The organism is Escherichia sp. MOD1-EC4550 (assembly GCF_963876935.1).
Lineage (GTDB): Bacteria > Pseudomonadota > Gammaproteobacteria > Enterobacterales > Enterobacteriaceae > Escherichia > Escherichia coli_F.
In genome coordinates this window covers 1-228054 of record NZ_CAWNSE010000009.1, presented here as the reverse complement: position 1 = coordinate 228054, position 228054 = coordinate 1, and the positions used below count along the sequence as shown (strand labels likewise).

General features: G+C 50.0%; 237 protein-coding genes, 2 tRNA genes, 1 other RNA gene, 3 pseudogenes and 1 other annotated feature (1 of these 244 only partly in view). Of the genes and pseudogenes, 130 read left to right on the top strand and 113 right to left on the bottom strand.

All coding sequences use genetic code 11. The features are described 5' to 3' along the window. Positions 1 to 732, bottom strand: partial view of an NADP-specific glutamate dehydrogenase gene (gene gdhA / locus AACU19_RS06350; RefSeq protein WP_000373043.1) — the 5' portion only. Its footprint begins 612 nt before the window's first position; the window shows 732 of its 1344 coding nt (coding positions 1-732); it begins with the start codon at positions 730 to 732; the stop codon falls past the left edge of the window. Between the two features lie 235 nt (positions 733 to 967). On the opposite strand from gdhA, the gene AACU19_RS06345 reads away from it, so the two are divergent. Next, positions 968 to 1240, top strand: coding sequence for a YnjH family protein (locus AACU19_RS06345; RefSeq protein ID WP_039020744.1), 273 nt, complete (start codon positions 968 to 970; stop codon positions 1238 to 1240). Here AACU19_RS06345 and nudG read toward each other — a convergent pair. Beyond that, the gene (gene nudG, locus AACU19_RS06340; RefSeq protein WP_039020745.1) at positions 1206 to 1613 is read right to left on the bottom strand and encodes a CTP pyrophosphohydrolase; all 408 of its coding nucleotides are present in this window, start codon (positions 1611 to 1613) and stop codon (positions 1206 to 1208) included. The two genes, AACU19_RS06345 and nudG, sit on opposite strands and share 35 nt — an antisense overlap. Positions 1614 to 1699: 86 nt before the next feature. Between nudG and AACU19_RS06335 the strand changes: the two genes are divergently transcribed. Beyond that, positions 1700 to 2320 (top strand): CDP-alcohol phosphatidyltransferase family protein, encoded by a 621-nt coding sequence (locus AACU19_RS06335; RefSeq protein ID WP_001353164.1) that lies wholly within the window; start codon positions 1700 to 1702, stop codon positions 2318 to 2320. An 8-nt stretch (positions 2321 to 2328) separates the two neighbouring features. Here the strand turns inward: AACU19_RS06335 and ynjE are convergent, their stop codons facing one another. The 9 genes from ynjE to xthA all read right to left on the bottom strand — a co-directional run bounded on the left by ynjE (position 2329) and on the right by xthA (position 10675). Continuing rightward, entirely contained in the window at positions 2329 to 3636 is a 1308-nt protein-coding gene (gene ynjE, locus AACU19_RS06330) for a thiosulfate sulfurtransferase YnjE (protein ID WP_039020746.1), read from the bottom strand. A 66-nt stretch (positions 3637 to 3702) separates the two neighbouring features. Next, complete coding sequence (locus AACU19_RS06325; protein ID WP_039020747.1) at positions 3703 to 4356, bottom strand: ATP-binding cassette domain-containing protein; 654 nt, start codon at positions 4354 to 4356, stop codon at positions 3703 to 3705. Continuing rightward, on the bottom strand, positions 4356 to 5891 hold the full coding sequence (locus AACU19_RS06320) for an ABC transporter permease subunit (RefSeq protein WP_032184377.1): 1536 nt from the start codon (positions 5889 to 5891) through the stop codon (positions 4356 to 4358). The genes AACU19_RS06325 and AACU19_RS06320 overlap by 1 nt, the downstream gene beginning before the upstream one ends. Then, the gene (locus AACU19_RS06315; RefSeq protein WP_039020749.1) at positions 5864 to 7030 is read right to left on the bottom strand and encodes an ABC transporter substrate-binding protein; all 1167 of its coding nucleotides are present in this window, start codon (positions 7028 to 7030) and stop codon (positions 5864 to 5866) included. The genes AACU19_RS06320 and AACU19_RS06315 overlap by 28 nt, the downstream gene beginning before the upstream one ends. A 9-nt stretch (positions 7031 to 7039) precedes the next feature. Beyond that, on the bottom strand, positions 7040 to 7588 hold the full coding sequence (locus tag AACU19_RS06310; RefSeq protein ID WP_000524080.1) for a carboxymuconolactone decarboxylase family protein: 549 nt from the start codon (positions 7586 to 7588) through the stop codon (positions 7040 to 7042). Further along, entirely contained in the window at positions 7588 to 8295 is a 708-nt protein-coding gene (locus AACU19_RS06305) for a TVP38/TMEM64 family protein (protein ID WP_000977148.1), read from the bottom strand. Before AACU19_RS06305 ends, AACU19_RS06310 begins: the two co-directional genes overlap by 1 nt. Before the next feature lie 14 nt (positions 8296 to 8309). Further along, a complete protein-coding gene (gene ydjY, locus AACU19_RS06300) occupies positions 8310 to 8987 on the bottom strand; it encodes a lipoprotein YdjY (RefSeq protein WP_105267332.1) in 678 nt (225 codons plus the stop codon). Positions 8988 to 8991: 4 nt separating this feature from the next. Next, on the bottom strand, positions 8992 to 9702 hold the full coding sequence (locus tag AACU19_RS06295) for a TVP38/TMEM64 family protein (RefSeq protein WP_001353166.1): 711 nt from the start codon (positions 9700 to 9702) through the stop codon (positions 8992 to 8994). Positions 9703 to 9868: 166 nt separating this feature from the next. Then, the gene (gene xthA, locus AACU19_RS06290; RefSeq protein WP_000673911.1) at positions 9869 to 10675 is read right to left on the bottom strand and encodes an exodeoxyribonuclease III; all 807 of its coding nucleotides are present in this window, start codon (positions 10673 to 10675) and stop codon (positions 9869 to 9871) included. A gap of 445 nt (positions 10676 to 11120) precedes the next feature. Between xthA and astC the strand changes: the two genes are divergently transcribed. The 7 genes from astC to ves all read left to right on the top strand — a co-directional run bounded on the left by astC (position 11121) and on the right by ves (position 18740). After that, complete coding sequence (astC, locus tag AACU19_RS06285; RefSeq protein WP_000081972.1) at positions 11121 to 12341, top strand: succinylornithine/acetylornithine transaminase; 1221 nt, start codon at positions 11121 to 11123, stop codon at positions 12339 to 12341. Then, positions 12338 to 13372: an arginine N-succinyltransferase gene (astA, locus tag AACU19_RS06280; RefSeq protein ID WP_000989430.1), complete on the top strand. Its 1035-nt coding sequence runs from the start codon at positions 12338 to 12340 to the stop codon at positions 13370 to 13372. Before astC ends, astA begins: the two co-directional genes overlap by 4 nt. Continuing rightward, positions 13369 to 14847 carry a succinylglutamate-semialdehyde dehydrogenase gene (astD, locus tag AACU19_RS06275; protein WP_105278823.1) on the top strand — a complete coding sequence of 493 codons (1479 nt, stop codon included), beginning with the start codon at positions 13369 to 13371 and terminating at the stop codon, positions 14845 to 14847. Before astA ends, astD begins: the two co-directional genes overlap by 4 nt. Beyond that, complete coding sequence (gene astB, locus AACU19_RS06270) at positions 14844 to 16187, top strand: N-succinylarginine dihydrolase (RefSeq protein WP_105278822.1); 1344 nt, start codon at positions 14844 to 14846, stop codon at positions 16185 to 16187. Before astD ends, astB begins: the two co-directional genes overlap by 4 nt. Then, positions 16180 to 17148, top strand: a complete 969-nt coding sequence (astE, locus tag AACU19_RS06265) for a succinylglutamate desuccinylase (RefSeq protein ID WP_105278821.1) — start codon at positions 16180 to 16182, stop codon at positions 17146 to 17148. Before astB ends, astE begins: the two co-directional genes overlap by 8 nt. Before the next feature lie 329 nt (positions 17149 to 17477). Then, positions 17478 to 17963: an ATP-independent periplasmic protein-refolding chaperone Spy gene (gene spy / locus AACU19_RS06260; protein WP_105278820.1), complete on the top strand. Its 486-nt coding sequence runs from the start codon at positions 17478 to 17480 to the stop codon at positions 17961 to 17963. Positions 17964 to 18164: 201 nt separating this feature from the next. Then, complete coding sequence (gene ves / locus AACU19_RS06255) at positions 18165 to 18740, top strand: environmental stress-induced protein Ves (protein ID WP_105278819.1); 576 nt, start codon at positions 18165 to 18167, stop codon at positions 18738 to 18740. On the opposite strand, the gene cho is transcribed toward ves, so the two are convergent. Next, positions 18700 to 19587, bottom strand: a complete 888-nt coding sequence (gene cho, locus AACU19_RS06250; protein WP_105278818.1) for an excinuclease Cho — start codon at positions 19585 to 19587, stop codon at positions 18700 to 18702. The genes ves and cho overlap by 41 nt on opposite strands. Positions 19588 to 19816: 229 nt before the next feature. After that, on the bottom strand, positions 19817 to 20644 hold the full coding sequence (gene nadE / locus AACU19_RS06245; RefSeq protein ID WP_000175037.1) for an ammonia-dependent NAD(+) synthetase: 828 nt from the start codon (positions 20642 to 20644) through the stop codon (positions 19817 to 19819). A 201-nt stretch (positions 20645 to 20845) separates the two neighbouring features. Here nadE and osmE point away from each other — a divergent pair, with 201 nt between their 5' ends. The 7 genes from osmE to chbG all read left to right on the top strand — a co-directional run bounded on the left by osmE (position 20846) and on the right by chbG (position 26723). Continuing rightward, positions 20846 to 21184, top strand: coding sequence for an osmotically-inducible lipoprotein OsmE (osmE, locus tag AACU19_RS06240; protein WP_001039044.1), 339 nt, complete (start codon positions 20846 to 20848; stop codon positions 21182 to 21184). A 298-nt stretch (positions 21185 to 21482) separates the two neighbouring features. Then, positions 21483 to 21803, top strand: coding sequence for a PTS N,N'-diacetylchitobiose transporter subunit IIB (chbB, locus tag AACU19_RS06235; protein WP_000412169.1), 321 nt, complete (start codon positions 21483 to 21485; stop codon positions 21801 to 21803). Positions 21804 to 21887: 84 nt separating this feature from the next. Beyond that, positions 21888 to 23246 carry a PTS N,N'-diacetylchitobiose transporter subunit IIC gene (gene chbC, locus AACU19_RS06230; RefSeq protein WP_000073041.1) on the top strand — a complete coding sequence of 453 codons (1359 nt, stop codon included), beginning with the start codon at positions 21888 to 21890 and terminating at the stop codon, positions 23244 to 23246. Positions 23247 to 23296: 50 nt separating this feature from the next. Further along, positions 23297 to 23647: a PTS N,N'-diacetylchitobiose transporter subunit IIA gene (chbA, locus tag AACU19_RS06225; protein WP_000968919.1), complete on the top strand. Its 351-nt coding sequence runs from the start codon at positions 23297 to 23299 to the stop codon at positions 23645 to 23647. A gap of 7 nt (positions 23648 to 23654) precedes the next feature. After that, positions 23655 to 24497: a transcriptional regulator ChbR gene (gene chbR, locus AACU19_RS06220; protein ID WP_000983653.1), complete on the top strand. Its 843-nt coding sequence runs from the start codon at positions 23655 to 23657 to the stop codon at positions 24495 to 24497. Between the two features lie 102 nt (positions 24498 to 24599). Then, entirely contained in the window at positions 24600 to 25952 is a 1353-nt protein-coding gene (gene celF / locus AACU19_RS06215) for a 6-phospho-beta-glucosidase (protein WP_000078750.1), read from the top strand. A gap of 12 nt (positions 25953 to 25964) precedes the next feature. Then, positions 25965 to 26723, top strand: a complete 759-nt coding sequence (gene chbG / locus AACU19_RS06210) for a chitin disaccharide deacetylase (RefSeq protein ID WP_032184358.1) — start codon at positions 25965 to 25967, stop codon at positions 26721 to 26723. A gap of 46 nt (positions 26724 to 26769) precedes the next feature. On the opposite strand, the gene katE is transcribed toward chbG, so the two are convergent. Continuing rightward, positions 26770 to 29031 carry a catalase HPII gene (katE, locus tag AACU19_RS06205; RefSeq protein WP_000077873.1) on the bottom strand — a complete coding sequence of 754 codons (2262 nt, stop codon included), beginning with the start codon at positions 29029 to 29031 and terminating at the stop codon, positions 26770 to 26772. A gap of 182 nt (positions 29032 to 29213) precedes the next feature. Here katE and cedA point away from each other — a divergent pair, with 182 nt between their 5' ends. Then, positions 29214 to 29477, top strand: coding sequence for a cell division activator CedA (gene cedA / locus AACU19_RS06200; RefSeq protein WP_001241561.1), 264 nt, complete (start codon positions 29214 to 29216; stop codon positions 29475 to 29477). 287 nt (positions 29478 to 29764) lie between these two features. After that, positions 29765 to 30568: a hypothetical protein gene (locus AACU19_RS06195; protein ID WP_001354710.1), complete on the top strand. Its 804-nt coding sequence runs from the start codon at positions 29765 to 29767 to the stop codon at positions 30566 to 30568. A gap of 3 nt (positions 30569 to 30571) precedes the next feature. Here AACU19_RS06195 and tcyP read toward each other — a convergent pair whose 3' ends face one another. From tcyP to hxpB, 3 genes are all read right to left on the bottom strand, one after another. Next, entirely contained in the window at positions 30572 to 31963 is a 1392-nt protein-coding gene (gene tcyP / locus AACU19_RS06190; protein ID WP_001010714.1) for a cystine/sulfocysteine:cation symporter, read from the bottom strand. Positions 31964 to 32095: 132 nt separating this feature from the next. Next, positions 32096 to 32686 (bottom strand): metal-dependent hydrolase, encoded by a 591-nt coding sequence (locus AACU19_RS06185; protein ID WP_001295408.1) that lies wholly within the window; start codon positions 32684 to 32686, stop codon positions 32096 to 32098. Between the two features lie 162 nt (positions 32687 to 32848). Continuing rightward, positions 32849 to 33517, bottom strand: coding sequence for a hexitol phosphatase HxpB (gene hxpB, locus AACU19_RS06180; RefSeq protein WP_000106834.1), 669 nt, complete (start codon positions 33515 to 33517; stop codon positions 32849 to 32851). A gap of 146 nt (positions 33518 to 33663) precedes the next feature. Here hxpB and AACU19_RS06175 point away from each other — a divergent pair, with 146 nt between their 5' ends. Next, positions 33664 to 34200: a YniB family protein gene (locus AACU19_RS06175; RefSeq protein WP_105278816.1), complete on the top strand. Its 537-nt coding sequence runs from the start codon at positions 33664 to 33666 to the stop codon at positions 34198 to 34200. A gap of 40 nt (positions 34201 to 34240) precedes the next feature. On the opposite strand, the gene AACU19_RS06170 is transcribed toward AACU19_RS06175, so the two are convergent. From AACU19_RS06170 to pfkB, 3 genes are all read right to left on the bottom strand, one after another. Continuing rightward, positions 34241 to 35101, bottom strand: a complete 861-nt coding sequence (locus tag AACU19_RS06170; RefSeq protein WP_000267670.1) for a fructosamine kinase family protein — start codon at positions 35099 to 35101, stop codon at positions 34241 to 34243. 105 nt (positions 35102 to 35206) lie between these two features. Next, the gene (ghoS, locus tag AACU19_RS06165) at positions 35207 to 35497 is read right to left on the bottom strand and encodes a type V toxin-antitoxin system endoribonuclease antitoxin GhoS (protein WP_000146149.1); all 291 of its coding nucleotides are present in this window, start codon (positions 35495 to 35497) and stop codon (positions 35207 to 35209) included. A gap of 100 nt (positions 35498 to 35597) precedes the next feature. After that, entirely contained in the window at positions 35598 to 36527 is a 930-nt protein-coding gene (gene pfkB / locus AACU19_RS06160) for a 6-phosphofructokinase II (RefSeq protein WP_000251742.1), read from the bottom strand. A 286-nt stretch (positions 36528 to 36813) separates the two neighbouring features. Between pfkB and AACU19_RS06155 the strand changes: the two genes are divergently transcribed. Continuing rightward, positions 36814 to 37572, top strand: coding sequence for a DUF481 domain-containing protein (locus AACU19_RS06155; protein ID WP_000771396.1), 759 nt, complete (start codon positions 36814 to 36816; stop codon positions 37570 to 37572). A gap of 52 nt (positions 37573 to 37624) precedes the next feature. On the opposite strand, the gene yniD is transcribed toward AACU19_RS06155, so the two are convergent. After that, positions 37625 to 37732, bottom strand: coding sequence for a small membrane protein YniD (gene yniD, locus AACU19_RS06150; RefSeq protein ID WP_001142445.1), 108 nt, complete (start codon positions 37730 to 37732; stop codon positions 37625 to 37627). 162 nt (positions 37733 to 37894) lie between these two features. Next, entirely contained in the window at positions 37895 to 39793 is a 1899-nt protein-coding gene (espL1, locus tag AACU19_RS06145) for a type III secretion system effector EspL1 (protein ID WP_105278815.1), read from the bottom strand. A gap of 520 nt (positions 39794 to 40313) precedes the next feature. Here espL1 and thrS point away from each other — a divergent pair. From thrS to selO, 14 genes are all read left to right on the top strand, one after another. Further along, positions 40314 to 42242 carry a threonine--tRNA ligase gene (gene thrS / locus AACU19_RS06140; protein ID WP_001144202.1) on the top strand — a complete coding sequence of 643 codons (1929 nt, stop codon included), beginning with the start codon at positions 40314 to 40316 and terminating at the stop codon, positions 42240 to 42242. A 3-nt stretch (positions 42243 to 42245) separates the two neighbouring features. Then, positions 42246 to 42788, top strand: a complete 543-nt coding sequence (infC, locus tag AACU19_RS06135) for a translation initiation factor IF-3 (protein WP_001700733.1) — start codon at positions 42246 to 42248, stop codon at positions 42786 to 42788. A 96-nt stretch (positions 42789 to 42884) separates the two neighbouring features. Next, positions 42885 to 43082: a 50S ribosomal protein L35 gene (gene rpmI / locus AACU19_RS06130; RefSeq protein WP_001124225.1), complete on the top strand. Its 198-nt coding sequence runs from the start codon at positions 42885 to 42887 to the stop codon at positions 43080 to 43082. 53 nt (positions 43083 to 43135) lie between these two features. Next, positions 43136 to 43492, top strand: a complete 357-nt coding sequence (gene rplT, locus AACU19_RS06125) for a 50S ribosomal protein L20 (RefSeq protein ID WP_000124850.1) — start codon at positions 43136 to 43138, stop codon at positions 43490 to 43492. 116 nt (positions 43493 to 43608) lie between these two features. Next, positions 43609 to 43733, top strand: a sequence feature (Phe leader region). Continuing rightward, entirely contained in the window at positions 43615 to 43659 is a 45-nt protein-coding gene (gene pheM / locus AACU19_RS06120; protein WP_001386830.1) for a pheST operon leader peptide PheM, read from the top strand. It overlaps the preceding feature by 45 nt. Before the next feature lie 209 nt (positions 43734 to 43942). Then, positions 43943 to 44926 carry a phenylalanine--tRNA ligase subunit alpha gene (pheS, locus tag AACU19_RS06115; protein WP_000018588.1) on the top strand — a complete coding sequence of 328 codons (984 nt, stop codon included), beginning with the start codon at positions 43943 to 43945 and terminating at the stop codon, positions 44924 to 44926. A gap of 14 nt (positions 44927 to 44940) precedes the next feature. Further along, complete coding sequence (gene pheT / locus AACU19_RS06110) at positions 44941 to 47328, top strand: phenylalanine--tRNA ligase subunit beta (protein WP_105278814.1); 2388 nt, start codon at positions 44941 to 44943, stop codon at positions 47326 to 47328. Between the two features lie 4 nt (positions 47329 to 47332). Next, entirely contained in the window at positions 47333 to 47632 is a 300-nt protein-coding gene (ihfA, locus tag AACU19_RS06105) for an integration host factor subunit alpha (protein ID WP_001229265.1), read from the top strand. Between the two features lie 100 nt (positions 47633 to 47732). After that, positions 47733 to 48713: a vitamin B12 ABC transporter permease BtuC gene (gene btuC / locus AACU19_RS06100; RefSeq protein ID WP_105278813.1), complete on the top strand. Its 981-nt coding sequence runs from the start codon at positions 47733 to 47735 to the stop codon at positions 48711 to 48713. A 60-nt stretch (positions 48714 to 48773) separates the two neighbouring features. Beyond that, positions 48774 to 49325 (top strand): bifunctional thioredoxin/glutathione peroxidase, encoded by a 552-nt coding sequence (btuE, locus tag AACU19_RS06095; protein WP_001154187.1) that lies wholly within the window; start codon positions 48774 to 48776, stop codon positions 49323 to 49325. Continuing rightward, entirely contained in the window at positions 49325 to 50074 is a 750-nt protein-coding gene (gene btuD / locus AACU19_RS06090; RefSeq protein WP_105278812.1) for a vitamin B12 ABC transporter ATP-binding protein BtuD, read from the top strand. Before btuE ends, btuD begins: the two co-directional genes overlap by 1 nt. A 77-nt stretch (positions 50075 to 50151) precedes the next feature. After that, positions 50152 to 50616, top strand: coding sequence for a C40 family peptidase (locus tag AACU19_RS06085; protein ID WP_001209785.1), 465 nt, complete (start codon positions 50152 to 50154; stop codon positions 50614 to 50616). 246 nt (positions 50617 to 50862) lie between these two features. Beyond that, positions 50863 to 51576 (top strand): anti-FlhDC factor, encoded by a 714-nt coding sequence (gene ydiV, locus AACU19_RS06080; RefSeq protein ID WP_105278811.1) that lies wholly within the window; start codon positions 50863 to 50865, stop codon positions 51574 to 51576. Positions 51577 to 51638: 62 nt separating this feature from the next. Then, on the top strand, positions 51639 to 53075 hold the full coding sequence (gene selO / locus AACU19_RS06075) for a protein adenylyltransferase SelO (protein WP_105278810.1): 1437 nt from the start codon (positions 51639 to 51641) through the stop codon (positions 53073 to 53075). Between the two features lie 3 nt (positions 53076 to 53078). Here the strand turns inward: selO and hemP are convergent, their stop codons facing one another. The 3 genes from hemP to ppsR form a co-directional block, all read right to left on the bottom strand. Further along, positions 53079 to 53270, bottom strand: a complete 192-nt coding sequence (hemP, locus tag AACU19_RS06070; protein ID WP_001270810.1) for a hemin uptake protein HemP — start codon at positions 53268 to 53270, stop codon at positions 53079 to 53081. 131 nt (positions 53271 to 53401) lie between these two features. Beyond that, positions 53402 to 54448 (bottom strand): 3-deoxy-7-phosphoheptulonate synthase AroH, encoded by a 1047-nt coding sequence (aroH, locus tag AACU19_RS06065; RefSeq protein WP_001082226.1) that lies wholly within the window; start codon positions 54446 to 54448, stop codon positions 53402 to 53404. A 156-nt stretch (positions 54449 to 54604) separates the two neighbouring features. Beyond that, positions 54605 to 55438, bottom strand: coding sequence for a posphoenolpyruvate synthetase regulatory kinase/phosphorylase PpsR (gene ppsR / locus AACU19_RS06060; protein WP_000368046.1), 834 nt, complete (start codon positions 55436 to 55438; stop codon positions 54605 to 54607). A 332-nt stretch (positions 55439 to 55770) separates the two neighbouring features. On the opposite strand from ppsR, the gene ppsA reads away from it, so the two are divergent. After that, positions 55771 to 58149, top strand: coding sequence for a phosphoenolpyruvate synthase (ppsA, locus tag AACU19_RS06055; protein WP_000069375.1), 2379 nt, complete (start codon positions 55771 to 55773; stop codon positions 58147 to 58149). Positions 58150 to 58204: 55 nt separating this feature from the next. Here ppsA and fadK read toward each other — a convergent pair whose 3' ends face one another. From fadK to AACU19_RS06030, 5 genes are read right to left on the bottom strand one after another with little or no spacing between them, the layout of a single operon-like run. After that, on the bottom strand, positions 58205 to 59851 hold the full coding sequence (gene fadK, locus AACU19_RS06050; protein WP_105278837.1) for a medium-chain fatty-acid--CoA ligase: 1647 nt from the start codon (positions 59849 to 59851) through the stop codon (positions 58205 to 58207). A gap of 56 nt (positions 59852 to 59907) precedes the next feature. Then, positions 59908 to 60201 (bottom strand): ferredoxin family protein, encoded by a 294-nt coding sequence (locus tag AACU19_RS06045; protein ID WP_000081071.1) that lies wholly within the window; start codon positions 60199 to 60201, stop codon positions 59908 to 59910. Beyond that, complete coding sequence (locus AACU19_RS06040) at positions 60198 to 61487, bottom strand: FAD-dependent oxidoreductase (RefSeq protein WP_105278809.1); 1290 nt, start codon at positions 61485 to 61487, stop codon at positions 60198 to 60200. Before AACU19_RS06040 ends, AACU19_RS06045 begins: the two co-directional genes overlap by 4 nt. 54 nt (positions 61488 to 61541) lie before the next feature. Next, on the bottom strand, positions 61542 to 62480 hold the full coding sequence (locus AACU19_RS06035; RefSeq protein ID WP_000080696.1) for an electron transfer flavoprotein subunit alpha: 939 nt from the start codon (positions 62478 to 62480) through the stop codon (positions 61542 to 61544). A 19-nt stretch (positions 62481 to 62499) separates the two neighbouring features. Continuing rightward, on the bottom strand, positions 62500 to 63264 hold the full coding sequence (locus AACU19_RS06030; RefSeq protein WP_105278808.1) for an electron transfer flavoprotein: 765 nt from the start codon (positions 63262 to 63264) through the stop codon (positions 62500 to 62502). A gap of 315 nt (positions 63265 to 63579) precedes the next feature. Between AACU19_RS06030 and AACU19_RS06025 the strand changes: the two genes are divergently transcribed. Further along, positions 63580 to 64491 carry an AraC family transcriptional regulator gene (locus AACU19_RS06025; protein WP_096984419.1) on the top strand — a complete coding sequence of 304 codons (912 nt, stop codon included), beginning with the start codon at positions 63580 to 63582 and terminating at the stop codon, positions 64489 to 64491. A 42-nt stretch (positions 64492 to 64533) separates the two neighbouring features. On the opposite strand, the gene AACU19_RS06020 is transcribed toward AACU19_RS06025, so the two are convergent. From AACU19_RS06020 to ydiK, 9 genes are all read right to left on the bottom strand, one after another. After that, on the bottom strand, positions 64534 to 65685 hold the full coding sequence (locus AACU19_RS06020) for an acyl-CoA dehydrogenase (protein WP_105278807.1): 1152 nt from the start codon (positions 65683 to 65685) through the stop codon (positions 64534 to 64536). A gap of 13 nt (positions 65686 to 65698) precedes the next feature. Beyond that, the gene (locus AACU19_RS06015; RefSeq protein ID WP_032184342.1) at positions 65699 to 67294 is read right to left on the bottom strand and encodes an acyl CoA:acetate/3-ketoacid CoA transferase; all 1596 of its coding nucleotides are present in this window, start codon (positions 67292 to 67294) and stop codon (positions 65699 to 65701) included. Positions 67295 to 67438: 144 nt separating this feature from the next. Further along, the gene (gene aroD / locus AACU19_RS06010) at positions 67439 to 68197 is read right to left on the bottom strand and encodes a type I 3-dehydroquinate dehydratase (protein WP_000860201.1); all 759 of its coding nucleotides are present in this window, start codon (positions 68195 to 68197) and stop codon (positions 67439 to 67441) included. Positions 68198 to 68227: 30 nt separating this feature from the next. Further along, a complete protein-coding gene (gene ydiB, locus AACU19_RS06005) occupies positions 68228 to 69094 on the bottom strand; it encodes a quinate/shikimate dehydrogenase (RefSeq protein WP_000383469.1) in 867 nt (288 codons plus the stop codon). Positions 69095 to 69105: 11 nt separating this feature from the next. Further along, entirely contained in the window at positions 69106 to 70371 is a 1266-nt protein-coding gene (locus tag AACU19_RS06000; protein ID WP_001354705.1) for an MFS transporter, read from the bottom strand. Positions 70372 to 70597: 226 nt separating this feature from the next. Continuing rightward, positions 70598 to 71812 carry an MFS transporter gene (locus AACU19_RS05995; protein WP_105278806.1) on the bottom strand — a complete coding sequence of 405 codons (1215 nt, stop codon included), beginning with the start codon at positions 71810 to 71812 and terminating at the stop codon, positions 70598 to 70600. 98 nt (positions 71813 to 71910) lie between these two features. Continuing rightward, complete coding sequence (locus AACU19_RS05990) at positions 71911 to 72267, bottom strand: YdiL family protein (protein ID WP_105278805.1); 357 nt, start codon at positions 72265 to 72267, stop codon at positions 71911 to 71913. A 136-nt stretch (positions 72268 to 72403) separates the two neighbouring features. Continuing rightward, an RNA gene (gene rprA / locus AACU19_RS05985) (antisense sRNA RprA) lies at positions 72404 to 72511 on the bottom strand. Between the two features lie 185 nt (positions 72512 to 72696). Continuing rightward, positions 72697 to 73809: an AI-2E family transporter YdiK gene (ydiK, locus tag AACU19_RS05980; RefSeq protein ID WP_000248636.1), complete on the bottom strand. Its 1113-nt coding sequence runs from the start codon at positions 73807 to 73809 to the stop codon at positions 72697 to 72699. 388 nt (positions 73810 to 74197) lie between these two features. Between ydiK and ydiJ the strand changes: the two genes are divergently transcribed. The 10 genes from ydiJ to ldtE all read left to right on the top strand — a co-directional run bounded on the left by ydiJ (position 74198) and on the right by ldtE (position 85163). Further along, entirely contained in the window at positions 74198 to 77254 is a 3057-nt protein-coding gene (gene ydiJ, locus AACU19_RS05975) for a D-2-hydroxyglutarate dehydrogenase YdiJ (RefSeq protein WP_105278804.1), read from the top strand. Next, positions 77251 to 77661 carry a 1,4-dihydroxy-2-naphthoyl-CoA hydrolase gene (gene menI, locus AACU19_RS05970; protein WP_000637986.1) on the top strand — a complete coding sequence of 137 codons (411 nt, stop codon included), beginning with the start codon at positions 77251 to 77253 and terminating at the stop codon, positions 77659 to 77661. The genes ydiJ and menI overlap by 4 nt, the downstream gene beginning before the upstream one ends. 99 nt (positions 77662 to 77760) lie before the next feature. Then, positions 77761 to 77949, top strand: coding sequence for a YdiH family protein (locus tag AACU19_RS05965; protein WP_001296104.1), 189 nt, complete (start codon positions 77761 to 77763; stop codon positions 77947 to 77949). A 548-nt stretch (positions 77950 to 78497) separates the two neighbouring features. Then, positions 78498 to 78866: a Fe-S cluster assembly scaffold SufA gene (sufA, locus tag AACU19_RS05960; protein WP_000367171.1), complete on the top strand. Its 369-nt coding sequence runs from the start codon at positions 78498 to 78500 to the stop codon at positions 78864 to 78866. An 8-nt stretch (positions 78867 to 78874) separates the two neighbouring features. Further along, a complete protein-coding gene (sufB, locus tag AACU19_RS05955; RefSeq protein ID WP_001308677.1) occupies positions 78875 to 80362 on the top strand; it encodes a Fe-S cluster assembly protein SufB in 1488 nt (495 codons plus the stop codon). 9 nt (positions 80363 to 80371) lie between these two features. Next, positions 80372 to 81118 carry a Fe-S cluster assembly ATPase SufC gene (gene sufC / locus AACU19_RS05950; RefSeq protein WP_105278803.1) on the top strand — a complete coding sequence of 249 codons (747 nt, stop codon included), beginning with the start codon at positions 80372 to 80374 and terminating at the stop codon, positions 81116 to 81118. Next, positions 81093 to 82364, top strand: coding sequence for a Fe-S cluster assembly protein SufD (gene sufD / locus AACU19_RS05945; RefSeq protein WP_105278802.1), 1272 nt, complete (start codon positions 81093 to 81095; stop codon positions 82362 to 82364). The genes sufC and sufD overlap by 26 nt, the downstream gene beginning before the upstream one ends. Next, entirely contained in the window at positions 82361 to 83581 is a 1221-nt protein-coding gene (gene sufS / locus AACU19_RS05940) for a cysteine desulfurase SufS (RefSeq protein ID WP_000144591.1), read from the top strand. The genes sufD and sufS overlap by 4 nt, the downstream gene beginning before the upstream one ends. Before the next feature lie 12 nt (positions 83582 to 83593). Continuing rightward, entirely contained in the window at positions 83594 to 84010 is a 417-nt protein-coding gene (sufE, locus tag AACU19_RS05935; RefSeq protein ID WP_000279727.1) for a cysteine desulfuration protein SufE, read from the top strand. 148 nt (positions 84011 to 84158) lie between these two features. Then, a complete protein-coding gene (ldtE, locus tag AACU19_RS05930) occupies positions 84159 to 85163 on the top strand; it encodes a L,D-transpeptidase LdtE (protein WP_105278801.1) in 1005 nt (334 codons plus the stop codon). Between the two features lie 63 nt (positions 85164 to 85226). On the opposite strand, the gene lpp is transcribed toward ldtE, so the two are convergent. The 3 genes from lpp to ynhH all read right to left on the bottom strand — a co-directional run bounded on the left by lpp (position 85227) and on the right by ynhH (position 87388). Next, positions 85227 to 85463, bottom strand: a complete 237-nt coding sequence (gene lpp / locus AACU19_RS05925) for a murein lipoprotein Lpp (protein ID WP_000648420.1) — start codon at positions 85461 to 85463, stop codon at positions 85227 to 85229. Between the two features lie 310 nt (positions 85464 to 85773). Further along, positions 85774 to 87186, bottom strand: a complete 1413-nt coding sequence (gene pykF, locus AACU19_RS05920; RefSeq protein ID WP_000751442.1) for a pyruvate kinase PykF — start codon at positions 87184 to 87186, stop codon at positions 85774 to 85776. Between the two features lie 7 nt (positions 87187 to 87193). Then, positions 87194 to 87388, bottom strand: a complete 195-nt coding sequence (ynhH, locus tag AACU19_RS05915) for a protein YnhH (RefSeq protein WP_240806354.1) — start codon at positions 87386 to 87388, stop codon at positions 87194 to 87196. Between the two features lie 354 nt (positions 87389 to 87742). Between ynhH and fumD the strand changes: the two genes are divergently transcribed. The 7 genes from fumD to ydhT all read left to right on the top strand — a co-directional run bounded on the left by fumD (position 87743) and on the right by ydhT (position 94149). After that, positions 87743 to 87952, top strand: a complete 210-nt coding sequence (gene fumD / locus AACU19_RS05910; protein ID WP_000528342.1) for a fumarate hydratase FumD — start codon at positions 87743 to 87745, stop codon at positions 87950 to 87952. A gap of 454 nt (positions 87953 to 88406) precedes the next feature. Then, positions 88407 to 89033, top strand: coding sequence for a ferredoxin-like protein (locus AACU19_RS05905; protein WP_001070240.1), 627 nt, complete (start codon positions 88407 to 88409; stop codon positions 89031 to 89033). 20 nt (positions 89034 to 89053) lie between these two features. Further along, positions 89054 to 91156, top strand: coding sequence for an aldehyde ferredoxin oxidoreductase (locus AACU19_RS05900; RefSeq protein WP_001273493.1), 2103 nt, complete (start codon positions 89054 to 89056; stop codon positions 91154 to 91156). A 12-nt stretch (positions 91157 to 91168) separates the two neighbouring features. Then, complete coding sequence (locus AACU19_RS05895) at positions 91169 to 91819, top strand: YdhW family putative oxidoreductase system protein (protein ID WP_024212173.1); 651 nt, start codon at positions 91169 to 91171, stop codon at positions 91817 to 91819. Positions 91820 to 91882: 63 nt separating this feature from the next. After that, the gene (locus tag AACU19_RS05890) at positions 91883 to 92551 is read left to right on the top strand and encodes a 4Fe-4S dicluster domain-containing protein (RefSeq protein ID WP_050486602.1); all 669 of its coding nucleotides are present in this window, start codon (positions 91883 to 91885) and stop codon (positions 92549 to 92551) included. Continuing rightward, positions 92548 to 93333 (top strand): thiosulfate reductase cytochrome B subunit, encoded by a 786-nt coding sequence (gene phsC / locus AACU19_RS05885; protein WP_001069973.1) that lies wholly within the window; start codon positions 92548 to 92550, stop codon positions 93331 to 93333. The genes AACU19_RS05890 and phsC overlap by 4 nt, the downstream gene beginning before the upstream one ends. Before the next feature lie 3 nt (positions 93334 to 93336). Then, the gene (gene ydhT / locus AACU19_RS05880) at positions 93337 to 94149 is read left to right on the top strand and encodes a protein YdhT (RefSeq protein ID WP_100733782.1); all 813 of its coding nucleotides are present in this window, start codon (positions 93337 to 93339) and stop codon (positions 94147 to 94149) included. Positions 94150 to 94154: 5 nt separating this feature from the next. On the opposite strand, the gene AACU19_RS05875 is transcribed toward ydhT, so the two are convergent. The 4 genes from AACU19_RS05875 to AACU19_RS05860 form a co-directional block, all read right to left on the bottom strand. Continuing rightward, the gene (locus AACU19_RS05875) at positions 94155 to 95765 is read right to left on the bottom strand and encodes an FAD-NAD(P)-binding protein (RefSeq protein WP_000716889.1); all 1611 of its coding nucleotides are present in this window, start codon (positions 95763 to 95765) and stop codon (positions 94155 to 94157) included. 125 nt (positions 95766 to 95890) lie between these two features. Continuing rightward, positions 95891 to 96196, bottom strand: a complete 306-nt coding sequence (locus AACU19_RS05870) for a monooxygenase (protein ID WP_000212657.1) — start codon at positions 96194 to 96196, stop codon at positions 95891 to 95893. A gap of 107 nt (positions 96197 to 96303) precedes the next feature. Continuing rightward, positions 96304 to 96380, bottom strand: a tRNA-Val gene (locus tag AACU19_RS05865). Between the two features lie 4 nt (positions 96381 to 96384). Beyond that, positions 96385 to 96461 (bottom strand) — tRNA-Val (locus tag AACU19_RS05860). 308 nt (positions 96462 to 96769) lie between these two features. On the opposite strand from AACU19_RS05860, the gene AACU19_RS05855 reads away from it, so the two are divergent. Then, entirely contained in the window at positions 96770 to 98026 is a 1257-nt protein-coding gene (locus AACU19_RS05855; RefSeq protein ID WP_000534246.1) for an AIDA repeat-containing protein, read from the top strand. Between the two features lie 40 nt (positions 98027 to 98066). Here AACU19_RS05855 and mdtK read toward each other — a convergent pair whose 3' ends face one another. Beyond that, positions 98067 to 99440, bottom strand: a complete 1374-nt coding sequence (mdtK, locus tag AACU19_RS05850; RefSeq protein ID WP_105278800.1) for a multidrug efflux MATE transporter MdtK — start codon at positions 99438 to 99440, stop codon at positions 98067 to 98069. Positions 99441 to 99654: 214 nt separating this feature from the next. On the opposite strand from mdtK, the gene AACU19_RS05845 reads away from it, so the two are divergent. Beyond that, entirely contained in the window at positions 99655 to 100296 is a 642-nt protein-coding gene (locus AACU19_RS05845) for a riboflavin synthase (RefSeq protein ID WP_000493965.1), read from the top strand. 39 nt (positions 100297 to 100335) lie between these two features. On the opposite strand, the gene cfa is transcribed toward AACU19_RS05845, so the two are convergent. Both cfa and punC read right to left on the bottom strand, forming a co-directional pair. Then, on the bottom strand, positions 100336 to 101484 hold the full coding sequence (gene cfa / locus AACU19_RS05840; protein ID WP_000098896.1) for a cyclopropane fatty acyl phospholipid synthase: 1149 nt from the start codon (positions 101482 to 101484) through the stop codon (positions 100336 to 100338). A gap of 290 nt (positions 101485 to 101774) precedes the next feature. Beyond that, positions 101775 to 102986: a purine nucleoside transporter PunC gene (punC, locus tag AACU19_RS05835; protein WP_105278799.1), complete on the bottom strand. Its 1212-nt coding sequence runs from the start codon at positions 102984 to 102986 to the stop codon at positions 101775 to 101777. 112 nt (positions 102987 to 103098) lie between these two features. Between punC and punR the strand changes: the two genes are divergently transcribed. Continuing rightward, entirely contained in the window at positions 103099 to 104031 is a 933-nt protein-coding gene (punR, locus tag AACU19_RS05830) for a DNA-binding transcriptional activator PunR (RefSeq protein ID WP_000269493.1), read from the top strand. Here punR and purR read toward each other — a convergent pair. Next, positions 104028 to 105053 carry an HTH-type transcriptional repressor PurR gene (purR, locus tag AACU19_RS05825; RefSeq protein WP_000190982.1) on the bottom strand — a complete coding sequence of 342 codons (1026 nt, stop codon included), beginning with the start codon at positions 105051 to 105053 and terminating at the stop codon, positions 104028 to 104030. The two genes, punR and purR, sit on opposite strands and share 4 nt — an antisense overlap. 298 nt (positions 105054 to 105351) lie before the next feature. Here purR and cydH point away from each other — a divergent pair, with 298 nt between their 5' ends. Together cydH and AACU19_RS05815 are read left to right on the top strand one after the other, a co-directional pair. Then, a complete protein-coding gene (gene cydH / locus AACU19_RS05820) occupies positions 105352 to 105441 on the top strand; it encodes a cytochrome bd-I accessory subunit CydH (protein ID WP_000102278.1) in 90 nt (29 codons plus the stop codon). A 165-nt stretch (positions 105442 to 105606) separates the two neighbouring features. Further along, positions 105607 to 106776, top strand: coding sequence for an MFS transporter (locus tag AACU19_RS05815; protein ID WP_000701039.1), 1170 nt, complete (start codon positions 105607 to 105609; stop codon positions 106774 to 106776). Between the two features lie 145 nt (positions 106777 to 106921). Here the strand turns inward: AACU19_RS05815 and sodB are convergent, their stop codons facing one another. Both sodB and mepH read right to left on the bottom strand, forming a co-directional pair. Further along, positions 106922 to 107503, bottom strand: a complete 582-nt coding sequence (gene sodB / locus AACU19_RS05810) for a superoxide dismutase [Fe] (RefSeq protein WP_000007283.1) — start codon at positions 107501 to 107503, stop codon at positions 106922 to 106924. Positions 107504 to 107630: 127 nt separating this feature from the next. Beyond that, a complete protein-coding gene (mepH, locus tag AACU19_RS05805) occupies positions 107631 to 108458 on the bottom strand; it encodes a peptidoglycan DD-endopeptidase MepH (RefSeq protein ID WP_000101187.1) in 828 nt (275 codons plus the stop codon). Positions 108459 to 108792: 334 nt separating this feature from the next. Here mepH and grxD point away from each other — a divergent pair, with 334 nt between their 5' ends. After that, positions 108793 to 109140, top strand: coding sequence for a monothiol glutaredoxin 4 (gene grxD / locus AACU19_RS05800; RefSeq protein ID WP_000108172.1), 348 nt, complete (start codon positions 108793 to 108795; stop codon positions 109138 to 109140). A gap of 50 nt (positions 109141 to 109190) precedes the next feature. Here the strand turns inward: grxD and AACU19_RS05795 are convergent, their stop codons facing one another. The 5 genes from AACU19_RS05795 to nemR all read right to left on the bottom strand — a co-directional run bounded on the left by AACU19_RS05795 (position 109191) and on the right by nemR (position 116871). Further along, positions 109191 to 113807 carry an ATP-dependent helicase gene (locus AACU19_RS05795; RefSeq protein WP_105278798.1) on the bottom strand — a complete coding sequence of 1539 codons (4617 nt, stop codon included), beginning with the start codon at positions 113805 to 113807 and terminating at the stop codon, positions 109191 to 109193. Positions 113808 to 113899: 92 nt separating this feature from the next. Then, positions 113900 to 114547, bottom strand: a complete 648-nt coding sequence (gene rnt, locus AACU19_RS05790) for a ribonuclease T (protein ID WP_001282281.1) — start codon at positions 114545 to 114547, stop codon at positions 113900 to 113902. 102 nt (positions 114548 to 114649) lie between these two features. Beyond that, the gene (gene gloA, locus AACU19_RS05785) at positions 114650 to 115057 is read right to left on the bottom strand and encodes a lactoylglutathione lyase (protein ID WP_001237796.1); all 408 of its coding nucleotides are present in this window, start codon (positions 115055 to 115057) and stop codon (positions 114650 to 114652) included. An 80-nt stretch (positions 115058 to 115137) separates the two neighbouring features. Next, positions 115138 to 116235, bottom strand: coding sequence for an N-ethylmaleimide reductase (gene nemA, locus AACU19_RS05780; RefSeq protein WP_000093576.1), 1098 nt, complete (start codon positions 116233 to 116235; stop codon positions 115138 to 115140). A gap of 36 nt (positions 116236 to 116271) precedes the next feature. Then, positions 116272 to 116871, bottom strand: coding sequence for a DNA-binding transcriptional regulator NemR (nemR, locus tag AACU19_RS05775; RefSeq protein ID WP_001032937.1), 600 nt, complete (start codon positions 116869 to 116871; stop codon positions 116272 to 116274). 102 nt (positions 116872 to 116973) lie between these two features. On the opposite strand from nemR, the gene AACU19_RS05770 reads away from it, so the two are divergent. The 3 genes from AACU19_RS05770 to sodC all read left to right on the top strand — a co-directional run bounded on the left by AACU19_RS05770 (position 116974) and on the right by sodC (position 118760). Further along, entirely contained in the window at positions 116974 to 117213 is a 240-nt protein-coding gene (locus AACU19_RS05770) for a DUF1289 domain-containing protein (RefSeq protein ID WP_000840481.1), read from the top strand. A 48-nt stretch (positions 117214 to 117261) separates the two neighbouring features. Then, complete coding sequence (locus AACU19_RS05765; protein WP_000250667.1) at positions 117262 to 118158, top strand: aldo/keto reductase; 897 nt, start codon at positions 117262 to 117264, stop codon at positions 118156 to 118158. A gap of 80 nt (positions 118159 to 118238) precedes the next feature. Next, positions 118239 to 118760 (top strand): superoxide dismutase [Cu-Zn] SodC, encoded by a 522-nt coding sequence (gene sodC / locus AACU19_RS05760; protein WP_001353183.1) that lies wholly within the window; start codon positions 118239 to 118241, stop codon positions 118758 to 118760. Here the strand turns inward: sodC and AACU19_RS05755 are convergent, their stop codons facing one another. From AACU19_RS05755 to AACU19_RS05745, 3 genes are read right to left on the bottom strand one after another with little or no spacing between them, the layout of a single operon-like run. Beyond that, a complete protein-coding gene (locus AACU19_RS05755) occupies positions 118761 to 120773 on the bottom strand; it encodes an FUSC family protein (RefSeq protein WP_105278797.1) in 2013 nt (670 codons plus the stop codon). Beyond that, positions 120773 to 121630 carry an efflux RND transporter periplasmic adaptor subunit gene (locus AACU19_RS05750; protein WP_024212231.1) on the bottom strand — a complete coding sequence of 286 codons (858 nt, stop codon included), beginning with the start codon at positions 121628 to 121630 and terminating at the stop codon, positions 120773 to 120775. Before AACU19_RS05750 ends, AACU19_RS05755 begins: the two co-directional genes overlap by 1 nt. A gap of 2 nt (positions 121631 to 121632) precedes the next feature. Then, entirely contained in the window at positions 121633 to 121869 is a 237-nt protein-coding gene (locus AACU19_RS05745) for a DUF1656 domain-containing protein (RefSeq protein ID WP_000670999.1), read from the bottom strand. 200 nt (positions 121870 to 122069) lie between these two features. On the opposite strand from AACU19_RS05745, the gene slyA reads away from it, so the two are divergent. Continuing rightward, positions 122070 to 122504: a transcriptional regulator SlyA gene (slyA, locus tag AACU19_RS05740; RefSeq protein WP_000445640.1), complete on the top strand. Its 435-nt coding sequence runs from the start codon at positions 122070 to 122072 to the stop codon at positions 122502 to 122504. 46 nt (positions 122505 to 122550) lie between these two features. Here the strand turns inward: slyA and slyB are convergent, their stop codons facing one another. After that, positions 122551 to 123018, bottom strand: coding sequence for an outer membrane lipoprotein SlyB (gene slyB, locus AACU19_RS05735; RefSeq protein WP_000597196.1), 468 nt, complete (start codon positions 123016 to 123018; stop codon positions 122551 to 122553). A gap of 273 nt (positions 123019 to 123291) precedes the next feature. Between slyB and anmK the strand changes: the two genes are divergently transcribed. The 5 genes from anmK (at position 123292) to pdxY (ending at position 127868) form a co-directional block, all read left to right on the top strand. Beyond that, positions 123292 to 124401, top strand: a complete 1110-nt coding sequence (gene anmK / locus AACU19_RS05730; RefSeq protein ID WP_105276982.1) for an anhydro-N-acetylmuramic acid kinase — start codon at positions 123292 to 123294, stop codon at positions 124399 to 124401. Between the two features lie 97 nt (positions 124402 to 124498). Beyond that, positions 124499 to 124828 carry a C-type lysozyme inhibitor gene (mliC, locus tag AACU19_RS05725; protein WP_000061974.1) on the top strand — a complete coding sequence of 110 codons (330 nt, stop codon included), beginning with the start codon at positions 124499 to 124501 and terminating at the stop codon, positions 124826 to 124828. Between the two features lie 58 nt (positions 124829 to 124886). Then, positions 124887 to 125543, top strand: a complete 657-nt coding sequence (gene pdxH / locus AACU19_RS05720; RefSeq protein ID WP_001282319.1) for a pyridoxamine 5'-phosphate oxidase — start codon at positions 124887 to 124889, stop codon at positions 125541 to 125543. A gap of 128 nt (positions 125544 to 125671) precedes the next feature. Further along, complete coding sequence (gene tyrS / locus AACU19_RS05715) at positions 125672 to 126946, top strand: tyrosine--tRNA ligase (protein ID WP_001295400.1); 1275 nt, start codon at positions 125672 to 125674, stop codon at positions 126944 to 126946. Positions 126947 to 127007: 61 nt separating this feature from the next. After that, on the top strand, positions 127008 to 127868 hold the full coding sequence (pdxY, locus tag AACU19_RS05710; RefSeq protein WP_001302086.1) for a pyridoxal kinase PdxY: 861 nt from the start codon (positions 127008 to 127010) through the stop codon (positions 127866 to 127868). A 43-nt stretch (positions 127869 to 127911) separates the two neighbouring features. Here the strand turns inward: pdxY and gstA are convergent, their stop codons facing one another. From gstA to blr, 12 genes are all read right to left on the bottom strand, one after another. Further along, positions 127912 to 128517, bottom strand: coding sequence for a glutathione transferase GstA (gene gstA, locus AACU19_RS05705; RefSeq protein ID WP_000765742.1), 606 nt, complete (start codon positions 128515 to 128517; stop codon positions 127912 to 127914). A 105-nt stretch (positions 128518 to 128622) separates the two neighbouring features. Further along, positions 128623 to 130125 (bottom strand): dipeptide/tripeptide permease DtpA, encoded by a 1503-nt coding sequence (gene dtpA, locus AACU19_RS05700; protein ID WP_000100942.1) that lies wholly within the window; start codon positions 130123 to 130125, stop codon positions 128623 to 128625. Between the two features lie 610 nt (positions 130126 to 130735). Continuing rightward, positions 130736 to 131371 (bottom strand): endonuclease III, encoded by a 636-nt coding sequence (nth, locus tag AACU19_RS05695; protein WP_103253684.1) that lies wholly within the window; start codon positions 131369 to 131371, stop codon positions 130736 to 130738. Next, the gene (gene rsxE, locus AACU19_RS05690; RefSeq protein ID WP_032303119.1) at positions 131371 to 132066 is read right to left on the bottom strand and encodes an electron transport complex subunit RsxE; all 696 of its coding nucleotides are present in this window, start codon (positions 132064 to 132066) and stop codon (positions 131371 to 131373) included. Before rsxE ends, nth begins: the two co-directional genes overlap by 1 nt. Before the next feature lie 3 nt (positions 132067 to 132069). Further along, entirely contained in the window at positions 132070 to 132690 is a 621-nt protein-coding gene (rsxG, locus tag AACU19_RS05685; protein WP_000920799.1) for an electron transport complex subunit RsxG, read from the bottom strand. A 3-nt stretch (positions 132691 to 132693) separates the two neighbouring features. Next, on the bottom strand, positions 132694 to 133752 hold the full coding sequence (rsxD, locus tag AACU19_RS05680) for an electron transport complex subunit RsxD (RefSeq protein WP_105278796.1): 1059 nt from the start codon (positions 133750 to 133752) through the stop codon (positions 132694 to 132696). Continuing rightward, positions 133753 to 135975 carry an electron transport complex subunit RsxC gene (gene rsxC / locus AACU19_RS05675; RefSeq protein WP_105278795.1) on the bottom strand — a complete coding sequence of 741 codons (2223 nt, stop codon included), beginning with the start codon at positions 135973 to 135975 and terminating at the stop codon, positions 133753 to 133755. After that, positions 135968 to 136546, bottom strand: a complete 579-nt coding sequence (gene rsxB, locus AACU19_RS05670) for an electron transport complex subunit RsxB (RefSeq protein ID WP_000991806.1) — start codon at positions 136544 to 136546, stop codon at positions 135968 to 135970. Before rsxB ends, rsxC begins: the two co-directional genes overlap by 8 nt. Next, a complete protein-coding gene (gene rsxA / locus AACU19_RS05665) occupies positions 136546 to 137127 on the bottom strand; it encodes an electron transport complex subunit RsxA (protein ID WP_000133193.1) in 582 nt (193 codons plus the stop codon). The genes rsxB and rsxA overlap by 1 nt, the downstream gene beginning before the upstream one ends. Before the next feature lie 76 nt (positions 137128 to 137203). Then, positions 137204 to 137644 (bottom strand): DUF2569 domain-containing protein, encoded by a 441-nt coding sequence (locus tag AACU19_RS05660; protein WP_001306099.1) that lies wholly within the window; start codon positions 137642 to 137644, stop codon positions 137204 to 137206. 85 nt (positions 137645 to 137729) lie between these two features. Further along, positions 137730 to 137945, bottom strand: a complete 216-nt coding sequence (ydgT, locus tag AACU19_RS05655; RefSeq protein WP_000217950.1) for a transcription modulator YdgT — start codon at positions 137943 to 137945, stop codon at positions 137730 to 137732. A 272-nt stretch (positions 137946 to 138217) separates the two neighbouring features. Then, positions 138218 to 138343 carry a division septum protein Blr gene (gene blr / locus AACU19_RS05650; protein WP_024166213.1) on the bottom strand — a complete coding sequence of 42 codons (126 nt, stop codon included), beginning with the start codon at positions 138341 to 138343 and terminating at the stop codon, positions 138218 to 138220. A gap of 242 nt (positions 138344 to 138585) precedes the next feature. Here blr and AACU19_RS05645 point away from each other — a divergent pair, with 242 nt between their 5' ends. Further along, positions 138586 to 139626 carry an oxidoreductase gene (locus tag AACU19_RS05645; protein ID WP_001282537.1) on the top strand — a complete coding sequence of 347 codons (1041 nt, stop codon included), beginning with the start codon at positions 138586 to 138588 and terminating at the stop codon, positions 139624 to 139626. Between the two features lie 35 nt (positions 139627 to 139661). On the opposite strand, the gene add is transcribed toward AACU19_RS05645, so the two are convergent. The 3 genes from add to malX form a co-directional block, all read right to left on the bottom strand. Further along, complete coding sequence (gene add, locus AACU19_RS05640; protein WP_088541862.1) at positions 139662 to 140663, bottom strand: adenosine deaminase; 1002 nt, start codon at positions 140661 to 140663, stop codon at positions 139662 to 139664. 103 nt (positions 140664 to 140766) lie between these two features. Continuing rightward, positions 140767 to 141939, bottom strand: a complete 1173-nt coding sequence (malY, locus tag AACU19_RS05635) for a bifunctional maltose regulon transcriptional repressor/cystathionine beta-lyase MalY (protein ID WP_105278794.1) — start codon at positions 141937 to 141939, stop codon at positions 140767 to 140769. Between the two features lie 9 nt (positions 141940 to 141948). Next, on the bottom strand, positions 141949 to 143541 hold the full coding sequence (gene malX, locus AACU19_RS05630) for a PTS maltose transporter subunit IICB (protein WP_000125609.1): 1593 nt from the start codon (positions 143539 to 143541) through the stop codon (positions 141949 to 141951). Positions 143542 to 143715: 174 nt separating this feature from the next. On the opposite strand from malX, the gene malI reads away from it, so the two are divergent. The 6 genes from malI to uidC all read left to right on the top strand — a co-directional run bounded on the left by malI (position 143716) and on the right by uidC (position 151308). Further along, positions 143716 to 144744, top strand: a complete 1029-nt coding sequence (gene malI, locus AACU19_RS05625; protein ID WP_000179513.1) for a mal regulon transcriptional regulator MalI — start codon at positions 143716 to 143718, stop codon at positions 144742 to 144744. A gap of 111 nt (positions 144745 to 144855) precedes the next feature. After that, the gene (hdhA, locus tag AACU19_RS05620; protein WP_000483371.1) at positions 144856 to 145623 is read left to right on the top strand and encodes a 7-alpha-hydroxysteroid dehydrogenase; all 768 of its coding nucleotides are present in this window, start codon (positions 144856 to 144858) and stop codon (positions 145621 to 145623) included. Between the two features lie 220 nt (positions 145624 to 145843). Then, the gene (uidR, locus tag AACU19_RS05615; RefSeq protein ID WP_000969092.1) at positions 145844 to 146434 is read left to right on the top strand and encodes a DNA-binding transcriptional regulator UidR; all 591 of its coding nucleotides are present in this window, start codon (positions 145844 to 145846) and stop codon (positions 146432 to 146434) included. 388 nt (positions 146435 to 146822) lie between these two features. Further along, complete coding sequence (gene uidA, locus AACU19_RS05610) at positions 146823 to 148634, top strand: beta-glucuronidase (protein WP_000945913.1); 1812 nt, start codon at positions 146823 to 146825, stop codon at positions 148632 to 148634. Next, positions 148631 to 150004, top strand: coding sequence for a glucuronide transporter (gene uidB, locus AACU19_RS05605; RefSeq protein WP_105278793.1), 1374 nt, complete (start codon positions 148631 to 148633; stop codon positions 150002 to 150004). Before uidA ends, uidB begins: the two co-directional genes overlap by 4 nt. A gap of 38 nt (positions 150005 to 150042) precedes the next feature. Next, positions 150043 to 151308: a glucuronide uptake porin UidC gene (gene uidC / locus AACU19_RS05600; protein ID WP_105278792.1), complete on the top strand. Its 1266-nt coding sequence runs from the start codon at positions 150043 to 150045 to the stop codon at positions 151306 to 151308. Positions 151309 to 151352: 44 nt separating this feature from the next. Here the strand turns inward: uidC and AACU19_RS05595 are convergent, their stop codons facing one another. After that, entirely contained in the window at positions 151353 to 152861 is a 1509-nt protein-coding gene (locus tag AACU19_RS05595) for a YdgA family protein (RefSeq protein WP_105278791.1), read from the bottom strand. A 100-nt stretch (positions 152862 to 152961) separates the two neighbouring features. Then, positions 152962 to 154137 (bottom strand): mannose-6-phosphate isomerase, encoded by a 1176-nt coding sequence (gene manA / locus AACU19_RS05590; RefSeq protein WP_001170638.1) that lies wholly within the window; start codon positions 154135 to 154137, stop codon positions 152962 to 152964. A 198-nt stretch (positions 154138 to 154335) separates the two neighbouring features. Here manA and fumB point away from each other — a divergent pair, with 198 nt between their 5' ends. After that, the gene (gene fumB, locus AACU19_RS05585) at positions 154336 to 155982 is read left to right on the top strand and encodes a class I fumarate hydratase (protein ID WP_105278790.1); all 1647 of its coding nucleotides are present in this window, start codon (positions 154336 to 154338) and stop codon (positions 155980 to 155982) included. 142 nt (positions 155983 to 156124) lie between these two features. Continuing rightward, complete coding sequence (fumC, locus tag AACU19_RS05580) at positions 156125 to 157528, top strand: class II fumarate hydratase (RefSeq protein ID WP_105278789.1); 1404 nt, start codon at positions 156125 to 156127, stop codon at positions 157526 to 157528. On the opposite strand, the gene tus is transcribed toward fumC, so the two are convergent. The 3 genes from tus to rstA all read right to left on the bottom strand — a co-directional run bounded on the left by tus (position 157525) and on the right by rstA (position 160555). Then, on the bottom strand, positions 157525 to 158454 hold the full coding sequence (gene tus / locus AACU19_RS05575; RefSeq protein WP_105278788.1) for a DNA replication terminus site-binding protein: 930 nt from the start codon (positions 158452 to 158454) through the stop codon (positions 157525 to 157527). The genes fumC and tus overlap by 4 nt on opposite strands. Positions 158455 to 158530: 76 nt before the next feature. Further along, positions 158531 to 159832, bottom strand: coding sequence for a two-component system sensor histidine kinase RstB (rstB, locus tag AACU19_RS05570; protein ID WP_105278787.1), 1302 nt, complete (start codon positions 159830 to 159832; stop codon positions 158531 to 158533). A gap of 3 nt (positions 159833 to 159835) precedes the next feature. After that, positions 159836 to 160555 (bottom strand): two-component system response regulator RstA, encoded by a 720-nt coding sequence (rstA, locus tag AACU19_RS05565; RefSeq protein ID WP_105278786.1) that lies wholly within the window; start codon positions 160553 to 160555, stop codon positions 159836 to 159838. 128 nt (positions 160556 to 160683) lie between these two features. Between rstA and AACU19_RS05560 the strand changes: the two genes are divergently transcribed. After that, positions 160684 to 161019: a GlpM family protein gene (locus tag AACU19_RS05560; protein ID WP_000524861.1), complete on the top strand. Its 336-nt coding sequence runs from the start codon at positions 160684 to 160686 to the stop codon at positions 161017 to 161019. Here the strand turns inward: AACU19_RS05560 and folM are convergent. From folM to ydgH, 3 genes are all read right to left on the bottom strand, one after another. Continuing rightward, on the bottom strand, positions 161016 to 161738 hold the full coding sequence (gene folM, locus AACU19_RS05555; RefSeq protein ID WP_105278785.1) for a dihydromonapterin reductase: 723 nt from the start codon (positions 161736 to 161738) through the stop codon (positions 161016 to 161018). The two genes, AACU19_RS05560 and folM, sit on opposite strands and share 4 nt — an antisense overlap. Before the next feature lie 36 nt (positions 161739 to 161774). Further along, positions 161775 to 163157 carry an amino acid permease gene (locus AACU19_RS05550; protein ID WP_000412394.1) on the bottom strand — a complete coding sequence of 461 codons (1383 nt, stop codon included), beginning with the start codon at positions 163155 to 163157 and terminating at the stop codon, positions 161775 to 161777. A gap of 185 nt (positions 163158 to 163342) precedes the next feature. Continuing rightward, positions 163343 to 164287, bottom strand: coding sequence for a DUF1471 family protein YdgH (gene ydgH, locus AACU19_RS05545; protein ID WP_000769317.1), 945 nt, complete (start codon positions 164285 to 164287; stop codon positions 163343 to 163345). Between the two features lie 523 nt (positions 164288 to 164810). On the opposite strand from ydgH, the gene pntA reads away from it, so the two are divergent. Next, positions 164811 to 166343 (top strand): Re/Si-specific NAD(P)(+) transhydrogenase subunit alpha, encoded by a 1533-nt coding sequence (pntA, locus tag AACU19_RS05540; protein ID WP_001219378.1) that lies wholly within the window; start codon positions 164811 to 164813, stop codon positions 166341 to 166343. Between the two features lie 10 nt (positions 166344 to 166353). Then, a complete protein-coding gene (gene pntB, locus AACU19_RS05535; RefSeq protein ID WP_105278784.1) occupies positions 166354 to 167742 on the top strand; it encodes a Re/Si-specific NAD(P)(+) transhydrogenase subunit beta in 1389 nt (462 codons plus the stop codon). Positions 167743 to 167766: 24 nt separating this feature from the next. On the opposite strand, the gene tqsA is transcribed toward pntB, so the two are convergent. Beyond that, positions 167767 to 168801, bottom strand: a complete 1035-nt coding sequence (tqsA, locus tag AACU19_RS05530; protein WP_001118241.1) for an AI-2 transporter TqsA — start codon at positions 168799 to 168801, stop codon at positions 167767 to 167769. 134 nt (positions 168802 to 168935) lie between these two features. Between tqsA and AACU19_RS23710 the strand changes: the two genes are divergently transcribed. From AACU19_RS23710 to mdtI, 3 genes are all read left to right on the top strand, one after another. Further along, positions 168936 to 169106 (top strand): protein YdgV, encoded by a 171-nt coding sequence (locus tag AACU19_RS23710; RefSeq protein WP_085948401.1) that lies wholly within the window; start codon positions 168936 to 168938, stop codon positions 169104 to 169106. Between the two features lie 106 nt (positions 169107 to 169212). Then, on the top strand, positions 169213 to 169578 hold the full coding sequence (mdtJ, locus tag AACU19_RS05525) for a multidrug/spermidine efflux SMR transporter subunit MdtJ (protein WP_105278783.1): 366 nt from the start codon (positions 169213 to 169215) through the stop codon (positions 169576 to 169578). Continuing rightward, complete coding sequence (gene mdtI / locus AACU19_RS05520; RefSeq protein ID WP_000046674.1) at positions 169565 to 169894, top strand: multidrug/spermidine efflux SMR transporter subunit MdtI; 330 nt, start codon at positions 169565 to 169567, stop codon at positions 169892 to 169894. The genes mdtJ and mdtI overlap by 14 nt, the downstream gene beginning before the upstream one ends. 38 nt (positions 169895 to 169932) lie before the next feature. Here the strand turns inward: mdtI and AACU19_RS05515 are convergent, their stop codons facing one another. The 3 genes from AACU19_RS05515 to asr all read right to left on the bottom strand — a co-directional run bounded on the left by AACU19_RS05515 (position 169933) and on the right by asr (position 171338). Continuing rightward, positions 169933 to 170754: a trypsin-like serine peptidase gene (locus tag AACU19_RS05515; RefSeq protein ID WP_001260847.1), complete on the bottom strand. Its 822-nt coding sequence runs from the start codon at positions 170752 to 170754 to the stop codon at positions 169933 to 169935. Positions 170755 to 170853: 99 nt separating this feature from the next. Then, on the bottom strand, positions 170854 to 170937 hold the full coding sequence (locus tag AACU19_RS05510; RefSeq protein ID WP_000233092.1) for a hypothetical protein: 84 nt from the start codon (positions 170935 to 170937) through the stop codon (positions 170854 to 170856). Between the two features lie 92 nt (positions 170938 to 171029). Continuing rightward, entirely contained in the window at positions 171030 to 171338 is a 309-nt protein-coding gene (gene asr, locus AACU19_RS05505) for an acid resistance repetitive basic protein Asr (RefSeq protein WP_001362115.1), read from the bottom strand. A gap of 255 nt (positions 171339 to 171593) precedes the next feature. Between asr and AACU19_RS23705 the strand changes: the two genes are divergently transcribed. Next, positions 171594 to 171713 carry a KPN_01571 family protein gene (locus AACU19_RS23705; RefSeq protein WP_001299090.1) on the top strand — a complete coding sequence of 40 codons (120 nt, stop codon included), beginning with the start codon at positions 171594 to 171596 and terminating at the stop codon, positions 171711 to 171713. Between the two features lie 47 nt (positions 171714 to 171760). Here the strand turns inward: AACU19_RS23705 and AACU19_RS05500 are convergent, their stop codons facing one another. Continuing rightward, positions 171761 to 173014, bottom strand: coding sequence for an MFS transporter (locus AACU19_RS05500; RefSeq protein WP_105278782.1), 1254 nt, complete (start codon positions 173012 to 173014; stop codon positions 171761 to 171763). Positions 173015 to 173120: 106 nt separating this feature from the next. Between AACU19_RS05500 and AACU19_RS05495 the strand changes: the two genes are divergently transcribed. The 3 genes from AACU19_RS05495 (at position 173121) to bioD (ending at position 176189) form a co-directional block, all read left to right on the top strand. Continuing rightward, entirely contained in the window at positions 173121 to 174014 is an 894-nt protein-coding gene (locus AACU19_RS05495) for a LysR family transcriptional regulator (protein ID WP_001019560.1), read from the top strand. A gap of 134 nt (positions 174015 to 174148) precedes the next feature. Beyond that, on the top strand, positions 174149 to 175369 hold the full coding sequence (gene mlc / locus AACU19_RS05490) for a sugar metabolism global transcriptional regulator Mlc (RefSeq protein ID WP_000225276.1): 1221 nt from the start codon (positions 174149 to 174151) through the stop codon (positions 175367 to 175369). 124 nt (positions 175370 to 175493) lie between these two features. Further along, positions 175494 to 176189 (top strand): dethiobiotin synthase, encoded by a 696-nt coding sequence (gene bioD, locus AACU19_RS05485; protein WP_105278781.1) that lies wholly within the window; start codon positions 175494 to 175496, stop codon positions 176187 to 176189. Here the strand turns inward: bioD and clcB are convergent. From clcB to AACU19_RS05450, 7 genes are all read right to left on the bottom strand, one after another. Beyond that, on the bottom strand, positions 176142 to 177434 hold the full coding sequence (gene clcB / locus AACU19_RS05480) for a voltage-gated ClC-type chloride channel ClcB (RefSeq protein WP_105278836.1): 1293 nt from the start codon (positions 177432 to 177434) through the stop codon (positions 176142 to 176144). The genes bioD and clcB overlap by 48 nt on opposite strands. A 157-nt stretch (positions 177435 to 177591) precedes the next feature. Then, positions 177592 to 178206, bottom strand: coding sequence for a Tat proofreading chaperone DmsD (gene dmsD / locus AACU19_RS05475; protein ID WP_000148700.1), 615 nt, complete (start codon positions 178204 to 178206; stop codon positions 177592 to 177594). A 42-nt stretch (positions 178207 to 178248) separates the two neighbouring features. After that, positions 178249 to 179103, bottom strand: coding sequence for a selenate reductase membrane anchor subunit YnfH (ynfH, locus tag AACU19_RS05470; RefSeq protein ID WP_105278780.1), 855 nt, complete (start codon positions 179101 to 179103; stop codon positions 178249 to 178251). 1 nt (position 179104) lies between these two features. Next, the gene (gene ynfG, locus AACU19_RS05465; RefSeq protein ID WP_032184287.1) at positions 179105 to 179722 is read right to left on the bottom strand and encodes a DMSO reductase like molybdoenzyme iron-sulfur subunit YnfG; all 618 of its coding nucleotides are present in this window, start codon (positions 179720 to 179722) and stop codon (positions 179105 to 179107) included. A 10-nt stretch (positions 179723 to 179732) separates the two neighbouring features. Beyond that, complete coding sequence (ynfF, locus tag AACU19_RS05460) at positions 179733 to 182156, bottom strand: selenate/tellurate reductase subunit YnfF (protein WP_105278835.1); 2424 nt, start codon at positions 182154 to 182156, stop codon at positions 179733 to 179735. 60 nt (positions 182157 to 182216) lie between these two features. Then, on the bottom strand, positions 182217 to 184643 hold the full coding sequence (gene ynfE / locus AACU19_RS05455; protein ID WP_105278779.1) for a selenate/tellurate reductase subunit YnfE: 2427 nt from the start codon (positions 184641 to 184643) through the stop codon (positions 182217 to 182219). Between the two features lie 198 nt (positions 184644 to 184841). Next, positions 184842 to 185147, bottom strand: a complete 306-nt coding sequence (locus tag AACU19_RS05450) for a DUF1161 domain-containing protein (protein ID WP_105278778.1) — start codon at positions 185145 to 185147, stop codon at positions 184842 to 184844. Between the two features lie 107 nt (positions 185148 to 185254). Between AACU19_RS05450 and AACU19_RS05445 the strand changes: the two genes are divergently transcribed. After that, a complete protein-coding gene (locus AACU19_RS05445; protein WP_077760064.1) occupies positions 185255 to 185965 on the top strand; it encodes a YnfC family lipoprotein in 711 nt (236 codons plus the stop codon). 2 nt (positions 185966 to 185967) lie between these two features. Here AACU19_RS05445 and speG read toward each other — a convergent pair whose 3' ends face one another. Then, positions 185968 to 186528 (bottom strand): spermidine N1-acetyltransferase, encoded by a 561-nt coding sequence (speG, locus tag AACU19_RS05440; RefSeq protein ID WP_001138584.1) that lies wholly within the window; start codon positions 186526 to 186528, stop codon positions 185968 to 185970. A gap of 34 nt (positions 186529 to 186562) precedes the next feature. Continuing rightward, complete coding sequence (locus AACU19_RS05435) at positions 186563 to 186904, bottom strand: DUF1283 family protein (RefSeq protein WP_032303097.1); 342 nt, start codon at positions 186902 to 186904, stop codon at positions 186563 to 186565. Between the two features lie 134 nt (positions 186905 to 187038). Between AACU19_RS05435 and AACU19_RS05430 the strand changes: the two genes are divergently transcribed. The 3 genes from AACU19_RS05430 to AACU19_RS05420 all read left to right on the top strand — a co-directional run bounded on the left by AACU19_RS05430 (position 187039) and on the right by AACU19_RS05420 (position 189816). Then, positions 187039 to 187365: a YnfA family protein gene (locus AACU19_RS05430; RefSeq protein ID WP_001314753.1), complete on the top strand. Its 327-nt coding sequence runs from the start codon at positions 187039 to 187041 to the stop codon at positions 187363 to 187365. Between the two features lie 205 nt (positions 187366 to 187570). Beyond that, entirely contained in the window at positions 187571 to 188785 is a 1215-nt protein-coding gene (rspA, locus tag AACU19_RS05425) for a starvation-sensing protein RspA (RefSeq protein WP_001354684.1), read from the top strand. A gap of 11 nt (positions 188786 to 188796) precedes the next feature. Next, on the top strand, positions 188797 to 189816 hold the full coding sequence (locus AACU19_RS05420) for a Zn-dependent oxidoreductase (RefSeq protein ID WP_105278777.1): 1020 nt from the start codon (positions 188797 to 188799) through the stop codon (positions 189814 to 189816). Positions 189817 to 190003: 187 nt separating this feature from the next. On the opposite strand, the gene AACU19_RS05415 is transcribed toward AACU19_RS05420, so the two are convergent. The 5 genes and pseudogenes from AACU19_RS05415 to AACU19_RS23700 all read right to left on the bottom strand — a co-directional run. Next, positions 190004 to 191284 (bottom strand): site-specific integrase, encoded by a 1281-nt coding sequence (locus tag AACU19_RS05415; RefSeq protein ID WP_000876994.1) that lies wholly within the window; start codon positions 191282 to 191284, stop codon positions 190004 to 190006. 34 nt (positions 191285 to 191318) lie between these two features. Beyond that, positions 191319 to 191570, bottom strand: coding sequence for an excisionase family protein (locus AACU19_RS05410; RefSeq protein ID WP_000005552.1), 252 nt, complete (start codon positions 191568 to 191570; stop codon positions 191319 to 191321). Positions 191571 to 191642: 72 nt separating this feature from the next. Further along, positions 191643 to 194117: an exonuclease gene (locus tag AACU19_RS05405; protein WP_105278776.1), complete on the bottom strand. Its 2475-nt coding sequence runs from the start codon at positions 194115 to 194117 to the stop codon at positions 191643 to 191645. A gap of 123 nt (positions 194118 to 194240) precedes the next feature. Beyond that, positions 194241 to 194462, bottom strand: a complete 222-nt coding sequence (gene kil / locus AACU19_RS05400) for a cell division protein FtsZ (RefSeq protein WP_000560212.1) — start codon at positions 194460 to 194462, stop codon at positions 194241 to 194243. A 26-nt stretch (positions 194463 to 194488) separates the two neighbouring features. Beyond that, positions 194489 to 194572 (bottom strand): annotated as a pseudogene (locus tag AACU19_RS23700) (cell division inhibition protein DicB); the annotation flags it as partial. A 434-nt stretch (positions 194573 to 195006) separates the two neighbouring features. Here AACU19_RS23700 and AACU19_RS05395 point away from each other — a divergent pair. Further along, the gene (locus AACU19_RS05395) at positions 195007 to 195540 is read left to right on the top strand and encodes a super-infection exclusion protein B (protein ID WP_105278775.1); all 534 of its coding nucleotides are present in this window, start codon (positions 195007 to 195009) and stop codon (positions 195538 to 195540) included. A 92-nt stretch (positions 195541 to 195632) separates the two neighbouring features. On the opposite strand, the gene ydfB is transcribed toward AACU19_RS05395, so the two are convergent. The 3 genes from ydfB to AACU19_RS05380 form a co-directional block, all read right to left on the bottom strand. Continuing rightward, positions 195633 to 195761, bottom strand: coding sequence for a protein YdfB (ydfB, locus tag AACU19_RS05390; RefSeq protein WP_000344890.1), 129 nt, complete (start codon positions 195759 to 195761; stop codon positions 195633 to 195635). A gap of 1 nt (position 195762) precedes the next feature. Next, on the bottom strand, positions 195763 to 195918 hold the full coding sequence (locus AACU19_RS05385; protein WP_000379592.1) for a DUF1391 family protein: 156 nt from the start codon (positions 195916 to 195918) through the stop codon (positions 195763 to 195765). Between the two features lie 274 nt (positions 195919 to 196192). Further along, a complete protein-coding gene (locus AACU19_RS05380; RefSeq protein ID WP_000444616.1) occupies positions 196193 to 196837 on the bottom strand; it encodes a LexA family protein in 645 nt (214 codons plus the stop codon). 98 nt (positions 196838 to 196935) lie between these two features. Here AACU19_RS05380 and AACU19_RS05375 point away from each other — a divergent pair, with 98 nt between their 5' ends. The 5 genes from AACU19_RS05375 to AACU19_RS05355 are packed head-to-tail and all read left to right on the top strand — an operon-like array spanning position 196936 to position 199847. Beyond that, positions 196936 to 197163 carry a Cro/CI family transcriptional regulator gene (locus AACU19_RS05375; RefSeq protein ID WP_001261751.1) on the top strand — a complete coding sequence of 76 codons (228 nt, stop codon included), beginning with the start codon at positions 196936 to 196938 and terminating at the stop codon, positions 197161 to 197163. After that, on the top strand, positions 197160 to 197585 hold the full coding sequence (locus tag AACU19_RS05370) for a toxin YdaT family protein (RefSeq protein ID WP_001406730.1): 426 nt from the start codon (positions 197160 to 197162) through the stop codon (positions 197583 to 197585). Before AACU19_RS05375 ends, AACU19_RS05370 begins: the two co-directional genes overlap by 4 nt. A 23-nt stretch (positions 197586 to 197608) precedes the next feature. Further along, positions 197609 to 198571, top strand: a complete 963-nt coding sequence (locus AACU19_RS05365; protein ID WP_105278774.1) for a helix-turn-helix domain-containing protein — start codon at positions 197609 to 197611, stop codon at positions 198569 to 198571. Positions 198572 to 198616: 45 nt separating this feature from the next. Beyond that, positions 198617 to 199411 carry a DUF1627 domain-containing protein gene (locus tag AACU19_RS05360; RefSeq protein ID WP_105278773.1) on the top strand — a complete coding sequence of 265 codons (795 nt, stop codon included), beginning with the start codon at positions 198617 to 198619 and terminating at the stop codon, positions 199409 to 199411. A 16-nt stretch (positions 199412 to 199427) separates the two neighbouring features. Beyond that, positions 199428 to 199847 carry a DUF977 family protein gene (locus AACU19_RS05355; RefSeq protein WP_105278772.1) on the top strand — a complete coding sequence of 140 codons (420 nt, stop codon included), beginning with the start codon at positions 199428 to 199430 and terminating at the stop codon, positions 199845 to 199847. Positions 199848 to 200075: 228 nt separating this feature from the next. On the opposite strand, the gene AACU19_RS05350 is transcribed toward AACU19_RS05355, so the two are convergent. Both AACU19_RS05350 and AACU19_RS05345 read right to left on the bottom strand, forming a co-directional pair. Continuing rightward, on the bottom strand, positions 200076 to 200354 hold the full coding sequence (locus AACU19_RS05350) for a hypothetical protein (protein ID WP_001406732.1): 279 nt from the start codon (positions 200352 to 200354) through the stop codon (positions 200076 to 200078). A 52-nt stretch (positions 200355 to 200406) separates the two neighbouring features. Then, positions 200407 to 200586: a DUF3606 domain-containing protein gene (locus AACU19_RS05345; protein ID WP_001406733.1), complete on the bottom strand. Its 180-nt coding sequence runs from the start codon at positions 200584 to 200586 to the stop codon at positions 200407 to 200409. Positions 200587 to 201077: 491 nt separating this feature from the next. Here AACU19_RS05345 and AACU19_RS05340 point away from each other — a divergent pair, with 491 nt between their 5' ends. Beyond that, positions 201078 to 201770 (top strand): hypothetical protein, encoded by a 693-nt coding sequence (locus AACU19_RS05340; protein WP_001406734.1) that lies wholly within the window; start codon positions 201078 to 201080, stop codon positions 201768 to 201770. A 323-nt stretch (positions 201771 to 202093) separates the two neighbouring features. Here AACU19_RS05340 and AACU19_RS05335 read toward each other — a convergent pair whose 3' ends face one another. Together AACU19_RS05335 and AACU19_RS05330 are read right to left on the bottom strand one after the other, a co-directional pair. Continuing rightward, a complete protein-coding gene (locus AACU19_RS05335) occupies positions 202094 to 202885 on the bottom strand; it encodes a hypothetical protein (protein WP_105278771.1) in 792 nt (263 codons plus the stop codon). Continuing rightward, positions 202885 to 203103 carry a hypothetical protein gene (locus tag AACU19_RS05330; RefSeq protein WP_001406736.1) on the bottom strand — a complete coding sequence of 73 codons (219 nt, stop codon included), beginning with the start codon at positions 203101 to 203103 and terminating at the stop codon, positions 202885 to 202887. The genes AACU19_RS05335 and AACU19_RS05330 overlap by 1 nt, the downstream gene beginning before the upstream one ends. A 290-nt stretch (positions 203104 to 203393) precedes the next feature. On the opposite strand from AACU19_RS05330, the gene hokD reads away from it, so the two are divergent. The 11 genes from hokD to AACU19_RS05275 all read left to right on the top strand — a co-directional run bounded on the left by hokD (position 203394) and on the right by AACU19_RS05275 (position 210486). Then, the gene (gene hokD, locus AACU19_RS05325) at positions 203394 to 203549 is read left to right on the top strand and encodes a type I toxin-antitoxin system toxin HokD (protein WP_105278770.1); all 156 of its coding nucleotides are present in this window, start codon (positions 203394 to 203396) and stop codon (positions 203547 to 203549) included. A gap of 459 nt (positions 203550 to 204008) precedes the next feature. After that, positions 204009 to 204287: a hypothetical protein gene (locus AACU19_RS05320; RefSeq protein WP_001360700.1), complete on the top strand. Its 279-nt coding sequence runs from the start codon at positions 204009 to 204011 to the stop codon at positions 204285 to 204287. A 1-nt stretch (position 204288) separates the two neighbouring features. Beyond that, positions 204289 to 205338, top strand: a complete 1050-nt coding sequence (locus AACU19_RS05315) for a DUF968 domain-containing protein (RefSeq protein ID WP_069914484.1) — start codon at positions 204289 to 204291, stop codon at positions 205336 to 205338. Between the two features lie 12 nt (positions 205339 to 205350). Further along, entirely contained in the window at positions 205351 to 205710 is a 360-nt protein-coding gene (locus AACU19_RS05310; RefSeq protein ID WP_069914483.1) for a RusA family crossover junction endodeoxyribonuclease, read from the top strand. Continuing rightward, the gene (locus AACU19_RS05305; protein ID WP_105278769.1) at positions 205707 to 206372 is read left to right on the top strand and encodes a bacteriophage antitermination protein Q; all 666 of its coding nucleotides are present in this window, start codon (positions 205707 to 205709) and stop codon (positions 206370 to 206372) included. The genes AACU19_RS05310 and AACU19_RS05305 overlap by 4 nt, the downstream gene beginning before the upstream one ends. A gap of 254 nt (positions 206373 to 206626) precedes the next feature. Further along, positions 206627 to 207340, top strand: coding sequence for a hypothetical protein (locus AACU19_RS05300; RefSeq protein ID WP_105278768.1), 714 nt, complete (start codon positions 206627 to 206629; stop codon positions 207338 to 207340). A 173-nt stretch (positions 207341 to 207513) separates the two neighbouring features. Next, a complete protein-coding gene (locus AACU19_RS05295; RefSeq protein ID WP_000917767.1) occupies positions 207514 to 207711 on the top strand; it encodes a hypothetical protein in 198 nt (65 codons plus the stop codon). Between the two features lie 150 nt (positions 207712 to 207861). Continuing rightward, the gene (locus AACU19_RS05290) at positions 207862 to 208947 is read left to right on the top strand and encodes a DNA-methyltransferase (protein ID WP_047671474.1); all 1086 of its coding nucleotides are present in this window, start codon (positions 207862 to 207864) and stop codon (positions 208945 to 208947) included. Between the two features lie 519 nt (positions 208948 to 209466). Then, positions 209467 to 209745 carry a hypothetical protein gene (locus AACU19_RS05285; protein ID WP_047671475.1) on the top strand — a complete coding sequence of 93 codons (279 nt, stop codon included), beginning with the start codon at positions 209467 to 209469 and terminating at the stop codon, positions 209743 to 209745. Positions 209746 to 209926: 181 nt separating this feature from the next. Continuing rightward, positions 209927 to 210352: a tellurite resistance TerB family protein gene (locus AACU19_RS05280; RefSeq protein ID WP_000900603.1), complete on the top strand. Its 426-nt coding sequence runs from the start codon at positions 209927 to 209929 to the stop codon at positions 210350 to 210352. Further along, the gene (locus AACU19_RS05275) at positions 210349 to 210486 is read left to right on the top strand and encodes a DUF3927 family protein (protein ID WP_000833497.1); all 138 of its coding nucleotides are present in this window, start codon (positions 210349 to 210351) and stop codon (positions 210484 to 210486) included. Before AACU19_RS05280 ends, AACU19_RS05275 begins: the two co-directional genes overlap by 4 nt. A 231-nt stretch (positions 210487 to 210717) precedes the next feature. Here the strand turns inward: AACU19_RS05275 and AACU19_RS05270 are convergent, their stop codons facing one another. After that, a complete protein-coding gene (locus AACU19_RS05270) occupies positions 210718 to 210987 on the bottom strand; it encodes a DUF1883 domain-containing protein (protein WP_001315537.1) in 270 nt (89 codons plus the stop codon). Positions 210988 to 211186: 199 nt separating this feature from the next. Here AACU19_RS05270 and AACU19_RS05265 point away from each other — a divergent pair, with 199 nt between their 5' ends. The 4 genes and pseudogenes from AACU19_RS05265 to AACU19_RS05250 all read left to right on the top strand — a co-directional run bounded on the left by AACU19_RS05265 (position 211187) and on the right by AACU19_RS05250 (position 212742). After that, on the top strand, positions 211187 to 211579 hold the full coding sequence (locus tag AACU19_RS05265) for a putative holin (protein ID WP_001294588.1): 393 nt from the start codon (positions 211187 to 211189) through the stop codon (positions 211577 to 211579). Further along, entirely contained in the window at positions 211569 to 211847 is a 279-nt protein-coding gene (locus tag AACU19_RS05260; RefSeq protein WP_000183782.1) for a phage holin family protein, read from the top strand. Before AACU19_RS05265 ends, AACU19_RS05260 begins: the two co-directional genes overlap by 11 nt. 1 nt (position 211848) lies before the next feature. Beyond that, the gene (locus AACU19_RS05255; protein WP_000842164.1) at positions 211849 to 212394 is read left to right on the top strand and encodes a glycoside hydrolase family 108 protein; all 546 of its coding nucleotides are present in this window, start codon (positions 211849 to 211851) and stop codon (positions 212392 to 212394) included. A gap of 65 nt (positions 212395 to 212459) precedes the next feature. Then, positions 212460 to 212742: pseudogene (locus tag AACU19_RS05250) on the top strand (hypothetical protein). Between the two features lie 82 nt (positions 212743 to 212824). Here AACU19_RS05250 and AACU19_RS05245 read toward each other — a convergent pair. Together AACU19_RS05245 and AACU19_RS05240 are read right to left on the bottom strand one after the other, a co-directional pair. Then, a complete protein-coding gene (locus AACU19_RS05245) occupies positions 212825 to 213118 on the bottom strand; it encodes a Bor family protein (protein ID WP_000753188.1) in 294 nt (97 codons plus the stop codon). Between the two features lie 224 nt (positions 213119 to 213342). After that, the gene (locus tag AACU19_RS05240) at positions 213343 to 213753 is read right to left on the bottom strand and encodes a DUF1398 family protein (protein ID WP_000079499.1); all 411 of its coding nucleotides are present in this window, start codon (positions 213751 to 213753) and stop codon (positions 213343 to 213345) included. 748 nt (positions 213754 to 214501) lie between these two features. Here AACU19_RS05240 and AACU19_RS05235 point away from each other — a divergent pair. From AACU19_RS05235 to AACU19_RS05155, 17 genes and pseudogenes are all read left to right on the top strand, one after another. Continuing rightward, positions 214502 to 215050, top strand: a complete 549-nt coding sequence (locus AACU19_RS05235; RefSeq protein ID WP_000867568.1) for a terminase small subunit — start codon at positions 214502 to 214504, stop codon at positions 215048 to 215050. Further along, positions 215022 to 216950, top strand: a complete 1929-nt coding sequence (locus AACU19_RS05230; RefSeq protein ID WP_001349605.1) for a phage terminase large subunit family protein — start codon at positions 215022 to 215024, stop codon at positions 216948 to 216950. Before AACU19_RS05235 ends, AACU19_RS05230 begins: the two co-directional genes overlap by 29 nt. Next, entirely contained in the window at positions 216934 to 217140 is a 207-nt protein-coding gene (locus AACU19_RS05225) for a phage head-tail joining protein (protein WP_000259002.1), read from the top strand. The genes AACU19_RS05230 and AACU19_RS05225 overlap by 17 nt, the downstream gene beginning before the upstream one ends. After that, positions 217137 to 218729 carry a phage portal protein gene (locus AACU19_RS05220; RefSeq protein ID WP_000831760.1) on the top strand — a complete coding sequence of 531 codons (1593 nt, stop codon included), beginning with the start codon at positions 217137 to 217139 and terminating at the stop codon, positions 218727 to 218729. The genes AACU19_RS05225 and AACU19_RS05220 overlap by 4 nt, the downstream gene beginning before the upstream one ends. Further along, a complete protein-coding gene (locus AACU19_RS05215; RefSeq protein WP_001253910.1) occupies positions 218719 to 220224 on the top strand; it encodes a S49 family peptidase in 1506 nt (501 codons plus the stop codon). The genes AACU19_RS05220 and AACU19_RS05215 overlap by 11 nt, the downstream gene beginning before the upstream one ends. A gap of 36 nt (positions 220225 to 220260) precedes the next feature. Further along, the gene (locus tag AACU19_RS05210) at positions 220261 to 220608 is read left to right on the top strand and encodes a head decoration protein (protein WP_024237999.1); all 348 of its coding nucleotides are present in this window, start codon (positions 220261 to 220263) and stop codon (positions 220606 to 220608) included. A 57-nt stretch (positions 220609 to 220665) separates the two neighbouring features. Then, positions 220666 to 221694 (top strand): major capsid protein, encoded by a 1029-nt coding sequence (locus AACU19_RS05205; RefSeq protein ID WP_000522651.1) that lies wholly within the window; start codon positions 220666 to 220668, stop codon positions 221692 to 221694. 51 nt (positions 221695 to 221745) lie between these two features. After that, on the top strand, positions 221746 to 222120 hold the full coding sequence (gene gpFI / locus AACU19_RS05200) for a DNA-packaging protein FI (RefSeq protein WP_000201530.1): 375 nt from the start codon (positions 221746 to 221748) through the stop codon (positions 222118 to 222120). Continuing rightward, entirely contained in the window at positions 222113 to 222466 is a 354-nt protein-coding gene (locus tag AACU19_RS05195; protein WP_001204540.1) for a head-tail joining protein, read from the top strand. Before gpFI ends, AACU19_RS05195 begins: the two co-directional genes overlap by 8 nt. 11 nt (positions 222467 to 222477) lie before the next feature. Then, positions 222478 to 223056, top strand: a complete 579-nt coding sequence (locus tag AACU19_RS05190; protein ID WP_069914480.1) for a phage tail protein — start codon at positions 222478 to 222480, stop codon at positions 223054 to 223056. Next, complete coding sequence (locus AACU19_RS05185) at positions 223053 to 223448, top strand: phage minor tail U family protein (protein ID WP_000683113.1); 396 nt, start codon at positions 223053 to 223055, stop codon at positions 223446 to 223448. The genes AACU19_RS05190 and AACU19_RS05185 overlap by 4 nt, the downstream gene beginning before the upstream one ends. A gap of 7 nt (positions 223449 to 223455) precedes the next feature. Next, on the top strand, positions 223456 to 224196 hold the full coding sequence (locus AACU19_RS05180; RefSeq protein ID WP_001345558.1) for a phage tail protein: 741 nt from the start codon (positions 223456 to 223458) through the stop codon (positions 224194 to 224196). 15 nt (positions 224197 to 224211) lie between these two features. After that, entirely contained in the window at positions 224212 to 224634 is a 423-nt protein-coding gene (gene gpG / locus AACU19_RS05175; RefSeq protein ID WP_000479153.1) for a phage tail assembly chaperone G, read from the top strand. Further along, positions 224616 to 225050, top strand: a complete 435-nt coding sequence (locus AACU19_RS05170; RefSeq protein ID WP_000459458.1) for a phage tail assembly protein T — start codon at positions 224616 to 224618, stop codon at positions 225048 to 225050. Before gpG ends, AACU19_RS05170 begins: the two co-directional genes overlap by 19 nt. Continuing rightward, positions 225043 to 227604 (top strand): phage tail tape measure protein, encoded by a 2562-nt coding sequence (locus AACU19_RS05165; protein ID WP_032218144.1) that lies wholly within the window; start codon positions 225043 to 225045, stop codon positions 227602 to 227604. Before AACU19_RS05170 ends, AACU19_RS05165 begins: the two co-directional genes overlap by 8 nt. After that, positions 227601 to 227930 (top strand): phage tail protein, encoded by a 330-nt coding sequence (locus tag AACU19_RS05160; RefSeq protein WP_000847396.1) that lies wholly within the window; start codon positions 227601 to 227603, stop codon positions 227928 to 227930. Before AACU19_RS05165 ends, AACU19_RS05160 begins: the two co-directional genes overlap by 4 nt. Further along, a pseudogene (locus AACU19_RS05155) lies at positions 227930 to 228054 on the top strand (phage minor tail protein L); the annotation flags it as partial. The gene AACU19_RS05160 and the pseudogene AACU19_RS05155, both read left to right, overlap by 1 nt.

Sequence of the window (228054 nt, the reverse complement as noted above, 5' to 3'; positions counted from 1 at the left end):
GGCGACGTTGCCGGAGCCAGAAACGGAAACGCGCATCCCTTCAAAACCCATACCGTGGCGTTTTAGCATTGCTTCTGTGAAATAAACCAGACCGTAGCCGGTTGCTTCCGGGCGAATAAGACTGCCGCCAAAAGAAAGCCCCTTACCGGTGAAGACGCAGGCGGTATTGTTGGAGAGCTTTTTCATCATCCCCGCCATAAAGCCGACTTCACGACCACCAACGCCGATATCGCCCGCCGGAACGTCGGTATCTGCGCCCAGGTGGCGATACAGTTCAGTCATTAGCGCCTGGCAGAACCGCATCACTTCGCCTTCGCTTTTCCCTTTCGGGTCGAAATCGCTGCCGCCTTTACCACCGCCCATCGGCAGAGTTGTCAGGGCATTTTTGAAGGTTTGTTCAAAGCCGAGGAATTTGAGAATGGAGAGGTTTACCGACGGATGGAAGCGCATACCACCTTTGTACGGGCCGATGGCGGAGCTGAACTGCACGCGCCATGCACGGTTGACCTGCACCTGGTTGCGATCGTCAACCCATACCACGCGAAACTGGATCACGCGCTCCGGCTCAACCAAGCGCTCCAGTAATGACATTTGGCGATATTTTGGATTTTGTTCAAGAAAAGGCCAGAGTGTGGTCATTACTTCACGAACGGCTTGCGCGAACTCGGTTTGATTCGGGTCGCGCTTTTGGACATGGTTGAGGAATGACTCCAGAGAATATGTCTGATCCATAGATATAAAACCCTTATATATTAATACGATTATGCTTATGTTGTTTATGTCATGTGTTTTTGCAGTTTTCGACTATACCATCAAGAATGTGACGGTAAGCAAGAAAAAAATGACTCACGAAAGCAAATTAATAACGGGAGAAATCTCATAACCAAAAGCGATAACTCAGACGCTAAAGTTTTGCCGCCAGGCTACCGTTATCAGTAGCAGAGACAAAAACGTTAAGGAGTTCCCTGTGAGTCGAGCATTGTTCGCCCTAGCATTGGCATTTCCATTAATTGCACTGGCTAACCCGCATTATCGTCCGGACGTGGAGGTGAACGTACCGCCAGAAGTGTTCAGTTCAGGCGGGCAGTCAGCGCAGCCCTGTACTCAGTGCTGCGTTTATCAGGATAAAAATTATTCTGAAGGGGCGGTAATTAAAGCCGAAGGAATACTGCTGCAATGCCAGCGGGATGACAAAACTCTTAGCACTAATCCGCTGGTCTGGCGGCGCGTAAAGCCATAAACGCCTTTAATAGTGGAATGTCAGCAGGGGCCAGCGGATATTGCAGAGCCTCTTCAGGTGAGCACCAGACCAGCGCCTGATGTTCATGTGCCTGTAACGTCCCGTGGAAGTGGGGTACGTACCAGGCATGAAGATGGATAATCCGCCCCGACACTTCTCGCTGATGGCTGGCAACATACTCACCCACAGTTGCTTCGATGCCCAATTCTTCGCGTAACTCACGCACTAGCGCCTGCCGCTGGCTTTCATCCGGCTCGACTTTACCACCGGCAAACTCCCATAATCCCGCCTGATCGCTATGGGCGGGGCGTTGAGCGAGTAAAATTTTGCCATCACGTTCGATGATGGCGGCAACAACTTCAATCATATTCATAAATTACACACGGGCAGATAAGCGAAAAATGCCATAATATCCGCACTGTTGCTCAATCAGAAAGGCTTTATATTTAAGGAGTGCCTGTGTTAGACCGCCATCTTCATCCCCGAATTAAACCTTTGTTGCATCAGTGTGTGAAGGTGCTGGATAAACCCGGCATTACGCCAGATGGTTTAACATTAGTGGGATTTGCCATCGGCGTGCTGGCACTGCCGTTTCTGGCGCTGGGCTGGTATCTGGCGGCGCTAATCGTCATTTTGTTGAACAGGCTGCTTGATGGTCTGGACGGCGCGTTGGCGCGGCGAAGAGGACTTACCGACGCGGGTGGCTTTCTCGATATTTCTCTCGATTTTCTTTTTTACGCACTGGTGCCTTTTGGTTTTATCCTCGCCGCACCGGAGCAAAACGCGCTGGCAGGCGGCTGGCTGCTGTTTGCGTTTATTGGCACGGGAAGCAGTTTTCTCGCATTTGCTGCGCTGGCGGCGAAACATCAGATTGATAATCCCGGTTATGCGCATAAATCGTTTTATTATCTGGGCGGGTTAACCGAAGGCAGCGAGACGATTTTGCTGTTTGTTCTGAGTTGCCTCTTGCCAGCTTATTTTCCGTGGTTTGCGTGGGTATTTGGTGCGTTGTGCTGGATGACGACCTTTACGCGGGTGTGGAGTGGGTATCTGACGCTGAAGTCGCTCCAGCGCCAGTAATTGCAATGTTATTTGCTGCTGTCCGGGCCGCGCTCACCGGTTGCTACGGGATTTTTCGGATCGCTGCTCCATTCGTACCAGCCGCCGTCGTAAACGGAGACGTTATTCCAGCCCATTGCTCGTGCGTACATAAAGGTTTCGGACGCGCGCCAGCCGGTGCCGCAGTAGAATGAAACTTGCTGATCTGGTTTGATATTCCATGCTTTCCACATAGCGGCAATATCATCGGCGCTACGCATGGTGCCATCCGGGTTATGGAAATCCTCCATATGCGTCGAGTCGCTACCAGCGTGTCCCCAACGGGCTCCGGCTATTTCACCTTTTGGCTTAATATAGCTGTAACCACTGGTCGTACCGATAAATTCTGGCCACGAACGAATGCTGACCAGCGATGCATCCTGGCGATGCAGCAGCCCACGGGCCTGTTCCATATCAAGCATCAACTGCGGTTGCGCCGGGATCTTCACGCCGAAATCCGGTTCAGCTTTCACTTTCGGTGGCGTTCCGCGCTCAACAGGCAGTCCCGCGTCGGACCAGGTTTGCCAGCCGCCGTCCAGCAGGCGCACATCTTTCACCCCTGCATAGAGCATAATCTGTGCTACACGCGCTGCTGCGTATACATCGCGACCATATAGAATCACCGTGGTGTCATGACGAATGCCATGCTTTGCCAGCATCGCTTTCAGTTGCTCATCAGAGACTTTATTCCACAGCGGTTCGCTTTCCACTTCATTGGTATCGATGTAATCCGCGCCGGGAATATGGCTGATAAGGTAAAGCTTAGGAGCGCCCCAGGCCGCTTCAATGACTTTCCAGTCACCGGCAGGTTTCGCTGTAACGTCTTTTCCTTGTTGCAGGTCATGCAGCCATTGTGGATAAACCAGCTGCTCAAAGTGCGGAAGTTTTTGCAGACGGGAAGGTTCGCTTAGCGCGTCACTCAAAATGGAGATATGCGTAAAGCCTGCTTTTTGCAGACGCGTTTTGACGGCGTTGACATCTTTGTCATTACCGTACAGCGCCACCGGAGCATCGGTTTTCAGGTTATGTAGCTTGATCCACGCGTTGAGCTGTTCGGTGCTCATTTTGTCGAGCCAGCTAGCAGAAAGGTTTAAGGCGGCAGGTTCATGACCGGAAGGGCCATTTAAGGTTTGTGGCCAGCCGTTATAAAACGCGCTGGGGCGAGTATCTATCGCTTTGCCATTTTGTTGTTGAAGCTGGTCAAGAGCAAGAGGCTTCGCCAGTTCAGCGGCCCACGAAGAAGCGCAAGCCAGCCCTAAAGCCATTGCCAGCGCGGTCATTTGAGAAACACGTTTCATCGAAAATCCCGACATTGTAGTTTTGAGTGCGCCATTCTGAACTGACGCATTGGGAAAAACTTTGCGTTATCGCAGTTTGTTGTAATTTTCTGACCACTGCGCCATATCCAGAACAGAACTATCAGCAGGAACATCCTGGAGATCGTGCGTTACCTGAACGACGGGGATCGCCAGTTCGCGAACTTCTCTGAACACCCACTGGCGAAAATTATCGCGCAGAGCCACATCAAGACGGCTGAACGGCTCATCCAGTAGCAACGCTTTTGGCTGGGCGAGAAGGGCGCGTAGCAGAGCAACGCGCGCTCGCTGACCGCCAGACAAAGTGGCAGGATCCTGATGGAAAGCTCCGTCAAGGCCTGAACGCTCAAGTGCATCATTCACGGCATTACGTCGGGCATTCCCCTTAAGTGTCTCCGGTAGCGCCAGCAGTAAATTTTGCCCGACGCTGAACTGGTCAAATAACAGTGCATCCTGGAAAAGAATGCCAATCTGACGCTGTGCGGTGGGTAGCATGTCAATCCGTTGCTCATTGAGCCATAGCTCACCTGCACAAGAAAACTGTCCGGCCAGCGCACCAATCATCCATGAAAACAGTGTAGATTTTCCACAGCCAGACGGCCCCATTAACGTGACAATGTCACCTTTATCCACCGTAAAGTTAACGTTTGTCAGCAAGCGGCTTTCTGGTAAACGTAGCGAAACATTTTTCACGCAGAGCATTAGCGGAGTCCTTGTCTGACATAACCTACCCATTTTGCGACTAACGCGGTCAGGGCAAAAATAATAAGCGGCAACAGTAGTTGCCATAAAGCCTGGGCGGCGAGAATGCCGTTGCTGCCGCCGCTGCTTAATGCCACCGCTTCAGTGGTGAGCGTCGGAAAACGCCCCGCGCCCAGCCACAGAGTCGGCATATACTGCGCAATACTGACTGAAAATCCTACCGCGAAGGCAATCAGCGCAGGGCGCAACATGAGTGGGCATTTCACGTAAAAGAAGATTTTGGCCCGCGACCAGCCCAGTGTTTGCGCAATCAAAATTAACCGTGAATCAATGCGCTGCCAGGCGGGTTGCAGGATAAACAGCATCCACGGCATTACCCACAGCAGATGCCCCCAGACCACCGCTGTCCAGCTCCCATCTATGTTCAGCCATAGCGCCAGCATGTACTGGCCCGCCACCAGCGGCAGAGCGGGTAATAAAATGGGCAACCAGAGCCACAACTGGCGACGCTTTGCCCCCCATTCCAGCCACAGCAGTAACAGGACCAAAGCGATAAACGTCGCCACCAGCCCCATTGTCAGGCTGTTGATGAGCGCTTCACTATTGATCGTCGACTGATCCGCGAGGATCGCCAGCAGAACCACACACAGCACACCGGTTAAGGGTAAAAAACTCGCCAGTGTATTGCCGGGTAATAAAGGCGTGGCGGGCTTACGAACGCCATCTACGCGGGGAATGGTGCACTGCCAGGCGCGCCAAAGTAAATAGCCCAGCAAAACGTAGACGGCGAGTAACAGCATCAGCAGCAGGCTGGCGAGTGCGCCTTTCATCTGTTGATCGGCGTCGCCTTGGGTTAACCACTGCCAGCTAATTACCGCCAGCGTCGGTGGATTACCCGGCCCGAGAATAATTGCCACATCCACGACCGACAACGACCATGCCACAATAGCCAGCATCGCCATTGCCAGTGCAGGCGCGACGGAGGGCAACAACAACCAGTTCAGACATTGCCAGCGGCTGTAGCCCAGCGAATCCAGTACAATAACCTGCTGCAACAGCCGTTTCTCGCTCAATACTGCCGCTAAGATCCACAGCAGAAATGCGCTTTCTTTCACCGCCAGGGTAAGACCCAGCCCAATACCCAATTTATCCATCGGCGGAGTGAGAAAAGGAAAAACCTGATAAACCAGGCCACCTTCAGCAAACAGCAGCAGAGCACTCGCGGCAAAAGCCACGTGTGGGATGGCGAGCAGCCACGGCAGACGGGCGCACATACGCGGCCATTTCGGCCCCGGCCACAGCGCGACTATCACCAGCAGGGCAATAAACAAAGCGCCGACCGCCGCGATGGTTGTCGATACCAGCGTCGCCAGTAAGGCCTGAGGTAACTGCGGATCGGCAAATAACGCCTGCCAGTGTGCCAACGACAAAGCAGGCGATATCAGCGTGAACGCCGCCGGGATCAGCGGTGCATAAATCACCACCACCATCGCCCACAGCAACAAGATTAATGCGTACCGTAACGGCGTAGCCATTCTTGTTCCAGCGCATTTACCCAGCCAGCATGCGGTTCCGCCAGTACCGGCGGCAGATCCTGCGGCATTCTTGATTGCAATGTTTCACGCTGCCCGTCAGGCAGTTTTTGTGGATCGAGAACCGATGGATCGCCCCAGACAGCAGGATCTGCCTTACGCAGCTGTGCATCAGGTGAGAGCAGGAAATTGGCAACCACCTTCGCCGCAGCACTGGCATTCGCGTTGACCGGAACGGTGACAAAATGCACGTTGCCAATCATCCCCTCGTTAAAACCAAAACTGTAACTGCTTGCCGGCAAATCGCCACTGGCGATTTTTTGCTGGGCATGTGCAGGATTAAAGGTCAGCGACAGGCGCAATGTGCCAGTTTTCAGCAGAGCATCCATCCGCGCGGGCGAAGGTGGGAAATCCTTTCCTTCGCGCCATAGATACGGATGCAGCGCATCAAGATATTGCCACAAGGGCGCAGTGATACGGGCGAAAGTCGCATCGTTCGGCGCTTCTTTTAATGCTGCGGGATCTGGCGTCAGCATAATCAGTAACTGTTCAAGAAATGCGGTGCCAGTAAAGTCTGGCGGGCGCGGATAGGTAACCGTGCCAGGATTGGCTTTAGCGAATTCCAGTAAGGCTTGCGGTGTTTGTGGTGGCAGTGGCGTAACATCGCGGCGGGCGATAAACGTCAGTTGTGCGCCGCCCCAGGGCGATTCAGCCCCTTCTGTAGGCACTGAAAAATCTTCCCGCACCGGCAGCTGTGTGTCGACATAGCGCCAGTTTGGCAGAGTCTCAGCCCAGCCGGTTTGCAGTAAATTGGCCTCTTTTAAGGTGCGGAAGTTTTCGCCGTTCACCCAGAGCAGATCCACCGAACCGCCTGTCTCGCGCCCGGCTGCGGCTTCGGTCTGAATGCGCTTCACCGCGTCTGCGGCATCCGCCAGGCGGACAATCTTCAGGTTTATATCATAATGGGTTTTCATCTCGCCGCTAACCCAGTCGAGATAGCGGTTAATTGCGGTATCGCCGCCCCAGGCGTTAAACCAGACGGTTTGCCCTTTGGCCTCATTTTTAACTTCCTGCCAGTCACTGGCATGTGTTGCCAGAGAAAACAGCGATAACAATCCCAGCAACCACCCACAATGGCGCATCATCTCTCCTTAAGAACGTTTTTCAGGAATACGGCACAGCCCCTGAGCGGGAATGTCCATGGCAGAATTAAAACGGGCTGACAGGTTTTGCAGGCCGATCAATGCCGTCAGTTCGGTGAGCGCCTGGGCGTCAAAATGCGCAGCCAGTCGGGTACGCAGGGCATCATCGACCGTTGGCGGCGTTACGCTGGCGGCTTCGGCGTACTCCAGCGCCAGCCGTTCTTCATCGCTAAAGAGCGGGCTTTGCCGCCAGTCAGCCACTGCCAGCAGTTTATCGGTGCTGCCAGTGCGCTCGGCGACTTTCATACTGGTGATATCCACGCAAAACTCACACAGGCACATTTGCGCAATGCGCGCGCTGACAAGCGATCGCACTACCGGATCGAGCGGTGAGCGTTTACGCTCCAGCCAACCGACAAACATCGACACCAGATAAAAGATAAACGGGATCCGCCCCCACCAGCGAATGGGGCTTAGCACCTCGCCGTAATGGCGACGATGCAGCCACGCCTGCGGACGTAAAATGAAAGGAATTTTGCTAAGCGGCGGTAAACCCATCAGGCATTCCTCTTCTGGCGTTCAAGCCATATTTTTTTCGCCATAAAAATCACCACGGTCAGGGCAAACAGAATAAACAGTCCGGTGACAAACCAGAAGGTACCGCCCGTTAACATACTGCCCGCCCAGGAATAAACAATAGTCGCCGGTAACTGACCAAGCCCGGTGGCGATAAAAAACGAGCGAAAACGTATTGACGTCAAACCGGCAGCATAGCTGATTGGATCGAAAGGGACAAAAGGCAATAACCGGCATACCAGGATAGTGTGTTTGCCGTAGCGAGTGAAAAAGCCGTCCATACTGTCAAGCACGGTTTTACCGGTTAATTTTTCCACCACTTCGCGGCCCATCACTCTGGCAATAAAAAAGCATAGCGCCGCGCCCGCCATCGAACTGGTCCACGACAGCAAGCCACCCCAGAACGCACCGAACAGCGAGGCATTGGCAAAGGTGATCAAAAATGCAGGCAGCGGTGCAGCAATGGCCTGTAAAATCATCAACATGAACGAGACAACTGCTGCCAGTGCGCCGTAAGACTGAATAAAGCGTTCTATACCCTGTTGGTCCACGGCGGCAAACGCCGCAACGCTGCGATTGATAAACTGATGGACGCCGGGAAGCAGTGCCCATGCCAGCAGCATAGCGAACAACAGGATGATGAGGGTTATACGGTAGTACCAGATTTTACGCGATTGCATCTTCATCATCCTTTATCGTGGCTTTATTCGGTGATTTTAAAGGTAACCGTAGCCAGCGTGTTATCTGCCGGGAGAACCGAGGCATTGCCTTTGAATTGCACTTCACCACGTTTTTCCACCGCACCATAAGTGTATGTTGCATTGCTGACGATGCCGACCGGGCAGCTATCCAGACATACCAGGCAGCCCGTTTTCTTCTCTTCTGCGGCGGCTAAATTACCGCCAAAGCGCATGTCCAGTTTTTTACCGTTATTGTCGACAATCACCTCATCGAATGAATACGCTTTTGCTGCCCCTTGCCAGTTGACCGAAATATCCAGTTTGCTGCCCGCTACATGAGTCGTTTCTTTATTCTCCATGGTCATGTTTTCGCCCGGGATACCACCGGCTTGTTTCAGTGCTTCATAAAATGCTTTCGGGGTCGCATAACCCATAAACAGCGATTTATGTCCGTTGGAGCCATCTTTAAACACTATGCCGTGTCGAGTGTCGTCTGTCAGGAAACGGCCATTAATTTGTACCAGCATGGTGACCGTATGGTTATTGTTATCGACACGCAGTGGTTGGCTGTCTGAAAGCCCGTCGTATTCCACTTTTGCTGCCGCATTCTCTTTTTGATCGCAGCCACTAAGCCCGGCAACGGCCAGTAAACACAGTGCAGCCAGTCCTTTTTTCCATGACGCTGAATAATGTTGCAACATCGTTCTATCCTTCATTTTTTGGGTGAGTAAGTGGGCTGCGGCGCGAAGCAGACAGATCCACGTGTTTGTGTCGGGCGTAGAGTTTGGCAAGCTGGACGAGAATAAACAGTGCCAGGCCCGCCAGACAGAGTTGTAAAATAAAGCGCAGCGTAATGCCTTCACTGGCGAGATCGCTGGCCATCACGGTATAAATAACGATACCGGGCAGGGTAGTGAGTGCCGAAATAAAGGTATAAGGCCAGAAGGCGATAGTGGTTAATCCGTAGGCGTAATTTTGAATATTGTAAGGAAACAGCGGGATTAAGCGGGTAAGAATTAAAAAATCGATACCGTTATGTGCAATGCCTTTTTCAATGGCCTGGAAGGTATGGCTGTGACCAACGTATTTCAGCAATAAATCGCGCCCCAAAAAGCGTGCCAACAGGAATGAACTCGAGGAGGCCAGCGTGGCGGCAATTAATGAGAGTAGTGTCCCTAAGATCGGGCCAAAAACTATGCCTCCAGCGATCACCAGTATGCTTCCTGGTAACAGAAAGAGGGTGGCAATGATGAATAACACAATATAAAGGCAATAACCGAACAATCCGCTCTGGCGAATGAGAGTTTGTAAGTGGGGTAAATCGGTGAGCAGATCGAATAAACCGCAAGCGTGGATAGCGTAAATGACCAGCGCAAAAATAAAACAGGCAAAAAGAAATTTACGCTCAGCGTTCATTGTGGAGTTTCCTATATCAAACTTGATAATAGAGAAGTGGTCAGACAACTAAAAACGCTGTGACGGTATAACAAAGGACGACAAGCAACAAATCATTACTGACAGTTTGTTGATTTTTCTCAAGGTTAATTCTCCTGACTCCGTTTGAGCCAGGAGAGCAGCTAAATTAGCGGCGGAAGGTCGCCCACACAGGCGCGTGATCGGACGGTTTTTCCATGCTGCGGATTTCATAGTCGATGCCGGTTTCTACGCAACAGTCTGCCAGCGGTTGGCTGGCGAGCAGCAGGTCGATACGCAGACCACGGTTATCGTCAAAACCTTTTGAGCGGTAATCAAACCATGAGAAACGATCTGCTGTTTCCGGATTCGCATGGCGGAAGGTATCCACCAGCCCCCAACTTATCAGCCTGTCCATCCATTCACGTTCTTCAGGCAGGAAAGAACATTTACCAGTACGCAGCCAGCGTTTGCGGTTCTCTTCGCCAATGCCGATATCCAGGTCGGTGGGGCTGATATTCATATCGCCCATAATCAGCACCGGATTTTCGCGCTTAAGTTCGGTTTCGAGATAGTTTTGCAGGTTCTGATAAAACTGCGCTTTCGCCGGGAATTTAATCGGATGGTCGCGACTTTCGCCCTGTGGGAAGTAACCGTTGATCACGGTGACATTACCCAGCGGCGAGGGGATTTCCGCCATAATAATTCGCCGTTGTGCCTCTTCGCCGTCGTCAGGGAAGCCGCGACGCACAGCAATCGGCGTCTCTTTGGTCAACAATGCCACGCCGTAATGGCCTTTCTGCCCGTGATAAAACACGTTGTAGCCGAGCTTTGCCACCTCTTCGAGCGGAAACATATCGTCATGAACTTTTGTCTCCTGCAGGCCAATCACATCTGGTTGGTGCTTTTCGACGATGGCTTCAAGCTGGTGAGGTCTGGCGCGCAGGCCGTTGATATTAAAAGAGACAAATTTCATAGTCGCTGCCATTTATTCAGATAAAGAGTGCGTGGATGGTAGCAGAATTTCGCTTTGCTTACCGCCTGTTGTTAAGTGATTTGATCGATGGTTGTTAATGATGTCAACGATGGCGCAAAAAATGCCCGCTTTTGGTGCGCGCTGCGTCAGAATGGCGCAGTAATTTCCAGTAAATTTCGTCAATGATCACAATTCCAGAATTATATTTTACTTCTGCATAACATTGCGTTTTTTATTCTTTTTATTCACCTACATCGCAAACGTATTCACTTTATATGCACTTTAAATGCATATGGTTTGGTTATAACTCCTTGATTATCAGTTAATCGCCCCCTTTTATGCACTTTTATCACTGGCTGGCACGAACCCTGCAATCTACATTTACAGCGCAAACATTACTTATTATTAACATATAAATAACGAATCATTTACTGTAGAGGTCGCTATGTCTCAGCCAATTACGCGTGAAAACTTTGATGAATGGATGATACCTGTTTACGCTCCGGCACCATTTATTCCGGTACGTGGCGAAGGTTCGCGCTTGTGGGATCAGCAGGGGAAAGAGTATATCGACTTCGCGGGTGGCATTGCGGTGAACGCACTGGGCCATGCGCACCCGGAACTGCGCGAGGCGCTGAACGAACAGGCGAGTAAGTTCTGGCATACCGGTAATGGTTACACCAACGAGCCGGTACTGCGACTGGCGAAAAAATTGATCGACGCCACTTTTGCCGATCGCGTGTTCTTCTGTAACTCTGGTGCGGAAGCCAATGAAGCGGCGCTCAAACTGGCACGTAAATTCGCTCACGACCGCTTCGGCAGCCATAAGAGCGGCATCGTGGCGTTTAAAAATGCGTTCCACGGGCGCACGCTGTTTACCGTCAGCGCGGGCGGGCAGCCAGCCTATTCACAGGATTTTGCGCCACTGCCGCCGGATATTCGTCATGCTGCATATAACGATATTAACTCTGCCAGTGCGCTGATTGACGACTCCACCTGTGCGGTGATTGTCGAACCCATCCAGGGAGAAGGTGGTGTGGTGCCTGCCAGCAACGCATTTTTACAGGAGCTTCGCGAACTGTGTGACCGCCACAACGCATTGCTGATTTTTGATGAAGTACAAACGGGCGTCGGGCGTACCGGGGAACTGTATGCCTATATGCACTACGGCGTGACGCCCGATCTGTTAACTACCGCAAAAGCACTGGGCGGCGGTTTCCCCGTTGGCGCTCTGTTGGCAACCGAAGAATGCGCCAGCGTGATGACCGTGGGCACTCATGGCACCACTTATGGCGGTAATCCGCTGGCCTCGGCGGTGGCAGGCAAAGTGCTGGATCTCATCAACACGCCAGAGATGCTTATTGGCGTTAAACAGCGTCACGACTGGTTTGTTGAGCGTCTTAATACCATTAATCACCGCTATGGTTTGTTCAGTGAAGTTCGCGGCTTAGGTCTTTTAATTGGCTGTGTACTGAATGCTGATTACGCCGGGCAAGCGAAACAAATTTCTCAGGAAGCGGCGAAAGCAGGCGTGATGGTACTGATTGCGGGTGGCAACGTGGTGCGTTTTGCACCAGCGCTCAATGTCAGCGAAGAAGAGGTGACGACCGGACTGGATCGCTTTGCAGCTGCTTGCGAACACTTTGTTAGCCGAGGTTCATCATGATGGTCATCCGTCCCGTTGAGCGCTCAGATGTCTCGGCGCTGATGCAGCTTGCCAGCAAAACGGGCGGCGGCCTGACGTCGCTTCCCGCCAATGAAGCCACGCTTTCGGCGCGTATCGAAAGGGCAATCAAAACCTGGCAAGGCGAACTGCCCAAAAGTGAGCAGGGCTATGTGTTTGTACTGGAGGATAGTGAGACAGGCACTGTGGCGGGAATTTGCGCTATAGAGGTAGCGGTTGGTCTGAATGATCCCTGGTATAACTATCGCGTCGGCACGCTGGTTCACGCCTCAAAAGAGCTAAATGTCTATAACGCGTTACCGACGCTGTTTCTCAGTAACGATCACACCGGCAGCAGCGAGTTGTGCACGCTATTTCTCGATCCGGAGTGGCGCAAAGAGGGCAACGGCTATTTGCTGTCGAAATCGCGCTTTATGTTTATGGCGGCTTTTCGCGACAAGTTTAATGACAAAGTGGTCGCCGAAATGCGCGGGGTGATAGACGAACACGGCTATTCACCGTTCTGGCAAAGCCTCGGTAAACGCTTCTTTTCGATGGATTTTAGCCGCGCCGATTTTCTCTGCGGCACCGGGCAAAAGGCGTTTATTGCAGAACTGATGCCGAAACATCCGATCTATACCCACTTTTTATCCCAGGAAGCGCAGGACGTCATCGGTCAGGTACATCCGCAGACCGCGCCTGCCCGCGCGGTGCTGGAGAAAGAAGGTTTTCGCTACCGTAACTATATCGACATTTTTGACGGCGGACCGACGCTTGAGTGTGACATCGACCGCGTGCGCGCCATTCGCAAAAGTCGGCTGGTGGAAGTGGCAGAAGGTCAGCCTGCGCAGGGCGAATTCCCGGCCTGCCTGGTCGCCAATGAAAATTATCACCATTTCCGCGTGGTGCTGGTGCGTACCGATCCAGCGACCGAGCGTTTGATTTTAACCGCCGCACAACTGGATGCCCTCAAATGCCACGCAGGGGATCGCGTTCGTCTGGTGCGCCTGTGCGCAGAGGAGAAAACAGCATGACTTTATGGATCAACGGTGACTGGGTGACCGGCCAGGGTGCATTGCGTGTGAAGCGTAATCCGGTATCGGGCGAGGTGTTATGGCAAGGCAATGATGCCGATGCCGCTCAGGTCGAGCAGGCTTGTCGGGCTGCCCGAGCGGCGTTTCCGCGCTGGGCGCGACTCTCCTTTGGCGATCGTCAGGTAAGAGTTGAACGCTTTGCCGGATTGCTGGAAAGCAATAAAGCCGAATTAACCGCGATTATTGCCAGAGAAACCGGTAAGCCGCGCTGGGAAGCGGCAACCGAAGTGACGGCGATGATCAATAAAATCGCGATATCAATTAAGGCGTATCACGTTCGTACCGGCGAGCAGCGTAGCGAAATGCCGGACGGCGCGGCGAGCTTGCGTCATCGTCCACACGGTGTGCTGGCGGTGTTTGGACCGTACAATTTCCCCGGACATCTGCCTAACGGGCACATCGTTCCGGCGTTACTGGCTGGCAACACGGTAATCTTTAAACCCAGCGAACTGACCCCCTGGAGCGGTGAGGCAGTCATGCGTTTATGGCAGCAGGCTGGCTTGCCGTCTGGCGTGCTGAACCTGGTGCAGGGCGGGCGCGAAACCGGTCAGGCGCTGAGTGCGCTGGAGGATCTCGACGGCTTGCTGTTTACCGGCAGCGCCAATACCGGTTACCAGCTACATCGCCAGCTCTCTGGTCAGCCGGAGAAAATTCTCGCCCTTGAGATGGGTGGTAATAACCCGCTAATAATCGATGACGTGGCGGATATCGACGCGGCTGTCCATCTGACCATTCAGTCGGCATTTGTCACAGCCGGGCAACGCTGCACCTGCGCCCGCCGTTTATTGCTGAAAAGCGGGGCGCAGGGCGATGCGTTTCTTGCTCGTCTGGTTGCCGTCAGCCAGCGATTAACGCCGGGCAACTGGGATGACGAACCGCAGCCGTTTATTGGCGGGCTGATATCAGAGCAGGCCGCACAGCAGGTGGTTACTGCCTGGCAGGAGCTGGAAGCGATGGGTGGACGAACCCTACTTGCGCCACGTTTACTGCGCGCAGGAACATCGTTGCTTACGCCGGGGATCGTTGAAATGACGGGCGTTGCTGGCGTGCCGGATGAAGAAGTGTTCGGGCCACTATTGCGCGTCTGGCGTTATGACAATTTCGATGAAGCGATTCGAATGGCGAATAACACTCGCTTCGGACTCTCTTGCGGTCTGGTTTCCCCCGAGCGGGAAAAATTCGATCAACTGTTGCTGGAGGCGCGGGCGGGGATTGTTAACTGGAACAAACCGCTTACCGGCGCTGCCAGTACCGCGCCATTCGGCGGTATTGGCGCTTCCGGTAACCATCGCCCCAGCGCCTGGTATGCCGCAGATTACTGCGCCTGGCCGATGGCGAGCCTGGAGTCGGACTCGTTAACATTGCCCGCCACGCTTAACCCTGGGCTGGATTTTTCCGATGAGGTGGTGCGATGAACGCCTGGGAAGTCAATTTCGACGGGCTGGTAGGGCTGACGCATCATTACGCGGGCCTGTCGTTTGGTAATGAAGCTTCTACCAGTCACCGTTTTCAGGTGTCTAACCCACGACTGGCGGCGAAACAGGGCTTACTGAAAATGAAAGCCCTTGCCGATTTGGGATTTCCCCAGGCGGTGATCCCACCGCACGAGCGCCCGTTTATTCCGGTTTTACGTCAGTTGGGATTCAGTGGTAGCGATGAGCAGGTACTGGAAAAGGTTGCACGCCAGGCACCGCATTGGCTTTCCAGCGTCAGTTCTGCTTCGCCAATGTGGGTAGCCAATGCAGCCACGGTAGCGCCATCTGCCGATACGCTGGATGGCAAAGTGCATCTCACCGTTGCCAACCTGAACAATAAATTTCACCGCTCGCTGGAAGCGCCTGTGACCGAATCGCTGTTAAAAGCGATTTTCAACGAGGAGAAAAAATTCGCTATCCATTCGGCGTTGCCGCAGGTGGCCTTGCTCGGTGACGAGGGGGCGGCAAACCACAATCGTCTCGGCGGCCATTATGGTGAGCCGGGTATGCAACTTTTTGTCTACGGGCGAGAAGAGGGCAATGTTTCCCGACCTTCCCGCTATCCGGCGCGGCAGACCCGCGAAGCCAGCGAAGCGGTGGCAAGGCTGAATCAGGTGAATCCCCAACAGGTGTTTTTCGCCCAGCAAAACCCGGACGTTATCGACCAGGGCGTTTTTCATAATGACGTGATTGCCGTGAGCAACCGTCAGGTGCTGTTTTGCCATCAGCAGGCGTTCGCTCGCCAGGCGCAATTACTGGCAAATCTGCGTGCGCGGGTAAACGGTTTTATGGCGATAGAAGTTCCGGCGGCACAGGTTTCCGTGTCGGATGCGGTGTCTACGTATCTGTTTAACAGCCAGTTACTGAGTCGCGATGATGGTTCCATGATGTTGGTGCTGCCTCAGGAGTGTCAGGAACACGCAGGAGTATGGCGTTATCTCAATGAACTCCTTGCCGCTGACAACCCGATTAGCGAACTAAAAGTTTTTGATTTACGTGAAAGTATGGCAAACGGCGGCGGCCCGGCGTGCCTGCGGTTGCGCGTGGTGTTGACAGAAGAAGAACGCCGGGCGGTGAATCCGGCGGTGATGATGAACGATACGCTGTTTAATGCGCTCAATGACTGGGTGGAGCGTTACTACCGCGATCGTCTTACTGCTGCGGATCTTGCCGATCCACAATTGCTGCGCGAAGGGCGGGAAGCACTGGATGTATTGAGCCAATTACTGAATCTCGGTTCGGTTTATCCGTTTCAGCGCGAGGGAGGGGGCAATGGATAATTTTCTTGCTCTGACCTTAACGGGTAAAAAACCGGTTATCACCGAGCGAGAAATCAACGGCGTTCGCTGGCGCTGGCTGGGCGATGGCGTGCTGGAACTGACGCCATTAACGCCACCGCAAGGTGCGCTGGTGATTTCAGCGGGAATACACGGTAATGAGACGGCACCTGTGGAGATGCTGGACGCGTTGCTTGGCGCAATATCTCACGGCGAGATCCCGTTACGTTGGCGGCTGCTGGTGATCCTCGGGAATCCTCCTGCGCTGAAGCAAGGGAAACGTTATTGCCATAGCGATATGAACCGAATGTTTGGCGGACGTTGGCAGCTATTTGCTGAAAGCGGGGAAACCTGTCGCGCGCGCGAACTGGAACAGTGCCTGGAAGATTTTTATGATCAGGGCAAAGAATCTGTGCGCTGGCACCTTGATCTACATACCGCAATTCGTGGCTCCTTGCATCCGCAGTTCGGTGTATTACCGCAACGCGACATTCCCTGGGACGAGAAATTTCTGACGTGGCTGGGGGCGGCGGGGCTGGAGGCACTGGTGTTCCATCAGGCGCCTGGTGGTACGTTTACCCATTTCAGCGCCAGACATTTTGGCGCGCTGGCCTGTACGCTGGAACTCGGCAAAGCGTTGCCCTTCGGACAAAACGATCTTCGCCAGTTTGCAGTCACTGCCAGCGCAATTGCTGCGCTGCTATCTGGTGAGAGTGTCGGTATCGTGAGAACGCCGCCACTACGTTATCGGGTGGTTTCGCAAATTACTCGCCACTCGCCGTCCTTCGAAATGCATATGGCAAGTGACACGCTGAATTTTATGCCGTTTAAGAAAGGAACGTTGCTGGCGCAGGACGGTGAGGAACGTTTTACCGTAACCCATGATGTAGAGTATGTGTTATTCCCTAATCCGTTGGTAGCGTTGGGATTACGCGCGGGATTAATGCTCGAAAAAATAAGCTAATACTTACCCGCAGAAATCATTCTGCGGGTATTAAGTTACTTTCTTATAAATTAATACAGATTAATCCTGGTTATTTGCTTTATTTATCACCAGTCATCCGGTATAGTTCTTCATAATCTCTGCAAAATCATCATGTTGTAATATTCTCTCATCACTCTCCATCAAATTTTCTTTTTTTCTCCATAATTGGCGCAAAAGTGTTTTTTACACTTTCATTGTTTTACCGTTGCTCTGATTAATTGACGCTAAAATCAGTAAAGTTAATCTCGTCAACACGGCACGCTACTTAAGAAAGCCGTAATAAATAACTGAAAGGAAGGATATAGAATATGCGTAAATTAACTGCACTGTTTGTTGCCTCTACCCTGGCTCTTGGCGCGGCTAACCTGGCCCATGCCGCAGACACCACTACCGCAGCACCGGCTGACGCGAAGCCAATGATGCACCACAAAGGCAAGTTCGGTCCGCATCAGGACATGATGTTCAAAGACCTGAACCTGACCGACGCGCAGAAACAGCAGATTCGCGAAATCATGAAAGGCCAGCGTGACCAGATGAAACGTCCGCCGCTGGAAGAACGTCGCGCAATGCATGACATCATTGCCAGCGATACCTTCGATAAAGCAAAAGCTGAAGCGCAGATCGCAAAAATGGAAGAACAGCGCAAAGCCAATATGTTGGCGCACATGGAAACCCAGAACAAGATTTACAACATCCTGACGCCGGAACAGAAAAAGCAATTTAATGCTAATTTTGAGAAGCGTCTGACAGAACGTCCAGTGGCAAAAGGTAAAATGCCTGCAACTGCTGAATAATCTTTCAGCCAAAAACTTAAGACCGCCGGTCTTGTCCACTACCTTGCAGTAATGCGGTGGACAGGGTCGGCGGTTTTCTTTTTTGTTCTCAAACAGATGCAAAAAAAAACTGATCGCCACTAACGTAAATCACCCGAGTTGCCGATAACCATCCACGGTTACCTGAACGATAACAATGAAAAGAACGGGCCGGGAGCGAGTATGGAATACTTTGATATACGTAAAATGTCGGTGAATCTGTGGCGAAACGCTGCCGGTGAAACCCGCGAAATCTGTACTTTTCCACCGGCAAAACGTGATTTTTACTGGCGAGCCAGCATTGCATCCATCGCGGCGAATGGGGAGTTTTCTTTGTTTCCAGGTATGGAAAGGATAGTGACGTTGCTGGAAGGCGGCGAGATGTTCCTTGAAAGTGCAGACCGCTTTAAACATACCTTAAAACCGTTACAGCCTTTTGCCTTTGCGGCGGACCAGGTGGTTAAAGCGAAACTGACGGCAGGGCAGATGTCGATGGATTTCAACATCATGACACGTCTGGATATCTGTAAGGCGAAAGTCAGAATTGCCGAACGTACGTTTACTACCTTTGGCTCACGCGGCGGGGTAGTGTTTGTCATTAACGGGGCGTGGCAACTGGGTGACAAACTGCTCACTACTGACCAGGGAGCGTGCTGGTATGATGGCAAACACACCCTGCGGCTTTTACAACCGCAAGGTAAACTGTTATTCAGTGAAATCAACTGGCTTTCGGGTCATTCACCGGATCAAGTTCGGTAATTTCATAGTTACCAGAAAGCAAAGGTTTACAGAGAATTTTATAACCGTCGTGATCAAACCCGGCGGGTGTCCGAATTAACGTTGTCGCTTCTTCCAGCGAATTAACCGCCCCCAGCCACAGCCAGTTTTGAACAATATGATATTGAGTCATTTCCGGGTGCTGTTCTTTCAGTGCCACCGCACCTTGCCAAGGCCAACACACCACCCGCAAACGCGCCAGAGCCTGGCGCAAGCGTAGCGCATGTTCCTCAGGGCTCTCTTTACCGCAACACGCTCCAGCGCAACGTTTTAATGCAGAACGAAAACATGCACGACCGCGGCTTAACGGTTCCAGTCCCAACAGGCCATAACAAAGTTTTTGTTCATCAGCGATGGTCTGCAATGCTTGTAAAGCTGCGCGCCTATTGGCAAACAGGCCAAACAGGTTGGGGGCTCGTGAAAAATCCACCTCTTTGGCATACACCACATCAACACGCTTTTCATTCAGCTGCAGGGCGCAGAGCTGGCGATTGCGGCGCAAGCGTTTATTAAATAGCGGCTGCTGCTCTTTGATTAATCGCGCTTCAAGGAGTAGAGCGCCGATTTCACCGGCGGTACATATCCAGCTGATGCGTCGGGATTGCCGCAGCATGGCGGCTTCATCCGGGGTACGTAAATGAGAAAGGACGCGGCTGCGGATGTTAATGCTTTTGCCGATATAGAGCGGCATGGTGTCACTTTCGCCATGAAACAGATACACCCCTGGTCGGGTGGGTAAGTCATTAAGGAATGAACGTAAATGTTCGGGATATTCATAAATTGCCGCAGCTTCAAATTCGAGCCGCGGAGAAGTTAAACGCCGTACCACTGTTGACTCCGAGTGCTGGTTATCTATCCAGTGTAACAGGCGGGGAGCGATTAAAAAAGAGGCGGGTCGATGACAAAGGTTACACCATGAGACGTGCTACGCCTGTCAGGCCTATTCGACTCCTGCAATGTATTGAATTTGAATAGTTTTGTAGGTCGAATAAGGCGTTCACGCCGCATCCGGCGTGAACAAAGTACTCTTTTTCGCACAAACCAATATGTGCAAATTATTACTTTTTCCAGAAATCATCGAAAACGGTAATTGGCGGACGGCGTTTATGTTCGGTTTTCAGATACCAGTTCTCTATTGTTCTGGCGACCTGTTCAGGTACGTTTTTCCCTTCCAGATAGTCGTCGATATTGTCATAGGTCACGCCGAGTGCCACTTCATCTGGCAGAGAAGGGCGATCATCTTCCAGATCGGCCGTTGGGGCTTTCTTATAAAGATGTTCCGGACAACCTAATGCCGCCAGTAACTGTTTACCCTGACGTTTGTTGAGGCGATACAGCGGATTAATGTCCGTACCGCCGTCACCATATTTAGTGAAGAATCCGGTAATGGCTTCTGCTGCATGATCGGTGCCCACCACGACACCGCTGGTCATACCCGCAATGCTATATTGTGCTTTCATCCGCTCACGCGCTTTTTCATTGCCACGGACAAAATCACTTAATTCAATACCCGCTTCGCGCAGCGCCTGTTCGCTGGCCAATACCGCGCCCTTGATATTAACGGTTAATACGCGATCCGGTTGAATAAAGGCAATGGCATCCTGACAATCTTGTTCGTCGGCCTGAACACCATAGGGCAGGCGTACGGCAATAAATTGCAGCGATTCGTTGCCGGTTTCCTGGCGCAGCTCATTAATCGCCATCTGGCACAGCTTACCGGCAAGCGTGGAGTCCTGACCGCCGCTGATCCCGAGCACCAGTGATTTAATGAACGGATAAGTTTGCAGGTAGCTTTTCAGAAAATCGACACTACGACGAATTTCCTCTTCAGCATTAATCTGCGGTTTTGCGCCCAGCGCCTTTATTATTTGTTGTTGCAATGTCATTGAACCCCTCCAGACAGAAAAGACAAAACTTCCTTAAAGCTAACCCGTTGCTACTGAAACGACAAGCGACAGCGGGCTGAATGGTGGTTAAAACGTCATACAGGAATCCTCTGAAAGCGGAGCCGTTTCGTTCACGGGCTTGAAAAAGCGCCCAATGTATTCCAGGCTTATCTAACACGCTGATAAACAAGAGGACGGAATATGAACAAGAATATGGCAGGAATTCTGAGTGCAGCGGCGGTATTAACCATGCTGGCGGGTTGTACGGCTTATGATCGTACCAAAGACCAGTTTGTACAGCCTGTGGTGAAAGACGTCAAAAAAGGCATGAGCCGGGCGCAGGTTGCACAAATTGCGGGTAAACCTTCGTCTGAAGTGAGCATGATTCATGCTCGTGGTACTTGCCAGACCTACATCCTGGGTCAACGTGATGGTAAAGCAGAAACCTACTTTGTCGCGTTAGATGATACCGGACATGTCATCAACTCCGGTTATCAGACCTGTGCTGAATACGACACTGATCCACAGGCTGCGAAGTAATCACTTCGTCTGAAAGCTTGAGTAACAACGGAAACCGGCCATTGCGCCGGTTTTTTTTGGCCTGTGTTCTTAATTATCTTCGCGAATTATTTGCCCGAAATGTGAAGAGGGTCATAACCACAGGTCAAGGAGAGACAATTTATAAGGTCAAAGAAATACTATTGCTCAGGTCTATACCGTATACTCCTTTCAGCCACAAAAAAAGTCATGTTGGTTTCGCAAGTTATCCAGAGCATGGAAGCAGGTTAAGGCTTGCGGAGTGTCTGGCTGACAGATAATCGTCGATGAGGGCAGTTTTATGGAAAAGAAACACATTTATCTGTTTTGTTCTGCGGGCATGTCTACCTCTTTACTGGTATCAAAAATGCGCGCACAGGCAGAAAAATATGAAGTTCCGGTCATTATTGAAGCATTTCCGGAAACACTGGCTGGTGAAAAAGGTCAGAATGCCGATGTCGTGTTATTAGGGCCGCAGATTGCTTATATGTTGCCCGAAATCCAGCGTTTGTTACCCAACAAACCGGTTGAAGTAATTGACTCGCTTCTTTATGGCAAAGTCGATGGTTTAGGCGTGCTTAAGGCTGCGGTTGCAGCGATTAAAAAAGCCGCAGCAAATTAATTTATTTTAAATTTTCCCGTCAAAGAGTTATTTCATAAATCAATACCGCAATATTTAAATTGCGGTTTTTAAGGGTATTTTTCTATGAGTAATGTTATTGCATCGCTTGAAAAGGTACTCCTCCCTTTTGCAGTTAAAATAGGAAAGCAACCACACGTTAATGCAATCAAAAATGGTTTTATTCGCTTAATGCCGTTAACCCTTGCGGGAGCCATGTTTGTATTAATTAACAACGTTTTTCTAAGCTTTGGGGAGGGGTCGTTTTTTTATTCCTTAGGTATTCGCCTGGATGCCTCAACCATTGAAACACTTAATGGTCTGAAAGGTATCGGCGGCAACGTATATAACGGAACATTAGGGATAATGTCTTTAATGGCACCGTTCTTTATTGGCATGGCGCTGGCAGAAGAGCGTAAAGTCGATGCGCTGGCGGCTGGGTTGTTATCCGTTGCAGCATTTATGACCGTCACCCCATATAGTGTCGGTGAGGCCTATGCGGTTGGCGCAAACTGGTTAGGTGGGGCGAATATCATCTCCGGGATTATTATTGGCCTGGTGGTGGCAGAAATGTTTACCTTTATTGTCCGCCGCAATTGGGTCATTAAATTGCCCGACAGCGTACCTGCTTCAGTATCGCGTTCCTTCTCGGCATTAATTCCCGGCTTTATTATTCTTTCCGTGATGGGGATTATTGCCTGGGCGTTGAATACCTGGGGCACCAACTTCCATCAGATCATTATGGATACCATCTCAACCCCACTGGCATCGTTGGGTAGCGTGGTGGGCTGGGCCTATGTGATCTTTGTTCCACTGCTCTGGTTCTTCGGTATTCATGGTGCGCTGGCGCTGACCGCACTGGACAACGGCATTATGACGCCTTGGGCGCTGGAAAATATCGCGACCTATCAGCAATATGGTTCCGTCGAAGCGGCGCTGGCAGCCGGTAAGACCTTCCATATCTGGGCCAAGCCGATGCTGGACTCCTTTATTTTCCTCGGTGGCAGTGGTGCGACTTTGGGTCTGATCCTGGCTATCTTTATCGCTTCTCGCCGTGCTGATTATCGTCAGGTGGCAAAACTGGCGCTGCCGTCCGGCATCTTCCAGATTAACGAACCGATTCTGTTTGGTTTGCCAATTATCATGAACCCGGTGATGTTTATCCCGTTTGTACTGGTACAACCGATTCTGGCGGCAATCACTCTGGCAGCGTACTACATGGGCATTATTCCTCCGGTGACCAATATTGCACCGTGGACCATGCCAACCGGTTTGGGAGCCTTCTTTAACACCAACGGTAGCGTCGCTGCATTGCTGGTCGCACTCTTCAACCTTGGTATCGCAACGTTAATTTATCTGCCCTTTGTTGTGGTGGCTAACAAAGCACAAAACGCGATTGATAAAGAAGAGAGCGAAGAAGATATTGCTAATGCCCTGAAATTTTAATCGATACCGGTACGGGTAACGCTGTACCGGGAATAAATGAGGAACGATATATGATGGATCTTGACAATATTCCTGATACGCAAACAGAAGCTGAAGAGCTGGAAGAAGTGGTGATGGGACTTATCATCAACTCCGGACAAGCGCGCAGCCTGGCGTATGCCGCACTGAAACAGGCGAAGCAGGGCGATTTTGCCGCAGCAAAAGCCATGATGGATCAGTCACGGATGGCATTGAATGAAGCGCATCTGGTACAGACGAAACTGATTGAAGGCGATGCGGGCGAAGGTAAGATGAAAGTGAGTCTGGTGCTGGTCCACGCTCAGGATCATTTAATGACGTCCATGCTTGCGCGGGAACTGATTACTGAATTAATTGAGCTTCATGAAAAACTGAAGGCATAAGGAGTCGATGATGCAGCCAGTGATTAACGCGCCGGAAATTGCCACTGCCCGAGAACAGCAGTTGTTTAATGGCAAAAACTTCCATGTGTTTATCTACAACAAAACTGAGAGTATCAGCGGACTGCATCAGCACGACTATTATGAATTTACTCTGGTATTAACCGGGCGTTATTTCCAGGAGATTAACGGTAAGCGCGTGTTACTGGAACGGGGCGATTTTGTTTTTATTCCGTTAGGTTCGCACCATCAAAGTTTTTATGAGTTTGGTGCCACGCGCATATTGAACGTTGGGATCAGTAAACGCTTTTTTGAGCAGCATTACCTGCCGTTGTTGCCTTATTGCTTTGTCGCTTCGCAGGTATACCGGACCAATAACGCTTTTCTCACCTATGTGGAAACCGTGATTTCTTCATTGAATTTCCGCGAAACAGGGCTGGAAGAGTTTGTTGAGATGGTTACTTTTTATGTCATTAACCGTTTGCGTCATTACCGCGAAGAACAGGTGATTGATGATGTACCGCAGTGGCTGAAAAGTACGGTAGAAAAGATGCATGATAAAGAGCAGTTTAGTGAATCGGCGCTGGAGAATATGGTGACGTTGTCAGCCAAATCACAGGAATATTTGACGCGAGCGACTCAACGATATTATGGCAAAACACCAATGCAGATTATTAATGAGATCCGTATTAATTTTGCCAAAAAACAACTGGAAATGACCAACTATTCTGTGACGGATATTGCGTTTGAGGCCGGTTATAGTAGCCCGAGCTTGTTTATTAAAACGTTTAAGAAATTAACGTCCTTTACGCCTAAGAGCTATCGTAAGAAATTGACTGAATTTAATCAGTAAGTCGTTATACCTGACAATTAACATATCTGTCCTGTTGCTGGATTATTTATGTCCGGGGGCAGATATGCCAGATATCAGTATTCTGTACTGAAGGGAGAAATTATGAGCCAGAAATTAAAAGTCGTCACTATTGGTGGCGGGAGCAGCTATACCCCGGAGTTACTGGAAGGATTTATTAAGCGTTATCACGAATTACCTGTCAGCGAATTATGGCTGGTGGATGTTGAAGGTGGTAAAGCTAAACTGGATATTATTTTTGATCTCTGCCAACGGATGATTGATAACGCTGGCGTCCCGATGAAGCTTTATAAAACGCTGGATCGCCGCGAAGCATTGAAAGATGCTGATTTCGTTACTACCCAACTGCGCGTAGGCCAATTACCGGCGCGCGAACTGGATGAACGTATTCCATTAAGTCATGGTTATCTTGGTCAGGAAACTAACGGTGCGGGCGGTTTGTTTAAAGGTCTGCGTACCATTCCGGTGATTTTTGACATCGTAAAAGATGTCGAAGAACTTTGTCCGAATGCATGGGTGATTAACTTCACTAACCCGGCGGGAATGGTCACTGAAGCCGTTTATCGTCATACCGGATTTAAACGCTTTATCGGCGTGTGTAATATTCCGATCGGCATGAAGATGTTTATTCGCGATGTTCTGATGCTGAAAGACAGCGATGATTTATCTATCGATTTGTTCGGCCTCAACCATATGGTGTTCATTAAGGATGTGCTGGTAAATGGCAAATCACGCTTTGCCGAATTGCTTGATGGTGTGGCATCCGGGCAGTTAAAAGCATCTGGCGTTAAAAATATTTTCGATCTGCCATTTAGCGAAGGCTTAATTCGTTCTCTGAATCTGTTGCCGTGTTCTTATTTGCTTTATTACTTCAAGCAAAAAGAGATGCTGGCTATTGAAATGGGCGAATACTACAAAGGCGGCGCACGTGCGCAGGTAGTACAGAAAGTCGAGAAACAACTTTTTGAGCTATATAAAAACCCGGAGTTGAATGTTAAGCCGAAAGAGCTGGAACAGCGCGGTGGGGCTTATTACTCTGATGCAGCGTGCGAAGTGATCAACGCTATCTACAACGACAAGCAAGCAGAACATTACGTTAATATCCCGCATCATGGGCATATTGATAATATTCCGGCAGACTGGGCGGTAGAAATGACCTGTACGCTGGGGCGCGATGGCGCGACGCCACATCCGCGCATTACGCATTTCGATGATAAAGTGATGGGGCTGATTCACACCATCAAAGGTTTCGAGATTGCTGCCAGCAACGCCGCACTTAGCGGGGAATTTAACGATGTGTTACTGGCGCTAAACCTTAGTCCGTTGGTGCATTCCGATCGCGATGCTGAGCTGCTGGCACGCGAGATGATTCTGGCGCACGAGAAATGGCTGCCAAATTTTGCCGACTGCATCGCAGAGCTTAAAAAAGCACATTAACCGAGGCTGATTATGGAACGCTTACTGATTGTTAATGCCGATGATTTTGGCTTAAGCAAAGGTCAGAACTACGGCATTATCGAGGCCTGTCGCAATGGGATTGTCACGTCGACGACGGCGCTGGTGAATGGGCAGGCTATTGACCATGCAGTGCAGTTGAGTCGTGATGAACCGAGTCTGGCCATAGGGATGCACTTTGTCCTTACTATGGGCAAGGCACTGACAGCTATGCCGGGGTTAACCCGCGATGGTGTGCTGGGAAAATGGATCTGGCAGTTGGCAGAAGAAGATGCTTTACCGCTGGAAGAAATTACTCAGGAGCTTGCCAGTCAGTATTTGCGTTTCATTGAGCTATTTGGACGCAAACCTACGCATCTTGATAGCCATCATCATGTGCATATGTTCCCGCAGATTTTCCCGATTGTTGCCAGGTTTGCGGCTGAAGAGGGGATAGCGTTGCGCATCGACCGTCAGCCGCTATCTAACGTTGGTGATTTACCGGCTAATCTGCGCAGTTCGCAGGGATTCAGTAGCGCGTTTTATGGTGAAGAGATTAGCGAGACACTGTTCCTGCAAGTGCTTGATGACTCCAGTCATCGCGGCGAGCGCTCTCTGGAAGTGATGTGCCACCCGGCGTTTATCGATAATACGATTCGCCAGAGTGCTTATTGCTTCCCTCGGTTAACGGAACTGGATGTGCTGACTTCAGCGTCGTTGAAATATGCGATTGCTGAGCGTGGTTATCGGTTGGGTAGTTATCTTGATGTGTAAGTAAGGTGGTAAGGTCACTCCCCAGGGGGCGTGACCTTATCCATATTTACGCCGGGATTTTGTCAATCTTAGGAATGCGTGACCACACGCGGTGTGCTGCCATCAGCGTTAACAGTTCATCCATAAAACTACCATCGGCGCTGTCAGCTTCCACAATCCCTTCTTCACCCTGGTCAGCGACCTTGATTGTTGCTTTAAACTTGCGCGCGTCTCCCGCCAGCGCAATCGGTTTAAGGTGTTTGTAGGCTTCCATCAGGTAGTAGTTGGCATCGCCGTTGTCAGCGATATCCGCGATATTGCCGCAAGGGACAATAACTGCATCGACCGTCAGCGAAGGCGCTCCGGCAAAGGTAGCGGCTATAGGCAGCACCGTACCGTCATCCGCAGTCACTTCACCCATTCGGGAGTAGAGCAGTTTGGCATGAACGCCTTTGGCCTTCAGCGCCTTGAGAATGGCCAGAAGGTCTGCCGATCTCACTTCATCATTAAGTAAAATCGCTACCACGCGACCTTTCACATCACCGTCAGGAATGGCGTACAAACTTAAGGATGGATCCTTTTTCAGACCGTTGACGTCCGGAGGCGGGGTGATATTCAGCTGGTCGTCCGTCAGCTCGATACCGAGATTTTTCGCCACCGCCTGGGCCAGAGTGAGATCAATATGCGCCAGCTGGTCAACAACGCGCTCACGAATATACGGACGAACGACTTTGCTTAACTCAAAACTGAAACCATCGACAATATGGCGCTGCTCGAATGGCGTCTGACTTAGCCAGAACAGGCGCGGATGGGAATAATATTCGCCAAACGATGGACTGCGCTCGCGAACTTTATTTCCTTCCACGCGTTCCTGGTATGATTCAAAACCGCCACGTTTCGGCCCCGGCGGTGTTTCGCGCGGCCAGTTATCGTTGATCGAGTTCGGTTCGTAATTCGCTGGGTTAGTGTCGATCCCCATACGATGCATGCCGTCACGCTGGAAATTATGGTAAGGGCAGGTCGGGCGGTTAATCGGAATCTCATGGAAATTTGGTCCGCCAAGACGACTGATTTGTGTATCGGTATAAGAGAACAAACGCCCCTGCAACAGCGGATCGTTGGTGAAATCCAGACCGGGGACAATATGCCCAGGATGGAAAGCCGCCTGTTCGTTTTCGGCAAAGAAGTTATCCGGGTTGCGATTGAGCACCATTTTGCCAACACGCTGAACGGGTACCAGTTCTTCCGGGATAAGTTTAGTTGGATCAAGAAGGTCGAAGTCGAACTTAAATTCATCTTCCTCAGGAATCAACTGGAAGCCCAGTTCGTATTCCGGAAAATCGCCTGCTTCAATCGCTTCCCACAACTCGCGGCGGTGGAAGTCCGGGTCACGTCCGGTTAGTTTTTGTGCTTCATCCCAAACGAGTGAGGCTTTGCCTGCCAGTGGTTTCCAGTGGAAACGTACGAACGTTGCCTTCCCTTCGGCATTAATCAGGCGGAAGGTGTGAATACCGAAGCCTTCCATGGTGCGGTAACTGCGCGGGATCCCGCGATCCGACATCGCCCACATCACGTTGTGCAGAGTTTCAGGTTGCAGAGAAACATAATCCCAGAAAGTATCGTGGGCGCTTTGCCCTTGTGGGATTGCCCAGTGCGGTTCTGGTTTTACCGCATGAACAAAATCAGGGAATTTATGCGCATCCTGAATAAAGAAGATCGGTGTGTTGTTACCAACAAGGTCAAAAATACCCTCTTCAGTGTAGAACTTGGTCGCGAAGCCACGGATATCTCGCACCGTATCCGCCGAGCCAGCACCACCCTGAACGGTGGAGAATCGGACAAAGACCGGGGTAATTTTGTTGGGGTCTGACAGAAAATCCGCTTTGGTGATATCGCTTAAGCTTTTATATGGCTGGAAATAACCGTGAGCGGCTGAGCCGCGCGCATGAACAATTCGTTCCGGGATGCGCTCATGGTCAAAGTGAGTGATTTTCTCGCGCAGAATAAAATCTTCCAGCAGTGTTGGGCCACGGCTACCGGCGCGTAGGGAGTTTTGATCATCGGCGATGCGTACACCCTGGTTGGTGGTAAGTGCATAATTTTCACTGCCTTTACGCACGTCCTCCAGGGAGTTCAGCTTTTCATTACGTGTATCAGGGGCTTTCAGACTCCCTGGCGCGGTTGGCTGCGCTCCCGGTGGCGTCGGTTCAGCCGCTGGACGATGGGAACCGTCCTCAGGTGCCAGTGAGTCCATCCCCGGTTTCGCTTCGCTGGAATCGTGTAGTGGTGACTGGTGCTGATGTGGGTTCTTTTCGTTATGTTGCGACATTGAACTCGTCTCCTTAATGTATTACTGAAAGGGCCGCTGTTTTGGTCAAAAAACTCTCTAACTATAGACCACCAGCCAGATCCCGCTTCGGAGACTATTCTGGAAACGGTGTTATGAAATACACGCAAAGCGGGACGTACAGGGGCTAAATCGGCTAAACTACAGTTTTTCTGATTTTTAATATGCGTTTAGTGAAGCCAGTAATGAAGAAACCGCTCCGTCAGCAAAACCGCCAGATTATTAGCTATGTCCCACGCACGGAACCCGCGCCGCCAGAACATGCGATAAAGATGGATTCGTTTCGTGATGTCTGGATGCTGCGTGGCAAATATGTTGCGTTTGTACTGATGGGAGAGTCATTTCTGCGCTCACCGGCGTTTACTGTGCCTGAATCCGCCCAGCGTTGGGCAAATCAGATCCGCCAGGAAGGGGAAGTGACTGAGTAAGGATTACGTACCTCCCGGTTTTGCCGGGAGTTACATGGACTGAAATTCTGTATTTCGATGCTACATTCATTCAAATCACCTGTAACAAAAAGCTGCCTTTGACGATCTATTGCTATAAATAAGTGATCTTTTTTCTTTAATTGTTTATTTATTTTATAATAGTTAAGTTTAGCTAATCAGAATGAGCTATTTTTGATAGTTCATCCTGTGGCGTTGCCATTAAACTTATATTGTAAATTGCTTAGATTCAAATGAGATAATAATTTTGTTGAAATACGAGGTGGGAGATGTTTTCTACAAACTTAATACAGAGTGATTATGGTAATTTAAATATTAAAAACCTTGCCTTCAACTCTTTTAAAGAAAGGCTGCAGTCTACCATGACAGCACTCACTTTCTTTATATCAACGGGTCAATGTGCCTGCGATGAAATAGCAGAATCAAACTTCAATTATATGATTACCTATATGTCTAACATTAACTATGATGCCTCAAAGCCAGGAGCGCCAGCACTTAGTTTTGATACATATCTGCAGGACAATGTTAAATATAGAGTGATAATTAATAATCTTTATGGTAGTGAAATTAGGATAAGAGGTATTAATGAGAATTTTGTTGGGATGGATTTTACCTGTGAATTCCGACCAGAAAAAATGACCAATTTGATCAATATAAAAAACAGGTTGGTTATTCAGTATTTAAGAACGATATACTATGAACAAAATTATATACATCCTGTTGGGAGCATTTTTGCTGCGATTCAAAAAAATGAGAGTCTCCTAAAGTTTCCTTCGGTAATATCAATGCTTAATGTCAATCTTCTTTTTAATCCACTGAATCTTCCGGGAATGGGAAGTGGTGTGCTTGAAGAGATTATGAGTATTTCAGATAGTTCACTTAGAAAACGTCTTGGGTATGAGGTTTTAAGCTTCTCGCTACAAGCACATTCATTGAGTCAGGAATGTATTGATAAGTTAGCCATTTTTTTCGCTGACGATCTGTTTAAATATGAGTCAGTATGCATCGCCGCGATGGAACATTTAAAAAGTAAGGCAACGGCCCCTATACAAAACGGACCGTTGCCAGCATAAGAATTAACGGTGTGCCAGTTCGGCGTCGTCTTCGCTATCCAGAATGGCTTTATCGGTTTGCTTCAGCCACTGGCTGGTCAGCGTGCCAGCGGTCATCGAGCCACTAACGTTTAGCGCCGTACGGCCCATGTCGATAAGCGGTTCAACGGAGATTAACAATGCCACCAGCGTTACAGGCAGGCCCATCGCAGGCAGCACAATCAGTGCGGCGAAAGTTGCGCCACCACCGACACCGGCAACGCCTGCGGAACTAACGGTAACAATACCGACCAGCGTCGCAATCCACATCGGGTCCAGCGGGTTAATGCCAACCGTAGGCGCAACCATCACCGCCAGCATTGCCGGATACAAACCGGCACAGCCGTTCTGACCAATGGTCGCACCGAAAGAGGCGGCGAAACTGGCGATGGATTCAGGAACACCGAGTCGACGCGTTTGTGCTTCCACATTAAGCGGGATAGACGCAGCACTGGAACGGCTGGTAAAGGCAAACGTCAGTACTGGCCATACCTTACGGAAGTACTTCAGCGGGCTCACGCCATTAATGCCCAGCAGAAGGCCATGCACTGCAAACATAATCAGAAGACCGAGGTAGGACGCGACAACGAAACTACCCAGTTTGATGATGTCTTGCAGGTTAGAACCTGCAACAACTTTGGTCATCAGCGCCAGAACGCCGTAAGGGGTCAGCTGCATGACCAGGCGAACCAGTTTCATCACCCAGCTTTGCAGGGTATCGATAGCGGTTAAGACGCGTTCACCTTTCGGCGCATCATCCTTCAGCAGTTTCAGCGCAGCTACACCGAGGAATGCGGCAAAAATTACCACGCTGATAATTGACGTCGGATTGGCTCCGGTCAGATCGGCAAACGGGTTTTTCGGGATAAAGGACAAGACCAGCTGCGGAACGCTCAGGTCAGAGACTTTACCAACATAGTTACTTTCGATGGCGTTCAAACGTGCAGTTTCTGCACCACCCTGAACCAGACCTTCAGCCGTCAAACCAAACAGGTTGGTGACCAGCACACCGACCAGCGCCGCAATCAGCGTGGTAAACAAAAGCGTTCCGATGGTCAGAAAACTGATTTTGCCTAACTGTGATGCGTTATGCAGACGGGCAACCGCGCTCAGAATAGAGGCGAAGACTAACGGCATAACGATCATTTGCAGCAGTTGAACATAGCCGTTACCAACGATGTTAAACCACTGTACAGAATCTTTAAGTACCTGGCTGTCAGAACCATAAATGGTATGCAGGGCGAGGCCAAAAACCACACCCATCACCAGACCCACCAGCACTTTTTTCGCCAGACTCCACTGTTTATGGCGGGTCTGAGCCAGCGCAAACAGCAGTACAACGAACACCACGATGTTCGCAATTAATGGAAAGTTCATCCCCGTTCTCCTGATCTTATTATTTCTATCACTGCGTAGCAGTCATAGTGTTGGCGCAAGATTAACAGAACTGTGAGCTGGCTCTTATATTCAAATGGAATTGCTTATTCCAGAAAGGCGATTTTTGCCTTTTTAGTATTCAACCTGATGCTTAATAAGCCGATGAAACTGGATCTGCAAGGTATTGATCATTTGCGATGACCAACGAACAGCGCTGTTTTCGGGTAATGAATGGGGCATCCATACCGACCAGACAAATAATGCCATGCAGATAAAACGTTCCAGTTGGTTGCCCTTTTGGGGAACCAGGATAGGCAAGCGGAAACGCCAGCGGCATGGCCAGAGCAGGGGAACACCGGCGGGTGTCAGCATATCGGCAAGTATGTGGCTCAAATAACCCAGTACCATTCCCTGCAACGCATCAGCAGGAATAAACCAGCTTTCAGGAACCTTAAGGTAAAAGGTTGCCAGCAGCGCAAATACCGCCAGCAGACTGTGGGTAAAACCACGATGCCCAAAAGCGCGGGCGATCGGTTTTGATATCCACTTTAATCGCTGCCCAAGAAACGACTTTGGGTGATCGATGTCCGGTAACAAACACGTCAGGATTGCGGAAGGGACAATATGCCACCAGTCACCCTGTGCCAGCACGGGCGTCAGCTCGGCATTTTTGGCAAATACCGCACAAGCAATAGAAAAGAGAAGGTGACCTTCCGCCGTCATGATAAAACTCACTAAACTGTCGATACGTACAGTATAGGATTTTTATACAGTGCACGGAAGTAGTGACGGTGTAACTCTTTCTCTTAAATTGACGATTAATCCGCCAGTTGAATGCAAATTCAGATAAAGAACCAGGGGCAGCGTGATAACTGCCCTTGGTTATTAACCGAGAAGGTCTTTTGCGGTGAGTTCTGTCAGCGATGAGAGTTTGACGTTTGCTAATACAAAACGTGGATCATTTTGCGCTTCTGGCGCAGGAACGACGATGGAACGCATGCGGGCTGCTTTAGAGGCGATCATGCCATTTACCGAATCTTCCAGCGCTACGCAGGTCAGTGGGTCAACGCCCAGTTTTGCTGCGCAGTCGAGATATACTTGCGGATGCGGCTTGCTGTAAGGCAATTTTTCAGCCGAGGCGAGGGCATCGAAACTGTCGCGTAAGTCAAACATGGTCAACACTTTTTCCAGCATATGTAGTGGTGACGCGGAGGCCAGTCCCACCAATAAACCTTGTTCTTTGCATAACGCAACGGCTTCACGCACGCCTGGCAATAATGGGCGTGTCTCTTCAACCAGTGAAATGGCACGAGCAATAACCCGTTCTACTACTTCCTGACGGCTTGGACCATTCCAGGGTTGCCGGGCGTACCAAAGATCGACCACCATATCGATGCGTAAACCTAAGGTGTCCGGCAGCTCGTTACGACGGGAGATATCCACCCCCAGGCTTGCCATCACATCCAGTTCGGCCCGATCCCATAAAGGTTCTGAGTCGATAAGTAATCCATCCATATCAAAAATTGCAGCAAGAATCTGACGCGGGGTTGACATTACAACCTCTCCTTTAGAGCATTATGTGTAAGGTATTAAGCCGTGCTTATGATTAAGCGCCTATCATATCGCCTTTAAAGAATGGGCGAAAACAGATATCTACAGGTAAACTAAGTGAAACGACGCGTCTTAATCAAGGAGAACTCATGACGTATCAACAAGCTGGACGCATTGCTGTTTTGAAAAGGATTTTAGGTTGGGTGATTTTTATACCTGCATTGATCTCTACATTGATTTCTTTGCTGAAATTTATGAATACCCGGCAGGAAAACCAGGAAGGCATTAATGCGGTCATGCTCGACTTTACTCATGTCATGATCGATATGATGCAGGCGAATACGCCTTTTTTGAATCTGTTCTGGTTTAACTCCCCGACGCCCAATTTTAATGGTGGCGTGAACGTTATGTTCTGGGTGGTATTCATCCTGATTTTTGTCGGACTGGCGTTGCAGGACTCCGGTGCCCGGATGAGTCGCCAGGCGCGTTTCTTGCGGGAAGGTGTTGAAGATCAACTCATTCTGGAAAAAGCCAAAGGGGAAGAGGGGCTAACACGCGAACAGATTGAGTCACGTATTGTTGTCCCGCACCATACTATTTTCCTGCAGTTTTTCTCGCTGTATATCCTGCCGGTTATTTGTATTGCTGCAGGTTATGTGTTCTTTTCTCTGCTGGGGTTTATTTAATCAAAAGGCCGCACGGAGCGGCCATTATCCTCACCCCATATTATGCTGCTAATAATCTATCCAGTGACTGCTGAGCAATAACCAAATGCTGACCGCCAAATAACCTTGCACGATTTAACAGCGTGTAGAGTTGGTAAACCGGTTGACGTTCAAGGAAATCGGCAGGTAGCGGGGATACTGACTGATAGCCGTCATAGATTTGTGGCGGCTGTTCAGTATGCAGCGGTAACATCGCCAGGTCGCACTCTCGGTCACCCCAGTAGCAGGCCGGGTCGAAAATGTACGGGCCATCCGGACCCAGCGCACAGTTGCCGGACCATAAATCGCCGTGCAACAGAGAAGGCTGCGGTTGATGCGAGGCCAGACGCTGCTGAATATGCTCGACGATGGCATCGATATTGCCGAAAGCGATCCCTTTTTCTGCCGCCAGTTCCAGCTGCCAGCCAATCCGTTGTTCAGCAAAAAAAGTTGACCAGCGACGTTGCCAGGTGTTGGGCTGGGGAGTTGTGGAGAGCGCGTTATCGAAATCGAGGCCAAATTGCGGTTGGTCGCTCCATTGATGTAAACGCGCAATTTGCTGACCAAGAATAAATGCGCTATGCGCATCCAGCGGGCGAGGTGGGAGATAATCCATCACCAGAAAACTGTAGTCACGGTCAGCGCCAACTGCCCAAACCTTAGGCACGGTGACGGTTTTACTACGCGACAGTAACTCCAGTTGGTCGGCTTCGGCGGTAAAACCGGGAAGCAGTTCCCTTTCATCACATTTGACGAAAAAGTCACGTCCTGCATAGCGCAAATGCCATGCGGCATGGACTTCTCCGCCAGGCAGTTCATTACGCAGTTCGATTTCGCCTTCACCTAACTGCTCGCTCAAAAGACGACTGATTGCCTGCCACATGATGTCTCTCCCATGTTGTCTGCCAGATCATAAGGTTAGCGCAAGAATGCGGTGTAAAAACACGAGCTAACGCACACCACAGACTGATTATTGCCCAAAAACCATTTATTTTCTGTTGCTATTCCATTCCTCCCAGGTCGTGATGGTGATTTCAGGATCTTTGCCGGTTGCACTTTGGGTAAGCCCCGAAACCAGTTCTCTAATTTCTTCTTCACTTTGGGTACTGATAAGTCCAAAAGTGTTAGTCCCCAGCTCATGGATATTTCCATCATCATCCGTCATGGTGAGCAAAAAACCGTCGCGAGTCAGGTAATTATTCAACTCGTTAATTTCAGTCAATGTATCCTCGTGCAACATGACGGTTATGACATAACGGACAAGATCGCCACTGGCCATAGTTCACCCCTTTGTTATCACATGACTTTTGAGCATAGTCGGAGAAACGCGTTGCCGACAGGTTGGTGGTGATTCCCCCAATGCAGGGGGAATGTTTCAGTTAGCGGGAAAGGTAAGCGTAAATTTTTTGTGTATCGTCATGGGAGCACAGGCGTGTTCCCTGATTGAGTGTGGCTGCACTCCCCGCAGCTACGCCAAAACGGACCATCTCTTCAAGAGAGGCATTTTCTGCCAGTTTCAGTGTCATCGCGCCGACCATGCTGTCACCAGCGCCAACGGTGCTCTGGCTTTTCACCGGTGGTGGCACAACCTGAATGCAGTTTTCACTATCAACGCCCAGCGCCCCTTGTGGACCCAGGGAAACGACAACTCGTTTGGCCTTGCCGCTATTAACGATTTCCTGCGCGGCTTTGCGGACATCGTCTGGCTGGGTGAGTTCGCGATTCACCAGCGCACTGAGTTCTTTTTGGTTAGGCTTAACCAACTCGATGTTACCAATCGCCAGTGCTGCACTTAACGCTTCGCCAGAACTGTCGACGATACAGCGGATCCCTTGGTTTTGCGCAGCGGAAATCAGTTGGGTTAATTTTTCTAGCTTCACACCTGGCGGCAGGCTTCCGCTTATGACCAGGATAGCACCGGATTCAATTTCCAGAACTTGCTCTTCAAGCTGGCGAAACTCATCTTCACTTAATGCCGCGCCTGGCATGACAAAACGATACTGCTCACCGCTTGCTTCCACATGTACGTGTAAATTCTGCCGGGTCCAGTCTTTGGCTTCTACAGTAGCGACGGGGACATTTTCATCTGCCAACAGTGAAACCAGATGTTCGCCGGTCGCACCACCCGCCGGGAAGATCGCTGTGGCACTGCCTCCAAGATGGGCAATGGCGCGGGCGACGTTGATGCCGCCGCCTCCGGGTTCGAATACCGGTGCGGTACAGCGCAGCTTTCCTTCGGGATAAATTTGCGGGGTAATTGTTGCGCTATCGAGAGAGGGCGCAAGTGTCAACGTATAGATACGTACCATCATTTCCTCCTATAGGCTGATTTCAGTCTGGCACCGAATCAGCGGAAAGTGAAGAAATTAACAATATGATTTATTAGAGCTTTATTTAAAATTTTGCAGATAAATATATATAAATAAAAATCTGTTTTCGCCACATGCTTATTCAAAAAATGAAATAAGAATACATTGCTAAGTTATTCGCGCCTTTTTATAATTCGTTACCTTTCCAGGGACGCTAATCTTTGATCCTTAAGAAAGTTTCCGGGACCGCGAAGGTCTCTTTTTTTGTTGTACGGACTCTTGATAAATGAAGCTTTTGAAGACAGTTCCTGCCATCGTTATGTTGGCGGGGGGCATGTTTGCGTCACTGAATGCAGCTGCCGATGATTCCGTTTTTACTGTCATGGACGATCCTGCCAGCGCTAAAAAACCTTTCGAAGGTAATCTGAACGCAGGATATCTTGCACAATCAGGCAATACGAAAAGCTCCTCACTTACGGCTGACACCACCATGACCTGGTATGGACAAACCACTGCCTGGTCGCTGTGGGGGAACGCCAGTAATACTTCTTCTAATGATGAGCGTTCTTCAGAAAAATATGCGGCGGGCGGGCGTAGCCGTTTTAATTTAACTGATTATGACTATTTATTTGGGCAGGCAAGCTGGCTGACAGACCGTTATAACGGCTATCGAGAGCGCGATGTGTTGACCGCGGGTTATGGTCGCCAGTTTTTGAATGGCCCGGTACACAGTTTCCGCTTTGAATTCGGTCCAGGTGTGCGTTACGACAAATATACCGACAATGCCAGTGAAACCCAGCCGCTGGGTTATGCCTCCGGGGCTTATGCATGGCAGTTGACTGACAACGCTAAATTTACGCAGGGTGTTTCCGTCTTTGGCGCGGAAGACACAACGCTGAACTCTGAAAGCGCATTAAATGTTGCTATTAATGAACATTTTGGACTGAAGGTGGCTTACAACGTCACATGGAACTCTGAACCTCCAGAGTCTGCACCGGAACATACCGATCGTCGGACAACCTTATCGCTGGGCTACAGCATGTAACATTATCTGCCGGACCGTAGTATGCGGTCTGGCTGTTTTCGTTTGTCACTGCTCAGCCCCAAATCATTGCTGCCCAACGTAGCAACAACATAGCGCCACAGATTGCCAGTAGCACCACCACCATCTTCCAGTGTTTTTTATCAAAGCGTTTAGTCGGCATACCAGTGTCCTGCATATCTCTTGTGCGTGATAACGGAGTGTAACAAAAGGGACAGGCAACAAGGGATTTTTTGCAATTGCAGCCGTCGGGTGGCGTTGTGCACCCGGTCACTGTTATTGAGTTTAATGTATATGTATCAACATATACATCGTAAATATTTAGTTATAAATACGCCTGTAGTTCATCTGGACTAAAGCTCAGGCTTTGGCTGATTACATTTATAGCTGCATAATATGTTTCTACCGTTTTATAATGATTATGATGAATGGCTATATGAACAGCTGATATGTTGTCATAATTTTTAGCGGCCAACAGTGTGAATAACTGATGTTGACTAAAAGAATATTTTTTTGCAAAAGTACACAGCGTCGATATATAAGATAGCACGACGTCTTCATTACCCTTGCTCATGGCGATGTATAAAGCAGGGGTTCCATGTGCTGTTGCGCCTTTTAATAAATCCATGATGTTAATTTTGCTGAGGTTATATTTAACAGCGATTCCATAAACTTTAGAGAGGAACCGTGTGACACACAAAGGGTGATTGTTTTCCATTGCAGCAAATAACCCTGGTTCACCATCACGTGTTTTCATTGCTAAAATATCCATCACCATTTTTTTGTTTAAAAGCTCTTGTGCTATTGGAGTGGTTAATGCATTCAGAAAGATATCGATTATTTCATCGAATCCATACAACATGGAGATATAGAGTCCAGGTGTTTCGTTAGCACTTTTAGTTTGCAGTAATTTAACCAGGTTATCTTCATGAATGATATGATTGTATACCAGTGACTGAATTTCTTGCATAAATATTTTTACGTTGTCAGCATGTCCGTTCATCATAGCCAGAAATAAAGCAGGTGTACCAACGCTATTCTGCGCAGTTATTATTTCAATGATTTCTTTTTCAGGGAGTATGCGCAACTGTTTGAATAATGTAATAAGCTGTTGAGTCTGGCCTGTGGCCATTATTAACAACATTGCCGATGGATGTATAGGGGCAAATGGCATTCGTGTCGCAACACCCGCGAAAATTGCCCCTGGAACTCCCTCAGGTAATAGAGGCAGAATAGCAATTGCACAGTTGCGAACATACATATCAGCCCAGGTCTGAGCATCGGGACCTGAACTGATGAACTTATCAAGCGAGACAAAGCCTCGTGCTGTCCTGTGGGTGCCTCTGACGGCAACATTGGTGTCGTTCGGATCGTAAACGGACACAACATAATTTAACTGTCCATCCGCTGCCAGCTTTATTCGTAGCCTTACTGATAAAGTATGATTGTCTATATATAAAATCGCGGACATATGACTGACATTGTTTGCCATCATTCGACAGAAGAAAATATCTAAAGCGAAGCCAAAATCCTTACTCGCGATAACGCGACTCCCTGCAGGAGGATGGCGAAGTAATGCTCTGAACTCCGCGTCCCGGACTATAGGGACATGCTGTTGTATGGATTCAACGGAGGAGTAATGTTTAATCAGGTTGACTTTGCCTTTTCCATTTCCCAATGAATCAAGGGCGTATTGTAATGACAGATGGCGACAAAAAATAGCGTCAGAAGGAGATTGCAAAAAAAATGCACTACCATTGAGATTTACTGTTGGTTGTATAGTTTTTTCTCTATGGATGTTTTTTGACAGCTTCATGCAATGGTTACGTTTTTCGGCAGTTGACTGTTCCTGTTCAATATAATCCAGTATGCTTCGCAAATGGTTAGCTTTAATGGGCGTGGTTTCCAGAAGTAAGGAAATGATTTCTTTTTTATAGTGTAATGTAATGAGTATATTTTCTGCATGGATGGGGGAAGTGGCAAAGCTAATGATAAAAAGGGCAGTGGAATAACAATTTTGTGATATTTTTCGACAGCTTGCGGTAAATTCCTGAGTAACACAGTATGACAGCATCGAACTTAAATCAGAGCTATCAAGTAGGGTGATGAGCTGGCGCGCAAATTGATTAATAGGCTCTGCTGAAGGCGTTGGAATGTCGCTATCGATGTGCACTCTATGAGGAGACTTATAATGAGTTCTGATAATGATATCGTTTTCACTCATAATCTATTCGCCTTATATATGTCTGGAGGTTTTGAGTATGATGATTAATTATTATCGCCAGAACGAAATGTGCACGAAAAATTGCTATAAGAATTGTGTCACTTTTATCATTGCGATATGACCAGTTCGTCATTAATCTCATGATCGTTTAAATACCACCGCCAAATAGCGCAACGAACTTTGCTGGATTCAGTTTATCTGCATAAATCCGCTCGCAGTAAACCTTTCAGACGCTGCGTGATGTTATCAGTGGTTCTTTAAGCGTTTTGCTGGTGTACTCACTACAAACGAATTGCGAATCGAATCAATGTGAAACGGAAAGGTACAATCTCCCTTTTTTTAGTGTTAACATCGTTCAACCGGGTGGAAGGTGAGAGGTTAATGTCTTTCATTTGTGTACCTGATTGCGAACCAATTTAGCATTTGTTGGCTAGATGGTTTCGCAATGAACTGTTAATAAACAAATTTTTCTTTGTATGTGATCTTTCGTGTGGGTCACCACTGCAAATAAGGATATAAAATGCCTGTTATAACTCTTCCTGATGGCAGCCAACGCCATTACGACCACGCTGTAAGCCCCATGGATGTTGCGCTGGACATTGGTCCAGGTCTGGCGAAAGCCTGTATCGCAGGGCGCGTTAATGGTGAACTGGTTGATGCTTGCGATCTGATTGAAAACGACGCACAACTGTCGATCATTACCGCCAAAGACGAAGAAGGTCTGGAGATCATTCGTCACTCCTGTGCGCACCTGTTAGGGCACGCGATTAAACAACTTTGGCCGCATACCAAAATGGCAATCGGCCCGGTTATTGACAACGGTTTTTATTACGACGTTGATCTTGACCGCACGTTAACCCAGGAAGATGTCGAAGCACTCGAGAAGCGGATGCATGAGCTTGCTGAGAAAAACTACGACGTCATTAAAAAGAAAGTCAGCTGGCACGAAGCGCGTGAAACTTTCGCCAACCGTGGGGAGAGCTACAAAGTCTCCATTCTTGACGAAAACATCGCCCATGATGACAAGCCAGGTCTGTACTTCCATGAAGAATATGTCGACATGTGCCGCGGTCCGCACGTACCGAACATGCGTTTCTGCCATCATTTCAAACTGATGAAAACGGCAGGGGCTTACTGGCGTGGCGACAGCAACAACAAAATGTTGCAACGTATTTACGGTACGGCGTGGGCAGACAAAAAAGCGCTAAACGCTTACCTGCAGCGCCTGGAAGAAGCCGCGAAACGCGACCACCGTAAAATCGGTAAACAGCTCGACCTGTACCATATGCAGGAAGAAGCGCCGGGTATGGTCTTCTGGCACAACGACGGTTGGACCATCTTCCGTGAACTGGAAGTGTTTGTTCGTTCTAAACTGAAAGAGTACCAGTATCAGGAAGTTAAAGGTCCGTTCATGATGGACCGTGTTCTGTGGGAAAAAACCGGTCACTGGGACAACTACAAAGATGCAATGTTCACCACGTCTTCTGAGAACCGTGAATACTGCATTAAGCCGATGAACTGCCCGGGTCACGTACAAATTTTCAACCAGGGGCTGAAGTCTTATCGCGATCTGCCGCTGCGTATGGCCGAGTTTGGTAGCTGCCACCGTAACGAGCCGTCAGGTTCGCTGCATGGCCTGATGCGTGTACGTGGTTTTACCCAGGATGACGCGCATATCTTCTGTACTGAAGAACAAATTCGCGATGAAGTTAACGGATGTATCCGTTTAGTCTATGATATGTACAGCACTTTTGGCTTCGAGAAGATCGTCGTCAAACTCTCCACTCGTCCTGAAAAACGTATTGGCAGCGACGAAATGTGGGATCGTGCTGAGGCGGACCTGGCAGTTGCGCTGGAAGAAAACAACATCCCGTTTGAATATCAACTGGGTGAAGGCGCTTTCTACGGTCCGAAAATTGAATTTACCCTGTATGACTGCCTCGATCGTGCATGGCAGTGCGGTACAGTACAGCTGGACTTCTCCTTGCCGTCTCGTCTGAGCGCCTCCTATGTGGGTGAAGACAACGAGCGTAAGGTACCGGTAATGATTCACCGCGCAATTCTGGGGTCGATGGAACGTTTCATCGGTATCCTGACCGAAGAATTCGCTGGTTTCTTCCCGACCTGGCTTGCGCCGGTTCAGGTTGTTATCATGAATATTACCGATTCACAGTCTGAATACGTTAACGAATTGACGCAAAAACTATCAAATGCGGGCATTCGTGTTAAAGCAGACTTGAGAAATGAGAAGATTGGCTTTAAAATCCGCGAGCACACTTTGCGTCGCGTCCCATATATGCTGGTCTGTGGTGATAAAGAGGTGGAATCAGGCAAAGTTGCCGTTCGCACCCGCCGTGGTAAAGACCTGGGAAGCATGGACGTAAATGAAGTGATCGAGAAGCTGCAACAAGAGATTCGCAGCCGCAGTCTTAAACAATTGGAGGAATAAGGTATTAAAGGCGGAAAACGAGTTCAAACGGCGCGCCCTAACCGTATCAATGGCGAAATTCGCGCCCAGGAAGTTCGCTTAACAGGTCTGGAAGGCGAGCAGCTTGGTATTGTGAGTCTGAGAGAAGCTCTGGAGAAAGCAGAAGAAGCCGGAGTAGACTTAGTCGAGATCAGCCCTAACGCCGAGCCGCCGGTTTGTCGTATAATGGATTACGGCAAATTCCTCTATGAAAAGAGCAAGTCTTCTAAGGAACAGAAGAAAAAGCAAAAAGTTATCCAGGTTAAGGAAATTAAATTCCGTCCTGGTACAGATGAAGGCGACTATCAGGTAAAACTCCGCAGCCTGATTCGCTTTCTCGAAGAGGGTGATAAAGCCAAAATCACGCTGCGTTTCCGCGGTCGTGAGATGGCGCACCAGCAAATCGGTATGGAAGTGCTTAATCGCGTGAAAGACGATTTGCAAGAACTGGCAGTGGTCGAATCCTTCCCAACGAAGATCGAAGGCCGCCAGATGATCATGGTGCTCGCTCCTAAGAAGAAACAGTAAGGCCTTCAAGTAGCACTGTCTGTGGAGCCTTTGGGCTTCACAGGCATTGTTCGCCTTTGTTTCGTTTATTAACAATGCGAAGTGGAAGTTATTAAAATGCCAAAAATTAAGACCGTACGCGGTGCTGCTAAGCGCTTCAAAAAAACCGGTAAAGGTGGTTTTAAGCACAAGCACGCTAACCTGCGTCACATTCTGACCAAAAAAGCGACCAAACGTAAACGTCACCTGCGTCCGAAAGCCATGGTTTCCAAAGGCGATCTGGGCCTGGTAATCGCGTGCCTGCCGTACGCATAAGCCGTTAACGTTTTTTAACTTTTTAATTAGAATATAGATACAGGAGAGCACATATGGCTCGCGTAAAACGTGGTGTTATTGCACGCGCACGTCACAAGAAAATTTTGAAACAAGCTAAAGGCTACTACGGTGCGCGTTCTCGCGTATACCGCGTTGCCTTCCAGGCTGTTATCAAAGCTGGTCAGTATGCTTACCGTGACCGTCGTCAACGTAAGCGTCAGTTCCGTCAACTGTGGATTGCGCGTATCAACGCAGCAGCACGTCAGAACGGTATTTCTTACAGCAAATTCATCAATGGCCTGAAAAAAGCCTCTGTTGAAATCGACCGTAAGATCCTGGCTGATATCGCAGTATTCGACAAAGTAGCGTTCACCGCTCTGGTTGAAAAAGCGAAAGCAGCTCTGGCATAAGCCAGTTGAAAGAGGGAGCTAGTCTCCCTCTTTTCGTTTCAACGCCATCAAAACATTGACTTTTATCGCCGTAGCCTTTTCAATAAAGGTCTTTTGAAAAGTACCAAAAGGTAACGCAAGCAATGAATGCTGCTATTTTCCGCTTCTTTTTTTACTTTAGCACCTGACTCCAGGAGGCTAGCGCGTGAGAAGAGAAACGGAAAACAGCGCCTGAAAGCCTCCCAGTGGAGGCTTTTTTTGTATGCGCGTTTTGAAAAATAAAAAGCCAGTCTCATCAGGCGTAATTGTCGCAGCCAGTCTGGGCACGGCCAGCGCGGAGAAACCGGAGCGTACTTAAGTACGTGAGGATTTCGAGCACTGCCCGGGACCAAAATGGCAAGTAAAATAGCCTGATGGGATAGGCTCTAAGTCCAACGAACCAGTGTCACCACTGACACAATGAGGAAAACCATGTCACATCTCGCAGAACTGGTTGCCAGTGCGAAGGCGGCCATTAGCCAGGCGTCAGATGTTGCCGCGTTAGACAATGTGCGCGTCGAATATTTGGGTAAAAAAGGGCACTTAACCCTTCAGATGACGACCCTGCGTGAGCTGCCGCCAGAAGAACGCCCGGCAGCCGGTGCGGTTATCAACGAAGCGAAAGAGCAGGTTCAGCAGGCGCTGAATGCACGTAAAGCGGAACTGGAAAGCGCAGCGCTGAATGCGCGTCTGGCTGCGGAAACGATTGATGTCTCCCTGCCGGGTCGTCGTATTGAAAACGGCGGTCTGCATCCGGTGACCCGTACCATCGACCGTATCGAAAGTTTCTTCGGTGAGCTTGGCTTTACCGTGGCAACCGGGCCGGAAATCGAAGACGATTATCATAACTTCGATGCTCTGAACATTCCTGGTCACCACCCGGCGCGCGCTGACCACGACACTTTCTGGTTTGACGCTACCCGCCTGCTGCGTACCCAGACCTCTGGCGTACAGATCCGCACCATGAAAGCTCAGCAGCCACCGATTCGTATCATCGCGCCTGGCCGCGTTTATCGTAACGACTACGACCAGACTCACACGCCGATGTTCCATCAGATGGAAGGTCTGATTGTTGATACCAACATCAGCTTTACCAACCTGAAAGGCACGCTGCACGACTTCCTGCGTAACTTCTTTGAGGAAGATTTGCAGATCCGCTTCCGTCCTTCCTACTTCCCGTTTACCGAACCTTCTGCAGAAGTGGACGTCATGGGGAAAAACGGTAAATGGCTGGAAGTACTGGGCTGCGGGATGGTGCATCCGAACGTGCTGCGTAATGTTGGCATCGATCCGGAAGTTTACTCTGGTTTCGCCTTCGGGATGGGGATGGAGCGTCTGACTATGTTGCGTTACGGCGTCACCGACCTGCGTTCATTCTTCGAAAACGATCTGCGTTTCCTCAAACAGTTTAAATAAGGCAGGAATAGATTATGAAATTCAGTGAACTGTGGTTACGCGAATGGGTGAACCCGGCGATTGATAGTGATGCGTTGGCAAATCAAATCACCATGGCTGGCCTGGAAGTTGACGGTGTAGAACCGGTTGCCGGTAGCTTCCACGGCGTGGTTGTGGGTGAAGTGGTTGAGTGTGCGCAGCATCCGAACGCTGACAAACTGCGAGTGACAAAAGTGAATATCGGCGGCGATCGCCTGCTGGACATTGTCTGCGGTGCGCCAAACTGCCGTCAGGGCCTGCGTGTGGCGGTAGCGACCATTGGTGCTGTTCTGCCGGGTGATTTCAAAATTAAAGCGGCAAAACTGCGCGGCGAACCGTCTGAAGGGATGCTGTGCTCCTTTTCTGAGCTGGGAATTTCTGACGATCACAGCGGCATTATCGAACTGCCAGCGGATGCGCCGATTGGCACCGACATCCGCGAATACCTGAAACTCGATGACAACACCATCGAAATCAGCGTGACACCAAACCGTGCCGATTGCTTAGGCATTATCGGCGTGGCGCGTGATGTTGCCGTGCTGAACCAGCTGCCGCTGGTTGAACCGGAAATCGTTCCGGTTGGTGCGACCATCGACGACACGCTGCCGATTGCAGTAGAAGCGCCGGAAGCCTGCCCGCGTTATCTTGGCCGTGTGGTAAAAGGCATTAACGTTAAAGCGCCAACTCCGCTGTGGATGAAAGAAAAACTGCGTCGTTGCGGGATCCGTTCTATCGATGCAGTTGTTGACGTCACCAACTATGTGCTGCTCGAACTGGGCCAGCCGATGCACGCTTTCGATAAAGATCGCATTGAAGGCGGCATTGTGGTGCGGATGGCGAAAGAGGGCGAAACGCTGGTACTGCTCGACGGTACCGAAGCGAAGCTGAACGCTGACACCCTGGTCATCGCCGACCACAACAAGGCGCTGGCGATGGGCGGCATCTTTGGTGGCGAACACTCTGGCGTGAATGACGAAACGCAAAACGTCCTGTTGGAATGCGCTTTCTTCAGCCCGCTGTCTATCACCGGTCGTGCTCGTCGTCATGGTCTGCATACTGATGCGTCTCACCGTTATGAGCGTGGCGTTGATCCGGCACTGCAGTACAAAGCGATGGAACGTGCGACCCGTCTGCTGATCGACATCTGCGGTGGTGAGGCTGGTCCGGTAATTGATATCACCAACGAAGCAACGCTGCCGAAGCGTGCAACCATCACTTTGCGTCGCAGCAAACTGGATCGCCTGATTGGTCATCATATTGCCGATGAGCAGGTTACTGACATTCTGCGTCGTCTCGGCTGCGAAGTGACCGAAGGCAAAGACGAGTGGCAGGCAGTTGCGCCGAGCTGGCGTTTCGACATGGAGATTGAAGAAGATCTGGTCGAAGAAGTCGCGCGTGTTTACGGCTACAACAACATCCCTGATGAGCCGGTGCAGGCAAACCTGATTATGGGTACTCACCGCGAAGCCGATCTGTCGCTCAAGCGCGTGAAAACGCTGCTCAACGACAAAGGCTATCAGGAAGTGATCACCTACAGCTTCGTTGATCCGAAAGTGCAGCAGATGATCCATCCAGGCGTTGAAGCCTTACTGCTGCCAAGCCCTATTTCCGTTGAAATGTCAGCAATGCGTCTTTCCCTGTGGACCGGCCTGCTGGCAACCGTGGTGTACAACCAGAACCGTCAGCAGAACCGTGTGCGCATTTTCGAAAGTGGTCTGCGTTTCGTGCCAGATACTCAGGCACCGTTGGGCATTCGTCAGGATCTGATGTTAGCCGGTGTGATTTGCGGTAACCGTTACGAAGAGCACTGGAACCTGGCAAAAGAGACCGTTGATTTCTATGATTTGAAAGGCGATCTTGAATCCGTTCTCGACCTGACCGGTAAACTTAATGAGGTTGAGTTCCGTGCAGAAGCGAATCCGGCACTGCATCCGGGGCAATCCGCAGCGATTTATCTGAAAGGTGAACGTATTGGTTTTGTTGGGGTTGTTCATCCTGAACTGGAACGTAAACTGGATCTTAACGGTCGCACTCTGGTGTTCGAACTGGAGTGGAACAAGCTCGCAGACCGCGTGGTGCCTCAGGCGCGCGAGATTTCTCGCTTCCCGGCGAACCGTCGTGACATCGCGGTGGTGGTCGCAGAAAACGTTCCCGCAGCGGATATTTTATCCGAATGTAAGAAAGTTGGCGTAAATCAGGTAGTTGGCGTAAACTTATTTGACGTGTACCGCGGTAAGGGTGTTGCGGAGGGGTATAAGAGCCTCGCCATAAGCCTGATCCTGCAAGATACCAGCCGTACACTCGAAGAAGAGGAGATTGCCGCTACCGTCGCCAAATGTGTAGAGGCATTAAAAGAGCGATTCCAGGCATCATTGAGGGATTGAACCTATGGCGCTTACAAAAGCTGAAATGTCAGAATATCTGTTTGATAAGCTTGGGCTTAGCAAGCGGGATGCCAAAGAACTGGTTGAACTGTTTTTCGAAGAGATCCGTCGAGCTCTGGAAAACGGCGAACAGGTGAAACTCTCTGGTTTTGGTAACTTCGATCTGCGTGATAAGAATCAACGCCCGGGACGTAACCCGAAAACGGGCGAGGATATTCCCATTACAGCACGGCGCGTGGTGACCTTCAGACCCGGGCAGAAGTTAAAAAGCCGGGTCGAAAACGCTTCGCCCAAAGACGAGTAATCTGATCTAACTAAAAAGGCCGCTCTGCGGCCTTTTTTCTTTTCACTGTCGAAGAGTCACCGTAAAATCAACGCCATGACACTTCAGCAGAACGGATACCATGCTGACACTTGCCCGCCAACAACAGCGACAAAATATTCGCTGGTTATTATGCCTGTCAGTTTTGATGCTGCTGGCGCTTTTCTTAAGCCTTTGCGCCGGTGAACAATGGATTTCGCCAGGTGACTGGTTTACTCCTCGTGGCGAACTGTTCGTCTGGCAAATTCGCCTGCCACGTACGCTGGCTGTATTGCTGGTTGGTGCGGCGCTGGCTATATCCGGCGCTGTAATGCAGGCATTGTTTGAAAATCCTCTGGCAGAACCTGGACTACTTGGCGTCTCTAACGGCGCAGGCGTAGGGCTTATCGCCGCGGTATTGCTTGGGCAAGGGCAACTCCCAAACTGGGCACTAGGGCTGTGTGCGATTGCTGGCGCGCTTATCATCACTTTAATACTCTTACGTTTTGCCCGTCGTCATCTTTCGACCAGTCGGTTATTGCTGGCCGGTGTTGCATTAGGGATTATCTGTAGCGCACTAATGACGTGGGCTATCTATTTTTCCACCTCTGTTGATTTACGTCAGCTGATGTACTGGATGATGGGCGGTTTTGGCGGCGTAGACTGGCGGCAAAGTTGGCTGATGCTGGCATTGATCCCCGTGTTGTTATGGATCTGTTGTCAGTCCAGACCGATGAATATGTTAGCACTTGGCGAGATCTCGGCGCGGCAACTGGGTTTACCCCTGTGGTTCTGGCGCAATGTGCTGGTGGCAGCGACCGGCTGGATGGTTGGCGTCAGTGTGGCGTTGGCGGGTGCTATCGGCTTTATTGGTCTGGTGATCCCACATATTCTCCGGTTATGTGGTTTGACCGATCATCGCGTATTACTTCCCGGCTGCGCGCTGGCAGGGGCGAGCGCATTGCTGCTGGCCGATGTTGTGGCGCGCCTGGCATTAGCTGCCGCAGAGCTGCCTATTGGCGTGGTCACCGCAACGTTGGGTGCGCCGGTGTTTATCTGGTTATTGTTAAAAGCAGGACGTTAGCCGCAAAAAGACGGTCTATGATTAAAAGCTAAGATTTTTACTGACCACCCAGGAGAAACGATGCAAGATTCCATTCTGACGACCGTAGTGAAAGATATCGACGGTGAAGTGACCACGCTGGAGAAGTACGCCGGTAATGTGCTGTTGATTGTCAATGTCGCCTCAAAGTGTGGCTTAACGCCGCAATATGAGCAGTTGGAGAATATTCAGAAAGCCTGGGCCGATCGTGGTTTTGTGGTGCTGGGATTCCCGTGCAACCAGTTTCTGGAGCAAGAACCGGGCAGCGATGAAGAGATTAAAACTTACTGCACCACTACATGGGGGGTGACGTTCCCGATGTTCAGTAAGATTGAAGTTAATGGCGAAGGACGCCATCCGCTGTATCAAAAATTGATTGCCGCAGCGCCGACGGCAGTCGCGCCGGAAGAGAGCGGATTCTATGCCCGTATGGTCAGCAAAGGTCGTGCACCTCTGTACCCTGATGATATTTTATGGAATTTTGAGAAATTTTTAGTTGGCAGGGACGGATTGGTCATCCAGCGTTTTTCCCCGGATATGACGCCGGAAGATCCCATTGTGATGGAAAGCATTAAACTGGCGTTGGCGAAATAATGTCTATTGTGATGCAGCTACAGGATGTTGCGGAATCAACCCGCCTTGGGCCGCTTTCTGGCGAGGTTCGGGCTGGGGAGATCCTGCATCTGGTGGGGCCGAATGGCGCGGGTAAGAGTACCTTACTGGCGCGAATGGCCGGAATGACCAGCGGTAAGGGAAGCATTCAGTTCGCGGGGCAACCACTGAAAGCATGGTCCGCAACAAAACTCGCGCTGCATCGCGCCTATCTTTCACAACAACAGACGCCACCGTTTGCAATGCCGGTCTGGCACTACCTGACACTGCATCAGCACGATAAAACGCGTACCGAACTACTGAATGATGTCGCAGGGGCGCTGGCTCTTGATGACAAACTCGGACGTAGCACCAATCAACTTTCCGGCGGCGAATGGCAACGCGTACGTCTTGCTGCGGTGGTGCTGCAAATCACACCCCAAGCCAATCCCGCAGGTCAATTGCTGCTTCTTGATGAGCCTATGAACAGTCTTGACGTTGCGCAACAAAGTGCGTTAGACAAAATTCTGAGCGCACTGTGTCAGCAAGGACTGGCGATTGTGATGAGCAGTCACGATCTCAACCACACCTTGCGTCATGCGCATCGGGCGTGGTTGCTAAAAGGTGGAAAAATGCTGGCCAGTGGACGCAGAGAAGAGGTGCTCACGCCGCCAAATCTGGCGCAGGCCTATGGGATGAATTTTCGCCGTCTGGATATCGAAGGTCACAGAATGCTGATTTCGACCATCTGATTTCATTAGTATCTTGAAAATCGGGTAATTACGACGCTAAATTAATGCAAGAATAAAAAACAGAGGAACCGTACGGAATGCGTTTCTGCCTTATTTTGATCACAGCACTGTTTCTGGCCGGGTGTAGCCACCATAAAGCACCGCCGCCAAATGCCAGACTTTCTGATTCGATTACCGTTATTGCCGGTTTGAACGACCAGCTACAGAGCTGGCATGGCACGCCGTATCGTTATGGTGGCATGACGCGGCGCGGTGTGGACTGTTCGGGGTTTGTGGTTGTGACGATGCGCGATCGTTTCGATTTGCAGCTGCCCCGTGAAACCAAACAACAAGCCTCTATCGGCACGCAAATTGATAAAGACGAGTTGCTGCCTGGTGACCTGGTCTTTTTCAAAACGGGCTCCGGACAAAATGGTTTGCATGTAGGTATTTACGATACCAACAACCAATTTATCCACGCCTCTACCAGCAAGGGTGTGATGCGTTCCTCACTCGATAATGTCTATTGGCAGAAAAATTTCTGGCAGGCGAGACGAATCTAGTATGTCGAAAAATGGACGGCGATGATACATCTCCGTCCATTTACTCCTGAATACAGTAGTATTTTACAGACAAAAATACCGTAGATGGATTATTCGTTTATAATCAGGATAATCTAATAAAAGGACCCCTGAAAAAGTGGTTAACATGGAACAAATGAAAGTTACTCCTTCTGTAATTGTTATGTCTTATGGCCTCATCCCTTTTAGCCGGATACTGAAAAACATCCTTCGAGAGGGACGGTTACCATGAAGATTTTTTTGGAGAATCTTTATCATTCTGATTGCTATTTCCTGCCGATAAGAGATAACCAGCAAGCCCTTGTCGGCGTTGAGTTAATTACCCATTTCTCCAGTGAAGATGGTACGGTTCGTATACCGACGAGTCGGGTTATAGCGCAACTTACCGAGGAGCAACATTGGCAATTATTTTCTGAGCAGTTGGAATTGCTAAAATCATGCCAACACTTTTTTATTCAACATAAACTCTTTGCCTGGCTTAATTTAACCCCACAAGTGGCTACTTTATTATTAGACAGGGATAATTACGCGGGCGAACTATTAAAATATCCGTTTATTGAACTGTTGATTAATGAGAATTACCCGCATCTCGATGAAGGAAAAGATAATCGCGATCTTTTGTCCTTATCGCAAATGTATCCCCTTGTGTTAGGTAATTTGGGCGCAGGCAATAGCACAATGAAAGCGGTTTTTGATGGTCTTTTCACCCGCGTCATGCTGGATAAAAGTTTTATTCAGCAACAAATCACGCATCGCTCCTTCGAACCGTTTATTCGTGCGATCCAGGCGCAAATTTCCCCATGTTGCAATTGCATCATCGCGGGGGGCATTGATACGCCAGAAATAATGGCACAGATTACCCCCTTTGATTTCCATGCTCTCCAGGGATGCCTGTGGCCTGCCGTTCCTGTAAATCAGATAACGACGTTGGTTCAGCGATAACCCTCCTGTTTGCTGGTGTTTAAGACGAGAGTAACCGTCTACACTATCAAACAGGAGGATCTATGACCCTGTCTTTTATTACCCGTTGGCGCGATGAATTGCCAGCAACCTATACAACACTTTCCCCTACGCCTTTAAATAATGCCCGGCTGATTTGGCATAATGCCGAACTGGCTAACACGCTGGGTATTCCATCGTCACTGTTTAAAAATGGCGCAGGTGTCTGGGGTGGCGAAACCCTACTGCCTGGTATGTCACCACTGGCGCAGGTTTACAGTGGTCATCAGTTCGGCGTCTGGGCGGGCCAACTGGGTGATGGGCGCGGCATTTTACTCGGCGAACAACGGCTTGCTGATGGCACTACAATGGACTGGCATCTGAAAGGTGCTGGCCTGACGCCTTATTCGCGAATGGGTGATGGACGGGCGGTTTTACGTTCGACGATACGAGAAAGTCTCGCCAGTGAGGCGATGCATTATCTGGGTATTCCGACGACCCGCGCGTTAAGTATCGTCACCAGCGATTCGCCAGTGTATCGGGAAACGGTGGAGCCAGGCGCGATGCTGATGCGTGTGGCACCAAGTCATCTTCGCTTTGGTCATTTCGAACATTTTTACTATCGCCGCGAGCCGGAAAAGGTTCGTCAGTTAGCTGAATTTGCTATTCGTCATTACTGGTCACATCTTGCAGATGATGAGGACAAATACCGTCTCTGGTTTACCGATGTTGTCGCACGTACCGCATCGTTAATTGCCCAATGGCAGACGGTCGGCTTTGCTCATGGGGTGATGAATACCGACAACATGTCGCTGCTGGGGCTGACGCTTGATTACGGGCCGTTTGGTTTTCTTGATGATTACGAACCCGGTTTTATTTGTAATCACTCGGATCACCAGGGGCGTTATAGCTTTGATAATCAACCTGCCGTCGCGTTGTGGAATTTACAGCGTCTGGCGCAGACATTGTCACCATTTGTTACCGTAGATGCCCTGAATGAGGCCCTGGACAGCTATCAGCAGGTTTTGTTGACGCATTATGGACAACGGATGCGGCAGAAACTGGGCTTCATGACGGAGCAAAAAGAGGATAACGCGCTACTGAATGAATTATTCAGTCTGATGGCGCGAGAGCGCAGCGATTATACCCGAACATTCCGCATGCTGAGTCTGACCGAGCAGTACAGCGCGGCGTCACCGCTACGTGATGAGTTTATCGATCGTGCGGCATTTGATGACTGGTTTGCCCGTTATCGGGTACGTTTGCAACAAGACGAGGTTACCGATAGTGAGCGTCAGCAGCTGATGCAAAGCGTTAACCCAGCTCTGGTGTTGCGCAACTGGTTGGCGCAACGGGCGATTGAAGCGGCAGAAAAGGGTGATATGACGGAATTGCACCGCCTGCATGAGGCGTTGCGAAATCCTTTCAGCGACAGAGATGATGACTACGTCAGTCGTCCACCTGACTGGGGTAAACGGCTGGAAGTCAGCTGCTCGAGTTAAAGGCTACTTGGTCAACAGCAGCTTGCCAGCCTGAGTTTTACGAAGCAGATATTCTTGCCCGTCATGATCGATAATCAGTTTGCCATCCGGACCTAACAGTGTCTGGCTGGTAATTCGCCGAATGGGCTGCGGGGAAGCGGTCTTGTGATTGGCATCCGTTTCAGGCGTGAGTTTTCTGCTATCCGTATAACGCATAAAAATTAATAATAATTGATATAACAATGATTCTTATTATCAATATTCTGGCGGGCCAGAGCAAGCAGTAATGTGTTGAGAAGACAACAAGTTGCGCAGAAATGCCCATTCCGTCAGGAATGGGCACGCATTCAGAAGCGGGTATCAACCGCAGAGGCGAGTTTTTCGACCAGGCGTTCGGTATCTTCCCAGCCCAGACACGGGTCGGTAATCGATTGACCGTAAGTGAGCGGCTGACCGCCGACGATTTTTTGCGTTCCTTCGCGCAGGAAACTTTCCGCCATAATTCCAGCAATCGCCGTAGAGCCATTGCGGATTTGCTGACAAATATCCTCACAAACTTCTAACTGGCGACGGTGCTGCTTCTGGCAGTTACCGTGGCTGAAATCCACCACCAGATGTTCAGGTAAATCAAACTCGTGCAGCGTATCGCAGGCTGCGGCGATATCATCGGCATGGTAATTCGGTTTTTTGCCGCCACGCATAATAATATGGCCATACGGGTTGCCACTGGTCTGATAGATGGTCATCTGACCATTTTTGTCTGGCGAGAGGAACATATGGCTGGCGCGGGCTGCGCGGATAGCATCCACGGCAATCCGCGTGTTGCCATCGGTACCATTTTTAAAACCTACCGGACAGGAGAGTGCCGAAGCCATTTCACGGTGGATCTGACTTTCGGTAGTACGTGCGCCAATCGCGCCCCAACTGATTAAATCAGCAATAAACTGACCGGTCACCATATCGAGGAACTCAGTCGCGGTAGGGACGCCCAGCTCATTTACCTGTAAAAGTAATTTGCGCGCCAGCTCCAGACCGTGATTTACCCGATAGCTGCCGTTTAAATCCGGATCGGAGATTAGCCCTTTCCAGCCGACAACAGTTCGTGGTTTTTCAAAATAGGTGCGCATTACGATTTCCAGCCGTGACTGGTACTGGTTGCGCAGCGACTGCAGACGGGTGGCGTACTCCATTGCAGCGGTGAGATCGTGGATCGAGCAGGGGCCAATAATGACCAACAGTCGCTTATCTTCACCATTCAGTATTTTTTCAATTCTGCGGCGGGAGTCGGTGACATGGGTGGCGACGCCAGGCGTTACGGGATACCGTAGCGCGAGTTCGGCGGGCGTTACCAGGCTCTCAATACGCGCAGTACGGAGTTCGTCAGTTCTGTTCATTACAAGTCTCAGAAATTTGTTGCTTCTACGGCAGGACTACCGGGAAGTGATGCGCATCACGATAAACCAATCGCAGCTGATTTCAAGTGCGAGGTGTGTCACACCTCGCCGGGTGGTTAGCATGATAACAAAAAAACAAGTTAATGCACTAGTTCTCTAGTACATTCGACGACTAAGGCCCATGATATCAAGGATCTTGGTGGCAATCTCTTCTACCGAATAATTGGTACTGTTAATCCATGGGATCTGATTTTTACGGTACAACGCTTCCACTTCCGCGACTTCCATCCTGCACTGACGAAGCGAGGCATAGCGACTGTTCTCCCGACGTTCCTCGCGAATCGCCGCCAGACGTTCCGGGTCGATAGTCAGGCCGAACAATTTATGCTGAAGCGGTTTGAGCGACGCGGGTAGCACCAGATTATCCATATCGTCGGCAATAAAGGGGTAGTTTGCCGCGCGGATACCAAATTGCATTGCCAGATACAGACTGGTGGGGGTTTTACCACAGCGAGAAACGCCGAGCAGGATCACCTGAGCCTGGTCCAGATTGCGCAACGAAATGCCGTCGTCATGGGCAAGGGTGTAATCAATCGCCGCAATGCGCGCATCGTATTTATTGAGATTATTAGGGTTAAGGCCATGGGTACGATGAGCAATCGGCGTTGGATCCAGTTTCATCTCTTGTTGTAGCGGGGCAACCAGCGCCTGAACGATATCCTGGCAAAAGCCTTCACTTTGCAAGATGATGGCGCGAATCTCCGGCAACACGATGGAGTAGAAGACCAGTGGGCGCACACCTGTCTGGTGATAAATTGCGTCAATCTGATCCTTCACTGCCCGTGCACGGCTCTCATTTTCGACAAACGGCAGCGTAATGCTGCTGATAGTGACGGGAAATTGTGACATTACTGCGTGTCCTAATACCTCCGCAGTTATTGCCGTACCATCAGAAATATAAAAAACGTGGCGATCAACAGCATTATCCATTTTGTTCTTCCCGTAATGCAGACATAATTCTATGAAAGCATAAATTAAAAACGCACAGAAGCGTAGAACGTTATGTCTGGTTTATAAAATGAACCTTCAATTTTATTTTTTATGAAAACAGCATTTCATTTTTACGGTTTTGTTTATACCGATGGTTTATGTGGAAATTGTCGAAGAGAGCAGATTTGCGCAACGCTGGGATCAGTCTTAAAAAGTAAAAAAATATATTTGCTTGAACGATTCACCGTTTTTTTCATCCGGTTAAATATGCAAAGATAAATGCGCAGAAATGTGTTTCTCAAACCGTTCATTTATCACAAAAGGATTGTTCGATGTCCAACAATGGCTCGTCACCGCTGGTGCTTTGGTATAACCAACTCGGCATGAATGATGTAGACAGGGTTGGGGGCAAAAATGCCTCCCTGGGTGAAATGATTACTAACCTTTCCGGAATGGGTGTTTCCGTTCCGAATGGTTTCGCCACAACCGCCGACGCGTTTAACCAGTTTCTGGACCAAAGCGGCGTAAACCAGCGCATTTATGAACTGCTGGATAAAACGGATATTGACGATGTTACCCAGCTTGCGAAAGCGGGCGCGCAAATCCGCCAGTGGATTATCGACACTCCCTTCCAGCCTGAGCTGGAAAACGCCATCCGCGAAGCCTATGCACAGCTTTCCGCCGATGACGAAAACGCCTCGTTTGCGGTGCGTTCCTCTGCTACTGCAGAAGATATGCCGGACGCTTCGTTTGCCGGTCAGCAGGAAACTTTCCTTAACGTTCAGGGTTTTGACGCCGTTCTCGTGGCAGTGAAACATGTCTTTGCTTCTCTGTTTAACGACCGCGCCATTTCTTATCGTGTGCACCAGGGTTACGATCACCGTGGCGTGGCGCTCTCCGCCGGTGTTCAGCGGATGGTGCGTTCCGACCTCGCGTCTTCTGGCGTGATGTTCTCCATTGATACCGAATCCGGCTTTGACCAGGTGGTGTTTATCACTTCCGCTTGGGGCCTTGGTGAAATGGTCGTGCAGGGCGCGGTTAACCCGGATGAGTTTTACGTACATAAACCGACACTGGCGGCAAATCGCCCGGCTATCGTGCGCCGCACCATGGGGTCAAAAAAAATCCGCATGGTTTACGCACCGACCCAGGAGCACGGCAAGCAGGTTAAAATCGAAGACGTACCGCAGGAACAGCGTGACATCTTCTCGCTGACCAACGAAGAAGTGCAGGAACTGGCAAAACAGGCCGTACAAATTGAGAAACACTACGGTCGCCCAATGGATATTGAGTGGGCGAAAGATGGCCACACCGGCAAACTGTTCATTGTGCAGGCGCGTCCGGAAACCGTGCGCTCACGCGGTCAGGTCATGGAGCGTTATACGTTGCATTCACAGGGTAAGATTATCGCCGAAGGCCGTGCTATCGGTCATCGCATCGGCGCGGGTCCGGTGAAAGTCATCCATGACATCAGCGAAATGAACCGCATCGAACCTGGCGACGTGCTGGTTACTGACATGACCGACCCGGATTGGGAACCGATCATGAAGAAAGCATCGGCTATCGTCACTAACCGTGGCGGACGTACCTGTCACGCGGCGATCATCGCTCGTGAACTGGGCATTCCGGCGGTAGTGGGCTGTGGTGATGCAACAGAACGGATGAAAGACGGTGAGAACGTCACTGTTTCTTGTGCAGAGGGTGATACCGGTTACGTCTATGCTGAGTTGCTGGAATTTAGCGTGAAAAGCTCCAGCGTGGAAACGATGCCGGATCTGCCGTTGAAAGTGATGATGAACGTCGGTAACCCGGACCGTGCTTTCGATTTCGCCTGCCTGCCGAACGAAGGCGTGGGCCTTGCGCGTCTGGAATTTATCATCAACCGTATGATTGGCGTCCACCCACGCGCACTGCTTGAGTTTGACGATCAGGAACCGCAGTTGCAAAACGAAATCCGCGAGATGATGAAAGGTTTTGATTCTCCGCGTGAGTTTTACGTTGGTCGTCTGACTGAAGGGATCGCGACGTTGGGTGCTGCGTTTTATCCGAAGCGCGTCATTGTCCGTCTCTCTGATTTTAAATCGAACGAATATGCCAACCTGGTCGGTGGTGAGCGTTACGAGCCAGATGAAGAGAACCCGATGCTCGGCTTCCGTGGCGCGGGCCGCTATGTTTCCGACAGCTTCCGCGACTGCTTCGCGCTGGAGTGTGAAGCAGTGAAACGTGTGCGCAACGACATGGGGCTGACCAATGTTGAGATCATGATCCCGTTCGTGCGTACCGTAGATCAGGCGAAAGCGGTGGTTGAGGAACTGGCGCGTCAGGGGCTGAAGCGTGGTGAGAACGGGCTGAAAATCATCATGATGTGTGAGATTCCGTCCAACGCCTTGCTGGCAGAGCAGTTCCTCGAATATTTCGACGGCTTCTCAATTGGCTCAAACGACATGACGCAGCTGGCGCTCGGTCTGGATCGTGACTCCGGCGTGGTGTCTGAACTGTTCGATGAGCGCAACGATGCGGTGAAAGCACTGCTGTCGATGGCGATTCGTGCCGCGAAGAAACAGGGCAAATATGTCGGGATTTGCGGTCAGGGTCCGTCCGACCACGAAGACTTTGCCGCATGGTTGATGGAAGAGGGGATCGATAGCCTGTCTCTGAACCCGGATACCGTGGTGCAAACCTGGTTAAGCCTGGCTGAACTGAAGAAATAAAATAAATCCCCGGCGGCGTTTTGTCGCCGGGTTTATGTGATCCCCGAGATGAAACTTATTCAATCTCTTCACAGACATCCTGAGTTAATCGCCGCATAATATCTCTCCTTAACAAAAACTTTTGTATTTTACCTGAGGCAGTGCGCGGTAGTTTTTCGATTACCACGATATGTTCAGGATATTTATATTTCGCGACCCGTTTACGGCTAAAAAAAGTCACCACGTCTTCCAGCGATAATGAATGATGCGGCGCTTTCAGCACGACATAAGCGCATGAGCGTTCACCTAAACGTTCATCGGGCATCGCAACCACACAGGCATCGTGAATTTTAGGATGCTGCAATAAAATATCTTCTACTTCACGGCTGCTAATATTTTCGCCGCCGCGGACAATAATATCTTTCTTGCGCCCGGTTATTTTTATATAGCCAGCCTCATCCATTCGGCAGAGATCGCCGCTGTAATACCAGCCTTCTTCATCCAGCGCACGGGCGGTTAATTCAGGTTCATCAAAATACCCCATAAACACATTGGGGCCACGCGAAGCCTCTTCACCTACACAACCAGGCGGTAAGGTCTTGCGTGCATCATCGACCACTTTAATCTCTACGCCTGCGGCAGCGTAACCATCGGTGTTCATAAAGCGCGACAAAGGATCGTCGAGATTTACCACCGCATGCGGCGAACTTTCTGTGGAACCATAAACACTTAATAATTTAATGCCGCGTTGTTGGCATTCACGCGCCACCTTTTTGGGGATCGTGGTGCCGCCGCAAAGAAAGAAGCGGAGTGCTGAAAGGTCCGCAGGCTGTTTTTCCAGTAAGTTCAGCAAATCATAGACAAATGGCGTGGCGCCGAGCATACAGGTGCAACGCTGCTGCTCAAGCAGCGCGAGACACGCATCAGGAGTGAAAATATCTAACAACACGCTGCGAGCACCAATCAAAAAAGGTGCCGTTACGCCATGCAGAAAGCCCGTTGCGTGACCAAGTGGCGCAGGCATCATAAAGACATCCTGCCAGGTCAGGTTCAGCCGCGCGCAATATGCCCGCTCACTGGCGAGAATATTGTTATGCGTTAGCATCACGCCCTTTGGCTGCCCCTCAGTTCCGGAGGTAAATAGCACTGCTGCTAATTCATCGCCGTGGACCGTTATTGCCTTAGTCAGTGGGGTATTGTCGGCGATAAGATGACTTAACGAGAGGGACGAGGTGGCGGGGGCCAGTTTGTCGACGCCGACGATTTGCTGTAGTTGTGGAAGCTGATTTTGCAGCGGCAGGATTAAATCTACCGGACGCGTTTGTTTAAACAACGTCGGTGCAAAGAACATTTTTGCCTGACACTTATTGAGCACCCACACCAGTTCAGCCTCCCGCCAGGAAGGCAACAGCGGCACGGAAACCGCACCGGTTTTCAGGCAGGCAAGATAGATAACGGTAAATTCACACCAGCCAGGCAGTTGAAAAGCAATGCGATCCCCTGATTCAATACCCTTCGCGAGCATCCAGTTTGCCAGACAGCTCGCGGCATGATCGAGCTCGCTATAGGTGTACGATGCACCATGATTATCGACTACGGCAATTTTATCTGGCATCGCACGAGCGGTCTGCTGCCAGTAATCGGCCAGTGAAGCATCGCCCCATAACCCTTGCTGACGATACGCCGCACGACGTTGTTCGTTAAACGTTAATGTCACTTTCATTTTGGACTCTCGAAACAGAACATCAGGCCCGAGATACGGGCCTGTGGGATGCATGATTAGCCGTAGCGAAAATCAATACCGAAGGTGCCTGCGGGATATTGCCACTGTTCGAGAATCGTATTGCCACACAACACCCGACAGGTGCCGCATTCGAGACAACCGGCGGAATCAAAATGTATGTTTCCTGCGTCATCCTGCTTATACAGTCCGGCAGGGCAAGCTTTCATTAATTTACGGAATTCATTGATATCGGGATTTGCCGCCAGAATGATATGCGGGTGACCCTCATCAACATGGAATTTATTGACACCTAATTTGATGTCGACGTTAACCGTAGCGTTCTGGCTCATAGCGCGGTTGCTCCCTTAATGCCATCTTTCAGCAAGTTGATCAGCCCAATTTTCTTCGCATGTCCCATGATCATTTTGCGTACCGGTTGGTTAGGCTTACCGTCGATAGTGAACATTTCGTTCATGATGTCGGCGACCATTCGTGGGTATTGGCTAAACAGGCGCGGGTTTTCCATCAGCGCCGGGATCTTGCGAAAATGCTGCATATCACGCATGACGCAGCTTTGTTCCAGCTCACGTTTGTATTGCGCCAGGCTGCTGGCGGAGAAGTCAGCGCGTTCTTTAGCGGCAATCACTGTTGTGGCGGCAGCCTGGGCCGATGCGATGGCTAAATCCATTCCGCGAACCGTAAAGCCCAGATTGAGGCAGAAACCTGCGGCGTCACCGACGATCATCACACCATCGTTAACCAGCTGCGGTACCATTGCCAGACCGCCCTCCGGCACCATATGCGCGGAATATTCAAGCAGTTTGCCGCCGCTAATCAGCGGGCGAATTGCGGGGTGTTGTTTAAAATCTTCCAGCATTTGCGGCACGCTTTTTTTTGCATGGGCGATATCACCCAATCCACAAACCAGCCCCAACGATACGGAATCCTTGTTGGTATAGAGGAATCCGCCGCCCATCAAGCCGTCAGAAGGGGAACCGGCAAACAGCCAGGCGGCACCTTCCTCGCCCGTAACATTAAAGCGATCGTTGATCTGTTCTGGTGTGAGGCCAATAACCTCTTTAACACCAACAGCGTAATGATGCGGATCGGAAGCGGGAACCATTCCCAGCGAGCGGCCAAGCATCGAGTTAACGCCATCAGCCAGAATCACCACATTCGCTTCAAGAACATCATCCCCGGCCTGAACGCCAGTGACCTTATTTCCTTCACGAACCAGCGCATCGACACGAACGCCCGGGATAAACTGCGCGCCAGCCTGTTCGGCTTGTTCCATCAACCACGGGTCCAGACGATTACGCAATACGGTATAAGACGCGTGTTGCGGAACATCTGGTTGCTCGCGGTGAAAATCGAGGGTAACGGCACTCTCTTCGGTTAAGAAGGAGATTTTCTCGCGTGTGACCTTGCGTTCTACCGGTGCTGATGCAGCAAAGCCCGGAATGATCGCTTCAAGTGTGTGGGCATAAAGACGCCCGCCGGTCATATTTTTGCATCCGGCACTGTCGCCGCGTTCTATCACCAGGACATCCAGCCCGGCGCGCGCCATGACCAGTGCAGCAACGCTACCGGCAACGCCCGCACCGACCACAATGGCATCAAATTTGTCATCCGACATGCGTTATGCTCCCTTCCCGCTGCGTTTACAGCGGGAGATGTGGTTGAAAGGGAATTAGCGACTCAACTGACTAATCAGGGCAGGGACGACTTTGTAGATATCGCCCACCAGACCGTAGTCGGCATAGTTGAAGATTGGCGCATTTTTATCTTTATTAATGGCGACAATCACTTTTGCACCGTTGCCGCCAACCATATGCTGGATCTGCCCGGAGATCCCCAGCGTCAGGTAGAGATCGGATTTCAGCAACACGCCGGAGACACCGATATAACGTTCACGCTCCATCCAGTTCTCGCCTTCGGCAATTGGACGTGAACAGCCGACTTCAGCATTCAGCACCGCCGCCAGTTCGTGGACCATTTTCAGGTCATCCTGCGCCGCCAGACCACGACCGACGCCAACCACACGTTTTGCTTTGCTCAGGTCCACGCTGCTTGCCGCTTTCGCACGGCGTTCGCGACAGAGAATTTCATGACGCGGGGCAACATAAGGTACCGTTTCTGTCGGGCACTGATGAGAGATATCACTGGTGCACGGTTCCTGAACACCGGGTGCAAGGGTAATGATCGCCAGCGGGCTGTTGATCTTTTCCTGAGCGAACGCTAACCCGCCATACATCCGGTGTTCGGCGCAAATGTGACCATCGACAATATCCACCGCCGTGGCATCGTTCACCAGCGCCGCATTCAGTTGCACACTTAACCGTGCTGCCAGAGCTTTACCACGTTTCGTCGCGGCCAACAGCAACATAGCGGGGTGTTTATCTTTCAGCAGGGCAGCAATGCTTTCGGCGTAATTTTCAGTACGTTGCAGCGCGTCGTTTTGCTCAAGAACATAAATACATTTTGGCCCATAAGGCATAACTGCCTGCGCCTGGTCGGTATTTTGTACAATGGCATACACCTGTTGGCCCCATTGCTGAGCGCCGCCAAACAGTTCAGCATAACGTTCAGGATTATCGCTAAAGACCCAGACGCTGTTTAATTGACTCATCGTTTCTTCTCCGTAGGCTTCAGTTCAGGGCTTTCTTCAGATGTTCCGCCAGCTCGGCAATGGCCTCCGGCGAATCGTTATCGAGAATGATGTGCTTACGTTCTGTTTGCGGCGGTACGCGAATGCCGGTCAGTTCAGCAAGTGGCGTGCTCTGGCTCCAGCCAATATCACTTGCCTGCCACTGATTTACCGGTTTTTTACCCGCGCCGAGAATGGCTTTCATCGAAGGAATACGTGGCACGTTAATATCGGAGGTGACGCAGAGCACGGCTGGAACAGAGAGTTCAATAACTTCAACATCATCTTCAAGCGTGCGTTCAATCACCAGTGTATTGCCCTGACGCTGAATAGCACTTACTGCATTAATCACCGGAAGTTGCAGAATTTCTCCGACCAGCAAGCCAACCTGCTGGGCATAAAGGTCGCCGGAACCTTCACCAAAGATCAGTAAATCGAAGCCGATCTTTTCAACTGCTGCCGCCAGCGCCTTTGCGGTATCGAGAGGCAGTGCATGTTCAAGTTGCGCATCCTGCACCAAATACAGGCTATGCGGCCCGCGGGATAGCACGTCTTTGCGCACTTTCGAGTTCTGCAACAATGAGCCGCCAATGGTCAGCGCGGCTATCTCATCGTCATCTGTTGCAATCTGGCTTGCAGCTTCAATGGCATTGAGATCGAACTGGCTGATTTTGGCGTCGGCATTGTCGAAATTCAGGGTATATTCTGGAGTGACAACAATGTCCTGTTCTTCAGGCACCAGCTTAAAGCAGGTTATTATTTTCATGATTTCTCCTGTGAGTCGCATACGGAACCATCTCCGATGGAAGGTAAAAATGGCCTGAAAATAGTGTGCGATAGCGGTGCGGGGTTTTCGACGGAGCAAGCTGTTTTCCTTGCCAACAATCTTGCAAAAAAAATGCGATCGCTAAAACAAAAGTGCAATTTGCGGCAATGTTGTTATTCCATGACCGTACAATCTTGCATTCAGTGTAAATAATCTTGTTTAGCTCTCGCTAAACGCGGTTGTATAACCGCAATACACGCCGTATTTTATCCGGCATATATTGTTTTTGCTTGCTCATGGAATAGGGAGGTTGTCATGTATCAACGCTGTTTTGATAACGCCAGCGAAACGCTGTTTGTCGCCGGTAAAACGCCACGGCTTTCACGTTTTGCATTTAGCGATGATCCAAAATGGGAGTCCGGACATCACGTTCATGACAATGAAACCGAGCTGATTTACGTCAAGAAAGGGGTAGCAAGGTTTACCATCGATTCTTCGTTATATGTCGCGCATGCCGATGACATTGTGGTGATAGAACGTGGCAGGTTGCATGCGGTGGCCTCTGACGTTAACGATCCAGCAACGACGTGTACCTGTGCGCTGTACGGCTTTCAGTTTCAGGGGACTGAGGAAAATCAGCTACTGCAACCGCATTCTTGCCCGGTAATTGCCGCAGGGCAGGGAAAAGAAGTCATTAAAACCTTATTTAATGAGCTAAGTGTGATTTTGCCGCAAAGTAAAAATAGCCAAACATCTTCGTTATGGGACGCATTTGCCTATACGTTAGCAATTCTTTACTACGAAAACTTTAAAAATGCTTATCGTTCGGAGCAGGGGTATATTAAAAAAGATGTTCTGATAAAAGATATTCTTTTCTATCTGAATAATAATTATCGCGAAAAAATCACTTTAGAGCAGTTATCGAAAAAATTTCGTGCCAGCGTCAGTTATATCTGCCATGAATTTACCAAAGAGTATCGTATTTCCCCTATTAACTATGTTATTCAACGGCGTATGACGGAAGCGAAATGGTCACTCACTAATACTGAATTATCACAGGCAGAGATCTCCTGGCGTGTGGGTTATGAAAATGTCGATCACTTTGCCAAACTGTTTTTGCGCCATGTCGGCTGTTCGCCCAGCGATTACCGCAGGCAATTTAAAAACTGTTTTGCGGAACAAGAAATCTTATCTGAATTTCCTCAACCAGTAAGTCTTGCCGGATAAATCTGGCGGCGCAGTTTGTTAAGAAGCTGCGCCGCCTGCAGATTATTTGTTCTGATAATCTTTCAGGATCTGCCGACCTGCTACGTAAATCATAATTTCGTCTGTACCGCCGCCGATACGTTCACAACGGACATCACGCCAGAAGCGGGAGACGCGCGCCTCATCGGTATAGCCCAGACCGCCCATGATTTGAATCGCATCATCAATAACTTCCAGTGCGGTACGTGCGCAGTACAGTTTTGCCAGCGCCGCGCTGGTGCGCAGTGACTGATGCTGATCGGCTTGCCATGCCACTTTCAACACCATGTTGCGCATGTTGTCGATCTTAATCGCCATCAGCGCCAGTTTTTCCTGGATCATCTGGTTATGACCAATGGGCTTACCAAAAGCGATACGCTGGTTGGCATAGCGGGCGGCATCTTCAAAGGCACACTCGGCAAAGCCGGTGCTGCGCGCGGCGTTGATCAGGCGCTCCATCTCAAAGTTGTACATCACATTGAGGAAACCCATACCTTCTTCGCCCACCATGTCGCTCTCTTCAACCTCTACGTTGTCGAGATAGACTTCGCAGGTGCTGAGCATATGCCAGCCGATTTTATGCAGCGGGTTAATCTTAATGCCGGGCTTACTGGAGTCGACCCACCACAGGGTGAAGGCTTTTTTGGGATCTTTCGGTTCTGGATCGCGCGCCAGCACCAGCATATATGGGTACTCTTTCGCGCCGGTAATAAAGGTTTTCTGGCCGTTGATGTAAACCTTGCCATTTTTACGCGTGTAAGTGGTAGTGGCACTGTTATTGTCTGAGCCTGCGCCTGGTTCCGTCAACGCCAGGGCATAGGCGGGATCACCCGTTTCCAGGGTGCTCTCTGCCGTTTTACGTAGCTGCTCAGCAGAACCGAAACGGCGCATGCTGTGAATACATTGACCGTTGGTAATCAAAAATGCCGGAGCACCGCATTTTGACACTTCCATCAGCGCCAACATCTGGGTGACGTAATCCGCAGGGATGCCACCAAATTCTTCCGGCACGCCAAGCATAGAAATGCCGTTATCCGCCAGTGCCCGCATAAACTCACGCGGGTATGTCCCGTTTTGATCGCAGGTGCGGAAATACTCTTCCGGGAAGTTGGTCGTAATCAACTCGCGAATACTGGCCAGCAGCAGTTCTTGTTCTTCAGTTAAAGAAAAATCCATCATTATACTCCTGTTAATGAGCCGCTTCAGGCAGGACAAAACCCATCGCCGCATCGATAAATAATCTTTCGTCCATCAGTTTGAGTTCTGGCGAAATCACTGGGGTGAAATCCATTTTGTCGAGAATATCTTTTTGTAAATCGACGCCAGGGGCGATTTCGATTAAATGCAGGCCGTCTTCTTTTAGCGTGAATACGGCGCGCTCAGTGATATAACGAACATCCAGTCCTCGCTCGAGAGCGATTTTTCCGCTGAAAGTAATTTCCGGTAGTTCCCGAATAAATTTCTTCACCCGTCCTTCCTGGACTATATTTAATTTGCCGTCGGCAATTTCTGTTTTTAAACTGCCCGCAGTTAATGTGCCGCAGAAAATGATTTTCTTCGAAGTGGCACTGATATCAATAAATCCACCGGTGCCCATGATTTTACCATTGAATTTATGCACGCCGACGTTACCGTGCTGGTCGACTTCAGCAAAACTCAAATAACAAACATCCAGACCGCCACCGTGATAAAAATCAAACTGGGACGTCATATCCAGAATGGCACGGGTATTCACGTTCGCGCCAAAGGCGATCCCCTGTGAAGTAATTCCGCCAATCGGACCTGTTTCTACCGTCAGAATAAAGTCATCAGCACAACCTTCTTCTCGGGCGACCAGGCCAATGCCGTCAGCAATACCGACGCCGACATTCCCCACCGCGCCTTTACGCATTTCGAATAATGCGCGCCGCGCAACTAATTTACGTTGGTTTAGGGGCAGGCTAAGTTTGGTACTGTCATCAAGGGTGAAGTCACCAGAAATAAAGCGGTTAACCGGCGCACCGCCATACAGTTGGGTTTGATCCGGATCGACCACCACAATATCCACCAGATAACCCGGAATACGGACAGATTTAGGATGCAGCGTGGCTTTCTTAACCATTTTCTGCACCTGCATCATCACAATACCGCCGTTATTGTGCACCGCCTGAGCAATAACCAATGCGTCGAGATACATCACCTCATCTTCAAAAGTGGCGTAGCCTTCACTGTCGCAGGTGGTAGCGCGAATGAAGGCGATATCCGGCGCAATCGCTTTGTAATAGAGATATTCTTTGTTATCAAACTCGACCAGTTTAATCAGGTCTTCTTTAGTGACTTCATTCAGTTTGCCGCCTTGCTGGCGTGGATCGACAAATGTTCCGATGCCAATATCACTAATAATACCAGGCTGGTGGGCTGCGGCGGCGCGTAAGGTTTGTGTAAGTACACCTTGTGGATAGTTATAAGCAATAATTTTATTTTGTTCTGCGAGATCAGAAATACGCGGCGATTGTCCCCAGTGACCGCATAATGCCCATTTCACCAGACCTTCTTGCGCCAGCGGACTAATACCACGGTCGGCGCGATCGCCAAGCCCTGTTGGACTAATAATAGATAAATTACGTGGTGTTTGAGTCTGTTTATATTTATCAGCAAGAGCAGTAATTAACGTGGTGGCTTCCAGAATACCGCCGCCAGCGCCTAATACACAAAGCGTTGCTTCGTCGGGAATATAATTCACCGCTTCCTGTGCCGACAGGACCGGCACTCGTCCATTAATACGAGGTGGTTTTACAGGTTTCATTGTTAATTCCTGATTCAGGTGTAATTTTCCCTACGCCAGATGGAGAATTAGAGCGCAGAGACTCACGAAATATTTTTATTAAATACGGTTGAATATATTTTTTTAGTTCGGCGGGGGAGGGTATTCCCGCCGAAATATTATTGCTTATGCCTGATGTAAAATAGTTAATACCGTGCGCAAATCATTTACCGAGATTTGCCCTGGCGCAGAGGCTTTTTTTACCGCACCAAAAGTTGCCGCCGACCCAAATACTTCACCAGCCAGACGAGAAATTACGCCAGTTTTTGCCATCGACATCGTGATGATTGGACGATCGGCATACTGCTCCTGCATCTCCAGGGTCGCGGCAAGCAACGTCAGCACATCGCTGGTACTTTGCGGCATCAGCGCAATCTTAGGAATATCGGCATCGAAGGACTGCATTTTGCGCAGACGGGCAATGATTTCTTCGGCTTCCGGCGTTTTATGGAAGTCATGGTTGGACATGACAACTTTCACATCATGCGCGTGGGCGTAGGCGACGGTTTCTTTAACTTGATCATCACCGGTAAATAACTCCAGATCGATCATATCAACCAGGCCACTATCGATGGCTGCACGATTGAGTGCAATATAAGCCTCGGTGGAAATCGCCTGCTCGCCGCCTTCTTTGGCACTGCGGAAGGTAAACAGCAGTGGTTTTTCTGGCATGGTTTCACGGAGAATTTTTGCTGCCGCCATGACAGACTCCACATTGGAGAGGTCGGCATAGTGGTCAACACGCCATTCCAGAATATCAAAGTCCGCTTCACGATAGGCGAGAGCTTCGGATTTCACGCTGGCGATATCTTTCGCCATCAGCGAGACGATGATTTTAGGTGCGCCCGTACCAATGACGAGATCTTTTACAGTTACGGTTTTCATTTTTTACCCTTTCTGCACGCGGTCAGCCTGTCAGGCACCGAACCCCATGACCTGTTTAACATATTCCAGAGGGAAATCTTTGCCAGTCCATAACGTGAACTGTTCAGCCCCTTGCCACAACAACATGCCGTATCCATCAATCGTTTTGCAACCAGCTTGTTGCGCCTGCTGCAATAACTTCGTCATATGCGGGTTATACACGCATTCAGTGACCAGAAGTCCCGGATGTAACAGACTGATATCATTAACCAATGATTCATTCTCAAGGGGTTTCATGCCCACTTTTGTGCCATTGGTTAAAATGTCGGCGGAAGCCAGGGCTTCAGCAAAGGCTTGCTGATCGGCGAGATCGGTAACCGTGACGACACAATCGGTGTTTTCGTTAACCCGCTGCGCGAAGGCGAGGGCTTTATCGAAGAACTCATCCCGACGGTTAAAGAGTTTAATTTCTTTTAAACCTTCAATTGCCCCCTGCGCGCCAATTGCCGTTGAGGCACCTCCGGCCCCTAACAGCACCATCGTTTTGCCTTTGATATCAAAACCGCTCTCTTTAATGGCGCGAATATGGCCCGTGCCGTCGGTGTTATAGCCACGCAGATAGCCATCATCATTTACGATGGTGTTGATGGCACCCACCAGTTTGGCTGCTGGCGTTAATTCATCAACATATTCACACGCCAGTTGTTTGTTCGGCATTGATACACCAGTTCCGCGCATTTTGAGGGCTTTTAATCCTTCAATTGCTCCGGGAAAACTATCGTTATCCACTTCAAAGGCCATATAGGTAAATGGCAATCCCGCTTTTTCTAAGGCTTTGTTCTGCATTTCGGGCGATAAACTGTGGCGGATGGGATAGGCCATCAACCCAATCAATTCGTATTTTGCGGTAACATCCATAATTAACTCCTTTAACCTCTATGCTTAATTGTGTTTAACCGGGTGCTAAATTTATGCTCGCCAAACCGCACATCATTTTCAGGAATAATGAAAACGCGGTAATAACGGATAAAAACAATAATTGCGGTAATCAGGGCCAGCAGCGCGAAAGTAAAATCGAGAACAATGATATATTGCAGGCCGATGTTCGACAGATAACCGGTAATCAGCGGAATAACAAAGTTAGCCAGTCCACCCATCATCATATAAATACTGGTGACTTTGGCTTTGCTTTTGGGAAAAAACTCTGACATGACCGAAACGCCGAGCTGTAAAATGCCGCCAGCCGCTGAGAAACCGATAACAAAGGCTCCGGCATTGCACACCAGTGGAGAAGGGTACAGGTAGATAATGGCAGCTGTTATTGTTGCCAGTGCAGAGTTAAATACATTAGCCCAGATGGGCCGGACCATTTTTTTCAGCAGTGCGGCAAAAATAAAGACACAGACCAGCGAACCCATACTGTAATAAGAGATGGTTTTTAATGCCTCAGCTTCTGACATACCAGCAAAAGCCATCGCATATTTGGGCATCCACACCACAATCACATAAAAGGTCGAGAATGCGGCTACACCGAACAGTACCGATGAAACACCTTCCAGCCAGACTAACGGTTTGCTGTTCATTTGCGGTAATTCATTAGCTACGCTGGCGTCCACCAACTGGCTGGGGAATTTGCTTTTTAACAGCATCAGCGTGATCAGTACAAACAGAATACCAGGAATAATCAGCCCATAGCCGTACCAGATATTATTGAGCAACATATAGCTCACCAGCATTGGGTAGAACATTTGCCCGAATGACACCATCGCTTTAACCAGTATGACCGCCGAACCAGAGGCTTTCGGAAAGCATTCCATGAGCGCAGGATAGCCACCCGTATCCAGCGCTGAGTTAGCGATACCTACGCACACTGCCAGACAGTAGGCGAGAGTTAAATTCGGGCAAGCGGGAATACCAAAGAAGAATAGCAGATACATTATTACTGCCATTAATATCACCGCCCGACGACCAAACTTATCGGAGATCACACCGAAGAATAAAATACTGATCAATCGGCCCAAACCGATACCGGAAATTAAATAGGCAATGCCCGCGTTGTCAGTGGAAAACTTTTCTGCCAGAGATGACATATTTTGGGCAAGCGTAATAACACTAATGCCGTGCAGGAAATAGCTGAAGTAAATACAAAGAACAGCCAGGATAAATGGCGTGCTGAAAGCCTTATTTTGAGACATTTTCACAGCTCCTTGCTGAAAGATAATTTCGTTACCGTACGTATTGTTCTCCGACGGTTTACATAATTACTATACTGAAGATGATTTTCCCTGGGTACATGGCATAAAGTTTATGTTTCCAGGAATATTGCATGTCATAGTTTGTTTTTGATCGCGATTTTCCTTAGTTGGCGCAGAAAGAGTTATTTATCCGTAAGATCTTGCATGACCTGAAAAGAATATTGCATTACCCACCCGGAGCGACATTTTCCTTTAGCGAGTGATGCCACGTTTCTTTGCGGCTGCGTAAGCCGATAAACAGTGCCAGTAAAAAGCCGATGGCAGCGATGGCGGTATCGAACCACATAATATCGGCAATACTTCTTTGGGACAGATGAGCCGTAATCAACGGAATAGTAAAGGTCGCAATACTGCCCGCACTGTAATAGATCCCTGTAGCTTTACCTTTAGCGTAGGGGAAACGTTCAGCCATTAATGTCAGGCCAATTTGCACAACACCTCCAGCAGAGGTAAAACCAATGACAAAAGCAAATATTATCACCACATAAAATGTGGGATGCAGACAGACGGTAAACAGAGCAATAAATGAGATAAAGGTGTACAGCATCAGTAATGTTGTTGGGCTAACGGTATTACGAATGAGTGGAGCGGTAATAAATACACAAAGCAGCGAACCCACGGTGTAGATACTGAGTAGTTTGATCGACATAGTGTATGACATGCCTGCAACAAATTGTCCGTACTGTGCCAGCCACTGGCTAACCAGATAAAAGGTTGCCATTGAGATATAGCCATATAAGGTATAACTGGCTAAATCGATAATTGAACAGCGATGTTCCGTAGAGTTGGTGGCTTTCTCTATGACAGGTAAGCGACGACCCGGATGGGGTGGGAACGTACAACGGTATAAAAACAGAGCATTAATAAACATAATGCCTGCGGCAATCATAAAGGACCAGCCGAACCACAGTTCAGCCCACACTAACAGGCTGATGATTAGCGGTAATAAAAATTGCCCGCTGGAAACAAATGCTTTAATTAAAATATTAGCTGTACCCGGTGAACGTGGAAAAGCTTCCATCAAACTGGGATAGGTGCCTGCATCGAGAAAACTGTTTGCCATTCCCGCCAGAAAGCCCAAACCATAAGCGATAATGATGTTATTGGTGTGCAGGATGCCAAAAAAGAAGGCCATATAGCAGCACATCCCGAGCATGATAAAAGGGCGGCGACCAAAGCGATCGGATAATAATCCTGCAAAAAGCAAGACACTTAATCGACCAATACCCAGCGATGAGATAACTATTGAGACGCCTGCGGCATTAGTCTGCCAAAGCGTCTCCAGCGAGGCCATATTCAGGCTCATCAAAATGACGCCCATACCATGCACCAGGTAATTAAAATACAACCCAAGTGCGGTAGGGAAATAGGGATTTTTCATAGGTTCTACTTAGCAAAGGTGCTTTAAAAAGTGAAGCGATGTTGTGTCAGCATCCGTTCATTATTGTTGTAACAACGACAATTCCTTTCTTTGGAAAATTAACAAAGGCGCTCCAGATCGTGTGCATATAATTCAGCGGCTACCGATTGATAGATCTTCCAGTCAATAAAATTGCCATCAGGGTAGACACGTTGAAACGCGGTTAAGTCAGGGAAAAAACGCATGGTGTTGTTGCCGATGCGGTTATTTATTTTCTCTATGATGGCATGAAGATGTTTTTTTCGTTGCTGTCGCATAGCCAACAGTTGCTCGACCACACGATCAGGAATGGCGCATTTGTCATTTTCCCACTGACGCCAGCTTTCACTGTCACCGGTCTGGGCAATCCAGGTCGCGCATTCATCAGTAGTCATGGCAAAAATATGGCGAAGAGCCTGGAGTTCATAAGCGTTCATCGTGTAATGGCTGCATGAAATAAACAATAAAATATAAATAACATTATCAGCCTGCCGACGGCTTGAAGAGAGTCACAGTATCTTGTGCAACATTATTGGAAAGAGTGAGGGGGCGAGGTAGCGAAGCGGAAAAATGTTAAAAAAAAGCCCATCGTGGGAGATGGGCAAAGACTACACACAGCAATTCGTTGTTTCACTCAGGGGATTTCCATGCTTATAAATCAATATGTTGATTTATAACCGTGAGCTAATAGTAGGCATACGGACTTTTTGCGTCGATCAGATTCGTCTCATTAGTTTAAAAACTGTAAAGAATTTGCGACAGGTACTACCAGCTGAATGGCGGTAAGCAGGAAAATATGGGGAAGAGCAAGCAAATATCAATTAGCGGTGGTTAACAATCAGGCGGCAGAGCCGCCTGATGAGAAATTACTTATTCGGTTTCTCGATTTCGCCAAGTTCTTCGAGAATTTCTTCCGGTTGGTCCGTCGGCGGCGGGACTTCTTCCACCCACGCGGCAAACAGACGCCAGGAAACGGCTAACAGAACCGGACCAATAAACAGACCGATCATCCCGAAAGCAATCAAACCACCAATAACGCCAGAGAGGATCAGGATCAGCGGTAAATCGGCACCCATGCGAATTAACATTGGGCGGATGACGTTATCCAGCGTGCCAACCACACCGCTCCACACTAACAATACCGTTCCCCAGGTGGTATCGCCGGTCCAGTAGAGCCAGATAATCGCCGGAATCAGTACCGGCAATGGGCCAAGCTGGACAAGGCAGGAGAGGATCATTAACACCGTGAGCAACGTTGCATAAGGTACGCCGGATACGGCGAGGCCGATACCGCCAAGCACAGCCTGTACTAACGCCGTCACCACCACACCCAGCGCCACCGCGCGGATAGCCTGTGCCGCCAGCAGTACGGCGGCATCTCCGCGAACGCCTGCCAGACGGGTTGCAAAATGGCGAATGCCTTGTGCCACCTGTTCACCGCGCCAGTACAGCAGGGCACTGAAGAGAAGCATCAGCGCACAATGCACCATAAAGCGCCCGATATGCGCCGCCTGCCCAACGAACCAGGTGGTGGTGGTGCCAATATAAGGGCGGACTTTCGCCATGATCGCAGTCCCCCCCATATCCAGCAAGTTGTGCCAGCCTGCATACAGCTTCGCGCCAATCACCGGAATGGTATTAAGCCACGCCAGATCGGGTAACGTCATGTCACCGCTGGAAATAGCTTTAATTAGCGGACCGCTGCCATCGACAATACTGTTAACCAACAAGGCAATAGGGATGATAAACACCATCACTAATAACAGCGTCATCACCAGAACGGCGAGAGAGCGGCGGCCAAACATGATCTTTTGCAAACGTAATAATACCGGCCAGGTAGCGATAACCACCGTACCGGCCCATGCGAAGCCGAGAATAAAGGGTTGAACAATCCACAGACATGCCACAATCATGATGGCTAAAAACAGCACCGAAAGCAGAATTTGTGCGACATCCCTGGGCTGACGAACATTTACCATAACTACTTTTCACCTTTTTTGTGCGTCAAATCGTCGACGCGACGTGAACACGCGAAACTCACCTGCATAATGATGAGCAATTTCAGCGGTTTTTAACAGGCCGATTCTGCCCTTAATTCTGATGGGCGTGTTAGAAAAAAATGTGGTACAACAACTCAGGCAACACGCAAACGATTTACTCGTCGTATTTCAAGTTGCATGTGCTGCGGCTACGTTCGTTCACCCCAGTCACTTACTTTTGTAAGCTCCTGGAGTTCACTCGCTTGCCGCCTTCCTGCAACTCGAAATCCATAGAGTAAATAAACATCACCTTTCAGTGCGCTATTGCAGCCGCCTGAAAGAATAGTGTATCGACCTACATCACAGACCGCAGGAAAGGGTCAATATAATGATTCCACAGATTTCCCAGGCACCCGGCGTCGTTCAACTGGTGCTTAATTTTTTGCAAGAGCTGGAGCAACAGGGGTTTACCGGCGATACGGCGACAAGTTATGCCGATCGTCTGACAATGTCGACCGACAACAGTATTTACCAACTTCTCCCCGATGCGGTGGTATTTCCGCGTTCAACCGCAGATGTGGCGCTGATCGCCCGTCTTGCCGCGCAGGAACGCTATTCATCGCTGATCTTTACCCCCCGCGGCGGCGGCACCGGCACTAACGGTCAGGCGCTCAACCAGGGGATTATTGTTGATATGTCCCGCCATATGAACCGCATCATCGAAATTAACCCTGAAGAGGGCTGGGTGCGCGTTGAGGCCGGGGTGATAAAAGATCAACTCAATCAGTACCTGAAACCGTTCGGCTACTTTTTTGCGCCGGAACTTTCGACCAGCAACCGGGCAACGCTCGGTGGGATGATCAATACCGATGCATCCGGTCAGGGATCGCTGGTCTATGGCAAAACGTCAGATCACGTACTTGGCGTACGCGCGGTGTTGTTGGGGGGCGATATTCTCGATACGCAACCTTTACCCGTCGAACTGGCGGAAACGCTGGGTAAAACCAATACCGCAATCGGGCGAATTTATAACACGGTTTATCAACGTTGCCGTCAGCAACGCCAGTTAATTATCGACAACTTCCCCAAACTTAACCGCTTTCTTACCGGTTACGATCTGCGTCATGTCTTTAACGATGAGATGACCGAGTTCGACCTGACGCGCATTCTAACGGGTTCAGAAGGGACGCTGGCCTTTATTACCGAAGCGCGGCTGGATATTACGCCCTTGCCTAAAGTGCGCCGTCTGGTGAACGTCAAATATGACTCTTTTGACTCCGCGCTGCGTAACGCGCCGTTTATGGTTGAGGCGCGGGCGCTTTCGGTAGAGACGGTGGACTCAAAAGTGCTGAATCTGGCGCGGGAAGATATCGTCTGGCATTCCGTCAGTGAGCTGATTACCGATGTACCTGACAAACAGATGCTCGGGCTAAACATTGTTGAATTTGCCGGAGACGATGAAGCACTTATCGATCAGCAGGTGAATGCGCTCTGTGCGCGGCTGGATGAACTTATCGCCAGCCAGCAAGCAGGTGTGATCGGCTGGCAGGTATGCAGTGAACTGGCAGGTGTTGAGCGTATTTATGCCATGCGCAAAAAAGCCGTCGGCCTGCTCGGTAATGCCAAAGGAGCAGCCAAACCGATTCCATTTGCCGAAGATACCTGCGTACCGCCGGAACATCTGGCGGATTATATTGCTGAATTTCGCGCGCTGCTCGACAGCCACGGCTTAAGTTACGGTATGTTCGGTCACGTCGATGCAGGTGTCTTGCACGTCCGTCCGGCGCTGGATATGTGCGATCCACAACAAGAGATTTTGATGAAGCAAATCTCTGATGATGTAGTGGCGTTGACTGCGAAATACGGTGGTTTGTTGTGGGGCGAACATGGTAAAGGTTTTCGTGCCGAATACAGCCCGGCGTTTTTTGGAGAGGAACTTTACGGCGAATTACGTAAAGTCAAAGCGGCATTTGATCCACAAAACCGGCTCAACCCAGGGAAAATTTGCCCACCGGAAGGTATCGACGCGCCTATGATGAAAGTGGACGCGGTGAAGCGTGGCACATATGACCGGCAGATCCCCATCGCGGTACGCCAGCAGTGGCGTGGTGCAATGGAGTGTAACGGCAACGGTTTATGCTTCAACTTTGATGCCCGCAGTCCGATGTGCCCGTCGATGAAGATTACCCAGAACCGGATTCATTCACCGAAAGGGCGCGCAACGCTGGTGCGTGAATGGCTGCGTTTGTTGGCAGATCGCGGCGTTGACCCACTCAAACTGGAACAGGAACTGCCTGAATCCGGTGTCAGTCTGCGGACGTTAATTGCCCGTACGCGTAATAGCTGGCATGCGAATAAAGGCGAATATGATTTCTCGCACGAAGTGAAAGAGGCGATGTCGGGCTGCCTGGCCTGTAAAGCGTGTTCGACTCAGTGCCCCATCAAAATTGACGTGCCTGAGTTTCGTTCTCGCTTTCTGCAACTCTATCACACCCGTTATTTACGCCCGCTTCGCGACCACCTCGTTGCTACGGTCGAGAGCTACGCACCGCTGATGGCACGCGCGCCGAAAACCTTTAACTTCTTCATTAACCAGCCGCTGGTGCGCAAACTCTCGGAAAAACATATCGGCATGGTTGATTTGCCACTGCTGTCGGTTCCCTCGCTGCAACAACAAATGGTGGGGCATCGCTCGGCAAACATGACGCTGGAACAGCTTGAAGTTCTCAATGCAGAGCAGAAAGCGCGCACGGTGTTGGTGGTGCAGGACCCCTTTACCAGCTATTACGATGCGCAAGTGGTGGCGGATTTTGTCCGTCTGGTCGAAAAATTAGGTTTCCAGCCCGTGTTACTGCCATTTTCGCCGAATGGCAAAGCCCAGCATATCAAAGGCTTTCTTAATCGTTTTGCGAAGACGGCGAAAAAAACGGCGGATTTTCTCAACCGAATGGCGAAATTGGGAATGCCAATGGTGGGCGTCGATCCAGCGCTGGTACTTTGTTATCGCGATGAATATAAACTGGCTCTGGGCGAGGAGCGTGGCGAGTTTAAGGTCTTACTGGCGAATGAATGGTTGGCAAGCATACTTGAGTCACAGCCAGTGGCTACAGTCAGCGGTGAATCATGGTATTTCTTTGGTCACTGTACCGAAGTTACCGCCTTGCCGGGCGCTCCAGCACAATGGGCGGCAATATTTGCCCGTTTTGGCGCGAAACTTGAAAATGTCAGCGTGGGTTGCTGCGGCATGGCAGGGACTTACGGACATGAAGCGAAAAATCATAAAAACTCGCTCGGGATCTATGAGTTATCCTGGCATCAGGCGATGCAGCGACTGCCGCGTAACCGCTGTCTGGCGACCGGATATTCCTGTCGCAGCCAGGTAAAACGGGTTGAAGGCACGGGGGTACGCCATCCTGTGCAGGCTTTACTGGAGATTATTAAATGATATGGAAACGAAAAATCACCCTGGAAGCACTGAATGCAATGGGTGAAGGAAACATGGTGGGGTTGCTGGATATTCGCTTTGAACATATTGGTGATGACACCCTTGAAGCGACAATGCCAGTAGACTCGCGGACAAAGCAGCCTTTCGGGTTGCTGCATGGAGGGGCATCCGTGGTACTGGCTGAAAGTATCGGTTCCGTTGCCGGTTATTTATGTACCGAAGGTGAGCAAAAGGTGGTTGGTCTGGAAATCAATGCTAACCACGTCCGCTCGGCACGAGAAGGGCGGGTACGCGGCGTATGTAAACCGTTGCATCTCGGTTCACGTCATCAGGTCTGGCAGATTGAAATCTTCGATGAGAAAGGGCGTTTGTGCTGTTCGTCACGATTGACGACCGCTATTTTGTGACGTTGTCACCAGAAAAGTGTGACGCATATTGCTTTTGGTCATTATCTGCACAGTAAACGGTGGTATACTGTGCAGGTCTTGTCTAAAAGCGAGGATGCTATGTCTACTCAACTTGATCCCACCCAGCTGGCCATTGAATTTTTACGCCGTGACCAGAGCAATCTTTCACCTGCCCAATATCTCAAACGTCTGAAACAACTAGAACTTGAATTTGCTGACCTGCTTACTCTCTCTTCTGCTGAATTAAAAGAAGAAATCTACTTTGCCTGGCGTCTGGGCGTGCATTGATCCTGACTTAATGCCGCAATTTCGCAAAATCGACCTGGATTAACCTCCGTCCAGGTTCGATGACCTTCTTAATACTGCTTATCTACCCGCCTGATATTGTTCAAAAATAATACTAATCGCAGTTTGTGTTAAAACGGCGGGTTAGCTTTATGAGATTATTCTTATCGCCCCTTCAAGAGCTAAGCCACTGAGAGTGCCGGAGATAAGCGCCGGATGGGGTAGAAACCCTTAAGCCTGTGTCGCACAGACTTAAGGGTTTTCTAATTTCTGAACGCTGCACTTTTTTACCTATCTCTTAAATAGTCATTTTCAATACAACTTTTTCTTTTTCATCACAGCCTTAATGCTCCTTAGATAATAATCATTATCTAACAATGAGATACCTAATTCTTAGCGTGCCTGTTAACCCACACATCAGGGTCTATGCTTATTTAAAGCAGGCAAAAAGCATGTTTTACGGTAAAGCCCCTGCGTTTGCTGGGTTGAACTGATAATCATTATCACTAACATGCTGTTATACGCTGAAAGCGATGAAGTGAGGTAAATCGATGGACATGCATTCAGGAACCTTTAATCCACAGGATTTCGCCTGGCAGGGCTTAACGCTGACACCCGCAGCCGCTGTCCACATCCGTGAGCTGGTGGCAAAGCAACCAGGTATGGTCGGCGTGCGCTTAGGCGTGAAGCAAACGGGCTGCGCGGGATTTGGCTATGTGCTCGACAGTGTTAGCGAGCCAGACAAAGACGATCTGCTGTTTGAACATGACGGCGCGAAGCTGTTTGTCCCGCTGCAAGCGATGCCGTTTATTGATGGCACGGAAGTCGATTTCGTTCGTGAAGGACTTAATCAGATATTCAAATTTCACAACCCGAAAGCCCAGAATGAATGTGGCTGTGGCGAAAGCTTTGGGGTATAGGCGGTACTATGTCTCGTAATACTGAAGCAACTGACGATGTCAAAACCTGGACCGGCGGCCCGCTGAATTATAAAGAAGGATTCTTCACCCAGTTAGCCACTGATGAGCTGGCAAAGGGGATAAACGAAGAGGTGGTGCGCGCAATATCGGCGAAGCGTAATGAGCCGGAGTGGATGCTGGAGTTTCGTCTCAATGCCTATCGCGCATGGCTGGAGATGGAAGAGCCGCACTGGCTGAAAGCGCACTACGACAAGCTGAATTATCAGGATTACAGCTACTACTCAGCACCATCGTGCGGTAATTGTGACGACAACTGCGCGTCTGAACCCGGCGCGGTGCAGCAAACTGGCGCGAACGCCTTTTTAAGTAAAGAGGTGGAGGCGGCGTTTGAGCAGTTGGGCGTTCCCGTGCGGGAAGGCAAAGAGGTGGCGGTGGATGCCATTTTCGACTCTGTTTCGGTTGCCACCACTTATCGCGAAAAACTGGCGGAGCAGGGAATTATTTTTTGCTCCTTTGGTGAGGCGATCCACGATCACCCGGAACTGGTGCGTAAATATCTCGGCACCGTGGTGCCGGGGAATGACAACTTCTTTGCCGCGCTTAATGCGGCGGTAGCCTCTGACGGTACGTTTATTTATGTGCCTAAAGGCGTGCGCTGCCCGATGGAACTTTCCACCTATTTTCGCATTAACGCGGAAAAAACCGGGCAGTTTGAGCGCACCATTCTGGTGGCCGACGAAGACAGCTACGTCAGCTACATTGAAGGCTGTTCCGCTCCGGTGCGTGACAGCTATCAGTTACACGCGGCGGTGGTGGAAGTCATCATCCATAAAAACGCCGAGGTGAAATATTCCACGGTACAAAACTGGTTCCCTGGCGATAACAACACCGGCGGTATTCTCAATTTCGTCACCAAGCGTGCTTTGTGCGAAGGCGAAAACAGCAAAATGTCATGGACGCAATCAGAAACCGGGTCAGCGATTACGTGGAAATATCCCAGCTGCATTTTGCGCGGCGATAACTCCATTGGTGAGTTTTACTCGGTGGCACTGACCAGCGGTCATCAGCAAGCGGATACCGGCACCAAGATGATCCACATCGGTAAAAACACCAAATCGACCATTATCTCGAAAGGGATCTCTGCCGGACACAGCCAGAACAGTTATCGCGGCTTAGTGAAAATCATGCCGACGGCAACCAATGCACGTAACTTCACCCAGTGCGACTCAATGCTGATAGGCGCTAATTGTGGGGCGCATACTTTCCCGTATGTCGAATGTCGCAATAACAGCGCGCAACTGGAGCACGAGGCAACGACATCACGTATTGGTGAAGATCAACTGTTTTACTGCCTGCAACGCGGGATCAGCGAAGAAGACGCCATCTCGATGATTGTTAACGGCTTTTGCAAAGACGTGTTCTCGGAACTGCCGCTGGAATTTGCCGTTGAAGCACAAAAACTCCTCGCCATCAGTCTTGAACACAGCGTCGGATAAGGAATAAACATGTTAAGTATTAAAGATTTACACGTCAGCGTGGAAGATAAAACTATCCTGCGCGGATTAAGCCTCGACGTTCGTCCCGGCGAAGTTCACGCCATTATGGGGCCAAACGGTTCTGGCAAAAGTACCTTATCGGCAACGCTTGCCGGACGCGAAGATTATGAAGTGACGGCTGGCACGGTTGAGTTTAAAGGCAAAGATTTGCTTGCGCTGTTGCCGGAAGATCGTGCAGGTGAAGGCATCTTTATGGCCTTCCAGTATCCGGTGGAAATTCCCGGCGTCAGTAACCAGTTTTTCCTGCAAACGGCACTTAATGCGGTGCGCAGCTATCGCGGCCAGGAAACGCTCGACCGCTTTGATTTTCAGGATTTGATGGAAGAGAAAATCGCTCTCCTGAAGATGCCGGAGGATTTATTAACCCGTTCGGTAAATGTTGGTTTTTCCGGCGGCGAGAAAAAGCGCAACGATATTTTGCAAATGGCGGTGCTGGAACCGGAGTTATGCATTCTTGATGAGTCGGACTCCGGGCTGGATATTGACGCATTAAAAGTGGTTGCCGATGGCGTGAACTCGCTGCGTGACGGCAAGCGTTCATTCATCATTGTTACGCACTACCAACGCATTCTCGACTACATCAAGCCTGATTACGTCCATGTGCTGTATCAGGGACGAATTGTGAAATCCGGCGATTTCACGTTGGTCAAACAACTGGAGGAGCAGGGTTATGGCTGGCTTACCGAACAGCAGTAACGTGCTGCAACAGTGGCATCATTTGTTTGAAGCCGAGGGTGCAAAACGCTCCCCGCAAGCACAGCAGCATTTACAACAATTGCTGCGTACCGGACTGCCGACACGCAAACATGAGCACTGGAAATATACGCCGCTGGAAGGGCTGACCAATAGCCAGTTTGTCAGCATTGCGGGGGAGATATCCCCACAGCAGCGTGATGCCTTAGCGTTAACGTTAGACGCCGTGCGGCTGGTGTTTGTCGATGGACGTTACGTGCCCGTACTGAGCGATGCGACTGAAGGCAGCGGGTATGAAGTGAGCATTAACGACGACCGTCAGGGATTACCCGACGCTATTCAGGCGGAAGTGTTTCTGCATTTGACGGAAAGCCTGGCGCAAAGCGTGACGCATATTGCTGTGAAGCGCGGTCAACGACCGGCAAAGCCATTGCTGTTAATGCATATCACCCAGGGCGTGGCAGGTGAAGAGGTGAACACAGCTCATTACCGGCATCATCTGGATCTGGCGGAAGGTGCCGAAGCGACGGTGATTGAGCATTTTGTCAGCCTTAATGATGCTCGTCATTTCACCGGAGCGCGCTTTACCATCAATGTCGCAGCGAACGCCCACTTGCAGCATATCAAGCTGGCGTTTGAAAACCCCGTCAGTCACCACTTTGCCCATAACGATTTGTTGCTGGCTGACGATGCTACCGCATTTAGCCACAGTTTCCTGCTTGGTGGCGCAGTGTTACGACACAACACCAGTACGCAACTCAATGGCGAAAACAGCACGCTGCGGATCAATAGTCTGGTGATGCCGGTGAAAAACGAGGTGTGTGATACCCGTACCTGGCTGGAACACAATAAAGGTTTTTGTAACAGCCGACAGTTGCACAAAACTATCGTCAGCGACAAAGGCCGCGCGGTATTTAACGGTTTGATCAACGTCGCGCAGCACGCCATCAAAACGGATGGTCAGATGACCAACAATAATCTGCTGATGGGCAAACTGGCAGAAGTGGATACGAAACCGCAGCTGGAAATCTATGCAGATGATGTGAAATGCAGCCACGGCGCGACGGTGGGGCGTATTGATGATGAACAGATGTTCTATCTGCGCTCGCGTGGGATCAATCAGCAGGATGCCCAGCAGATGATCATTTACGCCTTTGCTGCCGAACTGACGGAAGCACTGCGTGATGAGGGGCTTAAACAGCAGGTGCTGGCCCGAATCGGTCAACGGCTGCCAGGAGGTGCAAGATGACTTTTTCCGTCGACAAAGTGCGGGCCGACTTTCCGGTGCTTTCTCGTGAGGTAAACGGTTTGCCGCTGGCTTATCTCGACAGCGCCGCCAGTGCGCAGAAACCAAGCCAGGTGATTGACGCCGAGGCCGAGTTTTATCGTCATGGCTACGCGGCGGTGCATCGCGGTATTCATACCTTAAGCGCCCAGGCGACCGAGAAAATGGAGAACGTGCGCAAGCGGGCATCGTTGTTTATCAACGCCCGTTCGGCGGAAGAGCTGGTGTTCGTCCGCGGCACGACGGAAGGGATCAATCTGGTCGCCAATAGCTGGGGCAACAGCAACGTGCGAGCGGGCGATAACATCATCATCAGCCAGATGGAGCACCACGCTAACATTGTTCCCTGGCAAATGCTTTGCGCGCGAGTGGGTGCAGAGCTGCGTGTGATCCCTCTCAACCCCGACGGTACGCTGCAACTGGAGACGCTGCCTACGCTGTTTGATGAGAAAACTCGCCTGCTGGCAATTACCCATGTCTCCAACGTGCTTGGGACAGAAAATCCGCTGGTGGAGATGATCACGCTTGCGCATCAACATGGCGCAAAAGTACTGGTGGATGGCGCTCAGGCGGTGATGCATCATCCGGTGGACGTTCAGGCGCTGGATTGCGATTTTTACGTGTTCTCCGGGCATAAACTGTATGGCCCCACTGGAATTGGCATTCTTTATGTCAAAGAAGCCTTGTTGCAGGAGATGCCGCCGTGGGAAGGGGGCGGTTCTATGATCGCCACCGTCAGCCTGAGTGAAGGGACTACCTGGACTAAAGCACCGTGGCGGTTTGAAGCCGGCACACCCAATACCGGAGGCATCATTGGTCTTGGCGCGGCACTCGAGTATGTTTCGGGGCTGGGGCTTAATAACATAGCCGAGTATGAACAGAATCTGATGCACTACGCGCTATCACAGCTGGAATCTGTACCGGATCTCACTCTCTATGGTCCCCAGAACAGACTTGGCGTTATTGCTTTTAATCTTGGTAAACACCACGCCTATGATGTTGGCAGTTTTCTCGATAACTACGGCATTGCTGTGCGTACCGGACATCACTGCGCTATGCCATTAATGGCCTATTACAACGTCCCTGCTATGTGTCGGGCGTCGCTGGCCATGTATAACACCCATGAAGAAGTGGATCGTCTGGTGACCGGATTGCAACGTATTCATCGTTTGCTGGGATAACAGGGAGGCACTATGGCTGTATTGCCGGATAAAGAAAAATTGCTGCGTAATTTTTTACGCTGCGCCAATTGGGAAGAGAAATATCTCTACATTATTGAGCTGGGCCAGCGTCTGCCAGAATTACACGACGAAGACAGAAGCCCGCAAAATAGCATCCAGGGCTGCCAGAGTCAGGTATGGATTGTGATGCGTCAAAATGCGCAGGGAATTATTGAATTACAGGGCGACAGCGATGCGGCCATTGTGAAAGGGCTTATTGCGGTCGTCTTTATTCTTTACGATCAAATGACACCGCAGGATATTGTCAATTTCGATGTGCGCCCGTGGTTTGAAAAAATGGCACTCACCCAACATCTCACCCCATCACGCTCACAAGGTCTGGAAGCGATGATTCGCGCAATTCGCGCCAAAGCCGCTGCACTTAGCTAAACTAAAGGGACAGCTTTCATCCGGTGGACTCACATTGCCGGGTGGTCAATGTTTACACTGGCCTGCACAGGAGTGTTTTGGTTTCAGGTGAACATAAGCGCCATCCGACGTTTCAGCGTGAGTCTCCGGCAAATACAGGAGGTTTACAATGAAACGCGCGTCTTTGCTTACACTCACGCTTATCGGCGCTTTTAGCGCCATTCAGGCTGCCTGGGCGGTTGATTATCCGCTACCTCCAACCGGAAGCCGACTGGTTGGGCAAAATCAAACGTATACGGTGCAAGAAGGGGATAAAAACCTTCAGGCCATCGCCCGACGTTTTGATACTGCGGCAATGTTGATACTTGAAGCCAATAACACTATCGCTCCGGTGCCAAAACCCGGTACGACGATAACGATTCCTTCGCAACTGTTATTGCCTGATGCGTCGCGTCAGGGGATTATCGTTAACCTTGCAGAGCTGCGCCTTTATTATTATCCGCCGGGAGAAAATATCGTGCAGGTCTATCCGATAGGTATTGGATTGCAAGGGCTGGAAACGCCGGTGATGGAAACGCGTGTGGGGCAGAAAATCCCTAATCCAACCTGGACGCCAACGGCGGGCATTCGTCAGCGTTCGCTGGAGCGTGGCATTAAATTACCGCCCGTCGTTCCTGCTGGGCCAAATAACCCGCTAGGACGTTACGCACTGCGCCTCGCGCATGGTAATGGCGAATACCTCATTCATGGCACCAGTGCGCCGGACAGCGTCGGTTTGCGCGTCAGTTCAGGGTGTATTCGCATGAATGCACCGGATATTAAAGCCTTGTTCTCCAGCGTGCGGACGGGAACGCCGGTGAAAGTGATCAACGAACCGGTGAAATATTCCGTGGAACCGAACGGGATGCGTTATGTGGAAGTACATCGACCACTATCAGCAGAAGAACAGCAGAACGTTCAGACAATGCCTTACACACTGCCAGCAGGCTTCACGCAATTTAAAGATAATAAGGCTGTAGACCAGAAGTTAGTCGATAAAGCGTTGTATCGTCGGGCAGGGTATCCAGTTGCCGTGAGCACTGGCGCAACGCCTGTAGCCAGCAATGCGCCTTCAGTAGAGTCAGCGCAGAATGGTGAACCAGAACAAGGGAATATGTTACGCGCGACGCAGTAGCGGTAAATGGCAGGCAAAAAAAATGGCGCACAATGTGCGCCATTTTTCACTTCACAGGTACTATTACTTGCGGTATTTAGTAGCCATGTTGTCCAGACGCTGGTTAGCACGAGCTGCGTCATCTTTAGCAGCCTGAACGTCGGAACGCATTGCGTTCACGTCGTTGCTCAGCTGGTCAACTTTAGCGTTCAGAGTCTGAACGTCAGAAGACAGCTGATCGATTTTAGCGTTGCTGGAGCAACCTGCCAGCAGAGTAGAACCCAGGATTACCGCGCCCAGTACCAGTTTAGTAGCTTTCATTATTAATACCCTCTAGATTGAGTTAATCTCCATGTAGCGTTACAAGTATTACACAAAGTTTTTTATGTTGAGAATATTTTTTTGATGGGAAGGCACTTATTTTTGATCGTTCGCTCAAAGAAGCATCGAACGCTGGGTTTTAGATAAAAAAATTGAGAGAAAACAGGATGCTTCCATCGGATTCATCTTAGATAAAGTGGGATTATATAGTGAAATCCGATTTGATTTTTTATTGCTTCTGGTTATCGATTAAATAAAAAAAGCGCCCATCAGGGCGCTTCGATATACAAATTAATTCACAAAAGCAATATTACAGGACGTGAACAGATGCGGTGTTAGTAGTGCCGCTCGGTACCAGTGCACCAGAAACCATAACTACGACGTCACCTTTGTGTGCCAGACCGCTCTGCAGAGCCAGTTCTTTACCCAGACGGTAGAAATCATCAGTAGAAGTGATTTCTTTAACCAGCTGCGGCACAACGCCTTTGCTCAGTACCAACTGATGAGCCGTTTTTTCGTTGGTGGTCAGTGCCAGGATGGTGGCATCCGGGAAGTATTTACGTACTGCACGAGCAGATTTACCGCCCTGGGTAGCAACCACGATCAGCGGAGCATCCAGTTTTTCAGCAGTTTCAACCGCGCCACGGCATACTGCTTCGGTAATGCGCAGTTTACGGTTGTCATTGTTGAACTCGAGACGGCTGTTCATAACGCGGTCGGTACGTTCGCAGATGGTCGCCATGATAGAAACTGCTTCCAACGGGTATTTACCTTTTGCGGATTCACCAGACAGCATTACTGCGTCAGTACCGTCGAGGATGGCGTTCGCAACGTCACCGGCTTCTGCGCGAGTCGGGCGTGGGTTTTTGATCATTGAATCGAGCATCTGGGTCGCAGTGATAACGACTTTACGTGCACGGATACATTTTTCGATCATCATCTTCTGGGCGAAGATAACTTCTTCTACCGGGATTTCTACACCCAGGTCGCCACGCGCAACCATGATGCCGTCAGAGGCTTCGAGGATTTCGTCGAAGTTGTTGAGGCCTTCCTGGTTTTCGATTTTGGAGATGATTTGGATGTTTTCGCCGCCGTGCGCTTTCAGGTGCTCACGGATTTCGATAACGTCAGAACGCTTACGAATAAAGGAAGCAGCAACAAAGTCTACGCCTTGTTCGCAACCAAAGATCAGGTCCTGTTTGTCTTTTTCAGCCAGTGCTGGCAGGGCAATGGAAACGCCTGGCAGGTTCACACCTTTGTTTTCGCCCAGGTCGCCGTTGTTCAGCACTTTACAGATAACTTTGTTACCTTCAATGGCGGTAACTTCCATACCGATCAGACCATCGTCAACCAGTACGGTGTTGCCAACAGACAGGTCAGTAGTGAAACCTTCATACGTTACCGCAACCATTTCGCTGTTGCCGATAACAGATTTATCAGTGGTGAAAGTAAAGGTCTGACCCGCTTTCAGAGAAACGTCGTTACCGCCTTCCAGTTTCATGGTGCGGATTTCCGGACCTTTGGTATCAAGCAGGATAGCGGCGGTTTTACCAGTTTTGCTCATCACGTTGCGCAGATTCTGAATGCGCTGACCGTGTTCTGCATAGTCACCATGAGAGAAGTTTAGACGCATAACGTTCATGCCAGCGTCCAGCATTTTAGCTAACATCTCTTCAGATTCGGTTTTCGGTCCGATGGTGCAAACAATTTTGGTCTTTTTCATGACAGTCTTAGTCTTTAAGTTGAGAAGGATGGGAGAAACTTGCTTTCTGGGCGCACTGCCGGAAAGCGAATCCGGTATTACGAAAGTGGTGGTGCCTCGCTCTAAGGATAGGTGACATCGAAAAAGCGTGCAGAGGAATGTGTGCTTGTGTCTCAGCCCAACGTGAGTGCCTGTTTTTGAGTCGTTGAGTTCTACAGTCCAAAGTGCTGAAACCATTCAAGAGTCAATTGGCGCGCATTATACGCTGAAATTAATCCAAAAGGAAAACAAAAACAGCGTTTCAAAAAATATACAACTCGTTAGACAATAAATTGTTATCAAAGATTTAACGTTCCAGGGAAAACGTTACGCAAAAACTTCGCTGTTTGCGCAACGTCTGGTGCCTGGGTTGTCAGTGTGAGGATAAGTGAGAGTTCATCCGGTGCATAAATACATCATCGCTCAATTGCTACAGTGAAAATAATTTATCGCGTTATTTGTCTGATTTTCTTTGGTTTTTGTTTAATTGATTAGATTGATATATGCTGATAGCTGGCATGATAAATAGGTATAAATAATGGGAAATCGGACAAAAGAGGATGAACTGTACCGAGAGATGTGCAGAGTTGTCGGTAAAGTTGTGCTGGAAATGCGCGATCTGGGGCAGGAACCAAAGCATATTGTTATCGCAGGCGTATTACGTACAGCATTAGCCAATAAACGCATTCAGCGCAGTGAGCTGGAAAAGCAGGCGATGGAAACCGTCATTAACGCACTGGTTAAATGACCATTCAGGATGAGGCGGTAAGCTTCATCCTGATATTCTTAGTTCAGTTGCAGTCCAGTTAATCATTCTAAATAACAACTGCTGAAATTATACAAATTCGGTATGTATTTTAATTTATAGCGATAATGTTATTTTTATTTTCTGTAGTGAACGTCACAAATAATTGTCGCTTAAGTTAAATTTATTTCAAATGATAATAAATATCAGTTCACTTATAATTTCTTGCTTTGTGATTTTAATTGATAACGATCAATGTTAAGAGCTCAGAATAATCACATTATTTTTCCTCCTAACCATAAAGGATTAGTTTATCAGCGTTAAATCTTTTCTCATACACTATCGGGTTAGGGAAAATATCTGGTGTTGGGGACAGAGTCAGCAGCGTATTAGTTGAATGCTTAATATCAGGCTGCTGAATTGTCAGCACTGTGTTTGCGAAGAGGATGCGAAATAAATGAACCCGGTTGATCGTCCACTATTAGATATTGGCTTAACGCGATTAGAATTCTTGCGTATATCAGGAAAAGGCCTTGCTGGTCTAACAATTGCCCCTGCGTTACTGTCACTTTTGGGTTGCAAACAGGAAGATATTGATAGCGGCACAGTAGGGTTGATAAATACACCCAAAGGGGTGCTGGTGACCCAACGTGCGCGATGCACGGGTTGCCACCGCTGTGAAATCTCTTGTACCACCTTCAACGATGGCTCAGTAGGTACATTTTTCTCCCGCATCAAAATCCATCGCAATTATTTCTTTGGCGACAACGGGGTTGGCTCTGGCGGTGGCCTGTATGGCGATCTCAACTATACCGCGGACACCTGCCGTCAATGTAAAGAACCGCAATGCATGAACGTCTGTCCGATTGGTGCGATTACCTGGCAACAGGAAGAAGGCTGTATTACCGTCGATCATAAACGTTGTATTGGCTGTAGCGCCTGTACTACGGCATGCCCGTGGATGATGGCCACCGTAAATACCGAAAGTAAAAAGTCCTCGAAATGTGTGTTATGCGGTGAATGCGCAAACGCCTGCCCAACAGGGGCGTTAAAAATTATCGAGTGGAAAGATATTACTGTGTGAATCTTGCAAAGGAAAAAATCATGGCTAACGGTTGGACAGGTAATATATTAAGAGTCAATCTCACGACAGGAAATATTACCCTCGAAGATTCCAGTAAGTTTAAAAGTTTTGTCGGTGGTATGGGCTTCGGCTACAAAATTATGTATGACGAAGTACCGCCAGGCACGAAACCTTTCGATGAAGCGAATAAATTAGTCTTTGCTACCGGCCCATTAACTGGATCTGGTGCACCCTGCAGTTCTCGCGTAAATATCACCTCACTTTCTACTTTTACCAAAGGAAATTTAGTCGTCGATGCCCATATGGGGGGCTTTTTTGCAGCGCAAATGAAATTCGCTGGATACGACGTCATTATTATCGAAGGGAAAGCGAAAGCACCGGTATGGCTGAATATTAAAGATGACAAAGTTAGCCTGGAAAAAGCCGATTTCTTATGGGGAAAAGGGACGCGCGCAACTACGGAAGAGATTTGTCGATTGACCAGCCCTGAAACCTGTGTGGCGGCTATTGGTCAGGCTGGGGAAAACCTTGTACCTCTCTCTGGCATGTTGAATAGCCGTAATCACAGCGGTGGTGCGGGAACTGGCGCAATAATGGGTTCGAAAAACCTGAAAGCGATTGCGGTTGAAGGGACGAAAGGGGTCAACATTGCCGATCGTCAGGAGATGAAGCGTCTCAACGATTACATGATGACTGAACTTATCGGTGCGAATAACAACCATGTCGTGCCAAGTACGCCGCAATCGTGGGCAGAGTATTCAGATCCCAAATCACGTTGGACAGCACGTAAAGGGCTGTTTTGGGGCGCGGCTGAAGGTGGTCCGATTGAAACGGGGGAAATTCCGCCAGGCAATCAGAACACGGTCGGCTTTCGTACCTATAAATCCGTTTTTGACTTAGGTCCGGCGGCAGAGAAATACACAGTAAAAATGAGCGGCTGCCACTCTTGCCCGATCCGTTGTATGACCCAAATGAATATTCCTCGGGTGAAAGAGTTTGGCGTGCCTAGCACAGGTGGTAACACTTGTGTTGCAAACTTTGTCCATACCACCATCTTCCCGAACGGTCCGAAAGATTTTGAAGATAAAGACGATGGTCGTGTGATTGGTAACCTGGTTGGTTTGAATCTGTTCGATGACTACGGCCTATGGTGTAACTATGGTCAGCTGCATCGCGACTTTACCTATTGTTACAGCAAAGGGGTGTTCAAGCGTGTTCTGCCTGCTGAAGAGTATGCGGAAATTCGCTGGGATCAACTGGAAGCGGGTGACGTTAACTTCATTAAAGATTTTTACTACCGTCTGGCGCATCGTGTGGGTGAGCTGAGTCACCTGGCTGATGGTTCATATGCTATCGCAGAACGCTGGAATTTGGGTGAAGAGTACTGGGGCTACGCGAAAAATAAACTCTGGTCGCCGTTTGGCTATCCAGTTCACCACGCCAATGAAGCGTCAGCGCAGGTCGGCTCCATTGTTAACTGTATGTTCAACCGTGACTGCATGACGCATACCCATATCAACTTCATTGGTTCCGGTTTGCCATTGAAACTGCAACGTGAAGTGGCGAAAGAGCTTTTTGGTTCTGAAGATGCTTACGATGAAACCAAAAACTACACGCCAATCAATGACGCAAAAATTAAATATGCTAAGTGGTCGCTGTTGCGGGTCTGTTTGCATAACGCCGTCACCCTGTGCAACTGGGTCTGGCCAATGACCGTTTCGCCGCTGAAAAGCCGTAATTATCGGGGCGATCTGGCGCTTGAAGCCAAATTCTTCAAAGCGATCACTGGCGAAGATATGACTCAGGAAAAATTAGATTTAGCTGCAGAGCGTATCTTTACGTTGCATCGCGCCTACACGGTAAAACTGATGCAAACCAAAGATATGCGTAATGAACACGATCTTATCTGTTCCTGGGTATTCGACAAGGATCCGCAGATCCCGGTCTTTACTGAAGGTACTGACAAAATGGATCGTGACGATATGCATGCTTCGCTCACGATGTTCTACAAAGAAATGGGCTGGGACCCACAGCTTGGTTGTCCGACCCGCGAAACATTGCAGCGTCTGGGGCTGGAAGATATTGCCGCCGATCTGGCAGCACACAATCTACTGCCTGCGTAAGGAATGGGTGAGATGAACCATCAGGATGTCTTGCCGTTAGCGGAAGTCAGCGAAATTGACGAGGCGAAGCGGCAATGGTTGCAGGGGATGCGCCACCCCGTTGATACGGTAAGTGAAGACATCACAGAACCAGAACCTGCTGAAATCCTGGCAGAGTTCATTCGCCAGCATTCTGCGGCTGGGCAGCTGGTGGCGCGCGCCGTGTTTCTCTCGCCACCCTATTCGGTTGCAGAAGAGGAACTGTCAGTTTTGCTGGAAAACATTAAGCAGAACGGAGACTACGCGGATATCGCGTGTATGACGGGAAGCCAGGATGATTACTATTACTCAACGCAGGCCATGAGTGAAAACTACGCGGCGATGTCTTTGCAAGTTGTGGAGCAGGACATTTGTCGCGCTATTGCACACGCCGTTCGTTTTGAGTGCCAGACGTATCCTCGTCCTTACAAAGTCGCCATGCTGATGCAAGCGCCATATTACTTCCAGGAAGCGCAGATTGAAGCCGCGATCGCCGCGATGGATGTTGCACCTGAATATGCCGATATACGGCAGGTGGAGTCATCGACGGCGGTGTTGTACTTGTTTAGCGAGCGATTTATGACCTATGGCAAAGCTTATGGCTTATGCGAATGGTTCGAGGTAGAGCAGTTTCAGAACCCCTGAAATTTCAGGGAGATGTCATGGATAGGGTGGACAGTTGCAGCCACTGCATTAGGGGATAATCAGATGTCCTTCACTCGACGCAAATTTGTTCTGGGGATGGGAACAGTAATCTTTTTTACTGGTTCTGCGTCTTCTCTGTTAGCGAACACGAGGCAAGAAAAGGAAGTTCGGTATGCCATGATTCATGACGAGTCACGGTGCAATGGCTGTAATATTTGCGCCCGCGCATGCCGTAAAACAAACCACGTCCCCGCTCAGGGAAGCCGTTTATCGATAGCACACATTCCAGTCACCGATAACGACAACGAAACGCAGTATCACTTTTTTCGCCAGTCATGCCAGCACTGTGAAGATGCTCCTTGCATCGACGTTTGCCCAACAGGAGCGTCATGGCGTGATATGCAGGGGATCGTGCGGGTAGAAAAATCGCAGTGCATCGGCTGCAGTTATTGCATTGGCGCTTGCCCGTATCAGGTTCGCTACCTTAACCCTGTCACTAAAGTGGCAGATAAATGTGATTTCTGCGCTGAGTCCCGACTAGCAAAAGGCTTTCCGCCCATTTGCGTTAGCGCCTGCCCGGAACATGCATTGATCTTTGGTCGCGAAGATAGCCCAGAAATTCAAGCGTGGTTGCAAGAAAATAAATATTATCAATATCAGCTACCTGGTGCCGGGAAACCGCATCTGTATCGCCGATTCGGTCAACATTTGATTAAAAAGGAAAATGTATGAACCCGTCGCAACATGCTGAACAGTTTCAGAGCCAGTTGGCGAACTATGTGCCACAGTTCACTCCCGAATTTTGGCCGGTGTGGTTGATCATTGCCGGACTATTGCTGGTTGGGATGTGGTTGGTGCTGGGGCTGCATGCCTTGCTTCGTGCTCGTGGCGTGAAGAAATCAGCCACCGATCATGGTGAGAAGATTTATCTTTACAGCAAAGCGGTCAGATTATGGCACTGGTCGAATGCGTTACTCTTTGTATTGTTGCTGGCAAGTGGGCTGATAAATCACTTTGCGCTGGTGGGAGCAACTGCGGTTAAAAGTCTGGTTGCGGTGCATGAAGTTTGCGGATTTTTGTTACTGGCATGCTGGCTCGGCTTTGTTCTGATCAATGCCGTTGGGGGTAATGGTCACCACTATCGCATTCGTCGTCAGGGTTGGCTGGAGCGAGCGGCAAAACAAACGCGATTTTATTTGTTTGGCATTATGCAGGGGGAAGAACATCCTTTCCCGGCAACAACACAGTCTAAATTTAATCCCTTACAGCAGGTCGCCTATGTTGGTGTCATGTATGGATTGCTGCCGTTGTTACTATTGACGGGGCTGCTGTGTCTCTATCCGCAAGCCGTGGGAGATGTGTTTCCTGGCGTAAGATACTGGTTATTTCAGGCGCATTTTGCTCTGGCATTTATAAGCCTCTTTTTTATCTTCGGTCATCTTTATCTTTGCACCACGGGGCGTACGCCACACGAAACCTTTAAAAGCATGGTCGATGGCTATCACCGGCACTAACGAATGATCATTACACGAGCAGACCTGCGAGAATGGCGTATCGGAGCGGTGATGTATCGCTGGTTCCTGCGCCATTTCCCACGCGGCGGTAGTTATGCCGATATTCATCATGCACTTATTGAGGAAGGATATACGGACTGGGCGGAGAGTCTGGTTGAGTATGCGTGGAAAAAATGGCTGGCGGATGAAAACTTCGCGCATCAGGAAGTTTCTTCTATGCAAAAACTGGCCATAGATCCCGGAGAGAGACCATTTTGCAGTCAGTTTGCCCGCAGCGACGATCATGCTCGCATCGGCTGTTGTGAGGATAATGCCAGAATCGCAACTGCTGGGTATGCCGCGCAAATTGCCAGTATGGGTTATAGCGTGCGGATTGGAAGTGTCGGCTTTAACAGTCACATTGGCAGCTCCGGTGAACGCGCACGGGTTGCTGTAACCGGTAATTCTTCGCGGATAAGCAGCGCTGGAGATAGCAGTCGGATTGCGAATACCGGAATGCGAGTACGCGTTTGCACATTGGGTGAACGGTGTCATGTCGCCAGTAATGGTGACCTGGTGCAAATCGCCAGCTTTGGCGCAAACGCCAGAATTGCCAACAGCGGCGACAATGTACACATCATTGCCAGCGGTGAAGATTCAACAATAGTGAGCACGGGCGTGGTCGACTCAATTATTCTCGGGCCAGGGGGAAGCGCCGCACTGGCATATCATGACGGCGAAAGAGTTCGCTTCGCCGTCGCCATTGAAGGTGAAAACAATATTCGAGCCGGAGTCTGCTATCGCCTTAATGAACAGCATCAGTTTGTTGAGTGCTGATAGCTTTACATTTGATCAAACGAAAGACGCCGACGAGCACGGGATGCAGGCTTTACGACCGCCTGAGCCATCGCCTCACCAATTTCTGCACATGCCGTAAGTCCCTGTACGAATGGCCGGTCGTGCATCAACCAGGGCAACGCGCCGAACGCTACGCGCCCACGAATTTCTTCGGGTTGCTGTAGCGTATAATCTTCGCCAACATCAGGGATTTCATCCCCTGTTTTCTGTAATTGTTCGCGTAGTCCAGGGAAAGGAATATCTATCACTTTAAGCGGACGCTGCCCGCGGGCATCAATAAAAACGTCAAACGAGTAGCTATCGTCTTCCGTTTTCAGGACGGTGCGCGACTCATTAATTTCCATTTCGTAGTCTTCACCGAGGGCGAGAATATGAATGATTCCCGCTTCACGTAAGGCCAGTAGTCGACGAATAGACTCTGAAGGGATTGCCGCATAATTATCGATGAAAACCCGGGCAAGGCCTTTACTGAACCGTTTATGGTCGTGTTCATTCAGATGAGGAACAATTTCCTGTACGGCTTCATGCAGGCGCAGAATGACATAACGCCAGGGAACAGTATGTTTTTCTCGTTTATTGCGTTCGACTTCCTGGAGATTTTTTTCTGCCCAGTCGAATGGGTCGCGTTGTTTGCGCTCGGCAAACCAGGCTTGAGCAAAGGAATCGACATTCAGGCTCTCTAAGGCTATGCGTTGGCTCCAGTCTGGATCAGCAAATTTGATTTCCTCTACTATCAATCTAAATACCCGATCCAAAAGGCCCTCTTCGCCTTTTTGAATCTCAGCATTTAATGCCTGATCAGTGACGATGTGTAAGGGCTCGTAGGGAATAGGGCAATAGAAATCGGCTTCGGGTAAAATACCCGTGCGCGACATCAACGTAATATTTAGCTTTTCACTTGCGTTATCGCGGTGAAAAACGACGTGTTGTTTATCATCTTCAATAAACGAACCATGCTGAATGGCCACTGCCATTGCCGCATCCAGTCCGCTCAAGGATGTTCCCATAATACCCACCTTACACGCATCGACCTTTGCTTCCATCAGGCCTGACCACGGGCTGGGAAAATACGTTCTGGTTGCTTCTTCTTCATCAGGCCAGACGTGACCCGTCGCGATCACCGCTAAATCAAACGTCTCGCTGGGTAAATCCTGATTTGTAGCGAGCATGACGCCAGCATTTATAATTTGCAGATCGGTAACCTGGCATGATTCATAAACAGCCACTGCAAATTTTTGCTGTCGTGCCTGGTCTACTAATCGTAAAAATTGATCGCGGAAATATTCGCCCAGCAGAATTCGCGGTAAAAACTGGCGATCGTGCAAGGTTTCTTTTTTAACGCCATAACGCTGGAGATGGCTGGCTTCTTGCTTTAGTAGCCATTCGAGATATGTACAATAAATCGGCGGTATTTCAATACTGGCAATATTTGCCAGCATCAGTTTTGAGTTTTCCTCATCACTGTATGGCATCCCGACACCGGCTTCGTCAGCCTGCTCGAAGATAGAAATAGAAAGTGGAGTTTGTTGCTGTAGAAGCGAGAATAAGGTGTAGATCCCCGTAGGCCCGGCACCCACAATAGCAATTTTTTTCATTGTTACTTACCTATACGCATTCTTTCGAATTTAGTGTTATCAGATAAGTTTGGTTGAAATTTTTAGAATTTGAGAAATTTCAGACAGGGATGAAAAGGGCGCTAACCGCCCTTGGTTAAAATCTGTCAGGCGAGTTTTGCCTGATTGATTTGACTCAGTGGCTCATTGACATCGAAAACTTTGGCGACAACTTCCTCAACGCCGAGATTTTTCAGTCGGGCAGTATGTTTTTCCAGATAGGCAAGGGCGCTTTTTTCATCAGTGAAAAGGTAGATCCCACCGGCTTCGTGGTTCTTTTCACTTTCTGTCCATACCTTCCACAGAAAACCAGGTTCCTGATTAATCGACTCAGCAAGCGGTTTAAGCTGCTCAGCCATTGCGTCGCCAAATGGGCCATTAAAAGCAAAATGAAGTTGTAACAAAGTTGCCATAGCGATTCTCCTTCTGATAACGCATACGAAGACAGTGTAAATCTTTTAACGTATTGGATACAGAGAAGAAACAGAGGGAAAAAGGAGAAGACCAGATTAAGAAAATCTGGTGCGTCCGAGTGGACTCGAACCACCGACCCCCACCATGTCAAGGTGGTGCTCTAACCAACTGAGCTACGGACGCAGGATGGTGCGTTCAATTGGACTCGAACCAACGACCCCCACCATGTCAAGGTGGTGCTCTAACCAACTGAGCTATGAACGCAACGTTGTAGGTGACAACGGGGACGAATATTAGCGGCAGAGTGGGAAGGTGGCAAGAGGCAAAACGTATTTTTCTGCGGTATTTCGACCGTTTGCAGAGCTTTTAAGCAAATTGGCTATATTTTGTTGATTTGCAAGGGCGATTTTTATTCAGGATCGCATTTACATCTGACACAACCCAATAATCTGTGTATCAGAGTTTAAACAGAGTTGTTTGCCACCATCTCAAAATCTGTCGTGGATAAATCCTCCGTAGCCTTTACACTTAGGTAGCAATAAAGGCACACAGATGCAGCAAAGGAATAAATCATGGGATCTGATGCGAAAAACTTGATGAGCGACGGGAACGTGCAAATTGTTAAGACCGGCGAGGTCATTGGCGCGACGCAACTTACTGAAGGTGAGTTAATTGTTGAAGCTGGCGCAAGAGCCGAAAATACCGTGGTCACGGGGGCCGGTTGGTTGAAAGTGGCAACCGGTGGGATCGCCAAATGCACACAGTACGGCAACAATGGCACGCTATCGGTCAGTGACGGTGCCATTGCCACAGATATTGTTCAGTCAGAGGGAGGCGCAATTAGTCTCTCTACGCTCGCTACGGTTAATGGCCGCCATCCAGAAGGTAAATTTAGCGTTGATCAGGGTTATGCCTGCGGTTTGTTGCTGGAAAATGGCGGTAACCTGCGTGTACTGGAAGGCCATCGCGCGGAAAAAATCATTCTCGATCAAGAGGGCGGCCTGTTGGTCAATGGGACAACCTCAGCGGTCGTGGTAGATGAAGGTGGTGAATTGTTGGTGTATCCAGGTGGGGAAGCCAGCAATTGTGAGATTAATCAGGGCGGCGTTTTTATGCTGGCGGGGAAAGCCAGTGATACATTGCTTGCTGGTGGCACCATGAATAATCTCGGTGGTGAAGACTCTAACACTATTGTTGAGAATGGAGCCATTTATCGTCTGGGGACGGATGGCCTTCAGCTCTATAGTTCCGGTAAGACGCAAAACCTGTCCGTTAATGTGGGTGGTCGGGCTGAAGTGCATGCTGGTGCGCTGGAAAACGCGGTAATACAAGGTGGGACAGTGATCTTGTTGTCACCCACCAGCGCGGACGAAAATTTTGTCGTAGAGGAAGATCGCGCACCGGTTGAACTGACCGGGAGTGTTGCATTACTGGACGGCGCTTCAATGATTATTGGCTATGGCGCAGATCTGCAACAATCATCGATTACTGTACAGCAGGGCGGTGTGTTGATTTTCGATGGCAGCACGGTAAAAGGTGACAGTGTCACTTTCAATATTGGTAACATCAATCTGAATGGTGGAAAACTGTGGCTGATCACTGATGCGGCAACGCATGTGCAACTGAAAGTGAAACACCTGCGCGGAGAGGGAGCGATTTGCCTGCAAACCAGTGCGAAAGAAATTTCACCTGACTTCATCAATGTGAAAGGGGAAGTTAACGGTGATATACACGTTGAGATAACCGATGCCAGTCGGCAAACTCTGTGTAACGCACTGAAACTACAGCCAGACGAAGACGGGATTGGCGCAACGCTCCAGCCTGCGTAAAAACACAGGCGCAACCCGTGAAGGTTGCGCCTTGTCTTTATTAGCGGGACGCTCGTTGCAGAATGATGGCTGACGGCAGACGTTGCAGGAAACGCATTCGCAGCATCATCATAATAGCTGCCGATGTCAGGCCGATAATAAACCCTATCCAGAAGCCTGCTGGCCCCATAGGCTCAACAACCAGATCGGTCAGTGCCAGAATATAGCCGCTTGGCAAGCCCAGCACCCAGTAAGCCGTAAAGGTGATATAGAAAATGGAACGCGTATCTTTATATCCACGCAAAATCCCACTGCCAATGACCTGGATTGAGTCAGAAATCTGATATACCGCCGCCAGCAACATCAAATGCGCAGCCAGCGTTACAACCTCGGGATTGTCGTTGTACAACAGGGCGATTTGCTCCCGCAGTGAAACCGTGAATATGGCCGTCAGGGTTGCCATACAGACACCCACCATAAGCCCGGTCCGCGCAGCGGTTTGCGCATCCAGCGTTGAGCCCTGACCCAGACGATAACCTACGCGGATGGTTACCGCTGCCGCCAGCGACATGGGAAGTACGAACATCAGTGAACTAAAGTTCAGGGCAATCTGATGTCCTGCGACATCAACAATACCTAGCGGAGACACTAACAGAGCCACGACGGCAAACAGCGTTACTTCAAAGAACAGCGCCAGCGCAATTGGCAAACCGAGTTGAATCAGTCGTTTCATAACCGCAGGATCGGGCTTCGCGGTGCCTTTTTCGTTACGAATATCGCGCATCGAGCGGGCGCGTTTAATGTAAGAAACCATGGCAAGGAACATGACCCAATACACCGCCGCAGTAGCCACGCCACAACCAACGCCACCGAGCTCAGGCATACCGAAATGACCATAAATAAAGATATAGTTCACCGGAATGTTCACCAGCAGGCCGATAAAGCCCATCACCATACCCGGCTTGGTTTTTGCCAGACCTTCACACTGGTTACGGGCAACCTGGAAGAACAGATAGCCCGGTGCGCCCCACAGCAATGCACGCAAATAACCCACGGCTTTGTCCGCCAGAGCCGGGTCGATATTTTCCATAGATCGGATAATGTAACCCGCATTCCACAGCACCAGCATAATGAGAACGGAAACAAAACCTGCCAGCCAGAACCCTTGTCGCACCTGATGCGCAATGCGCTCACGTCGACCGGAACCATTTAATTGCGCGATAACCGGCGTTAATGCCAGCAGCAGCCCGTGACCAAAGAGGATCGCCGGAAGCCAGATAGAAGTACCGATAGCGACCGCCGCCATGTCGGTGGCACTATAGCTGCCCGCCATCACGGTATCGACAAAACCCATCGCAGTTTGGGCGATTTGCGCGAGAATCACCGGGATTGCTAATGCTAATAACAGACGCGCTTCACTGATATACTTCTGCACGTGAACACCTTTTATTTGTAATTATATGAGAGACTAAAAAGCCGCCTGAATGGGCAGCAAAAAGAAGAAGCAGGGGAAATTCAGTCTATTGTAGCGAGGATTTATTAATTCTCCAGTGAAAAAATAGCCATTCTTACCCCTTCACTGGTAAGGGCGTTTTCCACCTGCTATTGTGCTGAACCGAATGTCTTAACTGATTTCAGGAGTTGTGAGTATGTTTACGGGGATTGTACAGGGCACCGCAAAACTGGTGTCGATTGACGAGAAACCAAATTTTCGCACACATGTGGTTGAGTTACCTGACTACATGCTGGACGGTCTGGAAACCGGTGCGTCCGTGGCGCATAACGGTTGCTGCCTGACCGTGACGGAGATTAACGGCAACCATGTCAGTTTTGACCTGATGAAAGAAACGTTACGTATTACCAATCTTGGCGATTTAAACGTGGGGGATTGGGTAAATGTTGAGCGGGCAGCGAAATTTAGCGATGAAATTGGCGGACACTTAATGTCAGGTCATATTATGACCACCGCTGAAGTGGCTAAAATATTAACCTCGGAAAATAATCGCCAGATCTGGTTTAAAGTCCAGGATAGTCAGCTGATGAAATATATCCTGTACAAAGGATTTATTGGCATCGACGGTATTAGCCTGACAGTCGGCGAAGTAACGCCAACGCGTTTTTGCGTCCATTTAATTCCGGAAACACTGGAACGCACCACCCTTGGGAAGAAAAAACTCGGCGCACGCGTCAACATTGAAATCGATCCACAAACTCAGGCAGTGGTAGATACGGTAGAACGTGTGCTGGCGGCACGAGAAAATGCCATGAATCAACCAGGTACAGAAGCCTGATCTGAAATCGCCCCCGGAGCGGGGGCGATAGAATAGCCTCTAGCGAGCGACTCGAAGGCCGTTTTCGACTCCGCGAGAGAACACCACCTGCCAGAGCTGAATATCACGGGCGCGGAAAGCGCCTGCACAGGCATTCAGATAATAGGTAAACATTCGTTTAAAGCGTTCACTGTAGTTATCCGCAATTTCTGGCCATGCGGCGAGGAATCGTTCATACCACGCCATCAACGTAGTATCGTAATCAGCACCGAAGTTATGCCAGTCTTCCATCACAAAGTGGGGTTCGCTGGACTGAGCAATCTGGCGTACAGAGGGCAGGCAACCGTTCGGGAAAATATATTTATTAATCCAGGGATCAACATTCAGATCGGTTTTTTTCGAACCGATAGTATGGAGCAGGAATATACCTTCCGGTTTCAAATTACGATCCACCACCGCAAAATAGGTATCGTAATTTTTCGGTCCGACGTGCTCGAACATCCCCACAGAAACAATACGATCAAACTGGTCGTTCAGGTCACGATAATCTTGCAGCAAAATGGTGACATCCAGGCCTTCACAGCGTTCCTGAGCCATTTTTTGCTGTTCAGCAGAAATGGTGACGCCCACCACGCTTACGTCATAGTTAGACGCCATGTAATGCGCCAGTCCGCCCCAACCACAGCCAATATCCAGTACGCGCATCCCTGGTTTTAACTGCAATTTTTCACAAATCATTTTGAGCTTCGCCTGCTGGGCAGATTCCAGATTATCGGCATCTTTCCAGTAAGCGCAGGAATATTGCATGAACGGATCAAGCATGCGGCTGAACAAGTCGTTACCCAAATCGTAATGCTCTTTGCCGACTATCCAGGCACGTTTTTTACTCTGCAGATTGAAGAGACGAGCGCCGGCAATACGCAGCGTGTCTTTGAAATGATGGGGGAGTTGGTTCTCGAGACCTGCGCGTAAGACTTTGCTAAAAAACATATCCAGTCGGTCACATTCCCACCAGCCATCCATATAACTTTCGCCTAACCCCAACGATCCTTCCTGCAGAACGCGTTTAAAAAAATCGGGGTTTTTGACACGAATATCCGCCGGGGCAGAACCGTTAATGGCTATACCGGCACGGCTAAGTAATTCGTTGGCGATACGGTACCAGTTGTCATCCGGTACACTGACTTCTTCTATACACGATGAACTCATAGTTTCTCCATCACTGGTCGGTGATCAGAACCTTAAAACAGCGTAGACGCTTTTTGGGCTTTGTGAGAAATCTCGCAGAAAAAACCGCGAGTCTATAATCCGACGTAGAACAGAGGGAAAGGAGGAACCCTTGCCGAAATGACCATCCATAGTGAGTCGGGAACGATCCTGTCCCCGTAAAAACATAATATTTATCGTAGCTTTAACAACTCGAAATTAGTATAGGCCGCTAATTTCAATCATACAACAAAATTTTGTTAGCAGCCTAAGTATAAGCATATCGATATAGATCAGTGTGATTCGCTATGAGCGACTTCGGCATTGCCATGATTCTGACAGTCTACTTCTTCACAACGTTGCATCATGTAACCCAGAGCGACCAGCACTACTGTTGATAACATCACGCTGGTGGTGGTGAGCAATGGTGTGCTGATACTGATAAGCCAGGAAACTACCAGACTTGCGAGGAAGCACAGACCCAGTTGTAGAGTGTTCTGCAACGCTGCGGCGCGGCCGGTTGCGTGTGGGAAGGGCCGCAGTGCCTGGGCGACAACAATCGGGTAGATCGCGCCGTTGGCAATCGCCATCACACAGAATGGGATCAGGATTTCGGCCAGCGACACATGGCTAATGAAGCCCGCAGCCCAGGTCGCAATGACGCTGACAGCAAACAGCACCAGCAACCACGGTAATAACTGCTTGCCTTGCCATTTTTGTAGTGCGGCGCGACAGCCATAGCCACCAATCAGAAACGCGATAGTTTGCGGTACATAACTTAAACCAATCACTGCCGGGCTGTAACCCATTTCGCTAAGGATGAACGGTGAACCGGTCAGCCATGCAAAAAAACTGGCTGAACAGGCCGCGTAAATCAGCACGTTGCCGCGATAGGTTTTAGAACGTAGCAGCTCGGTAAAGGTCAGACCATCCTGACTATTGTTACGGGCCTTCGTCGTGGGTTTAAGCCAGAAAATAGGCAAAATCAGTACCACGGTAATGGCAAACAGTGTGGCGAAAATCGCCTGCCAGGAAAAATGGACCAGAAGCCAACTTCCTAAAAGAGGAGCCAGTGCCGGAGATAGACCCACTAGCGGCATGATGGTCGCAAAAATACGGTTAACTTTCTGTGAAGGATAATAATCCGTCACTAACGCTTGCCAGATAACCGCCGCGGCGCAGACACCTATAGCCTGTACAAAACGCAATACCAGCAGCGTGGCGGCGTTTTCAACCCACAGCATCCCCATACTACCTAACGCAAAAATTGTCAGGCCGATTAATAACACCGGTTTACGACCATAACGGTCGGAGAGCGGCCCCCACAGAAGCTGGGCTGCGGCAAATCCGGCAAGGAACAGACTAAGGCTGGCACTGACAGCAGACGCAGGCGTTTGCAGGTCGGCCTGTATGGCGGCGAAAGCAGGCAGATACATATCGGTTGCCAGAAAACCGAGTACGCTCAAACCTGCCAGCCAGACTAAAAATCTTTTCCCAGGTTGCATGTATATTCTCTAAATCTCTCAATTAAACACCGCCGCAAAGTGTAGGGAGTGAAATTAGTGTTGTGAAACGGTAATATTTGATGACTGGTTTCAAAAATTTTGCAGGCAGACTATGTGGTCAGAATATTCACTCGAAGTTGTTGATGCGGTAGCGCGTAATGGTAGTTTTAGCGCTGCAGCCCAGGAGTTGCATCGCGTTCCTTCTGCGGTCAGCTATACCGTGCGTCAGCTGGAAGAGTGGCTGGCGGTGCCGCTGTTTGAACGACGTCACCGTGATGTGGAACTGACCGCTGCCGGGGCGTGGTTTCTCAAAGAAGGGCGCTCTGTTGTCAAAAAAATGCAGATCACTCGGCAGCAATGTCAGCAGATAGCGAACGGCTGGCGCGGTCAGTTAGCTATCGCAGTGGATAATATTGTCAGACCAGAACGTACACGGCAGATGATCGTTGATTTTTATCGCCATTTTGATGATGTCGAACTTCTTGTCTTTCAGGAAGTGTTTAACGGTGTCTGGGATGCGCTTTCCGACGGGCGCGTGGAACTGGCGATTGGCGCAACACGCGCGATTCCGGTAGGCGGTCGTTATGCCTTCCGGGATATGGGGATGCTAAGCTGGAGTTGCGTTGTTGCCAGCCACCACCCGCTGGCGTTGATGGATGGCCCGTTCAGCGATGATACGTTGCGCAACTGGCCGTCATTGGTGCGCGAAGACACCTCGCGAACGCTACCTAAACGTATTACCTGGTTGCTGGATAACCAAAAAAGACTTGTCGTGCCTGACTGGGAATCATCGGCAACCTGTATCTCGGCAGGATTATGCATAGGGATGGTGCCAACACATTTCGCCAAACCGTGGCTTAATGAGGGGAAGTGGGTAGCATTAGAACTGGAAAACCCCTTTCCGGATTCGGCATGTTGTCTGACATGGCAGCAAAATGATATGTCGCCTGCGTTAACCTGGTTGCTTGAGTATCTCGGCGATAGTGAGACGCTGAATAAGGAGTGGCTGCGGGAGCCGGAAGAGACTCCCGCAACGGGTGATTAACGACGATAGTCTCGGAACGGGCCGTCAGCCACGGAGCGGCGTTCAATCAAGCGCGGATGCACTTCAATGGACTGCGGTTCTTCACGTTTGTTGACGATACGATCCAACAGCATGTTGAACGCTGTTTCACCCAGCGAATCTTTTGGCTGATGGATCGTGGTCAGCGCCGGCGTAAAATAGCGGGCGTTGCGCACGTTATCATAACCGATCAGCGAAACATCCTGTGGGACGCGCAGACCCATTTCATCAGCAGCACAAAGTGCGCCCATTGCCATGATATCGCCACCACAGAAGACGGCAGTAGGGCGATGCGGCTGCGACAGTATTTGCTGCATGGCGCGATAACCGGATTCAGGTTCAAAGTCACCCTGTACAATCCAGCTTTCCGGCACCTTGATCATCGCTTCTTCCATCGCCTTCATAAAACCGGCAAGGCGGCCTGCACCAGTGTTACGTTCCAGAGGACCGGGGATAACGCCGATTTCACGGTGACCACGTTCAATCAGATAACGCCCGGCCATGTAGCCGCCTTCAAACGCGTTATCAATGACTGCATCGGTAAAGTCTGCCTTTGCTTCACCCCAGTCCATCACCACCATTGGGATATGGCGATACTCTTCCAGCATCGCCAGCAGCGGCTCTGGGTACTCAGAACACATCACCAGCAGACCATCGACGCGTTTTTGCGCCATCATCGACAGATAAGCCCGCTGTTTCTCAAGATTGTTCCACGCATTACCCAGAATCAGGGTGTAACCTTTCTGGAAGCAATTTTTTTCAACCGCTTCAATGATCTCGGCAAAATAGGCCGCTTCGCTGCTGGTCGCCAGCAAACCGATAGACTTGGTGTGGTTAACCTTCAGGCTACGCGCCACCGCGCTAGGGGAGTAGTGTAATTCTTTAATCGCTGCCCACACGGCGTTACGCGTTTCTTCAGCGACGAAACGTGTTTTGTTGATTACGTGTGACACAGTTGTAGTGGAAACGTTTGCTCGTTTCGCTACATCTTTTATTGTTGCCATTCCATTTCACTCCAGACCCTAACTTCAGCTCCTGCAAAATCGCAAGGTAAACGTTTGCCTTTACACACCTTACGCACAACAAAAGTGTTGCGGTACGCCGGAAAAACGACACGGAGCGTCAGGAAGGGGTCAATGGCCAGTACGCAAATAGTGTAAGCGTGGAATTTTGGCCGATCTTGACGAAAAGGGGAAGTGGTAAAAACACTTATCATTATAAATGACGGGAGATTTTTTCATCACAGTGTGTAAAAATGCGTAATATCACTTTTTGTGTGGTAATAAAAAAGGAGAAAACTTGATGAGCACCGACCTTAAATTTTCACTGGTAACAACGATTATCGTCCTCGGTTTGATCGTGGCCGTGGGTTTGACTGCCGCGCTGCACTGATTTCCTCTCGAGGGAGCGCGTTCTCCCTCGCATCTCCTTCCTGTTTGTTAGCAAAATGGCAAAAGTGTTTTCTCTTTTTGTTATTTTCATTTTTTTGTGATTGCTGTCATGCTTTCGCCACTTTAATGAATATCGCGTAATGACGCGAAGAGGTGGAGATAAGGCATGAAAATTAACTATCCGTTGCTGGCGCTGGCGATTGGCGCGTTTGGTATCGGGACAACGGAGTTCTCGCCAATGGGCTTGTTGCCAGTCATTGCGCGCGGTGTGGATGTCTCGATTCCCGCTGCCGGAATGTTAATCAGTGCCTATGCAGTTGGCGTAATGGTGGGCGCGCCGCTGATGACGCTTCTACTTTCTCATCGTGCCCGCCGCAGTGCGTTGATTTTCCTGATGGCGATTTTCACGCTTGGCAACGTACTTTCCGCCATCGCGCCGGATTATATGACCCTGATGCTTTCACGCATTTTGACCAGCCTGAATCACGGAGCATTTTTTGGTTTGGGTTCAGTCGTGGCCGCAAGCGTGGTGCCAAAACATAAACAGGCCAGCGCAGTTGCCACTATGTTTATGGGGTTAACCCTGGCAAATATCGGTGGCGTGCCGGCGGCGACCTGGTTGGGTGAAACCATCGGCTGGCGGATGTCATTTCTGGCAACGGCGGGGCTGGGAGTGATTTCAATGGTAAGTCTGTTCTTCTCATTACCTAAAGGTGGTGCAGGGGCACGACCTGAAGTGAAAAAAGAGCTGGCGGTATTAATGCGTCCGCAGGTGCTGTCTGCATTGCTGACGACGGTACTGGGAGCTGGTGCAATGTTTACCCTCTACACCTATATCTCTCCGGTACTGCAAAGTATTACCCACGCAACGCCGGTGTTCGTCACGGCAATGCTGGTGCTGATTGGTGTCGGATTCTCTATCGGTAACTATCTCGGCGGCAAACTTGCAGATCGTTCAGTTAACGGCACGTTGAAAGGCTTTTTGTTGCTGCTGATGGTGATTATGCTGGCAATCCCGTTCCTGGCCCGCAATGAGTTCGGCGCAGCTATTAGCATGGTGGTGTGGGGCGCTGCAACCTTTGCGGTCGTACCGCCGTTACAGATGCGCGTGATGCGTGTCGCCAGTGAAGCGCCAGGTCTGTCTTCATCAGTCAATATTGGTGCCTTTAATCTTGGAAATGCGCTGGGAGCAGCGGCTGGTGGTGCGGTAATTTCCGCTGGGCTGGGATACAGCTTTGTGCCGGTGATGGGGGCGATTGTCGCGGGACTGGCATTATTGCTGGTGTTTATGTCAGCCAGAAAACAACCTGAGGCAGTTTGCGTTGCCAACAGCTAATTAAACAAAAACGCAGAAGGATAACCTTCTGCGTTACAGTTGCTGGCAACGTGCGATTTATCTTGCCGGATGCGGTGTTAACGCCTCATCCGTGTTGGCATGGTAAGCGAAGCGCATCAGGCAATGCTGCATTTGCCATCAGTTATTATGCAGCGAGATTTTTCGCTACGAATTCCCAGTTCACCAGCGCCCAGAAGTGCTCCAGATAGCCAGGACGTGCATTGCGATAGTCGATGTAATAAGCGTGTTCCCAGACATCAACGGTCAGCAGCGGAGTTGCATCGGTGGTCAGTGGAGTACCCGCGTTAGAGGTTGAAACGATAGCCAGCTTGCCATCGCTGTTTTTCACCAGCCAGGTCCAGCCAGAACCAAAGTTTTTGATCGCTGCATCAGTAAACTGTGCTTTGAAATCGGCAAAGCTGCCAAAAGATGCGGCGATAGCTTCAGCGACTTTTCCAGTCGGTTCGCCACCCGCGTTCGGTGCCAGGCAGTTCCAGTAGAAAGTATGGTTCCAGACCTGAGCTGCGTTGTTGAATACGCCACCTTCAGAGCTGCGAATAATCTCTTCCAGTGATTTACCTTCAAACGCGGTACCTTTAATCAGGTTGTTCAGGTTAGTGACATAAGTCTGATGATGCTTGCCGTAGTGATACTCGATGGTTTCCGCAGAAATGTGCGGTGCCAGAGCATCTTTAGCATATGGTAGTGCAGGTAATTCGAATGACATTGCTACTCTCCTTTATTATTAATTTGCATACGTACAATAGCCTTATTGTGCGTATGGATAGGGTAGCAAATTAAAAGGTGAGACAAAAGATGAACTTACCCTGTTGCCGTAACAACAGGGTAAAGTTTTAGCGAAGTGTTTTTGGGGTCATTACCCGGCGAGCGCCAACATAGTGGCGCTGCCAGTAGTCTTCACTGAGAGAAGTGATTTGAATTTCCTGACCCGTACGCGGTGACTGAATAAATTTGCCGTTGCCGACATACACGCCGACATGATCGGCTGTACCGCGTCCCTGAGTACGGAAGAAGACCAGGTCGCCGTTTTTCAGTTCACTACGTTCGATAGGTGCTGCATCACGCAGGTGATACATTTCATTCGCCGTACGCGGAATACGAATTTTCACCAAATCTTTATAAGCGTAATAAACCAGGCCGCTGCAATCAAAACCGGTACGCGGTGAGCTGCCACCCCAACGATATGGCTTACCAATTTGCTGCATCAGTTTATTCATTGCCACTTTTGTGGCTTTTTGCACCTTCGCTTTGTGTGCGTCGGCAAGGGTTCCTGACGCGGCATTTTTGACTTTCACACAATGCGATTTATAGCCCTTACGTTTGGTACACTTTTCGGTAAAGCTGGCTGAGGCCGTTTTATTGACGACGTGTTTGCTGCGAGTTTTGGCGTTTTTAGAAGCGGTAATGGAAGATTTTTTAACGGAAGAAGCGGTTTTGCTTTTGGTCGTACTTTTACTGGCGGCTTTTTTCGCTGTTTTCTGGCTGGCTTTCTGGGTCTTTTTGGTGGTTGCCGTGCTTTTCTTTTTATCTGCTTTTTTGGTGATATGAGTGGTAGCAGAACTCTCCCTGGCTTGCTTTGAAGCATGGGCCATAGGCGTTAAAGGCAGGGTGGTAAAAAGTAAAGCACAGAGCGTGATCGAAATACGGTTTATCCGCGCCACTGAGCGTCCCTCTGTTAAGGCAGGTCTATCATGCCTGCGTCTGATTTACAAAACTTGATGATTCTAATGCATAGAAGAAGAGAAAGTTAATAGCTTTTATTGTTAAAAAATACGTTTCGTCGGCGAGCGCAAAAAAATGCAGCAGTGGAAGCTAAAAATGGTTATAAATACGCCAGTTTGCCGTGCGTCAGGGAAGAAACGAATATTTGAAATGCAACAAATAGAACAAAGGGATAAAATAGCAAAAGCGTGATGAAAATGTTATTTTCCGATGCCGCACTGACCCGCTACAATGTCAGATTACTGCCGTAAAGAAGTTTGAGGAAGCAAGACAATGAGCACCACTATCGAAAAAATCCAACGCCAGATTGCTGAAAACCCGATCCTGCTGTACATGAAAGGTTCACCGAAACTGCCGAGCTGCGGTTTCTCTGCCCAGGCAGTCCAGGCGCTTGCCGCATGTGGCGAACGTTTTGCCTATGTTGATATCCTGCAGAATCCGGACATTCGTGCGGAACTGCCGAAATATGCTAACTGGCCGACCTTCCCGCAACTGTGGGTTGACGGCGAGCTGGTCGGCGGTTGTGATATCGTGATCGAAATGTATCAGCGTGGCGAACTGCAGCAGCTGATCAAAGAAACTGCCGCTAAATACAAGTCTGAAGAGCCGGACGCTGAATAATCCGTCCTGCAATACTGACGGATGCGAACGGGCATCCGTCAGTTCTTTATCTATCCCCATTCCAGCCCTTGTGGCGAACTTGAAAATCCCGCCTCACGCAGCAGCGTAAACATCGGCGTTTGCCGGACCGGTAGGTCATTCACTTCTGTTAGCGTAAAGCGCAGCCGTGGTTCGCGACGCAGTGCGGTAGTCAGCGCGTGGAAAATCTCTGGGGCGAGTAATACCTCTTTTTCCTGCCAGACCAGCATTTTTTTGCCACCTTGCGCCAGATAGAGTAACAATTTGCCGCCAGAAACGACCACCAGCGCACCCGCCCGACGCGTTGGTATCAGCGTCGCCGGATGTGCAGGCCAGGGCAGAAGATTTCCCCATGCATTAGCCGGATCGTTGGCAGAGAGCGCCACTGGTGTATAGTGGCGCGTTTGCGTGGCTTGTGTCGCCAGATCGCGCAATCGGTCAATAGTCAGACGTTCAGCGAATTGCGCGCCACCCAGACCTTCTACAAAACGACCTCGCATAATTCGCCCGGAGTCTTCCATACTTCGACAAAGCGTTTGCATCGATGGAAACCCGCCAGGGATATTTTCGGCTATCACCGCCTGACGACTGATGATGCCGTAGCGGTCGAGCATATTTTCCGCCAGCGCCAGCATCCTTTCGGTATCGTTTAGTGGCTCCACCTGCAATAACGACCAGCGTCCAGCCAGATTTGGTGTGTTGTAAGATAGCAGCGGCGAGACGGGTTGCGCATAGACAGGACGTCCACGACGAGCCCGGTGGCTGCGACGAGTTGAGGTGCGTGTGTTGGTACTGCTGCGGGTGAGGGCGCGTAACGGTGCCCAAATGTCGCTGGTGATGACGCCTTGCCAGACCAGCGCCCATAACGCCTCTTGCAGGGCTGAGGGATCAACCGATTCGTCGATTTTATCGCGTATCCGTTGGCTGATTTGTTGTGCAAACCAGGCTCCTCCGTCAGCCAGAACCGTGACTATCGCTTGCTGCAGCGCCGAACGATTCGCCTGATTCGCTTCGGCGGGAGTGAACGATTCTGCGGCATATTCCTGTAGATGCAGTGCCACCAGACCGTCATCTTCACCCAGTTTTTTTTGCCCCGACCAGATAACCGCACCGGTTGCCAGTAATTCATCGAGCATTTCTGGCGAATAGTCGCGTACGCGGGCAGGCAGGATCTGGCTTTCCCAGAGTGAGGCGGGTAAACCGACTCCGGCAAGCTGTTCGATCACCCGCATGACGCCATCCACGCCCTCATAAACGCCTGGCGATGTTGAGGCAAAGAGTGCCGGGCTACCATCGGTGGCGGGTAATACGCCCTGACGTTCCAGCAGCAATCGCGCATAGGTCGTGGCCGCAACGGGACGTGTCGCTTCTCTGGCGACTTGCAGCGAGCGCAAACGCAGACGACGAAATACTTCATCGCTCACCCAGATGTCTTGTTGCAGATTCATCACCAGCCCCTGTTCGCGCAGTTGCTGAAGTTGCTCTTCGACAATGGCAATACCGAGACTAAACTCATGAGCCAGTTGTTCAGACGTGACCAGAGCATGAGCCCGGAGATAGCGCAGAAAGAGGTCGCGAAGCGGGTAACTGACTCGGTGCAAATAAATCTCTGGCAGTGACTCTGGTAGTCGTACGCCGAGGGCATCGCGCAGCCTGGCGGCATCATCCATACAGGCAAGACGCTCCTGCCCGCTAATCATCGTCGGGAAGATTCGTTTTACTGCAAGAAGATTTTCCAGATACGACGCAATCTCTTCACTGCTGCCTGTATGCCGTTGCGCCAGGTCATCAACGGTCATTGGCCCCAGTTCGCGCAGCAGGTCGAACATTCCCTCTTCACCTTTCGCTCTTCTGCCAGGTGCCAGCCGCTGTAACTCTTCTTCCACCTGACGAATGACTTGCGGGTCGAGTAACTCACCAGGATCAACCTGACCGAGTAGATTGCGCAGTAACTCGCTGTCCAGCGACAGTACGGATGCCCGGCGCTCTGCCAGCGGGGCGTCGCTCTGGTACATAAATTCCGCGACATAGCCGAACAATAAACTGGCGGCGAAAGGCGAAGGCGTAGTGGTCGTTACATCGGATATTTGAATTTCGCCACCGTTCAGGCGACGCATCAAACGTTCCAGCGCGGGAAGATCATAAACATCTTGCAGACATTCGCGTAGGGTTTCGAGAATGACCGGAAAATCCGGATATCCCTGAGCGATTTCCAGCAACTGACTGGCGCGCAGCCGTTGTTGCCAGAGCGGGGTGCGATGGCCCGGCGTGCGGCCCGGCATTAATAATGCCCGCGCGGCGCATTCGCGAAAACGGGCGGCGAAAAGTGCCGAGCTGCCTACCGCCTCGCGGACAATTTGCAGCAACTTTTCTGGTTCAAACAAAAAAATCGCGGCATCAGGCAATTTACCATCGGTGTCAGGAATGCGCGCAACAATGCCGTCATCACTGGCAACCACAGACGCGTCAGCGCCCCATAGTGCATGTATTCGCCCGGCAATCGCCAGCGCCCAGGGTTCATGCACCCGTCTTCCATAGGGAGAGTGCAAAATAATACGCCAGTCGCCAATTTCATCACGGCACCGTTCGAGGACCAGATGACGACTACCCGGAACGATGCCCGTCGCGTTGCGCTGCTCGTCAATCAACCCCTGAATATTGGCGATCGTATTTTCTTCTGCCAACCACGGGGGAATAGTCCCGGAAAAGAACGCGCCATCCGCCAGTAAATGGAGAAAATCGCCGATCATCTCGCCTAATTCTGCCGGACGTCCGTTACCTTCACCACGCCAGAAAGGGAGCCGGGCAGAACGACCTGGAGCAGGAGTCACAATCACCTGATCGCGGGTGATTTGCTGGATCCGCCATGAGGTAGCGCCAAGGGTGATAATATCGTTCACCCGCGACTCATACACCATCTCCTCATCCAGTTCACCCACCCGCCGCGATCCGGCTTGTTCTTCACCCTCGGGTAATAACACGCTATACATGCCACGATCCGGAATGGTGCCTCCGCTGGTCACCGCCAACAATTGAGCGCCAGGTCGGGCGGTCAATATCCCGGTCTCCCTGTTCCAGACCAGTTTTGGTCGAAAAGCAGAAAAATCGCCAGAGGGATAGCGCCCGGAAAGCATATCCAGCGTGGCGTCAAAAACACGTCTTGGCAGATCTTTCCACGGTGCGGCACGGCGTACGCGGGAGTACCATTCGTCTGCCTGTAATGCATCCATCGCCGCGGCGGCAACGGTCTGCTGCGCAAGGACGTCGAGTGGATTATGCGGTGGTGTCAGGTTTTCCAGCCTGCCTGCGAACATACACTCAACAATGACTGCGGAATCGACTAAGTCACGTCGGGTTCGGGGGAAAAAAAGCCCTTTGGAGATACCACCTACCTGGTGTCCGGCACGTCCAATGCGTTGTAACCCACTGGCAACAGAAAGCGGCGTTGCCACCTGAATTACCAGATCCACCGCGCCCATATCAATCCCCAGTTCGAGACTGGAGGTTGCGACCACGCAGCGTAATTCACCCGATTTCAGCGCCTGTTCGGTGATGGCTCGTTGTTCTTTAGACACGGAGCCGTGGTGTGAGCGGGCAATAAAAATGTCGCTACTTTGTACACGGTTAGAGGTTGCGCCGGAGGTCGACTCGAAATGGGCCGCATCAACGGCGATAGACGGGGAACGCTGTAAGCGTGCGGCGTAAAGCTCATTCAATCGTGCCGTCAGTTTTTCCGCCAGCCCGCGTGAATTAGTAAAGACAATGGTCGAGCGATGGCACAAAACTTCATCAAGGATACCCGTTTCAATATATGGCCAGATGGAGCCTTCTCGGCCGGCATGGCTGTCTTCGCCGGTGCCGCTGGCGACCGATGAGACATCATCCATATTGGCGACCGGTACGACAATCCGTATCTGCGGATGGCGCATTGCGGGCGGGTTGACTACCGTAACCGGGCGATCGCCACCAAGAAATGCTGCCACATCGCTGGCTGAGCGTACAGTGGCAGAAAGGCCAATTCGCTGTGCTGAGGTGTGGAGCAGCGCATCGAGCCGCTCCAGACTTAACGCCAGATGCGCACCACGTTTACTGCCCGCTACCGCGTGGACTTCATCAATAATTACCGTTTCGACGCCGCGTAGCGTTTCGCGCGCGCGGGAGGTCAGCATCAGATAGAGTGATTCGGGTGTGGTGATCAGAATATCCGGCGGATTACGGGTGAGTTTGCTGCGTTCCTGTGCAGGCGTATCGCCAGTACGGATCCCCACGCGAAGATTGACTTCCGTTTCGCCGCGCCGCCGCCGTTCATCGGCAATACCCTGTAACGGGATCTGCAAGTTGCGCTGAACGTCGGTGCCCAGAGCTTTGATCGGTGAAATATAGAGAATGCGTGAGGTTTTACGCTTATGCGCCTCGCGGGTATCTTCGCCGCCTTCGCGGAAGAGCTGATCGAGGGCGTAGAGAAATGCTGCCAGCGTTTTCCCGGAGCCAGTCGGTGCAATCACCAGCGCATGTTCGCCTCGCGCCGCCACATGCCAGGTTTGCGACTGGACAGCGGTCGGCTGTTTAAAGGCGCGAAGAAACCAGTCGCGGGTCGCCGGTGAAAACACGTCCGGCAGGGGCGATGAAGGGTTTAGATTATCTGCCATTAACGCTATTCCCCGTGAATATCATGCATGATTCGTGGAATAGCCTCACTATAGATGCCTGAATCATTGCATGTCATCAGGCATCGACTCGATTACACCTCTTCGGCGGCAGGTAGCGGCCAGCCTCCCAGACGTTTCCAGCGGTTGACGATTTCACAAAACAGCACAGCAGTGCGTTCGGTGTCGTACAGCGCGGAGTGCGCCTGGGTGCTGTCGAAGTCCATGCCAGCGGTCTGGCAAGCCTTTGACAATACGGTTTGTCCGAGTGCCAGCCCGGCCAGTGCAGCAGTGTCAAAAGTGGCGAAAGGGTGGAACGGGTTACGTTTCAGTGAGGCGCGTTCTGCGGCGGCCATCATAAAGCTGTGATCGAAATTGGCGTTGTGCGCCACCATAATGGCGCGGTTACAGCCGCTCGCTTTAATGCCTTTACGTACAACTTTAAAAATTTCGTGCAGCGCCTCGTATTCGCTGACTGCGCCGCGATCGGGATCGTTCGGGTCAATGCCGTTGAAGGCGAGGGCCTCTGGCTGCAAATTTGCGCCGACAAATGGTTCGACGTGGAAATGTAATGTGGTGTCCGGCATCAGCCAGCCTTGTTCATCCATTTTCAGGGTGATGGCGGCAATCTCAAGCAGCGCATCGGTTTTGGCGTTAAATCCAGCTGTTTCAACATCGATCACAACAGGATAAAAACCACGAAAACGGTCGCACAGACCGGTAAGTTGAGCGTTATCGGACATCTGATTCTCTTAATACGGATAAATTGCAGCGCGCATTATGACAAATATTACTTGTCGATGCAGTAAAGATGCGGGCGCGATGAGTTCACGCCCGGCAGGAGATTAGTTGCCCAGACCGCGACCGGCGTCTTTCTCTTCGATTAATTCAATTTTGTAGCCGTCCGGATCTTCCACAAACGCGATAACCGTAGTGCCGCCTTTTACCGGACCCGCTTCACGGGTGACGTTACCGCCGTTCTGACGGATTTTTTCGCACGCTTCAGCGGCGTTATCTACGCTAAGCGCGATGTGACCATAAGCAGTGCCGAGTTCGTATTTATCCACGCCCCAGTTGTAGGTCAGTTCAATCACCGCTTCTTCGGTTTCCGGGCCATAGCCAACAAACGCCAGTGAGTATTTGTATTCCGGGTTTTCGCTGGTACGCAGCAGTTTCATGCCCAGTACTTTGGTATAAAAATCGATGGAGCGTTGCAGATCGCCAACGCGCAGCATGGTATGAAGAAGACGCATCTTTATATCCTCAAAATGGCTAACAGATTCAAAATGTTGTTTTAGTATAGCGGCGGCTTTGCGCCGCTCGCAATGTTGGATTACAGCGTCGGGTAATCGGTATAGCCTTCCGCGCCGCCACCGTAGAAACTTTCGGCACGTTGTGGGTTAAGCTCAGCTTTGCGCTGCAAGCGGGCAACCAGATCCGGGTTCGCAATCCAGTCACGACCAAATGCCACCGCATCAATTAACCCTTTGCCGATCAGCGTTTCAGCTTTTTCTACCGTGTATGCCCCTGCGCCGATAATCGGACCGTGGAAACGGGCACGTACTTTTTCGCGGAACGCATCAGTATACGGTTCACCTCCCGCCCAATCTGGTTCTGACATATGCAGATAAGCAATGCCGCGTTTGCCCAGTTGTTCAATCAGATACAGTGCATCGGCTTCTTCATTTGGGCCATTATCCGTGTTCTGGAAAGTACCGATTGGCGAAACACGAATGCCAATGCGATCGGCACCCCATTCTTCAATCCCGGCATCGACCACTTCCAGCACCAGACGTGCGCGATTTTCCACGCTGCCGCCGTACTGATCGGTACGATGGTTTGAAGAAGGAGAAAGGAACTGATGCAGTAAATAACCGTGAGCAGAGTGTAGCTCCACCAGATCAAACCCAGCTTCACGGGCGTTAGCGATGGCCTGGCGGAAATCATTGACGATGCCCGGAATCTCTTCCCGTTCAAGTGCACGTGGCATGGATGTTTCAACGCGGATCGCCTGACCTTTTTCATCGCGCAGAGAAGTACGCGTTCCCGCGCTAAGTGCAGAAGGCGCTACCGGTGCCTGACCGCCAGGCTGCAGGCTGGCGTGAGAAATTCGCCCCGTGTGCCACAGCTGCACGGCCATATGACCATTTTCAGCATGAACGCCAGCGGTGATTTTTTTCCATGCGGCAATTTGCTCCGGACTATGGATGCCAGGCGCGCCTGCATATCCTTTTGCCTGGGCAGAAATTTGCGTGGCTTCGCTAATAATCAAACCGGCACTGGCTCGTTGGCGATAGTATTCCGCCATCAACGGGGTAGGGATGTCACCCGGTTCAATACTGCGCAGACGCGTCAGCGGTGCCATAAAAATACGGTTTGCCGCCGTGATCGCGCCCACTTTCAGTGGGGAATACAGTTTTTCAGATGACATAAAGGCTCCCGGTGGTCTGGTGATAAAAAATGCCTGCTAAACGGCAGGCGTCGCAATAATGGTTTTTACATGGGCCAGCGCGTTTTCCAGTGGCTCGAAACTGCGCGAAATTTTGGCCTGCAAATTCGCGCCAAGCCACAGTGCGTAAAGCACTTGTGCCTGTTGCAGCGGTTCGCCACAAAAGGTTAAACAATGGTTCTCACGGCCATTTTCCAGCGCCTGAGAGAGCAGGGCGATTACGCCGCGAGCCCCTTTATCCATCGCGCTGCGCATATCTTCTGACAGATCGCACACTTCGGCAGAGAGTTTTACTGTCAGGCAACCACTGATGGTTCCATGTTGGCAAAACTGGTTCAGTGTTTGCTGGTAATAAGCCAGTATGCGGTCGCGGTAGTTACCTTCGCCGGATTGCAGCAACTCCGTCAGTCGCTGGTGATATGCGGCGTAATGGCGCTCAAGCATGGCAACGCCAAACGCTTCTTTAGAGCGAAAGTAGTGATAGAAGGACCCTTTCGGCACTTCAGCCGTTTTTAGTAATTCGCTTAGCCCCATCCCGGTGAATCCACGTTGCAGGCAAAGTTGTTCGCCCGTCGCCAGGAGATGTTCGCGAGTATCATGTTCGGTGTGTTTGTTCATGTGTTGGAGTGTAGTAGACCAGTCGGTCTAGTGCAAGCAAAGTTGCTACTTTGGGCATTAACAGCTTCAATAATGGTAATAATCTTATCTGAGGAGGGCGAGGTGGCGGAGCAATTAGAGTTCTTTCCCGTCCAGAGCCCGTGCCGGGGAATTTGCCAGTCTGACGAACGCGGATTTTGTCGCGGCTGTTTTCGTAGTCGGGATGAGCGTTTTAACTGGAATAAAATGAGCGATGGCGAAAAACAAGAGGTGCTGCGCCTTTGTCGGCAGCGATTAATGCGCAAATTACGTGCAAATAAGCCAGCGTCATCAGACGAACCGGAGCAACCATCACTCTTTTGAACATAATCTTGCGTATACTCCTCTCATATCTGATAAGAGGAAGCGATTATGGTTCAGCGTATTACTATTGCGCCGCAAGGCCCGGAGTTTTCCCGTTTTGTGATGGGCTACTGGCGATTGATGGACTGGAATATGTCCGCCCGCCAGCTGGTCAGCTTTATTGAAGAGCATCTGGATCTCGGCGTAACTACCGTGGACCACGCTGATATTTATGGCGGCTATCAGTGCGAAGCAGCGTTTGGCGAGGCACTGAAACTGGCACCTCATCTGCGTGAACGGATGGAAATTGTCAGCAAATGCGGTATCGCGACGACCGCGCGTGAAGAAAATGTCATTGGTCATTATATTACTGACCGCGATCACATCATTAAGAGCGCCGAACAGTCGCTAATTAATCTTGCGACCGATTATCTGGATCTACTGTTAATCCACCGACCAGACCCGTTAATGGATGCCGATGAAGTGGCGGACGCCTTTAAACATCTGCATCAGAGCGGCAAAGTGCGCCATTTTGGCGTATCGAACTTTACGCCTGCGCAATTTGCCCTGTTGCAATCACGTCTGCCGTTTACCCTTGCCACTAATCAGGTGGAAATATCCCCGGTGCATCAGCCGTTACTGCTGGATGGCACGCTCGACCAACTGCAACAACTGCGTGTTCGTCCGATGGCGTGGTCCTGCCTTGGTGGTGGTCGTCTGTTTAATGATGATTATTTCCAGCCTCTGCGTGATGAACTGGCTGTGGTGGCGGAGGAGTTAAACGCGGGCTCTATTGAACAGGTGGTTTACGCCTGGGTTTTACGTTTACCGTCGCAGCCGCTGCCGATAATCGGCTCAGGTAAAATTGAGCGTGTACGGGCGGCTGTTGAAGCAGAAACCCTGAAAATGACTCGCCAACAATGGTTCCGTATCCGTAAAGCGGCACTGGGTTACGACGTACCGTAAGCACTTTTAGGAATAGCCGCCGTTCAAAAATGTGTCACTGGTTTACACTTATTCAGGAATGCACAATGAACGGAGGTCCTATGAAACGTTTTAGTCTGGCTATTCTGGCGCTGGTTGTTGCTACCGGCGCGCAAGCTGCCAGTGAAAAAGTCGAGATGAACCTCGTCACGTCGCAAGGGGTTGGGCAGTCAATTGGTAGCGTCACCATTACTGAAACCGATAAAGGTCTGGAGTTTTCGCCCGATCTGAAAGCATTACCCCCCGGTGAACATGGCTTCCATATTCATGCCAAAGGAAGCTGCCAGCCAGCCACCAAAGATGGCAAAGCCACAGCGGCAGAATCCGCAGGCGGGCATCTTGATCCACAAAATACCGGTAAACATGAAGGGCCAGAAGGTGCCGGGCATTTAGGCGATCTGCCTGCGCTGGTTGTCAATAATGACGGCAAAGCAACCGATGCCGTCATCGCGCCTCGTCTGAAATCACTGGATCAAGTCAAAGATAAAGCGCTGATGATCCACGTTGGTGGCGATAATATGTCCGATCAACCTAAACCGCTGGGCGGTGGCGGTGAACGCTATGCCTGCGGTGTAATTAAGTAATTAAGAGGCCAGCGTACCTTGCGGCGGTGCTTGCTCAAGTTGCGAAAGCGAGCAGTACAGCCGCCAGACAATTGCCGCCAGCTCACGGGCGGCAGGTTGATGATGACAGGCAAGGCTGTCGCAAATTCGCTGTAATTCTGCAAGTGTGGCCGCCAGTGATTTTTGCTGAACGCCACGCTCACTCATCACTCCGCGCAACAGTGAAATACAGTTATCTCGTACTCGCGATAACGGATCGGAACGCGATTCCCAGTCGCGCAATTGCCAGACAACATGAGAACAGTTCAGCAGCACTACACCCCAGCGTAATAACCAACGGCGAGCCAGCGCATCCTGGCTGTTACTTAACTGACTGACGTGATGATAAGTGAGTGATTCAAAATCGCTTTCACTCAGTGTTGGATGGCGGCTTAGTTGGTCGACAAAATCCCGGCGCAGTGCGCGAATATGACGACGGCTTTTACGAGCGTCAGACCCAGGTCGCAGAATGGCGAACGCTAGCCACGCCAGCGCTACGCCAACAATTTTTGCCAGATTATCATTAAGAAAATCAGCGAAATCATACACCGGAGGATTAGTGACAGCGATAAACGACCCCATAAATACAATCAGTTGTCCCCAAAGCGCGGCAAATTTGGGCATCTGCAATTTAAGAAGCTGCATTGTCGCCAGTAGTGGGAAGAGAAACAGTAAAAATTGCCACAGATCGCTAATCTGAACCATCAGGCCAAATTTGACCACAAAGCTAAATAGCGAAAGTAACACTAGCGTGCGCATTAGCAGTGACAAGGACTTAAACGGTGCCGTGACGGCGGAGTAGAGTACGCAGCTAATTGCGGCCAGTGTTAATGCATTGGCACCGGCATCCCATTGTGAAGCGATACTCCATGCGCCAATTATCATCAATGTACAAAATGTTCGTAGTCCGCTCCACATAGCTTCGGCGTTATCGGTATGACGTGCCAGGCCGGATGTCCGTGGGAGTTTGGCATGATCATCTACGCCGCTTTGCAGACGATGTAATTCCTGACTGCTTTGCAGATAAAGATGGCAAAAATAGCGTAGTCGCTGCCAGAAGGCGACGTGCCGGTAGTCGGCGACGTTGGTCGGGCGTAGCGGGGCAATAATACGTGCGACGGTGTAAACATCTGTTTGCGAACTGGCGAGCGCGGTCTGCAACTGTTCGAGAATTTCTCGTGTGGCACCTGGCGGTGAGGGCCAGTTGAGCAACATACGTCGCAGGCTGGAAATGACGCTGGTCATACGTAATTGCTGGTGGAGCAGCGCATTAAGGCGCGCGTTTTGCTGGCGAAAACGATAGTGACTCCAGAAAGCCTGGATTCGTAGCAAATTCATGGTCAGTATCTGCCCAATCACCCCTTCATGCGCTGTACGAATGGCATCGGTTGTTTCAGGTTGCCAGAGCAAACTGGCATGTTCCAGTAATCGGGCATGCATGTTTTTCAATGCGGTTAAAAGGGCCGTAGCATCGGAACTGCTCGGCAGGATCATCATCATCATGCCACCGCACAAAATACCGACTATCACCTCGCAAACGCGCGCCTGAGCAATATCCCACAGCTGGCTGGCCTCAGTAATATTGACCATCGGAAAGGCGATGATGGCAGCCGTGTAACCCGCCAGTTGAAATGCATACGCGACGTTATTCGTGAAGTGCGCACAGGCCCAGGTACAAAAGCCAATCCATGCTGACATACTCAATAGAAAAAACCACGGCTCGTTGAGCGTATGTCCGGCAAGAAGCAATGCCGCGATGGCTCCCAGCAAACTACCCGCGATGCGTCCGAGGCTTTTGCTGATCACACCGCCAACGGTGGGGAAGCTAACCACCGCTGCCGAGGTCATCGCCCAATAGGGCTCATCGAGATTTAAATAATAGGCAACTGTCAGCGCCAGACACATGGCAAGGGTATTACGTAACGCATAACGCCATTGCGCCAGCGTTGCCCTGAACCAGGGCAAATTGCGCAAGGACCATGACGATGCGTTCATTATTCACCTACGGCAATGCTACAGGTGGTGCCCGACACCAGCGTGACATCGCCTGGGACTTTGTCCAGCGCAAAGCGGACCGGAACACGTTGGGCGAGGCGAACCCAGGGGACGTTAGGTTTCACATCCGGAATAAGGCTTGAGTCACTTTCAACGCTCTGATCATAAATCGCCCGACCGATACTGGAAACGTGACCCTGTAACGTTTTGTTATCACTATAGAGGGTAATTTGTGCTGGTGCCCCTTCACGGATATGGCGCAATTTGGTTTCTTCAAAATAACCAATGACGTAAAACGAGTGGCTGTCGACAAGGGCAAACAGCGGTTTCCCGGTGTCAGCGTAATCGCCGATGCGGGTAGTAAGATTAGTCACCCATCCGCTCACCGGGGCGCGAATTTCCGTTTGCGCCAGTTGCCATTGTGCCTGTTTCAACGTCGCCTGTGCGGCATCAACACTGGCCTGCATCGCTTTAACATTGAGGTTAGCGGTATCGAGTTCTTCGGCAGAAATAAAATTTTGTGAGAGATGGCGACGACGATTCGCTTCGTTATTGGCTTTTGCGAGGTCAGATTGCGCTTTCGCCAGCTGAGCCTGTGCGTTCAGCTCGGCGATCTGAAAGGGCGTTTTATCGATCGTGAGCAGAAGATCCCCCGCGTTAACCAGCTGGTTGTCTTTTATATTCAGCTCAACAATACGTCCCGACACCTGTGGGGTGATAGAAACCTGTTCTGCGCGTATTTTCCCGTCGCGTGTCCACGGAGATTGCATGTAATAATTCCACAGCCACCATCCGGCAAGAACCGCAACTACCGCTACAATGATTGTTGAGAAATACTTAATTGTTTTAATTGACATAGTTACCACGCAATCAGTATTGCCAGGGAAAGGCAAACGCAAATCGCAAACAGCGATAAATCCATTAACAAGGGATGCCAGATGTCACCGGCGTAGATCCAGCCACGAAGCAGGCGGTGTACGACAAGCCAGATGACGAATCCAAACGCGAAGGCTTTGAAAAACGGAGGAAAGTAGACGGACGCACCGAACACCAGATCTTGTAAGGGCAATCCTGTTGCATTGAGCATAAACTTCACAAAGTAGATTCCTTTACGACCGAATATATTGCGTTAGATTAATAAATATTCTTTAAGTGCGAAAAATTTACGCGCAATTTCTGAAAAATATGTCTGACGGTAACCAAATGCAGCAATACATTTGTTTTAGCAATACAATTGCTGCACACTATTCTAAAAGCCGCATAATATCTTAGCAAGCTAATTATAAGGAGATGAAATTGGAATCGCCACTAGGTTCTGATCTGGCACGGTTGGTGCGCATATGGCGTGCTCTGATAGACCATCGCCTGAAACCGCTGGAGTTAACACAAACCCATTGGGTTACGTTACACAATATCCATCAGTTACCTCCAGACCAGTCGCAAATTCAACTGGCAAAAGCGATTGGCATCGAGCAGCCATCACTGGTCCGTACTCTGGACCAACTGGAAGAAAAAGGGTTAATTTCGCGTCAAACTTGTGCCAGCGATCGTCGGGCTAAACGTATTAAACTGACGGAAAAGGCAGAGCCGCTGATCAGCGAAATGGAAGCTGTTATTAACAAAACCCGCGCGGAAATTTTACATGGCATCTCCGCAGAGGAACTGGAACAACTGATTAAGCTCATCGCAAAACTTGAGCATAATATCATTGAGTTACAGGCCAAAGGGTGAAATAAAGGGGGCGTGTGGTCAGTAACCTGACCACACGCAAACTTATTTAGCGCGGGGAAACGGTCACCTGACTGCCATTGCTGGCCAGTACGACACGTTGGCCCGGAGAGAAACGAGTGTTGCCTTGTTTCTGTACCACCATGATGGTATTACCATCGTCTTTACGAATTTCCAGCTCGACACCCTGCGTTTTGTTCATTGCACTCTGTACGCCCTGACCGGCTACGCCACCTGCAACAGCGCCTGCTGCAGTAGCCAGAGAACGCCCGGTTCCGCCACCAACAGTATTCCCCAGGAAACCGCCAAGAACAGCACCGCCAATTGCGCCGATAACGTTGGAATCATCACCGCCCTGAATCTGTACCGGACGTACGTTAACGATGGTGCCATAGCTGACATTCTGTACTTGTTTCGCTTCAGAAGCGGTATAAACATCCCCTGACAGGGTGTCGTTATTAACACAACCGACAAGAGACAGACCTACCATTGAAACAACCAATACGCGTTTAATCATTGAAAAATCTCCTGTTCACCATGAAACGCCACGCAAGCATCCCTCATGGTCAAAGTATATGGCATATGTGAATCCATGGTTACATGTTCTACCAAATATGAGCAAATCATAATGAAAGTAGGATCAACCAATTATAAACAAAACATTCATGATGATTATTGATTTGAAGATAATGTTTTACTACCAACGGTAAAAATCGGTCATTCCGCATGGTATTCACGAAAAGTTTATGTTTGAGTGGTGCGCAAACGTCAGATTGAAAAAGGATGAACTATGAAATCGGGCCGCTTTATTGGCGTTATGTCAGGCACCAGCCTTGATGGTGTTGATGTTGTGTTGGCGACAATTGATGAACACCGGGTCGCACAGCTGGCAAGTTTGAGCTGGCCGATCCCGGTGTCTCTGAAACAGGCTGTACTGGATATTTGCCAGGGCCAGCAGCTTACACTTTCGCAGTTTGGACAGCTTGATACTCAACTCGGGCGACTTTTTGCTGATGCGGTCAATGCCTTGCTTAAGGAACAAAACCTGCAGGCGAAAGATATCGTTGCGATCGGCTGTCACGGCCAAACCGTCTGGCATGAACCGACGGGCGTGGCACCACACACTTTACAGATTGGCGATAACAATCAAATTGTGGCACGCACCGGAATTACGGTTGTCGGTGATTTTCGCCGTCGCGATATTGCCTTGGGAGGACAAGGCGCACCGCTGGTACCTGCGTTCCATCATGCGCTGCTGGCTCACCCAACCGAGCGACGAATGGTGCTCAATATTGGTGGCATTGCCAATCTGTCACTGCTCATTCCTGGGCAGCCGGTAGGGGGCTACGATACCGGCCCTGGTAACATGCTGATGGATGCCTGGATCTGGCGTCAGGCAGGTAAACCTTACGATAAAGATGCCGAGTGGGCACGGGCGGGTAAAGTCATTCTCCCACTGCTGCAAAATATGCTTAGCGACCCGTATTTCTCGCAACCTGCACCGAAAAGCACCGGACGCGAATACTTTAACTACGGTTGGCTGGAGCGCCATTTGCGCCATTTTCCGGGTGTTGATCCCCGAGATGTACAGGCGACACTGGCAGAACTCACCGCCGTGACCATTTCTGAACAAGTTTTGTTGAGCGGTGGCTGCGAACGATTGATGGTATGTGGTGGAGGAAGTCGTAATCCGCTACTCATGGCGCGTCTGGCGGCATTACTGCCAGGCATAGAAGTCACCACCACCGATGCCGTTGGCATTAGTGGCGATGACATGGAAGCATTGGCTTTCGCCTGGCTTGCCTGGCGGACGCTGGCGGGATTACCAGGAAATCTGCCTTCCGTCACTGGCGCAAGCCAGGAGACGGTACTGGGGGCTATTTTCCCCGCTAACCTGTGATATCAGAGTTAACTGAATTTTTCTTACCGCGTCTGCCGTTACACTTGGAACGTTAGGGAGGGCGTATTGCCCTCCAGACCAGGAAAGTCTTCGGGATATGTCTATGAAAAAACTGTTACTGATCTGTTTGCCGGTCCTTCTCACCGGCTGTAGCGCGTTCAATCAACTGGTTGAGCGCATGCAAACCGATACGCTGGAATACCAGTGTGATGAAAAACCGTTGACGGTCAAACTGAATAATCCGCGCCAGGAAGTCAGTTTTGTTTACGATAATCAACTACTGCATCTCAAACAGGGCATTTCTGCGTCTGGTGCACGTTACACCGACGGGATCTATGTTTTCTGGTCGAAAGGCGAGGAAGCGACTGTCTATAAACGCGACCGCATCGTCTTGAATAACTGTCAGTTACAAAATCCACAGCGTTGAGATTTTTCCAGGGGCGGCGCACAATAGCGTCACCCACTGACAATCCGTAAAGAAAACCATGTCTGATAACGACGAATTGCAGCAAATCGCGCATCTGCGCCGTGAATACACCAAAGGCGGATTACGCCGCCGCGATCTTCCCGCCGATCCATTAACCCTTTTTGAACGCTGGCTCTCTCAGGCGTGTGAAGCCAAACTGGCGGACCCTACCGCGATGGTGGTCGCTACCGTGGATGAACATGGTCAGCCTTATCAGCGCATCGTTTTACTCAAACATTACGACGAAAAAGGCATGGTGTTTTACACCAACCTCGGCAGCCGTAAAGCACATCAAATCGAAAATAATCCGCGCGTTAGCCTGCTGTTCCCGTGGCATACCCTTGAGCGCCAGGTGATGGTGATCGGTAAAGCGGAACGACTTTCGACTCTCGAAGTGATGAAATATTTTCATAGTCGCCCACGTGATAGCCAGATTGGTGCATGGGTTTCGAAGCAGTCCAGTCGCATTTCTGCCCGCGGTATCCTTGAAAGTAAATTCCTGGAGCTGAAGCAGAAGTTTCAACAGGGCGAAGTGCCATTGCCGAGTTTTTGGGGCGGTTTTCGCGTCAGCCTTGAACAGATTGAGTTCTGGCAGGGCGGTGAGCATCGCCTGCATGACCGCTTTTTGTACCAGCGTGAAAATGATGCGTGGAAGATTGATCGTCTTGCCCCCTGAAAAGATGCAAAAATCTTGCTTTAATCGCTGGTACTCCTGATTCTGGCACTTTATTCTATGTCTCTTTCGCATCTGGCGAAAAGTCGTGTACCGGCAAAGGTGCAGTCGTTATATACATGGAGATTTTGATGGCAAGCAGTAACTTGATTAAACAATTGCAAGAGCGGGGGCTGGTAGCCCAGGTGACGGACGAGGAAGCGTTAGCAGAGCGACTGGCGCAAGGCCCGATCGCGCTCTATTGCGGCTTCGATCCTACCGCTGACAGCTTGCATTTGGGGCATCTTGTTCCATTGTTATGCCTGAAACGCTTCCAGCAGGCGGGCCACAAGCCGGTTGCGCTGGTAGGCGGCGCGACGGGTCTGATTGGCGACCCGAGCTTCAAAGCTGCCGAGCGTAAGCTGAACACTGAAGAAACTGTTCAGGAGTGGGTGGACAAAATCCGCAAGCAGGTTGCCCCGTTCCTCGATTTCGACTGTGGAGAAAACTCTGCTATCGCGGCGAACAACTATGACTGGTTCGGCAATATGAATGTGCTGACCTTCCTGCGCGATATTGGCAAACACTTCTCCGTCAACCAGATGATCAACAAAGAAGCGGTTAAGCAGCGTCTCAACCGTGAAGATCAGGGGATTTCGTTCACTGAGTTTTCCTACAACCTGTTGCAGGGTTATGACTTCGCCTGTCTGAACAAACAGTACGGTGTGGTGCTGCAAATTGGTGGTTCTGACCAGTGGGGTAACATCACTTCTGGTATCGACCTGACCCGTCGTCTGCATCAGAATCAGGTGTTTGGCCTGACCGTTCCGCTGATCACCAAAGCAGACGGCACCAAATTTGGTAAAACTGAAGGCGGCGCAGTCTGGTTAGATCCGAAGAAAACCAGCCCGTACAAATTCTACCAGTTCTGGATCAACACTGCGGATGCCGACGTTTACCGCTTCCTGAAGTTCTTCACCTTTATGAGCATTGAAGAGATCAACGCCCTGGAAGAAGAAGATAAAAACAGTGGTAAAGCACCGCGCGCCCAGTATGTACTGGCGGAACAGGTGACTCGTCTGGTTCACGGTGAAGAAGGTTTGCAGGCGGCAAAACGTATTACCGAATGCCTGTTCAGCGGTTCCTTGAGTGCGCTGAGTGAAGCGGACTTCGAACAGCTGGCGCAGGACGGCGTACCGATGGTTGAGATGGAAAAAGGCGCAGACCTGATGCAGGCGCTGGTCGATTCTGAACTGCAACCTTCCCGTGGTCAGGCGCGTAAAACTATCGCCTCCAATGCCATCACCATTAACGGTGAAAAACAGTCCGATCCTGAATACTTCTTTAAAGAAGAAGATCGTCTGTTTGGTCGTTTTACCTTACTGCGTCGCGGCAAAAAGAATTACTGTCTGATTTGCTGGAAATAATGCATTAAGTGGAAAGGGGGAGTGAGAAATCACTCCCCCTGGTTTTTATACAGGGAACATGATGAAAAATATTCTCGCTATCCAGTCTCACGTTGTTTATGGTCATGCGGGTAACAGTGCGGCAGAGTTTCCGATGCGCCGCCTGGGCGCGAACGTCTGGCCGTTGAACACCGTTCAATTTTCTAATCACACTCAATACGGCAAATGGACTGGCTGCGTGATGCCGCCCAGCCATTTAACCGAAATTGTGCAAGGCATTGCCGCCATTGATAAATTACACACCTGTGATGCCGTATTAAGTGGCTATCTGGGTTCGGCGGAGCAGGGTGAACATATCCTCGGTATCGTTCGTCAGGTGAAAGCAGCGAATCCGCAGGCGAAATATTTTTGCGATCCGGTAATGGGTCATCCGGAAAAAGGCTGTATCGTTGCACCGGGTGTCGCAGAGTTTCATGTGCGTCACGGTTTGCCTGCCAGCGATATCATTGCGCCGAATCTGGTTGAGCTAGAGATACTCTGTGAGCATCCGGTAAATAACGTCGAAGAAGCGGTTCTGGCAGCGCGTGAACTCATTGCGCAAGGGCCACAAATTGTGTTGGTTAAACACCTGGCGCGGGCTGGCTACAGCCGTGACCGTTTTGAAATGCTGCTGGTTACCGCCGATGAAGCCTGGCATATCAGCCGTCCGCTGGTGGATTTTGGTATGCGCCAACCGGTAGGTGTCGGTGATGTGACGAGCGGTTTACTGCTGGTGAAACTGCTTCAGGGGGCAACGCTGCAGGAGGCCCTGGAACATGTGACCGCTGCAGTATACGAAATCATGGTGACCACCAAAGCAATGCAGGAATATGAGCTGCAAGTGGTTGCTGCTCAGGATCGTATTGCCAAACCAGAACATTATTTCAGCGCAACAAAGCTCTGAAATATCTCATTTCGGCCCACAACAACCTGTGGGCCGATGGCTATTACTTTAAGCCTTCCGCTGACAGCGCGTCTTGTACTTCCGGACGTTCAGCCATACGTTGCATAAATGCCGCGATGTGCTCTAACCCTTCCAGATTCAGTTTCACCGCGTATGCCCAGCGCAGAACCGTAAACAGATAGGCATCGGCAATCGTAAATCGTTGCCCGCAGATCCAGTGCTCATCCTTCAGTGCATCGTTCACATATTGCAGCTTCTTCTCCAGCTGCGCGCGAACTGTTGGTTTGTACTCTTCCGGTGTATCAGGGCGAAACAGAGGTGTGAAGCCTTTATGCAGCTCGGTGGCGATGTAATTCAGCCATTCGATGGTTTTATAGCGGGAAATACTGTTTACCGGTGCCAGCAACTGGCGGTCGGGGACGCTGTCGGCAAGATACTGCATAATTGCTACGCCTTCCGTCAGCAAAGTACCATCGTCCAGCAGCAATGCAGGCACCTGTCCCTTAGGGTTAACGGCAAAGTAATCGTCACCGTTTTCGAGACGTTTTTTCATTAAATCCACACTGACGAGCGTAAAATCCTTTCCGCTCTCACGCAGGGTGATATGGGAAGCGAGAGAGCAGGCGCCCGGTTTGTAGAACAATTTCATCGGTAACTCCTTTTGTCTGTGGTTTAAAGTATGGTAGTGCGTTGCTGAACAAAAAAAAAGCCGCTAACGAAAAGTTAGCGGCTTGTAAAAGAGTTTCCCTGAATTTTACGCTACAGCAGCTTTCGCCGCTTTGTCTGCAGCGTCATCCTGCGTCATGCGGTGCAGTTTCGGCGCAGTCAGCAGCATCAGTACTGCAATAACGGCAGTAGCGACACCAATCTGCAAGAATACGCGACCATAGACTTCCAGTGACATCAGCGGATCGGTAACGTTATCCGGCACAGCCATCATACCCGCAACATAACCACCAATCAGGTTTGCACCGGCAGTGGTCAGGAACCAGCTACCCATAATGAAGCCCATCAGACGCTGCGGAACGAGTTGAGCAACCATTGCCAGACCCAGACCAGAGATCATAAGTTCCCCGATACTCTGCAGGCCATAGCTTGCGACCAGCCAGCTTACAGACACGATACCTGCGTCAGACGCGAATTTTGCACCTAGCGGCAGAATCAGGAACGCACCAGAACACATCACCATACCGATTGCAAACTTAGTTGGCATCGGCAGGGTATCGCCCATCTTGTTATAGATAGCGGCCAGAATCGGGCTACCAATGATGATCCAGAACGGGTTCAGTGCCTGATACTGCTCAGGTTCTACGGCCAGGCCCAGAATGGTGTGTTCAACGTTACGAATCGCAAAGAAGTTCAGTGACGTTGGCATCTGGCTGTACAGCACGAAGAAGATAATGGCTTCGAGCATCAGGATGAAGGCAACGATCATTTTACGACGCGCAGCACCTTTCATCGCGAAGGCTTCTTTACCGAAGATAACCACGATACCAAAGGCAACAACGCCCAGCGCCATACGCGCAACTTCCTGATTGTGCAGCAGCCAGGTGGCGATAGCGATCAGTGCCACAACACCAATAATGGTCAGCAGCAGGTTACGGTAGTTGATAGGCTCGAAGTCTGGTTTTGAACCGTACTGTTTAACCCAGCGTTGGCAGAAGGCGAAGTTAACGATAGTGATCAGCAGGCCTACAACGCTCAACGCAAACGCAACACTCCAGCCGTATTTCGCGGCCAGCCACGGGGTGGCGATCATAGAGAAGAAAGAGCCGATGTTGACGGACATGTAGTACATGGTGAATGCACCGTCCAGACGCGGGTCGTTTTTCTCATAGCATGTAGAAAGCAGAGAAGACGGGTTAGCTTTAAACAGGCCGTTACCGACCGCAATAGCCGCCATACCCATATAAACGATACCGGCGTCGTGACCAGACCAGGCAACCAGAGCATAACCAATCGCCAGCACAATAGCGCCAAGCATAATTACGCGTTTAGTACCCAGTACCTTGTCACCTAACCAGCCGCCGATAGCGACCAGACCATAAACCAGGGCACTAAAGGAAGAGAAAAGGGTGATTGAATCCGCTTCAGACATACCCAGTTGTTTAACCAGATAAACAGCCATAATTCCTTGTAGGCCGTAATAACCAAAACGTTCCCATAACTCAATCGAGAAGATGAGATAGAACGCCTTCGGTTGTTTGAAAGCGTTCAAACTGACGCTTTCAGTTGGTTTTTGGTTTGCAGTGGACACTTTTACCTCTTTTTTTACATCCCATATTAACGGGGGTGCTTTCTCGCGTTATGCCTAAAAAACATACGCGCAATTGTTATAGTGGGAGGGGAAACGGCAGGTAATGTTCACTATCTTGCACTTTCAGACAAGTCCTTTGTAATAATCTGTTACATATAACTGAGGCGGGGAATTCAACCATTCCGGGAAATGTTATCCAGCGTTAAATTTTTCAAAAAACGTAACGGCAGATTTTTTCACTACCCTGAGAGGGGGATGATGGCTTAATGGCGATATGTTCTGCTATTTAGCGTTTTTCCTAGTGAGATAGTCCAGTTTCTGAAAAATAGCCAGTGTAATGTTTTGTAGGTCAATATTTGTTGCGTGTGTAAATTTAAATGATTTTAACCTGGTTCTTGCAATGTTTTTACATTGCCACAGCATCGTGATCTTGATCACGAATGAATAGAAAATTTCGCTATTAAAAAAACAATTAACCTGCATTTTTGGTTATCCGCAAACGGATTACCTGATGATAACGCTAAGCAATGGCATCATTGACGTTAAAAAGATGTTTTAAAAGAGGATAAAGAAAGGTTATCAATGGGGTAATCGGTGTTACCCCTTTTCTTCAGATGTCAACTTTCTCTTTGTATTCACAAAGATCTTCAATAATACAAGAGCCACAGCGAGGCTTGCGGGCAATACAGGTATAACGCCCGTGCAGGATCAACCAATGGTGGCAGTCGACTTTAAACTCTGCCGGAACCACTTTCAGTAGCTTTTCTTCTACCTGTTCTACGTTTTTCCCCGGCGCAAATTGAGTACGATTACAAACGCGGAAAATGTGCGTGTCGACAGCAATAGTCGGCCAGCCGAATGCGGTGTTTAATACGACGTTGGCTGTTTTACGACCTACACCAGGCAGGGCTTCAAGCGCAGCACGATCTTCAGGCACCTCGCCATTATGCTGTTCCAGTAAGATACGGCAGGTTTTGATGATATTTTCTGCTTTGCTGTTATAAAGGCCAATAGTTTTGATATAGTTTTTCACCCCTTCGACGCCCAGCTCAAGCATCGCTGCAGGCGTATTCGCTACCGGGTAAAGTTTTGCCGTCGCCTTATTAACGCTGACATCGGTGGCCTGAGCGGAAAGCAGCACGGCAATCAGCAATTCAAAAGGCGAACTGAAATTAAGCTCAGTAGTGGGATGAGGATTGTTCTCACGCAGGCGGGTGAGGATCTCCAGGCGTTTTGCTTTGTTCATCAGACATTCCCTGTTTCACCGTTTGGCAATGCACCTTCGGCAGCTGCTTCAGCACGGCGCTTTTTCATTCTTTCATCAATCAGGTATTTTCCTGCCAGCATCAGTCCCAGGCCAATAAATGCACCTGGTGGCAGCATTGCCAGCAGGAAAGGGGAGTCGGTGTGGAAAATCTCCACGCGTAATACTTTGGCCCAGCTACCTAACAGCGCATCTGCACCGTCAAACAACGTGCCATTGCCGATAATTTCGCGTAGTGAACCCAGCACGAACATGGCGCAGGTTGCGCCCATACCAATTGAAAAGCCGTCCAGTGCCGAAAGCGCCGGACCTTTTTTTGCGGCGAAGGCTTCAGCGCGGCCCACAACGATACAGTTAGTGACAATCAGCGGAATAAAAATCCCTAACGATTGATACAGACCAAAGGCGTAGGCGTTGATCAGCATCTGTACAGCGCTGACCACCGAGGCGATGATCATCACGTAAATGGGAATGCGGATCTCGGCTGGGGTCCAGTGGCGCAGCGTCGAAATGGTCAGATTGGTCAGCGTCAGTACCAGCGTAGTCGCAAGTCCTAAACCCAGAGCGTTAGTGGCAGTGGACGTGACCGCCAGCAGCGGACAGAGGCCGAGCAGCTGGACCAGCGCAGAGTTGTTTTTCCACAACCCCTGAACAATAACGTCTTTAATTTCGCTCACGGTTTATTCTCCACAGGCAGGAAGTTGAGAAAGTTGTGACGGTAACGTCTGAGCGTACAATCCGGCGCGTTTTACCGCATTAACCACCGCGCGGGGAGTAATCGTAGCGCCGGTGAACTGGTCGAAATCACCACCATCTTTCTTCACCGCCCAGTGCGCATCATCCGCACCACTGATTTTTTTACCCGCAAAATGGGTGATCCAGTCAGAAAGGCGCAGTTCGATTTTATCGCCAAGCCCTGGCGTTTCGTGGTGCTCTGTCACGCGCGTGCCAAGTACCGTGCCGTTAAAATCGGCTCCCACCAGCAGCTGAATCGCACCGGAATAGCCATCTGGCGCGGTTGTTTCCAGAACGGCGGCTACCGGTTTGTCATCCTGTTTGGCGATGTAAACCCGATGCTCACCTTTACCTAACTCTGGCGCAGTTACCAGATAGCAACTCTGTGCCAGCGCATTGTTATAGCGTTCGGCTGGCAGCACCTGATCAAATAACGCCTTTTGTTGCAGACTGGCCTGTTCAGCAATCGTCGTTTTGGTCATCTGGTTGATGGCCGCAGTTAACCCTGTTGAACCCGCTGCAAATAGCGCCAACGTAATGCCGTGTTTTCGGATAGTTTTCAGCATGGTTTACCCTTTGCGATGGCCGTAGACGCGCGGACGCGTGTAGTAATCGATCAGAGGAACCGTGATGTTCGCCAGCAGGACGGCAAAAGCCACGCCGTCAGGATAGCCGCCGAAACTGCGGATCAACCAGACTAATAAGCCCGCCAGCGCGCCGAAAATAAGACGACCACGATTGGTCGTAGAAGCGGTAACCGGGTCAGTCAAAATAAAGAATGCGCCGAGCATGGTCGCTCCAGACAGCAGATGAATTTGCGGTGCTGCCAGTGTTTCTGGTGAGAACAACCAGCCCAACGTTGCGCATAACGCCAGCGTTACTAAGAAGCTGAGGGGAATATGCCAGCGAATCGCTTTCTGCCACAGCAACCATACGCCGCCAGCCAGCCAGGCGAGATTTACCCATTGCCAACCAACGCCCGCCAGCATACCGCTGTAGATCGGATATTGCATAATCTGTTCAACCGAATGACCGGCGCGGACAGAGGTTTTGAATGTATCCAGCGGTGTTGCCTGACTTATGCCATCAATACCTAAGCGTAGTGTGTTCATATCATTGCCACTGGTGGTATGACCGCTGAAAATAACCTGTACGGCGTCGATAAAACCAGGGATGTTGACCGCAATTTCATGCGGCGGTAACCAGCTGGTCATCTGCACCGGGAAGGAGATCAGTAAGACCACATAACCAATCATTGCCGGATTAAACGGGTTTTGCCCCAGACCGCCATACAACTGTTTAGCGATGATCACCGCAAACACCGTACCCAGTACGACCATCCACCATGGCGCGAGGGGGGGAATACTTACCGCCAGCAATAAGCCTGTCAGCAATGCTGAGTTATCTTTCAACGTTGCGGCTACCGACTGCTTGCGTAGTTTGAGTACGAGAGCTTCGGCTAATAGAGCACTGACCGACGCCAACAGGATCTGAACGAGAGTACCCCAGCCAAAAAACCACAGTTGCGCAGCGATTCCTGGCACGGCTGCGATCAGCACCAGTAGCATAATGCGCGATGTCTGGCGTTGGTTATGGGTATAAGGGGAGCTAGCTATTCTGAATACCATTTAGTCCTCGTTTACAACCTTTTGCTGGGCGGCTTTTTTGGCCTGAACGCGGGCAATAGCCGCGGCAACGGCAGCTTTGCGTGGATCGACCTGTTCTTCTGGTTCTTCGTTAGCCTGTTGCTGTTCCAGCTTGCGTGCTTTGGCACGGGCAATAGCCGCGGCAACGGCAGCTTTGCGTGGATCGACCTGTTCTTCTGGTTCTTCGTTAGCCTGTTGCTGTTCCAGCTTGCGTGCTTTGGCACGGGCAATAGCGGCTTCGACGGCAGCTTTGCGCGGATCGACCTGTTGTTCTGGTTCCGCATTAGCCTGTTGCTGTTCCAGCTTGCGTGCTTTGGCACGGGCAATAGCGGCTTCGACGGCGGCTTTGCGCGGATCGACCTGTTGTTCTGGCTCTGCGTTAGCCTGTTGCTGTTCCAGCTTGCGTGCTTTGGCACGGGCAATAGCGGCTTCGACGGCGTCTTTGCGCGGATCGACCTGTTCTTCTGGTTCCGCATTAGCTTGTTGCTGTTCCAGCTTGCGCGCTTTGGCGCGGGCGATAGCGGCTTCAACTGCGGTTTTACGTGGATCAGCAACGGTTGCTGCGTCGTTAGTTTGCTGCAGTTCTGCCTGTTTCGCTCTGGCTTGCGCTTTACGGGCTTCCCGTGCTGCAATAATTGCGCTGTTATCCGGGCGTTCGCCCGCTTTAATCACAATAGGCTGTGTAGCCTGGGCCTGTTTCTCTTTCACCCGCGCCAGAGCGGCAGCAATCGCATCTTTATCTTTGGCTGCAGGTTGAACGGCTGCGCTCTTATGTCGTTCAAGGCGAGCCGCTTTTTCGCGCTCCAGACGAGCCTGGCGCGCTTCGAAACGCGCTTTGGCTTCTGCGGCGCGCTTTTCTTCCTGACGAATAGCCGCAATTTCAGCTTTTTCCTGACGGAAATATTGCACCAGGGGGATATTGCTCGGGCAAACCCACGCGCAAGCCCCACATTCAATGCAGTCGGCAATGTTATGCGTGGTGGCTTTATCGTGTTGCTGACCTTTGCTGAACCAGTACAGCTGTTGCGGCAAAAGATCCGCAGGGCAGGCGTCAGCACAGGCGCTACAACGGATGCAATTTTGTTCTTCCTGTGGTTCGCCAAGCTCATTGGCAGAGGGAGCCAACAGACAGTTGGTAATCTTTACGACCGGGACATCCAGCCATGGCAAGGTAAAGCCCATTAGCGGGCCGCCCATAATCACCATTTGATCGGCAGAGGGGCAGAATCCGGCATCATTCAATAAATGACGCACTGGCGTACCCAGCCGTGCCCAGACGTTGCCCGGGCGTGCGATTGCTTCGCCAGTCAGGGTCACGACACGCTCGGTAATCGGTTCGCCATCAATAACGGCACGTTTCACTGCATAAGCAGTGCCGACGTTTTGCATTAATACGCCGATATCGGATGAACGCCCGCCATGTGGAACCTGCTTCCCGGTCAGAATGTAGGTTAATTGTTTAGCACCGCCAGAAGGATATTTGGTTGGAATCACCCGCAGAGAAATATCGTGAGAGTCCGCCAGCACCGCGCGCAGCATGGAAATCGCCTGCGGTTTGTTATCTTCAATGCCGATAAGAATTTCGCGTGGCTGCAGAATATGCGCAAGAATGCGAATACCCTCTACGACCTGAGCCGCGCAATCCTGCATCAAACGGTCATCGGCGGTAATGTACGGCTCGCACTCAGCAGCGTTGATAATCAACGTTTCAATCTTATCTCCGCCGCCCTGCAATTTAACGCCTGTCGGGAATCCCGCACCACCCAGCCCGGCAACACCAAACTGATGAATGCGCTCGATTAACTCTTCGCGACTGCGAGAGCGATAATCGTCCCAGCCGTCGCGCGGGATCCAGCAGTCTTCGCCATCGGCATCAATAATCACGCTTAATTCAGCTAAAGCTGAAGGATGAGCCGTAGAGTGGGGCGCAATAGCCGTAACGGTACCCGAGGTGGGCGCGTGAACTGGCAGCATTTTGCCGCGTCCACGGGTAAGCGGCTGGCCGCGCAGTACTTTATCGCCGACACTAACGCACAACTCACCTTCAGCGCCAATATGCTGTTTCAGTGGAATAACAAAACGCTGCGCCAGTGGTACCTGGCGCAGGGGCGTACCGTTGGACTGGGTTTTCATCTCCGGTGGATGGATGCCGCCGTTGAAATCCCAGATTTTATTTTGTCTGAATGCAGAGAATAACTTAAGCATGGTGTTCCACGGGAATGATACGCACGGGAATGGTGTTCAGATCCCATTTCCAGGAGTCAGGTGTTTCTGCAACCGGTTGCAACGAGATGCAGTGCGTCGGGCACGGATCAACACATAAATTGCAGCCCGTACAGAGATCACTCATTACCGTATGCATGGCGCGGGTAGCACCAACGATGGCGTCTACCGGACACGCCTGAATACATTTAGTGCAGCCAATACAGTTATTTTCATCAATAAACGCCACCATCCGCGCAGGCGTTAGCTCTTGCGCTTCGCCATCCAGCGGCTGTGGCTCGACATTAAGCAACTCAGCAATTTTTAGCATCACAGCTTCGCCACCTGGGGCGCAGCGGTTAATTTTTTCACCGTTACAGCTGATGGCTTCCGCGTAGGGGCGACAGCCGGGATAACCGCATTGACCACACTGGCTCTGCGGTAAGATTTCGTCAATTTTCTCAACGACCGGATCGTCTTCCACCGCAAAACGGCGGGAGGCATAACCCAGAATGGCGCCAAACGCCAGGCCCAGCAGGCTCACGGCGGCAACGGCAATCCAGATAGCATTCATTACAACTTCACCAAACCACTAAAGCCCATAAAGGCCAGAGACATAAGACCTGCGGTAATTAACGCAATGGCATTACCGCGAAAAGGTGCCGGGACATCAGCCACAGCAAGGCGTTCGCGGATGGCGGCGAAGAGCACCATCACCAGCGAGAAACCGACAGCGGCGGAAAAACCGTACAGCGCCGACTGCAAGAAATTGTGCCCGAGATTGATATTCAGCAACGCCACGCCGAGCACTGCACAGTTGGTGGTGATAAGCGGCAAAAAAATCCCCAGCAGACGGTAAAGCACCGGGCTGGTTTTACGCACCACCATCTCGGTGAACTGCACAACCACAGCAATCACCAGAATAAACGCCAGGGTGCGCAGGTAAATCAGATTAAGCGGGATCAAAATCCACGTATCGATAAGCCAGGCGCAAATAGACGCCAGCGTCATCACAAACGTTGTAGCCAGCCCCATGCCCATCGCGGTTTCCAGCTTTTTGGAAACCCCCATAAACGGACAGAGACCGAGAAACTTGACCAGTACAAAGTTATTGACCAGTACAGTTCCGACAAACAGTAACAGGTAGTCAGTCATTTTTCGGCCTGAAATAAAAAAGCCGCCTATTATCCGTTAATCCAGAGCAGGCGACAACAGGTTAACTGTAAGGTTATTACGGATTCACAAACGTCGCTTTCACCCGCGACGAGCGTTTAAAATAGGGGACGATCAATGCGGTTGCCAACAAAGTAAACAGTAACTGGCGAACGGCTATGCCATCTTCCACGGGTGAAAAAGCGAACGCTTTTACTGCCAGCAATACGGAAATAAGCAGCCAGATAATATAGTGTTTAGGAACACAACGCCGACGTTTAAAGAAAGCGATGGTCAACCACAGTGTGTAATACCACATGGCGATAGCGGTAATAAAAGAAACGCCCCATAAGATTTGTGTCGTCAGTGCTTGTTCGCCGAGCGTTTGAAATGTTTGCGGAGAAGATAACGCAGCGGTATACAGCAACAACGCCAGCGTCGTACTTAACAGAGCGACTAAAAGCCAGGCCAATGGGCCAAGCAACCAGCCTCCAATACGTTGTGGCGTTGTGGTGGTCATAGGTTCTCCAGAATAGCGACGCAAACAGGCAAATCTAATTTTAGGGGCGTTATTATAAGGCTTTTATAACCGATCGCTACTTTCTTTATTGGACATAGTGCCAGACGGACTTCGGTACCTGGCCGAGGTCAAACAAACGCCCGCCAGAAACCAGCTCTGCGCGACGGTGATCGGCAGCACGATACATATTGATCAGTTCCTGATCGTCCGTCAGGGTGTAATTAAGATGGTCGTAGAGTTTTTCCAGACTTTCGAGTGAACTGATTTTGCGAAATTTTAATAAGTAGTCCTGAACAGTCATAAAAGGTCCATAAAATAATTAATACCAAAGGGGTAGGTATTATTAGTGATGATAAAATTTCACCAAAAGTGAACGTTTGTATTATTACAATAATAAGAATGCGCTGATGGTAAATATTCAGGGATGAAAAACTGCTCTGAAAAGAGTAACGCGCTTTACTATCCCTGACAATCACCAACATCATCGAACAAGATAATAAATTCCTGGTTTAATATCCGACAAGTTAAAACATGCACCCGGTCGGGCAGTATGTCGCTCTACAAGAGTAGAGCTTACTTGTGTTGTACCGTAGCACTCTGTTCAGGTGGCTGATAGTTGTCAATGTGACTCGCCACGCCAAGAAGAATGACTGAAACGACAAGAACGATCCAACCTGTTAATTCAATAAGACGATTCATTACAGCCCACATCTCTGTTGATTGATCCATTAACTTCAGGGGGTAAATGTTACTTAGCAATAATAGCTCCAGCAAGATTTTTACTGAGGTTTTTGCGATATTTAGCTTTTGTCGTTGGAAAATTCGCTATTTTTTTGACTTAAGTTAAACAACATCCCTTATTGCTGGCAGGTTATTAAACTGTTGAGCGAGGGTAAAGGATAGTGTCAAATAGCCATCATACTTCAATGAGAGGCAATGACATGAGCGACAACATCCGTGTTGGGTTGATTGGGTATGGTTATGCGAGCAAAACCTTCCATGCGCCCCTGATTGCGGGCACGCCCGGGCTGGAACTGGCGGTAATCTCCAGCAGCGATGAAACAAAAGTAAAAGCCGACTGGCCAACGGTTACGGTTGTCTCTGAGCCGAAGCATCTGTTTAACGATCCCAACATAGACCTGATTGTCATCCCTACACCCAACGATACCCATTTCCCGTTAGCCAAAGCGGCGCTTGAGGCGGGTAAACATGTGGTCGTTGATAAACCCTTTACCGTGACACTGTCACAAGCGCGAGAGCTGGAAGCGCTGGCAAAAAGCCTGGGGCGTGTGCTGTCTGTATTCCATAACCGTCGCTGGGATAGCGATTTCCTGACGCTAAAAGGTTTGCTCGCGGAAGGCGTACTGGGTGAAGTTGCTTACTTTGAGTCTCATTTTGACCGCTTCCGTCCGCAGGTGCGCGATCGTTGGCGTGAACAGGGCGGCCCTGGCAGCGGTATCTGGTACGATTTAGCACCGCATCTTCTTGATCAGGCCATTACGCTATTTGGTTTACCGGTTAGCATGACGGTAGATTTGGCACAGTTACGGCCCGGAGCGCAGTCGACTGATTATTTCCACGCCATCTTGTCCTATCCGCAGCGGCGAGTCATTTTACACGGCACCATGCTGGCAGCCGCTGAGTCAGCACGTTATATCGTGCATGGATCCCGAGGCAGTTATGTGAAATATGGCCTCGATCCACAGGAAGAACGTCTGAAAAATGGCGAGCGTCTGCCGCAGGAAGACTGGGGCTACGATATGCGTGATGGCGTACTTACCCGCGTGGAAGGTGAGGAACGTGTCGAAGAAACGCTGTTGACAGTGCCGGGGAATTATCCGGCTTACTATGCGGCTATTCGTGATGCGTTAAATGGCGATGGTGAAAATCCGGTTCCGGCAAGTCAGGCAATCCAGGTAATGGAGTTGATTGAGCTGGGCATCGAATCCGCCAAACATCGCGCAACTTTGTGCCTTGCGTGAAAAGGGGATGGTGCAATTAGCACCATCCATTTTTGTTACTTCGTGGCGACTTTTTCTCGCAGTGCGCGTTTTTCCTCTGCGCTGAGGAAAGCCATTTCCAGACCATTAATCTGTGCCTGGCGGATTTGCTCGCGGGATAACCCAGCAGCTGGCGCGGCAACGGTATATTCGTGAATGATATCCACTCCCTGTACGCCGGGATCGTCAGTGTTAATGCTGGCACGAATGCCATGCTCAAGGAACGTTTTCAGCGGATGTGCCGCCAGATCCGCCACGGTGCTGGTCTGAATATTGGAGGTCAGACAGGATTCAATACCAATTTGTTGCTCGGCGAGAAAATCCATCAGCGCCCGATCTTCAATGGCTTTTACGCCATGTCCAATACGCTCCGCCCCCAGTTCACGAATCGCCTGCCAGATGCTTTCCGGCCCGGCAGCTTCGCCTGCATGGACGGTAATATGCCAGCCCGCATCACGCGCGCGGTTGAAGTGAGAAAGGAACAGACTTCCCGGGAAACCAAGTTCATCACCGGCTAAATCAAGTGCGGTAATCTGGTCACGGTGGGCTAAAAAGGCCTCCAGTTCTTGCTGACAGGCGGCTTCACCGAAGGTCCGGCTCATAATGCCGATAAGCTTCGCCTGCACACCAAAGGTGCGGCAACCTTCACGTACGCCATCGATCACCGCTTCGACAACACCCGCTACAGGCAGCTGATGTGCCATTGCCATGTAGCCCGGTGAAAAACGCAGCTCGACATAGTGCAGGCCGTTACGGGCTGCATCTTCAATGTTTTCAAATGCCACGCGGCGGCAAGCATCAAGAGAGGCGAGAACTTTAACGCCCCAGTCAAGTTTGGTCAGAAAGCTCACCAGATCGGGTTCGTTGGCAATGACCTGAACGTGGGGAATCAGTGTTTCCAGGGATTGTGCAGGAAGCGAGATATTATACTGGCGGCCAAGTTCAAGAATGGTCTGGGGACGAATGTTGCCATCAAGGTGGCGATGGATATCAGTTAATGGCAGGGTGGTATCAATCATGGTCGCACTCTTTTTCCGGATATAAAAGTGCGCACCATTATAAAAACAAAGCAGGGTAAAAATCCACGATTGCGCAACGATTTTTTACGTTGCGCAATTGGGGTTAACGAACAGCGCGGATGGCGTTAATTAATCCAGCAACACCTTTTTCCAGTTTCGAACGCGGGCAGCCGGCATTGAGACGGACAAAACCACGACCTTCTTCACCGTAGGTATACCCCGGCATGATCGCGACCTTCTCTTGCTCGATAAGCGCTTTTTGCAACGCGTTGTCGTCAATATTCAACGGACGTAGATCAAGCCAGGCCAGATAAGTGGATTGCGGGATCTGCCAGTTGAGTTCAGGAAACGCGGCGTTCATTTTATCTGCGATATACGTCAGGTTATCTTTCAGATAGACGCGTAAGGCATCCAGCCACGGTGCACCTTGCTGATAGGCGGCGATATGGGCAGTTAACGCCAGTACCGAAGGGGAAGAAAGCCCATCACGTCCTTTCAGTGCCGATAAATAGGTATCACGGCTGCTGCTATTTTCTATAATCCCATAAGCACCGGTCAGGGCGGGAATATTGAAACTTTTCGATCCCGACGTCAGCAACGCCCAGTCTCCCCTCGCCACATTACTCCATGGAATATGCGGCTGCTCGCCCCAGACCATATCCATATGGATTTCATCGGAAATAACCCGCACACCATGACGCTCACACAGGTCAGCCATGATCTCCAGCTCATCGCACGTCCACACTTTCCCGGTAGGATTCTGTGGGCTACACAGGAGCATAATTTTACATTCTGGTTTCGCCAGCACGGCTTCCAGCTTGCCCATATCGCAAAACCAGCCGTCAGGCTGCTTCTCTAAAGCAACGGGCATTACTGTGCGCTGGTTACCTTCAATGGCCTTGTAAAATGCGTCATAGGCGGGTGTGTGGATCACCACGCCTTCACCTGTTTCAGACCACTGACGAATCAGTTCTGAAACCATATAGATAACAGAAGGGCCATACACCACCGACTGAGGATCGATGGCGGTGTAATGCTGGGTGGAAAACCAGTGGGCAATAGCCGCGAGAAACTCATCGTTTTTCCAGCGGCTGTAGCCAAACACGCCGTGCATCAGGCGCTGATTTAGCGCCTCGATAATGCAGGGGGCAGTGGCAAAATCCATGTCTGAAATCGTGAACGGTAACAGGTCAGCAGTGCCGAAACGGTCAGCGACATAATCCCACTGCGTACACCATGTGCCATGACGATCCACGACCTTTGAAAAATCGAACATATCTTATCCTTATGCCTGAACAGTATGCATCAGACCGGCCATTTCATCTTTTACTGACTGAACTTGTGGCCCGATAACAACCTGCAGGTTATGTTGATTAAGTTGTACTACGCCAATTGCCCGATTGTCCTTCAGTGCCTGCACATTAACAAGCGACATATCTTTCACAGACAAACGCAGACGGGTAATGCAGTTATCGAGGCTGACAATATTGTCGGCACCGCCTAAGGCTTCGAGGATTGCCGGAACGTTGTAACCTGATTTACCCGGTGCACCGGCAACGGCTTTTTCGATTGAGCTGGCAACTTCGCTATCGCGCCCCGGGGTTTTCAGATTGAAGCGGGTGATAGCGAAACGGAAGATGACGTAGTAAACGACAAACCAGATTGCCGCCACCACTGGCACCATGTACCACTTGGTTGACAGACCATGCAAAATACCGAACACCACGAAGTCGATGATATTGCCGTCGGTATTACCGATGGTGACGCCGAGCACAGACATGACGGTGAAGCCGAGGCCGGTTAACAGCGCGTGGATGACATACAGAACTGGCGCTACGAACAGGAACAGGAATTCCAGCGGTTCGGTCGTGCCGCCAACGACACAGGCGATCAGGCCAGAAATCAGCAGCCCTTTAATTTTATGGCGATTTTCCGGGCGCGCGCAGTGATACATAGCTAACGCTGCACCTGGCAGACCGCCGAGAAACGCAGGCATTTTGCCTTGCGAAAGGAAACGCGTGGCGCTTTCAGAAAAACCGTGAGTGGTCGGGCAACTCAATTGCGCCTGGAAGATGGTCAGTGCGCCGCTGACGGTTTGACCGCAGACTTCCTGCGTGCCGCCTGCGTCGGTAAAGCGAATTAATGCCACCAGAATGTGATGCAGACCAAACGGCAACAGCAGACGTTCACCGGTACCAAACAGCATCGGTCCGAAATCACCCGCGCTGTTTATCATATGGCCCAAGCCGCTAATACCCATGGCGAAAATCGGCCAGACTAATGGAATCACCAGACCGACAAGACCCATTACCAGTGAGGAGATGATTGGCACGAAGCGCGTACCGCCGAAGAATGCCAGCGCATCCGGCAGGCGGATATTATGGAAACGCTCATGCAGCATCCAGACGATAATACCGGCGATCACTGCACCGAGGATCCCGGTGTCGATCGACTGGATCCCAAGAATGCTCTGAATGTTATTGGCTTTCAGAACCGCGGCGTCCGTGGTTGGCAGAATGCCTTTATTGGTCAACCAGAAGTTTACCGCGAGATTCATTACCGCATAACCGACAAAGCCAGCAAATGCCGCTACACCTTTGTTTTCGCGTGCCAGGCCCAGCGGGATGGCGATACAGAACATGACTGGCAGGAAACTAAAAGCAAACGAGCCAATCTTACTCATCCAGGTAAAGATAGCCTGCAACACGGGGTTGCCCAGGACCGGGATCAGGGTGATGACATCATGGCTGCTAAGAGAACTACCAATGCCGAGCATAATGCCGCAGAACGACAATAATGCCACGGGTAACATGAAGGTTTTGCCTAACTGCTGGAAGAACTCCCACAGCGTGACTTTCGGTGCTGTTTTCGCCGTCATAAAACGACTCCTCGTAGAGAACAATCTGGATTCAGTAAATTGCGCGAGAAGATAAAACGTTTTATCAAATTTTAGTGAGGCACAAATCACATTACGCAACGATAATAGCGGGTATAAGATAAATAAAAGGTAAAACGTTTTATCTGTCACATAATCAGGGAGTAGGTCATCTGCATGGCTACCGCCAAAAAAATAACCATTCATGATGTTGCACTGGCTGCGGGTGTGTCGGTAAGCACCGTTTCGCTGGTGCTAAGTGGCAAAGGGCGAATCTCTACCGCCACAGGAGAACGCGTTAACGCCGCCATTGAAGAGCTGGGATTTGTGCGCAATCGTCAGGCGTCGGCGCTGCGCGGCGGGCAAAGCGGCGTCATTGGTTTGATCGTCCGTGATTTATCTGCGCCGTTTTACGCCGAATTAACGGCCGGATTGACGGAAGCTCTGGAAGCGCAGGGACGGATGGTTTTTTTGCTTCACGGCGGTAAAGACGGCGAGCAGCTGGCACAGCGGTTTTCACTGTTATTGAATCAGGGGGTCGATGGTGTGGTAATTGCCGGGGCTGCAGGAAGCAGCGATGACCTGCGACGGATGGCAGAAGAAAAAGCTATCCCGGTGATTTTCGCTTCCCGTGCCAGTTATCTTGATGATGTTGATACGGTTCGCCCGGATAACATGCAGGCTGCACAGTTGTTGACGGAGCATCTCATTCGCAATGGGCATCAGCGTATCGCCTGGCTGGGAGGGCAAAGTTCCTCATTAACCCGGGCAGAGCGGGTGGGGGGCTATTGTGCAACTCTACTAAAATTTGGCCTGCCGTTTCACAGCGATTGGGTGTTGGAGTGCACTTCCAGCCAGAAGCAAGCCGCGGAAGCTATCACGGCGCTTTTGCGTCATAACCCGACCATCAGTGCCGTGGTTTGCTACAACGAAACTATTGCGATGGGGGCCTGGTTTGGTTTGCTGAAAGCAGGGCGGCAAAGCGGGGAAAGCGGAGTCGATCGTTACTTTGAACAACAGGTTTCGTTGGCGGCATTTACCGATGCAACGCCAACCACACTTGATGACATACCTGTTACCTGGGCCAGCACGCCTGCGCGGGAACTTGGTACGACTCTTGCAGATCGCATGATGCAAAAAATCACCCACGAAGAGACGCATTCGCGCAATCTTATTATCCCCGCCCGGCTCATAGCGGCAAAATAATCCTCTCTTTATCTGCTATACCTGGTAGTGTCCTTTCCTCAAGGTTAATGATAAAAAATGTGGCACACAGGCGGTGCCTTTTATTTTTACTGAAGTTCACAGGAGGTTTATGTGTTTAATTCTGACAACCTGAGACTCGACGGAAAATGCGCCATCATCACAGGTGCGGGTGCAGGTATTGGTAAAGAAATCGCCATTACATTCGCGACAGCTGGCGCATCTGTGGTGGTCAGTGATATTAACGCCGATGCAGCTAATCATGTTGTAGATGAAATTCAACAACTGGGTGGTCAGGCATTTGCCTGGCGTTGTGATATTACTTCCGAACAGGAACTCTCTGCACTGGCAGACTTTGCCGTCAGTAAGCTGGGTAAAGTTGATATTCTGGTTAACAACGCCGGTGGCGGTGGTCCTAAACCGTTTGATATGCCAATGGCGGATTTTCGCCGTGCTTATGAACTGAATGTGTTTTCTTTTTTCCATCTGTCACAACTTGTTGCGCCAGAAATGGAAAAAAATGGCGGTGGCGTTATTCTGACCATCACTTCTATGGCGGCAGAAAATAAAAATATAAACATGACTTCCTATGCTTCATCTAAAGCTGCGGCCAGTCATCTGGTCAGAAATATGGCATTTGACCTGGGTGAAAAAAATATTCGGGTAAATGGCATTGCGCCGGGGGCAATATTAACCGATGCCCTGAAATCCGTTATTACACCAGAAATTGAACAAAAAATGTTACAGCACACGCCGATCAGACGTCTGGGCCAACCGCAAGATATTGCTAACGCGGCGCTATTCCTTTGCTCGCCTGCAGCCAGCTGGGTAAGCGGACAAATCCTCACGGTCTCCGGTGGGGGGGTACAGGAGCTCAATTAATACACTAACGGACCGGTAAACAACCGTCCGTGTTGTTTACCGGGATAAACTCATCAACGTCTCTGCTAAACAACTGGCAACCAAATCACGGATATTGGTTAACCAATTTACGAGTGAAAAGTATACGAATAGAGTGTGCCTTCGCACTATTCAACAGCAATGATAGGCGCTCACCTGACAACGCGGTAAACTAGTTATTCACGCTAACTATAATGGTTTAATGATGGATAACATGCAGACTGAAGCACAACCGACACGGACCCGGATCCTCAATGCTGCCAGAGAGATTTTTTCAGAAAATGGATTTCACAGTGCCTCGATGAAAGCCATCTGTAAATCTTGCGCCATTAGTCCCGGGACGCTCTATCACCATTTCATCTCCAAAGAAGCCTTGATTCAGGCGATTATCTTACAGGACCAGGAGAGGGCGCTGGCCCGTTTCCGGGAACCGATTGAAGGGATTCATTTCGTTGACTATATGGTCGAGTCTATTGTCTCTCTCACCCATGAGGCCTTTGGGCAACGGGCGCTGGTGGTCGAAATTATGGCGGAAGGGATGCGTAACCCACAGGTCGCCGCCATGCTTAAAAATAAGCATATGACGATCACGGAATTTGTTGCCCAGCGGATGCGTGATGCCCAGCAAAAAGGCGAGATAAGCCCAGACATCAACACGGCAATGACTTCACGTTTACTGCTGGATCTGACCTACGGTGTACTGGCCGATATCGAAGCGGAAGATCTGGCGCGTGAAGCGTCGTTTGCTCAGGGATTACGCGCGATGATTGGCGGTATATTAACCGCATCCTGATCCTCTCTCTTTCCGCGGGCTGGTGACAACTGAGCCCGCGTTTCATATCGTAATTTCTCTGTGCAAAAATTATCCTTCCCGGGTTCGGAGAATTCCCCCCAAAATATTCGTCGTAGCCATATGTCATGAGAGTTTATCGTTTTTAAGATACTCGAACGAACGTTCGATTGCTTATTTTATGGCTTCTGTCAACGCTGTTTTAAAGATTAATGCGATCTATATCACGCTGTGGGTATTGCAGTTTTTGGTTTTTTGATCCCGGTGTCAGTTCTTTTTATTTCCATTTCTCTTCCATGGGTTTCTCACAGATAACTGTGTGCAACACATAATTGGTTAACTAATCAGATTAAAGGTTGACCAGTATTTTTATTTTAATGAGGAGTCCCTTATGTTACGTCCTGTAGAAACCCCAACCCGCGAAATCAAAAAACTCGACGGCCTGTGGGCATTCAGTCTGGATCGCGAAAACTGTGGAATTGATCAGCGTTGGTGGGAAAGCGCGTTACAAGAAAGCCGGGCAATTGCTGTGCCGGGCAGTTTTAACGATCAGTTCGCCGATGCAGATATTCGTAATTATGTGGGCAACGTCTGGTATCAGCGCGAAGTCTTTATACCGAAAGGTTGGGCAGGCCAGCGTATCGTGCTGCGTTTCGATGCGGTCACTCATTACGGCAAAGTGTGGGTAAATAATCAGGAAGTGATGGAGCATCAGGGCGGCTATACGCCATTTGAAGCCGATGTCACGCCGTATGTTATTGCCGGGAAAAGTGTACGTATCACTGTTTGTGTGAACAACGAACTGAACTGGCAGACTATCCCGCCGGGAATGGTGATTACCGACGAAAACGGCAAGAAAAAGCAGTCTTACTTTCATGATTTCTTTAACTACGCCGGGATCCATCGCAGCGTAATGCTCTACACCACGCCGAATACCTGGGTGGACGATATCACCGTGGTGACGCATGTCGCGCAAGACTGTAACCACGCGTCTGTTGACTGGCAGGTGGTGGCAAATGGTGATGTCAGCGTTGAACTGCGTGATGCGGATCAACAGGTGGTTGCAACTGGACAAGGCACCAGCGGGACTTTGCAAGTGGTGAATCCGCACCTCTGGCAACCGGGTGAAGGTTATCTCTATGAACTGTGCGTCACAGCCAAAAGCCAGACAGAGTGTGATATCTACCCGCTGCGCGTCGGCATCCGGTCAGTGGCAGTGAAGGGCGAGCAGTTCCTGATTAACCACAAACCGTTCTATTTTACTGGCTTTGGTCGTCATGAAGATGCGGATTTGCGCGGCAAAGGATTCGATAACGTGCTGATGGTGCACGATCACGCATTAATGGACTGGATTGGGGCCAACTCCTACCGTACCTCGCATTACCCTTACGCTGAAGAGATGCTCGACTGGGCAGATGAACATGGCATCGTGGTGATTGATGAAACTGCAGCTGTAGGCTTTAACCTCTCTTTAGGCATTGGTTTCGAAGCGGGCAACAAGCCGAAAGAACTGTACAGCGAAGAGGCAGTCAACGGAGAAACCCAGCAGGCGCACTTACAGGCGATTAAAGAGCTGATTGCGCGTGACAAAAACCACCCAAGCGTGGTGATGTGGAGTATTGCCAACGAACCGGATACCCGTCCGCAAGGTGCACGGGAATATTTCGCGCCACTGGCGGAAGCAACGCGTAAACTCGACCCGACGCGTCCGATCACCTGCGTCAATGTAATGTTCTGCGACGCTCACACCGATACCATCAGCGATCTCTTTGATGTGCTGTGTCTGAACCGTTATTACGGTTGGTATGTCCAAAGCGGCGATTTGGAAACGGCAGAGAAGGTACTGGAAAAAGAACTGCTGGCCTGGCAGGAGAAACTGCATCAGCCGATTATCATCACCGAATACGGCGTGGATACGTTAGCCGGGCTGCACTCAATGTACACCGACATGTGGAGTGAAGAGTATCAGTGTGCATGGCTGGATATGTATCACCGCGTCTTTGATCGAGTCAGCGCCGTCGTCGGTGAACAGGTATGGAATTTCGCCGATTTTGCGACCTCACAAGGCATATTGCGCGTTGGCGGTAACAAGAAAGGGATCTTCACCCGCGACCGCAAACCGAAGTCGGCGGCTTTTCTGCTGCAAAAACGCTGGACTGGCATGAACTTCGGTGAAAAACCGCAGCAGGGAGGCAAACAATGAATCAACAACTCTCCTGGCGCACCATCGTCGGCTACAGCCTCGGTGACGTCGCCAATAACTTCGCCTTCGCAATGGGGGCGCTCTTCCTGTTGAGTTACTACACCGACGTCGCTGGCGTCGGTGCCGCTGCGGCGGGCACCATGCTGTTACTGGTGCGGGTATTCGATGCCTTCGCCGACGTCTTTGCCGGACGAGTGGTGGACAGTGTGAATACCCGCTGGGGAAAATTCCGCCCGTTTTTACTCTTCGGTACTGCGCCGTTAATGATCTTCAGTGTGCTGGTATTCTGGGTGCCGACCGACTGGAGCCATAGCAGCAAAGTAGTGTATGCATATTTGACCTACATGGGCCTCGGGCTTTGCTACAGCCTGGTGAATATTCCTTATGGTTCACTTGCTACCGCGATGACCCAACAACCACAATCCCGCGCCCGTCTGGGCGCGGCTCGCGGGATTGCCGCTTCATTGACCTTTGTCTGTCTGGCATTTCTGATAGGACCGAGCATTAAGAACTCCAGTCCGGAAGAGATGGTGTCGGTATACCATTTCTGGACGATTGTGCTGGCGATTGCCGGAATGGTGCTTTACTTCATCTGCTTCAAATCGACGCGTGAGAATGTGGTACGTATCGTGGCGCAGCCGTCATTGAAGATCAGTCTGCAAACCCTGAAACGGAATCGCCCGCTGTTTATGTTGTGCATCGGTGCGCTGTGTGTGCTGATTTCGACCTTCGCGGTCAGCGCCTCGTCGTTGTTCTACGTGCGCTATGTGTTAAATGATACCGGGCTGTTCACTGTGCTGGTACTGGTGCAAAACCTGGTCGGTACTGTGGCATCGGCACCGCTGGTGCCGGGGATGGTCGCGAGGATCGGTAAAAAGAATACCTTCCTGATTGGCGCTTTGCTGGGAACCTGCGGTTATCTGCTGTTCTTCTGGGTTTCGGTCTGGTCACTGCCGGTGGCGTTGGTTGCGTTGGCCATCGCTTCAATTGGTCAGGGCGTTACCATGACCGTGATGTGGGCACTGGAAGCTGATACTGTAGAATACGGTGAATACCTGACCGGCGTGCGAATAGAAGGGCTCACCTATTCACTATTCTCATTTACCCGTAAATGCGGTCAGGCAATCGGAGGTTCAATTCCTGCCTTTATTTTGGGATTAAGCGGATATATTGCCAATCAGGTGCAAACGCCGGAAGTTATTATGGGCATCCGCACATCAATTGCCTTAGTACCTTGCGGATTTATGCTGCTGGCATTCGTCATTATCTGGTTTTATCCGCTCACGGATAAAAAATTCAAAGAAATCGTGGTTGAAATTGATAATCGTAAAAAAATGCAGCAGCAATTAATCACCGATATCACTAATTAATATTCAATAAAAATAATCAGAACATCAAAGGTGCAACTATGAGAAAAATAGTAGCCATGGCCGTTATTTGCCTGACGGCTGCCTCTGGCCTTACCTCTGCTTACGCGGCGCAACTGGCTGACGATGAAGCGGGACTACGCATCAGACTGAAAAATGAATTACGCAGGGCTGATAAGCCCAGTGCTGGCGCGGGAAGAGATATTTACGCATGGGTACAGGGAGGATTGCTCGATTTCAATAGTGGTTATTATTCCAATATTATTGGCGTTGAAGGCGGGGCGTATTATGTTTATAAATTAGGTGCTCGTGCTGATATGAGTACCCGGTGGTATCTTGATGGTGATAAAAGTTTTGGCTTTGCCCTGGGTGCAGTAAAAATAAAACCCAGTGAAAATAGCCTGCTTAAATTAGGTCGCTTCGGGACGGATTATAGTTATGGTAGCTTACCTTATCGTATTCCGTTAATTGCTGGCAGTTCGCAACGTACATTACCGACAGTTTCTGAAGGAGCATTAGGTTACTGGGCTTTAACGCCAAATATTGATCTGTGGGGAATGTGGCGGTCACGAGTATTTTTATGGACCGATTCAACAACCGGTATTCGTGATGAAGGGGTTTATAACAGCCAGACGGGAAAATACGATAAACATCGCGCACGTTCTTTTTTAGCCGCCAGTTGGCATGATGATACCAGTCGCTATTCTCTGGGGGCATCGGTACAGAAAGATGTTTCCAATCAGATACAAAGTATTCTCGAGAAAAGCATACCGCTCGACCCGAATTATACGTTGAAAGGGGAGTTGCTCGGCTTTTACGCGCAACTCGAAGGTTTAAGTCGTAATACCAGCCAGCCCAATGAAACGGCGTTGGTTAGTGGACAATTGACCTGGAATGCGCCGTGGGGAAGCGTATTTGGCAGTGGTGGTTATTTGCGCCATGCAATGAATGGTGCCGTGGTGGACACCGACATTGGCTATCCCTTTTCATTAAGTCTTGATCGTAACCGTGAAGGAATGCAGTCCTGGCAATTGGGCGTCAATTATCGTTTAACTCCGCAATTTACGCTGACATTTGCACCGATTGTGACTCGCGGCTATGAATCCAGTAAACGAGATGTGCGGATTGAAGGCGCGGGTATCTTAGGTGGTATGAACTATCGGGTCAGCGAAGGGCCGTTACAAGGGATGAATTTCTTTCTTGCTGCCGATAAAGGGCGGGAAAAGCGAGATGGCAGTACACTGGGCGATCGCCTGAATTACTGGGATGTGAAAATGAGTATTCAGTATGACTTTATGCTGAAGTAAGAAAAAACGCCGGAGAGAAAAATCTCCGGCATTTTGGCTGTGAATTACTGCTGCGGAATAGCGGGTACAGCCGGAACGTTTAATGCCGGCATCGCAAACATGCCAACAAAATCTTCCAGTGGCATTTTCTGCCCGTTTAACGTGATCTGACCGTTAGCATATTGCAGGCTGGTGGTGATGGTATTGTCCTGCAAGGTGGTCAGACGGAACATCTGCCCCATTGCTGATGCACCTTCAACTTGCTGTTTCGCCAGTTTTTTCGCTTGATCTTCCTGATAACCTTCCAGCTTCGCTACCTGAGTCATCAACTCAGTTGCCATATCCACTGGAATGGTCAGTTTCGCATCCAGAGATTTAACCGAGCGGTCTACTTCCTGTGCCAGCGTTTGCGGCGCTTCTTTTGTCGTTGCCGGATCTTTCAGGAACAGCGACAGATTCAACGCACTTTCACCCTGACTGTTTTTCCAGCTTAACGGCGCGATAGTAATCACCGGATCGCCTTTCAGCATCAGCGGCAGAGCGCTAAAGAAGGCTTCCGTCACTTTCTCCTGATAAAGTTCGGGATTGTTGGCAATTTCTGGCTGTGCCAGCAGCGCCTGAGTTTGCGCGTTATATTGCTGGCTAAACTGATGCCAGGCTTCGCCATCAATCTGGCCGACTTTTAAAGTCAGCTTGCCGCTGCCCAGATCCTGATTCTGTACCTTAAGGCTATTTAGCGAGTAGTCCAGTTGGCTATTGATCGTTTTACCGTCATTGACCAGATCCGAATTACCGCTGATCTCCATGCCTTCCAGCAGTGCCAGTTCTTTGCCTTCCACTGAAATGGTCATTTTTTCCAGCGACAGTTTTTGGTTACCTACGCGCTCACCAAAACTTGCCAGCGTGCTGGAACCGTCGGTTTTCAGATTATTAAAGGTCAACTGCACTTTCTGGTTGTATTCGTTAACCGCGTCTATCCGACCACTTTGCGCCTCCCCTGAAAGGGAGATAGTTTTACCGTCTCTGTCAGCATTTAACTGGAACTCGCCGCCGCTAAAGGCGACTTTTTCATCCTTTTGCTCGTAATTCAGTGGCTTGAGCGAAATATCGGAACTGGAATCACCGCTATAACCAATGCGGGAGTTAATCTCAAAAGGCGTTTCACCCTTTGCCATATCAAACAGTGGCTTGCTTACTTCGTTATTGACCAGCGTGGTTTGAATTGATGCCATAGACGGGATCAGGTTCAGTTTTTTAAGCTGGGCAAAGGGGAAGGGGCCATGATCAACTGATTCGTTGAAGATGACGCTCTGACCACTTTTAATCCACGGATTTTCTTTTCCGGCAACGGGTTTCACCAACAGCTGCAACTGGCTGCTGAATACGCCGCGATGATAGTTTTGATAACTTACTTCCAGGTTGGATTCAGGAGCTGTCAGTTTGAGTTGCGCGTTCGCCTGCGCGACCATGTCTTCGAGATGGGTTTCTATCTTCTTGCCTGTATACCATGCGCCGCCTGTCCAGACTACGCCTAGCGCAACAATGACGCCTACCGCTACCAGCGATTTATTCATAATGATTATCCATAAAATGAAATCAGGCGGACTGGCCGCCTGAAGGTGTTATAAGCCTTTAATAAGCTTAGCAAGAGATGTTAATTTTTTCAGTAAGCTCTTACAGCTTGTTGTAAACACGCGCTAAACGGCCGTGGCCTTTGACAGTCACCGGTGATTCGTTGGCGGCAATAAACGCTGATTCACCCGGTTTAAGCTGTAACTGCTGAGAACCTTTACACAGCGTTGCATCGCCTTCGACGCAGAACAAAATGGCGGCACTCTGCTGGCTGATGGTGGTTTCTTCTTCGCTAAGGTCATGCAGCGAGAAGGCAAAATCATCCACCGGAATCGGGAAGTCCAGTTCTGCACCTTGTTTCACTGGCTGGGTCAACAACTGGTTAGCCGGTTTGGCTTCGAACTTCACATTGGCAACCAGTTCCGGAATATCAATGTATTTAGGCGTCAGACCCGCACGCAGCACGTTATCGGAGTTCGCCATCACTTCCAGCGCCACGCCTTGCAGGTAAGCGTGCGGTGTTTCAGCGAACAGGAACATCGCTTCGCCAGGATTCAATTTCACCACATTCAGCAACAGCGGGGAGAACAGACCGCTGTCTTCCGGGTAAAATTCAGAAATTAAACGAATCGTTTGCCATGGTTCACCCTGCTGGCTGTCGAGGGCCGATTTTAAAATCGCCAGCGCGCGGGATTTTTCTTCACCCTGCATATTCAACAGGCTGGCGAACAGTTCGCTTAAACGTTCGGCATCAGGCTGTTGTAAAAAGTGAGCAATCGCCGGATGTGCACCTGCGACTGGCTGGAGTAGGGAGACAATCTCGGAAAACTCACGAAACGCGTTCATCGCAAGGAAAGGCGTCAGCGCAAAAACCAGCTCCGGCTTGTGGTTAGGATCTTTATAGTTACGCTCAGCGGCATCCATCGGAATACCTGCAGCATTTTCTTTGGCAAAACCGATTTCAGAATTGCGTTTGTTTGGATGAACCTGAATGGAGAGCGGCTGTGCTGCGCATAATACTTTGAACAGGAAAGGCAGTTCGCCAAAGCGTTTGGCAACGGCCTCTCCGAGCAGAGTCGATTTATCACTCTCAATCACATCACGCAGTGAAACGATATCTCCGGCGGCATTCTGCACCTGTGAACTGCTTTTCGGATGTGCGCCCATCCACAGCTCGGCCATCGGCTGGCTGGACGGATTTTCCATACCATAAAGTTCAGTCAACGCCGTTTTGCTGCCCCAGGCATAGTTTTGCACTGAGTTAATGAGTTTTTGCATGATCAATCCCTGTTTTAATGTGGAAATTAATCCCGCTATTAAAGCAAGAATCCTACGGGAAGTAACCTGGAGCCGCAAAAAGTCGTACTAGTCTCAGTTTTTGTTAAAAAACTGTGTAGGATATTGTTACTCGCTTTTAACAGGGCAACGGAACACCCGCCCAGAGCATAACCAAACCAGGCAGTAAGTGAGAGAACAATGTCAAACAAACCCTTTCATTATCAGGCTCCTTTTCCACTCAAAAAAGATGATACTGAGTATTACCTGCTAACCAGCGAACACGTTAGCGTATCTGAATTTGAAGGGCAGGAGATTTTGAAAGTCGCACCCGAAGCGTTAACTTTGTTGGCGCGTCAGGCGTTTCATGATGCGTCATTTATGCTGCGTCCGGCTCACCAACAACAGGTGGCCGATATTCTGCGTGACCCGGAGGCCAGCGAAAATGATAAATATGTGGCGCTGCAATTCCTGCGTAACTCCGACATCGCGGCAAAAGGCGTTCTGCCAACCTGTCAGGATACCGGCACCGCGATTATTGTTGGTAAAAAAGGGCAGCGTGTATGGACCGGTGGCGGTGATGAAGCAGCGCTGGCGCGCGGTGTCTATAACACTTATATCGAGGATAATCTGCGCTACTCGCAAAACGCGCCGCTGGATATGTATAAAGAGGTGAATACCGGCACTAACTTACCAGCGCAGATCGATCTTTATGCCGTTGATGGTGACGAGTACAAATTCCTCTGTATCGCCAAAGGTGGCGGTTCGGCAAACAAGACGTATCTCTATCAGGAAACCAAAGCGTTACTGACGCCGGGAAAACTGAAAAATTACCTGGTTGAGAAGATGCGCACGCTGGGTACGGCGGCCTGTCCTCCGTATCATATTGCGTTCGTTATTGGTGGAACTTCAGCAGAAACGAATCTTAAAACGGTGAAACTGGCTTCCGCAAAATACTATGATGAACTGCCAACGGAAGGAAATGAGCACGGTCAGGCGTTCCGCGATGTGGAACTTGAAAAAGAATTGCTGATCGAAGCGCAAAATCTTGGTCTGGGTGCGCAGTTTGGTGGTAAATACTTCGCTCACGACATCCGCGTGATTCGCCTGCCACGTCACGGCGCATCCTGCCCGGTCGGTATGGGCGTCTCCTGTTCTGCTGACCGTAATATCAAAGCGAAGATCAACCGTCAGGGGATCTGGATCGAAAAACTGGAACATAATCCAGGCAAATATATCCCGGAAGAGCTGCGCAAAGCGGGAGAAGGCGAAGCGGTGCGCGTTGACCTTAACCGTCCGATGAAAGAGATCCTCGCACAGTTGTCGCAGTATCCCGTTTCTACACGCTTATCGCTGAATGGCACGATTATCGTCGGTCGTGATATTGCTCACGCCAAACTGAAAGAGCGGATGGATAACGGTGAAGGGCTGCCGCAGTACATCAAAGATCATCCGATTTACTATGCGGGTCCGGCCAAAACGCCGGAAGGTTATGCCTCCGGTTCTCTTGGCCCAACGACCGCCGGACGGATGGATTCTTATGTCGATCAACTGCAAGCGCAGGGCGGCAGTATGATCATGCTGGCGAAAGGCAACCGCAGCCAGCAGGTGACGGATGCCTGTAAAAAACACGGCGGTTTCTACCTCGGTAGTATCGGTGGTCCGGCAGCAGTATTGGCAAAGGGAAGTATTAAGAGCCTGGAATGTGTTGAATATCCGGAACTGGGAATGGAAGCCATCTGGAAAATTGAAGTAGAAGATTTCCCGGCGTTTATCCTTGTGGATGATAAAGGAAATGACTTCTTCCAGCAGATACAACTCACACAGTGCACCCGCTGTGTGAAATAAACAGAGCCGCCCTTCGGGGCGGTTTTTTTACATGGCACGAAAGACCAAACATTTGTTATCAAATAGTAAATAATGAGTGAGCTAAAAGTTGCTTAACGAAAGCAAAACAGAAAGAAAAAATTAATCAGGTGAGGAGCAGGCCATGAATACAGTACGCAGCGAAAAAGATTCGATGGGGGCGATTGATGTCCCGGCAGATAAGCTGTGGGGCGCACAAACTCAACGCTCGCTGGAGCATTTCCGCATTTCGACGGAGAAAATGCCCACCTCACTGATTCATGCGCTGGCGCTAACCAAGCGCGCAGCGGCAAAAGTTAATGAAGATTTAGGCTTGCTGTCTGAAGAGAAAGCGAGCGCCATTCGGCAGGCGGCGGATGAAGTATTGGCAGGACAGCATGACGACGAATTCCCGCTGGCAATCTGGCAGACCGGCTCCGGCACGCAAAGTAATATGAACATGAACGAAGTGCTGGCTAATCGGGCCAGTGAATTACTTGGCGGCGTGCGCGGGATGGAGCGTAAAGTTCACCCTAACGACGACGTGAACAAAAGCCAAAGTTCCAATGATGTCTTTCCGACGGCGATGCACGTTGCGGCGCTACTGGCGCTGCGCAAGCAACTCATTCCGCAGCTTAAAACCCTGACACAGACGCTGAATGAGAAATCGCGCGCATTTGCCGATATCGTCAAAATTGGTCGTACCCACTTGCAGGATGCCACGCCGCTAACACTGGGGCAGGAGATTTCCGGCTGGGTAGCGATGCTGGAGCATAATCTCAAACATATCGAATACAGCCTGCCGCATGTAGCGGAACTGGCTATGGGCGGTACAGCTGTGGGTACTGGACTAAATACCCATCCGGAGTATGCGCGTCGCGTGGCAGATGAACTGGCAGTCATTACCTGCGCACCGTTTGTTACCGCGCCGAACAAATTTGAAGCGCTGGCGACCTGTGATGCCCTGGTTCAGGCGCACGGCGCGTTGAAAGGGTTGGCTGCGTCACTGATGAAAATTGCCAATGATGTCCGCTGGCTGGCCTCAGGCCCGCGCTGCGGAATTGGTGAAATCTCAATCCCGGAAAATGAGCCGGGCAGCTCAATCATGCCGGGGAAAGTGAACCCAACCCAGTGTGAGGCATTAACCATGCTCTGCTGTCAGGTGATGGGGAACGACGTGGCGATCAACATGGGGGGCGCTTCCGGTAACTTTGAACTGAACGTCTTCCGTCCGATGGTGATCCACAATTTCCTGCAATCGGTGCGCTTGCTGGCAGATGGCATGGAAAGTTTCAACAAACACTGCGCAGTGGGCATTGAACCGAATCGTGAGCGAATCAATCAATTACTCAATGAATCGCTGATGCTGGTGACTGCGCTCAACACTCACATTGGTTATGACAAAGCCGCCGAGATCGCCAAAAAAGCGCATAAAGAAGGGCTGACCTTAAAAGCTGCGGCCCTTGCGCTGGGGTATCTTAGCGAAGCCGAGTTTGACAGCTGGGTACGGCCAAAACAGATGGTCGGCAGTATGAAAGCAGGGCGTTAATCTGCAACATACAGGTGCAGCCGGGGAATGATCAAACGAAGCGGCTGCGCCTGTGGTTTATAACGGTGTTGCACATTGTCGGCATCGTAATTTAACAACTCCCCAACGTCCGGCACGCCCGCGCCATTATCCCGATTAATCAGCGCAATAAGCGGCGTAGGGCAAGCGTGTTGTACTTGTTTTTGATCTCCCTTGTACCAGACGCGGGCAATCGGCTGCACCTTCACCGGACGTTTGATTTTTAACTTCGCGTCCTGTGGCAGGGTAGCAATATCCTGATACTCTCTCTCCAGTTTTCGTTGCCACTCTTCGCGCGTCCACGGTGCGACACTGCGCGGTGATTTCAGGCTTTTTTCCAGCTGTGCCAGGACTTCATCACGATGCAAATTCTTAATGATATGTTTATTGGCCCAGCCAAAACGTAAAGTGGCGGGGTCGTGAAGAACGGTGAGCGTGCGATAAGCGTTAAGTGTGATTAGGCCCGGCAAGTGGCGATGCACCCATTCAAAACGCGCCGCTGTGGGGAGTTCTGACTCAACCGTGACGATATGCTCGAACGTAGTCTTGAGTTGATTGATGTGCTGAATATGACTGACCAACACTGCTTGCGAAAGGTTATCGACCTGGTAACACAACACGCCAGGTAGACGAACAGCGGCCTTGCTGCTGCGATTTTCGGACTGTTGTTGAATAAATAAATGGCGGAAATGACGCAACGCCAGCGCCTGCGCCTCTTTGCCGAGATGTTGCTTTACCTCAATACGATTAAGCGGATTATGCTCATCCTCTTTTTTCACCTCCGGTAAAGAGAACACGCGGGCAACCAGCAATTTGTGCTGTTCTAGCTCAGCGGCAAATGCAGCCAGCTCTTGTTCCATCTGGCGAAAGGTAGTGTTGAGTCGGTCTACGAGATCGTAACGCGCCATAATATTAACCACTTTAGTTACAACATACTTTATTTTATAGCACAGTATCGACAGCCTGACCACCGTGCGCGTAATGTCAGGCAGAGGTAAATTGCGGGATGTTATGCCATAACGGCCAGCTAAACGAGAAGCGGGCACCCCCCAGTTCGCTGGTGTCACAATTAACCGTTCCGCCCATTGCTAGTGCTATAGAGTGGACAATTGCCAGCCCTAGCCCACAGCCGCCGGTTGCGCGGTCGCGGCTGGGGTCGAGGCGAACAAAAGGTTCAAAGATGTGTTCGCGATTTTCTGGGGCGATCCCTCGGCCATCATCCTCAACAATTAATGTCGCTCTGTTCCCCGACAGTAGCAGGCTGGTTTCAACCGTTGAGTGACAGTAGCGCAGGGCGTTATTGAGCAAATTATCCAGCACGCGCTCCATTAAGCGCATATCCAACGCCGCATAATGGCCTTGCGCGAGCGTTTTAATCCGTACCGTTTTATCGGGCGTTACTGCCTGAATGTCTGCCAGATGCGTTGACAGCCACAACGGCAGGTCTGGTTCGCTAAGATGAAGCTCATTTTGTGGGCGATCGAGTCGGGCATAAGTCAGCAGCTCTTCAATTAAAGCTTCAAGTTGACTGATATCGCGATTCAACGCCTGGGATTCGGCGGCGCTCAGGTTATCGCTCATCTCCAGTCGATAACGCAGGCGCACTAACGGTGTTCGCAGTTCATGAGCGATACCGTCAATAAGCTGTTTTTTGCTGGCAATCAAGGCGTTGATATTGTCCGCCATCTGATTAAACGCGACGCCAAGTCGTTCAAAGCTCGAACCTTCATCAAAGTGGATACGTTCATTGAGATGCCCATCGCCAAATCGTTGTGCCGCTGCTTCCAGTTTTAACATATCCTGCCAGTGCGGACGCATCCAGATAAACACCGGAAAGGCGAGGGAAATAGCAATAAAAGCGATCAGGGCGATATCCAGTAATCGCATCTGATGGAGGTAATAAAGATAAGGAACAGGACCAACTGCCAGCACGTAGTGGCTGCGCGGGATGCGTTGCAAAAAAGTGTACTGATCGTCCAGGGCGACAATTTCGCCGCCACGTAGCCGGTGCATGGAAATATCATCAAGATGATATTTACTCAGCGGCTCGACACGCAGATCAAAAGAGAGATTTAAATCCATCTCTTTCAGCGTCTTACCCCAGTCGTGTGGGGGGATCTCACGCAATTCACTACGCATCAGATACAGCGAACTGTTCATCAAATCATCCAGCGACTGTTTGCCTGCGCGTTCGGCGGTAAATTTGTACACCAGCCCGACCAGCAGAGACATCACAAGGAAGCAGACAAACAATAACAGGTAAAACTGGATAAACAGTTTTTTCATCGCTTATTCCCACGCATGAGGCGCAAAAAGATAGCCTTTGTTACGCACGGTTTTAATACGATAAGGTTCTGCGGCGTTATCGAGCAGTTTTTTTCTTAACCGCGAAATAGCCACGTCCACGCTACGATCCAGTCCGTCATAACTGACGCCGCGTAAATTTTTCAGCAATGCATCGCGGTCCATGATTTGCCCGGCATGGGTAGCTAATTCCCACAATAATTCGAAATCAGCTGTCGAGAGCGAGATTTCAGTGTTAGCCAGGGTGACTACGCGGTTGATGGGATCGATGGTCAACGTGCCGAAATGCAGGGCTTTGTAGGGAGTCAGCGTCGTTTCCTGAAGACCTTTGCTCAGTGTGGCTTGCTCATTCTGACGCAAATGCAAACGTAAACGCGCTAACAAAACAGCAGGGGGCGTCGTTTTGAGAATATAGTCGCAGGCACCCATTTCCAGTGCCAGGATGTGGTTCATATCGCTATCGAGAGAGGTTAGAAGAACAATCGGTCCGGACCACTTTGCGCGTAAATCACGACAAATGGTCATGCCGTCCTTGCCTGGTAGCATGATATCGAGTAACACCAAATCCGGATTTTCTCGCAGAATAGTTTCTTCGGCCTGGTCGCCGCGCGGCTCTACGGTAACCTGCATATCATGTTTTGCCAGGTACGCGGCAATCAGTGAACCGACTTCCGCATCATCTTCCACAAATACGATAGTGTTCATATTATTCACGGTAGATATAAAAACGTCACAATACACCGCGCTGTTTTTACTTACTATCAATCGTTTCTAAACAAGTTTTCATCAGGTATTCTACTGGTGACTTGTTATGGAAGTGTTAAGGTAAAAAGATGGGGCTGGTAATCAAAGCCGCGCTCGGTGCGCTGGTAGTGCTGTTGATTGGTGTATTAGCAAAAACGAAAAATTATTATATCGCCGGGCTGATTCCACTTTTCCCGACCTTTGCGCTCATCGCGCATTATATTGTTGCCAGCGAACGCGGCATTGAAGCCTTACGCGCAACCATCATTTTTAGCATGTGGTCGATTATTCCCTATTTTGTTTACCTGGCGTCGCTGTGGTATTTCACCGGAATGATGCGCTTGCCCGCCGCTTTTGTTGGTTCTGTTGCATGCTGGGGGATAAGCGCATGGGTGTTGATTATATGCTGGATTAAGCTGCATTAACGCAGATGACGACCGCCATCAAGAGGGAAACTGCGTCCGGTGACAAAGCAGCTGGTAAGTAAGTAATCGACCAGGTCGATCACTTCTTTCTCGCCAGGCGCGGTTTTCATCAGTGATTTATTCAGCGCCTGTTGTCGATATTCGGCATCATCATGCTCATTAAACAGGACCAGCGATGGCGCAATAGAATTTACTTTTACTTCAGGTGCCAGCTTGCGGGCAAACGAGCGGGTCATATTATCCAGTGCTGCTTTGCTTGCAGCATAGGCAATATGTTTGTCGCTACCGCGCTCCACCACATAATCGGTAAAGTGAATAATATCGCTGGCGGCGTGTCCGTGCCCGCGCAGTAATCTTTCCAGCGCGTGGTTAAGTAGGTATGGGGCATTAACGTGGATCTGCATCATGCAGGCCAGTACGTCGGTGAGTGGCATACCTGGTTTTTCTGCCATCCACGCACTGGCATTGTGCAACACCGCACGCAGGCCGTGGGTGCTTTTTAGCACTTCATCGGCAAACGCCATCACACCGTCGTTGGTCGAAAAATCAGCCTGAATACACAGCGCACCCGCATTCATCAGCCCATCAATGGCAGGATAGTGTGTCCGATAGCTGACTATCACCGGTTGCTTTTGATTAATGAAATGCCATGCGAGGGCGAGGCCGATGCGACGGCCGCCTCCAGTAATTAATATTGGCAAGGGCTGGGTTTTACCCATCGTTATCTCCTTTGCTATCCAACGATGGGATGAACGTTATCCCACCAGCATCCAGGTCGCCGGAACTGAGGCAATTAACAGCATGCCAATCAGCACCATTTCCTGACGATTCAGTACATTATCATGTGTATGCGTTTTACGCGCGTACAGGAAGACCAGTAGCCCTGGCGCATACAGAACGACGGACAACAGCAGATGCATTGGACCAGAGGCGTACAATAACCATAAGCCATAAATGCAGGCACCGACACCTACCGCTTTATGCAGTGGACGGGTTGCGATTTTCAGCAAGAACGCGCCGACCAGGAAATAGGGCACCAGAATCATTTCTGAGGCGATGGTCAGCAATGTGTTGTAATCGGAACCGGTCAGCCAGATGAGCACCAGACAAATTTGCACGCAGATGTTGGTCAGCCACAGTGAAGCGGATGGCGCAGCTTGTGCGTTCTGGCGCGCAAAAATGCGCGGGAATGCTTTATGAGTGGCTGCAAGGAACGGAACTTCTGCTGCCATGATGGTCCAGCTTAAGTACGCGCCGCAAACGGAAACGATCAAACCGGCAGCGATGATGATTTCGCCCCACGGTCCCATCATTTCCACCATCAGACCGGCCATTGACGGGTTACGAATTTCAGCCAGTTCAGGACGTGCTACCACGCCCAGCGAAAGCAGCGTTACCAGCAAGTAAACGCCCAGAGCGGAGAGAACCGCCAGCAGTGTTGCTTTACCTACATCACGTTTATTACGCGCACGCGCCGAAACGACCACAGCACCTTCCACACCAATGAAAACCCACAGGGTGATCAGCATGGTGTTTTTCACCTGTTCCCATACCGGTACGCCAAGTGCAAGGCCAGTAAAGTCGAGCTTGAAGGTGTCCAGTTTGAACATCATCATCGCCAGCACAATAAACAGGCCCAGCGGCAACAATTTTGCCAGTGTCGCCACCAGGTTAATGCTGGCAGCGGTTTGTACCCCGCGCAGGATCAAAAAGTGAACAATCCACAATAAAGCCGAGGCACCGACGATCGATTGCCAGGTATTGCCATCGCCAAACAGACGCAATTCCGGCGTGTCCGTAAAAAAGCTTAACGCGGAAAAAACGATCACCAGATAGGAGACGTTGGCGATAACCGCGCACAGCCAGTACCCCCATGCGGAACAAAAGCCGATTAACTCACCAAACCCTTCGCGGGCATAGGTAAAGATGCCGCCGTCAAGCTCGGGGCGAATGCGTGTGAGGATCAGCATGGCAAAGGCCAGCAATAAAATGCCAGCACCAGTAATGCTCCAGCCGATGAGCAGTGCTGCCGGGCTGGCAACTGCCGCCATATTTTGCGGCAGACTGAAAACACCCGCGCCCAGCATTGAGCTTAATACCAGCGCGGTGAGTGCGCTCAGTCCCAGTTTCTTTTCCATCGATATCCAGTGGTTAAAACGTGATTAGAAGAATAAATATTAGGGCAAAACGCATAAAAATGGAGTTTGCCACTGAAGCGCGGGATTTTACGAAGAGATGTGTCTGCATGCAATGGTCGTGGGGAAATTTGTGACTAAAAATGCGAAAGGCGGCATTAAGCCGCCTTATAGTGGTAACTGAATAGTTATTTATACAGATCTGCGCTAACGGTGAGGTTATTACCACGTTCCTGCCACTGGCGGGTGATGTGGTAATACTTAGCGCCTTTCTTCGCGGCACGTTTCGCAACCTGATAGGAGACTTCGGTCATGTTGCCATAGTTGCCAGAGAATTTGATGCTGTCGAATGGAACCATCATCGCTGCTGTTGCTTTGTTCAGTTCTTCGACTTTAGTACCATCAGGAAGCGTGACAGTGTAACGCCCGCCTTTTGATGACTGGGTTTCAAAGAAGCGACCAACTTCAGAACTTGGTGATGCGGTTGTCGCAACCCCTGGGATCTCTACTTTCTTCGCTGCTTCGCCACCCGCAGCCAGAGCTGCACGTCCCGCTTCGGAATCTGCCGGGATCACATCCGGGCTTTGTACGACGCGTTTCTTAGCATCTTTTTTATAGATGAACGCTGTAATGCGCTGGTTACCGCCCTGGTTAGCATCGATTTGACGAACAATGTAGAAAGCGTAAGCGCCTTTCGCTTTTGCCGCTTTGGTGATGGCGTCATTGACTTCAGGCTGGCTACGATAGAAGCCCTGAACGGTAACCGTATCAAACGGTTCAATCAGAACGGCCTGATCTTTTGGCAGTTCGACAACACCGTTGATAACGCGATTACTTGTTTCTTCGGCTTTTTCAGCATCGGCTTTATAGAGGTCAGCGACCACACGCCAGTTACCGCTGTTACCAAAATCAGAAGTGTCGACAACATAAAAAGAGGCGGCACCTTCTTTATCAGCGCGACGAGAAACGGCTTTCACCGCTTCGCCAATAGCATTAAAACGACCGGTAACCACTACACGGTCAAAAGGTTTAACCGCTGCCGCTTGCTCCGGTGTCAGTTCTGTTGCTGCGTTAACGGAAAAGGCCGTAGCAGAAAGCAGTGCCGACGCCAGGAGGGTGTTCTTAAGCTTCATAAAAATAATCCTTCGCCTTGCGCAAACCAGGTACTGGTATTGTTATTAACGAGAAACGTGGCTGATTATTGCATTTAAACGGTGTAACTGTCTGCGTCATTTTTCATATCACATTCCTTAAGCCAATTTTAATCCTGTTCAAATGACGGTCTATGCTTAAAAAACAGCCGTATCAGCATCAATACTACTGAAGCAACTGAATTGTATAAGTTAATTTAATGTTAAGTAATGATTCGTGCCGGGGCGATATCACGTTTTACCTGTCCACCGAAGATAATTATCAGTCTTTATCTAGCGTTCTAAGGTGTTTATCCCACTATCACGGCTGAATCGTTAATATTTTGCGAGTTCACGCCGAAATACTGATTTTTGGCGCTAGATCACAGGCATAATTTTCAGTACGTTATAGGGCGTTTGTTACTAATTTATTTTAACGGAGTAACATTTAGCTCGTACATGAGCGGCTTGTGTGGATCCTGACACAGGCAAACCATCATCAATAAAACCGATGGAAGGGAATATCATGCGAATTGGCATACCAAGAGAACGGTTAACCAATGAAACCCGTGTTGCAGCAACGCCAAAAACAGTGGAACAGCTGCTGAAACTGGGTTTTACCGTCGCGGTAGAGAGCGGCGCGGGTCAACTGGCAAGTTTTGACGATAAAGCGTTTGTGCAAGCGGGCGCCGAAATTGTAGAAGGGAATAACGTCTGGCAGTCAGAGATCATTCTGAAGGTCAATGCGCCGTTAGATGATGAAATTGCGTTACTGAATCCAGGGACAACGCTGGTGAGTTTTATCTGGCCTGCGCAGAATCCGGAATTAATGCAAAAACTTGCGGAACGTAACGTGACCGTGATGGCGATGGACTCTGTGCCGCGTATCTCACGCGCACAATCGCTGGACGCACTCAGTTCGATGGCGAACATCGCTGGTTATCGCGCCATTGTTGAAGCGGCACATGAATTTGGGCGCTTCTTTACCGGGCAAATCACGGCGGCAGGGAAAGTGCCACCGGCAAAAGTGATGGTGATTGGTGCGGGTGTTGCAGGTCTGGCCGCCATTGGCGCAGCCAATAGTCTCGGCGCGATTGTGCGTGCATTCGACACCCGCCCGGAAGTGAAAGAACAAGTTCAAAGTATGGGCGCGGAATTCCTCGAGCTGGACTTTAAAGAGGAAGCGGGCAGCGGCGATGGCTATGCCAAAGTGATGTCGGATGCGTTCATCAAAGCGGAAATGGAGCTCTTTGCCGCCCAGGCAAAAGAGGTCGATATCATTGTCACCACCGCGCTTATTCCAGGCAAACCAGCGCCGAAGCTGATTACCCGTGAAATGGTTGACTCCATGAAGTCGGGCAGTGTGATTGTCGACCTGGCAGCCCAAAACGGCGGCAACTGTGAATACACCGTACCGGGTGAAATTTTCACTACGGAAAATGGTGTCAAAGTGATTGGTTATACCGATCTTCCGGGCCGTCTGCCGACGCAATCCTCACAGCTTTACGGCACTAACCTCGTTAATCTGCTGAAACTGTTGTGCAAAGAGAAAGACGGCAACATCACGGTTGATTTTGATGATGTGGTGATTCGCGGAGTGACCGTGATCCGTGCTGGCGAAATTACCTGGCCGGCACCGCCGATTCAGGTATCAGCTCAGCCGCAGGCGGCACAAAAAGCGGCACCGGAAGTGAAAACTGAGGAAAAATGCACCTGCTCACCGTGGCGTAAATATGCCTTGATGGCGCTGGCAATTATCCTTTTCGGCTGGCTGGCAAGCGTTGCGCCGAAAGAGTTTCTTGGGCACTTCACCGTTTTCGCGCTGGCGTGCGTTGTCGGCTATTACGTGGTGTGGAATGTTTCGCACGCGCTGCATACACCGTTGATGTCGGTCACCAACGCGATTTCAGGGATTATTGTTGTCGGAGCACTGTTGCAGATTGGCCAGGGCGGCTGGGTTAGCTTCCTTAGTTTTATCGCGGTGCTTATAGCCAGCATTAATATTTTCGGTGGCTTCACCGTGACTCAGCGCATGCTGAAAATGTTCCGCAAAAATTAAGGGGTAACATATGTCTGGAGGATTAGTTACAGCTGCATACATTGTTGCCGCGATCCTGTTTATCTTCAGTCTGGCCGGGCTTTCGAAACATGAAACGTCTCGCCAGGGTAACAACTTCGGTATCGCCGGGATGGCGATTGCGTTAATCGCAACCATCTTTGGACCGGATACGGGTAATGTTGGCTGGATCTTGTTGGCGATGGTCATCGGTGGGGCAATTGGTATCCGCCTGGCGAAGAAAGTTGAAATGACCGAAATGCCAGAACTGGTGGCAATCCTGCATAGCTTCGTGGGTCTGGCAGCAGTACTGGTTGGTTTTAACAGTTATCTGCATCATGACGCGGGAATGGAACCGATTCTGGTCAATATTCACCTGACGGAAGTGTTCCTCGGTATCTTCATCGGGGCGGTAACGTTCACGGGGTCGGTGGTGGCGTTCGGCAAACTGTGTGGCAAGATTTCGTCTAAACCGTTGATGCTGCCAAACCGTCACAAAATGAACCTGGCGGCTCTGGTCGTTTCCTTCCTGCTGCTGATTGTATTTGTTCGCACGGACAGCGTAGGCCTGCAAGTGCTGGCATTGCTGATAATGACCGCTATTGCGCTGGTATTCGGCTGGCATTTAGTCGCCTCCATCGGTGGTGCAGATATGCCAGTCGTCGTGTCAATGCTGAACTCATACTCTGGTTGGGCGGCAGCTGCAGCGGGCTTTATGCTTAGCAACGACCTGCTGATCGTGACCGGCGCGCTGGTCGGTTCTTCGGGGGCAATCCTTTCTTACATTATGTGTAAGGCGATGAACCGTTCCTTTATCAGCGTTATTGCGGGTGGTTTCGGCACCGATGGCTCTTCTACTGGCGATGATCAGGAAGTGGGCGAGCACCGCGAAATCACCGCAGAAGAGACAGCGGAACTGCTGAAAAACTCCCATTCAGTGATCATTACTCCGGGGTACGGCATGGCAGTCGCGCAGGCGCAATATCCTGTCGCTGAAATTACCGAGAAACTGCGCGCTCGTGGTATCAATGTGCGTTTCGGTATCCACCCGGTTGCGGGGCGTTTGCCTGGGCATATGAACGTATTGCTGGCTGAAGCAAAAGTACCGTATGACATCGTGCTGGAAATGGACGAGATCAACGATGACTTTTCTGATACCGATACCGTACTGGTGATTGGTGCTAACGATACGGTTAACCCGGCGGCGCAGGATGATCCGAAGAGTCCGATTGCTGGTATGCCTGTGCTGGAAGTGTGGAAAGCGCAGAACGTGATTGTTTTTAAACGTTCGATGAACACTGGCTATGCTGGTGTGCAAAACCCGCTGTTCTTCAAGGAAAACACCCACATGCTGTTTGGTGACGCCAAAGCCAGCGTGGATGCAATCCTGAAAGCTCTGTAAACTTGACGGCCTCTGCGGAGGCCGTCACTCTTTATTGAGATCGCTTAACAGAACGGCGATGCTTTGACCTCCCGCTGTTTGTTCAAGCGCAATTTTGACAATAATTGTCAACGGCACGGAAAGCAGCATACCCACCGGTCCTAACAACCATCCCCAAAAAATCAACGACAGAAATACCACCAATGTGGAAAGCCCCAGCCCACGCCCCATGATCCGCGGCTCCAGAATATTGCCGAAGACCAGATTAATCAGCAGATATCCCGCCAGCACCAGCAACGCTTCGTAGAAGCCATTAAACACCAGTACCTGAGCGATAGGGGGGATTGCCGCGAGGACTGAACCAATATTCGGGATGTAATTAAGCGCAAAGGCCAGCAATCCCCAGACAAAAGCGAAGCGAACATCGAGTGCGGCGAGCATCGCCCAGGCGACCAGGCCGGTGATGATGCTGATGGCTGTTTTCAGCACCAGATAATGAGACACACTGTCAATCGCACGCTGAATCGCCGCCATCCCTTCAACCGGACGCGCCATCATTTGCTGAAATTTTCCGGGCAATTGTGGCACTTCGAGCAGCATAAACAACACCGTCAGCAGCAATAAAAATATTGATGACATGGCATTAGATAACTGCGTCAATAAGTTGGTGAGCAACGTCATCGCCGCGTTCGGATCAATGTAATGCGCCAGTTGGTCAACTGAGACGTCAATCCCTACGCGTTGCAACAACGGTTCAAGAGCTTGCAGCGGCGTCATAATAGAGTTGCGATATTGCGGTAACGTCCGCGTCAACTCGTTGAGCGCGGAACCCAGATAAGCTAACAGCAACACCATCGCCATCACGATGATGGTCATCAAAATCGACACCGCCAGTACACGCGGCACTCGCCAGCGGACCATGTGTTGCACCAGCGGGTTAAGAATAACAGCAATAAATAATGCGAGAATAAACGGCACGATGATCTCGGCGGCAAAACGGATACCGCAGAGAATAATGACCAGCATTCCCAACATAATGACGATTTTTAGACCATTGAGCGTGATGATCGGCTTTGCCATGCTTGTCCCCGTTTTTTCTTTCTTTGCTAATAATAATGTCTTTTTCGTTCCGTCATCATAACGAAAATCAATCCGCTCGGGTAAAGAAGTGAAAATATTTTGAGTTAATTCTTAAGCTGTGATACAAATCAGGCGTGTTCAACTACCGAGGACAATTATCATCCGCGATGATGAGAAGCAACACTGCGGATAATTGTAATATTATGGACAATTTGTTCAGGACGTTATTTTCTACATTTACCCATCTTCGTACCTCATCCACTATTTTGCTCGTAGGTGAGCAGCACTGGCGCAACGCGCTTTAGTCCTTTCTTCTGCCTAACCTTGCGCTATGCGCGGGGCTTGATCACTTTGCTCTGGTTTCGCTGAATTGAGCGAAAGATAAAATAATTCTCTTGCAGGAGAAGGACGATGTATATTTATTGGATTTTATTAGGTCTGGCTATTGCTACGGAAATTACCGGCACGCTGTCAATGAAATGGGCGAGCGTCAGTGAGGGTAATGGCGGTTTTATTTTAATGCTGGTGATGATTTCTCTGTCGTATATATTTCTCTCCTTCGCCGTTAAAAAAATCGCCTTAGGCGTAGCTTATGCGCTGTGGGAAGGTATCGGTATTTTATTGATTACCTTGTTTAGCGTTTTGTTATTCGATGAAAGTTTATCGCTGATGAAAATTGCCGGGTTAACGACCCTGGTGGCTGGGATTGTATTAATCAAATCAGGTACCCGTAAAGCGCGTAAACCTGAGCCGGAGGTGAACCATGGCGCAGTTTGAATGGGTACACGCCGTCTGGCTGGCATTGGCAATCGTGCTGGAAATCGTTGCTAATGTCTTTTTGAAATTTTCTGACGGCTTTCGTCGCAAAATCTATGGTTTGCTCTCCCTGGCGGCGGTGCTGGCTGCCTTTAGTGCGCTTTCTCAAGCCGTTAAAGGGATTGACTTGTCTGTAGCCTATGCATTGTGGGGCGGATTTGGTATTGCCGCCACGTTAGTCGCAGGTTGGGTTTTGTTTGGTCAACGTTTAAATCGCAAAGGCTGGATTGGCCTGGTCTTGCTGTTGGCTGGAATGATTATGGTGAAGTTTGCCTGATGAACACGCTGCCCGTGCTGTCGGGCAGCGTTTGAATGCTATTTTTGCAAAAGTTGGTCTAGCTTGTCGCGAAAACCAGTGACAGAAATGGCCCGGTTATCGGCACGCCAGCGATCTTTCGCGGCAGGAGCCGAACTTTGCACGCCAATTAACTGCCAGCCGTCATCGGTATGCAACATCAGAGGCGAACCGCTATCACCCGGCAAAGTATCGCACTGATGCGACATCACCGACGTTTGCGCCCAGCCAGTTACTTCGCAATTTTGATGACTGTATAGCGTATCGAGGTGATCTTCAGGATATCCCGCTTGAGTCACTTTTCGACCTGCCGCTTTTAATGCGGCGGTAAGTGCGGCTTTATCTCCCGCAAATAACGGCAACGGTGTAATGCCAGAAGGGGGATTACGTAGCACAATCAAACCGAAGTCCCACGGCGCAGCTGCGGGAGGAACAATCCAACCATCCCCATCTGCTTTTAACCGCTTTCCCAGTGTCGGGTCAACGCGGCCTTCTATGTCGTGGATCTCATAGCGCCAAAGCCCTTTATTTGACACAAAACGCAGCGCCACCGCTTTATCGGCTTTACCCTTTGGCGGCGTCAATAAACAGTGTCCTGCCGTTAATGCCAGATTGGGTGCAATTAGCGTCGCCGTACATAAATTGCCGCTGGCCGTTTCCAGTTGCCCAACCGCATCCCACGGTGATTGGGTCGTGTCATTCACTGGCACACGATCATCATGACCAAAAAACAGGGTGCTGACCTCATCGTTTGCCGATTTGGCAACGTCTGGTTTATCTGCAAACACAAAAGCAGACGTCAAACTAATTGCACCCAACACTACTGCAATGGTTGTACGCATATCACACTCTGGTGGGTAATTATGATTATTAAAAGCAAACCCTCATAAATACTATAGACGGGACGGGATGAAAGTGGGAGTAAAATCAGATAACTACGATCAGGAAAGATAAAAACGGGTGGCAATCAGTGCGCATAAAATAAGGATGATAAGAATGAACTCAAAGCGATAACGGCCCACCATACTACCCTCCGCTAAAGGCGGTGCTAAACGTTACCCGCTTAGCACCGTAATTTTCAGGCGCGAGGGGGCGCGCCAGCATTACTGTTGAAAACTTACGCTGCGGGTTGTGCAGCAGGTTTTGCCGGTTGCTGATGGCTGTGTTTCTTGGCGTGTTTCTTCGCTGCCTGCGCTTTTTGTTCAGGGGCTTTCTGTTCAGCTTTCGCATTTTTATGATGCTTTTTAGCCGCCTGCGCTTTCTGGGCAGGTGCTGCTTTATGCTGTTTTTTATGATGTGTAGTTTTCGCCGGCGCTGCTTTGGTGGTCGTCGCAGTCGGAGCAGGTGTGGTCGCAGTCTCTGCAGCAAAGGCGGCAGAAGACAGACCCATAGCAGCGGCAACAACCAGAGCTAATACTTTTTTCATTGTCATACCCTCAATTTGTTTTTTCATTTAACCCCACTGCGGGGCCGTTGAAATAACTATATCCCTGGGAATGGCAGACTTCCGTGAGTGGTTGGTTTCAGCGTGTAACGATATGTACAAACGTTAAATAAATTACAGCGTTGATAATAACGTATTGTGACTTAAGGGAAATTTAGCTACCAATAATAGTAGTCTTGATCGGGTTAACTATTTTACTACTTACAAAGCGGTAGAATAACTGCGCATCAGTAATAAATGACACACAGCAAAATGAATCCGTTTATTTGGGTACTTATAATCCTGATGACACTAGATGCGCTGCGGGAATTGGCTGGCGCTTCGTCTATTTTAGGATGGCTATTAACGTTGGTTTGAGCAGGCAATAAGTCCGGATGGGTATTTACCGCAGTCCGGACTTATTTTTAGGCGTGCAGACGACGATGCAAACGCGTCCCGACCAGCAGAGCAATGACCAGCATCAGAGCAATAAATGCGCCGACGCCGTTCCAGCCATAGTTATGCCAGAAAACACCACCCAGCGTCCCGGCAATACTCGACCCCAGATAGTAACTGAACAGATACAGCGAGGAGGCCTGGCCTTTAGCGCGTTTTGCGCGGGGGCCGATCCAGCTGCTGGCAACGGAGTGGGCTGCGAAGAATCCGGCTGAGAAGAGTAACATTCCGGCAAAGATTAGCCACAGCGAGCTGAATAAGGTCATCAGTAAACCAAACAGCATAACCCCCGTCGAAAACAACATCACTGGACCGCGCCCATAGCGCGTGGTCATGGTTCCGGCTTTGGGTGAGCTCCATGTACCGGTCAAATAAGCCAGCGATAATAAGCCAACCACGGCCTGACTGACATGCCAGGGGGAAAGCATCAACCGATAGCCGATGTAATTAAACAGCGTGACGAACGACCCCATCAGCAAAAAGCCTTCTGCGAACAATAACGGCAATCCCCGGTCACGCCAGTGCAGACGAAAGTTGATAAATAACGTCTTTGGTCGCAGGGAAGTCGGGCGAAAATGGCGTGATTCCGGGAGGATTTTCCAGAACATCAACGCCGAGGCCAGCGCGAAACAGCCGATAGCCGCTAGAGCAATTCGCCAGTTGAAAAAGTCCGTGAAGACACCGCTAATTAAGCGTCCGCTCATGCCGCCAATTGAGTTGCCGCTGATATACAACCCCATCGAAAAGGCCACGAAACTGGGGTGGATTTCCTCGCTAAGATAAGTCATACCAACAGCTGCCACGCCACTTAACGAAAGCCCAATCAAGGCGCGCATAATCAAAATGCCGTGCCAGCTGGTCATCATTGTCGAAAGTAACGTACAAATGGAGGCCAACAGTAGCGCCGTGACCATCACTGGTTTGCGACCAATGGCATCGGATAGCGGGCCAGTAAACAGCAAACCGATAGCCAACATCGCCGTTGAAATGGACAGTGAAATACTACTGTTCGCAGGCGTTAAGCCAAACTCCTGCGAAAGCACCGGAAGGATAGGTTGCACACAATAGAGAAGTGCGAAGGTTGCCAGTCCGGCAGAGAAAAGCGCCAGGGTGACGCGCATAAATTGCGGCGTACCGCGTTTAATAAATTGATTTGGCTGAGAAATGCTTTGCTTGTCAGTGACGTTTGCCGGAGCGCCATCAACAGTTGTAGTACGGCTCACTTGAAATCCTTGCTAAATATGCCTGTGGATCAGGCTTATGAATAGATTAGGAAAATCGAATTGTTCTGTCTAATATATTAATAATCTCAAATAAGATGATTTAAATATGAATATTGAACTTCGTCATCTGCGTTACTTTGTTGCTGTTGCGGAAGAGCTGCATTTCGGGCGCGCCGCTGCCCGTCTGAATATTTCGCAACCACCGCTAAGTCAGCAGATTCAGGCGCTGGAGCAACAAATTGGTGCCCGACTGCTGGCAAGGACCAATCGCAGTGTATTGCTGACGGAAGCAGGAAAACAGTTTCTTGCAGATAGTCGGCAAATCCTGTCTATGGTGGATGACGCTGCCGCTCGCGCTGAAAGGCTGCATCAGGGCGAAGCGGGGGAGTTGCGCATTGGTTTTACTTCGTCCGCTCCTTTTATTCGGGCGGTGTCCGATACGTTATCGTTGTTTCGTCGTGATTATCCCGATGTCCATTTACAAACCCGCGAAATGAACACTCGCGAGCAAATCGCTCCGCTCATTGAAGGAACGCTGGATATGGGATTGCTGCGTAACACAGCGTTACCGGAGACGCTTGAACACGCAGTCATCGTCCATGAACCGCTTATGGCGATGATCCCGCACGATCATCCTCTGGCAAATAACCCGAGTGTAACGCTGGCTGAACTGGCGAAAGAACCCTTTGTCTTTTTTGATCCGCACGTAGGGACAGGGCTGTATGACGATATTCTCGGGCTGATGAGACGTTACAATTTGACGCCCGTCATCACTCAGGAGGTGGGTGAGGCAATGACCATCATCGGTCTGGTTTCCGCTGGTCTGGGTGTTTCAATTTTGCCTGCGTCATTTAAACGTGTTCAGCTCAACGAAATGCGCTGGGTGCCGATTGCTGAAGAGGATGCGGTTTCTGAAATGTGGTTGGTCTGGCCGAAACACCATGAACAAAGTCCGGCTGCGCGTAACTTTCGTATTCATCTGCTGAATGCTCTCAGGTGAGGGAAATTTCAGCGAAAAAGCCCGAAAAATGTGCTGTTAATCACATGCCTAAGTAAAAATTTGACGACACGTATTGAAGTGCTTCACCATAGCCTACAGATTATTTCGGAGCGCGAAAATATAGGGAGTATGCGGTGGTTGCTGAAAACCAGCCTGGGCACATTGATCAAATAAAGCAGACCAACGCGGGCGCGGTTTATCGCCTGATTGATCAGCTTGGTCCAGTCTCGCGTATCGATCTTTCCCGTCTGGCGCAACTGGCTCCTGCCAGTATCACCAAAATTGTCCGTGAGATGCTCGAAGCACACCTGGTGCAAGAGCTGGAAATCAAAGAAGCGGGGAACCGTGGCCGTCCGGCGGTGGGGCTGGTGGTTGAAACTGAAGCCTGGCACTATCTTTCTCTGCGCATTAGTCGCGGGGAGATTTTCCTTGCTTTGCGCGATCTGAGCAGCAAACTGGTGGTGGAGGAGTCGCAGGAACTGGCGTTAAAAGATGACTCGCCATTGTTGGATCGTATCATTTCCCATATCGATCAGTTTTTTATCCGCCATCAGAAAAAACTTGAGCGTCTGACTTCTATTGCCATTACCTTGCCGGGAATTATTGATACGGAAAATGGTATTGTACATCGCATGCCGTTCTACGAGGATGTAAAAGAGATGCCGCTCGGCGAGGCGCTGGAGCAGCATACCGGCGTACCGGTTTATATTCAGCATGATATCAGCGCATGGACGATGGCTGAGGCCTTGTTTGGTGCCTCACGCGGGGCGCGCGATGTGATTCAGGTGGTTATCGATCACAACGTGGGGGCGGGCGTCATTACCGATGGTCATCTGCTACACGCAGGCAGCAGTAGCCTCGTGGAGATTGGTCACACGCAGGTCGACCCATATGGGAAACGCTGTTATTGCGGGAATCACGGCTGCCTCGAAACCATTGCCAGTGTGGACAGTATTCTTGAGTTGGCACAGCTGCGTCTCAATCAATCCATGAGCTCGATGTTACATGGACAGCCGTTAACCGTGGACTCATTGTGTCAGGCGGCATTACGCGGCGATCTGCTGGCAAAAGACATCATTACCGGGGTGGGCGCGCATGTCGGGCGCATTCTTGCCATCATGGTGAATTTATTTAACCCACAAAAAATACTGATTGGCTCACCGTTAAGTAAAGCGGCAGATATCCTCTTCCCGGTCATCTCGGACAGCATCCGTCAGCAGGCCCTTCCTGCGTATAGTCAGCACATTAGTGTTGAGAGTACTCAATTTTCTAACCAGGGTACGATGGCAGGGGCTGCGCTGGTAAAAGACGCGATGTATAACGGTTCTTTGTTGATTCGTCTGTTGCAGGGTTAACATTTTTTAACTGTTCTACCAAAATTTGCGCTATCTCAATTTGGGCCAGGAAAGCATAACTTAGACTTTCAAGGTTAATTATTTTCCTGGTTTATATTTGTGAAGCATAACGGTGGAGTTAGTGATGCTGAAGCGTTTCTTTATTACCGGTACAGACACTTCTGTAGGGAAAACGGTGGTTTCCCGCGCATTGCTACAAGCGTTAGCCTCCCAGGGAAAAACGGTTGCGGGATATAAACCCGTAGCGAAGGGGAGCAAAGAGACACCCGAAGGGCTGCGTAATAAAGATGCCCTGGTGTTGCAGAGTGTTTCAACCATCGAACTGCCTTATGAAGCAGTTAATCCTATCGCGTTAAGCGAAGAAGAAAGTAGCGTGGCGCACAGTTGCCCAATCAATTACATCCTCATTTCAAACGGCCTGGCAAACCTGACCGATAAAGTCGATCATGTCGTGGTAGAAGGGACTGGCGGCTGGCGCAGTCTGATGAATGATTTACGTCCGCTCTCTGAATGGGTGGTGCAGGAACAACTGCCGGTGTTGATGGTTGTCGGTATTCAGGAAGGTTGCATTAACCATGCACTGCTGACAGCTCAGGCGATTGCCAACGACGGGCTGCCGCTCATTGGCTGGGTGGCTAACCGAATCAACCCAGGACTGGCGCATTATGCGGAAATCATTGATGTGCTGGGTAAAAAACTTCCAGCACCGCTCATTGGTGAACTGCCTTATTTACCGCGCGCCGAACAGCGTGAACTGGGGCAATACATCCGCTTAGCTATGCTGCGCAGTGTGCTGGCGGTAGATAGAGTCACGGTGTAACGTCCGCGAAATTACCGACGCAATTACGCAGGCAATCAATAAACCGGGGAGTAGCTGATACTCCCCGGTCATTTCACATATCATCAACGTCGACATAATCGGCGCGTGCGTGGTCGCCGCCAACAGTGTCGCCATCCCGGTTAATCCGAGTAAGAGTGTCATTTCTTCGCCGTCAGGAAACCATAACCCCAGGCTACGTCCATACAACATGCCAATGGCAAGACCGATAAAGAGTGTCGGTGTAAACACACCACCAGGCGCGCCGGAACCGCTACTTGCCAGAACGGCAAACAGTTTGCAAAGGAAGATCCCGCCAATGATCATAAACAGTGGCGGGGTGGTTAAAAAGGATTGTACGGTGCTATAGCCGTTGCCCCACACGGCAGGGGTGAACAGGGAAAGCAGACCCACGATCAACCCGCCGAGTGCCAGTTGCCAGGGGGGCGCAAGTTTGAGAATAACAAATCCTCGATGACTGGCGTTCATTAACGTTAACAACACTGGTCCGCATAGACCTGCCAGCACACCAGTACTGATAATCAGCGCATAGTCACGAGCCTGAACCGTCACTAAGAGTTGCACGCTGTAGAGTAATGCATCGCTATGATTAATCAGATTGCTAATCAGCAACGCCACGACAGCAGAAATAACCACCGGTCCGAGAGAGGCCAACATCATAGTGCCAAACAGCACTTCGGCTATAAATAAACTGCCAGCAAGCGGGGCGCGGTAAGCCGCAGCCATTCCCGCCGCAGCTCCACAGGCAATCCATAATTTCCACTCCTGGCGTGGCGTAAAACGCTGAGCAAAACAGGAGGCGGCAAGGGCAGCTAAAAGAATCATCGCACCTTCGCGACCAATTGCGCTGCCGCTAGTTACTACCAGCAGAGAGGCAAGCGATTTAACCAGGCTTGCTGCGTAATCGAATTTACCATCGGTTTGCAACGCTTCCATGTAATCGGTCGGCGCATGAGGGCGTTGCTGGGTAAATTTCTGCCAGCCCATCAACAACAAACCCGCCGCCAGTCCGCCGAGCGCCGGAGTTAGCAGCCGTCGCCACGGAGAAAGATTCGTCGCTGCATTGACCAGACTGCCGGAGTCATTATTGAGGAACAGCCATTCCAGTAGCAGCATCGCGTGACGAAAAGCGGCAACGGCAAAGGCCGCAAGAATACCGACTATTGTTGCGATAAGCAGACGGCGAAACATAGTGCGCAGATCCGGATAGCTGTGTAGATGGTGCATGAGCAGAAATGGACAATGAAACACGAGCGACTATTTTGCGGCAAAACAGGTTATCGGCAAAAGCAGTGCGTGCTTAAAGCGATAAAATACGTGACGTTGTAACGTATTATTGCCGAATGACGCGTGATTGTCGCCATCCGGCAATATTGCGGCAACTTTATCGAAACAGTGGTTTAACCGCGACAGGAATCAACAGTTGTGATTGCCATTGCGCCAGCGTTAAGCGAGCCAGTTCACCCAGCGCACGGTAGAAAGGGTGTTCTGCTTTTTCGATAAAAACGTCGAGAAAACGTGTTGACCACGGAAAAAGATGCCATGCCAGCAATTCTTCACATTCTGTCTGGCGACCATTCTCCGCCAACCACGCAGCCATCAACAGCAGTGAACCAAAATGATCTTCCGGTTCGTTTTGCTTCATTTCGAACTGAATGCCTTTCTCGCGCATCCATTGACGAAGTGCCAATGTTGAATCGCCAAACAGCACAGATTCGCGATCCAGCCAGACCGACCCCCACGGCGGAGACGGCAGTGCCCACGGGCCGACAAACAAACGCTGCCAGGCCTGGGCGCGAGTCTCTTCACTCTGTGCCTGAAAAGCCGTCACCAGCGGCGCTAATGACGCTTCTGGTAGAGGCCACTGAGTTTCCCAGCCGTCACTGGTGAGTACCGCAACCAGAGGTGCGGCTTCTGCACTCTCTGGAGCGTAATAAAACAGCGCGCCCAACACGCGCGCCGCGACAGAAAAATTATCTTGCTGTGAAAAATGGGTCATTCCTAACATCCTGAAATGTGCGGGTTGCCCCGCACCAATTTGTTAACCTGCAATAGCCATTCCTACCGTCATGTGCAGGCCATAAAAGAGCACACGCCCGATCATCTCACCGCCAAGTATGAGGATTAGCCCCAGAATAAGTCCGGCAACGTGAGGTTCACGGCGACGAATGAGCGGACAAAGCCAGCATCCTAGACCTGTGCATAACAATACCACACGCCAGACCTGTAAGGAGGCGTAATCTGGTACCAGTGCGCTGGCTTGTTGTACGGATGAGTGAATAGGCGCCAGAGACAAACCTTGCAGCACAATCACCCCGGCACAAGCGATCAGCGCCAGAACGCTAATGATGGCAAATGGTGTGGTATTAAATGTAACGCGGGCTGCCCGTAGAATTGCGGCAGCAAGTATTGGACCGCTCAATAAAACTGTCAGGAAGAAAGCCAGCGTAGTGTAACCGTTATGCCAGGTTGGCACAGTGTCGATTTGATACACGCAGGTCATCATCCAGACGAAAATGACGCCGAGCACCATGCTAACAAGTAACCAGAGTTTCCCCAGCGCTTGCGGCATTTTACCAATGACCGCCACCAGCCACCATAATCCGCCAACGGCAAAAAATATTGAACCGGCAGCAATCTCGTTACTCAGGCCGGAAGCTCCGATTCGATTCAGCGAGTTAAACGCCCGCAGTGGCGATCCCAGGTGCATGACAGAGGCAATAAACCCGATGCCCATCAACAGCCAGAGGAAAAACATGCCACGGACAATACGCTGACGGTCTGCGTCATTTTTGGCGGCGAACCAGCCAATTCCGCTAACAATCAGCGCGCCTACGACGCATTGACCCAATACGGTAAAGATAACCAGTGGCCATTCATGCCATCCATTTCCCATTTTACACTTCCTCCGGATTAGCCAGATAACCAGTGGTATCGCCGGTCGGGCGGCTGTTGGCGTTAGGTTTGATAACGATATTGGGTTTTGTGAAATGTGCGCGCGGCAGTGGCGCGACGGCAGCCAGAGTGCCGTGCTTCTGGCGCAGTTCTTCAATTGGACCGAATTCAAGTGCACGCAGCGGGCAGGATTCGACACATATGGGTTGTTTCCCCTCGGCGACGCGCGAATAACAACCATCGCACTTCGTCATGTGCCCTTTTTCAGCATTGTACTGTGGCGCGCCGTACGGACAAGCCATGTGGCAGTAGCGGCAGCCGATACAAACATCTTCATCAACCACCACAAAGCCATCTTCACGCTTATGCATTGCGCCGCTGGGGCAGACTTTTGTACATGCGGGGTCATCGCAATGGTTACAGGAGATGGAGAGATAATAAGCGAACACGTTCTGGTGCCAGACGCCATTATCTTCCTGCCAGTCGCCGCCAGCATATTCATAAACACGGCGGAAACTGACTTCCGGGCCAAGATCTTTAAAATCTTTGCACGCCAGTTCGCAGGTTTTACAGCCAGTACAGCGGCTGGAATCGATAAAAAATCCATATTGTGTGGTCATGGGCTACTCCTTAAACCTTTTCGATCTGGACGAGATTGCTGTGCGACGGGTTTCCCTTTGCCAGCGGTGAAGGGCGGTGAGAGGTCAGAATATTGATACTGCCGCCGTGATCGACCCGGTCACCAAACATATCCGCATTAAGCCACGCACCTTGCCCGATGGCGGTAACGCCAGGCAGAATACGCGGAGTCACTTTTGCGGCAATCAGCATTTCTCCATTATTGTTAAATACCCGCACGGTATCGCCATGACGGATACCGCGTGCCTGAGCATCAATGGGGTTGATCCACACCTCTTGTGGGCAGGCCTGCTGTAACACATCAATATTGCCGTAGCTGGAGTGGGTACGCGCTTTGTAGTGGAAGCCCGTTAACTGCAGTGGATAGGTTTTCCGCAGGGGATCGTCCCAGCCATCAAAACCTGGGGTATACGCAGGAAGGGGATGAATAATTTCATCTTTTTTCAATTCCCAGGTATCTGCAATCTTCGCCAGTCGTTCAGAATAAATTTCGATTTTCCCCGAAGGTGTTTTCAATGGGTTTGCCTGTGGATCTTCACGGAATGCGCGGAAAGCGACGTAGTGTTCTTCCGGGCATTTTTTCTTAAAGATCCCGGTCGTTTTCATCTCCTCGTAGCCCGGCATCTCAGGGTTACGTTCCTTCGTTTTCGCATGGAGATATTTGATCCATTCATGCTGGCTGCGACCTTCAGTAAAAGTTTGATAAACGTCTGGTCCTAAGCGTTTCGCGACTTCACTCAGCATCCAGTAGATGGGTTTGCGTTCAAATTTTGCCGAGGTGGCGGGTTGGGCGAGGATCACATAGCCCATATTCCCAGCAGATTCATGAGAGATAAGGTCTTCTTGCTCTGTTGGCATCAGGTCGGGCAACAGGATATCGCAATACTTAGCCGAGGCCGTCATGAAGTGGTCAATGCCAACAATCATCTCGCACTTGCTGTCATCCTGAAGCACCTCATGGGTGTGATTGATGTCGCCATGTTGATTGATCAATGTGTTACTGGCGTAGCACCACAAAAACTTGATTGGCACATCCAGTTTCTCTTTTCCACGAACACCATCACGGGTCGCGGTCATTTCCGTACCATGGTCGATGGCATCTGTCCACGTAAAGACGGAAATCTGCGTTTTAACCGGATTCTCGAGCATCGGGAACCATTCTACCCCAAGATCCCAGCTACCTTCGCGTACACCTGAGTTGCCGCCGTTTATGCCGACGTTACCGGTGAGAACGGAAAGCATGGCAATAGCGCGGGACGTTTGCTCGCCGTTGGAGTGTCGTTGTGGCCCCCAACCCTGACAAATATAAGCAGGTTTTGCTGAACCGATCTCTCGTGCCAACTGGATAATTTTTTCTGCCGGGATGCTGGTGATTTTTGCTGCCCATTCCGGCGTTTTAGCTATGCCGTCAGGCCCTTCGCCCAGAATATAGGCTTTATAATGCGCGTTACGTGGTGCGTTGGCGGGCAGCGTTTTTTCATCGTAACCAACACAATATTTGTCGAGAAATGGCTGATCGACCATGTTTTCCGTAATCAGTACCCAGGCAATCGCACAGGCCAGTGCGCCATCGGTGCCAGGGCGAATGGGCAGCCATTCATCTTCACGCCCGGCAGCGGTATCGTTATAACGTGGATCAATGACGATCATGCGTGCGTTTGAACGTTCGCGGGCTTGCTCGACGTAGTAAGTGACACCACCGCCGCTCATCCGCGTTTCTGCCGGGTTATTTCCGAACATAACGACCAGTTTCGTATTGGCGATATCATCCGGGCTGTTGCCATCATTGGCACCGAACATATAACTCATTGCGGCACTGATCTGTGCGGTACTGTAGCTGCCATAGCGACTGAGAAAACCACCACAAGAGTTCATCAGACGGTACGGGACGTTTGAGTTGGTGATGTTTCCGCCATCTACGCCTGTTCCGTACAGGACATGTACAGCCTCATTGCCGTAATCTTTTAGGATCCGCCGAAGATTATCACTGATGGTATCCAGGGCTTCGTCCCAACTTATCCGTTCAAATTTACCTTCACCGCGCTTGCCGACGCGCTTCATGGGATATTTCAGCCGATCAGGATGATTCATCCGTCGGCGGATAGAGCGCCCGCGTAAACAGGCCCGAACCTGATGATTACCGTAAACGTCGTCACCTGTCGTATCAGACTCCACCCAGTACACAGTGTCATCTTTCACATGCAAACGTAACAGACAGCGGCTCCCGCAGTTAACGGTGCAGGAACTCCAGACCGCTTTCTCTTCTACCGGAGCCTCTGCCGCTCGGACCATTTGGGAAAATGGCAGAGTGAAAGCACTGCTTGCCAGCGCGAGACTGCCAAGTGCGGAGGTTTTCACCAGACTTCTACGGCTGATTTCAGCCGACATGAGCGCCTCTGTGGTATGGATTTTCATCATTACTCACTTATTGCTTTTCAAACAAAATGTCATGCCAGAATTTATGGTTGTAGTGGGTTATATTTTTTCGATCTCGACCAGATTAGTGTGCTGCGGGTTTCCCTTCGCCAGTGGTGAAGGGCGCAGAGTGGTTAGCGTATTCACACAGCCGCCGTGGTCGATTTTATCGCCAGACATATCGGCTTCGTGCCAGGCTCCCTGGCCCATAGCGCTGACTCCTGGCAGAATGCGTGGTGTCACTTTGGCCGGTAACCGAACTTCGCCGCGACGGTTAAACACTCGCACCATATCGCCGTTGGCAATCCCGCGTTTCTGCGCATCCATAGGGTTGATCCACACTTCCTGACGGCAGGCTGCCTTCAGGACGTCAATGTTGCCGTAGGTCGAGTGAGTACGGGATTTGTAATGGAAACCAAACAGTTGTAGCGGGAAGGTACTACGTTCAGGGGCGTCCCAGCCTTCGAAGGTTGAGGCATAAACCGGCAGTGGGCTTATCACTTCATCTTTTTCCAGTTCCCAGGTACGGGCAATTTCCGCCAGCTTGCTGGAATAAATTTCAATCTTACCGGAAGGCGTTTTAAGTGGATTTGCCTCGGGGTCGTCACGAAATGCTTTGTAGGCGACAAAATGACCATTGGGATCTTTACGCTTATAGATACCCATTTTTTTCAGTTCGTCGTAAGACGGTAACGCCGGATCTTTGGCAAGCATTTTGGCGTACAGATGTTGTAACCATTGTTCCTGGGTGCGACCTTCAGTGAACTTTTGATAGACGTCAGGTCCAAGACGTTTCGCGACTTCACTCAGGATCCAGTAAATCGGTTTGCGTTCGAATTTTTCGCTGGTGACTGGCTGGAGGAAAATGAGATATCCCATGTTACCGGCGTAATCGTTAGGAATAATATCTTCCTGCTCAACGGTCATCAGGTCTGGCAGCAGAATGTCGGCATATTTTGCCGATGAGGTCATAAAGTTTTCGATGACCACAATCATTTCACATTTCGATTCGTCCTGCAGAATTTCATGCGTTTTGTTAATGTCAGAATGCTGATTAACCAGGGTATTTCCCGCGTAGTTCCAGATGAACTTAATGGGCACATCCAGTTTATCTTTGCCGCGGACGCCGTCGCGGATTGCCGTCATTTGCGGGCCATGATCGATAGCATCCGTCCAGCTGAAGCAGGAGATTGATGTTTTGACCGGATTATCCAGCACCGGCAGGCGTTCTATGGTAATGGTATAGGTGGATTCACGCGCGCCACTATTTCCGCCGCTGATGCCGACATTGCCCGTCAGAATAGGCAACATCGCAATAGCGCGTGCGGTCAGCTCACCGTTTGCCTGGCGTTGCGGTCCCCAACCCTGGCAGATATAAGCGGGTTTTGCTGTGCCGATTTCACGCGCCAGTTTGATGATACGGTCCACCGGGATACCGGTAATTTGCGAAGCCCACTGCGGCGTTTTCGCTGTGTTATCATCACCTTCACCAAGAATATAGGCTTTATAGTGACCATTTTTTGGTGCATCTGCGGGTAAGGTTTTTTCGTCATAGCCGACGCAGTATTTATCGAGAAAAGGTTGATCAACGAGATTTTCGTTAATCAATACCCAGGCAATACCCGCAACCAGCGCGGCATCGGTGCCCGGGCGAATAGGAAGCCATTCGTCTTCACGACCGGCAGCCGTATCGGTATATCGCGGATCGATAACAATCATTTTTGCGTTCGATTTCTCGCGCGCTTTTTCAAGAAGATAAGTGATGCCACCACCGCTCATGCGGGTTTCTGCCGGGTTGTTACCAAACATCACGACCAGCTTGCTGTTTTCAATATCCGTGGTGCTGTTGCCATCATTACTGCCGTAGGTGTAGGGCATGGCACAGGAAATTTGCGCGGTGCTGTAGGAGCCATACTGATTGAGTGAACCGCCGTAGCAGTTCATCAGGCGTTTGACCGCCGAGGCTGATGGTGAAGAGCGGGTCATATTGCCGCCAACAATCCCCGAAGAGTACTGAATATATACAGCCTCATTGCCATATTGTTCGACGGTTTTTTTCAGGTTACTGGCGATAGTATCCAGGGCTTCATCCCAGCTAATCCGTTCGAATTTGCCTTCGCCACGTTTGCCCACGCGTTTCATTGGGTAATTCAAGCGATCGGGATGATTAATACGTCGACGGATGGACCGACCGCGCAAACAGGCGCGTACTTGATGATTGCCATACTCGTCGCTGCCGGTGTTGTCAGTTTCCACCCAGGTGACTTCATTATCTTTAACATGTAGACGAAGTGCACAGCGGCTACCACAGTTGACGGAACAGGCACCCCAGACCACTTTTTCGCTGGCCTGTTGTACCGCTGCCGCTGCACTGCGCAGGGTGAACGGTAACGAAAAACCGCCTGCAGCCAGCGCCAGAGAACCTATCGCGGTAGATTTAACGAGTGTTCTGCGGCTGATGCCCACCATTTGTTCATTTTTGGACATAACTCACGCCCTGTTCTTTATCGTTATATAAAAGTTTATATATTGAATATTTAGCGCGCTAACAATAGAGGGAGTCTACCCATTTTGGGTTAAGAATTATTAATCCATATCAATAGAAGGGTATGAGTAATAAGGTGGGATTATGTTGTATGTTCAAATCGCCGGATGTGTCGTATCCGGCGTTCAGTCGATAATGTGTTACTGCGGTTCGGCAGGCGCGCCATCCTGGGTAGACTGCGCGGGAGCAGAGAGGTTACCGCTGGTGGTGCGGGTATAGAGAATTTTATGCGTATCATTAGCACAATGCCCGACGACCTGGGAATCAGGCTGATCAACCTGGTCATTGGGTACAATACTTAACGTGAAGCTGCTTTCAGGTACGCCATTATTGATAATACGCTGTGATATATCGCTCTTTATGCGCTCACAGGAAACCGGGACGGCGAGTACCGCGGGTGAGGCGAGGGCGAGCAGAAGCGCGGCACAGCAAGTTGAGAGTTTCATCATAAGCTCCTTACGCGAATATAACTTCTTTAAGCATAGCATTTAACGTGTAAAGTACTGTATTTGCTACTATGATTGAGAATCATCTCTACTGTCTGGTGACTGTTGTGAAATACAAATTACTGCCATGCTTACTCGCGATATTACTCACAGGATGTGACCGCACAGAGGTAACACTTTCATTTACCCCTGAGATGGCCAGTTTCTCTAATGAATTCGATTTTGATCCGCTGCGTGGTCCGGTAAAAGATTTCACTCAGACATTAATGGATGAGCAAGGTGAAGTGACGAAACGTGTTTCGGGGACTTTGTCGGAAGAAGGCTGTTTTGATTCACTCGAATTACTGGATCTGGAAAATAATACCGTGGTTGCCCTGGTATTGGACGCCAATTATTACCGTGATGCCCAGACGCTGGAGAAAAGAGTACGTTTACAGGGAAAATGCCAGCTAGCAGAATTACCTTCTGCCGGGGTGAGTTGGGAAACCGATGATAATGGCTTCGTGATTAAAGCCAGCAGCAAACAAATGCAGATGGAATATCGCTATGATGAGCAGGGGTATCCGCTGGGTAAAACCACGAAAAGTAACGACAAAACATTATCTGTTAGCGCTACGCCATCAACGGATCCGATCAAAAAATTAGATTACACAGCGGTTACTTTACTGAATAATCAACGGGTTGGTAATGTAAAACAGAGCTGTGAATATGACAGTCACGCCAATCCGGTAGACTGTCAGCTAATCATTGTTGATGAAGGAGTAAAACCCGCCGTCGAACGGGTTTACACCATCAAAAATACTATCGATTATTATTAATGCTATTGTGCGGTCGGCTTCAGGAGAGTCTGACCCGGTGTTTTGTGCTCTGCCAGATACTGATGCTGGAATATGCACATGCGAATGGCATTCCGATATTGACCATTAATAAAGAACTCATGCATCAATTCACCTTCAACCGTAAAGCCAAGCTTGCGGTAAATGTGAATTGCTTTTTCGTTCTCTTTATCGACGATCAGATACAGCTTATAAAGATTGAGAACGGTGAAGCCATAGTCCATTGCTAATTTTGCGGCGCGGGTAGCCAGACCTTTCCCCTGATACTCCGGGGAGATAATTATCTGAAATTCTGCGCGGCGATGGACATGGTTAATTTCCACCAGCTCCACCAGACCGGCTTTTTCGCCGTCACATTCCACCACGAAGCGCCGCTCGCTCTGATCGTGAATATGCTTATCATACAGATCAGAGAGTTCAACGAAGGCTTCGTAGGGTTCCTCAAACCAGTAACGCATCACACTGGCGTTATTGTCGAGTTGATGTACATAGCGTAAATCTTCACGCTCCAGCGGACGTAGCTTAACACTGTGGGCGCTTGGCATAACGTGTCCTTACATTCCTTAAATCAATAACAGGTTAGGGGGTAATAACGCGGCCAGTTCGACGGTCCAGGCAGCGCAATGTATTTGGCTCCCAGTAGGCATTGATGTTGGCGCTTTGCTCGCATTTATCGCGGTTATCAAAAGCGGCGTCGGCTTTATCCCACTCTTTTTCAGTGCGTTTATTCACTTTCTGTCGCAGATTGCGCGTGTCATTCCATTGTTCTTTTTCCATTGCAGCGTGCTGGCGGCTTTGTGCACTGTCGCCAGACTCAATCACCAGTTTGTTAGTTTCGGCATGGGCCGTTGTGCTCAATGCAAGTGCGCAAGGCAGCAGAAAAGCGAGCAGGCCGATTCGTTTGCTGAGAGTGACTTTCATAATTCATTCCTTGTGTGAATGATTAAAGGCGATTCTACACCATCCACTGTGAACGCAAAACGCACCGGGAGGATGTTTATATTGATGATATTATGTCGCCCTATAACTATACATGATGTCAATAAGTGACAAAGATGATTAAAACAACGTTACTGTTTTTTGCTACTGCGCTGTGTGAAATTATTGGATGCTTTCTGCCCTGGTTGTGGTTAAAACGAAACGCCAGTATCTGGCTGTTGCTTCCGGCGGGGATTTCTCTGGCACTGTTTGTCTGGTTGTTAACGTTGCATCCTGCGGCGAGTGGGCGTGTTTACGCGGCTTATGGTGGCGTTTATGTCTGCACGGCGTTGATTTGGCTGCGCGTTGTGGATGGCGTGAAACTGAGTCTTTATGACTGGACGGGGGCGTTGATTGCGCTTTGCGGCATGTTGATCATTGTTGCGGGCTGGGGGCGCGCGTAAGGACATAAATCCATTTTATCAATAAGATACAAGGAAGTGTCAGCTGACAAAAGGTATTCTATTTCATCTTTTGTCAACCATTCACGGCGCAAATATACGCCTTTTTTTGTGATCACTCCGGCTTTTTTCGATCTTCATACTTGTATGGTAGTAGCTCAGTTGCGTAGATTTCATGCATCACGACAAGCGATGCAAGGAATCGAACATGAAGATCGTAAAGGCTGAAGTTTTTGTTACCTGTCCGGGGCGTAATTTCGTCACATTAAAAATCACCACTGAGGACGGTATTACGGGCCTTGGGGATGCCACCCTCAATGGACGTGAGCTTTCCGTGGCCTCTTATTTGCAGGATCACCTTTGTCCGCAGCTTATTGGTCGCGATGCACAGCGTATCGAAGATATCTGGCAGTTTTTCTATAAAGGTGCTTACTGGCGTCGCGGTCCGGTGACGATGTCGGCCATTTCAGCGGTTGATATGGCGCTGTGGGATATTAAAGCCAAAGCTGCCAACATGCCGCTTTACCAGTTACTCGGCGGCGCGTCTCGTGAAGGGGTGATGGTTTATTGCCATACCACCGGTCACAGTATTGATGAAGCTCTGGATGATTATGCCCGTCATCAGGAGCTGGGATTCAAAGCCATCCGCGTGCAGTGCGGAATCCCTGGTATGAAAACCACCTACGGCATGTCGAAAGGCAAAGGTCTGGCTTATGAACCCGCAACCAAAGGACAGTGGCCGGAAGAGCAGCTGTGGTCGACGGAGAAATACCTCGATTTCATGCCGAAATTGTTTGACGCGGTACGTAACAAGTTTGGTTTTAATGAACATTTGCTGCATGACATGCACCATCGCTTAACGCCTATTGAAGCGGCGCGCTTTGGTAAAAGCATTGAAGATTATCGCATGTTCTGGATGGAAGACCCGACGCCTGCGGAAAACCAGGAATGCTTCCGTCTCATTCGCCAACATACCGTCACACCCATCGCGGTGGGTGAAGTCTTCAACAGCATCTGGGACTGCAAACAGCTGATTGAAGAACAACTTATCGACTATATCCGCACCACGCTGACTCACGCGGGGGGGATTACCGGTATGCGCCGGATTGCCGATTTTGCTTCGTTGTATCAGGTACGTACTGGCTCACACGGTCCTTCCGATTTGTCGCCAGTCTGCATGGCTGCGGCGCTGCACTTTGATCTGTGGGTCCCCAATTTCGGTGTCCAGGAATACATGGGTTATTCCGAACAAATGCTTGAAGTCTTCCCGCACAACTGGACTTTCGATAACGGCTATATGCATCCGGGCGATAAACCAGGTCTTGGCATCGAATTCGATGAAAAGCTGGCGGCGAAATATCCCTATGAACCTGCTTATCTGCCAGTCGCACGTCTGGAAGATGGCACGCTGTGGAACTGGTAAGGAGTAAGATAATGAAAAGCATTTTAATTGAAAAACCGAATCAACTGGCAATTATCGAACGCGAAATACCCACCCCGTCAGCGGGTGAAGTACGAGTAAAAGTGAAACTTGCCGGAATTTGTGGTTCAGATAGCCATATTTATCGTGGGCATAATCCTTTTGCGAAATATCCGCGCGTCATTGGACATGAATTCTTTGGCGTCATTGATGCAGTGGGTGAAGGCGTGGAAAGCGACAGAGTCGGTGAACGCGTTGCTGTCGATCCGGTGGTCAGCTGTGGGCATTGCTATCCGTGCTCTATAGGTAAGCCGAACGTTTGTACGACACTGGCTGTATTAGGTGTGCACGCTGACGGTGGTTTCAGTGAATATGCCGTGGTGCCGGCAAAAAATGCGTGGAAAATTCCTGAAGCAGTGGCCGATCAATATGCGGTGATGATCGAACCTTTTACCATTGCGGCTAACGTTACCGGTCATGGTCAACCGACTGAAAATGATACCGTTCTGGTTTACGGTGCAGGTCCAATCGGCCTGACGATCGTTCAGGTATTAAAAGGCGTCTATAACGTTAAGAATGTGATTGTTGCCGATCGCATTGATGAACGACTGGAAAAAGCGAAAGAGAGCGGGGCAGACTGGGCGATTAATAACAGCCAGACACCGCTTGGCGAGATTTTCGCTGAAAAAGGCATAAAGCCGACATTAATTATCGATGCGGCTTGTCATCCTTCAATCCTGAAAGAAGCCGTAACGCTGGCTTCTCCAGCGGCACGTATTGTATTGATGGGCTTCTCCAGTGAACCGTCTGAAGTGATTCAGCAAGGAGTTACCGGAAAAGAACTCTCTATTTTCTCTTCACGCTTAAATGCAAATAAATTCCCGGTCGTTATCGACTGGTTAAGTAAAGGGTTAATTAAACCAGAAAAACTAATTACCCATACGTTTGATTTCCAGCATGTTGCTGATGCCATTAGTTTATTTGAACAGGATCAAAAGCATTGCTGCAAAGTCTTACTCACTTTTTCTGAATAATACCAATAACGGCGAGTAAGTAGTACGCATCTTACCTCTTTTTTAGAGATAACCATTATGACAATAGAAAAACACGAAAGAAGCACTAAGGATTTGGTGAAAGCAGCAGTATCGGGATGGCTGGGCACTGCGCTTGAATTCATGGATTTCAAGAGTCATGAATAGTAACTATTTGATAATTAATAAATTAATTTTTCACCACCTCGTTTTGGGGCATGGTTGGGGCAAACTCGCTTAGCTGTGTATTTAACAGGGCTACCTGTGCATTATTGTTTTCAGACATCCATTTCCCGTATACCTGAAACACCATTTGCGCATCTGCATGTCCCATCTGGTTTGCTATGAATGCCGGGTTGGCACCGGCTGTCAACGACCAGCAGGCATAAGTATGTCTCGACTGATATGATTTGCGGTGGCGGAGGCCAGCGCGCTTTATCGCTGCGTCCCACATCTGCCTTATTGAGTCAACGGTAAAATGGTCACCATAATTTTTTACTCTCGCTGACACTTCAGGTTGAAAAACAAAGGTGCATTTTTGTTTTTCTGTTCTGCCGAACTCTCTGAGGTGAACGTCAATAATATGTTCTTTGCTCAGCCTCGTTAGTGTCATCTGACTCCTGAGAGCGTCGATTGCAGGCTTGATAAGGTGAATTACCCGATTGGTACCAGCCTGTGTTTTCGGTACCGTAAAACGATCTTTTGCTAAATTTCTCCTGATCATCATTGTTCCATTTTTCAGATCTATGTCCTCCCACCCAAGCGCACACAGTTCACCAGGGCGAATGCCTGTATAAACAGAAACACACCATAAATTTTTGGCCTGCTGATTTCTGCAGGCGTCGATAAGACGGATAAATTCCTCCCGTGAAAGAGGATCAGGAATGGTTCTTGATTCCTTTAATGGCGAGATCCCCTTAAACGGATTATCTGCCAGGTAACCGTTATCAACACCAAACTGGAACACGGCGTTAAGATTTGTCATGTAATTATTTACAGTTACAGCCGATCTCCCTGGTTGTGTAACAATATAGTTACTTTTGGGGATCTGGTATCCAGTCAGTAGCTCTTTACGAACCTCCAGTAATTTTTCTTTATTAATCGATGAGGCAAGATTTTTTTCACCGATTATGCTCAGGATATTTTTGATGACGGCACGGTATGTGTTGAGTGATGCTTTGGCGACTTCAGTTTCTTTCAGTGCCAGAAATTTTTCAGCCAGTTCTTTTATGGTTAAATCTTGTCGGGCCTCACCAAATTTTTCCAGATTGCGTGAGGAGGGAAACTGTTTTGCATAGTCGAAAACACCAGTTTTTATTGCGTAACAAACAGAGGAGCGTAGTTCACCTGCAACGCGCCTGTTTTTTGCTGTGTCAGGAACCCCCAGATTTTCCCTGACTCTTACGCCTTTATAAACAAACCAGATACGTAATTTCCCTCCATGGTTTTCCACGCCTGTCGGATATTTCATTTCAACTTCTCTCATTAGTTAGTGTGGCTTTTAGTCAAGTAAGATGACGTCTTGGTCTCGCTGATGCCTGGCGCTCAATCCAGCGATCAATTTCTTCCAGGTTGTAAAAGCATGGACTGTTATCCCATGGCATACCGTCATGAGCGACATGCTTATATTCCCTTCCTTCCATAAACGATTTTTCCCGGGCCTTTTTTAACGTACCTTTTTTTATTCCTTTCAGCGCAATTAACTGTTCTTCGGATACCCATTTGCCGGGAGAGACAATCATGATTACTTCGCTCATCGATTTCTTTATCTCTTACATCAGACGAGCGCCGGTTGCAGAATACCAGTCACAACCGGCGACAGTTGAACATTAAGAATCAGCCTGACTCGGGATAAGTTTTTGCCAGATAACTGAAACGTATTTTGCCTGGTAACGGGCGTCATCAAGTGCATTATGGCGCTCACCTTCGAATGGAATAGCCGTTCTGGCATCGAAGTCTATGGCTTTCCCCAGCTCAACGATTGTGCGTACATCGCGATCGTTGTAGTAACGCCACGGGCAGGGGATCCCCTGCCGTTCGTATGAACGGCGCAAAATCGTGTTGTCGAAGTTGGCTCCATTTCCCCAAACCTGAACAAAAAATTCACCGGAGTTTTCGTCGATAAATTCCCGCAATTGTAACAGTGCATCATCTAACGGGATTTCATCGGTCATAATGGCAGATTGCGCTTCGCGTGATTGCTTAAGCCACCATTTAATGGTGTCCCGATCAATGACTCCGCCAGCAGTTTCCAGATCGATAGTCTTACTAAATTCCGGTCCCATATCTCCGGTTTGCGGATCGAAAAATATTGCACCTATTGAGATGATCGGGGCATCAGGATTTTTTCCCATGGTTTCAAGGTCGATCATTAGATGGTCACACGTCCTGCTGGTGGATGTGATAACGTGATGACCGTTCACCGTAATTAAGGGATCTGCCCTCTCGCCAGTTTCACTATCGCTGGCGTGGTCCTGAGCGCTGCCAGCATTCCCCTTGTGTGGATGTTCAGCGCCTTCCATTTTCTCCGAATCGTCTTCCTGAACTTCAACCTGGTTCTTGTCATCGAATGTTTCCTGGTATGTTGCGTCGCCCATCAGCGCACCACAATCATGGCAGTTGCCGCCACCGCTCTGACCGCAGGCGGTGCAGATCTTTTTCGGTTCCTGTTGCACTACTGGTTCAGGTTGTTTCGTTTCTGGCTCGTTTTGTTGCGTATTTGGGCTGTTTTGTTCCGCTTTCTGATCGTTCTGTTCCGTTTCTTGCTGGTTCTGGTTCACAGAATCGCGGGTTTCAATCCCCTTTACCCATTTCGGATCATTCGGATCGCTAATCCCTGCAACAAATTCACCGCGTGATACTGCAAGCAGTTCATCGGCGTCAGGCTGGCTGATATTGGCTGCCTGCATAATTTTGTTTACTTCGTCAGCGGTAACTTTTACCGGCCCTGGTTGTGCGGTCGTATCAGATGCACCAGTATTTTGTTGTGAACCTGAGTATGTACCGTTTTTGCGGGCGAAATATTCTTCTTTCGTGATTTCAGTAGCCCCGGCAGCCAGTGCCTTATCCAGACCAGAAAGTTTGTTTGCGCGACCGTATTTTTCGCCATCCTTGTCGGTGAAGAGGAAGTAGAACGGCCCCTCACGCTCTACAGATGGTTCGACTTCCACTTTGCATTCGGTTTTTTCGTTGTCCGGAATTGCCGTTTCCACTGCATCAGTTTCTGGTACTGGCGACGAGAGAGTATCAGTTGCGCTCTGATTTCTTCCTTCATCTTCAAACACGCCCTTTGTAGTCAGGTATTCAGTAATGTATTTGTTCAGTGCCACAGGGTCTTTGTGAATGTCGATCGGACGTTCACGGACAAGGCCAAAAATAGTCTGGCGGTCGTAGCGAAGGGCATCAGGTTGTTTGCGCATTGATGCCGAGATACGCTTCCAGTCTTCGCGGTCGTTGTCGATAACTTCATTTTTTGCCCAGCGATGGATGCTGCCGTCAATGTTTCCGGCATCAATGTCACCAGGCCACAGAGCGTAGGCCAGTTCATCATCCAGTGTTTTCCATGTCTGCTTGTATTCGCGACGAATGGCAGTAGTGACAGGGTTGATTTTTGCTACTGAGTTTTCAGTGTTCTGCCGGTTGACGCTGGCGCGGGCGAGATCAACAACAGAAGTATATGCACCACCTTCTTTGCGCTCCTTTTCCTGGCGTTTTTTACGGTCGAGAAAATATGCCTGAACGTCGGGCCATTTGGCGGTTGGTTTTAAATCACGTCTGGCATCGTTGATGTATTCAATCTGACGTTCCGGATACATGGCGTTAATTTCTTTAGTCCGGATAATTGCCTCTGCGAGGTGTCCGTCAAAGGTCATCATGTCGTCATCGCCAAGAAGCCCGCTTGCGTTGATGACCATATCCACGGTGACGTTTTCATGTGCGCCAAACTTAACGAGAACAGCGGCCTGTTTGTCGTCGGATAACTGATTAAAGTTAACAATTTCTGTATTCGGCTCTGGTTCGACCGGGACAAAGGAAGACGATCCCTCATCCCAGCGGTTTTCCTGCATATATTCGGTATCCCAGGAACCAAGGGCAGGGCGGGCCATGCCGGGTTTATCCTCGCAGACAAGAAATTTATAAGCACAGTCCTGAGCAGCCGGATATTGCTCCAGGAATTGCCAGGTAAATTTGGCACGGGCGCGGCGTTCGTCACCAGCTTCGATGGCAGTGGCTACAGCAACTGCACCTTCTTCCGTAATTGCCTGTTCGTCAGGAATGGCGGCGCAAATAAAGACTTTACTCATTTTGTTTTAACCTCATTACAGATTTAAGGGTGAACAAATCCCTGCCATTGCTGGCATATAAGAATCAAATCTGATGTATTCATTAAGCTGAATGTCGTATTGTGGCAGTTATTTTATTACTGCTCACCATGACTCTGCTTTTACAGGTAAACCATCACGACCAAGGAAGACTTTAATCATGGTTTCCTTAATACAGTGTTGTGTGGAAAAATCACGAATATAGAGCCGTTGTTTTTTAATGTTGTTTACCGAAGCAATATATGTTCTTCCTTTATGAATAACATAATCACCGGGAGTCACGCACTGACGAGGAATCTCATCAGTTCCGAAGTGATGAGCAATCATAATTATCTCCATTTTTACAAATGAACTTTGTTGATGCGGTGCCTGGTGCCTCCAGGTGACGTTAACCAGTTAACAATTAACGCCGGATACAGAGAATCCACCCATTTCACTGTTTTTGGTTTTAACTGTTCCGCGTGCGCTCAGCCGCATTCACCACATCACAAAATTCACTTTAAAAAGGGCGGCAGAGCAGTCACGGAGTAAAACTGATACCGCCAAACGTCACCAGAAAAATGATAACAGAGGGCGTTGCAGCGGGGTTGTCACTTAAGCGTATGGTCAACCTGACAACCCGGTGTCCTCAACGGGGGAAGGAATAACCCCGCCATACTTACCGCCGCGCCATTTCGCGGAGTGCCACAACCGGAAGCGCACGGTCGACGTAAATTTAACGACAGACCATTTATGAACTAACAGCCTCGCCGTGCGCTTTCGTGTTGTGTGCCTGTCTTTTTACCACTTCAGGCTCGGTGGTCTCGGCTATACCCCTACAGCGAGAGTCTGTGATAACATTTTAATACCCTTACAGTAGAGAGTTATTAATATGCCTGATGTATTCGGCTTGTTGAGCAAGTTATTCAGTAACGAACCCTTAGAGCGCCTTATGTATATGCTTATTATCTTTGTTTTGATATTGCTCTTTATGCCTGATTCTGTACCGGAGTATGTTCAAGACAAAATCAGCATTCCTTATATTTACCCGGTATTCGTTTTTGCCTTTTCTTTTGTGCTGGCTATAAATCTCCAACGTTTAGCTTTATTTCTTCGTAAGATCTGGCGAAGTCACCGGAACAATACAAGAGAACAAAAAATAATCAGTCATATCAATGCAGTTATCGATTCCTTGACTGCGGGTCAGAAAAAAATTCTTATTACGGCATTATCGAGGAACTATCCTGTGATCCATGCTGTACGCAATAATTCTGATATAAAAAAACTGGTATCTGCTAATATTTTGCTCCCCATGGAAGGGCAACTCCTTCCCGACGAAAATCCATACTGTGTTTTGCACATAAACGATATTTTCTGGCGTGCACTCATGCTCAGATGGAATGCCTATAGCGGTGAGATTGAGTGATCTTATTGCTCTCAAGCAATAATTTAACGCTCCTTACCTGCCTCTGGTTTATTGAGAGTTTGAAACAAACTCTCAATTCCATCATAAACTTCTCAGTTGTTAGCTTTTGCCGAACTGGAAAGCGCCTGTTTAAATTCGCTGAAGCTGAGAGCTTCTTCGCCTTCGGCAAGGCCTTCGAAGTATTCTTCGTAAGCCTTTTCCATGATTGCGTCGAAATCCATATCACTCACCTGAATTTCTTTCCAGCCAGCGACGCGCGCCAGATTCGGTTTTAAACGTTTTGCTTTTGGTATATGTCATCGCGGTGAACGTACCGTCCTGGTTGGGGAACACGCCACATACCAGAGATTCGCTGTTGCCAAGATCGATAGTATCCATGCTGACCTCATTTCCCCTTAACGCCGGGGTGGCGGAACAAAAACCTGCTGCATAGTTAAAGTTGAACCCTGCCGTCATGTTCTTACGCCTCGGGCTGGCTACTTAACCCCAGACCACTGCCTGGTAACTCGAAGTATTGCCCTGCGTTCTGTGGGGCGGGGTGGGGTGGTATACTATAAAACTAAATCTATTTAGTTTTATAGTCAAGTGTGATCTAGATATATTTAAAAAAAGGTCGACAAAGCCGACCTCTGATTGAAAAACAAAGTGGAAGCTATAGGCTGAACTGCACACCTTTTGCTACAGCAACAATTTTACATTCAGGTGTCAGTAAGGACGATTGATAGCGAGGATTGAGGGGGCTTAAATACACGAGTTTTCCGTCGATGACTAATTTTTTTATAGTCATAGATGGTTCGTTTGTAAGCGGATCTGGGACTATTACAGCGACGATACTACCATTTTTATATTTTTCTCTAGGCCTCATGATCACTGTGGCACCAACCGGAATGCTTGGCGACCCTGATGGGTTGTGCATAGTGTCATCAGGCATTGAAACGGCAAAATCCCCCTCCTTGACGTCAAAGAATGTGGTGATTCTGTCGGCATTTCCCATAGTTTTCTCTCCTTCTAAAATTAGGAAAGAAATTGCTTCCCCCCATGAAAGATAGGGGATTTGGGTGCCTGAATTGTTCTGCACAAGGGTAGGTTCAGTAGACGATACTCCATATAGGAGATAGGACTCAGTAGTTCCTAGTGCTTGGGCTAATTTACTAAGAGCTTTGCTACCGGGTTCGTTTAGGTCTTTCTCCCAGTACCCTATAGTTACCCCTGTTACGCCAGAAAGCTTGCCCAGTTCGACTTGGGTCAGTCCCTTGTCTTTTCTGAGTCTCTTAAGCCTAATGCCAAGGCTTTCCATCATCATCTCCCGTGAATTGAATATAAATTATTTTAGATTGCATTGACCTAAAAAAAATTATCCTTTAATCTAAAAATACTTAGTTTTAGGAGGGTGAAATGCGAGTTGATGAACTTGTCCAGTTTTTTGGCTCTGTTCAGAGAGTTGCCGATTTTTATGGGATAACCCGTGAAGCTATATACATGTGGCGCAAACGTCCTGGTGAAATAGTTCCCAAGGGGAGGGCCGCGGAAGCTGCCGCATACTCCAAGGGAAAATTATCTTTGAACCCAGAACTTTACAAAAAGAAGGATAACACCTTGAACGAAGGAAAGAATGATTCATGAAAATCAAGCATGAACACATCCGCATGGCTATGAATGCCTGGGCGCGTCCGGATGGTGAAAAAGTTCCGGCGGCCAAGATAACCAGGGCTTATTTCGAACTGGGAATGACGTCCCCGGAACTGTACGACGACAGCCATCCAGAAGCCCTGGCTCGTAATACCCAGAAAATTTTCCGCTGGGTGGAGAAAGACACCACTGATGCGGTTGAAAAAATTCAGGCGTTGTTACCAGCGATCGAAAAAGCAATGCCACCTCTGCTGGTGGCCCGGATGCGCAGCCACAGTTCAGTCTATTTTCGGGAGTTGGTGGAGACGCGGGAACGACTGGTGAGAGACGCTGATGATTTTGTCGCAGTGGCAATCGCCGGTTTCAATCAGATGAATCGTGGTGGCCCGGCAGGAAATGCTGTGGTGATGCACTAATAGCACGGTGTTCGGGGTTTTTTATGAGCAGCAAGCTTCATGGTCTTGTCTGGGAAGGGTGCGCCTTCACCGGCATGATCTTATCCAGGGTGGCAGTAATGGCTCGCCTTGCAGACTACAGCAATGACGAAGGTGTGTCATGGCCTGCAGTGGAGACCATTCGTCGTCAGATTGGGGCAAAGAGTGAATCAACGGTTAAAGCGGCGATAGCGGAACTGGAAAAGAACGGCTGGCTGACGAAGGAGGAGCGTAAGGTCGGTGGGCGTAATGAAAGCAATATCTACCGCCTTAATGTGGAAAAACTCGAAGCAGCAGCTGAGGCGGCGCGTGAGGCATATAAACCGAAAAGAAAAATTAGCCCGGCAAAAAATGACCCGTTAACAGTTGACCAGTCAAATATTGCCCCCTCAACGATTGACCCGTCAAATTTTGATGGATCAACCGTTGGTAAAAAACAGCCGGTTATGGGGGCGATGGTTGGCCCCGATCCGTCAGTATTAAAACCTGATCCGTCAGATAAAAGATCTTTTCGTCCGGAAGCTTCGCAACCGGACCCGCAGACGGCTGAACAGGACTTTTTAACCCGACATCCTGATGCGATTGTGTTTAGTGCAAAAAAACGTCAGTGGGGAAATCAGGAGGATTTGGCATGCGCACAGTGGATCTGGGGGCGAATCGTGAGTCTTTACGAACAGGCCGCCAGCGATGATGGCGAGATCACCCGACCGAAAGAACCCAACTGGACAGCATGGGCCAATGACGTGCGCATAATGCGGATGCTGGATGGCAGAACTCACAGACAAATCTGCGAAATGTTTGGTCGGGTACAGCGGGATCCATTCTGGGTAAAAAACATCATGAGTCCGTCAAAACTTCGCGATAAATGGGATGAGCTGGTTATCCGTCTGGGGCGTTCGCCTGTACAGCGTTGTGTGAATCACATTTCTGAACCGGACACCGAAATTCCACCAGGGTTCAGGGGATAAGTTTTGTTTGAGATTGGTAAATAATTTTTAACGGGAGAAATTTTGATGGAAACGTTGATTGATACGTTAAAAGCGATGCAAAAGGTGACGTGCACCGAGCTTGCTGCCAGTTTGGGCATTGAACCTGCAGAGGCGATTAAAATGCTGAGGGAGTACGAAGAGCTGGGAGAAGTTGTGTCGGTTAATGGTTACTGGTCTGTTTCAGAACGACAAACGGGCGTGAAAGAAAAAAAAGTAACGGTGTGTAAAGTGGAAAGAAAATCCCGTCCGGTGGTCAGCAGAAAAGAGCGTGAGCCACTGAATCGCTGCGACATCCTGTCCACACTTGCTCATGGTGGGGCAATGACCACCGCTGAGATTGCAATTGCTGTGGGGCGTGCTGATTGCGTCAGGTCGCTGGTTTCTGCGATGGAAAAGCTTTGCCGCGATGGCATGGTGATTAAGCTGGGACAGGGGAAGGGGTGTAAGTGGATGCGGGTAAAAGAAACCGGGGAAAATTTACCAGCAGAGCCGAAAGTTGTATCGGTAGAGAAAACACCTGGTAAAGCCTTTTCTCAGCCAGCCGTTGTTACGTTACCAGTACAGGAAGCGGCAACACAGGAAGAAATTAAAACAGATACTGTGGGGGACATTGTGCAGTCGTTGCCATCGTTCACTGAAACGCGAGCCAATGGCCTGATTTTACCATCGCTGCATATGGCAAACCGCGAACTGCGCCGGGCGAAAAGTCATGTCCAGAAGTGGGAGCGAGTCTGCGCCGCACTGCGGGAGCTGAACAAGCACCAGGATATTGTCCGACAGATTGTCGATTCCTCCAGTCGTATTGTGTCGGAAAAGTGATTCCTGGGGAGGGCTTATGGCAAAAGTATTTACACAGGAAGAGCGGGAAAAAATTAAAGGGCAGATCGTTGATCTCGTACGCCAGAGTGGGCGCGAGACGTTACGACAACTGGAAACTAAAACGGGGGCGACAAGATATCAGATAAGTGTTCTTGCCAGGGAGTTGGTTGCGAATGGTGACGTATACAACTCTGGCTACGGGTTATTCCCGTCTGAGCAGGCACGTAAAGACTGGCAAAACGCCCGCAAAAAACTATCGAGGGCAAAGGTGAAGAAACCAGTTGTGGTTGATCCAGACCTTATTTGGTCATTACCAGACGGAGAAATACGTCGTTACGACAGGCGTCATAATATAATTTGTAGTGAGTGCCGTAAAAGCGAAGTTATGAAGCGCATATTGTCGTTTTATCAGGGAGATGTTCGGTATTTATTGTAGTGATGATATTTAAGAGCATTAATTAATATGTGAATTGGCATTTTCATGGCATAGGGTAGAGCTAGCGTGGTTGTCCGCTTTGTGCCATTACCGGACATACTGAGCAGAAGGTTTAAAAGAACGCTTTCAGGACATATAGCAAGAGAGCAGGGATGATAGAATAAACCCAGTATATTTAATGTTTCAATCATGATAGTTTCTGAATTAAAGGGGGGTATCCCCCTTTAATTACTTGTACCACTCAGTCTGAATTTGGTTACTAACTTCATCAGAGAGATTGTACCAATAAACTAAGTTATTGGTTGCGTCTACAACAATAAGTTTATCATCACTATCCATGACCGCCCTCACAATTTTGGCTGCATCCTCGGCAGAGTAACTACAGTTAACATACCAGTTCGATTCAGTTGTTAAAGCCCAATTTCCTAAAGATTTAATTGCATCATACACAGCCGCATAATCTTTCGTTTTAATGAGGTCATAAGTAATAAATAAATTATTAGCCATAAATCATCTCCAAAAGGACAGAGAAAAAAGCGCCTAGAAAGGCGCTCATATATTAATGGTCTTTAAGCCATGCCTGTACTTTCTTAGCCGAATGACCTACAGCCTGTACGGCTTGAACAAGTTTGGCCTCGCTAACTCCAAACTTTTCAGCCCAATCACGTCTTTCGTAATCCTGTTTGATACTTATTAAATCATTGTCAGGGGTACCGATTTTGGTCTTATCATCAGCCATTTTACTGATTCCTCGTGATACAGGCTTATACCTGCCCATTAGTTATATGACTCCCGTGCCGCTTCGTAAACGTTCAATAATTAAACAATTGACGCTGATCATAAAACCAGTTAAAGGATTTGACTCTACCTTGGATATATGATGATGCCACCCCCTTTATATTGTTGTCGGTAATTCACAGGCATTGAACTCATGCTGGTGAGTGAAAGGCCACATAAACGCCCAACATTTAAACTGCTCTCAGCAGCGTTCGCGGAGCAATATACAGGCTTCGTATTCAATCCTTCCCCTACGAGAAATCCTAGACGCTACCTCGTTTTCAAGTGTCAGTAAGTTCTTTGTCAGACATCATACAGTCTTGAGCTGGGTGAGGTGCATGGGGGAAGCTGAAGCCTTAACTGTTGAGGTAAATCGAACCATAAGTGTGCAATTTTTCAAGCCCGGCGCTATTTTAGTCTTGAAAACAATTAGTACGCCCCCAAGGACAACTCATGATCGAATTTATCGCAGAGCATATAAACACTGTAAGCACACTTATCTCCGCTTTGGCAGCATTGCTAACAGCAGTTGCTACATTTTTCTTGTGGAGAGTAACAAGGCTATTAGCAGACGAGACAAAAAGGATGGTTGACGCATCAGTTCAACCTCACGTCGTTGTGACTCTTGAACCAAATTCTTGGGCTGCTTTTTATTTTGATATCAATATTGCTAATACCGGAAATGCCCCAGCCTATGATATTGAAATCGGATTTAATCCCCCACTGGTAAATGCTGAACATAGAAAAAATATAGGTATACCATTTAGCAAGGTTAGCGTATTAAAAAACGGCCATTCGCTCAACAGCAGTCTTTGTAAGTATGAACAGATTAAAGATCAAGTTTATTCTGTTAGTATTAGTTGGTCTAAACAGCCGGGCTCAACTGAAAGAGAGCGGAATGAGTATTCTTATGATATGGCTTCTTTCGAGGGGGTTAGCTACTTAGGTGCAAGGAGTCCAATGACACAGATAGCCGAGCAGGTGAAAAAGATTAGAGAAGACTGGAGGCCGATTTCCCATGGAAGCAAAAAAATTAAAACGGACAACTATAATTCAAGTGACAGAGCCGAGGAACAACGAGTGCGTGAAGAGTGGTATCAGACCACTGCAAAGAAATGGGATAAAGAAAAGCAAAAAGATAACTAATACAATTGACCTGATCCCCATAAATTAGCATACCACAATCTCAGGTCCGCTCTTCGCTCACAGCGGACCTTCAGCTCCGGTAACTTATCCGCTTCGTGCAAATTTCGCTCATAAGGGACAACCATACTCAAATCTCCCACATTTCAGGAGGTATGAGCACGTCACCGTGGAACAAAGACCAGATGGTCCGTTTAAGCGGGATACTTACAATCTAACTTCTGTTGGGTCAAGCCCTGAAAGCCGCTTAACATGAACTGTCCAACTTTATGGGGGCAGTCCAGTTGTAGCGGCTTTTTAGTATATCGTTAGAGGGGAGGGTAATACTATACTGGTAATTGCTTTGTGTCAGGCATTGGCTCGGAAAATCTTTCAAAATCGCTGTACGTGCTTTCATCAAAGAGCGAGATCGCTTCAATTTGTTCGATAGGAATGACGTGTCGAAAATGTTGTAAATTTAATGGTTCGGACTCAAATGTGATTTCTTTGGATAGATAGAGATCATAGTATCGGTGTTGTTCTATGTAGCGTAGTGAGTCCTTATCTCTGTAACCACTAATGAATGGTATGATCTCAAGATGCGCACTGTTGTGGAATTCAACACGTGGTGCTGACACATACCCGATATATACTTTTCTGGATTTTAGTGTTACAAAAATCAGCATCTCTGTGTCAATGGCTTGGATCAATAGGTTTTCTAGTGAATCTTTTGATGCCATCTCCCTGTAAGCCTTTTGGCGCGCTTCTTCATTCTCCATTTCTTTTCGCGCATCCACCCCCTCAGAGTAAGCAATACAACAAGCGAAAATGATGGTGATGACAGCAAAAAGTGGTAATTCCATCACTTTGGTTTCAAGTAACCAATTAAAAAAATGCCATTCTATAGGTTTGTCTCGGAAAATATTGATTATGTGTGGGATAGAGTTCAGTAGCCAGAAAAGCATGTAGATCCCGAGCGTCAAAAGAAATCCTTGAGCAACAAAACGACACCCATGCATTGCAACGTAGAAATAGGATGACCACCCATTTGTTCTTGCGTGATGAATTCTCGATTGATAGTGATTCTCGGTGTACCAAAAACCACACACGAGAATCACAGTTATAATCAATGGACCCATTAAGCAACTTCCTTGTCTGTACGGTTATGTAGTTTTCGCAATTGTTTCATTTTCTTGATGATGTCTGCTTGAACTTCTGGGTTTTCTATGTTCAGGGTGGCATTACCGTTCGCATCAACTGTAAGACGATATTTTGTCGTTTGCTCAAGATGGGTGTCAACATGGGTTGCTACAGCACTTGTGTATCGACGAAGCACTTTTCCGATAAGTGTGGGCATATGCATCTCTCCATTGTTAGTGAGTAACTTTTATTACATGTTATTTACTATATAGACAACGAAAAGAAAATAAAGTTGTAGTATCGAATGAACTAGAGGGGAGGGTAAGTAAAATCGCTGCGGGTGATTGAGGCTATCTGTCTCAGGCATGAACACCAAAAGGCAGATAAAGAAAAGCACAGTTAACATTAAGCGTCCTGCAAGACGCTTAACATTAATCTGAGGCCCAATCTATGTCTCACAAATGTAGGTTAGCCTCTTACGTGCCGAAAGGCTAGGAGAAGCAGGCTATGGAGCAGCAAAAGGCGATGTTAATCGCCCTGATCGTCATCTGTTTAACCGTCATTGTGACGGCACTGGTAACGAGGAAAGATCTCTGTGAGGTACGAATCCGAACCAGCCAAACGGAGGTCGCTGTCTTCACAGCTTACGAACCTGAGGAGTAAGAGACCTGGCGAGGGAGAAATCCCTCGCCACCTCTGATGAGTCAGGCATCCTCAATGCACCCACACTTAACTTGATTCGGCGGGTTTATTTTATCTGTAAATATTTTTATAAAAATAATGCCCACACACAGCATAAAACAAAAAGTATCACAGATAAAAAAGGAGCGTAATGTGCAGATTTGTTGTTTTCCATATTTACTCGCTTTAACATAATCAATATTGATATGGTTGTTATTTCGGTGGTTTCAAACGAGATATTATGGTGATCTGGCAAATTTGCATAACATTAAAATTTAATTTATCTAATCGCTTTTAATAATAAGCGTTGTGTTTTATCCCAGCAATCTGTTGTTTGATTTTTATTTCATTAATGTAGGGGCTTTACACTGGAACCAGTTTATTTATACTTTATACGCCAGCCTGAACAACTGGCACCTGCTGCGCCAGCAGAGACAACCGATGGCGCACGATACCAAATTACACAATTCTGATGATTCTGCCGTCTTTGCCAGCAGGTGCGGACGGCGTTTTCACGCATTCAAATCGGACTGGTTCCAGCATTCTCCATGCACTGAAGAACAGGCTGAATGGTTAATTCATTGCTACCGCAGACGCGGATACGAGATTAAGAAAGCCCTCAGCCCCGATTATCGTCACTGGATAATCTACGTCAGGCTTCCTTATTCCGAACGCCCACCGCGTCAGTCCCGCACATTCCAGCAACGGATCTGGAGGTAACGTGCGGGTATTACTTCGACCTGTTCTGGTACCGGAACTTGGGCTGGTTATCGTTAAGCCAGGCCGTGAATCCATGCAGGTATTCCATAACGGCAGGGTGCTGGTGGAGCAGGAACCGAAAAACATGCGCGGTCTGCCGTCCGGAGTCGTTCCTGCCGTTCGCCAGCCGCTGGCGGAAGATAAAACATTGCTGCCGTTTTTCAGCGATGAGCGTGTGATTCGTGCTGCTGGCGGCGCTGGCGCACTGTCTGACTGGCTCCTGCGTCATGTTAAATCCTGCCAGTGGCCTCATGGAGACTATCACCACAGTGAAACCGTCATACATCGTTACGGTACCGGCGCAATGGTGTTGTGCTGGCACTGCGACAACCAGCTGCGCGACCAGACATCCGAATCACTCGGGCAGCTTGCTCAACAAAATCTGACAGCCTGGATGATTGACGTCATACGTCACGCAATAAGTGGTGCACAAGAACGGGAATTATCGCTGGCTGAATTATCCTGGTGGGCGCTCTGCAATCAGGTAGCGGACGCAATACCGGAGGCAGTATTACATCGTTCTCTGGGGTTACGCGCGGAAAAAATCCACTCAGTATACCGCGAGAGTGACATCATACCGGGAGAACAGACAGCCACCAGCATACTGAAGCAGCGCACAAAAAATTTTGCGCTGTTGCCTCACGCCCACCAGCAACAGAACCCACCACAGGAAAAGACGGTGGTCAGCATTGCCGTTGATCCGGAGTCACCGGAATCATTCATGAAGCGGCCTAAACGTCGCCGCTGGGTGAATGAGAAATACACGCGCTGGGTAAAGACACAGCCGTGTACATGTTGTTGTAAGCCAGCAGACGATCCCCATCACCTGATTGGTCACGGTCAGGGCGGAATGGGGACAAAAGCCCACGATATTTTTACGTTGCCGCTGTGCCGGGAACATCACAACGAACTTCATGCAGATCCGCAGGCGTTCGAAGAAAAGCATGGTTCTCAGGTTGATTTAATTTTTCGTTTTCTTGATCACGCCTTTGCAACGGGCGTACTCGGATAAAAGAGGTTACTGATGGGGATAGAATTTGTTTTGCCTTACCCTCCGACGGTGAATACCTACTGGCGTCGTCGTGGCAGCACATATTTTGTATCAAAAGCAGGGGAGCGTTATCGCCGGGATGTGGCGCTTATTGTTCGCCAGCAGCGACTGAAATTAAATCTGTCCGGAAGGCTGGCAATAAAAATTATTGCAGAGCCGCCGGATAAGCGCCGTCGTGACCTGGACAATATTCTGAAAGCACCACTGGATGCACTGACACATGCGGGACTGCTTATCGACGATGAGCAGTTTGATGAAGTTAATATTATGCGCGGTCAGGTTATTCCCGGTGGTCGGCTGGGGATAAAAATCACAGAACTGGAGTGCGCATGAATAACCAGTATTTACAGTTTGTGCGTGAGCAGCTCACGATCGCCACCGCTGATTTGAGTGGAGCAACAAAAGGTCAGCTTGAAGCCTGGCAGGAGAATGCCATGTTCAATACAGGGCGTTACAGACGTAAAAAAATCCGGTACCGCGATAAGGTCACTGGAAAAATAGTAACGCTGGATAATCCACCGATCCCGGGAAAGCAATCGCTGGCGAAAGGTTCATCAATTGCCCTGGTCAGTCCGGTTGAGTTTTCGACATCATCATGGCGACGCGCCGTTCTGTCTCTTGAAGAGCATCAGAAGGCGTGGGTGCTGTGGTGTTACAGCGGTAGCATTTGCTGGGAGTATAAGATCGCGATAACGCAGTGGGCGTGGACTGAATTTAATGCTCAATCCGGTACCAGAAAAATTGCAGGAAAAACTCTGGTGCGCCTGAAGACGTTGATCTGGTTGGCGGCGCAGGCGGTAAAAGCTGAGCTTTTTGGTGGGGAAGGTTATGAATACCAGGAACTGGCGTTACTGGTGGGAGTAACAACCAAAAACTGGTCCAAGACATTTACTGGTCACTGGGTTGCAATGAAACACATTTTTCATCGGCTGGATAGTGAAGCTTTATTGTTAGTGGAGAGAACACGTTCAAAACAAAAGGCGGCATTTTCATAGCAAAGTATTGCAAAAGTAGATTAAAACGCATATATTTCGTGTAAATCTGATATTTTGCTGTTTTTATACGTGATGGCAAAGCTAGTAAAACCCGCGACCGAGCGGGTTTTTTATCCCCCCAAAAAATGGCATAGACATTAAACGTGATGACGATTGTGCCAATACTTTCTCCATCAATGACGCCCCTTGACTGCATGGAATCCAATTTGTTATGTAATATGTGTTGATATTTTTGAGTTGTTAATGGTGTTACTATGAATGACAGTGCTCTGCTCAGAAACTCTTCACTTTTTGTTGCTTATATGGGCTGTCTAGGATGGGGAAGCGCTTATTTCTATGGATGGGGTACTTCATTTTACTATGGCTTTCCATGGTGGGTTGTCGGGGCTGGTGTCGATGATGTTGCACGAAGTTTGTTTTATGCTGTGACAGTTATCGTTATATTCCTTATTGGATGGGGAGTTGGTATTGTTTTCTTTTTGGGCATAAAACAAAAGCGCAATATACAAAATTTGAGTTTTATCCGGCTTTTTCTCGCGATATTGCTGCTTTTTATTCCACCTGTTCTGGAGTTTTCGGTAATTCATCAGCATGTTGAGCCAGATGTACTGATTTTCTGCATTCTTGCTGCCTTTACAATCACGCTTTTTGTCAGGTCTGGAAGAAGACTTGTTTCAGTCAAATGTTTTTCGGAAATGTCTTTTATTCGCCATCACCGAATTGAGTTCATGATGGCTGGGTTTATGATTTATTTCTGGGCATTCTCTCTTATTGCCGGTTGGTACAAACCACAGTTTAAGAGGGAATATCAGGTGATCCACTATGAGAATGTATGGTATTACATTATTGCGCGTTATGATGATCGTCTGGTGTTATCGAAATCATACAGGAGTGGGAGTAAGAAATTCGTTATATTTAATAGCGGAAATATTAATGATTTTGAAATTAATACAGTCAGAGTGCGTTAAAATTTCTTGAGTAACAAAGATTTTTACCGCCCGCCATTGAGAGGTTTTTTATGCCAGAAAAATGGTTCGGTACATAAAATGTGCAGGTGGTTATTAATACCGGTCTTTCAGCTTGCTGGCTTCTTCGACAAGAGTTATTGGTATGTCACGTTAACCAATAAAGAGAAAAAGACATGCTAAAACAGCAGGATATGACAGAAACAGCCAGAGTGGTGTTTAATGAATTAAGCGTCACTGAACCGGCAACAGTTGGGGAAATTGCGCAGAATACTTACCTTTCACGCGAACGCTGTCAGTTAATACTGACCCAGCTTGTTATGGCGGGTCTGGCAGATTATCAGTTCGGTTGTTACAGACGCCTTCCGCAGTGAAGGCTTTTTACTTTGTGGTAATGGGCGGCTGGTGGGTGTTAGCGGCACCTGCCAGCCATCTGCTCATGAATCGGGGTCACAAGCAAACCTCAGGCCCATCCGCTTTGCGCAAAAGCGGTATGAGCCTATCAGAGAAGTGCTTATTGATCTATGGTTGATACTGTAAAAATATCCAGTTGTGAGTTAATCAACACCGATTGCCTGGAATTTATCCAGACCTTATCGGAAAACTCTGTCGATCTTATAGTCACAGACCCGCCATATTTTAAAGTGAAGCCCGAGGGCTGGGATAACCAGTGGAAGGGAGACGATGATTACCTGAAATGGCTGGACCAGTGTCTGGCTCAGTTCTGGCGGGTACTGAAGCCTGCCGGAAGTCTTTACCTGTTTTGTGGTCATCGCCTGGCATCTGATATCGAAATCATGATGCGTGAGCGCTTTAATGTGCTGAACCACATTATCTGGGCGAAGCCGTCCGGACGCTGGAACGGGTGCAACAAAGAAAGCCTGCGGGCGTATTTCCCGGCAACAGAGCGCATTCTGTTTGCCGAACATTATCAGGGGCCATATCAGCCAAAAAATGCCGGCTATGCGGCAAAGGAGCGCGAGCTTAAACAACACGTCATGGCCCCGCTGATTTTTTACTTTCGTGATGCGCGTGAATCACTGGGAATAACGTCCAAACAGATAGCGGAAGCCACCGGAAAGAAAAACATGGTGTCGCACTGGTTTGGTACCAGTCAGTGGCAGTTACCGAACGAAGCTGATTACAGAAAACTGCAGGCGCTGTTCGCGCGTGTTGCAGAAGAAAAACACCAGCGTGGGGAGCTGGCAACGCCACACCAACTGCTGGTCAGCACATACAGTGAACTGAACCGGCAATATGCCAGTCTGCTTGAGGAATACAAATCTCTGCGGCGTTATTTTTCTGTATCGGCCGCCGTTCCTTATACGGATGTCTGGACGCATAAGCCCGTACAGTATTATCCGGGTAAGCATCCCTGCGAAAAACCGGCGGATATGTTGCGTCAGATAATTTCTGCCAGCAGTCGTCCGGGGGATGTGGTTGCGGATTTTTTTATGGGATCGGGGGCAACAATAAAAGCAGCAATGGGATTGGGGCGTCGCACGATTGGGGTTGAACTTGAGTCCGGGCGTTTTGAACAAACAGTTGGTGAAATATTGGTGCTGAACGATAAATTGCGAAATGCACAATTAGATAAGAACAGGAGCTAATCTTCGATTAATATCTAAGCCAAGCAGGATGCTTGGAAGTTCTGATATATTCTTATCGTTTTTCGGTATTTAAAACTGATTTTCGCTGGTTGCGAAAGCACGTGGTCGGGCACTGCGTTCACACATGCAGGAGGGTGTGAAGCCAGCTTTTTTGTGTGTATTCAGATGGCGTTCTGATTCTATAACGAGTTACGTGGACATCAGGGATGGAGAGAATAGGAACGCCATCTTAATACATTTTCCCCGTTTATTTGATATATATTCCGGATAAGGGATTAGGTCTGGTTTTTTATGTCATTCAATAACGCTCTTCTATACTGTATACAATACTTTATCCTGGCAGTGTGTTTAAAACCTGAACTTATCCTTTGTTTCGTTTATAGACAGAAGGGTTAATATCGACTTATCATCAGCAGGATGGCAACAGATGTGTAAGCAGCTGGTCACCAGTTATACTTCAGTGGTACTTCTGAGTGCTTCTCTCCGTGAAATGATTATCATCCAGATGGCAGGAGTAGAGTGAATATTGATGATATTTCCAGGTGCTCCAGCTTGTTGCAGCGTATTGAGGATGTTAATGCTGAACGAGCCAGGGCCTTTAGTCGTTTAACAGTTATATTTTCTACCCCTGATCGCCTTTCAGGAAAGAACATTGTTTTATTAAACAGTGATGCCATCCATAAGGTTTTTGATGAGTTCATGGCTGCTAATTCAGAATTGCTGGCTCTTGTTGAGGAATACAACGAGATAGCCAGCCGTGTAGGCATGGATGAGTTCATTGTCATGCTTCGTGGATAAAAACATGCTTCATATTTTCTGTTAGCTCGCTACGGCGAGCTTTTTTTGTATCTGAGCCACACCTGGCGCACATCAAAAACACAGAGCCTTTCAGGAGGTGCTTACGGGATTGTCAGTGTGACTTTCACTGTGGGCTGGTAACCATCTGGCGCAGGCTCGTCTACGCAAAGGAAAAGTCACGATGTTAGGTATTTTCAAAAAGAAAACCCGCAAGGCCATCACTGAAGTGAAGAAGATGGAGAACCGTGATGCGGTGGAGGCGACCGTCTGGGGCGCATATTCCATTGCATATGCCGACGGCACCTGCGACGCAAAAGAAATCGCAGTACTGGAGAAAACCATTGCTGCGCTTCCTGCTTTTGCACCGTTCTCTGGTGAGATTGCCCAGATGAGCGCCAATATCCGCGCCCGTTATGAAGCGTCACCGCGTAGTGCGAATGCGCATGCATTACGTGAGCTGGCTGATGTGGCGGGGACAACTGAGGCGGTTGACGTGCTTTGCCTCTGTCTGGATATCGCTGATCAGGATGGCATTGGTCCGGATGAAGAAGCGCAGCTCAAGAAAATTGCACAGGCGCTTCAGTTACCACTGGAGCAGTATCTGTGAAAAGTGCGGGCCTTGTGCTGGCTGCCATCCTGTTGTTTCTGGTAGTGGCAGTGGATTTCACTGGGCGGTTGATGTCGGTACTGGCTGATGGTGTGTTGGTGGGCGGGGAGGGGGCTCTTGCCGTTACACCGTAATGCAAAATAACAGCATACAAAAGGTATCGGTGATGGTTGTTATTGGTGTGGTTTATTAAAAAAGTGTAAGAAAATTATGAGCGTTGTAGTTGAACAAAATGGTGAAATTGTATGAGCTCGGCATAATGAAAGTTCTGAAGGTATTGCTGCACACGCTGTGTAAAGGACGGCACGCAACTGCGACTCGTTGCCGTCCTTGAGGACGCATTTACTCAGGCTAAAGGCGAGTTGCTATGCTGGGATGACGGAAATGGAGTGCCGAATAGCTGCACTTCCGCCTCCTAAATCAATTGTAATATTCCAGTAACCTGAATGCGGGACATGAAGGTGGGCCGGTAATCTCTGAAAAAAACCGCCACCACCGTGATGATGAAAGCTTCTTGCGTTGCGGTAGTTATTAAAGTTTGTATCTGTCATCAGCAAAATATTGCACTGATGAGAGCAGTCAACCACTACCGTATCTCCTGCATTTAAATGCATTCTTTTATGTAAAAACTGCATGTAATTTCCCTGATCAGAGGTAATCAGCCATCCCTCTTTCTCTATGATGAGCCAGCGTCCCACCACTGGCGGGCTGAATGCTTAACATATCCAGGGTTCAGAAAACGGTAAACCCTGATAAATATCCATATCTTCAAACGTTAATAAAATGTCAGTTACGGGGCCGCTGATGGTCCTTTTTATTTACAGGAGAATAAATATGTCTGAACCCTTATCCGGTTCCGGCACTGCTGTGGCGCTCGGCGGGGCGACGGTATTCGGGCTGTTTACCGGGACGGATTTCGGGATTGTATTTGGTGCGTTCGCTGGTGCGTTATTTGTGGCAACAATGCCGCAGACACTTTCAGCCTGGCGTGTGGCTGCACATTTTCTGGTGTCCTTTATTGTTGGTGTGCTTGGGGCCCGTGGTGTGGCCGGTTACATGGCGGAACGTATTGGGTTTAACAGTGCTTCCGTTGATGCGTTGTGTGCGGTCCTGGTGTCGGTGCTCTCAGTAAAAGTCCTGTCATTCATCCACCAGCAGGAGATTACATCACTGGTATCCGGTCTGTTCTCCCGTCAGCGTGGAGGAGGTGGTGGTAATGACAAATAATCTTCCAGGATTACTGAATGCGGCGTTATGTACGGTTATCGTGCTGACGCTTTTTTTCTACCGCAGAAAAGAGTCACGACACAAACCGCTGATATCGTGGTGCGCCTGGTGTCTGATGCTGTTGTATGCGATAACGCCGTTAAGTTATCTCTGTGGTCATCCGTTGCCGGCAGACTGGCTGGTGGTGATGCTGAACCTGGTATTTGGTGTCATGGTAGTGCGTGCGCGCGGTAATGTTTCAAAAATTTTTGCTTTCCTGAGTGGCTGATATGAAATCGAGAGATGAAATTTTTGATGAAATCCTCGGAAAAGAGGGGGGTTATGTCAGTCATCCTGACGATACAGGCGGAGCGACGAAGTGGGGAATTACTGAAAAAGTGGCGCGCGCGCATGGTTACCGTGGTGATATGCGTGATTTGAGCCGCGGGCAGGCTCTGGAAATCCTTGAGGCGGACTATTGGTATGGACCTCGTTTTGACCAGGTGGCAAACCTGTCTCCTGATATTGCTGCAGAACTGTGTGATACCGGGGTAAACATGGGGCCGTCGGTAGCCACAAAAATGCTTCAGCGCTGGCTGAATGTGTTTAATCAGAAGGGAATGCTGTATCCGGACATAGTTACAGACGGGGGGATCGGGCCGCGAACCATTAATGCGTTACGTTCTTATCTGAAAAATCGCGGCAGGGATGGCGAACTGGTACTGGTGAAAGCCCTGAACTGTACGCAGGGTGAGCGTTATCTGGCGCTGGCAGAGAAACGCGAGGCTAACGAGTCGTTTGTCTATGGCTGGATGAAAGAGCGCGTTGGTTTATAAACTCATCGAAAAGGTCACTTCGGTGGCTTTTTTATTGTTCAAAAAACGAAAGAACGGAGGTACGTATGTACGCACTGAAAAAGATTACGGTAACTGAAGATGGTCGTCAGGTTGAGGAAGTGCATGTCCTGGGGGGATATGTATCGTATGGAGTTTTACCCGCGTAATACCCATCTGGCAGCAAAAATTGAGTATTGCCGGAACGGGAATATTTCATGTTTGCAGGTAGAGAAAACGGATGAGGCTTATATCACTACGCTGAACGGCGATACGATGCGTTGCATCTGTCGCGGCGACAGTAAAGCCCGGAATGAAATGGCCAGATGTCGTACTCATACCAGTGAATAACAAGTAAAACCCCGGCGGCTGAAACAACCAAGGGGTTAACAGTGTAAATAAAACTGCCCATATTGATGGGCAGCGCATGTAATTATTGTGAGCAATAGACCCGAGCTTCAAGCGGAGTATAAATGCCTAAAGTAATAAAACCGAGCAATCCATTTACGAATGTTTGCTGGGTTTCAGTTTTAACAACTTTATCTGCGCCACCACAAATTTTGGCTGCATCGACAGTTTTCTTCTGACCAATTCCTGAAACGAAGAAATGATGAGTGATGGTTTCCTTCGGTGTTACTGTTGTAGGTTTGTTTTCAACTGTAAACGTCTGTTGAGCACATCCAGAGATAAGCAGCGCCAGTGTGAAAGTGAGTAGCGTTTTTTTCATCGTGTGATTCCCGTTGTGTTTTTAAGTTTGGTGCATCGTATTTGTGGAAATTTAAACAAAACCTAAACAATGAGTTGAAATCTCATATTGTTAATGTTTATTAAAGTATGCCAGATGTGCTGTATCTTTACTGTATACCCAGATTAACTATGGCCACAGCACCGACTGGTAACTCCTGTGTGGGAGTGCCGGCTACTGAGGCGGATCAAACCGGACGTTATGGTTTAGCGTGGAAAAATTTGAGTCGTGTTCTGGATGCTTTCGGTAAACAATAATGAGTTGTCAAAGGTATAGTAATATCTTTTGTGTTCGTGGATATTTGTAACCCATCGGAAAACTCCAGCTTTAGCCAGATTTACCCTGTATTCATGAAATGTGATTTCTCTTGATTTCAACTTATGAAGGTAAGTTTCTATAAGTCGCGTGTCTCTGCAAAAGCTAACATGAATAACATCATGGAAACCTTTTATTAACACCGTGTTATCGCTCTCAAATACAATGTGAATATTACCTGTGGCTAAATAGTAAATGTAATGTGAGACATTGTGGCGTTTTAGTTCAGAGTAAAACCGGTCACAGTTTAAATCTTTCCGCACTTGATCAAATATTTCTTTAAAAATGGCAACCTGAGCCATCAGTATCCCCTTGTATATGATATGAGGGGCGTAGTCTGCATGAGTGCTTTTAATACTGCAATCTGGTCAGATGTCTTTATCGTATATTGATGATTATTGTCGGATAGTATGAGGTTTTCTCAACTCATGGAAATACCGGAAGGTGCGAAAATTACTAAGTAAGAAGAGTTACAGAAGCCCTTCATACAGTGAAGGGCTTCTGTAATCTTAGAAATAAAAAACCGGTCATAGGGAGCTACACAGAACCGGTCGGCGAAGACCGCCAATACCACCCATGCATCGATGTAACATACTAATGACAATAGCTGCTATTGATGTAAATGCAATGTTATGCATCGACGAAAATAAAAAACCGGCAGGGGAAATCCATTGAAGACTTGCCGGTGGCAAAAGTTGCCAATGCTTTTATAACCGTAGTCACAGAGTTACGAAGTGCAACACCGAATGCTGCTGGTATATGGATGAATGGCGTTTCAATGATGTGCATCATTCAAATCACAAATAGTATTGATACTTATTCTCGGTTTTGCGGGTCCTTTCCGGTGATCCGGCAGGCTACGGGGCGGCGACCTCGCGGTTTTTCACTATTTATGAAAATTTTTCAGGGAAAATCGTGTCGGTACTTCTCGAATATAACTTTTTGTTTTTTTTAATATTTCATCCGTAAAGGTCCGACATGAAAGTGTCCGAAAATGCCTTTTTCTGGCGTTTTCATGTCGGGCCTTGTATTTGATAATGGGTTGTTTTCATGAAGGTTAATAAAAAGAGGCTTGCCGAAATTTTCAACGTGGACCCGCGGACGATTGAACGCTGGCAGTCTCAGGGACTCCCTTGCGCCTCCAAAGGTAGTAAGGGCATTGAATCTGTATTTGATACTGCCATGGCAATTCAGTGGTATGCGCAGAGGGAAACTGATATCGAAAACGAAAAGCTCCGCAAAGAACTGGACGATTTGCGTGCGGCAGCGGAGTCAGATTTACAACCCGGCACCATTGACTATGAACGCTACAGGCTCACAAAAGCGCAGGCAGATGCGCAGGAACTGAAAAATGCCCGTGAAGACGGAGTAGTGCTGGAAACTGAACTGTTTACCTTCATTCTGCAACGTGTGGCACAGGAGATTTCGGGGATACTTGTGCGTGTGCCGTTGACATTACAGCGTAAATATCCGGACATTTCACCATCACACCTTGATGTGGTGAAAACTGAAATCGCGAAAGCCTCCAATGTTGCAGCTAAGGCCGGTGAAAACGTGGGCGGGTGGATCGATGATTTCAGACGCGCAGAAGGCAGCTAATGCAGCCGGTGCGATAGCTACAGGGCTTTTATCTCTCATTATTCCTGTTCCACTGACGACAGTTCAGTGGGCCAATAAACATTATTACCTTCCTAAAGAGTCGTCTTATACCCCGGGGCGGTGGGAAACACTGCCGTTTCAGGTTGGCATCATGAACTGTATGGGCAACGATCTGATTCGCACGGTTAACCTGATTAAATCTGCCCGTGTTGGTTATACAAAGATGTTGCTGGGAGTGGAGGCTTATTTTATTGAGCATAAATCACGCAACAGCCTTCTTTTTCAGCCCACGGACTCAGCTGCTGAAGATTTTATGAAATCTCATGTTGAGCCAACGATAAGGGATGTTCCTGCATTGCTGGAGCTGGCTCCATGGTTCGGAAGAAAACACCGCGATAATACGCTCACCCTGAAGCGTTTTTCCTCCGGTGTGGGGTTCTGGTGTCTGGGTGGTGCGGCAGCAAAAAACTACCGTGAAAAATCCGTGGATGTGGTCTGTTATGACGAGCTTTCCTCGTTCGAACCGGATGTTGAAAAAGAGGGTTCGCCAACCCTGCTGGGGGATAAACGTATTGAGGGCTCTGTATGGCCAAAATCCATTCGCGGCTCGACGCCTAAAATCAAAGGCTCCTGCCAGATCGAAAAAGCCGCTAACGAGTCGGCACACTTCATGCGTTTTTATGTGCCCTGTCCGCACTGTGGGGAGGAGCAGTATCTGAAATTTGGCGATGATGCCTCGCCTTTCGGTCTTAAGTGGGAGAAGAATAAGCCAGAGAGTGTTTTCTACCTTTGTGAGCATCATGGCTGTGTGATCCATCAGTCTGAGCTTGACCAGAGTAACGGGCGGTGGATCTGTGAAAACACGGGCATGTGGACCCGTGACGGCCTGATGTTTTTCAGCGCCCGGGGTGATGAAATTCCGCCGCCGCGCTCCATCACTTTCCATATCTGGACGGCGTACAGTCCGTTCACCACATGGGTACAGATTGTCTATGACTGGCTGGATGCACTGAAAGATCCCAACGGCCTGAAAACCTTTGTGAACACCACGCTGGGCGAGACCTGGGAAGAGGCCGTGGGCGAAAAACTCGATCACCAGGTACTGATGGATAAGGTTGTGCGTTACACGGCGGCGGTGCCTGCCCGGGTGGTTTATCTGACGGCGGGCATTGACTCGCAGCGAAACCGTTTTGAGATGTATGTCTGGGGATGGGCTCCGGGAGAGGAAGCCTTTCTGGTGGATAAAATCATCATTATGGGGCGTCCCGATGAGGAAGAGACGCTGTTACGTGTGGATGCGGCGATCAACAAAAAATACCGCCATGCAGACGGAACCGAAATGACTATTTCTCGTGTCTGCTGGGACATCGGGGGGATCGATGGCGAAATCGTTTATCAGAGGTCAAAAAAACACGGTGTTTTCCGGGTGCTGCCGATAAAAGGCGCATCTGTCTATGGCAAGCCGGTGATCACCATGCCAAAAACCCGCAATCAGCGGGGCGTGTATCTGTGTGAAGTGGGGACGGACACCGCAAAAGAAATTCTCTATGCCCGTATGAAAGCCGATCCCACGCCTGTGGATGAAGCCACGTCGTATGCCATCCGTTTTCCTGATGATCCGGAGATTTTTTCGCAGACAGAGGCGCAGCAACTGGTCGCGGAAGAGCTTGTGGAGAAGTGGGAAAAAGGAAAGATGCGTCTGCTGTGGGATAACAAAAAGCGGCGTAACGAAGCGCTGGACTGCCTGGTGTATGCCTACGCGGCATTACGTGTGTCCGTGCAACGCTGGCAGCTTGATCTGGCTGTACTGGCAAAATCCCGGGAAGAAGAGACGACCCGGCCAACCCTTAAAGAACTGGCAGCGAAGCTGTCCGGAGGAGTGAATGGTTACAGTCGCTGAACTGCAGGCGCTGCGTCAGGCGCGCCTTGATTTATTAACCGGTAAACGGGTGGTGTCTGTCCAGAAAGATGGTCGCAGAATTGAATATACGGCGGCTTCTCTGGATGAGCTTAACCGGGCGATCAATGATGCGGAGTCGGTACTGGGGACAACCCGGCGTCGCCGTCGTCCGCTGGGAGTGAGGTTATGAAACGAACGCCTGTCCTGATTGATGTGAACGGCGTTCCGCTTCGTGAGAGTCTCAGCTACAACGGGGGCGGTGCAGGATTTGGCGGGCAAATGGCTGAGTGGTTGCCACCGGCGCAGAGTGCCGATGCGGCCCTGCTGCCCGCGTTGCGTCTGGGGAATGCCCGGGCAGATGATCTGGTGCGCAATAACGGAATAGCGGCTAATGCGGTGGCTCTGCATAAGGATCACATTGTCGGGCATATGTTTCTGATCAGCTACCGTCCGAACTGGCGCTGGCTGGGGATGCGGGAGACCGCAGCAAAAAGCTTTGTCGATGAGGTGGAGGCGGCCTGGTCGGAATACGCCGAAGGGATGTTTGGCGAGATCGACGTGGAAGGAAAACGCACGTTCACGGAATTTATCCGTGAAGGTGTGGGCGTTCATGCGTTTAACGGCGAAATCTTTGTGCAGCCGGTCTGGGATACGGAAACCACGCAGTTATTCCGTACGCGTTTTAAAGCCGTGAGTCCGAAACGGGTGGACACGCCTGGACACGGTATGGGGAACCGTTTTCTGCGGGCCGGTGTGGAGGTCGATCGATATGGCCGTGCCGTCGCGTACCATATCTGTGAGGATGATTTTCCGTTCTCTGGTAGTGGACGATGGGAACGGATCCCGCGTGAACTTCCCACCGGGCGTCCGGCCATGCTGCATATTTTCGAGCCGGTGGAGGACGGGCAGACCCGTGGGGCTAATCAGTTTTACAGCGTCATGGAACGGCTGAAGATGCTCGATTCCCTGCAGGCAACACAGCTTCAGTCGGCCATAGTGAAGGCGATGTATGCAGCGACGATTGAAAGTGAACTTGATACCGAAAAGGCCTTTGAATATATCGCCGGCGCGCCACAGGAGCAGAAGGATAATCCGCTTATTAATATTCTGGAGAAGTTCTCCAGCTGGTATGACACGAATAACGTGACACTGGGCGGTGTCAAAATTCCGCACCTTTTCCCTGGTGATGATCTGAAACTACAGACTGCGCAGGATTCAGACAATGGATTTTCTGCGCTTGAACAGGCGCTGCTGCGGTATATCGCCGCCGGTCTTGGCGTTTCCTACGAACAGTTGTCCCGTGATTACTCGAAGGTCAGTTACTCAAGTGCCCGCGCCTCCGCCAATGAGTCGTGGCGCTATTTTATGGGGCGGCGAAAATTTATTGCGGCCCGGCTGGCCACGCAGATGTTTTCCTGCTGGCTGGAAGAGGCACTTCTTCGGGGGATTATTCGTCCGCCACGGGCACGTTTTGATTTTTATCAGGCGCGATCAGCCTGGTCACGGGCAGAGTGGATTGGTGCCGGAAGAATGGCCATTGACGGGCTCAAGGAAGTCCAGGAATCAGTGATGCGCATTGAGGCCGGACTGAGCACGTATGAGAAAGAGCTGGCGCTGATGGGCGAGGATTATCAGGACATTTTCCGCCAGCAGGTCAGGGAATCTGCTGAGCGGCAAAAAGCCGGACTCTCACGTCCGGTGTGGATAGCGCAGGCGTATCAGCAGCAGATAGCGGAGAGTCGCAGGCCGGAAGAGGAGACAACACCACGTGAGACGTAATCTTTCACACATTATTGCCGCAGCATTCAATGAACCGCTGCTTCTGGAGCCCGCCTATGCGCGGGTTTTCTTTTGCGCGCTCGGGCGCGAGATGGGGGCAGCAAGTCTTTCGGTACCACAACAGCAGGTACAGTTTGATGCTCCCGGAATGCTGGCTGAAACGGACGAGTACATGGCCGGAGGTAAACGACCTGCCCGTGTTTACAGGGTGGTGAACGGTATTGCTGTACTGCCGGTGACCGGCACGCTGGTGCACCGGCTGGGTGGTATGCGGCCATTTTCCGGAATGACAGGCTATGACGGTATTGTCGCCTGTCTTCAGCAGGCAATGGCGGATAGCCAGGTGCGGGGCGTACTGCTGGACATTGACAGTCCGGGTGGGCAGGCCGCCGGCGCGTTTGACTGCGCTGACATGATTTACCGCCTCCGTCAGCAGAAGCCGGTCTGGGCACTGTGCAATGACACGGCCTGTTCTGCAGCCATGCTGCTGGCGTCGGCCTGCTCCCGACGGCTGGTTACCCAGACATCCCGTATCGGTTCCATTGGCGTGATGATGAGCCATGTCAGCTATGCCGGTCATCTGGCGCAGGCCGGTGTGGATATCACGCTGATTTACTCAGGGGCGCACAAGGTGGATGGCAATCAGTTTGAAGCGTTGCCGGCAGAGGTTCGCCAGGACATGCAGCAGCGGATTGATGCGGCGCGCCGGATGTTTGCCGAAAAAGTGGCGATGTTTACCGGTCTGTCTGTTGATGCAGTCACGGGAACAGAGGCCGCCGTTTTTGAAGGTCAGTCCGGCATTGAGGCCGGGCTGGCGGATGAATTAATCAATGCGTCGGATGCCATCAGTGTGATGGCCACGGCGCTGAACAGTAATGTCAGAGGAGGCACTATGCCGCAATTAACTGCAACGGAAGCCGCCGCGCAGGAGAACCAGCGAGTGATGGGGATCCTGACATGCCAGGAAGCGAAAGGACGTGAACAGCTTGCCACGATGCTGGCAGGACAACAGGGCATGAGCGTTGAACAGGCCCGGGCGATTCTGGCCGCGGCGGCACCGCAGCAGCCGGTGGCATCCACGCAGAGTGAAGCCGATCGCATTATGGCGTGTGAAGAAGCGAACGGTCGTGAACAACTGGCGGCAACACTGGCGGCGATGCCGGAGATGACGGTGGAAAAAGCCCGCCCGATCCTGGCTGCTTCACCGCAGGCGGATGCCGGACCATCACTCCGTGATCAGATCATGGCACTGGATGAGGCAAAAGGGGCTGAGGTGCAGGCTGAACAGCTGGCTGCCTGCCCGGGAATGACTGTGGAGAGCGCCCGGGCTGTGCTGGCTGCGGGATCAGGTAAGGCAGAACCGGTCTCTGCATCCACAACCGCCATGTTTGAACATTTCATGGCGAACCATTCACCGGCAGCGGTACAGGGTGGCGTGCCACAGACGTCAGCAGATGGTGATGCGGACGTGAAAATGCTCATGGCCATGCCATGAAGCCAGTGCTGACCATCAACAGGAGGTTTTTACAATATGGTGACGAAAACCATCACTGAACAGCGTGCGGAAGTACGTATTTTTGCCGGTAATGATCCGGCTCATACCGCCACAGGCAGCAGCGGGATTTCCTCGCCAACACCGGCACTGACGCCCCTGATGCTGGATGAAGCCACCGGGAAACTGGTGGTCTGGGACGGACAGAAAGCCGGTAGTGCGGTTGGCATACTGGTACTGCCGCTTGACGGCACAGAGACGGCGCTGACGTATTACAAGTCGGGAACCTTTGCGACGGAGGCAATCCACTGGCCTGAAAGTGTGGATGAACACAAAAAGGCCAACGCCTTTGCTGGCAGTGCCCTGAGTCACGCGGCGCTGCCGTAACACGTTATCAGGCCACCGCGGTGGCCTGACTGATTTCTGAATGAAAGGAACTGATTTATGGGATTGTTTACGACCCGCCAGTTACTCGGTTATACCGAACAAAAAGTTAAATTTCGTGCGCTGTTTCTGGAGCTGTTTTTCCGCCGTACGGTGAATTTCCATACCGAAGAGGTGATGCTGGACAAAATTACCGGAAAAACGCCGGTGGCGGCCTATGTCTCCCCGGTTGTTGAAGGAAAAGTGCTGCGTCATCGTGGTGGTGAAACCCGCGTGTTGCGTCCGGGCTACGTCAAGCCGAAACACGAATTTAATTACCAGCAGGCGGTTGAGCGCCTTCCTGGTGAAGATCCATCTCAACTGAATGATCCGGCTTACCGCCGTCTGCGTATCATTACCGATAACCTCAAACAGGAAGAGCACGCGATTGTCCAGGTGGAAGAAATGCAGGCGGTAAATGCTGTGTTGTATGGCAAATACACCATGGAAGGAGACCAGTTCGAGAAAATTGAGGTCGATTTTGGCAGGTCGACGAAGAATAACATCACTCAGGGTAGTGGTAAGGAGTGGTCAAAACAGGATCGTGACACGTTCGATCCTACACATGATATTGACCTCTACTGCGACCAGGCCAGCGGTCTTGTGAATATTGCCATTATGGACGGTACCGTCTGGCGTCTTCTGAATGGTTTTAAGCTGTTCCGCGAAAAACTGGATACCCGTCGCGGTTCAAATTCTCAACTCGAAACGGCAGTGAAAGATCTGGGCGCAGTGGTGTCCTTCAAGGGGTATTACGGCGATCTGGCCATTGTGGTGGCGAAAACGTCTTATATAGCAGAAGACGGTATCGAAAAACGTTATCTTCCAGATGGCATGCTGGTTCTGGGGAATACTGCTGCAGATGGGATCCGTTGTTACGGTGCCATTCAGGATGCTCAGGCGTTGTCCGAAGGTGTGGTGGCCTCTTCCCGTTATCCGAAACACTGGCTGACGGTAGGGGATCCCGCCCGTGAATTTACCATGACGCAGTCCGCGCCGCTGATGGTGTTGCCGGATCCGGATGAGTTTGTGGTGGTACAGGTGAAATAATCCGTGAGCGGGGGCGAAATGCCCCCGTGTCTTTTTTCACAGGGGGCTGATATGGCAACGAAAGAGCAAAATCTGAAACGGCTTGATGAACTGGCCCTGATTCTGGGGCGTGAGCCGGATATATCCGGGAGTGCCGCAGAGATAGCGCAGCGGGTGGCAGAATGGGAAGAGGAAATGCAGTCATCCGGCGATGATGTACAGGTTATGAATATGGATATCCGGGAGCGGGAAACCGCGGCTCATGATGTTCGTGAGGAAACATCCGGCGCGTTAACGCGCATCAGAGTTCTGACCTGCCTCCATCTCTGTGGCGTTGATGGTGAAACGGGGGAATCCGTTGAGCTTGCGGATGTTGGTCGGGTGATTCTGATTATGTCCTCAGATGCAAAAACACACGTTGATGGTGGAATGGCTGTTTATGCGTGATTTTCAGAATGCCTTTGATGCCGCCCTTGCCGGGGTGGACAGTACGATTGTTGAAGTGATGGGCATCAGTGCGCAGTTCACCTCCGGTGCACAGCGTGGCGGCGAGGTTCATGGCGTTTTTGACGATCCGGAGTCGCTGGGTTTTGCCAGTAGTGGGATCCGTATTGAAGGAAGTAACCCGTCATTATTTGTGCTTACGGATACGGTTTGTGCTGTACGGCGTGGTGACACGCTGACCATTAACGGCGAGATGTTCTGGGTGGACCGTGTTTCTCCGGATGACGGAGGGAGTTGTTATCTCTGGCTCAACCGGGGGCAACCACCTGCCGCCAGCCGTCGTCGCTGAAAGGGGGATGTATGGCCATACAGGGTCTTGAGCAGGCCGTTGAAAACCTCAGCCGTATCAGCAGAACGGCGGTGCCCGGTGCCGCCGCAATGGCCATTAACCGCGTTGCTTCATCCGCGATATCGCAGTCGGCGTCACAGGTTGCCCGTGAGACAAAGGTACGCCGGAAACTGGTAAAGGAAAGGGCCAGGCTGAAAAGGGCCACGGTCAAAAATCCGCAGGCCAGAATCAAAGTTAACCGGGGGGATTTGCCCGTAATCAAGCTGGGTAATGCGCGGGTTGTCCTTTCGCGCCGCAGGCGTCGTAAAAAGGGGCAGCGTTCATCCCTGAAAGGTGGCGGCAGCGTGCTTGTGGTGGGTAACCGTCGTATTCCCGGCGCGTTTATTCAGCAACTGAAAAATGGCCGGTGGCATGTCATGCAGCGTGTGGCCGGGAAAAACCGTTACCCCATTGATGTGGTGAAAATCCCGATGGCGGTGCCGCTGACCACGGCGTTTAAACAAAATATTGAGCGGATACGGCGTGAACGTCTTCCGAAAGAGCTGGGCTATGCGCTGCAGCATCAACTGAGGATGGTAATAAAGCGATGAAACATACTGAACTCCGTGCAGCCGTACTGGATGCACTGGAGAAGCATGACACCGGGGCGACGTTTTTTGATGGTCGCCCCGCTGTTTTTGATGAGGCGGATTTTCCGGCAGTTGCCGTTTATCTCACCGGCGCTGAATACACGGGCGAAGAGCTGGACAGCGATACCTGGCAGGCGGAGCTGCATATCGAAGTTTTCCTGCCTGCTCAGGTACCGGATTCAGAGCTGGATTCGTGGATGGAGTCCCGGATTTATCCGGTGATGAGCGATATCCCGGCACTGTCAGATTTGCTCACCAGTATGGTGGCCAGTGGCTATGACTACCGGCGCGACGATGATGCGGGCCTGTGGAGTTCTGCCGATCTGACTTATGTCATTACCTATGAAATGTGAGGACGATATGCCTGTACCAAATCCAGCAATACCGGTGAAAGGTGCCGGGACCACCCTGTGGGTTTATAACGGGAGCGGCGACCCTTATGCGAACCCGCTTTCAGACGTTGACTGGTCGCGTCTGGCTAAAGTTAAAGACCTGACGCCCGGCGAACTGACCGCTGAGTCCTATGACGACAGTTATCTCGATGATGAAGATGCGGACTGGACCGCGACCGGGCAGGGGCAGAAATCCGCCGGAGATACCAGCTTCACGCTGGCGTGGATGCCCGGAGAGCAGGGGCAGCAGGCGCTGCTGGCGTGGTTTAATGAAGGTGATACCCGTGCCTATAAAATCCGCTTCCCGAACGGCACGGTCGATGTGTTCCGTGGCTGGGTCAGCAGTATCGGTAAGGCGGTGACGGCGAAGGAAGTGATCACCCGTACGGTGAAGGTCACCAATGTGGGCCGTCCGTCAATGGCAGAAGATCGCAGTACGGTGACGGCGGCAACCGGTATGACTGTGACGCCTGCCAGCTCCTCGGTGGTGAAAGGGCAGAGCACCACGCTGACCGTGGCATTCCAGCCGGAGGGCGCAACTGACAAGAGCTTCCGTGCGGTGTCAGCGGATAAAACAAAAGCCACCGTGTCGGTCAGTGGTATGACCATCACCGTGAAAGGCGTTGCTGCAGGTAAGGTCAACATTCCGGTTGTATCCGGTAATGGTGAACTTGCTGCGGTTGCAGAAATCACTGTCACCGACAGTTAATCCGGAGAGTCAGCGATGTTCCTGAAAACCGAATCATTTGAACATAACGGCGTGACCGTCACGCTTTCTGAACTGTCAGCCCTGCAGCGTATTGAGCATCTCGCCCTGATGAAACGGCAGGCAGAACAGGCGGAGTCAGACAGCAACCGGAAGTTTACTGTGGAAGACGCCATCAGAACCGGCGCGTTTCTGGTGGCGATGTCCCTGTGGCATAACCATCCGCAGAAGACGCAGATGCCGTCCATGAATGAAGCCGTTAAACAGATTGAGCAGGAAGTGCTTACCACCTGGCCTACAGAGGCAATTTCTCATGCTGAAAACGTGGTGTACCGGTTGTCTGGTATGTATGAGTTTGTGGTGAATAATGCCCCTGAACAGACAGAGGACGCCGGGCCCGCAGAGCCTGTTTCTGCGGGAAAGTGTTCGACGGTGAGCTGAGTTTTGCCCTGAAACTGGCGCGTGAGATGGGGCGACCCGACTGGCGTGCCATGCTTGCCGGGATGTCATCCACGGAGTATGCCGACTGGCACCGCTTTTACAGTACCCATTATTTTCATGATGTTCTGCTGGATATGCACTTTTCCGGGCTGACGTACACCGTGCTCAGCCTGTTTTTCAGCGATCCGGATATGCATCCGCTGGATTTCAGTCTGCTGAACCGGCGTGAGGCTGACGAAGAGCCTGAAGATGATGTGCTGATGCAGAAAGCGGCAGGGCTTGCCGGAGGTGTCCGCTTTGGCCCGGACGGGAATGAAGTTATCCCTACTTCCCCGGATGTGGCGGACATGACGGAGGATGACGTAATGCTGATGACAGTATCAGAAGGGATCGCAGGAGGAGTCCGGTATGGCTGAACCGGTAGGCGATCTGGTCGTTGATTTGAGTCTGGATGCGGCCAGATTTGACGAGCAGATGGCCAGAGTCAGGCGTCATTTTTCCGGTACGGAAAGTGATGCGAAAAAAACAGCGGCAGTCGTTGAACAGTCGCTGAGCCGACAGGCGCTGGCTGCACAGAAAGCGGGGATTTCCGTCGGGCAGTATAAAGCCGCCATGCGTATGCTGCCTGCACAGTTCACCGACGTGGCCACGCAGCTTGCAGGCGGGCAAAGTCCGTGGCTGATCCTGCTGCAACAGGGGGGGCAGGTGAAGGACTCCTTCGGCGGGATGATCCCCATGTTCAGGGGGCTTGCCGGTGCGATCACCCTGCCGATGGTGGGGGCCACCTCGCTGGCGGTGGCGACCGGTGCGCTGGCGTATGCCTGGTATCAGGGCAACTCAACCCTGTCCGATTTCAACAAAACGCTGGTCCTTTCCGGCAATCAGGCGGGACTGACGGCAGATCGTATGCTGGTCCTGTCCAGAGCCGGGCAGGCGGCAGGGCTGACGTTTAACCAGACCAGCGAGTCACTCAGCGCACTGGTTAAGGCGGGGGTAAGCGGTGAGGCTCAGATTGCGTCCATCAGCCAGAGTGTGGCGCGTTTCTCCTCTGCATCCGGCGTGGAGGTGGACAAGGTCGCTGAAGCCTTCGGGAAGCTGACCACAGACCCGACGTCGGGGCTGACGGCGATGGCACGCCAGTTCCATAACGTGACGGCGGAGCAGATTGCGTATGTTGCTCAGTTGCAGCGTTCCGGCGATGAAGCCGGGGCATTGCAGGCGGCGAACGAGGCCGCAACGAAAGGGTTTGATGACCAGACCCGCCGCCTGAAAGAGAACATGGGCACGCTGGAGACCTGGGCAGACAGGACAGCGCGGGCATTCAAATCCATGTGGGATGCGGTGCTGGATATTGGTCGTCCTGATACCGCGCAGGAGATGCTGATTAAGGCAGAGGCTGCGTTTAAGAAAGCAGACGACATCTGGAATCTGCGCAAGGATGATTATTTTGTTAACGATGAAGCGCGGGCGCGTTACTGGGATGATCGTGAAAAGGCCCGTCTTGCGCTTGAAGCCGCCCGAAAGAAGGCTGAGCAGCAGACTCAACAGGACAAAAATGCGCAGCAGCAGAGCGATACCGAAGCGTCACGGCTGAAATATACCGAAGAGGCGCAGAAGGCTTACGAACGGCTGCAGACGCCGCTGGAGAAATATACCGCCCGTCAGGAAGAACTGAACAAGGCACTGAAAGACGGGAAAATCCTGCAGGCAGATTACAACACGCTGATGGCGGCGGCGAAAAAGGATTATGAAGCGACGCTGAAAAAGCCGAAACAGTCCGGCGTGAAGGTGTCTGCGGGCGATCGTCAGGAAGACAGTGCTCATGCTGCCCTGCTGACGCTTCAGGCTGAACTCCGGACGCTGGAGAAGCATGCCGGAGCAAATGAGAAAATCAGCCAGCAGCGCCGGGATTTGTGGAAGGCGGAGAGTCAGTTCGCGGTACTGGAGGAGGCGGCACAACGTCGCCAGCTGTCCGCACAGGAGAAATCCCTGCTGGCGCATAAAGATGAGACGCTGGAGTACAAACGCCAGCTGGCTGCACTTGGCGATAAGGTCACGTATCAGGAGCGCCTGAATGCGCTGGCGCAGCAGGCGGATAAATTCGCACAGCAGCAACGGGCAAAACGGGCCGCCATTGATGCGAAAAGCCGGGGGCTGACTGACCGGCAGGCAGAACGGGAAGCCACAGAACAGCGCCTGAATGAACAGTATGGCGATAATCCGCTGGCGCTGAATAACGTCATGTCAGAGCAGAAAAAGACCTGGGCGGCTGAAGACCAGCTTCGCGGGAACTGGATGGCAGGCCTGAAGTCCGGCTGGAGTGAGTGGGAAGAGAGCGCCACGGACAGTATGTCGCAGGTAAAAAGTGCAGCCACGCAGACCTTTGATGGTATTGCACAGAATATGGCGGCGATGCTGACCGGCAGTGAGCAGAACTGGCGCAGCTTCACCCGTTCCGTGCTGTCCATGATGACAGAAATTCTGCTTAAGCAGGCAATGGTGGGGATTGTCGGGAGTATCGGCAGCGCCATTGGCGGGGCTGTTGGTGGCGGCGCATCCGCGTCAGGCGGTACAGCCATTCAGGCCGCTGCGGCGAAATTCCATTTTGCAACCGGAGGGTTTACGGGAACCGGCGGCAAATATGAGCCAGCGGGGATTGTTCACCGTGGTGAGTTTGTCTTCACGAAGGAGGCAACCAGCCGGATTGGCGTGGGGAATCTTTACCGGCTGATGCGCGGCTATGCCACCGGCGGTTATGTCGGTACACCGGGCAGCATGGCAGACAGCCGGTCGCAGGCGTCCGGGACGTTTGAGCAGAATAACCATGTGGTGATTAACAACGACGGCACGAACGGGCAGATAGGGCCACAGGCGCTGAAGGCTGTTTATGACGTAGCCCGTAAGGCGGCAATGGATGTTGTGACCGGGCAGATGCGCGATGGTGGTCTGTTCTCCGGAGGTGGACGATGAAAACCTTCCGCTGGAAAGTGAAACCCGGGATGGATGTGACATCGGCTCCTTCCGTCAGGGAGGTGCGCTTTGGTGATGGCTATTCCCAGCGAGCGCCTGCCGGGCTGAACGCTGACCTGAAAACGTACAGCGTGACGCTGTCTGTCTCCCGTGAGGAGGCCACGGCGCTGGAGTCGTTTCTGGCAGAGCACGGAGGCTGGAAGGCCTTTCTGTGGACGCCGCCTTATGGTTACAGGAAGATAAAGGTGACCTGCGCAAAATGGTCGTCGCAGGTCAGTATGCTGCGTGTTGAGTTCAGCGCAGAGTTTAAACAGGTGGTGAACTGATGCAGGATATCCGGCAGGAAACACTGAATGAATGCACCCGTGCGGAGCAGTCGGCCAGCGTGGTGCTCTGGGAAATCGATCTGACAGAGGTCGGTGGAGAACGTTATTTTTTCTGTAATGAGCA

What these genes read in the sequence shown, in the direction of transcription:
- nudG (WP_039020745.1), bottom strand. Translation starts at nt 1,613, where the DNA reads ATGAATATGATTGAAGTTGTTGCCGCCATCATCGAACGTGATGGCAAA.
- ynjE (WP_039020746.1), bottom strand. Translation starts at nt 3,636, where the DNA reads ATGAAACGTGTTTCTCAAATGACCGCGCTGGCAATGGCTTTAGGGCTG.
- AACU19_RS06325 (WP_039020747.1), bottom strand. Translation starts at nt 4,356, where the DNA reads ATGCTCTGCGTGAAAAATGTTTCGCTACGTTTACCAGAAAGCCGCTTG.
- AACU19_RS06320 (WP_032184377.1), bottom strand. Translation starts at nt 5,891, where the DNA reads ATGGCTACGCCGTTACGGTACGCATTAATCTTGTTGCTGTGGGCGATG.
- AACU19_RS06315 (WP_039020749.1), bottom strand. Translation starts at nt 7,030, where the DNA reads ATGCGCCATTGTGGGTGGTTGCTGGGATTGTTATCGCTGTTTTCTCTG.
- AACU19_RS06310 (WP_000524080.1), bottom strand. Translation starts at nt 7,588, where the DNA reads ATGGGTTTACCGCCGCTTAGCAAAATTCCTTTCATTTTACGTCCGCAG.
- AACU19_RS06305 (WP_000977148.1), bottom strand. Translation starts at nt 8,295, where the DNA reads ATGATGAAGATGCAATCGCGTAAAATCTGGTACTACCGTATAACCCTC.
- ydjY (WP_105267332.1), bottom strand. Translation starts at nt 8,987, where the DNA reads ATGTTGCAACATTATTCAGCGTCATGGAAAAAAGGACTGGCTGCACTG.
- AACU19_RS06295 (WP_001353166.1), bottom strand. Translation starts at nt 9,702, where the DNA reads ATGAACGCTGAGCGTAAATTTCTTTTTGCCTGTTTTATTTTTGCGCTG.
- xthA (WP_000673911.1), bottom strand. Translation starts at nt 10,675, where the DNA reads ATGAAATTTGTCTCTTTTAATATCAACGGCCTGCGCGCCAGACCTCAC.
- astC (WP_000081972.1), top strand. Translation starts at nt 11,121, where the DNA reads ATGTCTCAGCCAATTACGCGTGAAAACTTTGATGAATGGATGATACCT.
- astA (WP_000989430.1), top strand. Translation starts at nt 12,338, where the DNA reads ATGATGGTCATCCGTCCCGTTGAGCGCTCAGATGTCTCGGCGCTGATG.
- astD (WP_105278823.1), top strand. Translation starts at nt 13,369, where the DNA reads ATGACTTTATGGATCAACGGTGACTGGGTGACCGGCCAGGGTGCATTG.
- astB (WP_105278822.1), top strand. Translation starts at nt 14,844, where the DNA reads ATGAACGCCTGGGAAGTCAATTTCGACGGGCTGGTAGGGCTGACGCAT.
- astE (WP_105278821.1), top strand. Translation starts at nt 16,180, where the DNA reads ATGGATAATTTTCTTGCTCTGACCTTAACGGGTAAAAAACCGGTTATC.
- spy (WP_105278820.1), top strand. Translation starts at nt 17,478, where the DNA reads ATGCGTAAATTAACTGCACTGTTTGTTGCCTCTACCCTGGCTCTTGGC.
- ves (WP_105278819.1), top strand. Translation starts at nt 18,165, where the DNA reads ATGGAATACTTTGATATACGTAAAATGTCGGTGAATCTGTGGCGAAAC.
- nadE (WP_000175037.1), bottom strand. Translation starts at nt 20,644, where the DNA reads ATGACATTGCAACAACAAATAATAAAGGCGCTGGGCGCAAAACCGCAG.
- osmE (WP_001039044.1), top strand. Translation starts at nt 20,846, where the DNA reads ATGAACAAGAATATGGCAGGAATTCTGAGTGCAGCGGCGGTATTAACC.
- chbB (WP_000412169.1), top strand. Translation starts at nt 21,483, where the DNA reads ATGGAAAAGAAACACATTTATCTGTTTTGTTCTGCGGGCATGTCTACC.
- chbC (WP_000073041.1), top strand. Translation starts at nt 21,888, where the DNA reads ATGAGTAATGTTATTGCATCGCTTGAAAAGGTACTCCTCCCTTTTGCA.
- chbA (WP_000968919.1), top strand. Translation starts at nt 23,297, where the DNA reads ATGATGGATCTTGACAATATTCCTGATACGCAAACAGAAGCTGAAGAG.
- chbR (WP_000983653.1), top strand. Translation starts at nt 23,655, where the DNA reads ATGATGCAGCCAGTGATTAACGCGCCGGAAATTGCCACTGCCCGAGAA.
- celF (WP_000078750.1), top strand. Translation starts at nt 24,600, where the DNA reads ATGAGCCAGAAATTAAAAGTCGTCACTATTGGTGGCGGGAGCAGCTAT.
- chbG (WP_032184358.1), top strand. Translation starts at nt 25,965, where the DNA reads ATGGAACGCTTACTGATTGTTAATGCCGATGATTTTGGCTTAAGCAAA.
- katE (WP_000077873.1), bottom strand. Translation starts at nt 29,031, where the DNA reads ATGTCGCAACATAACGAAAAGAACCCACATCAGCACCAGTCACCACTA.
- cedA (WP_001241561.1), top strand. Translation starts at nt 29,214, where the DNA reads ATGCGTTTAGTGAAGCCAGTAATGAAGAAACCGCTCCGTCAGCAAAAC.
- AACU19_RS06195 (WP_001354710.1), top strand. Translation starts at nt 29,765, where the DNA reads ATGTTTTCTACAAACTTAATACAGAGTGATTATGGTAATTTAAATATT.
- tcyP (WP_001010714.1), bottom strand. Translation starts at nt 31,963, where the DNA reads ATGAACTTTCCATTAATTGCGAACATCGTGGTGTTCGTTGTACTGCTG.
- AACU19_RS06185 (WP_001295408.1), bottom strand. Translation starts at nt 32,686, where the DNA reads ATGACGGCGGAAGGTCACCTTCTCTTTTCTATTGCTTGTGCGGTATTT.
- hxpB (WP_000106834.1), bottom strand. Translation starts at nt 33,517, where the DNA reads ATGTCAACCCCGCGTCAGATTCTTGCTGCAATTTTTGATATGGATGGA.
- AACU19_RS06175 (WP_105278816.1), top strand. Translation starts at nt 33,664, where the DNA reads ATGACGTATCAACAAGCTGGACGCATTGCTGTTTTGAAAAGGATTTTA.
- AACU19_RS06170 (WP_000267670.1), bottom strand. Translation starts at nt 35,101, where the DNA reads ATGTGGCAGGCAATCAGTCGTCTTTTGAGCGAGCAGTTAGGTGAAGGC.
- ghoS (WP_000146149.1), bottom strand. Translation starts at nt 35,497, where the DNA reads ATGGCCAGTGGCGATCTTGTCCGTTATGTCATAACCGTCATGTTGCAC.
- pfkB (WP_000251742.1), bottom strand. Translation starts at nt 36,527, where the DNA reads ATGGTACGTATCTATACGTTGACACTTGCGCCCTCTCTCGATAGCGCA.
- AACU19_RS06155 (WP_000771396.1), top strand. Translation starts at nt 36,814, where the DNA reads ATGAAGCTTTTGAAGACAGTTCCTGCCATCGTTATGTTGGCGGGGGGC.
- yniD (WP_001142445.1), bottom strand. Translation starts at nt 37,732, where the DNA reads ATGCCGACTAAACGCTTTGATAAAAAACACTGGAAGATGGTGGTGGTG.
- espL1 (WP_105278815.1), bottom strand. Translation starts at nt 39,793, where the DNA reads ATGAGTGAAAACGATATCATTATCAGAACTCATTATAAGTCTCCTCAT.
- thrS (WP_001144202.1), top strand. Translation starts at nt 40,314, where the DNA reads ATGCCTGTTATAACTCTTCCTGATGGCAGCCAACGCCATTACGACCAC.
- rpmI (WP_001124225.1), top strand. Translation starts at nt 42,885, where the DNA reads ATGCCAAAAATTAAGACCGTACGCGGTGCTGCTAAGCGCTTCAAAAAA.
- rplT (WP_000124850.1), top strand. Translation starts at nt 43,136, where the DNA reads ATGGCTCGCGTAAAACGTGGTGTTATTGCACGCGCACGTCACAAGAAA.
- pheS (WP_000018588.1), top strand. Translation starts at nt 43,943, where the DNA reads ATGTCACATCTCGCAGAACTGGTTGCCAGTGCGAAGGCGGCCATTAGC.
- pheT (WP_105278814.1), top strand. Translation starts at nt 44,941, where the DNA reads ATGAAATTCAGTGAACTGTGGTTACGCGAATGGGTGAACCCGGCGATT.
- ihfA (WP_001229265.1), top strand. Translation starts at nt 47,333, where the DNA reads ATGGCGCTTACAAAAGCTGAAATGTCAGAATATCTGTTTGATAAGCTT.
- btuC (WP_105278813.1), top strand. Translation starts at nt 47,733, where the DNA reads ATGCTGACACTTGCCCGCCAACAACAGCGACAAAATATTCGCTGGTTA.
- btuE (WP_001154187.1), top strand. Translation starts at nt 48,774, where the DNA reads ATGCAAGATTCCATTCTGACGACCGTAGTGAAAGATATCGACGGTGAA.
- btuD (WP_105278812.1), top strand. Translation starts at nt 49,325, where the DNA reads ATGTCTATTGTGATGCAGCTACAGGATGTTGCGGAATCAACCCGCCTT.
- AACU19_RS06085 (WP_001209785.1), top strand. Translation starts at nt 50,152, where the DNA reads ATGCGTTTCTGCCTTATTTTGATCACAGCACTGTTTCTGGCCGGGTGT.
- ydiV (WP_105278811.1), top strand. Translation starts at nt 50,863, where the DNA reads ATGAAGATTTTTTTGGAGAATCTTTATCATTCTGATTGCTATTTCCTG.
- selO (WP_105278810.1), top strand. Translation starts at nt 51,639, where the DNA reads ATGACCCTGTCTTTTATTACCCGTTGGCGCGATGAATTGCCAGCAACC.
- hemP (WP_001270810.1), bottom strand. Translation starts at nt 53,270, where the DNA reads ATGCGTTATACGGATAGCAGAAAACTCACGCCTGAAACGGATGCCAAT.
- aroH (WP_001082226.1), bottom strand. Translation starts at nt 54,448, where the DNA reads ATGAACAGAACTGACGAACTCCGTACTGCGCGTATTGAGAGCCTGGTA.
- ppsR (WP_000368046.1), bottom strand. Translation starts at nt 55,438, where the DNA reads ATGGATAATGCTGTTGATCGCCACGTTTTTTATATTTCTGATGGTACG.
- ppsA (WP_000069375.1), top strand. Translation starts at nt 55,771, where the DNA reads ATGTCCAACAATGGCTCGTCACCGCTGGTGCTTTGGTATAACCAACTC.
- fadK (WP_105278837.1), bottom strand. Translation starts at nt 59,851, where the DNA reads ATGAAAGTGACATTAACGTTTAACGAACAACGTCGTGCGGCGTATCGT.
- AACU19_RS06045 (WP_000081071.1), bottom strand. Translation starts at nt 60,201, where the DNA reads ATGAGCCAGAACGCTACGGTTAACGTCGACATCAAATTAGGTGTCAAT.
- AACU19_RS06040 (WP_105278809.1), bottom strand. Translation starts at nt 61,487, where the DNA reads ATGTCGGATGACAAATTTGATGCCATTGTGGTCGGTGCGGGCGTTGCC.
- AACU19_RS06035 (WP_000080696.1), bottom strand. Translation starts at nt 62,480, where the DNA reads ATGAGTCAATTAAACAGCGTCTGGGTCTTTAGCGATAATCCTGAACGT.
- AACU19_RS06030 (WP_105278808.1), bottom strand. Translation starts at nt 63,264, where the DNA reads ATGAAAATAATAACCTGCTTTAAGCTGGTGCCTGAAGAACAGGACATT.
- AACU19_RS06025 (WP_096984419.1), top strand. Translation starts at nt 63,580, where the DNA reads ATGTATCAACGCTGTTTTGATAACGCCAGCGAAACGCTGTTTGTCGCC.
- AACU19_RS06020 (WP_105278807.1), bottom strand. Translation starts at nt 65,685, where the DNA reads ATGGATTTTTCTTTAACTGAAGAACAAGAACTGCTGCTGGCCAGTATT.
- AACU19_RS06015 (WP_032184342.1), bottom strand. Translation starts at nt 67,294, where the DNA reads ATGAAACCTGTAAAACCACCTCGTATTAATGGACGAGTGCCGGTCCTG.
- aroD (WP_000860201.1), bottom strand. Translation starts at nt 68,197, where the DNA reads ATGAAAACCGTAACTGTAAAAGATCTCGTCATTGGTACGGGCGCACCT.
- ydiB (WP_000383469.1), bottom strand. Translation starts at nt 69,094, where the DNA reads ATGGATGTTACCGCAAAATACGAATTGATTGGGTTGATGGCCTATCCC.
- AACU19_RS06000 (WP_001354705.1), bottom strand. Translation starts at nt 70,371, where the DNA reads ATGTCTCAAAATAAGGCTTTCAGCACGCCATTTATCCTGGCTGTTCTT.
- AACU19_RS05995 (WP_105278806.1), bottom strand. Translation starts at nt 71,812, where the DNA reads ATGAAAAATCCCTATTTCCCTACCGCACTTGGGTTGTATTTTAATTAC.
- AACU19_RS05990 (WP_105278805.1), bottom strand. Translation starts at nt 72,267, where the DNA reads ATGAACGCTTATGAACTCCAGGCTCTTCGCCATATTTTTGCCATGACT.
- ydiK (WP_000248636.1), bottom strand. Translation starts at nt 73,809, where the DNA reads ATGGTAAATGTTCGTCAGCCCAGGGATGTCGCACAAATTCTGCTTTCG.
- ydiJ (WP_105278804.1), top strand. Translation starts at nt 74,198, where the DNA reads ATGATTCCACAGATTTCCCAGGCACCCGGCGTCGTTCAACTGGTGCTT.
- menI (WP_000637986.1), top strand. Translation starts at nt 77,251, where the DNA reads ATGATATGGAAACGAAAAATCACCCTGGAAGCACTGAATGCAATGGGT.
- AACU19_RS05965 (WP_001296104.1), top strand. Translation starts at nt 77,761, where the DNA reads ATGTCTACTCAACTTGATCCCACCCAGCTGGCCATTGAATTTTTACGC.
- sufA (WP_000367171.1), top strand. Translation starts at nt 78,498, where the DNA reads ATGGACATGCATTCAGGAACCTTTAATCCACAGGATTTCGCCTGGCAG.
- sufB (WP_001308677.1), top strand. Translation starts at nt 78,875, where the DNA reads ATGTCTCGTAATACTGAAGCAACTGACGATGTCAAAACCTGGACCGGC.
- sufC (WP_105278803.1), top strand. Translation starts at nt 80,372, where the DNA reads ATGTTAAGTATTAAAGATTTACACGTCAGCGTGGAAGATAAAACTATC.
- sufD (WP_105278802.1), top strand. Translation starts at nt 81,093, where the DNA reads ATGGCTGGCTTACCGAACAGCAGTAACGTGCTGCAACAGTGGCATCAT.
- sufS (WP_000144591.1), top strand. Translation starts at nt 82,361, where the DNA reads ATGACTTTTTCCGTCGACAAAGTGCGGGCCGACTTTCCGGTGCTTTCT.
- sufE (WP_000279727.1), top strand. Translation starts at nt 83,594, where the DNA reads ATGGCTGTATTGCCGGATAAAGAAAAATTGCTGCGTAATTTTTTACGC.
- ldtE (WP_105278801.1), top strand. Translation starts at nt 84,159, where the DNA reads ATGAAACGCGCGTCTTTGCTTACACTCACGCTTATCGGCGCTTTTAGC.
- lpp (WP_000648420.1), bottom strand. Translation starts at nt 85,463, where the DNA reads ATGAAAGCTACTAAACTGGTACTGGGCGCGGTAATCCTGGGTTCTACT.
- pykF (WP_000751442.1), bottom strand. Translation starts at nt 87,186, where the DNA reads ATGAAAAAGACCAAAATTGTTTGCACCATCGGACCGAAAACCGAATCT.
- fumD (WP_000528342.1), top strand. Translation starts at nt 87,743, where the DNA reads ATGGGAAATCGGACAAAAGAGGATGAACTGTACCGAGAGATGTGCAGA.
- AACU19_RS05905 (WP_001070240.1), top strand. Translation starts at nt 88,407, where the DNA reads ATGAACCCGGTTGATCGTCCACTATTAGATATTGGCTTAACGCGATTA.
- AACU19_RS05900 (WP_001273493.1), top strand. Translation starts at nt 89,054, where the DNA reads ATGGCTAACGGTTGGACAGGTAATATATTAAGAGTCAATCTCACGACA.
- AACU19_RS05895 (WP_024212173.1), top strand. Translation starts at nt 91,169, where the DNA reads ATGAACCATCAGGATGTCTTGCCGTTAGCGGAAGTCAGCGAAATTGAC.
- AACU19_RS05890 (WP_050486602.1), top strand. Translation starts at nt 91,883, where the DNA reads ATGTCCTTCACTCGACGCAAATTTGTTCTGGGGATGGGAACAGTAATC.
- phsC (WP_001069973.1), top strand. Translation starts at nt 92,548, where the DNA reads ATGAACCCGTCGCAACATGCTGAACAGTTTCAGAGCCAGTTGGCGAAC.
- ydhT (WP_100733782.1), top strand. Translation starts at nt 93,337, where the DNA reads ATGATCATTACACGAGCAGACCTGCGAGAATGGCGTATCGGAGCGGTG.
- AACU19_RS05875 (WP_000716889.1), bottom strand. Translation starts at nt 95,765, where the DNA reads ATGAAAAAAATTGCTATTGTGGGTGCCGGGCCTACGGGGATCTACACC.
- AACU19_RS05870 (WP_000212657.1), bottom strand. Translation starts at nt 96,196, where the DNA reads ATGGCAACTTTGTTACAACTTCATTTTGCTTTTAATGGCCCATTTGGC.
- AACU19_RS05855 (WP_000534246.1), top strand. Translation starts at nt 96,770, where the DNA reads ATGGGATCTGATGCGAAAAACTTGATGAGCGACGGGAACGTGCAAATT.
- AACU19_RS05845 (WP_000493965.1), top strand. Translation starts at nt 99,655, where the DNA reads ATGTTTACGGGGATTGTACAGGGCACCGCAAAACTGGTGTCGATTGAC.
- cfa (WP_000098896.1), bottom strand. Translation starts at nt 101,484, where the DNA reads ATGAGTTCATCGTGTATAGAAGAAGTCAGTGTACCGGATGACAACTGG.
- punC (WP_105278799.1), bottom strand. Translation starts at nt 102,986, where the DNA reads ATGCAACCTGGGAAAAGATTTTTAGTCTGGCTGGCAGGTTTGAGCGTA.
- punR (WP_000269493.1), top strand. Translation starts at nt 103,099, where the DNA reads ATGTGGTCAGAATATTCACTCGAAGTTGTTGATGCGGTAGCGCGTAAT.
- purR (WP_000190982.1), bottom strand. Translation starts at nt 105,053, where the DNA reads ATGGCAACAATAAAAGATGTAGCGAAACGAGCAAACGTTTCCACTACA.
- cydH (WP_000102278.1), top strand. Translation starts at nt 105,352, where the DNA reads ATGAGCACCGACCTTAAATTTTCACTGGTAACAACGATTATCGTCCTC.
- AACU19_RS05815 (WP_000701039.1), top strand. Translation starts at nt 105,607, where the DNA reads ATGAAAATTAACTATCCGTTGCTGGCGCTGGCGATTGGCGCGTTTGGT.
- sodB (WP_000007283.1), bottom strand. Translation starts at nt 107,503, where the DNA reads ATGTCATTCGAATTACCTGCACTACCATATGCTAAAGATGCTCTGGCA.
- grxD (WP_000108172.1), top strand. Translation starts at nt 108,793, where the DNA reads ATGAGCACCACTATCGAAAAAATCCAACGCCAGATTGCTGAAAACCCG.
- AACU19_RS05795 (WP_105278798.1), bottom strand. Translation starts at nt 113,807, where the DNA reads ATGGCAGATAATCTAAACCCTTCATCGCCCCTGCCGGACGTGTTTTCA.
- rnt (WP_001282281.1), bottom strand. Translation starts at nt 114,547, where the DNA reads ATGTCCGATAACGCTCAACTTACCGGTCTGTGCGACCGTTTTCGTGGT.
- gloA (WP_001237796.1), bottom strand. Translation starts at nt 115,057, where the DNA reads ATGCGTCTTCTTCATACCATGCTGCGCGTTGGCGATCTGCAACGCTCC.
- nemA (WP_000093576.1), bottom strand. Translation starts at nt 116,235, where the DNA reads ATGTCATCTGAAAAACTGTATTCCCCACTGAAAGTGGGCGCGATCACG.
- nemR (WP_001032937.1), bottom strand. Translation starts at nt 116,871, where the DNA reads ATGAACAAACACACCGAACATGATACTCGCGAACATCTCCTGGCGACG.
- AACU19_RS05765 (WP_000250667.1), top strand. Translation starts at nt 117,262, where the DNA reads ATGGTTCAGCGTATTACTATTGCGCCGCAAGGCCCGGAGTTTTCCCGT.
- sodC (WP_001353183.1), top strand. Translation starts at nt 118,239, where the DNA reads ATGAAACGTTTTAGTCTGGCTATTCTGGCGCTGGTTGTTGCTACCGGC.
- AACU19_RS05755 (WP_105278797.1), bottom strand. Translation starts at nt 120,773, where the DNA reads ATGAACGCATCGTCATGGTCCTTGCGCAATTTGCCCTGGTTCAGGGCA.
- AACU19_RS05750 (WP_024212231.1), bottom strand. Translation starts at nt 121,630, where the DNA reads ATGTCAATTAAAACAATTAAGTATTTCTCAACAATCATTGTAGCGGTA.
- slyB (WP_000597196.1), bottom strand. Translation starts at nt 123,018, where the DNA reads ATGATTAAACGCGTATTGGTTGTTTCAATGGTAGGTCTGTCTCTTGTC.
- anmK (WP_105276982.1), top strand. Translation starts at nt 123,292, where the DNA reads ATGAAATCGGGCCGCTTTATTGGCGTTATGTCAGGCACCAGCCTTGAT.
- mliC (WP_000061974.1), top strand. Translation starts at nt 124,499, where the DNA reads ATGTCTATGAAAAAACTGTTACTGATCTGTTTGCCGGTCCTTCTCACC.
- pdxH (WP_001282319.1), top strand. Translation starts at nt 124,887, where the DNA reads ATGTCTGATAACGACGAATTGCAGCAAATCGCGCATCTGCGCCGTGAA.
- tyrS (WP_001295400.1), top strand. Translation starts at nt 125,672, where the DNA reads ATGGCAAGCAGTAACTTGATTAAACAATTGCAAGAGCGGGGGCTGGTA.
- pdxY (WP_001302086.1), top strand. Translation starts at nt 127,008, where the DNA reads ATGAAAAATATTCTCGCTATCCAGTCTCACGTTGTTTATGGTCATGCG.
- gstA (WP_000765742.1), bottom strand. Translation starts at nt 128,517, where the DNA reads ATGAAATTGTTCTACAAACCGGGCGCCTGCTCTCTCGCTTCCCATATC.
- nth (WP_103253684.1), bottom strand. Translation starts at nt 131,371, where the DNA reads ATGAACAAAGCAAAACGCCTGGAGATCCTCACCCGCCTGCGTGAGAAC.
- rsxG (WP_000920799.1), bottom strand. Translation starts at nt 132,690, where the DNA reads ATGCTGAAAACTATCCGAAAACACGGCATTACGTTGGCGCTATTTGCA.
- rsxD (WP_105278796.1), bottom strand. Translation starts at nt 133,752, where the DNA reads ATGGTATTCAGAATAGCTAGCTCCCCTTATACCCATAACCAACGCCAG.
- rsxC (WP_105278795.1), bottom strand. Translation starts at nt 135,975, where the DNA reads ATGCTTAAGTTATTCTCTGCATTCAGACAAAATAAAATCTGGGATTTC.
- rsxB (WP_000991806.1), bottom strand. Translation starts at nt 136,546, where the DNA reads ATGAATGCTATCTGGATTGCCGTTGCCGCCGTGAGCCTGCTGGGCCTG.
- rsxA (WP_000133193.1), bottom strand. Translation starts at nt 137,127, where the DNA reads ATGACTGACTACCTGTTACTGTTTGTCGGAACTGTACTGGTCAATAAC.
- AACU19_RS05660 (WP_001306099.1), bottom strand. Translation starts at nt 137,644, where the DNA reads ATGACCACCACAACGCCACAACGTATTGGAGGCTGGTTGCTTGGCCCA.
- ydgT (WP_000217950.1), bottom strand. Translation starts at nt 137,945, where the DNA reads ATGACTGTTCAGGACTACTTATTAAAATTTCGCAAAATCAGTTCACTC.
- blr (WP_024166213.1), bottom strand. Translation starts at nt 138,343, where the DNA reads ATGAATCGTCTTATTGAATTAACAGGTTGGATCGTTCTTGTCGTTTCA.
- AACU19_RS05645 (WP_001282537.1), top strand. Translation starts at nt 138,586, where the DNA reads ATGAGCGACAACATCCGTGTTGGGTTGATTGGGTATGGTTATGCGAGC.
- add (WP_088541862.1), bottom strand. Translation starts at nt 140,663, where the DNA reads ATGATTGATACCACCCTGCCATTAACTGATATCCATCGCCACCTTGAT.
- malY (WP_105278794.1), bottom strand. Translation starts at nt 141,939, where the DNA reads ATGTTCGATTTTTCAAAGGTCGTGGATCGTCATGGCACATGGTGTACG.
- malX (WP_000125609.1), bottom strand. Translation starts at nt 143,541, where the DNA reads ATGACGGCGAAAACAGCACCGAAAGTCACGCTGTGGGAGTTCTTCCAG.
- malI (WP_000179513.1), top strand. Translation starts at nt 143,716, where the DNA reads ATGGCTACCGCCAAAAAAATAACCATTCATGATGTTGCACTGGCTGCG.
- uidR (WP_000969092.1), top strand. Translation starts at nt 145,844, where the DNA reads ATGATGGATAACATGCAGACTGAAGCACAACCGACACGGACCCGGATC.
- uidA (WP_000945913.1), top strand. Translation starts at nt 146,823, where the DNA reads ATGTTACGTCCTGTAGAAACCCCAACCCGCGAAATCAAAAAACTCGAC.
- uidB (WP_105278793.1), top strand. Translation starts at nt 148,631, where the DNA reads ATGAATCAACAACTCTCCTGGCGCACCATCGTCGGCTACAGCCTCGGT.
- uidC (WP_105278792.1), top strand. Translation starts at nt 150,043, where the DNA reads ATGAGAAAAATAGTAGCCATGGCCGTTATTTGCCTGACGGCTGCCTCT.
- AACU19_RS05595 (WP_105278791.1), bottom strand. Translation starts at nt 152,861, where the DNA reads ATGAATAAATCGCTGGTAGCGGTAGGCGTCATTGTTGCGCTAGGCGTA.
- manA (WP_001170638.1), bottom strand. Translation starts at nt 154,137, where the DNA reads ATGCAAAAACTCATTAACTCAGTGCAAAACTATGCCTGGGGCAGCAAA.
- fumB (WP_105278790.1), top strand. Translation starts at nt 154,336, where the DNA reads ATGTCAAACAAACCCTTTCATTATCAGGCTCCTTTTCCACTCAAAAAA.
- fumC (WP_105278789.1), top strand. Translation starts at nt 156,125, where the DNA reads ATGAATACAGTACGCAGCGAAAAAGATTCGATGGGGGCGATTGATGTC.
- tus (WP_105278788.1), bottom strand. Translation starts at nt 158,454, where the DNA reads ATGGCGCGTTACGATCTCGTAGACCGACTCAACACTACCTTTCGCCAG.
- rstB (WP_105278787.1), bottom strand. Translation starts at nt 159,832, where the DNA reads ATGAAAAAACTGTTTATCCAGTTTTACCTGTTATTGTTTGTCTGCTTC.
- rstA (WP_105278786.1), bottom strand. Translation starts at nt 160,555, where the DNA reads ATGAACACTATCGTATTTGTGGAAGATGATGCGGAAGTCGGTTCACTG.
- AACU19_RS05560 (WP_000524861.1), top strand. Translation starts at nt 160,684, where the DNA reads ATGGGGCTGGTAATCAAAGCCGCGCTCGGTGCGCTGGTAGTGCTGTTG.
- folM (WP_105278785.1), bottom strand. Translation starts at nt 161,738, where the DNA reads ATGGGTAAAACCCAGCCCTTGCCAATATTAATTACTGGAGGCGGCCGT.
- AACU19_RS05550 (WP_000412394.1), bottom strand. Translation starts at nt 163,157, where the DNA reads ATGGAAAAGAAACTGGGACTGAGCGCACTCACCGCGCTGGTATTAAGC.
- ydgH (WP_000769317.1), bottom strand. Translation starts at nt 164,287, where the DNA reads ATGAAGCTTAAGAACACCCTCCTGGCGTCGGCACTGCTTTCTGCTACG.
- pntA (WP_001219378.1), top strand. Translation starts at nt 164,811, where the DNA reads ATGCGAATTGGCATACCAAGAGAACGGTTAACCAATGAAACCCGTGTT.
- pntB (WP_105278784.1), top strand. Translation starts at nt 166,354, where the DNA reads ATGTCTGGAGGATTAGTTACAGCTGCATACATTGTTGCCGCGATCCTG.
- tqsA (WP_001118241.1), bottom strand. Translation starts at nt 168,801, where the DNA reads ATGGCAAAGCCGATCATCACGCTCAATGGTCTAAAAATCGTCATTATG.
- mdtJ (WP_105278783.1), top strand. Translation starts at nt 169,213, where the DNA reads ATGTATATTTATTGGATTTTATTAGGTCTGGCTATTGCTACGGAAATT.
- mdtI (WP_000046674.1), top strand. Translation starts at nt 169,565, where the DNA reads ATGGCGCAGTTTGAATGGGTACACGCCGTCTGGCTGGCATTGGCAATC.
- AACU19_RS05515 (WP_001260847.1), bottom strand. Translation starts at nt 170,754, where the DNA reads ATGCGTACAACCATTGCAGTAGTGTTGGGTGCAATTAGTTTGACGTCT.
- AACU19_RS05510 (WP_000233092.1), bottom strand. Translation starts at nt 170,937, where the DNA reads ATGGTGGGCCGTTATCGCTTTGAGTTCATTCTTATCATCCTTATTTTA.
- asr (WP_001362115.1), bottom strand. Translation starts at nt 171,338, where the DNA reads ATGAAAAAAGTATTAGCTCTGGTTGTTGCCGCTGCTATGGGTCTGTCT.
- AACU19_RS23705 (WP_001299090.1), top strand. Translation starts at nt 171,594, where the DNA reads ATGACACACAGCAAAATGAATCCGTTTATTTGGGTACTTATAATCCTG.
- AACU19_RS05495 (WP_001019560.1), top strand. Translation starts at nt 173,121, where the DNA reads ATGAATATTGAACTTCGTCATCTGCGTTACTTTGTTGCTGTTGCGGAA.
- bioD (WP_105278781.1), top strand. Translation starts at nt 175,494, where the DNA reads ATGCTGAAGCGTTTCTTTATTACCGGTACAGACACTTCTGTAGGGAAA.
- clcB (WP_105278836.1), bottom strand. Translation starts at nt 177,434, where the DNA reads ATGCACCATCTACACAGCTATCCGGATCTGCGCACTATGTTTCGCCGT.
- dmsD (WP_000148700.1), bottom strand. Translation starts at nt 178,206, where the DNA reads ATGACCCATTTTTCACAGCAAGATAATTTTTCTGTCGCGGCGCGCGTG.
- ynfH (WP_105278780.1), bottom strand. Translation starts at nt 179,103, where the DNA reads ATGGGAAATGGATGGCATGAATGGCCACTGGTTATCTTTACCGTATTG.
- ynfG (WP_032184287.1), bottom strand. Translation starts at nt 179,722, where the DNA reads ATGACCACACAATATGGATTTTTTATCGATTCCAGCCGCTGTACTGGC.
- ynfF (WP_105278835.1), bottom strand. Translation starts at nt 182,156, where the DNA reads ATGAAAATCCATACCACAGAGGCGCTCATGTCGGCTGAAATCAGCCGT.
- ynfE (WP_105278779.1), bottom strand. Translation starts at nt 184,643, where the DNA reads ATGTCCAAAAATGAACAAATGGTGGGCATCAGCCGCAGAACACTCGTT.
- AACU19_RS05450 (WP_105278778.1), bottom strand. Translation starts at nt 185,147, where the DNA reads ATGAAACTCTCAACTTGCTGTGCCGCGCTTCTGCTCGCCCTCGCCTCA.
- speG (WP_001138584.1), bottom strand. Translation starts at nt 186,528, where the DNA reads ATGCCAAGCGCCCACAGTGTTAAGCTACGTCCGCTGGAGCGTGAAGAT.
- AACU19_RS05435 (WP_032303097.1), bottom strand. Translation starts at nt 186,904, where the DNA reads ATGAAAGTCACTCTCAGCAAACGAATCGGCCTGCTCGCTTTTCTGCTG.
- AACU19_RS05430 (WP_001314753.1), top strand. Translation starts at nt 187,039, where the DNA reads ATGATTAAAACAACGTTACTGTTTTTTGCTACTGCGCTGTGTGAAATT.
- rspA (WP_001354684.1), top strand. Translation starts at nt 187,571, where the DNA reads ATGAAGATCGTAAAGGCTGAAGTTTTTGTTACCTGTCCGGGGCGTAAT.
- AACU19_RS05420 (WP_105278777.1), top strand. Translation starts at nt 188,797, where the DNA reads ATGAAAAGCATTTTAATTGAAAAACCGAATCAACTGGCAATTATCGAA.
- AACU19_RS05415 (WP_000876994.1), bottom strand. Translation starts at nt 191,284, where the DNA reads ATGAAATATCCGACAGGCGTGGAAAACCATGGAGGGAAATTACGTATC.
- AACU19_RS05410 (WP_000005552.1), bottom strand. Translation starts at nt 191,570, where the DNA reads ATGAGCGAAGTAATCATGATTGTCTCTCCCGGCAAATGGGTATCCGAA.
- AACU19_RS05405 (WP_105278776.1), bottom strand. Translation starts at nt 194,117, where the DNA reads ATGAGTAAAGTCTTTATTTGCGCCGCCATTCCTGACGAACAGGCAATT.
- kil (WP_000560212.1), bottom strand. Translation starts at nt 194,462, where the DNA reads ATGATTGCTCATCACTTCGGAACTGATGAGATTCCTCGTCAGTGCGTG.
- AACU19_RS05395 (WP_105278775.1), top strand. Translation starts at nt 195,007, where the DNA reads ATGCCTGATGTATTCGGCTTGTTGAGCAAGTTATTCAGTAACGAACCC.
- ydfB (WP_000344890.1), bottom strand. Translation starts at nt 195,761, where the DNA reads ATGGATTTCGACGCAATCATGGAAAAGGCTTACGAAGAATACTTCGAA.
- AACU19_RS05385 (WP_000379592.1), bottom strand. Translation starts at nt 195,918, where the DNA reads ATGGATACTATCGATCTTGGCAACAGCGAATCTCTGGTATGTGGCGTG.
- AACU19_RS05380 (WP_000444616.1), bottom strand. Translation starts at nt 196,837, where the DNA reads ATGGAAAGCCTTGGCATTAGGCTTAAGAGACTCAGAAAAGACAAGGGA.
- AACU19_RS05375 (WP_001261751.1), top strand. Translation starts at nt 196,936, where the DNA reads ATGCGAGTTGATGAACTTGTCCAGTTTTTTGGCTCTGTTCAGAGAGTT.
- AACU19_RS05370 (WP_001406730.1), top strand. Translation starts at nt 197,160, where the DNA reads ATGAAAATCAAGCATGAACACATCCGCATGGCTATGAATGCCTGGGCG.
- AACU19_RS05365 (WP_105278774.1), top strand. Translation starts at nt 197,609, where the DNA reads ATGAGCAGCAAGCTTCATGGTCTTGTCTGGGAAGGGTGCGCCTTCACC.
- AACU19_RS05360 (WP_105278773.1), top strand. Translation starts at nt 198,617, where the DNA reads ATGGAAACGTTGATTGATACGTTAAAAGCGATGCAAAAGGTGACGTGC.
- AACU19_RS05355 (WP_105278772.1), top strand. Translation starts at nt 199,428, where the DNA reads ATGGCAAAAGTATTTACACAGGAAGAGCGGGAAAAAATTAAAGGGCAG.
- AACU19_RS05350 (WP_001406732.1), bottom strand. Translation starts at nt 200,354, where the DNA reads ATGGCTAATAATTTATTTATTACTTATGACCTCATTAAAACGAAAGAT.
- AACU19_RS05345 (WP_001406733.1), bottom strand. Translation starts at nt 200,586, where the DNA reads ATGGCTGATGATAAGACCAAAATCGGTACCCCTGACAATGATTTAATA.
- AACU19_RS05340 (WP_001406734.1), top strand. Translation starts at nt 201,078, where the DNA reads ATGATCGAATTTATCGCAGAGCATATAAACACTGTAAGCACACTTATC.
- AACU19_RS05335 (WP_105278771.1), bottom strand. Translation starts at nt 202,885, where the DNA reads ATGGGTCCATTGATTATAACTGTGATTCTCGTGTGTGGTTTTTGGTAC.
- AACU19_RS05330 (WP_001406736.1), bottom strand. Translation starts at nt 203,103, where the DNA reads ATGCCCACACTTATCGGAAAAGTGCTTCGTCGATACACAAGTGCTGTA.
- hokD (WP_105278770.1), top strand. Translation starts at nt 203,394, where the DNA reads ATGGAGCAGCAAAAGGCGATGTTAATCGCCCTGATCGTCATCTGTTTA.
- AACU19_RS05320 (WP_001360700.1), top strand. Translation starts at nt 204,009, where the DNA reads ATGGCGCACGATACCAAATTACACAATTCTGATGATTCTGCCGTCTTT.
- AACU19_RS05310 (WP_069914483.1), top strand. Translation starts at nt 205,351, where the DNA reads ATGGGGATAGAATTTGTTTTGCCTTACCCTCCGACGGTGAATACCTAC.
- AACU19_RS05305 (WP_105278769.1), top strand. Translation starts at nt 205,707, where the DNA reads ATGAATAACCAGTATTTACAGTTTGTGCGTGAGCAGCTCACGATCGCC.
- AACU19_RS05300 (WP_105278768.1), top strand. Translation starts at nt 206,627, where the DNA reads ATGAATGACAGTGCTCTGCTCAGAAACTCTTCACTTTTTGTTGCTTAT.
- AACU19_RS05295 (WP_000917767.1), top strand. Translation starts at nt 207,514, where the DNA reads ATGCTAAAACAGCAGGATATGACAGAAACAGCCAGAGTGGTGTTTAAT.
- AACU19_RS05290 (WP_047671474.1), top strand. Translation starts at nt 207,862, where the DNA reads ATGGTTGATACTGTAAAAATATCCAGTTGTGAGTTAATCAACACCGAT.
- AACU19_RS05280 (WP_000900603.1), top strand. Translation starts at nt 209,927, where the DNA reads ATGTTAGGTATTTTCAAAAAGAAAACCCGCAAGGCCATCACTGAAGTG.
- AACU19_RS05270 (WP_001315537.1), bottom strand. Translation starts at nt 210,987, where the DNA reads ATGCAGTTTTTACATAAAAGAATGCATTTAAATGCAGGAGATACGGTA.
- AACU19_RS05265 (WP_001294588.1), top strand. Translation starts at nt 211,187, where the DNA reads ATGTCTGAACCCTTATCCGGTTCCGGCACTGCTGTGGCGCTCGGCGGG.
- AACU19_RS05260 (WP_000183782.1), top strand. Translation starts at nt 211,569, where the DNA reads ATGACAAATAATCTTCCAGGATTACTGAATGCGGCGTTATGTACGGTT.
- AACU19_RS05255 (WP_000842164.1), top strand. Translation starts at nt 211,849, where the DNA reads ATGAAATCGAGAGATGAAATTTTTGATGAAATCCTCGGAAAAGAGGGG.
- AACU19_RS05245 (WP_000753188.1), bottom strand. Translation starts at nt 213,118, where the DNA reads ATGAAAAAAACGCTACTCACTTTCACACTGGCGCTGCTTATCTCTGGA.
- AACU19_RS05240 (WP_000079499.1), bottom strand. Translation starts at nt 213,753, where the DNA reads ATGGCTCAGGTTGCCATTTTTAAAGAAATATTTGATCAAGTGCGGAAA.
- AACU19_RS05235 (WP_000867568.1), top strand. Translation starts at nt 214,502, where the DNA reads ATGAAGGTTAATAAAAAGAGGCTTGCCGAAATTTTCAACGTGGACCCG.
- AACU19_RS05230 (WP_001349605.1), top strand. Translation starts at nt 215,022, where the DNA reads ATGATTTCAGACGCGCAGAAGGCAGCTAATGCAGCCGGTGCGATAGCT.
- AACU19_RS05225 (WP_000259002.1), top strand. Translation starts at nt 216,934, where the DNA reads ATGGTTACAGTCGCTGAACTGCAGGCGCTGCGTCAGGCGCGCCTTGAT.
- AACU19_RS05220 (WP_000831760.1), top strand. Translation starts at nt 217,137, where the DNA reads ATGAAACGAACGCCTGTCCTGATTGATGTGAACGGCGTTCCGCTTCGT.
- AACU19_RS05210 (WP_024237999.1), top strand. Translation starts at nt 220,261, where the DNA reads ATGGTGACGAAAACCATCACTGAACAGCGTGCGGAAGTACGTATTTTT.
- AACU19_RS05205 (WP_000522651.1), top strand. Translation starts at nt 220,666, where the DNA reads ATGGGATTGTTTACGACCCGCCAGTTACTCGGTTATACCGAACAAAAA.
- gpFI (WP_000201530.1), top strand. Translation starts at nt 221,746, where the DNA reads ATGGCAACGAAAGAGCAAAATCTGAAACGGCTTGATGAACTGGCCCTG.
- AACU19_RS05195 (WP_001204540.1), top strand. Translation starts at nt 222,113, where the DNA reads ATGCGTGATTTTCAGAATGCCTTTGATGCCGCCCTTGCCGGGGTGGAC.
- AACU19_RS05190 (WP_069914480.1), top strand. Translation starts at nt 222,478, where the DNA reads ATGGCCATACAGGGTCTTGAGCAGGCCGTTGAAAACCTCAGCCGTATC.
- AACU19_RS05185 (WP_000683113.1), top strand. Translation starts at nt 223,053, where the DNA reads ATGAAACATACTGAACTCCGTGCAGCCGTACTGGATGCACTGGAGAAG.
- AACU19_RS05180 (WP_001345558.1), top strand. Translation starts at nt 223,456, where the DNA reads ATGCCTGTACCAAATCCAGCAATACCGGTGAAAGGTGCCGGGACCACC.
- gpG (WP_000479153.1), top strand. Translation starts at nt 224,212, where the DNA reads ATGTTCCTGAAAACCGAATCATTTGAACATAACGGCGTGACCGTCACG.
- AACU19_RS05165 (WP_032218144.1), top strand. Translation starts at nt 225,043, where the DNA reads ATGGCTGAACCGGTAGGCGATCTGGTCGTTGATTTGAGTCTGGATGCG.
- AACU19_RS05160 (WP_000847396.1), top strand. Translation starts at nt 227,601, where the DNA reads ATGAAAACCTTCCGCTGGAAAGTGAAACCCGGGATGGATGTGACATCG.